177 protein-coding genes and 1 riboswitch are annotated in these 191,966 nt (G+C 41.4%); of the genes, 32 read left to right on the top strand and 145 right to left on the bottom strand.

Going from position 1 to position 191,966, the window contains the following annotated elements:
- Positions 1-200: 200 nt before the first annotated feature.
- The 3 genes from FQV28_RS12030 to FQV28_RS12020 all read right to left on the bottom strand — a co-directional run bounded on the left by FQV28_RS12030 (position 201) and on the right by FQV28_RS12020 (position 3,961).
- Entirely contained in the window at positions 201-758 is a 558-nt protein-coding gene (locus tag FQV28_RS12030; RefSeq protein WP_146496743.1) for a C40 family peptidase, read from the bottom strand.
- Between the two features lie 78 nt (positions 759-836).
- Complete coding sequence (gene galU / locus FQV28_RS12025) at positions 837-1,718, bottom strand: UTP--glucose-1-phosphate uridylyltransferase GalU (RefSeq protein WP_146496742.1); 882 nt, start codon at positions 1,716-1,718, stop codon at positions 837-839.
- A gap of 344 nt (positions 1,719-2,062) precedes the next feature.
- A complete protein-coding gene (locus FQV28_RS12020) occupies positions 2,063-3,961 on the bottom strand; it encodes a S8 family peptidase (RefSeq protein WP_186763863.1) in 1,899 nt (632 codons plus the stop codon).
- Between the two features lie 536 nt (positions 3,962-4,497).
- On the opposite strand from FQV28_RS12020, the gene FQV28_RS12015 reads away from it, so the two are divergent.
- The 3 genes from FQV28_RS12015 to FQV28_RS12005 all read left to right on the top strand — a co-directional run bounded on the left by FQV28_RS12015 (position 4,498) and on the right by FQV28_RS12005 (position 7,403).
- On the top strand, positions 4,498-5,697 hold the full coding sequence (locus FQV28_RS12015) for a processed acidic surface protein (RefSeq protein WP_146496740.1): 1,200 nt from the start codon (positions 4,498-4,500) through the stop codon (positions 5,695-5,697).
- A gap of 2 nt (positions 5,698-5,699) precedes the next feature.
- Positions 5,700-6,365: a class D sortase gene (locus FQV28_RS12010; protein ID WP_146496739.1), complete on the top strand. Its 666-nt coding sequence runs from the start codon at positions 5,700-5,702 to the stop codon at positions 6,363-6,365.
- 315 nt (positions 6,366-6,680) lie between these two features.
- Positions 6,681-7,403, top strand: coding sequence for a hypothetical protein (locus tag FQV28_RS12005; protein WP_146496738.1), 723 nt, complete (start codon positions 6,681-6,683; stop codon positions 7,401-7,403).
- Between the two features lie 43 nt (positions 7,404-7,446).
- On the opposite strand, the gene FQV28_RS12000 is transcribed toward FQV28_RS12005, so the two are convergent.
- From FQV28_RS12000 to FQV28_RS11985, 4 genes are all read right to left on the bottom strand, one after another.
- Positions 7,447-7,728, bottom strand: coding sequence for a YciI family protein (locus FQV28_RS12000; protein ID WP_146496737.1), 282 nt, complete (start codon positions 7,726-7,728; stop codon positions 7,447-7,449).
- A gap of 3 nt (positions 7,729-7,731) precedes the next feature.
- Positions 7,732-8,844 carry a threonine aldolase family protein gene (locus FQV28_RS11995; RefSeq protein WP_146496736.1) on the bottom strand — a complete coding sequence of 371 codons (1,113 nt, stop codon included), beginning with the start codon at positions 8,842-8,844 and terminating at the stop codon, positions 7,732-7,734.
- Positions 8,845-9,019: 175 nt separating this feature from the next.
- Positions 9,020-10,306 carry a nucleotide sugar dehydrogenase gene (locus FQV28_RS11990; protein ID WP_146496758.1) on the bottom strand — a complete coding sequence of 429 codons (1,287 nt, stop codon included), beginning with the start codon at positions 10,304-10,306 and terminating at the stop codon, positions 9,020-9,022.
- Entirely contained in the window at positions 10,306-10,704 is a 399-nt protein-coding gene (locus FQV28_RS11985) for a hypothetical protein (RefSeq protein WP_146496735.1), read from the bottom strand. The genes FQV28_RS11990 and FQV28_RS11985 overlap by 1 nt, the downstream gene beginning before the upstream one ends.
- 648 nt (positions 10,705-11,352) lie before the next feature.
- Between FQV28_RS11985 and FQV28_RS11980 the strand changes: the two genes are divergently transcribed.
- On the top strand, positions 11,353-12,498 hold the full coding sequence (locus FQV28_RS11980; protein ID WP_146496734.1) for a PLP-dependent aminotransferase family protein: 1,146 nt from the start codon (positions 11,353-11,355) through the stop codon (positions 12,496-12,498).
- Complete coding sequence (locus FQV28_RS11975; RefSeq protein WP_146496733.1) at positions 12,498-13,118, top strand: sugar transferase; 621 nt, start codon at positions 12,498-12,500, stop codon at positions 13,116-13,118. Before FQV28_RS11980 ends, FQV28_RS11975 begins: the two co-directional genes overlap by 1 nt.
- Before the next feature lie 379 nt (positions 13,119-13,497).
- On the opposite strand, the gene FQV28_RS11970 is transcribed toward FQV28_RS11975, so the two are convergent.
- Positions 13,498-13,938: a VanZ family protein gene (locus tag FQV28_RS11970; RefSeq protein WP_146496732.1), complete on the bottom strand. Its 441-nt coding sequence runs from the start codon at positions 13,936-13,938 to the stop codon at positions 13,498-13,500.
- Between the two features lie 435 nt (positions 13,939-14,373).
- On the opposite strand from FQV28_RS11970, the gene FQV28_RS19255 reads away from it, so the two are divergent.
- From FQV28_RS19255 to FQV28_RS11950, 5 genes are all read left to right on the top strand, one after another.
- Positions 14,374-14,547, top strand: coding sequence for a hypothetical protein (locus FQV28_RS19255; protein ID WP_186763862.1), 174 nt, complete (start codon positions 14,374-14,376; stop codon positions 14,545-14,547).
- A gap of 112 nt (positions 14,548-14,659) precedes the next feature.
- Complete coding sequence (locus tag FQV28_RS11965) at positions 14,660-14,965, top strand: antibiotic biosynthesis monooxygenase family protein (RefSeq protein WP_146496731.1); 306 nt, start codon at positions 14,660-14,662, stop codon at positions 14,963-14,965.
- On the top strand, positions 14,962-15,312 hold the full coding sequence (locus tag FQV28_RS11960) for a hypothetical protein (RefSeq protein ID WP_146496730.1): 351 nt from the start codon (positions 14,962-14,964) through the stop codon (positions 15,310-15,312). The genes FQV28_RS11965 and FQV28_RS11960 overlap by 4 nt, the downstream gene beginning before the upstream one ends.
- A 14-nt stretch (positions 15,313-15,326) precedes the next feature.
- Positions 15,327-15,977: a cobalamin B12-binding domain-containing protein gene (locus FQV28_RS11955; RefSeq protein WP_146496729.1), complete on the top strand. Its 651-nt coding sequence runs from the start codon at positions 15,327-15,329 to the stop codon at positions 15,975-15,977.
- Positions 15,955-16,713: an STAS domain-containing protein gene (locus FQV28_RS11950; RefSeq protein ID WP_146496728.1), complete on the top strand. Its 759-nt coding sequence runs from the start codon at positions 15,955-15,957 to the stop codon at positions 16,711-16,713. The genes FQV28_RS11955 and FQV28_RS11950 overlap by 23 nt, the downstream gene beginning before the upstream one ends.
- 7 nt (positions 16,714-16,720) lie before the next feature.
- Here FQV28_RS11950 and FQV28_RS11945 read toward each other — a convergent pair whose 3' ends face one another.
- The 8 genes from FQV28_RS11945 to FQV28_RS11910 all read right to left on the bottom strand — a co-directional run bounded on the left by FQV28_RS11945 (position 16,721) and on the right by FQV28_RS11910 (position 26,700).
- The gene (locus tag FQV28_RS11945) at positions 16,721-18,085 is read right to left on the bottom strand and encodes a polysaccharide pyruvyl transferase family protein (RefSeq protein WP_146496727.1); all 1,365 of its coding nucleotides are present in this window, start codon (positions 18,083-18,085) and stop codon (positions 16,721-16,723) included.
- A gap of 234 nt (positions 18,086-18,319) precedes the next feature.
- A complete protein-coding gene (locus FQV28_RS11940; protein ID WP_146496726.1) occupies positions 18,320-19,672 on the bottom strand; it encodes a polysaccharide pyruvyl transferase family protein in 1,353 nt (450 codons plus the stop codon).
- Between the two features lie 299 nt (positions 19,673-19,971).
- Positions 19,972-21,063: a D-alanyl-D-alanine carboxypeptidase family protein gene (locus FQV28_RS11935; protein ID WP_146496725.1), complete on the bottom strand. Its 1,092-nt coding sequence runs from the start codon at positions 21,061-21,063 to the stop codon at positions 19,972-19,974.
- A 113-nt stretch (positions 21,064-21,176) separates the two neighbouring features.
- Positions 21,177-21,572: a hypothetical protein gene (locus FQV28_RS11930; RefSeq protein WP_146496724.1), complete on the bottom strand. Its 396-nt coding sequence runs from the start codon at positions 21,570-21,572 to the stop codon at positions 21,177-21,179.
- 237 nt (positions 21,573-21,809) lie between these two features.
- Positions 21,810-23,510 (bottom strand): glycerol-3-phosphate dehydrogenase/oxidase, encoded by a 1,701-nt coding sequence (locus FQV28_RS11925; RefSeq protein ID WP_146496723.1) that lies wholly within the window; start codon positions 23,508-23,510, stop codon positions 21,810-21,812.
- Between the two features lie 123 nt (positions 23,511-23,633).
- The gene (gene glpK, locus FQV28_RS11920) at positions 23,634-25,145 is read right to left on the bottom strand and encodes a glycerol kinase GlpK (RefSeq protein WP_146496722.1); all 1,512 of its coding nucleotides are present in this window, start codon (positions 25,143-25,145) and stop codon (positions 23,634-23,636) included.
- Positions 25,146-25,160: 15 nt separating this feature from the next.
- Positions 25,161-25,970: an MIP/aquaporin family protein gene (locus FQV28_RS11915; protein ID WP_146496721.1), complete on the bottom strand. Its 810-nt coding sequence runs from the start codon at positions 25,968-25,970 to the stop codon at positions 25,161-25,163.
- Positions 25,971-26,154: 184 nt separating this feature from the next.
- Positions 26,155-26,700, bottom strand: a complete 546-nt coding sequence (locus FQV28_RS11910) for a glycerol-3-phosphate responsive antiterminator (RefSeq protein ID WP_146496720.1) — start codon at positions 26,698-26,700, stop codon at positions 26,155-26,157.
- A gap of 192 nt (positions 26,701-26,892) precedes the next feature.
- On the opposite strand from FQV28_RS11910, the gene FQV28_RS11905 reads away from it, so the two are divergent.
- A complete protein-coding gene (locus tag FQV28_RS11905; RefSeq protein ID WP_186763861.1) occupies positions 26,893-28,515 on the top strand; it encodes an aryl-sulfate sulfotransferase in 1,623 nt (540 codons plus the stop codon).
- Positions 28,516-28,635: 120 nt separating this feature from the next.
- Here the strand turns inward: FQV28_RS11905 and FQV28_RS11900 are convergent, their stop codons facing one another.
- The 29 genes from FQV28_RS11900 to flgB all read right to left on the bottom strand — a co-directional run bounded on the left by FQV28_RS11900 (position 28,636) and on the right by flgB (position 52,164).
- Positions 28,636-29,124, bottom strand: a complete 489-nt coding sequence (locus FQV28_RS11900; protein WP_146496718.1) for a VanZ family protein — start codon at positions 29,122-29,124, stop codon at positions 28,636-28,638.
- 185 nt (positions 29,125-29,309) lie between these two features.
- Positions 29,310-29,861: a DUF2179 domain-containing protein gene (locus FQV28_RS11895; RefSeq protein WP_370455129.1), complete on the bottom strand. Its 552-nt coding sequence runs from the start codon at positions 29,859-29,861 to the stop codon at positions 29,310-29,312.
- A 440-nt stretch (positions 29,862-30,301) separates the two neighbouring features.
- Positions 30,302-30,649 carry a PilZ domain-containing protein gene (locus FQV28_RS11890; RefSeq protein ID WP_146496717.1) on the bottom strand — a complete coding sequence of 116 codons (348 nt, stop codon included), beginning with the start codon at positions 30,647-30,649 and terminating at the stop codon, positions 30,302-30,304.
- A 76-nt stretch (positions 30,650-30,725) separates the two neighbouring features.
- On the bottom strand, positions 30,726-31,079 hold the full coding sequence (locus FQV28_RS11885) for a PilZ domain-containing protein (RefSeq protein WP_146496716.1): 354 nt from the start codon (positions 31,077-31,079) through the stop codon (positions 30,726-30,728).
- A 31-nt stretch (positions 31,080-31,110) separates the two neighbouring features.
- Complete coding sequence (locus FQV28_RS11880) at positions 31,111-31,557, bottom strand: YaaR family protein (protein ID WP_255472918.1); 447 nt, start codon at positions 31,555-31,557, stop codon at positions 31,111-31,113.
- A gap of 6 nt (positions 31,558-31,563) precedes the next feature.
- Positions 31,564-32,049 (bottom strand): DUF6115 domain-containing protein, encoded by a 486-nt coding sequence (locus FQV28_RS11875; RefSeq protein ID WP_255472917.1) that lies wholly within the window; start codon positions 32,047-32,049, stop codon positions 31,564-31,566.
- A gap of 26 nt (positions 32,050-32,075) precedes the next feature.
- Entirely contained in the window at positions 32,076-32,873 is a 798-nt protein-coding gene (locus tag FQV28_RS11870; protein ID WP_146496714.1) for a FliA/WhiG family RNA polymerase sigma factor, read from the bottom strand.
- Positions 32,874-32,894: 21 nt separating this feature from the next.
- Positions 32,895-33,752 (bottom strand): MinD/ParA family protein, encoded by an 858-nt coding sequence (locus tag FQV28_RS11865; RefSeq protein ID WP_146496713.1) that lies wholly within the window; start codon positions 33,750-33,752, stop codon positions 32,895-32,897.
- The gene (flhF, locus tag FQV28_RS11860) at positions 33,745-34,902 is read right to left on the bottom strand and encodes a flagellar biosynthesis GTPase FlhF (protein WP_146496712.1); all 1,158 of its coding nucleotides are present in this window, start codon (positions 34,900-34,902) and stop codon (positions 33,745-33,747) included. The genes FQV28_RS11865 and flhF overlap by 8 nt, the downstream gene beginning before the upstream one ends.
- Positions 34,902-36,956: a flagellar biosynthesis protein FlhA gene (flhA, locus tag FQV28_RS11855; protein WP_146496711.1), complete on the bottom strand. Its 2,055-nt coding sequence runs from the start codon at positions 36,954-36,956 to the stop codon at positions 34,902-34,904. Before flhA ends, flhF begins: the two co-directional genes overlap by 1 nt.
- Positions 36,957-36,978: 22 nt before the next feature.
- Positions 36,979-38,073 carry a flagellar biosynthesis protein FlhB gene (gene flhB / locus FQV28_RS11850; protein ID WP_146496710.1) on the bottom strand — a complete coding sequence of 365 codons (1,095 nt, stop codon included), beginning with the start codon at positions 38,071-38,073 and terminating at the stop codon, positions 36,979-36,981.
- Positions 38,074-38,853, bottom strand: coding sequence for a flagellar biosynthetic protein FliR (gene fliR / locus FQV28_RS11845; RefSeq protein WP_146496755.1), 780 nt, complete (start codon positions 38,851-38,853; stop codon positions 38,074-38,076).
- Between the two features lie 10 nt (positions 38,854-38,863).
- On the bottom strand, positions 38,864-39,133 hold the full coding sequence (gene fliQ, locus FQV28_RS11840; protein ID WP_146496709.1) for a flagellar biosynthesis protein FliQ: 270 nt from the start codon (positions 39,131-39,133) through the stop codon (positions 38,864-38,866).
- Between the two features lie 17 nt (positions 39,134-39,150).
- Entirely contained in the window at positions 39,151-39,840 is a 690-nt protein-coding gene (gene fliP, locus FQV28_RS11835) for a flagellar type III secretion system pore protein FliP (protein ID WP_146496708.1), read from the bottom strand.
- Positions 39,837-40,487 carry a flagellar biosynthetic protein FliO gene (locus FQV28_RS11830; RefSeq protein ID WP_255472916.1) on the bottom strand — a complete coding sequence of 217 codons (651 nt, stop codon included), beginning with the start codon at positions 40,485-40,487 and terminating at the stop codon, positions 39,837-39,839. The genes fliP and FQV28_RS11830 overlap by 4 nt, the downstream gene beginning before the upstream one ends.
- Before the next feature lie 26 nt (positions 40,488-40,513).
- On the bottom strand, positions 40,514-41,572 hold the full coding sequence (fliY, locus tag FQV28_RS11825; protein ID WP_146496707.1) for a flagellar motor switch phosphatase FliY: 1,059 nt from the start codon (positions 41,570-41,572) through the stop codon (positions 40,514-40,516).
- Complete coding sequence (gene fliM, locus FQV28_RS11820; RefSeq protein WP_146496706.1) at positions 41,562-42,551, bottom strand: flagellar motor switch protein FliM; 990 nt, start codon at positions 42,549-42,551, stop codon at positions 41,562-41,564. Before fliM ends, fliY begins: the two co-directional genes overlap by 11 nt.
- A gap of 14 nt (positions 42,552-42,565) precedes the next feature.
- Complete coding sequence (locus tag FQV28_RS11815; RefSeq protein ID WP_146496705.1) at positions 42,566-42,781, bottom strand: flagellar FlbD family protein; 216 nt, start codon at positions 42,779-42,781, stop codon at positions 42,566-42,568.
- 50 nt (positions 42,782-42,831) lie between these two features.
- Positions 42,832-43,611, bottom strand: coding sequence for a flagellar basal-body rod protein FlgF (flgF, locus tag FQV28_RS11810; RefSeq protein ID WP_146496704.1), 780 nt, complete (start codon positions 43,609-43,611; stop codon positions 42,832-42,834).
- 282 nt (positions 43,612-43,893) lie between these two features.
- On the bottom strand, positions 43,894-44,328 hold the full coding sequence (flgD, locus tag FQV28_RS11805) for a flagellar hook assembly protein FlgD (protein ID WP_146496703.1): 435 nt from the start codon (positions 44,326-44,328) through the stop codon (positions 43,894-43,896).
- A 17-nt stretch (positions 44,329-44,345) separates the two neighbouring features.
- Positions 44,346-45,734, bottom strand: a complete 1,389-nt coding sequence (locus tag FQV28_RS11800; protein ID WP_146496702.1) for a flagellar hook-length control protein FliK — start codon at positions 45,732-45,734, stop codon at positions 44,346-44,348.
- Positions 45,735-45,737: 3 nt separating this feature from the next.
- Positions 45,738-46,205, bottom strand: a complete 468-nt coding sequence (gene fliJ, locus FQV28_RS11795; protein ID WP_146496701.1) for a flagellar export protein FliJ — start codon at positions 46,203-46,205, stop codon at positions 45,738-45,740.
- Complete coding sequence (gene fliI / locus FQV28_RS11790) at positions 46,202-47,524, bottom strand: flagellar protein export ATPase FliI (protein WP_146496700.1); 1,323 nt, start codon at positions 47,522-47,524, stop codon at positions 46,202-46,204. The genes fliJ and fliI overlap by 4 nt, the downstream gene beginning before the upstream one ends.
- Positions 47,511-48,293, bottom strand: a complete 783-nt coding sequence (locus FQV28_RS11785) for a FliH/SctL family protein (RefSeq protein ID WP_255472925.1) — start codon at positions 48,291-48,293, stop codon at positions 47,511-47,513. Before FQV28_RS11785 ends, fliI begins: the two co-directional genes overlap by 14 nt.
- 1 nt (position 48,294) lies before the next feature.
- Positions 48,295-49,308 (bottom strand): flagellar motor switch protein FliG, encoded by a 1,014-nt coding sequence (fliG, locus tag FQV28_RS11780; protein ID WP_146496698.1) that lies wholly within the window; start codon positions 49,306-49,308, stop codon positions 48,295-48,297.
- An 11-nt stretch (positions 49,309-49,319) separates the two neighbouring features.
- On the bottom strand, positions 49,320-50,951 hold the full coding sequence (gene fliF / locus FQV28_RS11775) for a flagellar basal-body MS-ring/collar protein FliF (protein ID WP_146496697.1): 1,632 nt from the start codon (positions 50,949-50,951) through the stop codon (positions 49,320-49,322).
- Positions 50,952-50,983: 32 nt separating this feature from the next.
- Complete coding sequence (gene fliE, locus FQV28_RS11770; RefSeq protein WP_146496696.1) at positions 50,984-51,274, bottom strand: flagellar hook-basal body complex protein FliE; 291 nt, start codon at positions 51,272-51,274, stop codon at positions 50,984-50,986.
- Between the two features lie 27 nt (positions 51,275-51,301).
- Positions 51,302-51,757: a flagellar basal body rod protein FlgC gene (flgC, locus tag FQV28_RS11765; RefSeq protein WP_146496695.1), complete on the bottom strand. Its 456-nt coding sequence runs from the start codon at positions 51,755-51,757 to the stop codon at positions 51,302-51,304.
- Between the two features lie 5 nt (positions 51,758-51,762).
- Complete coding sequence (gene flgB / locus FQV28_RS11760) at positions 51,763-52,164, bottom strand: flagellar basal body rod protein FlgB (RefSeq protein ID WP_146496694.1); 402 nt, start codon at positions 52,162-52,164, stop codon at positions 51,763-51,765.
- Positions 52,165-52,248: 84 nt separating this feature from the next.
- Positions 52,249-52,336: riboswitch (cyclic di-GMP riboswitch) on the bottom strand.
- 210 nt (positions 52,337-52,546) lie between these two features.
- Between flgB and FQV28_RS11755 the strand changes: the two genes are divergently transcribed.
- Entirely contained in the window at positions 52,547-53,383 is an 837-nt protein-coding gene (locus FQV28_RS11755; protein WP_146496693.1) for a flagellar hook-basal body protein, read from the top strand.
- Positions 53,384-53,399: 16 nt separating this feature from the next.
- Entirely contained in the window at positions 53,400-54,224 is an 825-nt protein-coding gene (locus FQV28_RS11750; protein ID WP_146496692.1) for a flagellar hook-basal body protein, read from the top strand.
- A gap of 446 nt (positions 54,225-54,670) precedes the next feature.
- Here the strand turns inward: FQV28_RS11750 and flgL are convergent, their stop codons facing one another.
- The 13 genes from flgL to FQV28_RS11685 form a co-directional block, all read right to left on the bottom strand.
- A complete protein-coding gene (gene flgL, locus FQV28_RS11745; RefSeq protein ID WP_146496691.1) occupies positions 54,671-55,555 on the bottom strand; it encodes a flagellar hook-associated protein FlgL in 885 nt (294 codons plus the stop codon).
- 24 nt (positions 55,556-55,579) lie between these two features.
- Positions 55,580-56,845: a flagellar hook-associated protein FlgK gene (flgK, locus tag FQV28_RS11740; protein ID WP_146496690.1), complete on the bottom strand. Its 1,266-nt coding sequence runs from the start codon at positions 56,843-56,845 to the stop codon at positions 55,580-55,582.
- A 25-nt stretch (positions 56,846-56,870) separates the two neighbouring features.
- Positions 56,871-57,356 (bottom strand): flagellar protein FlgN, encoded by a 486-nt coding sequence (locus FQV28_RS11735; RefSeq protein WP_146496689.1) that lies wholly within the window; start codon positions 57,354-57,356, stop codon positions 56,871-56,873.
- 28 nt (positions 57,357-57,384) lie between these two features.
- Positions 57,385-57,657 carry a flagellar biosynthesis anti-sigma factor FlgM gene (gene flgM, locus FQV28_RS11730; RefSeq protein ID WP_146496688.1) on the bottom strand — a complete coding sequence of 91 codons (273 nt, stop codon included), beginning with the start codon at positions 57,655-57,657 and terminating at the stop codon, positions 57,385-57,387.
- A 20-nt stretch (positions 57,658-57,677) separates the two neighbouring features.
- The gene (locus FQV28_RS11725; RefSeq protein WP_146496687.1) at positions 57,678-58,109 is read right to left on the bottom strand and encodes a flagellar protein; all 432 of its coding nucleotides are present in this window, start codon (positions 58,107-58,109) and stop codon (positions 57,678-57,680) included.
- A gap of 69 nt (positions 58,110-58,178) precedes the next feature.
- The gene (locus FQV28_RS11720; RefSeq protein WP_146496686.1) at positions 58,179-58,595 is read right to left on the bottom strand and encodes a flagellar basal body-associated FliL family protein; all 417 of its coding nucleotides are present in this window, start codon (positions 58,593-58,595) and stop codon (positions 58,179-58,181) included.
- A 16-nt stretch (positions 58,596-58,611) separates the two neighbouring features.
- Entirely contained in the window at positions 58,612-59,379 is a 768-nt protein-coding gene (gene motB / locus FQV28_RS11715; protein ID WP_146496685.1) for a flagellar motor protein MotB, read from the bottom strand.
- A complete protein-coding gene (gene motA / locus FQV28_RS11710) occupies positions 59,369-60,166 on the bottom strand; it encodes a flagellar motor stator protein MotA (RefSeq protein WP_146496684.1) in 798 nt (265 codons plus the stop codon). The genes motB and motA overlap by 11 nt, the downstream gene beginning before the upstream one ends.
- A 36-nt stretch (positions 60,167-60,202) precedes the next feature.
- Positions 60,203-60,580 carry a flagellar export chaperone FliS gene (gene fliS / locus FQV28_RS11705; protein ID WP_146496683.1) on the bottom strand — a complete coding sequence of 126 codons (378 nt, stop codon included), beginning with the start codon at positions 60,578-60,580 and terminating at the stop codon, positions 60,203-60,205.
- A 17-nt stretch (positions 60,581-60,597) separates the two neighbouring features.
- A complete protein-coding gene (gene fliT / locus FQV28_RS11700) occupies positions 60,598-60,987 on the bottom strand; it encodes a flagellar protein FliT (protein ID WP_146496682.1) in 390 nt (129 codons plus the stop codon).
- On the bottom strand, positions 60,987-62,567 hold the full coding sequence (fliD, locus tag FQV28_RS11695; RefSeq protein ID WP_146496681.1) for a flagellar filament capping protein FliD: 1,581 nt from the start codon (positions 62,565-62,567) through the stop codon (positions 60,987-60,989). Before fliD ends, fliT begins: the two co-directional genes overlap by 1 nt.
- A 26-nt stretch (positions 62,568-62,593) precedes the next feature.
- A complete protein-coding gene (gene flaG / locus FQV28_RS11690) occupies positions 62,594-62,935 on the bottom strand; it encodes a flagellar protein FlaG (protein ID WP_146496680.1) in 342 nt (113 codons plus the stop codon).
- Positions 62,936-63,345: 410 nt separating this feature from the next.
- Positions 63,346-64,122 carry a glucosaminidase domain-containing protein gene (locus FQV28_RS11685; protein WP_146496679.1) on the bottom strand — a complete coding sequence of 259 codons (777 nt, stop codon included), beginning with the start codon at positions 64,120-64,122 and terminating at the stop codon, positions 63,346-63,348.
- A 222-nt stretch (positions 64,123-64,344) separates the two neighbouring features.
- On the opposite strand from FQV28_RS11685, the gene FQV28_RS11680 reads away from it, so the two are divergent.
- Positions 64,345-65,223 (top strand): endonuclease, encoded by an 879-nt coding sequence (locus FQV28_RS11680; RefSeq protein ID WP_186763860.1) that lies wholly within the window; start codon positions 64,345-64,347, stop codon positions 65,221-65,223.
- 17 nt (positions 65,224-65,240) lie between these two features.
- On the opposite strand, the gene FQV28_RS11675 is transcribed toward FQV28_RS11680, so the two are convergent.
- From FQV28_RS11675 to FQV28_RS19650, 4 genes are all read right to left on the bottom strand, one after another.
- Positions 65,241-65,480 carry a hypothetical protein gene (locus tag FQV28_RS11675; protein ID WP_146496677.1) on the bottom strand — a complete coding sequence of 80 codons (240 nt, stop codon included), beginning with the start codon at positions 65,478-65,480 and terminating at the stop codon, positions 65,241-65,243.
- A 61-nt stretch (positions 65,481-65,541) separates the two neighbouring features.
- Positions 65,542-65,742: a YjfB family protein gene (locus tag FQV28_RS11670; protein WP_146496676.1), complete on the bottom strand. Its 201-nt coding sequence runs from the start codon at positions 65,740-65,742 to the stop codon at positions 65,542-65,544.
- A gap of 63 nt (positions 65,743-65,805) precedes the next feature.
- On the bottom strand, positions 65,806-65,907 hold the full coding sequence (locus FQV28_RS11665; RefSeq protein ID WP_304608786.1) for a flagellin: 102 nt from the start codon (positions 65,905-65,907) through the stop codon (positions 65,806-65,808).
- A 354-nt stretch (positions 65,908-66,261) separates the two neighbouring features.
- On the bottom strand, positions 66,262-67,695 hold the full coding sequence (locus FQV28_RS19650; protein WP_146496674.1) for a flagellin N-terminal helical domain-containing protein: 1,434 nt from the start codon (positions 67,693-67,695) through the stop codon (positions 66,262-66,264).
- A gap of 214 nt (positions 67,696-67,909) precedes the next feature.
- On the opposite strand from FQV28_RS19650, the gene FQV28_RS11655 reads away from it, so the two are divergent.
- Positions 67,910-68,359 carry a PH domain-containing protein gene (locus FQV28_RS11655; protein ID WP_146496673.1) on the top strand — a complete coding sequence of 150 codons (450 nt, stop codon included), beginning with the start codon at positions 67,910-67,912 and terminating at the stop codon, positions 68,357-68,359.
- Between the two features lie 48 nt (positions 68,360-68,407).
- On the opposite strand, the gene csrA is transcribed toward FQV28_RS11655, so the two are convergent.
- Both csrA and fliW read right to left on the bottom strand, forming a co-directional pair.
- Positions 68,408-68,629, bottom strand: a complete 222-nt coding sequence (gene csrA, locus FQV28_RS11650) for a carbon storage regulator CsrA (RefSeq protein ID WP_146496672.1) — start codon at positions 68,627-68,629, stop codon at positions 68,408-68,410.
- A 3-nt stretch (positions 68,630-68,632) separates the two neighbouring features.
- Positions 68,633-69,082: a flagellar assembly protein FliW gene (fliW, locus tag FQV28_RS11645; protein ID WP_146496671.1), complete on the bottom strand. Its 450-nt coding sequence runs from the start codon at positions 69,080-69,082 to the stop codon at positions 68,633-68,635.
- Between the two features lie 413 nt (positions 69,083-69,495).
- On the opposite strand from fliW, the gene FQV28_RS11640 reads away from it, so the two are divergent.
- Complete coding sequence (locus FQV28_RS11640) at positions 69,496-71,313, top strand: putative bifunctional diguanylate cyclase/phosphodiesterase (RefSeq protein WP_146496670.1); 1,818 nt, start codon at positions 69,496-69,498, stop codon at positions 71,311-71,313.
- 42 nt (positions 71,314-71,355) lie between these two features.
- On the opposite strand, the gene FQV28_RS11635 is transcribed toward FQV28_RS11640, so the two are convergent.
- Entirely contained in the window at positions 71,356-73,188 is a 1,833-nt protein-coding gene (locus tag FQV28_RS11635) for an Ig-like domain-containing protein (RefSeq protein WP_186763859.1), read from the bottom strand.
- A 227-nt stretch (positions 73,189-73,415) separates the two neighbouring features.
- On the bottom strand, positions 73,416-76,163 hold the full coding sequence (locus FQV28_RS11630) for a S8 family serine peptidase (RefSeq protein WP_146496668.1): 2,748 nt from the start codon (positions 76,161-76,163) through the stop codon (positions 73,416-73,418).
- A gap of 311 nt (positions 76,164-76,474) precedes the next feature.
- On the opposite strand from FQV28_RS11630, the gene FQV28_RS11625 reads away from it, so the two are divergent.
- A complete protein-coding gene (locus FQV28_RS11625; RefSeq protein ID WP_146496667.1) occupies positions 76,475-78,508 on the top strand; it encodes a sensor domain-containing protein in 2,034 nt (677 codons plus the stop codon).
- A gap of 107 nt (positions 78,509-78,615) precedes the next feature.
- Here the strand turns inward: FQV28_RS11625 and FQV28_RS11620 are convergent, their stop codons facing one another.
- Together FQV28_RS11620 and FQV28_RS11615 are read right to left on the bottom strand one after the other, a co-directional pair.
- Positions 78,616-80,244, bottom strand: coding sequence for a sensor domain-containing diguanylate cyclase (locus tag FQV28_RS11620; protein ID WP_146496666.1), 1,629 nt, complete (start codon positions 80,242-80,244; stop codon positions 78,616-78,618).
- A 169-nt stretch (positions 80,245-80,413) separates the two neighbouring features.
- Complete coding sequence (locus FQV28_RS11615; protein ID WP_146496665.1) at positions 80,414-82,216, bottom strand: glycosyltransferase family 2 protein; 1,803 nt, start codon at positions 82,214-82,216, stop codon at positions 80,414-80,416.
- A gap of 313 nt (positions 82,217-82,529) precedes the next feature.
- Here FQV28_RS11615 and FQV28_RS11610 point away from each other — a divergent pair, with 313 nt between their 5' ends.
- Entirely contained in the window at positions 82,530-83,885 is a 1,356-nt protein-coding gene (locus tag FQV28_RS11610) for a hypothetical protein (RefSeq protein ID WP_146496664.1), read from the top strand.
- A 53-nt stretch (positions 83,886-83,938) separates the two neighbouring features.
- Here the strand turns inward: FQV28_RS11610 and FQV28_RS11605 are convergent, their stop codons facing one another.
- The 3 genes from FQV28_RS11605 to FQV28_RS11595 all read right to left on the bottom strand — a co-directional run bounded on the left by FQV28_RS11605 (position 83,939) and on the right by FQV28_RS11595 (position 86,321).
- The gene (locus tag FQV28_RS11605; protein WP_146496663.1) at positions 83,939-84,370 is read right to left on the bottom strand and encodes a CBS domain-containing protein; all 432 of its coding nucleotides are present in this window, start codon (positions 84,368-84,370) and stop codon (positions 83,939-83,941) included.
- A 77-nt stretch (positions 84,371-84,447) separates the two neighbouring features.
- Entirely contained in the window at positions 84,448-84,669 is a 222-nt protein-coding gene (locus FQV28_RS11600; RefSeq protein WP_146496662.1) for a YgaP family membrane protein, read from the bottom strand.
- Positions 84,670-84,869: 200 nt separating this feature from the next.
- Complete coding sequence (locus tag FQV28_RS11595; RefSeq protein ID WP_146496661.1) at positions 84,870-86,321, bottom strand: amidase family protein; 1,452 nt, start codon at positions 86,319-86,321, stop codon at positions 84,870-84,872.
- A gap of 208 nt (positions 86,322-86,529) precedes the next feature.
- Here FQV28_RS11595 and FQV28_RS11590 point away from each other — a divergent pair, with 208 nt between their 5' ends.
- Positions 86,530-87,585 (top strand): mechanosensitive ion channel family protein, encoded by a 1,056-nt coding sequence (locus FQV28_RS11590; RefSeq protein WP_186763858.1) that lies wholly within the window; start codon positions 86,530-86,532, stop codon positions 87,583-87,585.
- A 114-nt stretch (positions 87,586-87,699) separates the two neighbouring features.
- On the opposite strand, the gene FQV28_RS11585 is transcribed toward FQV28_RS11590, so the two are convergent.
- From FQV28_RS11585 to FQV28_RS11565, 5 genes are all read right to left on the bottom strand, one after another.
- Positions 87,700-88,494 carry an ABC transporter ATP-binding protein gene (locus FQV28_RS11585; protein ID WP_146496660.1) on the bottom strand — a complete coding sequence of 265 codons (795 nt, stop codon included), beginning with the start codon at positions 88,492-88,494 and terminating at the stop codon, positions 87,700-87,702.
- Between the two features lie 150 nt (positions 88,495-88,644).
- Complete coding sequence (locus FQV28_RS11580; RefSeq protein ID WP_146496659.1) at positions 88,645-90,444, bottom strand: M3 family oligoendopeptidase; 1,800 nt, start codon at positions 90,442-90,444, stop codon at positions 88,645-88,647.
- A 205-nt stretch (positions 90,445-90,649) separates the two neighbouring features.
- Entirely contained in the window at positions 90,650-92,233 is a 1,584-nt protein-coding gene (locus FQV28_RS11575; RefSeq protein WP_370455128.1) for a hydantoinase/oxoprolinase N-terminal domain-containing protein, read from the bottom strand.
- Positions 92,226-93,344 (bottom strand): S-methyl thiohydantoin desulfurase family protein, encoded by a 1,119-nt coding sequence (locus FQV28_RS11570; RefSeq protein WP_146496657.1) that lies wholly within the window; start codon positions 93,342-93,344, stop codon positions 92,226-92,228. The genes FQV28_RS11575 and FQV28_RS11570 overlap by 8 nt, the downstream gene beginning before the upstream one ends.
- A gap of 18 nt (positions 93,345-93,362) precedes the next feature.
- On the bottom strand, positions 93,363-94,643 hold the full coding sequence (locus FQV28_RS11565; RefSeq protein ID WP_255472913.1) for a cytosine permease: 1,281 nt from the start codon (positions 94,641-94,643) through the stop codon (positions 93,363-93,365).
- A gap of 404 nt (positions 94,644-95,047) precedes the next feature.
- Between FQV28_RS11565 and FQV28_RS11560 the strand changes: the two genes are divergently transcribed.
- Entirely contained in the window at positions 95,048-95,872 is an 825-nt protein-coding gene (locus FQV28_RS11560; protein WP_146496655.1) for an aldo/keto reductase, read from the top strand.
- Between the two features lie 798 nt (positions 95,873-96,670).
- On the opposite strand, the gene FQV28_RS11555 is transcribed toward FQV28_RS11560, so the two are convergent.
- The 35 genes from FQV28_RS11555 to FQV28_RS11405 all read right to left on the bottom strand — a co-directional run bounded on the left by FQV28_RS11555 (position 96,671) and on the right by FQV28_RS11405 (position 131,279).
- Positions 96,671-98,053 carry a nucleotide sugar dehydrogenase gene (locus FQV28_RS11555; RefSeq protein WP_146496654.1) on the bottom strand — a complete coding sequence of 461 codons (1,383 nt, stop codon included), beginning with the start codon at positions 98,051-98,053 and terminating at the stop codon, positions 96,671-96,673.
- Positions 97,996-98,298, bottom strand: coding sequence for a hypothetical protein (locus FQV28_RS11550; RefSeq protein WP_146496653.1), 303 nt, complete (start codon positions 98,296-98,298; stop codon positions 97,996-97,998). The genes FQV28_RS11555 and FQV28_RS11550 overlap by 58 nt, the downstream gene beginning before the upstream one ends.
- 204 nt (positions 98,299-98,502) lie before the next feature.
- On the bottom strand, positions 98,503-99,219 hold the full coding sequence (locus tag FQV28_RS11545; RefSeq protein WP_146496652.1) for a DUF1028 domain-containing protein: 717 nt from the start codon (positions 99,217-99,219) through the stop codon (positions 98,503-98,505).
- Positions 99,220-99,235: 16 nt separating this feature from the next.
- A complete protein-coding gene (locus FQV28_RS19540) occupies positions 99,236-99,358 on the bottom strand; it encodes a hypothetical protein (RefSeq protein ID WP_255472912.1) in 123 nt (40 codons plus the stop codon).
- On the bottom strand, positions 99,355-100,791 hold the full coding sequence (locus FQV28_RS11540) for a sodium:solute symporter family transporter (RefSeq protein WP_146496651.1): 1,437 nt from the start codon (positions 100,789-100,791) through the stop codon (positions 99,355-99,357). Before FQV28_RS11540 ends, FQV28_RS19540 begins: the two co-directional genes overlap by 4 nt.
- Entirely contained in the window at positions 100,788-100,910 is a 123-nt protein-coding gene (locus tag FQV28_RS19535; RefSeq protein WP_255472911.1) for a hypothetical protein, read from the bottom strand. Before FQV28_RS19535 ends, FQV28_RS11540 begins: the two co-directional genes overlap by 4 nt.
- 561 nt (positions 100,911-101,471) lie before the next feature.
- Positions 101,472-102,383 (bottom strand): aminopeptidase, encoded by a 912-nt coding sequence (locus FQV28_RS11535; RefSeq protein WP_146496650.1) that lies wholly within the window; start codon positions 102,381-102,383, stop codon positions 101,472-101,474.
- Positions 102,380-103,240, bottom strand: a complete 861-nt coding sequence (locus FQV28_RS11530; RefSeq protein WP_146496649.1) for a DMT family transporter — start codon at positions 103,238-103,240, stop codon at positions 102,380-102,382. Before FQV28_RS11530 ends, FQV28_RS11535 begins: the two co-directional genes overlap by 4 nt.
- A 42-nt stretch (positions 103,241-103,282) precedes the next feature.
- The gene (locus FQV28_RS11525) at positions 103,283-103,951 is read right to left on the bottom strand and encodes an AroM family protein (protein ID WP_146496648.1); all 669 of its coding nucleotides are present in this window, start codon (positions 103,949-103,951) and stop codon (positions 103,283-103,285) included.
- Positions 103,948-104,889 carry a DUF1177 domain-containing protein gene (locus FQV28_RS11520; RefSeq protein WP_146496647.1) on the bottom strand — a complete coding sequence of 314 codons (942 nt, stop codon included), beginning with the start codon at positions 104,887-104,889 and terminating at the stop codon, positions 103,948-103,950. Before FQV28_RS11520 ends, FQV28_RS11525 begins: the two co-directional genes overlap by 4 nt.
- A 15-nt stretch (positions 104,890-104,904) precedes the next feature.
- Positions 104,905-105,954 (bottom strand): S-methyl thiohydantoin desulfurase family protein, encoded by a 1,050-nt coding sequence (locus FQV28_RS11515; RefSeq protein WP_146496646.1) that lies wholly within the window; start codon positions 105,952-105,954, stop codon positions 104,905-104,907.
- 12 nt (positions 105,955-105,966) lie between these two features.
- A complete protein-coding gene (locus FQV28_RS11510) occupies positions 105,967-107,544 on the bottom strand; it encodes an OPT/YSL family transporter (RefSeq protein WP_146496645.1) in 1,578 nt (525 codons plus the stop codon).
- Positions 107,537-108,187, bottom strand: coding sequence for an aspartate/glutamate racemase family protein (locus FQV28_RS11505; protein ID WP_186763857.1), 651 nt, complete (start codon positions 108,185-108,187; stop codon positions 107,537-107,539). Before FQV28_RS11505 ends, FQV28_RS11510 begins: the two co-directional genes overlap by 8 nt.
- 124 nt (positions 108,188-108,311) lie before the next feature.
- Positions 108,312-109,895, bottom strand: coding sequence for a PucR family transcriptional regulator (locus FQV28_RS11500; RefSeq protein WP_146496643.1), 1,584 nt, complete (start codon positions 109,893-109,895; stop codon positions 108,312-108,314).
- 325 nt (positions 109,896-110,220) lie between these two features.
- Positions 110,221-110,529 (bottom strand): DUF6092 family protein, encoded by a 309-nt coding sequence (locus tag FQV28_RS11495; protein WP_146496642.1) that lies wholly within the window; start codon positions 110,527-110,529, stop codon positions 110,221-110,223.
- On the bottom strand, positions 110,510-111,031 hold the full coding sequence (locus FQV28_RS11490) for a nitroreductase family protein (RefSeq protein ID WP_146496641.1): 522 nt from the start codon (positions 111,029-111,031) through the stop codon (positions 110,510-110,512). The genes FQV28_RS11495 and FQV28_RS11490 overlap by 20 nt, the downstream gene beginning before the upstream one ends.
- A 53-nt stretch (positions 111,032-111,084) precedes the next feature.
- Positions 111,085-111,942: an NADPH-dependent oxidoreductase gene (locus tag FQV28_RS11485; RefSeq protein ID WP_146496640.1), complete on the bottom strand. Its 858-nt coding sequence runs from the start codon at positions 111,940-111,942 to the stop codon at positions 111,085-111,087.
- 693 nt (positions 111,943-112,635) lie between these two features.
- On the bottom strand, positions 112,636-113,763 hold the full coding sequence (locus FQV28_RS11480) for a glycosyltransferase family 4 protein (protein ID WP_146496639.1): 1,128 nt from the start codon (positions 113,761-113,763) through the stop codon (positions 112,636-112,638).
- Between the two features lie 269 nt (positions 113,764-114,032).
- Positions 114,033-115,064, bottom strand: coding sequence for an NAD-dependent epimerase (locus FQV28_RS11475; protein WP_146496637.1), 1,032 nt, complete (start codon positions 115,062-115,064; stop codon positions 114,033-114,035).
- 26 nt (positions 115,065-115,090) lie between these two features.
- Complete coding sequence (locus FQV28_RS11470; protein ID WP_146496635.1) at positions 115,091-116,149, bottom strand: glycosyltransferase; 1,059 nt, start codon at positions 116,147-116,149, stop codon at positions 115,091-115,093.
- A gap of 122 nt (positions 116,150-116,271) precedes the next feature.
- A complete protein-coding gene (locus FQV28_RS11465) occupies positions 116,272-117,528 on the bottom strand; it encodes a hypothetical protein (protein ID WP_146496633.1) in 1,257 nt (418 codons plus the stop codon).
- Positions 117,521-118,648, bottom strand: coding sequence for a glycosyltransferase family 4 protein (locus FQV28_RS11460; protein WP_146496631.1), 1,128 nt, complete (start codon positions 118,646-118,648; stop codon positions 117,521-117,523). The genes FQV28_RS11465 and FQV28_RS11460 overlap by 8 nt, the downstream gene beginning before the upstream one ends.
- 27 nt (positions 118,649-118,675) lie before the next feature.
- Complete coding sequence (locus FQV28_RS19645; RefSeq protein WP_304608785.1) at positions 118,676-119,101, bottom strand: acyltransferase; 426 nt, start codon at positions 119,099-119,101, stop codon at positions 118,676-118,678.
- 55 nt (positions 119,102-119,156) lie between these two features.
- On the bottom strand, positions 119,157-120,476 hold the full coding sequence (locus FQV28_RS11450) for an oligosaccharide flippase family protein (protein ID WP_146496627.1): 1,320 nt from the start codon (positions 120,474-120,476) through the stop codon (positions 119,157-119,159).
- An 80-nt stretch (positions 120,477-120,556) separates the two neighbouring features.
- Positions 120,557-121,879: a UDP-glucose dehydrogenase family protein gene (locus tag FQV28_RS11445; protein WP_146496624.1), complete on the bottom strand. Its 1,323-nt coding sequence runs from the start codon at positions 121,877-121,879 to the stop codon at positions 120,557-120,559.
- Between the two features lie 457 nt (positions 121,880-122,336).
- On the bottom strand, positions 122,337-123,257 hold the full coding sequence (locus FQV28_RS11440; protein WP_146496622.1) for a right-handed parallel beta-helix repeat-containing protein: 921 nt from the start codon (positions 123,255-123,257) through the stop codon (positions 122,337-122,339).
- 324 nt (positions 123,258-123,581) lie between these two features.
- Complete coding sequence (locus FQV28_RS11435; protein ID WP_146496620.1) at positions 123,582-124,322, bottom strand: DUF2334 domain-containing protein; 741 nt, start codon at positions 124,320-124,322, stop codon at positions 123,582-123,584.
- Between the two features lie 58 nt (positions 124,323-124,380).
- Positions 124,381-125,370 carry a GNAT family N-acetyltransferase gene (locus FQV28_RS11430; RefSeq protein WP_146496618.1) on the bottom strand — a complete coding sequence of 330 codons (990 nt, stop codon included), beginning with the start codon at positions 125,368-125,370 and terminating at the stop codon, positions 124,381-124,383.
- 216 nt (positions 125,371-125,586) lie between these two features.
- Positions 125,587-126,234: an acetyltransferase gene (locus tag FQV28_RS11425; RefSeq protein ID WP_255472909.1), complete on the bottom strand. Its 648-nt coding sequence runs from the start codon at positions 126,232-126,234 to the stop codon at positions 125,587-125,589.
- 211 nt (positions 126,235-126,445) lie between these two features.
- Positions 126,446-127,351, bottom strand: coding sequence for an AEC family transporter (locus FQV28_RS11420; protein ID WP_146496614.1), 906 nt, complete (start codon positions 127,349-127,351; stop codon positions 126,446-126,448).
- Between the two features lie 405 nt (positions 127,352-127,756).
- Entirely contained in the window at positions 127,757-128,143 is a 387-nt protein-coding gene (locus FQV28_RS11415) for a VOC family protein (protein ID WP_146496612.1), read from the bottom strand.
- A 536-nt stretch (positions 128,144-128,679) separates the two neighbouring features.
- Entirely contained in the window at positions 128,680-128,823 is a 144-nt protein-coding gene (locus FQV28_RS19250) for a hypothetical protein (protein WP_186763856.1), read from the bottom strand.
- 41 nt (positions 128,824-128,864) lie between these two features.
- Positions 128,865-129,014 carry a hypothetical protein gene (locus FQV28_RS19245; RefSeq protein ID WP_186763855.1) on the bottom strand — a complete coding sequence of 50 codons (150 nt, stop codon included), beginning with the start codon at positions 129,012-129,014 and terminating at the stop codon, positions 128,865-128,867.
- Between the two features lie 246 nt (positions 129,015-129,260).
- Positions 129,261-130,319, bottom strand: coding sequence for a UDP-glucose 4-epimerase GalE (galE, locus tag FQV28_RS11410; RefSeq protein WP_146496610.1), 1,059 nt, complete (start codon positions 130,317-130,319; stop codon positions 129,261-129,263).
- Positions 130,320-131,075: 756 nt separating this feature from the next.
- Positions 131,076-131,279 (bottom strand): hypothetical protein, encoded by a 204-nt coding sequence (locus FQV28_RS11405; protein ID WP_146496607.1) that lies wholly within the window; start codon positions 131,277-131,279, stop codon positions 131,076-131,078.
- Positions 131,280-131,766: 487 nt separating this feature from the next.
- On the opposite strand from FQV28_RS11405, the gene FQV28_RS11400 reads away from it, so the two are divergent.
- The gene (locus FQV28_RS11400; RefSeq protein ID WP_146496605.1) at positions 131,767-133,140 is read left to right on the top strand and encodes an LA2681 family HEPN domain-containing protein; all 1,374 of its coding nucleotides are present in this window, start codon (positions 131,767-131,769) and stop codon (positions 133,138-133,140) included.
- A 119-nt stretch (positions 133,141-133,259) separates the two neighbouring features.
- Here the strand turns inward: FQV28_RS11400 and FQV28_RS11395 are convergent, their stop codons facing one another.
- The 3 genes from FQV28_RS11395 to FQV28_RS11390 all read right to left on the bottom strand — a co-directional run bounded on the left by FQV28_RS11395 (position 133,260) and on the right by FQV28_RS11390 (position 135,679).
- On the bottom strand, positions 133,260-134,432 hold the full coding sequence (locus tag FQV28_RS11395; protein WP_146496603.1) for an acyltransferase family protein: 1,173 nt from the start codon (positions 134,430-134,432) through the stop codon (positions 133,260-133,262).
- A 266-nt stretch (positions 134,433-134,698) separates the two neighbouring features.
- The gene (locus tag FQV28_RS19240; protein WP_186763854.1) at positions 134,699-134,869 is read right to left on the bottom strand and encodes a hypothetical protein; all 171 of its coding nucleotides are present in this window, start codon (positions 134,867-134,869) and stop codon (positions 134,699-134,701) included.
- A 27-nt stretch (positions 134,870-134,896) separates the two neighbouring features.
- Positions 134,897-135,679 (bottom strand): hypothetical protein, encoded by a 783-nt coding sequence (locus FQV28_RS11390; RefSeq protein WP_146496601.1) that lies wholly within the window; start codon positions 135,677-135,679, stop codon positions 134,897-134,899.
- A gap of 241 nt (positions 135,680-135,920) precedes the next feature.
- On the opposite strand from FQV28_RS11390, the gene FQV28_RS11385 reads away from it, so the two are divergent.
- Together FQV28_RS11385 and FQV28_RS19525 are read left to right on the top strand one after the other, a co-directional pair.
- The gene (locus tag FQV28_RS11385) at positions 135,921-137,216 is read left to right on the top strand and encodes a helix-turn-helix transcriptional regulator (RefSeq protein WP_146496599.1); all 1,296 of its coding nucleotides are present in this window, start codon (positions 135,921-135,923) and stop codon (positions 137,214-137,216) included.
- A complete protein-coding gene (locus FQV28_RS19525) occupies positions 137,216-137,341 on the top strand; it encodes a hypothetical protein (protein ID WP_255472907.1) in 126 nt (41 codons plus the stop codon). The genes FQV28_RS11385 and FQV28_RS19525 overlap by 1 nt, the downstream gene beginning before the upstream one ends.
- A 255-nt stretch (positions 137,342-137,596) precedes the next feature.
- On the opposite strand, the gene FQV28_RS11380 is transcribed toward FQV28_RS19525, so the two are convergent.
- On the bottom strand, positions 137,597-138,556 hold the full coding sequence (locus FQV28_RS11380) for a GNAT family N-acetyltransferase (RefSeq protein ID WP_146496597.1): 960 nt from the start codon (positions 138,554-138,556) through the stop codon (positions 137,597-137,599).
- A 419-nt stretch (positions 138,557-138,975) separates the two neighbouring features.
- Between FQV28_RS11380 and FQV28_RS11375 the strand changes: the two genes are divergently transcribed.
- The gene (locus tag FQV28_RS11375; protein ID WP_146496596.1) at positions 138,976-139,905 is read left to right on the top strand and encodes a hypothetical protein; all 930 of its coding nucleotides are present in this window, start codon (positions 138,976-138,978) and stop codon (positions 139,903-139,905) included.
- A 2-nt stretch (positions 139,906-139,907) separates the two neighbouring features.
- The gene (locus FQV28_RS11370) at positions 139,908-140,336 is read left to right on the top strand and encodes a hypothetical protein (RefSeq protein WP_146496594.1); all 429 of its coding nucleotides are present in this window, start codon (positions 139,908-139,910) and stop codon (positions 140,334-140,336) included.
- Between the two features lie 219 nt (positions 140,337-140,555).
- Here FQV28_RS11370 and ilvA read toward each other — a convergent pair whose 3' ends face one another.
- Entirely contained in the window at positions 140,556-141,842 is a 1,287-nt protein-coding gene (gene ilvA, locus FQV28_RS11365) for a threonine ammonia-lyase IlvA (protein ID WP_146496592.1), read from the bottom strand.
- Positions 141,843-142,213: 371 nt separating this feature from the next.
- Here ilvA and FQV28_RS11360 point away from each other — a divergent pair, with 371 nt between their 5' ends.
- The gene (locus FQV28_RS11360; protein WP_146496590.1) at positions 142,214-143,353 is read left to right on the top strand and encodes a hypothetical protein; all 1,140 of its coding nucleotides are present in this window, start codon (positions 142,214-142,216) and stop codon (positions 143,351-143,353) included.
- Positions 143,354-143,582: 229 nt separating this feature from the next.
- On the opposite strand, the gene FQV28_RS11355 is transcribed toward FQV28_RS11360, so the two are convergent.
- Entirely contained in the window at positions 143,583-143,846 is a 264-nt protein-coding gene (locus FQV28_RS11355) for an Ig-like domain-containing protein (protein WP_255472906.1), read from the bottom strand.
- Positions 143,847-144,126: 280 nt separating this feature from the next.
- On the opposite strand from FQV28_RS11355, the gene FQV28_RS11350 reads away from it, so the two are divergent.
- The gene (locus tag FQV28_RS11350; protein ID WP_146496586.1) at positions 144,127-144,906 is read left to right on the top strand and encodes a hypothetical protein; all 780 of its coding nucleotides are present in this window, start codon (positions 144,127-144,129) and stop codon (positions 144,904-144,906) included.
- A 270-nt stretch (positions 144,907-145,176) separates the two neighbouring features.
- On the opposite strand, the gene FQV28_RS11345 is transcribed toward FQV28_RS11350, so the two are convergent.
- From FQV28_RS11345 to FQV28_RS11260, 19 genes are all read right to left on the bottom strand, one after another.
- Positions 145,177-147,312 carry an Ig-like domain-containing protein gene (locus FQV28_RS11345; RefSeq protein WP_186763853.1) on the bottom strand — a complete coding sequence of 712 codons (2,136 nt, stop codon included), beginning with the start codon at positions 147,310-147,312 and terminating at the stop codon, positions 145,177-145,179.
- A gap of 280 nt (positions 147,313-147,592) precedes the next feature.
- Positions 147,593-148,558: a UDP-glucose 4-epimerase GalE gene (galE, locus tag FQV28_RS11340; protein ID WP_146496582.1), complete on the bottom strand. Its 966-nt coding sequence runs from the start codon at positions 148,556-148,558 to the stop codon at positions 147,593-147,595.
- Positions 148,559-148,593: 35 nt separating this feature from the next.
- Positions 148,594-149,541 carry a mannose-6-phosphate isomerase, class I gene (gene manA, locus FQV28_RS11335; protein ID WP_146496580.1) on the bottom strand — a complete coding sequence of 316 codons (948 nt, stop codon included), beginning with the start codon at positions 149,539-149,541 and terminating at the stop codon, positions 148,594-148,596.
- Positions 149,542-149,746: 205 nt separating this feature from the next.
- A complete protein-coding gene (locus FQV28_RS19235) occupies positions 149,747-149,890 on the bottom strand; it encodes a hypothetical protein (RefSeq protein WP_186763852.1) in 144 nt (47 codons plus the stop codon).
- Between the two features lie 230 nt (positions 149,891-150,120).
- The gene (locus tag FQV28_RS11330; protein ID WP_146496578.1) at positions 150,121-151,863 is read right to left on the bottom strand and encodes a phospho-sugar mutase; all 1,743 of its coding nucleotides are present in this window, start codon (positions 151,861-151,863) and stop codon (positions 150,121-150,123) included.
- Positions 151,864-152,070: 207 nt separating this feature from the next.
- Complete coding sequence (locus tag FQV28_RS11325; protein ID WP_146496576.1) at positions 152,071-153,453, bottom strand: sugar phosphate nucleotidyltransferase; 1,383 nt, start codon at positions 153,451-153,453, stop codon at positions 152,071-152,073.
- Between the two features lie 141 nt (positions 153,454-153,594).
- Positions 153,595-155,025: an O-antigen ligase family protein gene (locus tag FQV28_RS11320; protein WP_146496574.1), complete on the bottom strand. Its 1,431-nt coding sequence runs from the start codon at positions 155,023-155,025 to the stop codon at positions 153,595-153,597.
- 299 nt (positions 155,026-155,324) lie between these two features.
- On the bottom strand, positions 155,325-156,440 hold the full coding sequence (locus FQV28_RS11315; protein ID WP_146496572.1) for a glycosyltransferase family 4 protein: 1,116 nt from the start codon (positions 156,438-156,440) through the stop codon (positions 155,325-155,327).
- Positions 156,441-156,627: 187 nt separating this feature from the next.
- Positions 156,628-158,136, bottom strand: coding sequence for a murein biosynthesis integral membrane protein MurJ (gene murJ / locus FQV28_RS11310; RefSeq protein WP_186763851.1), 1,509 nt, complete (start codon positions 158,134-158,136; stop codon positions 156,628-156,630).
- Positions 158,099-159,280, bottom strand: coding sequence for a glycosyltransferase family 4 protein (locus FQV28_RS11305; protein ID WP_146496567.1), 1,182 nt, complete (start codon positions 159,278-159,280; stop codon positions 158,099-158,101). The genes murJ and FQV28_RS11305 overlap by 38 nt, the downstream gene beginning before the upstream one ends.
- A 1-nt stretch (position 159,281) precedes the next feature.
- A complete protein-coding gene (locus tag FQV28_RS11300; protein ID WP_222433269.1) occupies positions 159,282-160,469 on the bottom strand; it encodes a glycosyltransferase in 1,188 nt (395 codons plus the stop codon).
- Positions 160,470-160,497: 28 nt separating this feature from the next.
- Positions 160,498-161,622 (bottom strand): glycosyltransferase, encoded by a 1,125-nt coding sequence (locus FQV28_RS11295; protein ID WP_186763850.1) that lies wholly within the window; start codon positions 161,620-161,622, stop codon positions 160,498-160,500.
- A 50-nt stretch (positions 161,623-161,672) separates the two neighbouring features.
- Positions 161,673-162,818, bottom strand: coding sequence for a glycosyltransferase (locus tag FQV28_RS11290; protein ID WP_186763849.1), 1,146 nt, complete (start codon positions 162,816-162,818; stop codon positions 161,673-161,675).
- 176 nt (positions 162,819-162,994) lie between these two features.
- Positions 162,995-163,684, bottom strand: coding sequence for a sugar transferase (locus FQV28_RS11285; RefSeq protein WP_304608784.1), 690 nt, complete (start codon positions 163,682-163,684; stop codon positions 162,995-162,997).
- Positions 163,685-163,719: 35 nt separating this feature from the next.
- Positions 163,720-165,045: a UDP-glucose dehydrogenase family protein gene (locus FQV28_RS11280; RefSeq protein WP_146496560.1), complete on the bottom strand. Its 1,326-nt coding sequence runs from the start codon at positions 165,043-165,045 to the stop codon at positions 163,720-163,722.
- A gap of 17 nt (positions 165,046-165,062) precedes the next feature.
- Positions 165,063-165,950 carry a UTP--glucose-1-phosphate uridylyltransferase GalU gene (gene galU, locus FQV28_RS11275; protein ID WP_146496558.1) on the bottom strand — a complete coding sequence of 296 codons (888 nt, stop codon included), beginning with the start codon at positions 165,948-165,950 and terminating at the stop codon, positions 165,063-165,065.
- A 403-nt stretch (positions 165,951-166,353) separates the two neighbouring features.
- The gene (locus tag FQV28_RS11270; RefSeq protein ID WP_146496557.1) at positions 166,354-167,121 is read right to left on the bottom strand and encodes a tyrosine-protein phosphatase; all 768 of its coding nucleotides are present in this window, start codon (positions 167,119-167,121) and stop codon (positions 166,354-166,356) included.
- A gap of 48 nt (positions 167,122-167,169) precedes the next feature.
- Complete coding sequence (locus FQV28_RS11265; protein WP_146496555.1) at positions 167,170-167,874, bottom strand: CpsD/CapB family tyrosine-protein kinase; 705 nt, start codon at positions 167,872-167,874, stop codon at positions 167,170-167,172.
- Between the two features lie 3 nt (positions 167,875-167,877).
- The gene (locus tag FQV28_RS11260) at positions 167,878-168,606 is read right to left on the bottom strand and encodes a YveK family protein (protein ID WP_146496553.1); all 729 of its coding nucleotides are present in this window, start codon (positions 168,604-168,606) and stop codon (positions 167,878-167,880) included.
- A gap of 166 nt (positions 168,607-168,772) precedes the next feature.
- Here FQV28_RS11260 and FQV28_RS11255 point away from each other — a divergent pair, with 166 nt between their 5' ends.
- Positions 168,773-169,567: an SGNH/GDSL hydrolase family protein gene (locus tag FQV28_RS11255; protein WP_146496551.1), complete on the top strand. Its 795-nt coding sequence runs from the start codon at positions 168,773-168,775 to the stop codon at positions 169,565-169,567.
- Positions 169,568-169,581: 14 nt separating this feature from the next.
- Positions 169,582-170,499 (top strand): polyisoprenyl-teichoic acid--peptidoglycan teichoic acid transferase TagU, encoded by a 918-nt coding sequence (tagU, locus tag FQV28_RS11250; protein WP_146496549.1) that lies wholly within the window; start codon positions 169,582-169,584, stop codon positions 170,497-170,499.
- Between the two features lie 76 nt (positions 170,500-170,575).
- Here tagU and FQV28_RS11245 read toward each other — a convergent pair whose 3' ends face one another.
- Both FQV28_RS11245 and FQV28_RS11240 read right to left on the bottom strand, forming a co-directional pair.
- Complete coding sequence (locus FQV28_RS11245) at positions 170,576-170,791, bottom strand: hypothetical protein (RefSeq protein ID WP_146496547.1); 216 nt, start codon at positions 170,789-170,791, stop codon at positions 170,576-170,578.
- A 349-nt stretch (positions 170,792-171,140) separates the two neighbouring features.
- Entirely contained in the window at positions 171,141-172,061 is a 921-nt protein-coding gene (locus FQV28_RS11240; RefSeq protein ID WP_146496751.1) for a trypsin-like peptidase domain-containing protein, read from the bottom strand.
- Between the two features lie 111 nt (positions 172,062-172,172).
- Here FQV28_RS11240 and FQV28_RS11235 point away from each other — a divergent pair, with 111 nt between their 5' ends.
- On the top strand, positions 172,173-173,105 hold the full coding sequence (locus tag FQV28_RS11235; RefSeq protein ID WP_186763848.1) for a nuclease-related domain-containing protein: 933 nt from the start codon (positions 172,173-172,175) through the stop codon (positions 173,103-173,105).
- 658 nt (positions 173,106-173,763) lie between these two features.
- On the opposite strand, the gene FQV28_RS11230 is transcribed toward FQV28_RS11235, so the two are convergent.
- The 3 genes from FQV28_RS11230 to FQV28_RS11220 form a co-directional block, all read right to left on the bottom strand.
- Complete coding sequence (locus FQV28_RS11230) at positions 173,764-175,722, bottom strand: bifunctional 2',3'-cyclic-nucleotide 2'-phosphodiesterase/3'-nucleotidase (protein WP_146496544.1); 1,959 nt, start codon at positions 175,720-175,722, stop codon at positions 173,764-173,766.
- Positions 175,723-176,673: 951 nt separating this feature from the next.
- Positions 176,674-179,724, bottom strand: a complete 3,051-nt coding sequence (locus FQV28_RS11225) for a S8 family serine peptidase (protein WP_146496542.1) — start codon at positions 179,722-179,724, stop codon at positions 176,674-176,676.
- 136 nt (positions 179,725-179,860) lie between these two features.
- Positions 179,861-180,880 (bottom strand): acyltransferase, encoded by a 1,020-nt coding sequence (locus tag FQV28_RS11220; protein WP_146496540.1) that lies wholly within the window; start codon positions 180,878-180,880, stop codon positions 179,861-179,863.
- Positions 180,881-181,943: 1,063 nt separating this feature from the next.
- Between FQV28_RS11220 and FQV28_RS11215 the strand changes: the two genes are divergently transcribed.
- Both FQV28_RS11215 and FQV28_RS11210 read left to right on the top strand, forming a co-directional pair.
- A complete protein-coding gene (locus FQV28_RS11215) occupies positions 181,944-182,711 on the top strand; it encodes a C40 family peptidase (protein ID WP_146496538.1) in 768 nt (255 codons plus the stop codon).
- 769 nt (positions 182,712-183,480) lie between these two features.
- Complete coding sequence (locus tag FQV28_RS11210; RefSeq protein ID WP_146496536.1) at positions 183,481-184,530, top strand: C40 family peptidase; 1,050 nt, start codon at positions 183,481-183,483, stop codon at positions 184,528-184,530.
- 304 nt (positions 184,531-184,834) lie between these two features.
- On the opposite strand, the gene FQV28_RS11205 is transcribed toward FQV28_RS11210, so the two are convergent.
- The 4 genes from FQV28_RS11205 to FQV28_RS11185 all read right to left on the bottom strand — a co-directional run.
- Complete coding sequence (locus FQV28_RS11205; RefSeq protein WP_255472904.1) at positions 184,835-186,196, bottom strand: S1C family serine protease; 1,362 nt, start codon at positions 186,194-186,196, stop codon at positions 184,835-184,837.
- Between the two features lie 235 nt (positions 186,197-186,431).
- On the bottom strand, positions 186,432-187,091 hold the full coding sequence (locus tag FQV28_RS11195) for a hypothetical protein (RefSeq protein WP_146496531.1): 660 nt from the start codon (positions 187,089-187,091) through the stop codon (positions 186,432-186,434).
- Between the two features lie 256 nt (positions 187,092-187,347).
- Complete coding sequence (locus tag FQV28_RS11190; RefSeq protein ID WP_146496529.1) at positions 187,348-190,158, bottom strand: peptidoglycan recognition protein family protein; 2,811 nt, start codon at positions 190,156-190,158, stop codon at positions 187,348-187,350.
- A 215-nt stretch (positions 190,159-190,373) separates the two neighbouring features.
- A partial coding sequence (locus tag FQV28_RS11185) for an N-acetylglucosaminidase (RefSeq protein ID WP_186763847.1) occupies positions 190,374-191,966 on the bottom strand: 1,593 nt, incomplete at its 5' end.

The following is a 191,966-nucleotide window of genomic DNA, read 5'->3' as shown; positions in this document are numbered from 1 at the left end:
CTAAGGCCGTGCCCGCGGAAAGCGAGCGCCGGAACGGAAAGCCCGCTGCCTACGCTTCCCTCATTCCCCTCTTCTGTAAAAGAAAAAGGCTTGACTACTGATAAGAAAGCGTCCGCCTGGAGCGCAAAGTGAAAAGAGCAACAAGAGTTTCTCGACAGCCTGGAAACCGGACAAGGGGTCTATCCCCTTGTCCGGTTTTGTTAGGTGATTTTGCTTGTAAAGAAGCTAATGCTGTTTTCATCTACTTTATAAAGCAATCTGCTTTTAGATAAAGTATCTGGTGTCAGTTTGATATCGGAGTCAATTAGGTTAACCCCCACATACCTGAATGCGTCAACTATCAATTCATCGCAATTATAGCGATGCACTGATGAAATGATAGGCGTTCCAAATAAAATATTAAAAAAGCGGCTAAAAATCAGCTTCCAGTCATAGCCTGTAGAAATCCACTCTCTTATAAAGAATATGACTTTCGCTTTTTCTGTTTCTGTTAAAGCGACTTTCAAGCGGTAAATATCATATTGGCCAATCGGGTACGCCAAATGTTGAATCGAAACTGGTGTTTTCCAGTCGAGCTGGATTAAATGGAGCGGATCGATAACCATAGCCACATGGCTGTACTGGCTGTTGGTCAGCCTTTGGATAATCCGGGCAATTGGCGTTTCACCTCTATAGAAGATAAGATCAAATTGTTCCAGCATACCATCACCTTGCCATTCTATTAAAATCATCCCTTCTAATCCCATTTCAATTACCATTCGACTCTGCCGGCAGAAACCCTGCTTTTCCTTGAAAACAAAACGCCAATCAGCTTATTGCTGATTGGCGTTTTCTGCTTACTTGCTCTCCATATTCAATTCCTTCAACTTGCGTTCAAACAACTCCAGCAAAGGCGCTCGAAGATCCGGACGCTGCAATGCGAACTCGATGGTCGTTTCGATAAAGCCGAACTTTTCTCCGACATCGAACCGGCGTCCATCAAATTCATAAGCATACACCGGCTGAATGCCGTTCAACTTTTCAATCGCATCCGTCAATTGGATTTCTCCTCCGGCTCCAAATTGATGCTCGCCCAAAAACTCGAATATTTCCGGAGTCAACACATAGCGGCCCATAATGGCATAATTGGACGGTGCGGTGCCTTCTGCCGGTTTTTCAACAAAACGCTTTACTTCCATCAATTTTCCATCGGTAGATAATGGATCGATAATGCCATATCGTTTTGTTTCGCTATCCGGCACTTCCTTAACCCCAATTACGCTATTGCCGGTTTTATCATATTGTTTCATTAATTGCGCCAAACATGGTTCATCGTTTTCGACAATATCATCGCCGAGCAGCACTGCAAACGGTTCGTTTCCGATGAAGTTGCGCGCCGACCAGATAGCATGGCCAAGGCCAAGCGGCTGCTTTTGGCGGATATAATGAATTTCCACTTTTGATGTTTCCACAACGGAATCCAGCATATCCAATTTCCCTTTTTTCAGCAATGTTTCTTCCAATTCGTACGCGTGGTCAAAATGATCCTCAATAGCGCGCTTCCCTTTACCGGTTACGATAATGATGTCTTCGATTCCCGACGCAATCGCTTCTTCTACTATGTACTGAATCGTCGGTTTGTCTACAATTGGCAGCATTTCTTTCGGCATTGCTTTTGTGGCAGGCAAAAAACGAGTACCCAGTCCAGCAGCCGGAATAATAGCTTTTCTAACTTGCATTTTTTCCACCCACCTTTTAGTTTTTAGACTTGTATTTAGCATTTTCCATACTGCTAAATACGTTTAAGCAACTATTTACTTAATTTTCTTACATATCATTAATATACACTTTATTAGTCCTAAGTGCTATAAAGTTTAGCATTACTCAAAAATTTCTCTAATATTCAGTGAATATAAAGCGCTGAAATCCCTTAAAGTACTCTTTCTAAGCACAATTCAAATGAATACCTGCAGGTCAATTCAAAAAGTTTTCCAGACTATGAAATAGAACACAGCTTGACAAAAAAGGCAATTCTCTACCGAGAATTGCCTCAAATCCATATAGCTTTTCTAACCGTTAAAAATTATTTTACAACAATCGTCTTACTGCCGCTCCTATTGCCTGCTTTATCAGTAGCGTAAAATTTAACAGATGCACCTTTTTTCTGGGCGCTGATTTTCACTTTAAACGTACCAGTACTGCTTGCTGTGCTTTGGCCAAGCTTCTTGGAGCCGTTATATACAGTAATCACAGCTCCTTTTTCCGCTTTTCCTGAAGCCGCAGTTGTTTTGCTTGTTATCGAATTCACACTCGGGGCGCTCGGCGCAATTTTATCAGCCGCTTTAATATTTTTCGTCCCGCTTCTGTTTTTTGCTGCATCTACTGCATATACCGAGATGATAGTCCCTGCCTTTTGCTTGGCAATTTTAAGTGAGAAAGCTCCACTTTTTGCTGCAGCTTCTCCAAGCTTTGTTTTTCCTGCGTACGCGTATACTTTAGCGTTCGATTCCGCTTTGCCAGTTACAGTCGTGCTTTTGTTCGAAACCGGATTGACTGTAGGTATTCCTGGTGCAGTTTTATCGATCACTGTTACCGTTTTATTGGCGCTTTTATTTTTTGCAGCATCTATCGCATAGAGCGAGATTCCAGTTCCCGCTTTTTGCTTGGCAATCTTCATTGTATACTTGCCATTTTTAGCTACTGCTTCGCCAAGCTTTGTTTTTCCTGCATAAGCGATCACTTTCGCGTTCAATTCAGTCTTCCCTGTAATGGAAGTAGTGGAATCCGTGACTACACCGACTGATGGAACAACCGGGACAGTTTTATCAATATTCATTAGGGCATTTTTTGCGTTTACTCGGCCATTGCCAAATTTTGTGTCTTTTCCTTTTGTGCCCAAGTCTTTGGCGGTCAAATACAAGCGATCAGCAATCTGTGTATTTTTCAAGGACGGTTCTTTCGCTTTTAAAAGAGCTGCAACCCCCGCTACTACCGGAGAAGCCATCGATGTACCACTCATCCAGCCATACCCATCGTTTGGAAGAGTAGAAAAAATTTCAGTCCCAGGTGCTGCAATGTCAATAGTCGATCCATAATTGGAAAAGCTGGATCGGCCATCGCCAGAAGTAGTGGAGGCTACTGATATAACACTATTATAAGAAGAAGGGTAATGTGCTTCACTTATTGCGTCATTTCCTGCTGCCGCTACTACAACCACTCCTTTACTGGATGCATATTGAACAGCCTTCTCTAACGCGGTGCTTGGAAAATAGCTGCCTAGGCTCATGTTAATAATGTCAGCGCCAGAATCCACCGCTTTATATATTCCTTCAACAATATCAGAGATGAGTGCATAGTCTCCGTCAAAAACATCAATAGCCATGATTTTTGTTTTCGGTGCAATTCCTGCTCCTCCGGTTTTATTATTCATTACGCCGGCAATAATACCTGCTACATGCGTCCCGTGTTCTCCTTTGGTGAATGACTTGCCTTCTACCATATTATAATGTGACACTATTTGGCTTTTTAGATCGACATGGTTCAAATCGATGCCATCGTCAATTACGGCCACAACTACATCAGACGATCCAAGCGTTACATCCCAGGCTAGACTGGACTCAATGGTTTTATGGTGATATTGAAAATCGATAAGATCCGGATCGTTTGCCGCGTAATCCAATTTGACCAAATAATCCGGTTCAACGCTTTCCACGTCTTTTCGTTTTTCTAAATCTTCAATAAAGATATCGATTGACTTGTTATCAGGAACTTCCAGGGTGGCCAGGTGATCGGCATCTTCGCCAGGCGTTGCCACTGTTTCAGATTCCGCCAACTTACTGACAACATTTTCTTCATAATGTATGATTACTTGATCTGTTTCGGGAATTGCAGCAGGGCTTTGCCCTTCTGCATATGTATGGACTCCAGAGAAAGCTGGCATAACTACCAGCAAGCTGGAGAGGGCTATTAATGTTTTTTTCATTTTCATTCTCCTTGTAAAACAGTCTAAATTGCTCTACTTTAACTTTGGCCATCCTTAATATTCAGTAATTCGATAGGTGATTAATAGGATTATTTCCAAAAATATTATTAAAATCCATTTGTCTTATCACAGTATACTTTAATGGCACTCAAATTCATATCCATAGTAAAAGAAAATTACTTATATACTTTTACCTATGTCAACTTGAAAAGAACCTCTTTTTTCTTACGCAACCTTATACCCTTTTTATATGAACGCCAAAAAACCCTTTTTTGAAAAATATATACTCTCTACTAATATATTCTTTTTTCCAGTAGTATACATTCTTTTACTGCAAAATTCATATTAGTTTTACCGTTAAACTTTAGAAATAACGAAGAAAGATGGTCAGTAAAGGTGTTTTTTATTTTAGAAACTAAGAAAATAAAACACACACATTTTTCTAATTCAAAGTTCCATATACCTATGTAATTTTCCCTACCTTTCTATTATACTGTTGAAGATTGTTATTTAGATGAGATATGGGAGGAAATGGGATGAAACATTTTTTGACGATGTTGATGGCTGCAGTACTGATAATGGGAGTCATGCCGATTTCAGTATTTGCAATCGAAGAAGATGATAAGAGATTCAACAGGTTCCTGAGCGAAATAGGCTGGGAAAAGCAAGCTTATCTTGAATACTTGGAAAGCAAAGATTGGCCATTAGAAGAAGTTGAATATATGGATGAACTTGGTACTCCTATCACAGAAGAAACCGTTCAAACTCTTTTAAAAGATTTTGATATAGCGCGTGAAGAATTAAATAAACTCCTTGAAGAATATGGCTACATTGAAAAAGGGCAAGATGTGCTTGACAGTGATTATCTTCTCTTTATCGAGGAAATTGAGGCCTTCATTGACAAAGATCCAAGCTTCACTGAAATTATCCCAGAGAACCTGCAAGAACTTGTCGACTATTATGAGTTCGGTTCTGTGGAAGAACTGGAAGCGTTTTTGAACGGCTTTGGGGATTCTTATAAAAATTATCAGTCCATTGAAGAATTGGAAGGAGCAATTTCTCTTTATTTGTGGCTTAGTGAAGATGGCGATATTATGCTTGATGGCCTTTTTTCTGCATTTGGTTTGACTGAGGAAGAGTTGGATAACTTAGGCGGTCATCTAGGAACACTGGATTATGAAAATTCTGCCTTTAAATCCAAGCTCACCGAATTAGCCCAGCGCATGATGGCTATTGGTGAGTTTGAAACTGCAGATGAATTGACAGCTGAACAGATTGCTGAAATCTTATCTATTTTTAATGAATTGCAGTCGCTGTTTAAGGTTACTACTCAATATTATTTGATTACTGAGGGAGAAAAACAAGCAATTTCTTTAGATACTCTACTGACATTGGATACAACTAACGGCTTTGACTTATTGATTGAAATCTACAATCAACAAGGAACATTCCTTGCCGATATTTTGTTGACTGCTGATTTGTTTGACTCGGATGTTATTGTTGATACAGGCGAAGACTTGAAAGAAATTGAAGAAGTTGTTTCAGAGGCGCCTGCAAAAACACCTGCAAAGCCAAAAATTCACGAAGACGCTAAAAAACCCGTGGTTTCTTCTACCGTTAAAGGCGGAAAACTGCCGAAAACTGCTGGCGGCTATGCAGCAAACACTTTGGCAGGATTGGCACTTGTCTTGATCGGAATTGTATTGTTCCGCCGTTTCAAAGTTGCAGGGATGTAAGGATGAAAAGAGACGAAATAAAAGGAAGAAGCAAACGCGTTAAACGCTTGCTTATTCTTTCCATGTCAATTGCATTTATTGGATTTGGCGCTTGGTTCAGCACTACGAATGCGGCAACTTTCTTGAAAGGTTATTTGCTTTTTAAAACCACCCAATCGGATGCAAAGGCAGCGACTGAACTGGTGATGGCTGACGAAAAAGAGCAAGCAGCTGAAACGGAGCCGACAGAATCAGAAAAAAAAGAAGTCGTCTACTTGGAGCAGCCGGAACAAGGAGAGAACATTGGAGAATTGATCATTCCGAAACTTGATGCAACCTTGCCGATTATACACGGTACTGACGAAGAAGAGCTGGAAAAAGGCGTCGGCCACTTCGCGGAAAGCGTTTTGCCTGGAATGGAAGACAACTCTGTTTTGTCCGGCCACCGGGATACAGTGTTTCGCCGGCTTGGAGAAGTCGGCAAAGGCGACTTGCTCATTGTGGAGACAGTTGCCGGCAAATTTACGTACAAAGTCCGTCAGGTGCGAATTGTCGATGAAGACGACCGCACAGTGATTGTGCCAAAACCAAAAGCTACCTTAACCGTTTCCACCTGCTATCCGTTCGATTTCGTCGGCTATGCACCAGAACGCTACATATTAGTAGCTGATTTAGTATCATCCGAATAAAAAAAGCGATTCCAATTGGAATCGCTTTTTTTATGGTTGAAATCTAATAATAATAAAAATTTAAGATATCTCTAATTATATAGATTAATTTTTATCATTATGGTAAAATTCAATCAATTCAGATAAATTTACATAGTAATTATTGAGTGTACTTTTCCCAAAGACAAACCTTTTCTCTTTTTCTATTGGCACTGAAAAACTAATTCCGCCGTCCCTTACACTGCTGATGCCTTCTTACTGTCAGCAAAACCAAATTTAATGCGTTTTCATTTTAATTTATATAGGTAATCATTTTGATGCAGAGAGGATGAGTATATGAAAAAAGTAGGGGTATTTTTAGGGGTCGCTCTTTTTTGTTTTGCTGGCTATCTTGTTTATTTGTTTGAATTTAAAACATATGATGTAGCCGATGCTGAAGTTGACGTTGTGGCCGAGGAAGAATACATTATTGTACTTTCGGATGGCTCTAAAATCATTTTGGACGAAGATGGAAACTTGATACGCCGGGAAAAGCCTCTTTCTGAAACAACGGGCGAACCAGATGAAAGGATGCCTATTTTTGGTACAGATAAGTTTGATTCTGATATATCAAACAATGGAAAAATCTCAAAAGAAAAGGCCAAAGTAACTCCGGTTGCCAACGAAAAAGCCGCGTCTGCTGAAAAAAGGAACACTTCAGATGGCAAAGCAATGGCCAGACAACTCAAGAAGCAGTATGAAGCGGCATTTGAAGATCTGGAGGAACAGTCAACGGACCGCCTTTATAAATTGGTTAGTTTAGCAAAAAATGAATATCTAGAGAAACAAGCAGCCGGCCAATCCATAAGTTATCCTTATTTCTATAATAAATACACAGCAGCAGCCTCTAAACTGGAAGAACAGACTGACCAGTTCTTTTACGCCTTGATAAATCAGATGAAACAAGAGTTAAAAGCAAATAATTTACCTGATTCCACTGCTGACGCCTATGCAAAAGAATACGAAAAGCGAAAAGATAACCTGCGCAATAAACTATTAAAAGAAGCAGCCGATTTCTAATCGAAAAATCAGCCGCAGCATTCAATTGCGGCTGGTTTTTATTTTAAGCCCATACGGCCTCCCATTCATGAATTTCATAGCCCCTGGCTCCGTTTTTGACATAAGGGTCTTGATTCACAAAGGCTTCGCACTCACTAAATGAGCTAGCCTGATATATGACCAGACCGCCGGATCCATCAACAAATCGTCCATTGCCGTAAACGTGCCCTCTGCTTCTCATCATTTCTAAGAATGATAAATGGTCCGCCCTGAAATGCTGACTTTTTTGCTTATCGAGCATCGGCAAAAAAACTGCGAAAAACTTCTTTTCCTCTTGTTGTGGCATGTTTTATCCCCCTCTTATAATTCCAACCTGCTGCTTCATTTCTTTATCAAGCAATTGAAAAGCCGCTTTGAGTTGCTCTTTCGGCACAGCGGCATACAAGTCGCCTATACTGATTTCATAGGAGCAAGCTGTTCCTTCTAAATCTTTCAAATAACTTGCAAAACCGATGTTAGTTTGCTGGTGAACAGCTGCAAGCAGTTCACTTACAACTTCTTTCGATTGCTGAAAATGAACATGGAACATATTGGAAACAGGTTCCTTAGGCAAGGTTGAAATTCCATGGCAGCCATTGAACAACTCAGCCAATTCTTTTGCCTCGTCATAATAGCGCTTCATTTTGTCTGCTCGCTGTTCAAAATAATAGTCCGCTGAAACGATGTAGGGATAGAGGCTGATTAGGTCGCCTCCATGGCGCCGTTTCCAGACTTTTGCTTGGGTAATGAATTCCGGTTCACCAGCAAGGATAGCTCCGGCAATGCCGCCAATTCCTTTGTATAACGAAATGTAGACGCTATCAAAAAGAGCACAAACTTCAGCAGCAGTCTTACGGTAATACGGAAGCACTTCTAAAAGCCGTGCACCGTCCAAATGCAGCTTGATGCCCTTGTCCCGGCAATAGGCAGATATCCGCTCCAATGTATCAAAGCTTGGAAGTTGGCCGCCAATTTCCCGTTGAGGCAGCTCCAACAATAGGCAAGCCACTTCCTCTTCCAGCCCTGTTATGTCCTCTAAGTTAATGACCCGTTCTTTGTCCGCCAACAAAATCGAATGGATATTGTGCAATTCTTTTAAACCGTCTTCTTCATGGATTTCCAAGTGGGATAAGGGATGATACGCAACTTTTTTCAACGCTTTTTCATCACACCAGATTCGCAAAGCAATCTGCTGCGCCATCGTTCCGCTTGGAAAAAAAACAGCTGCCTCTTTTCCGGTTAAAGCAGCCATTTTCTCCTGAAACTCTTCAATGACTTTTCCAGACCCATATCGATCGCTCTCAAGTTCTTTGTCAACATTTTCAAATGCCTCTTTCAATACGGTCGCATTCCGTTTACCGTGCCCAGACAACTGATAGTTTGTTTGATTGAATGTTTCTTCTAAATGATTTATATCGCCCAATTAGCTCCCCATCCTTTTTAGAATACTTGCAACATGATAATTACTATATCATTCTTTTTCTATTCCATGAGGCCATTTTGAATATAAAAAACGGCCATGCTTTGAAAAGCATGGCCGCGGAATAAATAGATTTTTTATACCAGTGATTTAGTGGATGCAAGAACTGAACCCCATTTTATAGTCGCCATAATTCAATGTTTGCCGGCTTTTCTTTTTTATCGAGTACGCAATGAATATCAAAAACTATTCCTTCTTTATTTATTAGCAGTTGTTCAATCTTTTGCCATCCTGCTTTTTTATAATTCATATGGGGCACTGCCAGGATTACAGCTGAAGCAGGAAGCAAATCACTGTGAGGAGTAAGTTCGAAGCCAAATAAACTTTCTGCTTTTTCAGGATGTGCCAATGGATCTGCAACCTGTACATCAAGACCAAACTCCTGTAGCTCCCGAATCATATCGACAACCTGAATATTATAGGCGTTTGGTTCATCTTCTTTGTCCGTGAAACCGAGTACGGTGACTCTTGATTTTTCATTAGAATAACTTTGCTCAACGATTTTTTTTACAATTATTTGTGCAAGTGCAGTGCCCATTTGTTCGTTGATGCGCCTGGCATCCATGGTAAGAACAGGATAATGGTCAGCTGCAATTCCTTTATAGGCCAAAAAGTAAGGATCGTTGCTTATTGAAGAGCCGCCAATTAAACTAGGTGCGAATTTCTGGAATTTCTTCTTTATCGAAACAGTTTCAAGAACATCCTGTGTATCGATTTCCAGTTTGTGGCAAATCAGAGCCAATTCGTTCATTAGTGCGAAGTTGACATCGCGCTGTACAGATTCGAAAATTTTTGCAGTTTCTGCAATCCGAATCGATTTCGCCTTATACACACCAGCTTCGGCTACCTTCCCATATACTTCAGCAATAAAATCGCTCACTTCTTTACTTTGGCCAGCCACTACTCTCTTGGCTTTCGAGAAAACTTCTTTGTTTTCATAGGGTTTAATTTGCTCTTGTGAATACCCGACAAAAAACTCTTCCCCAGCTTCCAATCCTGAATATTTTTCAAGGACCGGGATGCATTTTTCTTCTGTCAACCCTGGATAAAAAGTTGACTCGTAAACAACAACCACCCCTTTTCTCATATGTTTACCTACAGTTTTACTGGCTTCCAATACTTGAGCGAAATCTGGATAGTTGCTTGAATTCACAATTGTTGGAACAGCAATGATGATAAAACCGGCATCATTAAGTTTTATGGGATCATCGCTAAAATCAATCTCCACTTTTTTTAAATCCTCTATCATCATTTCTGATATGTAGTCAAACCCTTCATTCAATGCTTCAATCCGATCCGTTTCCGAATCAAAACCGATCACCGAATACTTCTTACCGAATTCAATAGCGACTGGCAATCCGGCGTCCCCCAAACCTACTACTGCTATTTTTAACTTGTCGATCATCATGTGAATTTCTCCCTTTCTTCCGGCCTCCAACGCTGAGTATCTAGATTAAGCAACTGCTTGCTATTCACGAGAGCGAATGCTATGAGGAGCATTAGAATCGACCCACTCGAAATAGCTGATAAGAATTCATTGAAATATCCGGTGTCTGTGCCGTTTGAAAATACCGGAAACATCAGAACGTAAAGCCCATTAAAAAGAAGAAGAGTTTGTACTCTAACTCCAGTAAAAATCAGTACAAGCCATTCTTTATAAAGCGAACGATACAAATAGAGTGCAATAGCCAAAATACTTATTAAAAGAAGAAATATCGCATAAACTTCATTGACCGATACAAAACCCTTAATCAGGTCTGATATCGGTAATTGTGAAAAAAAGAAAGCCAATAACAAAATCATGAAAAATCTCTCCCTTGATAACAACTTCTAAAGATTAACAGCCAAAGAGTAAATTTCTTACCCCACTAACTGTAAAACGATATAGAGATACTTTTTGATTATCCATGTTATTTTTTAGGTGGTTGAACCCTTGACTCTTTTCATGGGTTCCCCTTCTGCCCCTTAAGCTTCCTGCCTGAAATCTATGCTAAAGTCATTAGGTTAAGGGTAGGTTAAATAGTTTAAATAGTTCGAAAATAAGACATCTTCATATGATGGCCCTGGTATTGTACCGGGGCCATTTCTTTTAAATCAATTGCTTGCGCGTTCTGTTGTATTGGCCTATGTAACCATCCACCATCGTTTTTAAATAATTTACCTATAAGGCTTTCTCTCACACATCTTAAATAAGACCAGCATACAGGGCTTAAAAGAGAAAAGATTCTCGCTGGATCCCTTTTTAAACAATCGACTGTATTAAGGCCTAGTTCACTTCAAAAAGAAAGTTCCCTTTAATTTTAAAAAAATCTGAATTTAACCTCCTTTTAACCTGTATTCTTTAATGTTGTATTTGTTGAAATGAAGAATTTATTTTACCTATAAATTGAGTTTTGTGGACATCTTGCTTTGGCATCTCGAAATTTTTACATCAAGGAGTGGAGGAGACAAATGGAAATTGGTGGAGAATTTGAAATGAGGCTTGCTGATGTGGAAAGGAAAAAGACACTCGATTTAAATAGCCTCTTTTTTTCTTCAGGTCAAGCCGCAATAAAAACAACTTTGACTTTCCTGCTTAAAGAAAAAAAAATAGACTCTTTCCTCTTGCCAAATTATTTATGCGGCAGTATTTATGAACCTTTTTCAGAGTTGAACTTGAAGGTGGAGTTTTATGAAGTGACTAAAGATTTAAGGATCGACTTGGACGATTTAAAAAAGAAACTAAGACGAAGCCAGGCTATCTATTTAGTGGACTTTTTTAATGTCAGAGAACCAGCATCTACAATAGAATTTTTACGAAGCATAAAAAATGAAAAAGTCATAATCGAAGATAGGACACATACTATTTTTAATGAAGAAACTGGATTGGGCCATTATGAACTGGCGAGCTTAAGGAAATGGATGGGAGTTCCGTCCGGAGCTGTCCTCAGAGTGGAAGATGAAAATGAAAGAGCTGAACTTGAAAAACTTATGGTTCCATTTAATTCTTACCCGCTAATAGAAAAGCGTTTGTATGGTTTTATCCTTAAAGAAAAATATCTTCAAGACCCCAGTAATGAATCACTCAAAGAAATCTATTTGAATTTGTTTAAAGAAACGGAAGAAATAGTGAGTGATCAAATTATTCAATTAGAGAGTATAGATGCCCTGTCTAAAATAATTATTGAAACTTATGATGCTGCTGAGATGAGGAAAAAAAGGCGTGATAATTATAACTTTCTTTATCAATCGCTTTCTGCCGTTTTCGGCCCTAGCAATATTGTTAGCGGAAAATTAACTCCAGCGGATACGCCTATAGGATTTGTTATTTTTGTTCAAAATAGAGACCGTTTAAAAAAAGAACTAATCAAAAACAAAATATATCCGCCTATTCACTGGCCTGTACCAAATGTCATCAGAGGATTGAAAATGGAGAATCCACTGATTATATTCAGTAAAATCCTTACAATCCCTTGCGATCAACGATACTCGGAAAAGGATATGGAACGAATTGTAGAAGTTATAAAAGCTTATTATACCCACTGTGAAAAAGATGAAGAACTGATGAACTTTAATGAAGTTGAAACCGATAAAATATGTGCTCATGGAGGTATTTAATGAAATTCTTTATCAAAAAATCTTTTGACATAGGCAGTTCTTTGATAGCTTTAATTCTTTTGTCTCCATTACTCCTCTTGCTTTCAATAATAATATATTTTAATATGGGCAGCCCTGTTATTTTTAAGCATCAACGCCCAGGATTTAAAGGCAATCTATTCCTAATGTATAAGTTCAGAACAATGACAGATGAAAAAGATGAACATGGCGAACTTCTGCCTGATCATATCCGGTTAACTAAATTAGGAAGATTTTTAAGAAGCACCAGCTTAGACGAACTCCCTGAATTAATCAACGTGTTAAAAGGGGATATGAGTTTAGTGGGGCCAAGACCGCTAGAAGTGGTATATTTGGAACATTATTCTCCGGAACAAATGAGAAGGCACGATGTCAAACCGGGAATTACAGGTTGGGCACAAGTAAATGGGCGAAATGAATTGTCTTGGGAAAACCGCTTTAAGTTAGATGTTTGGTATGTGGATAACCATAACTTTTTTATTGACTTGAAAATTATATTAATCACCATTCTAAAGGTAGTAAAAAGAGAGGGAGTGTTAGTGGAAGGGGCTTCTAGCGGCGAAGCCTTTTATGGAAACCTAAAAAAAGAAGAGCATGTATGATTAGTTCTTGGTGAGATTCACGGAAAATCTTGAGGGAAAATTAAAGTATTCACATATAGAAAAACCACTATTGTTACAGAATGAACCAGCCACATTTAAGGGTTAGTTCATAAGCAGCTCTCTTGCACTTAAATGACTCCGGTATAGTACCGGGGTCATTTTCTTTTGATTTCATTGCTTGCATGTTTTGCTTTAATGGTCCATGTAGTCAACCCCCTTTTAATCCAGATAGACAATTGCCTGTCAAGCATTGACATCAATCTTGAAAGAGGCAAAATATGATTCGACGGCGTATTGCCTATATAGCTTCTGTTGCAGGAATGGATAGCATGCTTTTAATAAGACTTGAATGACAAGCCGCTTCAAAATCGTTATAAAATTAATTGTTTTCAGCTGAAGGTGCAGTTCTTTTTAAGCTTCTTATGAAGTGATATATAGCAAATGCAAATAAAATGCCCGCTAAATCTATAAAAGCATCAAACAACCTTCCATTTCGATTAAAGTACAGTTGTAAAACTTCAGTGATCCCCCCAAAAATCGCACATATCATAAAAGCCAATTGCGATTTCCTTAACCAATTCAGAACTAAAAGATACAAGATTCCAAAGGAAGCAAAATGTCCAACTTTTTGAAGCAAATAGAAATCATCATAAAAGTCTATGTCGTTTACTATGAGGAGTTCTGAAACAGCAGGACGAGGTTCAAAGTCATAATTTATACTCTGATCAAATAAAAAAGCACGGGCATTAGTTGTGCATGTTGCTATTAATATTGAAGCCACCCAAAAAATAACTAATAAAAACTTTAAGTTCCAGAACATTCCCCTGTCTTCCCCCCTCTTCTTAAACTAGTTTACCTGCTTCTATGTTTGTATGTTGAATTGTCTAGTCTAAGAGTATAATCTGCATCGCCTACCAAGCAGCGCGAGCCGTTTTTTTCGGCATAATCTACGTTTACTACTCCGGTTATCAAGCATTTCGCTTATATTACACTGAATCTTTATTTTTTTCAATTTTTCGAATGGACTACTTTTTGTTTAAATCGGGAATGATACTGATACAAGGAAATAAGATTCAAAAAAATTAAGGTGTGGTGTTTTATCGCTGATATACTTCTATTGCATAAATGGCCAATATTAATAACATGCGACCTTATAGCTTGGTCCGCCACTTTCTATATGTTTTACGCCCGTTATTGGCTCAGATCGAAAATCCGGATCTTGATATCCTTTTCGATTAGTACGGGACTTGGCTATGTGCCCCATATCATTCTGGGCATCCTGAATTTTCTCGAATTCAAACGCTTTGATCCTTTTACAATTTTCCTGTTGTCGATGTTCCTGTTCGGTATTACGGTCGGGAAAAAATATATTATGAAAATCGATCGCAAAATCCAAACTTGGGCGACTAAAGCCCAGGAAAATTATTAAGAGCTGTCCCTTTTGAGGACAGCTCTTTCCATACGCATCTTCTGCTTTCTTTTTATTTCCAAGACCGAAGTGTTATAATGAACACAGAAATTTGAGGCGAAGGGGAAATCGTATGTATATTGTAACGTCAACTGTGGTTGTTCCGCTTGAAAAAGTGGATGAAGTAATAGCCATCTACCGGAACCGCTCCAGACGTGTAGATTCGGCAGAAGGATTCCATTCGTTCCGGCTGATTCAAAACACAAAAAAACCGAACGAATTGACAGTTCACCTCGAGTGGCAAACCAAAGCCGCATATCTTACTTGGGTGAAAAGTGCCGAATTCAAGGAAATACACGATATGGAAAAAAATTATCCGGACCAGGAATTGGCCGGGATTGTGCCAAAAGTCCGGCAATACGAGGTTGTTGCCGAATGAATAGCATAATTAAACAACAAATCGCTAAAGAAGCGAGAGAAAGCATATACGCCGCTCATCCTGAACTTGTCGAACGTTTTGGGGAGAATGGCATCATCCATACCGAAAAAGATAATATGCATCATCTTGACCATTTGGAAACAGCTTATTCACTCAAACAAACAAGTCTGTTTCTAGATTATACAAAATGGCTGCAGACCGTCTTAGAAAGCCGAAATGTCGGTACCCACTTGATTATCGATAACTTTGAGCGCTTAATTGAGATCCTTCCTGGAAAAGTTGACCTCAAGGAAGAAGAGTTTATGATTCAGTCCCTTAAAGAAGCTATTCATCTTCTCGATAATTAGAAAGGAGGATACCTGTGACTTCAGACGAACTTGCCGATATATTTCTTTCAGGCGATGATTATTATGCCTTGCGAAAAGTTCAGCATTATTTGCAGACACATACACGGAAGGAACTTCACCAGGAATTATTGACGCCTGCCATGTACCGGATCGGACAATTATGGCAAGAAAATGTTATTAGTGTAGCTGATGAACATTTGGCTACCGCAATTTGTGATTTTGTCATTTCTGCAACAGACCACCGGAGCCAGGCAGAAAAAGAGGCAATCGGAAAAGCGATGATTATGGGCTTTGAAGGCGAAGACCATTACCTCGGCTTGAAAATGGTGGCATGCGTTTTCCGCGAACATGGCTGGGCCGTCCACGACATGGGCCCGAACTTGCCGCTTGTATACGCTCTGGATGCTGCGAAACAATTGAAGCCGGACGTTATCGGGTTGTCTGCTGCCCTCGTTTCCCGACTGCCTTTAGTCAAAACGTATATGGACGCTTTCGGAACACTTGATCCAAAACCGACAGTCCTCATTGGCGGCCGTGCTGTTACATTGGCCGATTTATCGCATGCGGAAGCGGAAGGCGCTGTCGTCCTGGAAAATTTAGAAACCCTGCAGCACTGGATTCAGTCAAGAAAGGAGTTGAACTATGGCACAAGCGCACCACATTGAAGAATGGCCATTGCCAATCTTCAAATTAGACCGGGAGCTCACCATCTTAGCGAGTTCGAAGATGGCACGCACCCTCTTCAAGGAATCACCTGTTTTCACCGGCCTTCTTGAAGAAGGAAGCCGTCAGAAAGCTGTGGAATTCTTGAATCCGGCGCGTTCCATTAACCCTATTGAGTTGACATTCTTATCGCCATCAGATGAACCAACGGTGATGGACGTGCATTGCCAATGGCAAAGCGATGGAACAGCGAATGCCATTGCTGTGCCCAAAGACCGGCATTACAACCGTGTGTCTGAGCAACTGTCAAATTTGCGAAGAAGGCTGAACGAAACCAATTATGATTTACTGCTCGAAAAAGAGCGTACTGAAGAACTGCTCCAGAACGTCAGGGAGTTGTCTGCGCCTTGCATCAAGATTGATCACCAACGCCTGCTCATTCCCTTATTCGGTTTGATTGATAAACTGAAAATGGAAACGGTCATGCCAAGTATTTTAGACAATGTCTATCGCCAGGATGGCCAAACAGTTATTTTCGATTTAACGGCCATGGACGATATTGATAGTGATGGCTTAAACCAATTGAACGCATTGATCCAGTCCTTATCCATCATGGGCATTGCTATTTCCATCACTGGCGTCCATCCAAATCACGCTAAACGCCTGCATGAACTAAATACACTGCTTTATGTTACTTTTGCGGTTTCTTTGCAAGAAGTATTGCTAAATGAACATTAAAAAGGTATTATTTTGATGTACTGAACAAATCAGCGGTTTTCAGCGCCATACGAACAGCTTTTCTGTTTAAAGTGCCTTTGTACTTTTTGATGAGCTTGTTTCTTTCAGTTAACTCTTCTTTCATTTTTGCGAATTTCTCTTCTTCTGCTAAGTGAAGTTTTTCCCAGCGATCAGCCGCTTCTGGAAAACTAATACCTTTGATCGTTTTCAAAGGTTGAAGAAGTTCAACTTTGGCAATTTCCTCATCCAACGGCACGGTTGAAGGGGTATTGGTGTTTTTGTATATATGGTCTAGGTTATTTTTGTTTAAAAAGTCGATGAAATGATCGAAATTCTTCGCTTGATTTTTGGCTGGCGCTTGGAAATCAACCGTTTCGATTAAATCGCTTAATCTTGTTTTATCCGTAATATCATGAGCCATCACATGCGTCAACTGATGGTATTCAGCTAATTCGCGCATACGTGCGTCTTTAGGGATCAAAATGCTAGGCGTTCCTGCAATTGTAGCTGTAATGTTTCCGTGCAAGCGGGCACCGAAGCTCAAATCAGCAGTACGAAGGAAATCAAGCCAAGTTGGCACGTTCAAAAAGTAACGAACTCGATCGTTCATATAAGTAGGATCCGTCATCTTTGCCGGATAATTAGTGCTCGATTTTGCAATTGACGGAGCTCCTGAGTAAACCAATCTCATTTCCTTCATCCATTGTGGAATAAAGTAATGATTCGGATACTCCTCCATGCCTCTCGTAATAAAGTCCAAGACATTTTTCGGTGATAACCGGGACGAATTGACGCTGACAATCGAATCTTTTGTGATATCAGTTTCGCGAATATTGAGTTCCCTGCCAAAAGCATACATAGAAGGACAGCCAATTACTGTATGGTCGATTCCCTCGCGGAAACCAAGACGCGTAAGATATTGTGAAGTTATCTCCCCGCGCAATCCGATGATAGTTGATTTTTCTAAAACCGCTTTAACAAAAGCTTTAACATCTTCATCAAAAGGAAAGCCTTCATTTAATTTCGGTTCAAACGGTGCACGCAAACCTACTCCAATAACGATAACAGGGATTTTCAACTTCTTGATCAGTTTTGTATATTTGCGGAGTGATGGCACAAACTCTTCGCGAAATGCATCCGCCAGCGGAATGACATAAGCATCGTATTTTTCATTGATTTCATCAGCATACTCAGGGTCGTAATCATAGTAATCGGGTGTAATTACGGTATCTGCTGTCATCAACGTACGAAACACGCTGTATTGGTAAACCAAGTTACCGACATTTCCTCCAATAGAATTATTCATCATGATGTGTGGTGCATCAAACTTTTCATATGGAGCCATACCGGCTCTAATTAAAATATTCTTCATGGTAGAAAATTTGCTCCCCTCACCTATGTAAATTTCAAGAAATATCACAAAACGTTTACTTAAAATAGCATAGAGAAGAATAGCCAGTAAGTCAATTTTGCGCATAATTAATTACTATATCTTTAAATAGATTAACATAAAACAATAAATGGTGATTAGCTTTGTGCTGTCATTCTTTTTAGCTTCAGTAAGAAACTTAACCCGAAAAGGTTGAGGGCCCATAATATAAAAGCATTATTTGCTATTAAAAATTCCTGCTGTTTTTGAAGCCATATTGATCGCTCTTCTTTTTAATGCTTTTTGGTAACTTAAAATCGTGCGTTCTATTGGATCTTTCTGGGCCTTTTTATGTGCTTCCTCTAACGGATAAAAAGTTTCCCAGCGCTGTACCATCTCTTCCAAACTTATGCCGCTGATTGTTGAGATTGGTGCTTGCAGTTGAATATTCGCTAATTGTTCTTCGAGTGGTACAGTTATTGGAGACAAGGTTTTTTTATAAATGTGGTCTAGCCCGTTTTGATTCAAGAAATCAATGTAATGGTCAAAGTTCTTTGGATGCGGTTTAATTGGCTTCTTAAAATCTGCTTTCTCTACCAATTCACTAAGCTTGGTTTTAGATGTAATTTTATCAGCCATTACATGTGTCAATTGGTGATATTCAGCCAGCTCTCTCATTCGTGCATCCTTAGGAATCAAAATACTCGGAGTTCCAGCAATTGTAGCAGTAATATTCCCATGAAGCCTTGCTCCAAAGCTCAAGTCAGCTTCTTTTAAGAAATCAAGCCATGTTGGAACATTCAAGAAGTATCGGACCCGATCATTCATATAAGTTGGATCAGACATCTTTACCGGATAATTGGAACTCGGTTTAGCAATGGCCGGGGAACCGGCATACACCAACCTCATTTCTTTTAGCCACTGCGGAACAAAATAATGATTGGGATATTCTTCCATGCTTCTTGTGATAAAATCCAGAACTTTTTTAGGTGAATGGCGGGAAGAATTTACACTGATTAAAGAATCTTTCGTAATTACAGTATCTCGGATATTCAATTCTCTGCCAAATGTATACATTGATGGGCAGCCAATAACGGTATGGTCTGTGCCTTCACGAAAGCCCAGCTTGGTCAAGTATTCTGAAGTGATTTCCCCTCGAAGCCCAATGATGCTGGACTTTTCTAAAACAGCCTTGACGAACGCCTTTACATCCGCATCAAATGGAAAGCCCTCGTTTAATTTCGGCTCAAAAGGCGCACGCAATCCTACCCCTATTACGATGACGGGAATTTTCAATTTTTTGATCAGCTTTGTGTATTTCCGCAAAGATGGGACAAATTGTTCGCGGAAAGCATCTGCAAGCGGAATGATAAAATAATCATATTTCTCATTGATTTCATCGGCGTATTTCGGATCAAAATCGTAATAATCCGGAGTAATAGTAGTACCTTCCGTCATCAATGTCCGGAATACACTATACTGATAAACCAGGTTCCCTACATTACCGCCAATAGAGTTATTTACAATCATATGTGAAGCATCGAATGTGTCTAATGGAGACATTCCCGCCCTTATTAAGATATTCGTCATGTTTCCCTGCCCTTCCCTGTATGTATACCTCAGCACTTAAAATATACTGAATTGATATATAATTTAGCTTATTGAATAAAAACAGGAAAGTCAATGCAACGTCATGAAGTTAATAATACCTTTACATCTTATATCTCCATGGGTAAAGGCATAAATCCAGATTATTGATTGCAGATTGGCATGCCTTCCATAGCGAAAAGAAATAAAATTTTTCGATGGTATTTTCTAAAAAACCCCCGAAAAATAGACTGATTGGAAATCAGCCATTATTCGGAGGCGATTGTTTGATAACATCAATTTTATTCTACTAAGAGATACTCCTCCAACGTCTTTCCGCTCGCTTTTACTTTGGCAGCAAGCGCAGATCCGACATATCGGTAATGCCAAGGCTCATATTGATAACCTGTCACCTTTTCTTGCCCTTTCGGATAACGCAGGATAAAACCGTAAGTATGGGCATTTTTACGAAGCCACTTGCCTTCTTCTGTTTCGCCAAACGATTCCTTTAGCCATTGAGTTTGATCAACTCCGCCAAAATCAAAAGCGAGTCCAGATTGGTGTTCACTATGGCCTGGCCGTGCACTAAACTTTTCAGCTTCCGCTTTGCCGTATTTTGAAGAATAATTTGCAAAAAGTGTCGCTTGGCGCGAATAGCTGCGGAATGTGCTGAACGGGTTCAAAGAGATTCCTTGCTGCTTGGCAGCAGCAACCATTGCATCAGCGCCTTTTTGCGCTGTCGCATCAATGCCTGGATTATAGCTGGACGGAAGTCCGTAGAGCTTATTGACAAGCAATACGCCATTTACATACGTTCCGGTTTTCTTTATTGATGGAGCTGGAAAGCTTTCCGGTTTACTTGAAGAAGCTTTTTTCAAATATGCGGCGTTTACAAAACCGGTATGTTTGCCCGTTTTCACTTTATACCAAGAATTGGTCTTGCTAATATAACTGACAATTGTTCCTTTCGGAAGAACCGCCAAAATTTGATCGGATATGGAAGCGCCAGAACGCATATTGACGTTTCCTGTGGCAGCATATTGTACTGCACGCGGGGTATCCACAACTTTTACGATTTTGCTTTTACTTTTGTTTTTCGCCGCATCAACCGCATAAACTTTGATGTTAGCGCCGATTTTTTGCTTCGCTATAGCGATTGAAAATTGGCCGTTTTGCGCCTTCGCTTCTCCAATTTTATCGTTCCCGACAAATGCATAAATTTTCGCTTTTGATTCCGCTTTTCCAGTAATGATTATAGCTGTGTCGGATACTGCATCAACAACCGGCGTAGCAGGCGGAATTGTGTCATTCTCCGCTAACGTGTGTTCCCCCGGCAATTGTATCGCTAGTAAAAGACTTAGCAATAGGGCGGCCATCCATTTTCTGTTTTTCATCTTCCCACTCCTTTAGCTTGCAACTAATATTTACTAAAGGAACAGAGTAACATGAAAAATCCTAAAAACACCATTTGTAATAAAAACTTAATATCCCTTTTTATCTTTTCATTTTAAAAAGGCAAGTCTTTCGTATGGTCTTGATGCGCCAACTCTTCCTGCTCTTCCAAAAATTCACTGAAATGCTCCCACATGTGATATTTATAAGCTGGCGTATCATGGGACTCCAGCTTTTCTGCAGAAGCAAACAATTCAGCCATGAACTTGCCAAAAGAATCCGGCCGGGCTTCATGATCCCATATCGTTGTAAAGTTCTTGCTGTAAGTCACGCGGTTGAAATTGCCAAAGATATGCGTCAGTGTTCCGACTAAAGAGCGCACCTTGGCTACATCAGGTGTTTCTTTAAAGTGATTATGGCTATAGACGGTCCCATTCCCGTCCAGCAAGCGCACGCTAAAATCACTTTCGTATTCCTCCAGCACTAATATAAGTTCCTTTTTACCGCCCATATCTTCACTCACTTTCTCTCATTAATGTAACAACTTTGCTATACGAAAAATTCTTCCCAATTGGATGAATTCGCTGTTTTTTTCAAAACTCCTTTTTGCCAAGCTTTTGTCTTTCATCCAAGGAGGAAGTTTCAATCAGGCGCTTCTCTGTTAAATTCCGCCTGAACTTTACAATTCCACTCAAAAAACAGCCCTGCGAATACAGGGCTGTTGCATTTTCTATCCTATCCACTTAGGTTAACCTAACTTCCGTTCCTTTTCGATACCTTCCCATTTTCCTCCTATATCTACCGGATGCGTCGCTTCATATAATAAGCCATCCAACTCGTTCGCATAAGCGGAGGCCTGATCATTTGACCAACCAAAAACAGCCGCCATATATGCAATTACAGCTTTTTTCCATGCGTATACCCAATCGATTTCAAATAGCACCGCGCCTGTACGGCGGACAAAAAAATCGGCCGGCTTGTATGCCGCTTCAAATTCAATGGCATAGCGAAGCATTGCATACACTAACGGATCAAGCCCCGCTTGTTTCGCAGCGTCTCTTTCTACAACGAAAAAGTGCAAGACATGGTCAACATTCGCCCCGTAACGGCCCGTCAACATTTGTGCAGTCGATTTGTTCAGGCCAAGAGCCAGTGCTTGTTTTTCACGGTCGGCCCGGAACTGTTGGAATCCTTTTGATCCGCCAACTTCCCCACCGGATATCGGCATATGTTTTGTCGAACTTTGCGGGAACGTACGTCCTTCTTTGCCTGCGAGTTGCTCGGCTACCAAATCGGCGATGCTTTCACCCATTTTACGGTAGCCTGTCAGTTTACCTCCCGCAATGGAAATCAATCCTGAATTTGAAACAAAGATTTCATCTTTCCGGGAAATCTCGGACGGATCCTTGCCTTCTTCGTGAATAAGCGGGCGAAGGCCTGCCCAGCTCGATTCAATGTCTTTTTCCGTAATACGCACTTCCGGGAACATGAAATCGATCGCTTTCAAGACATAATCGCGGTCTTCCTTCGTAATCGTCGGATGGGCAATGTCTTGTTTGTAAACGGTGTCCGTTGTACCCACATAGACTTTATTGGCACGCGGAATAGCAAATGCCATTCGGCCATCTGGCATATCAAAGTAAATTGCCTGCTTCAGCGGGAACCGTTTGCCGTCAAACACCAAGTGGATGCCTTTTGTCAGCTGCAGGGTTTTCCCTTGCTTTGAATGGTCTTTGTCGCGAAGCGTATCAACCCATGGCCCTGCTGCATTGACGATTTTTTTCGCATAGATGTCATGAACCGAACCATCAATCTGATCTTCTACCCGAATGCCGATAACTTGGCTTCCGTTATAGATAAATTCGAGCACTTTTGCGTAATTCAACGCAAGAGCCCCTTTTTCGATTGCCTTCTTCATGACTTCAATAGTTAGGCGTGCATCGTCGGTTTTGTACTCGACATAATAACCCGCGCCCTTAATTCCATTTTTTTTCAATAGCGGTTCCCGTTCTAACGCTTCTTCTTTATTCAGCATTTTTCGGCGCTCTTCCCGTTTTACGCCCGCTAAAAAGTCATAAACGCGAAGCCCGATGTTTGTGCTGAATGGCCCGAACGTGCCTCCTTTATAGAAAGGCAGCAGCATCCATTCCGGCGTCGTCACATGTGGCCCGTTTTCATAAACGATTTCACGTTCTTTTCCGACCTCCGCCACAATTTTCACTTCAAACTGTTTCAAATAGCGAAGCCCGCCGTGGACAAGTTTCGTCGATCGGCTGCTTGTACCCGCCGCAAAATCCTGCATTTCAATGACAGCTGTACGGATTCCGCGGGCGGCTGCATCCAGTGCAATCCCAGCACCTGTAATTCCTCCTCCGATCACCAATAAATCAAGATGTGTTTTTTTCATTTCTCCATAGGTTTCCTTGCGGTTTAAACTTGAAAATTTCACTTTAACATCTCTCCTTTTATGTTTTTGCAAACAAAAAAGAGACCAAGGCACAGTTGCAGAATTTCTCTGCTAAACTGGCTTGGTCTCTCGAATTCTCCGGCCAACATATATTAACTTGTAAAATTACAGATTAGATTTCGCTTTTTTAAAGCTTCTCGTTGATTGTACCGCACGTTGCCAGCCCTCGTAAAGCTCTTCGCTCGTATCAGTATCCATTTGGCGGTTGAAGGTTTTTTCGACTTTCCATTGCTGGGCAATTTCTTCTTTGTCTTTCCAGAAACCGACTGCCAGTCCTGCAAGATAAGCAGCGCCTAGTGCTGTTGTCTCCTGGACGCTTGGGCGCTCCACCGGGACGTCCAAAATATCACTTTGGAATTGCATAAGCATATTGTTCGCCACGACTCCTCCATCAACGCGCAACGTCTTCAGTTCAATGCCTGCGTCTTTGATCATCACATCAACCACGTCTTTTGTCTGGTAAGCAAGTGATTCGAGCGTTGCGCGGACGAAATGCGCTTTTGTCGTCCCGCGCGTTAAACCGAACACTGCGCCTCTCGCGTCGGTATCCCAATAAGGCGTGCCCAGTCCGACAAATGCCGGCACCATGTAAACTCCTTCCGTCGAATCAACAGAAGCGGCGTAAACTTCGCTTTCCGGCGCGCTATTGATTATCTGCAGACCGTCTCGCAGCCACTGGATTGCAGAACCAGCTACGAAAATGCTGCCTTCAAGTGCGTATTCCACTTTGCCGTCGATTCCCCAGGCAAGCGTCGTCAGCAAGCCATGGTCGGATTGTACGCTTTGTTCGCCGGTGTTCATCAGCATAAAACAACCTGTGCCATAGGTGTTTTTCGCCATGCCTTTTTCAAAGCACGCCTGGCCGAAAAGCGCAGCTTGCTGGTCGCCTGCGATGCCAGCAATCGGCACTTCATGGCCGAAGAAATGATAGTTGATTGTATGAGCGTAAATTTCAGAAGACTGTTTCACTTCAGGCAGCATGCTTTTAGGAACTGTCAAAATCTCCAGCAGTTCATCGTCCCATGCCAAGTCGAAAATATTGTACATCAACGTCCGCGAAGCATTGCTGTAATCCGTGATGTGCTTTTCGCCGCCTGATAGTTTATAGACGAGCCAGGAATCAATTGTCCCAAACATCAAATCGCCATTATCTGCTTTTTCACGTGCGCCTTCGACATTGTCCAAAATCCATTTTACTTTCGTGCCTGAGAAATAAGCATCAATGAGCAGCCCCGTCTTATTGCGGAACGTCGCTTCATGCCCTTGTTCTTTTAGTTCCTTGCAGATGTCATCCGTTTGGCGTGATTGCCAAACGATGGCTTTATAAACCGGCTTGCCGGTCGTCCGGTCCCATACGACCGCCGTTTCCCGTTGGTTGGTAATGCCAATGCCGGCAACTTCACTTGGATCCACATCCGCTTTCCGAAGCACTTCTGCAATACAGGCAAGGACCGATGTCCAAATTTCATTGGCGTCATGCTCTACCCATCCTGGTTTCGGGAAAAATTGCTGGAACTCCTGCTGCCCTGTTTCCACGACTTCCCCTTTGTGGTTAAACAGCATTGCACGTGAACTCGTTGTTCCTTGGTCGATTGATAAAATGTATTTTTTGCTCACTTGGCTTCCTCCCAACTAATTATGTACTATTTGATTTCTTTTTAATTCTACACTTGCCGCTCCAAATAAGACCAGTGCGAGCACTGCACTTAACAGCCAAAAAATTGCACCAAATTCTCCAGTGAAGACCGCTTTATAGAAAACAGCTCCATAAATCCCGCCAAATGCCGGCCCGACAATCGGCACCCACGCATATCTCCATTGGGAATCGCCTTTACCGGGGATGGGCAGCAGTGCATGCGCAATACGCGGCCCTAGGTCACGCGCCGGATTGATGGCATAACCGGTCGTTCCGCCAAGGGACATGCCAATAGCAACGATCAAAGCCCCGACGATCAAAGGATTCAGACCTTCTGTAAATTGGTTTGCGCCGATGAACATCAAGCCCATGACCAGAACCGCCGTTCCGATGATTTCACTGACTAAATTGGAAAACGGCCGTTCAACTGCCGGAATTGTGGCAAAAACCCCTAGTTTTGTTGCTCGGTCTTTTGTCCGTTCCCAGTGCGGCAAGTAATTGAAAAACACCAGTATTGCCCCGATTATCGCACCTGAAATTTGCGCAGCAATGTAAACCGGAACTTTTGCCCACGGAAACTCTCCTACAGCGGCAAAACCAAGTGTCACTGCCGGATTTAAATGCGCACCGGAAAAGTTGCCAACGGCATAAACCCCCATCGTTACAGCCAATCCCCAAGCGATGGTAATGACCGCCCAACCGCTATTTTCTGCTTTTGAATCCTTTAAGACCACACCGGCGACTACACCCGCGCCAAAAATGATCAAAATCATGGTACCGATTAATTCCGCTAAAAACTCGGTCATCTTACCGCCTTCTTTCCTTTCCGTCTATTCTGCCGGGACCAACAAAAAACCCACACCGAATGACGCACTCCTCTTCCTGAGGGTGTCCATTGCAGTGTGGGTCTCCATTTCTCCGACACAGTTCTTAACTTGTAGAACCAACTTATCACAATTATGAAAACGCTGTCAACTAAAAGTTATGTTCCTATAATACCCATAGTTCCGGCTGTGAAGTCGAAATAGCCACAGCTCCGCCGTCATAAGCAAGCTGAACATCTTCTTCTGTCCGGATCAAGCCGCCTGCGATGACCGGAATGCCCGTTTTTTCATGCACTTCCTTAATAACGCTTGGGATGATGCCCGGCAGAATCTCGATATAATCAGGTCTCACTTGGTTGATCAAGCTGATGTTGTGCTCAAGCGCTTGGCTGTCGAGCAAGAACAAGCGCTGAATCGTCAACAGCTGGTTTTTCTTTGCAAGCGCAATCACATTGCTGCGCGTTGAAACAATACCGTCCGGCTTGATATCCTGTACTAAAAATTCAAAACCGTACGCATCCGTCTTCAAGCCTTGAATCAAATCAACGTGCAAAATGACTTTCTTCTTCGCTTTCTTGGCTGCTTTGACAAATGCTTTCAGCTGAGCCAGTCGAATCTCCAAAAAGATGATATATTCATGTCCGCTGTCGAGCAGCCGTTCAAATTCTTTCATATTCCGCAATACTGGCAATACGCCTTTCAACTCACTCATTATTCTATGCCTCCAAATTTTTCATTGTTCCTATTAAAGTTTATTATCCTCATAAAACAAAATAGAATCAATGATTACTCCCCGGCCCTTTGCCCCTTATTTGATTTAATGTAATTTTTTTGATAAAGTGGTGAATGGTTTTAACAATACGCTACATATTTAGAAATTTTACTATACATGGAGGAGAATGAATTGAAGTGTGAAAAGTTTATGGCTTGGATTTTTGTATTAATCTTTGCCATTATATTAGCCGGCTGTTCGGCAGAAGCAGAACCAGCAGCCAACGAAAATTTGGGAAAACTTACTGTTCCAGTAGAAACAATTTCATTGGACAAAAGCGATGAGAATTTTTCCTACTATGATTTAACGGTACAGGAAGAGTTGCAACAACAGCTGAACGGATTGAAAGAAAAGAAAAACTATACGTTCAAAGAGCCTCTGCTTGTAATGAATCCCTATGGCACCAACACAACGGGATTGTATCTTTATTTTGAAGAAGAAAGTTCAAGTTCCCTTTCTTATACTGTCTCCGTCGACGGAAGCTCCGATTTCACAAAAACCGCAAAAGATGCGAACAAAGATGAAACACAAGCGGAATACCAATTGATCGGCCTTGTTCCCGGTGAAGAAAATAACGTATCTTTTACTTACAAGCAAGAAGACGGTTCCACAATGATATATGAGTTTACCGTAACAGCACCGAAATCACAGTCGGGCTACCCGATTGAGATGGTACAAACTGAAAAAGCAGAAGATGCCGAGTTATCCGATGGTTTGTTTTATACACTTGGGACAGACGGTTATGCCGGCTATTCCTATGTCTTCGACAATGAAGGTACAATGCGGGCCGAACTGATTACAGAAGATTACCGGACAGACAGAATGGTCTTCTATGAGGAAACACTCATTACAGCCATTACCGATTCAATGTTAGCCCGGATAGACAGCCTCGGGAAAATCGTCGATATTTATCAATTAGAGGGCTTTAACCTGCACCATGACATCGCCTTGAATGAAAACGGCCAATTGATCGTATTGGCCACCGACCAAGCGAAGAATAGTGTGGAGGATGTTGTGTTAAGCTTGGATTTAGAGACCGGCGAGTACAAAAAACTGCTGGACTTTGACGATCTTATGGGAAGCTATAAAGAAATGACCGCTCCCGTTTCCGATGAAAAAAGCAGCACATGGGACTGGCTGCATTACAACTCCATCGATTTGGCCGGACAAGATTCGATGATTCTGAGTTCCCGTGAAACGTCAGCCATCATGAAAATCAGCGGCATCTACGACAATCCCGCTATCGATTACTTGATCGGCAATGAAGGCGTTTGGGCTGGAACGGAATTCGAAGATAAACTGTTAACCAAATCCGGGGACTTCGAAGGCCAGTCCGGGCAGCATTCAGTCACTTATTTGGAAGATGACAGCCTGCCCGAAGGACAATATTATTTATATATGTTCAACAACAATTACTGGTGGTATTTGAGCCGCCCCGATTACGATGGGCCAACCAATGCCAAGGCGAGCCTGGCCAGGGAAGCGAACGAGGAAGACCATTCGCAATTCTACAAATATCTGGTCGATGAAAAAGCAGGAACCTACCAGCTTGTCCAGCAGTTTGACGTCCCTTATTCGTCAATCGTCAGCAGTGCCCAAATTTATGGCGATTCCATCATTATTGATAGCGGCGTATCGAAAATTCTTGGAGAATACGATACCGAAGGCAATCTGCTTGCCCAATTTCCCTACGAAGCCGATCGCTTTACATACCGTATTTTCAAAGATACATTTGAAGGCTATTGGTTTGAATAAAATAAAAATGCCCGTTGAATCTTTCTCAGATTCAACGGGTTTTTTCATCCTATTAAAGAAACTTAAACTGCCAACCCAAAAAAGCCGGTTTCCAAAGGGCGGCTGTTAATGGGAATTTTTCTAGGTCTGCCGCGTGATTTCTTTCCAACTTTTATTATGCTTTTTCCTTGTCTGGAGCCAATTGACCAATAAATACAATGCAATTCCAACAAAGGCTCCGGAGCTGTCAATGAAGACGTCCTTTACTTCTCCACTTCTGCCAGGAATCAAAAGCTGATGCAATTCATCCGACACGGCATACAACACACAAATCGCTAAGGCACTCACAATACTTCGGTAAGTCAGGACTCCGCTTTTTGCCAAAGCGTTAATCGTTAACGCCCCCAAGATCAAATAAATTGTGAAATGTGCGTTCTTGCGGACAATATGGTGCAGCGAGTCCCAATGTTCCCCGATCTCGGGGATGATTTTTTCTGCTGCCTTCAAGACAATTTCCGTCACTCCGGAACTTAGCTCACTTGAATCGGTTGCAGGCTGGTTGGAAAACAGAAAAATGGCGCCCATCCAAAGGAAGACCGCAAGCCAAGAAATTAGCTTTGATTTAATCATTAGAATGTTGATCCTTTTCTATTTTATTTATCACGAAAACATAGCTACTATTATAGCATGACTTGATCCGTTCTATTGATGGCAAAAGTTCTCTTCTGTAAAGCATCTGATGTTAGCATTGAAGGGTTTTCATAAAAAAACCGCAGCGATATTTCACTGCGGGCTTTCGGCATCTATCCCATTATTTATGAATTGAACAACCGGCCGCGTCTTATCGTCCGGATCCAAAATCCACCATGTATGGTCTTTGAATCATTCGCTACCACAAACGCTTGAGGCTCCAACTCTTTAATGGTCTGATATAATTTGAGTTCGTGTTTTTTCGGCGTCAATATCTGCAGAGAACGGCGCTTGCCTTCGTGCCCGTTCGTTTCCCAATCCGTGACGCCATAGCCTTTTTCCCTCAGCTGCTTGGATAAACGGTCTGAGTTCTCCGGCGAGACAACAGTAGCTGTCACATAGCCTAAGGTCAATTTGTCTTCGATTACCGATCCAACAATGATTCCTGCCCCAAATCCGGCTGCGTACGAAATCAGGTTTTGTATTTCTGAAATATTCTCGAGCACCAGCCCTAACCCCAAAATATTAATAATGACTTCAAGCACAGACAAAGCGGCGGCGAAATACCGATAGCCTTTCATCATCAAAATCATTCGCACAGTCGATAACGTCACATAGACGATACTGATCATAAAAATGATGACCACTAATACAATAGGATTTAAACCCAAAATCAAAAACCTTCTTCCTTTTGAATATTTTCTCTTTCTGATTTATCGGTTTTCCCGTATGAAAGAGCATATAAACGTCTGTATTCCTCATTTTATATTCTTTAAACATGCGTAATTCTCTTTACATACTTAGTCTTCAAAAACCTTTTTCCAAACCATCTTCCATCCAACCTTATGCAGAACTATACGAGAAACCACCTCTCTGAGTTACTGGACGCCTTCTATATTTTATATTGTTCCGCGGAACATTCTTTATTGTCCTTTATTTTCCCACGAGCGAAGGATATATAAACAAATATTTTTGTATAATATTAACAATAAATTTTCTCGAATAAAAAAACAGTCAACAACAATTCATGTCGTTAACTGCTTTATTATAAACAAATTACTTTTTTAGTTTCTTTTTAAAAAGTATTATCTTCTGTATATATTGCCAATATATTTTCTTAATCTATATAGGATTTTCGCTGACGAATTAAATAATGATTTAATTCCTTGAACAGCACCGTGTAAGTTTCCATATCGATATTAAACTCCACACCATACTCGGTTTCCCCGTTATTAGTCCCTTTGCGGACAATTATGCCTCCAACCAAGAACGAACTATTTAAAAACTTAAACCGGCACTCTAAATTCGTCTGCAGCGGCATATCAAAAGATGATAGGAATCTTAATCCTTTTGCGCTTAAATCATAAATTTTTACAGCTATATACTCATTCTCGGGGACTAAGATTTCTCCTTCTAAAGCATTATTAAAGTTTACTCGAAAAAATTCCCGACGGTTCTGGCTCACTCAATTTCCCCCTACATTCCAATAAAATGTTTTCTCTTTATTAGAACGCTACATACTTAATTGTAGATTCTCTTTTTTACACTTCTTCCAAAGTGCCTTTACGCTTGCGAATTTGATAATAATTCAGTTGCTTGAACAATTCGGAGAAAGTGACCGGATCCTGTTTAAGTATTACACCATAGTCAATACCCTTTCGCTCTGGAGATTTCCGGACAATAGAACCCTTCATTTTAAAAGAGCAATCCAATATGGAGAAACTGCACATCAAATCTTTATGCAAAGGGAGGTCGACATCAGAAGAAAAACGTAATCCTTTTACACTAACATCGTGAATTTCTATCTGAAACGGGTCTTTATTGAGGATACTTACTTCACCCTCTAAAGGCTTATTGAATCGCACCCGAAAGAATTCTCTTTGATTGTTATCCAATTCTCTTCTCCTCCCTAGCCATTATTTGTGCTTACATATAAAGATTAATAAGAAGCCCTTTAATTTCCCCGATCAATTCAAGCAAATCAATGCTATCTTTTTCATTGGCCAATACTTCATCCTGTAGTTCCAAAAGCTTTTTATCAATTACCTCTATCAGTTGGTGAGTCTTCATACCACCACCTGAATGAAAGCTTTGCTTTTCGGATAATTGCAGACCAGAGTTCAACGCTTCTCCGATAAATTGCTTTACCAGCTTTTTGTAATCCCTTAAATTTTCAAGTGTTTTCTGTTTCGCCAACTTTTGTCCTTGGATATCTACCCGTGAAATCAATTGATTTAAGGCATCGTGCTGCATTTTCACCTGTGATTTCCGGATGACATTCGCAAAAGAATCAGCTAATCTGTTTTCGGCCATGTTTTTTTGTACCCGATCGTTTGGAATAGGTATCGGTCTATCAATACGCAAAGAGGGCACCTCATTTTAATTTTGATAACTTTTCTTTCTACTGTATAAATTGACTGCGAGTTCTACTTTCCCCTGTTCCAGTTGCAGAACTTTGGCGATTTGCTTAGCGGAAAAGCCTTGTTTATATAATTGTGCAATTTTTTCTTGCTCTTGCATCGAATGATCAACTTTTTCTTCTTTGCCTCCGCTAACCTTATCCTCTGGGACAAATGTTTGAGAAGCTGGAGAAACAGCAGATAATTCGCCTAACTTTTCTTCTAAGTTTCTAATTTTTTGTTCTAATCCGCTTTCTTTTACTTTAATATAATTTACCAAATTATGATAGAGCTCGTCGTTTTCTTTTTCCAATTTAGCAACAAAATCTTCCATACTTTGGCTAAGCGCTTCAGACTCTTCAATCATCTGTTGGCGCTGCTGCTTTATCTCGGTCATTCCAACAAATGATTTGATACTAATATAAATTGCCAGTATAAGCAAAATCGCCACTAACAGCCATTCCATAAAAATCACCTTTGCCTTTTTCGAATTCAGGATATGCTATGTTCATGAATTGCCTGCATTGCCGCGTTTAGCCTCAGCATTGCTTTTGAATGCAACTGGGAGACCCGCGAAACGCTGACGCTTAGAACTTCAGCTATTTCAGTCAGTTTCAATTCTTCGAAATAGCAAAGAGAAACGACCAGCTTTTCTTTTTCAGGCAAACCTTCAATTGCTTGAGTCAATGCCGCTTTCGTAACTTGTTCGGTAACATGCTTTTCCGGAGAAGCCGCTTTAGTGTCTTCTATCATATGGTATTTTCCTGCCGGTTCATTGTCGTCGTAAGCTGTTTCATCTATGGACACCATTGCAGACAATGCAGCTTCAGAGACCGTTTTGTTCAACTCCGCTTTTGTGATGCCAAGGTATGCGCTGACTTCTTCATCAGTAACGGAAGAGTTGTTTTGCTGCTCGAGCACTGTGTAAGCTTTTTCGATTTTCTTTACTTTGTCGCGGACGGAACGCGGCAGCCAATCGCTATGCCGCAGCCCGTCTATAATTGCCCCTTTTATGCGCCAAGTTGCGTAAGTTTCAAACTTCAAATCCCGCTGGATATTGAATTTTTCGAGTGCATCTAGCAAGCCTTCGTACGCCAAACTCCGTATATCGTCTTTATCCACCGACTTAGGAAGACTGATCATAAAACGATCGATCAAGAAATCGACCAGCGGCAAGTATTGCCGGACCAAATAATCACCTGCAACAGGATCCCGGCCGTTTTGCCAATCTTCCCAGTACCTTTTTTCGTGTGTCGACAATTTACTGTTCAATCCCTTTTTCACCACCATTTATTTGATAAAGCGCACGTGTCACTTAAACAGCATTTTCAACAAAAATCCTTTGAGGCCCAATTTATAAGGCATCGGGATTTCAAGATATTCACTGGCCAGCTTTTGGATTGCCTTGGATGCATGAGTTCCGGGATACGCCAGCAAAAATGGAGTTTGCTTTTTTACCGCAGCTGGGATATTGGCGTCGCTTGGGATATAACCTAATGTCCCAACTTGTTTTTCCAAAAACTGTTCCGTTACTTTTCTGAAGTTTTCAGCAGTCTGAATTCCTTCTTTTTCGTTCGTGCATTGATTGACAACCAATTTCATATGAACGTTTTGATTTTTCGCATGGACCATCTTCACAACAGAATAAGCATCCGTTATGGATGTCGGTTCCGGCGTCGTCACTAATATCACATCATCTGCCGCTAATATGAAACGCAAATTTTCATAAGATAAACCTGCGCCAGTATCTAAAATAATGTAATCCACCAAGCCTTGAATCTGGCTCAATTCTTTAAAAAATTTGGTCAGCTTCGACTCATCCATCTGAAACAAATCATTGAAACCAGTTCCTCCGGAGATGAACAGCAGGCCATTCGGCCCTTCTTCAATGATGTCCCATATCGCCAAGTCTTTTTCTAACATTGTGGCAATAGATTCTTCAGGTGAGCGTCCAAGCAGCACATCAATATTGGCAAAACCCAAGTCCACATCAAAAATCAATACTTTTTTGTTTTGTTCAACAAGGCCGAGCGCAAAGTTCAAAGCGAAATTCGATTTTCCCACTCCGCCTTTGCCGCTAGTGACAGCCAATATGCGCGTTTGTCTCCGCTCTTTTTTGACTTTTTTCTGCATAACTCTATCTCTTAATTGTTTTGCTTGATCAACCATTCTCATCTTCCCCTAATACGAAGTTTGCGATCAATTCTGGAGTTACGGTTAAAATATCGTCTGGAACGTTTTGTCCATTGGCGATGTGGCGTATCGGGATCGAGTAATGATAAATCAAATTCAAAATGGCGCCAGCTGAACTCGTCTCATCTTTTTTCGTCAAAAGCAGCTGGTCCATTTGAATGGTTTGAAAATTATCAATGATTTTTCTCATATCCTCGTATTTTGAAGTAAGGCTCAATACTAAATTGATCTGAATTTTGTTTTTATCCGGAAGCATCGCTTCCAAGTCATCGATATATTGCTTCTGCTGGTAGTTGCGTCCGGCCGTATCCATCAAGATAATGTCACAGCCATCGAGTTCCCTAATCGCTTTGAGGACATCCGCTGAGGACTCAGCCACTTGGACCGGAATGTTCAGAATGCTGGCATATGTCTTCAATTGCTCGACCGCTGCAATCCGATACGTATCAGAAGTGATCAAGCCGACTTTTTTGTCTTCCCGCAGCATAAGATCCGCAGCTATTTTGGCAATTGTCGTCGTCTTGCCGACTCCTGTAGGGCCAATAAAGCAGATAATGTCCGGATCTTTGTCGATTGGCATTCTTTGGTGCTCTTTCACCAAATTCAAGATTTCAATGCGTGCCAAATCCTCTATCTCTTTCTCAGTAGCCTTTGGCTGGTCGCCTATTGCAAGGATCAATTTTGCATATAAATCAGACTGTATTTCCGATGCAATTTCTTGTTGGTGAAAGCGCCGGTTCAACGGTTTTAACGCTTCCGGCAAACGGTCCTCGCCAATCACCTGCATCATGACCTTTTTGATGTTTTTCAATTCGTTAATCATGTCGACATTTGCTTTGTCCTGATTTTGTTTAGGCGCTTTTTCGGCAAACGCAGTTTCTTCTATAGGCTCTTTTTTCTTCAATGGCAGGCTCGCCGGCTTTTTTTCTTTTGCCGGCGTTTTCTGTTCCGCCTGCTGGCTTTCAACAGCCGCAATCACTTCCAGTTTCTCTTTTTTAAAGAAACCAAGGAAACCGCCCGTCTTGATTTTTTTCGTGTTCAAGATCATGGCATCTGCCCCTAAATCGCGTTTGATCATTGGAATCGCTTCAGTCATATTCTGGACAATATAAGTTTTTAATCTCATTACGTACTAACCACCCCGCCAATATTAACCACTCCAACACTTTGAATCTCGACTTCCGGCTCCAATTCGTTGTAAGACAGCACTGGAAGGTCCGGTGCAAAACGCTCGATAAACTGCCGCATATACATGCGGATTGCCGGTGAAGTCAGCAAGATCGGCTGGATGCCGGTTTGCTGCAGCTGCGCGGCCTGCTCTGAAATCCGCTGGAAAATCTGCTGCGAAGATTCTGGATCAATCGACAAATAACTGCCTTGGTCTGACCGATGCACGGAATCAGCGAATTTTTTCTCAAGGCTTGCACCTGCGGTAATTACTTGAAGCGGTTCTCTTGCCGTCGCATACTGCAGCGTAATCTGCCTTGATAACGCTTGGCGGACATACTCAGTCAAGACATCCGGATCTTTTGTGTGGACTGAATAATCGGCCAAGGTTTCTAAAATTAACAGCAAATTCCGGATAGAAACCTTTTCTTTCAACAACTTCATCAATACTTTTTGAACTTCACCAATTGCCATCATGTTCGGAATCAATTCTTCGACAACTGCCGGTGAACTTTCCCGAATATTTTCAATCAATGCTTTCACTTCTTGGCGTCCAATCAGTTCATGCGCATGGCGCTTAATGACTTCAGTCAAGTGAGTTGACACAACGGATGGGGGATCGACAATGGCATAACCCGACATTTCCGCTTCTTCTTTCATCTCTTCGTTGACCCAGAGAGCCGGCATGCCGAATGCCGGTTCCACGGTTGCGATGCCTTCTATTGTTTCGTCGTCGATTCCAGGGCTCATCGCCAAATAATGATCCAGCAGAATTTCCCCGGAAGCAACGCGGTTGCCTTTGATCTTAATCACATACTCATTCGGCTGCAGCTGGATATTATCGCGGATCCTGATAACCGGAACGACAATACCCAGTTCAATGGCACATTGCCGCCGGATCATGATGACCCGGTCCAGCAAATCGCCGCCTTGGTTTTTGTCGGCAATCGGGATCAAGCCATAGCCGAACTCAAACTCGATAGCGTCTACGTGCAACAAGTCGATGACGCTTTCCGGGCTTTTCATCTCTTCAAGCTCTTTTCCTTCTACCGAAACCTCTTTGTCTTCTTTTTCTTCCGCTTTCAAGTTCTGCTGCATCTTGAATCCGCCAAATGCGACAATTCCGGCTATCGGCAAAACTAAGAACGGGCTTAAAGGGGTGAAGATGGCAAACAGCGTCAGTGTTCCTGCGACGATATAAAGCAGTTTTGGATGGGCAAAGAGTTGTTTTGTGATATCCGAGCCCAAATTTCCTTCAGATGCTGCGCGCGTAACCACGATGCCCGCGGCGGTTGAAATCAGCAATGCCGGAATCTGGCTTACTAAGCCGTCACCGATCGACATAAGCGTAAAGAGCTGTGCCGCTTCTGCAAATGGCATGCCATGGACAACCATCCCGATGATCAAACCGCCAATAATATTAATCAGCACAATAATGATTCCGGCAATCGCATCTCCTTTAACAAACTTACTGGCACCATCCATGGCACCGTAGAAGTCCGCTTCCTGGCCGACTTTCTCACGGCGCTTTTTCGCTTCCTGGTCGGAAATCATACCGGCTCCAAGGTCGGCGTCAATGCTCATTTGTTTCCCGGGCATTGAGTCGAGTGTAAAGCGCGCCGCCACTTCGGCAACTCGTTCAGACCCTTTCGTAATGACCAAGAATTGAATAATGACTAATATCAGAAAGACTAAAATTCCGATGATCGGGCTGCCGCCGACTACGAACTGGCCAAATGTCTCTACAACTTCTCCTCCGGTCCGGTTTGACAAGATGGATCGTGTCGTTGAAACGTTCAATCCTAGCCTGAATAACGTGGTGAGCAATAACAGCGTCGGAAAAATCGAGAATTCCAATGCTTCTTTCGTATTCATCGCAACGAGAATAATCGTCAAAGAAATACTGAGGTTAATCATGATCAATATGTCCAACAACATTGGCGGAAGCGGAATGACCATCATTACGACAATCATGATGACGGATACTAAGATAACAAAATCTTTGGCTTTCAATGAATTTCCTCCTGCGATGGCTCTATTTGATCTTGCCTTTTAATCGGTAAATATATGCTAAAACCTCGGCTACCGCCAAAAATAACTCTTCGGGGACCGTATCCCCTACCTCTACTTGTGCATAAAGGGCGCGGGCGAGCGGTTTGTTTTCCATGATCACAATGCCGTGTTCTTTGGCTTTTTCTTTGATTTTCAACGCCAGATGATCTTTCCCCATTGCGATGACCGTGGGAGCTTCCATGGTTTCTGCATCATATTTGATGGCGACTGCATAATGCGTCGGGTTGGTGATCAGGACATCTGCATTCGGCAAATCCTGGATCATGCGGTTCATGCTCATCTGCCGCTGCTGCTCTCTTATCTTTGATTTGATCAGCGGATCACCTTCCGCTTTTTTCATCTCATCCCGAATGTCTTGTTTGGACATCCGGATTCCTTTTTCAAATTCATACTTTTGGTAGATAAAATCTAAAATTGCTAAAACTAATAAGATAACGGCGGCAACTGTGACCAGTTGCGCGGTGAGGCCCCCTAAAAACGCCAACGAATAACCTAGGCTTTTTTGAGACAACAAGAACAGTTCATCTTTTTGAGACCATAAAACTAAAAAAGCAGCAGTGCCGATAATGGCGATTTTCAATAAAGATTTCAGTAGTTCTACAAGTGCCCGGATCGCAAAAATTCTTTTTGCACCTTGTATCGGATCGATCCGCTCCAGTTTTGCCATTAGCGGTTCTGTCGTGAACATTACGCCTACTTGTAAATAGTTCCCCAGAGCGCCTAACACTACTGCCGCTACCATCAGCGGCGCAACAACTTTAACAGCGCTAAATGTCATTTGTTCGAATAACGTACGGATACTGTCTGGCGTCAATTCCCAAGAAATATATTCGGTGAAGTTGATGCGATAAATCGACAATATTTGATCGAGCATCCAACCGCCAAAAACGCTGAGCAGTAAAATTCCGCCTAGTAAGATGAACGCGGCGGGAACTTCTGCACTTTTTGCGACTTGCCCTTTCCGTTTTGACTCCTGCCGTTTTTGCGGTGTCGCTTTTTCGGTTTTCTCGCCCGAGAAAAACTGCAAATCCAATGCGAGTGGATATCTTTTTTCCACCTATGCCCCTCCTAATAAGCTGATCAGTTCGGCCATGCTGACAATGATGTTTTCAAATAATATATGCAATAAGTAAAAGAAAATCGGCATGGACACTAACAACAAGATGAATCCGACAAAAATTTTCAACGGAAGCCCTACAGCGAAAATGTTGAGTTGAGGCACAGTTTTAGCTAAGATACCAAGCGCAATATCGATCAAAAACAACGCACCGACTATTGGCAAAGCAATCTGCAAAGCGATTAAAAACATTTCAATAAATAAATGTGTGATAAATTGGGCGACATCTTCTATGCCAACTGCGAAGGCAATCGATTCTACCGGAAAGACATGTATGCTGCGCATTACACCATCCAACATCAAATGATGGCCATTGACTGTTAATAAGAATAATGTGGCCAGCATATATTTGAAGTGGCCGATAATCGGCACTTGGCTTCCTGTCTGAGGATCCATGACGCTAGCGATAGAAAAACCCATTTGGAAATCGATAAATGCTCCCGCAATTTGTATGGTGTACAAGACTAGTGCTGCTGTAAATCCAAGAGACAACCCTATTGCCAATTCCTTGATGATTAACAAAATGTAAAAACTGTCTAAACTAATCGGCACTTCTGCCGATATACTAGTAAAGGCGATAAACGCGATAAAAACGCCAAGGCCGATTTTAAATTGGTTGGGTACGCCCTTTATCGAGAAAATTGGAGCCATGATAAAAAAACTGGTGAACCGGACAAATATCAACAATACATATGGAAAGGTTTCAAGAATCAGATTCATCATCCAGCCACTATCCGATTAGCTGCGGAAGTTGTTGGAATAAATTTCTTGTGTAATCCAAAAGAATTGTCAACATCCATGGACCAAAGATGATGATCGATAAAAACACCGCTAAAATTTTAGGCACAAATGCCAAAGTTTGTTCTTGAATTTGTGTCATGGCCTGAAAAATACTGACAAGCAACCCTACTCCTAACGCAATCAGAAGCATTGGCGCTGATAAAATCAGAATTGTATAGATTGATTGTTCAGCCAGTTTTAATACCATATCTGGAGTCATGTTGTTCTTCCCTTCAATTAAAAGCTGACAAGCAGCGATTCGATTATTAAATACCAGCCGTCCACCAGGACAAACAATAGAATTTTGAACGGCAGGGAAATCATGACCGGCGGAAGCATCATCATCCCCATTGCCATGAGCGTGCTTGCCACGACCATATCAATGACCAGAAAAGGAATAAAAATAACAAATCCGATTTGGAATGCGGTTTTCAATTCACTGATGGCAAACGCTGGGACCAATGAAGTGAATGGAATCGCTTCAATGCTCTCCGGCTTTTCAAGGCCAGCGTATTTGAAAAACAGCGCCAAGTCTTTTTCGCGTGTATGCTCTGCCATAAATTCCTTAATCGGAAGAGAAGCCGCATCCAATGCTTCTTGCTGACCTGTTTCTCCGTCTAGATAAGGCTGGAGAGCAGTTTCATTGATTTCGTTCATGACCGGCGACATGATAAAAAACGTTAAGAATAATGCGAGTCCGACCAAAACTTGGTTTGGCGGCATCGATTGCGTACCGAGCCCTGTACGGACAAAAGAGAGCACGATGACGATGCGCGTAAAGCTGGTCACCATGATCAAAATAGCCGGAGCCAGCGAAAGTATGGTCAATAAGGCAAAAAGCTGTAAAGTTGTTGAGACATCCCCTGGTGCATCGCTGCCAAAATCGACACCTGGAATGTTAATGGATAGCAAAAGTTCCGGCATCATGATGAACTACCTTCTTTGTTCTCGTCTTTTTTCAACTCTTTGTCGATCTGTTGCTGTTTTATCTTTTGTTTGGTCAAGCTCTGGCTGAACAATTGCTCAAATCCTGATTTCTGCTCATGTGTCTTGCGATTGTTCACTTTGTCCTTCATAAAGCTGACTACAGGATTTGAAAGAAGGGTCGGCTGGTTATCCAACTCTTTTTCAATGCCGCTGATTTCATCGGCATCCGTAAATTCCTTGATCAGTGTCACTTGATCGCCGACACCTACCATATATATCTGGCCTCCGACTTTGACAAGCTGAAGTGACTTGTTATTGCCGAGCGGCGTCCCGCCCATCAGCTTCACCGCCTGGTTCGGCTGCAGCTTTTTCTGGCGCAGCGCCAAAAACTTGATGAGTCCATAAATCATCACCAGGATGAGCAGCGTGTACAAGATGAGCTTGCCGATGATGACCGTCAAACTTTTGTCTTCAGTCACTACCGCTTCTTTTGGTTGTTCTGTTTCATTTACTTTTGTGTTCTTATCGTCTTCCACCCAGTCAGCCACATTTGTATCCTCTGCTTGCGCAAGGAGTGGTGCTGAAAACGCGAAAAACGAAAAGAACAAAAGCATTATCATAGCGTATTTTAAAATTTTTTGGCTCACACTCGGTAAACTCCTTACTAAACGCATTACCGCAATTTTGAAATGCGGTCTGCTGTGCTGATAATATCGGTTACGCGGACGCCAAAGTTTTCATCGATGACAACCACTTCTCCTACCGCAATCAGTTTATTATTGATTAAAATATCAACAGGTTCTCCTGCCAGCTTGTCGAGCTCAATAATAGATCCTTGAGAAACCCCCAGAATCTCTTTCACCATTCTTTTTGTCCGCCCTAATTCCACTGTTACTTGAAGTGGTATGTCGAGCAGCATGTTTAAATTATTCGGCTCTGCTTGTATTGCAGTGGTTTCATCAAAACTCGAAAATTGTACACTTTGGATATTTGGAGCTGAACTTGTGTCCTGTGTATTGCTTGATTGGTTGTTCGATTGGAATTCCATACTTTGTATCTCCTCCAGGTTTTCTTCGATCATCGTATCGGTTAGAATGCTTACTATATGCTGTGCCAACCGAATCGGTATATACAGGCAGAAACTGACAGTTAAACCAGTACCGATTTGCATTTGGAAATCCGCTTCAACAAACCATTCTTCTTTCGTGAAATTGCCAACTTGGAAATCTTCTTGGTTATCAATAACGTCCATTCCGGAAAGCGAATAGGCAACTTCTACTTCCAAAACAGTTGACATCGAGCGGGATGCCGAAGCAAACATTTGCTGGACCATTTGCTGAATCACTTCAAATTGCTTTTCCATATTCCCTGCTTCTATTATCGGATCAATCAGTTGTGTAATCGTTTCGACACTTTTTTTGCTGATTGATAAAAACTGGATTCCTTTAATATCCCCTGTATGTTCACCTAAAATTACGTAAAAAGGCGTTTCGCCATTTTTCATCAAAGCGTCTTTTGGCATAACTGCAAGACTCGGAGTCATTATGTTCACTTGCTCCGAAAACATCAAAGAAAGGTCAGCGGATGAACTTCCTAAGGATACGGCAAGCAATTCTGTTATGGCTTCTTGTTCTAGAGTGGTCAAAGAATTTTTGGCTGTCTTTTCACCAGCCGAATGTTGTCTGCCTAGTAATCCGTTAATTTCGTCTGGAGATAATTTTTCAGTTGTCATCAAATTCTTCTCCTTCTCCATGAACGTCGGTGATTTGGACCGCTATTTTCCCTTTTGAAACCCCTGGCTGCGCAAAAAACTTCTGCTTATCATCAACCATGATGGTTATCGGATCGGTATAGGATTCATTTAACCGAATGACGTCACCGCTTTTCAAATTCAAAAAGTCTCCAATTTCAATTACAGATTTCCCTAAGACTGCCGTAACATCCAGTTTTGTTCCTTGCAATTTTTTCTCTAGTGCTTCCACTTCGTGATTCTCAATAATCTTTTTCTGGTTTGCCAGCCAATGGCGGGCAGATAGTTTTGGCAATACTTGTTCCAATCCGACGTGTGTCAAACAAATATTAATTGCTCCCTCGACATCTCCGATCTTTGCAATCAAAGAAATCAAAATTACGGTTTCGTTGGGAGGAGACATGGTTAAAAATTGAGGATTCACTTCCAATTCTCTTAATTCCGGTGTCAACTTAACAACTGATGACCACGCTTCTTCGAAATTGTTCAAAGCATTGAGAAAAACACGTTGAATCACATTTATTTCTATTTCAGTAAGTTCATTTGTTTTTTGTGTAATGTTCCCTTGACCGCCAAGCAATCTGTCTAACACTACGTAAGAGACTGCCGGAGAAAATTCCATAATCATATTGCCATGCAAGGGCGGGGCTTTAAATACGCCTAGTATTGAGCTTTTTTGTATATTCTGTATAACAGTTTCATATGCATATTCTTCTACCGAATCTACAGAGATCTGGACAAAAGTCCGAAGCTGAGTAGACAGATATGAAGTAAGCAAACGCGCAAAGTTTTCATGTATACGGGTCAGCGTACGGACTTGATCTTGTGAAAAGCGAAGTGCCTTTTTAAAGTCATACGTATGAACTTTTCTTCCAGTCCCATCTCCATCCCTTGTCGTCTCTTCTTTTGCTAATGTTGCAAGAAGAGTATTAATATTTTCTTCAGAAAAAACATCTGCCACAGCATTCTCTCCTCTTATTCTTCTCCATTCGGTTTATGCAGACCAGATAATAGATTTATTTTCCGGTAGTAGTCCGTCACTTTTTCAGAAACTTCTTCAACCGTTTCCAACACATAAACTTTTTTGCCGGATGCCATTGTAATGATTGTATCGGGAGTGGCATCCAACCGTTCGATATATATAGCATTCAATGAAATCTTCGTTCGGTTCAACATCGTCAATTGGATCATGTAAAAGCGGAGAGAGAGAAGAATTCTTCTCTCTCAACTACCCCCTTCTATTATCGTTTCAAGTTAACAACTTCTTGTAAGATTTCGTCAGAAGTAGTGATTGTACGGGAGTTAGCTTGGAAACCGCGTTGGGCGATAATCATTTCCGTAAATTCTTCTGTTAAGTCAACATTTGACATCTCAAGCATACCAGACGCTATTTGTGTATTTCGCGTGGCTGCAGTCCCAGTATTTATACCATCTGGGCTAGCAGAAGCAGTCATTTCATACAACGAACCGCCTACTTTTCGCAAACCTGCTGGATTTTCAGGAGTTGAAATGCCGATAGTTTGGATAGTTTCTTCTGCTCCGTTATCTTCACGCTTGCCGATTACTCTTCCTTGAGGGTCGATTGCAAATGAGGAATACGTATCCATTGGAATGTTAATAGCAACCCCATCGCCATCTAATACGTTATGGCCTTGTGTTGTTACCAAATCGCCATTCGCATCAACGATAAAGTTCCCCGCACGCGTTAAGAATTGATCACCTTGTGCATCTTCTACTACAAAAAATCCGTCGCCTTGAATCGAAAGGTCAGTGCCGACACCTGTTGTCATTGATGAACCGGCAGTATGAACCGTGCTGATTGCAGATGTTTGTGAGCCGAGACCGACTTGCATTGGGTTAACACCGTTGCTCGACATGTTTTGGCTTAATAGATCTTGGAAGTTGATTGTGCTTTTTTTGTAGCCCACTGTGTTGACGTTAGAAATGTTGTTGCCGATCACGTCTAGTTTTGTTTGGAAGCCTTTCATACCTGAAACACCTGAGTACATTGAACGTAACATTTATTTTTCCCCTTTCAAGAACTGTCCTTGGCCCGTTTTGGGTTGGACTGTTTCTTGTTGAATGTGATTGTATGGTTGTAGAAATCGCTCCTGGCGGACGCTTTCCGCGGGCTTGCGCCGAACTAACTCGGGCTAAATGCCCGAGTGGATTTCGGCACTGCGCTTTCCCGCAGGAGTCGCCGCCATCCGCTCTTTCTCTAATTTTCGATTTGTTTATATAAAATAAAATTTTCTTAAATTCAATTAACATATATCAGTTACCAAAAGTAACAAGCAATCACTTCATTGCTTCTCAATACGATTGATCGAACCAAGCGGAACTTTCACATCATTTTCGAGTTCTACTTGCAGTTCACCGTTTTTAAGCGATAGGGCTTTTACTGTGCCTTCTCCGGATTCGAGTTTGCCGTCGACTGTTTGTTCCCAGTAGACGGTGTTACCGATTAGGTCGGCATGGTCGGTTAAGGAGGTGTTGGATTGCGTGCCGATAAATTGGTTCATGGATGTATTTAAATTTGTCAGTTGTTCTAAGCTGCTGAATTGCGCCATTTGGCCAATAAATTCAGTGTCTTTTAACGGTTCTAACGGGTTTTGGTTTTTCATTTGGGTCACGAGAATTTTTAAGAATGCGTCTTTGCCAAGTGCGTTGTCGGTTGCCGTTTTAGCTGGTGCAGCCGACGCTTGGGTGCTGACGGAGTTTGAGCTTGTTACATTCATGGCATTGCCCTTCTTTCTTAGATGGTGTAGTCCACCTTCATCATCGAGCCGTCGTTCGATTGGCGCCGCGTGATTACTGCGGCGTCTTCTTCAAGTTGCTGGTAGCCGTTGCGGTTGCGCGCGTATGCTCCTTGTTTTTGCTGCTGGGAGAAGCGCTGGTCGCGATTTGCGGATTGTTGTCCGAATGATTGCTGGGAGCTTTGCTGGCTGATTTCGATTTTCTCAACCGATATGCCCTGCTGCATCATGGAACTTCTCAACAAACTCGCTTGCTGGTCAAGCGCCTCTTTTGCCGCTAACGTACTGGTGAATATTTGCGCGACAATCTTTCCGTCAATTGACGTCAGCTTGATTTCCATATGGCCAAGATGTTCTGGAAAGATACTGATTTTGATTTGTTTGCTGTCACCTTCCCCGTTCAAACGGAACGAACCTTTCAAGGTTTCGCCCAAGTCTTCGACCAAGTTGGACAAGCGGACAGTCGCTTGTGGAACGATTGCTTCTGGTTTTTGAGGAACTGCCGTTGCTTTCGCTGCTTCTGTTCCGGCTGCAGCCGGTTGGCTTTGTTCAGCTGGAGCTGCAGGCGCCCCAAGTTCTGGCTGTTTCGGCGCAGTTTCCAGTGGTTTTGATGCTGTTTCTTCTGGTGCAGCTTGAACTTCAGCGGCATTTTCTACAGCGGGCATTGCAGGTGGTGTTTGGATTTCTTTTGGCTGGGTTAAGTTGATTGGTTCTTGCTTCAAGCCGGTTACTTGTTTTAGTACTTGTTCCACTTGCTCTACTTGTGCGGCTTTGGTTTTTGTATCGGCTTTTTGCTGGTCGTTATTTAATTCTTTAATTAGGCCAGTCAACTGGCTGACTACTTGTTCCAATTTCTCAACATCCGCCGGAAGACTCGTAGTGCCAGTTTCTTTCACAGAGGCATCTGTCAGTTTTTGCAGAACCTCAACTGCTTCTTCAAGCAATCCTGTTAGCTTCGCTTGATCGAGAGTACTGCTTTGTAATTTTTCGAGAGCCTGAGCAGTCAACATCAATTCTTTTTGTACAGGCTGTTGGATAGTTGGACTTTGTTCCAGGGGATTGGCTTCTATCGCTAATTCCATTTGCTCTTTTGGTGGAGACACTTGCTGCGCCAGCAATCCCATGATCGCTTGAAGCATTTCCTGCTGTTCAGGTGTTAAGTCTTCTTTTGGCAGCTGTTCTAAACTTCCAAGCAGCGAATCCAGTTTCTCCAACAGTTCTTCTTGGCCGTCAGTTGCGGATTGATTTTCTGTTGGTGCAGCTGAAACGGCTCCTAGTAATTGGGCGAAGTCGACTGAGTCACTTTTTGCTGTGGGTGCAGCCGGTTTCGATTCGGTGGCTTTAATTGACTTTAGCGGCGCTGATAAAGAGATTGGCATGGCGTTCATCGCTTACCCTCTTTCCGCTGCAGTCGCTTGCATGTTCCGGAAAAACCGGGTGCTTGCGATCTCGTCAAAAAAGATTTGTTCTTCAGCTTTTATTTGTTCTTCGAATAAAACAAATTTTTGCTGCTTCAAGTTGTCCCAGGTTTTTTCTTCTTGTGCTTTTTCCTGCAGATTGTTTTGTGACTTCTTGACATTGTTTTGCAGGCGCTCAAGTTCGCGGTTTGACATCACCAATTGGTCTTGCAGCTGTTGAATATAATCCATCATCATTCTAAGTTCGGAAATGTTGACGCCTTCTTGCTGTTTTTCCTTTTTCAAAAGTTCAGCATCAAGCAGCATGTTGTAGATCGCTTCTTTTTTCTGATAGCCGACTTCTTCTTGCTTCATGGCATCCGCCATTTGGATTTGAGCAAAGCCTTTTTCATTTCCTTTTATGTCTAAAATCTTTTGAAAGCGAAAATTGAATTTCGTCACGTTCTACTTCCTCCAAACTGTGCGGATAGCCGGCCAACACTTTCTTCAAGCTTGGCTTTCTCATATATGTCTTGCTGTAAATATTCTCGTATTAACGGATAAGCCCGAACCGCATCGTCGATTTCTTTATTAGCGCCGCTTTTGTAAGCGCCGATATTGATCAAATCTTCGGATGCGTTATACGCGGCGAGCAGTCTTTTCAATTCGATGGCCGCTTGCTGATGTTCTTTTGAAACCACTTCGTGCATGACCCGGCTGACACTTGCCATGACATTAATCGCTGGAAATTGGCCTTTTTGGGCAATCTTGCGGTCGAGCACAATGTGCCCGTCCAAGATTCCCCGGACCGCATCCGCAATCGGTTCGTTCATGTCATCGCCGTCGACGAGTACTGTATAGAAAGCGGTGATCGAACCTTTGCTTGATGTACCGGACCGCTCCAGAAGTTTTGGCAATAATGCAAAAACACTAGGCGTATAGCCTTTACTGGTCGGCGGTTCACCGACAGCGAGGCCAACTTCACGCTGGGCCATCGCAAAACGCGTCACCGAATCCATCATCAGCATGACGTTTTTTCCCTGATCGCGGAAATACTCCGCAATTGCAGTTGCCGTCAAGGCCCCTTTGATCCGTTGAAGTGGGGTCTGGTCGGAAGTCGCTGCTACGACAACGGATTTTTTTAATCCTTCAGGACCTAAATCACGTTCGATAAAGTCCCTGACTTCCCGGCCACGTTCGCCGACTAAAGCGATTACGTTTATGTCTGCTTCTGTATTTCTAGCAATCATGCCCATGAGCGTGCTTTTTCCGACCCCGCTTCCAGCGAATACACCGATGCGCTGGCCTTGGCCGACCGTCAACAATCCATCAATCGCACGGACGCCGACAGATAAGGGTTTTTCAATCCGCGGGCGGCGAAGCGGATTTGGCGGCATGTTGTTCGTCGAATAATTCGATAATCCTTTTGGCAATGAACTTTCATCGAGCGGTTTGCCCATGCCGTCAAGCACTTTTCCAAGAATGGATGGCCCCACTTTTATTTGCAGCGGAAATCCAGTCGCGACGACCAAACAGCCTGGCCCGATTTGCGAAATGTCCCGGAGCGGCATCAGCAACACTTTGTTTTCTTTAAAACCGACCACTTCCGCTTCGATGGGGCGTTCATGTTGGTTGGGATACAACAGGCACAATTCGCCCATTTTGGCGTAAGGACCACGCGATTCAATGGTCAAGCCAATCACTTGAATGACTTTCCCATGCTTTTTCACCGGTTCGATTTCATCCAGCAGCGCCAAATATTCATCTTTAGGAAAGGTCATTGTTTGTTTTCTCCTCAAAGTAAATCAACAATTGTTTTTTGATTTCTTCCAATTGGCCGTCAATCGTGGCATCATACGAGCCGCTTGTGGTATGGATTATGCAATCGCCTTTTGATAAAGTCGCCACTGGAATTACTTTTAATTGAGAATCTGCCCGTATATAGGTTTTAAGTTCTTCGAAGAAGGGTAGAATAACCGAGTAGTCTTCTGAAGATACCTGTAAATGCACGTCTTCAGACTCCTCGATGTGTGACAATGCTTGCTTGACAACATTTATTATTTGATCATCGTGTTGTTTCAGTTCGGTTTTAATTACTTTTTCTGCGGTTTTCACGCTTAATTCAAGCAAAAATGGTTCTGCTTGCTGAATGATTTTCTCTTTTTCAGCATAAGCGAGTTCTAGAAGATCTTGCATCTTCTCCTGTTTTTGGCGATAGTCTTCTTCCGCTCTTAGAATCCCTTGCCCATAACCCGCTTGATAGCCCTTTTCCGCCGCTTCATCAGCCATTTTCTGCGCTTTCAGTTCGGCTTCTTTTTGCTTGTCCAGCCACCATTGTTCAATCGCTTTTCGTGCTTCTTCCTGTTCAAATTTTAGTTGGTTTTGCAATTTCTCCAGTTGTGTTTCCAAAATGCTGATTTCTTGCGTCAAATATTGCCTTTTTTCACTCGGAGCCATTTCCATCCCATTAAAATCCAGCTGTTTAGTTTCTATTTTCTTCGTCCCGATGATTTTTGTTTCGGTTGCTGAGAAGGATTGGAAGCGAATCACATTAGACAATCACTTCATCCCCTTCACCACGGGATACAATAATTTCCCCATCTTCATCCAAACTGCGAATCAAAGCAACAATGGTTGTCTGCGCTTTTTCGACATCTTTCAGTTTGACAGGGCCCATAAATTCAATTTCTTCCTGAATAACTTCAGCTCGGCGAGAAGACATATTGGCATAAATGCCATTTTTCACTTCTTCGCTTGCTACTTTTAATGCGTAAGTTAAATCCATATCGTTGACATCGCGAATAATCCGTTGAATCGAACGCGTATCCAAATTGATAATGTCTTCGAAGACAAACATGCGTTTTTTGATTTCTTCGACGAGATCCGGTGACTCTGTTTCCAGTTCAGACAGAATTGCTTTTTCAGTCCCACGATCCACTTTATTCAATACGCGGACGATAGCTTCGACGCCGCCTGTAGACGTATAGTCTTGGGCACCCGTCGCCGACAATTTCCGCTCAATGATTTGCTCGACTTGATGGATGATTTCTGGAGAAGTACTCTCCATCAATGCGATTCTTCGCGCCACTTCGGTTTGTTTTTCTGGAGGCAGCTGCGACAAAATTTGTGACGATTGTTTCGGATCCAAATAGGAAAGGACAAGGGCGATGGTCTGAGAGTGCTCATGCTGTAAAATATTCAGTATTTGGGTTGGATCGGCTTTTCGGGCGAAGTGGAACGGCTTTACCTGTAAACGGCTTGATAACCGGCCGATTGTCTCATTCGCTTTTTCTTTTCCCAACGCTTTTTCTAGTATTTCCCTCGCGTAGTCAAGACCACCTTCACTGACATAATCCTGAGCCAAAATCAATTCATAAAACTCGTTCATTACTTCTTCAGTTTCGCTGCTCTTCAAATGCCTCACATTTGCAATTTCCATTGTCAACTGGTCAATCTCTGATTCCGTCAGCTGCTTAAAAATATCAACTGACACTTCAGGGCCTAACCCAACAAGCAAGACAGCTACTTTTTGAACGCCAGTCAACTCTTTCATACTTTTAACCATATGCCACTCTCCTACTCTTCAGCCATCCATGTACGCAATAGTTTAGCAAAATCATCTGGGCGTCCTTTGGCCAACTTTTCAATTGTTTTCCGCTTTGGATTCTCCGTTGCATCAAATTCAGACAAGTCAAACTCATCCTCTTCCAATTGTTCGACTTTAACGACTGGTTGGTCGAATATATCGAAATCGTATTCCTCTTCTTTTTTCTTTCTTCTGCGCATCATCAAAACCACTATCCCACCAAACAACAATACAACCGCACCTGCAATTGCCAGCATCAACGGATTGCCGATAAGCGTTTCAAACCAAGAAACTTGTACCGGTTCTTTCTCAACTATTGCTTCCGGTTTTCCTTGGAATTCAGTCGCAAAGACCGAAATGCGGTTATCAAGATCTTCTTCTGTTACTTCTTGTCCGTTCATACTTAGAGAAGTACTGACGGTATTTTTCAAAAGGTTGCTGATGTCATCAATGTTTTGCTGCGTCAAGCTTGCCGGGTTTTGCGGATTCGGCGGCTCCACTCCTACGTTGATCGTGATGTCATCAATCACATACGGGCTCATTTCAATCTGGCGGTTGATTCGGTTTACTTCGCGGTTGATCCGCTCTTCGGTTTTCTCGGATTCGGTTGTTCCGCCTTCGCCAGCGGCCGGGTAATTCGCAATTTCAGTTTCGCCTGTCCCCGTTGTGTCTTCAATTGTCGCACCTTCACTCGCATATGTTTCGACAATCCGTTCAACACTGATATCAATGCCTTCGTTTGTTTCTTCGTTGACCGGCTCAACCAGTTTTTCTTCACGTTTTTCTTTTGTGAAATCGATACTTGTCATGACGGACACAACGACTTTATCTTGCCCAAGCGTCAAACCGAGCATTTGCTGCAATTCACGTTGGATGTCTTTTTCGATGTCCTGCTTAATTTCGCGTTGCTGCTGATAAATGGACAAGCTTGTGTCCAATTGGTTTTCTTCCTGTGCTTCAAACACTTGGCCATTTTGGTCCATGATCACAATTTCTTCTGCCGGCAAATTCGGTACACTTTTGCTGATCAAATGATAAAGGCCGTTTACTTGCTTAGGATCCAATTGAAAAGAAGGATCTCCTTTGACAACGACCGAAGCTGTCGCCACTTGCTCTTCATCCGTGATCCAGACATTTTCTTTCGGCAACGTAATCATGACACTTGCTTCAGTTACGCCGTCAATTTGTTTGATAAGCGAAGCGAGTTCATTTTGCATGGCATCGCGTTCTACAACATCAAAATGCCGGTCGGTCATGCCAAGCCCCATGTTTTCGCTGAAAATTCCGTAGTCGACATTGCCGCTTTCCGGAATTCCTTCAGCCGCCAGGTTAACTTTCAAATTAGAAATTTGTTCTTTTGGCACACTGATGGTTGTACTATCAGCCGAAACTTGCACCGGAATGCCTTGTTCTTCAATTGCCGATTTGATTTCACCAGCTTCAGAAGCTTCCAATCCGGAGTAAAGCGTACCGTATTCGGTTTTATTGCTGAAAAAGACAAAAGCCAAAATAATCAGGAATGTAGCAAAAAATGATCCCACAATCGTCCACTTGACGACCGGCGAAAAATTGCTCCATGAACTTGTTAGTTTACTTTTAAAACTTGCCATCTTTTCTTTCATTTATCGTTCATCCCTCATCTTTGCCTTAAGGATCATAGTTGCATTCTCATAACTTCTTGGTAAGCTTCCACAACTTTGTTGCGCACTTGCACGGTCAATTCCAATGAAAGGCTCGCTTTTTGCGCAGCAATCATCACTTCACTGACATCGTTCACTTCGCCTGTCACCAATTGCTTGGTTTTTGTATCCGATTCTTTTTGCGCCGCATTCACATCTTGCAATGCCTGTTTAAAAATATCGCCAAAGCCTTCAGCCTTGTTTTCGGTCTTGGCAACCGAAGGGCTCTGGAACATTGGTGTTTGAATTTGACTGATTGGATCCATAAGAACACTCCCTAACACGTAGATTAATTACTTCCCGATTTCCAACGCTTTCATAAACATTCCTTTTGAAGCATTTAGTGCCGTGACGTTTGCTTCATATGAGCGAGTCGCTGACATCAAATCGACCATTTCTTTGACCGGATCAACATTTGAACTAAGCACATATCCTTCTGCATTGGCATCCGGATTTGTCGGATCATAGGTTTGTGTGAACGGTGCATCGTCTTCTTTAATGCGTGAAGCCATGACTCCCGAAACTTGCGCTGACCCTTTGTTTATCGTCGATTGCAGTTTTTGCTCGAATGGAGATACGCCCACTTGCGACAAATCCACTGTTTTCCGGCGGTACGGCAGCCATTCCCCGTCCACCAGTTCTGCCCTATTTGTATTAGCGTTTGCAATATTGGAAGAAACCACGTCCATACGCAGTCGATTTGCCGTGAGTCCAGAAGCACTGATATTCAATCCACTAAATAAGCTCATCTGCTTCACCGCCCGCCATTGATTACTGTCCGAAGACTATTTAAATTTCCGTTCACACGTTCTGTTAACGCGTTATACCATAGTTGGTTTTCTGCCAGTTCAGCCATTTCAACGTCCATGTCGACGTTGCTGCCGTTCGTGTTGTATGTTGTGGAGTTATTAACTTTTATTGAAGGATTGGATTGTGAAGAGCTGTTTCCAAATGAAATATGTTTTGGGTCTGTTTTGTAGCTGGCCAATGGCTGGTTATTCAAAACACCGTTCAATGTTGCCTGGAAATCCACTTGCTTGCTTTTGTAGTTCGGTGTGTCAACATTTGCGATGTTGGAGGAATGCACTTTTTGCTTTAGTGCGGACGCTGCCATAGCTTGCTCCAGCGATTTGAAAGTTGGTGATAAGATATTCAATTTTACTTGCTCCTTTACTAAAGTATATTTTGCATATAAAAATCCACCCTTAAAAAAGGTGGATTTACATTAAACAATCCATCTTTCGGCAACCCGGCTACCTTATATAGTGATATACGTAGGCCCGTGGCTTTGCGTCCTTCTCTTTCGAAGAAGTTTGCCATTATCGTTGTATTGAACCGTTCATATTTTCAAACTCGTCAATTAGAACTATTTTGAAATATTGGTCTAAGTCATAGTATCACCTTTTTATGAATTTGTATATTTTTCTTTAAAAAATTTTTTCAACTATATTTTCCATTTTTTTATTTTGTTTATACTAGATTGGTGATATGCTTACGAGATAATCATCATAATACCGAGTGAGAGGAAGTACCTGCCTATGTTTCGTGGGTTATATACAGCCACATCTGGAATGATGGCTCATAATCGAAAACAACAAGTTTTAACCAATAACCTTTCTAACGCTAATACTCCTGGATTCAAGCAAGATCAAACAGTTTTGCGCGCTTTTCCCGAACAGCTTTTGAGTGCAATGGGCAAAGGAACCGCGATGCAGAGCGGTTCCCAGAAGATCGGTACGCTGAATACAGGCGTCTATGCTCAAGAAGGCATCCCTTCTTTTACACAAGGAGCTTTAAAAGAAACAGGCAACAGCACTGATATTTCTTTAATGTCTGAGATGTTGCCGGTGAATCCTGAGACCGGTCAAAAAGGGACAATTGTGTATGCAGTGCGCACTGAGAACGGTGAAGTACGATATACCCAGAACGGCCAGTTTACTGTCGACCAAGATGGTTTCCTCCGAACGAGCGATGGCCATAGCGTTTTGAACCAGGACTTAACACCCATAAACGTTATTTCAAAAGAATTTACGGTGCAAAATGATGGCCAAATTACCTTGGAAAACGGCGCATCTCCTGGCAGCTTATGGATCGGGTACACGGAAAATCCCGCACAATTGGTAAAAGAAGGACAAGGATTGCTGCGCTGGGATGGTGCCGAAGCGGATGCTCCGCAATCGGTTGAAGATGTTCCCCTTCTGAACGATTCGGCTTCATTTGTCCAACAAGGTTATCTGGAACAATCCAATGTGGATTTGACAACTACGATGACTGAAATGATGAGCACCTACCGCGGTTTCGAGTCAAACCAGAAAGTAATCCAAGCCTATGACCGCAGCATGGAAAAAGCGGTCAACGAAATTGGCCGGATTTAAAGGAGAAGTTGACTAAATGAATATCCAAATGAATACAGCAGCCACTACGATGCGAGAACTTCAGAAAAAAGTCGATATGATTGCAAACAATGTGTCTAACGTTAACACGGCGGGTTATAAACGCCAAGAAGCGAATTTTTCGGACGCACTTGTCCAATCGATTGAAAAGCAAGCAAATCCGCCGCATGAAGTCGGCCGCCAAACACCGTACGGCCTACGGATCGGCAGCGGCGCAATTTTTGCCCAAACCAGTTTGCAGACTGAGCAAGGAACGGTGAAACAAACCGACCGTCCGCTCGACTTTATGATTCAAGGCGATTCCGGATTTTTCCGGGTGGCATCTGAAGGGCAAACGTTCTACACTCGCGATGGTTCTTTCCAGTTGCAGCCTGTGCCGAATTCAGACCAGGTAAATCTGGTAACAGCGAACGGCGACTCGGTTCTCGACAGCAACGGCCAGCCGATTTCGTTTAACGGCGAGTACGAGTCCATCCAAGCAAACGAAAATGGCACGCTCCAAGTGACTTATAAAAACCAAGCGCTCGCACCAACACAGATCCAGCTCGGCATAGCGGATATCGCCCGGCCAAACTTGCTGGAAAAAATCGGCGGCAACCGCTACCAGCTTCCGGGAACTGAAGCGGAACAACTAGCGAGCGGCAATTTGCAGCTCGGCAACAACGAAATCAAAATCAGCCAAGGCGCACTCGAAATGTCCAACGTCGATTTGACTGACGAAATGACCGAACTGATCGCAACACAGCGTTTGCTCGAATCCCAAGGCAAAGCGATCACTTTTGCTGATGATATGATGGGCTTGGTCAACACGATGAAAGGTTAATAAAAAAAGCAGATGCGCAATGCATCTGCTTTTTTTATTTGTGTGCAGCACGGGTCTTCCAATTTTTTTCATGAACAATTTCGTTTCTTTCATGAACCATCTCCACTTTTACATGAACCACTTCCTGCCAATCAGGAACAAATTCATTTCTCACATGGACTCTTCCTCTCCTAACATAACGAACCCAAAACTCGCTTCTTTTGCCTAACAAATAATTACACCAAAAACTTATTAAGTCTTTCTATTTATTTTTCTTCGTATAAACGCCTCTTTTTCCGTGACCATTGACCGGTTAATTATTTTTTTATTTTAAGCACTTTACCATTAGACAAAAGCATTTCCTTATATAATAGAAGGAAAGTAAAATTTATGTTAAATTTGCTTCGTAAAAATTAACCAAAACTATAGAAAAAAGCAGTCTGCCGAAGCAGACTGCTTTCCTGTTTTTATCTTAAAAAGTCCATTAAAGTCGGTTGAATAATTTTCGCTGAAGAAGCGAGACTAGCTTGGTAAACACTTTCTTCGCTCTTCAATTTGATGATTGCTTCTGCGTAATCAATGTCTTCCAGTTTTGACAAACGCGCTCCAAGATCAAGCATGCTGTCCTGGATGCGGTTTTCAATCGACTCCACTCGGTTCGTCCGAGCCCCAACTTCAGCCGCCGCCCCCAGCAGGCGATCAATACTCGTATCAATTGTTTCAAGAGAAACGGTATTTTCACCTGTTCTCAATCCAACTGCCAAATCTGCCAAGGTTTTAAAAAGATTGCCTTCGTCTTCAATATTGCCAAACATTTGGTCTGCTGTTACGTTGACTTTTACCGTAACATTCTCGCCAATTGTAATGAGTTTCTCGCTATTATCAAATGAATTAGTTAAGTAGGAATCCGGATTCGGAAACGGTGCTTCGTCTGTTTTTGTTCCGTTGAACAAGTAATTATCGTTTATTTTAGTATTTGCAAACTGGCGGACTTGTTCATTCAATTGCTCGACTTCAATAGCAATCGCTTCCCGGTCACTTGGAGACAAACTGTCATTTGCCCCTTTGACTGCCAACTCCCGAGCACGTTGCATGACATTCACTACTTGATTGATCGTCTGGTCGCTTTCATCCAGCCACAGCTTTGCTTCATCTACATTGCGCTCAAATTGTTCATTCGCCGCAATCGTACTTTTTAAATTCATTGCTTTGCTTATGCCGTTCGGATCATCGGATGGACGCGACAGCGTTTTTCCAGATGCCACTTGGTTGTTTAGCTTCTCGAATCGGCTTAAGTTTTGGTTCATTTGGCGCACCGAATTTTGGTGCATCATTTGCTGTGTGACTCTCATTTTATTTCCCCCAATTACGCCGGCTTATCGTCCCATCTGGTTGATGATGACGTCGAGCATTTGATCTGTAGTTGATACGAACCGCGCCGCGGCGCTATAAGAATGTTGGTACATGATCAAGTTGGCCATTTCTTCATCAATTGACACACCGGTCACAGACATCCGGCGGTTGTCTGTCGCCAACAATGCCGCTTCGTCGTTTTCAACCCTTCTGATTGCCGACTGGCTTTGCGCTCCAAGTTCACTGACAAGCGACTGGAAGAACGTGTTGACTTTTTGGACATCGCCATTTGCGTTTTGCGCCGGGTTGTCTCTGCTGATGGTCAGATTAACGTTCAGTTCCGAAACCTTAAACGCCGCATTTTCTTTTGTGAAAAGGTTCGCACCAGGCGCAGCTGCATCTGCCAAGCCATTTGCCGTCACAAATTGTTCTATCGTGCTTGCAAGTTCCGTCTGATAGTATTTAACGGTTTCAATCGACTCGATGATGCCAGCCAATTTTCCGCCGCTTACTTCCGTTCCGTCAACGATTGATCCGCTTTGTACATCGCCTTTGACTAACGAAGTACCGGCAGTTCCATCGGCATTTTGCAAACTGATTGAATTTGTACCGTCCGTATTTGCAGTAACTTTAATGGAAGCGAGCGTAGAAAGTTCTTCGACCAATACATCGCGTTTGTCCATCAAATCATTCGCTTGGCTGCCCGCTTTTTTGATACTGCCATTCAATTCTGTTATTTGCTTCACTAATTCATTTGCATCTCTAACCGTATTCGTTTGCTGCAGGTTTAAATCATCTATTGCATAAGTCATGTCACGGTCCATTGCCTGCGCCGTATTGACAAATTCGATTGCGCGTTCTTTCAATACAGTCTGCGCGGCGGAACTTTTCGGTTCATTGGCGACGTCTTGCCAAGCTGCCCATAACTGATCCATAGATGAGCTAAGCCCGGTTTCACTCGGTTCGTTGATAATTGTTTCAAGCCGATCGAGCGTTTGCTGCTTTACTTGTGATTCTCCAAGTGTAGAAGATTGGTCTTGGAATTGGCGGTCTAAAAAACTGTCTCTCACACGGGTTATTGAATCCAAGGAAACACCGGTACCCAGCTGACCGCTTTTTCCACCGGCAGTCCATACATCGAGTGACGGAGAAGCGCTAGCGTTCACTTGTTGGCGTGAATAGCCTTTTGTATTTGCATTGGCAATATTTTGGCCAGTTGTCGTGATGCTTGCTTGAGTTACAGCTAAGCCGCGTTTTCCAAGTTCTAATCCGTGAAATGTTGAAACCATGTTTTTTCCTTCCTTCTGCCTTTAATCAAGCTTTTGTATCAAAAAAGCCGCGGCTGCTAGTTTGTGATTTTTGTTGTGCTAATGGAGACTGGTAATTGAAGTTTTGTTTTTTTACGGTAGTGACTTGATCAATCATGTGCTGGACAAAATTCATCGCATCTTTCAGCAATCGTTCATTGATTCGGTTTTTCACCTGTAATTCGGTTAGCACTTCTTGCAGCGCCGCCATGCATGACTGCAGTTCTTGTTTCATCTCATCATCCGGCAATTGATCAACAAATTGGCTGAAAGATTCACCTGGATAGTTTTCAAGCACAGCGTTTACAAGCCGTTCGCGTTCTTGGTCTATTCGACCGAGCTGTTTGATCAGCTTTGCTTCTTGTTTCACTAGTAAATTCAACTCATTGATATTGCGTTCGATCAATATAGTTCTTTTATGTTCCGCAAAATCAATGAGTTGTTTCTGTATCATAATAAGCTCATCTAGCGTCGCGACGACTGACTGGAGCATCCGACACCCTCCTCTTCAACACCCTGCTCTACTTGCCGAACCAGAACTGAAACACTTTATCGGCAACTTTCTCCGCATTGTTCACATATTCGCCGGACTCGATCTGGGCTTTTAATAAATTGATTTTTTCTTGTCTGGCTGCGTCAGCTTTTGTATTTTTCCCATACATTTCTTTAGCTTGGCTTGAAATCTCCAATTGATCTTCCTTTTGCACCGGTTTACCCTTCGCCGCTGGAGCGGCTTGCATTTGTTTTTGATAAGATTGAATAAAGGATGAACCTGTAGTTTTATCTATATTCATACCTTCACCGCCCTGTTAGTTTATTTGCTTTTCTTTATATGCCAGTAGCCTCGATTTTTGTGCGGCTCTGATTTTTTCACCATACTGTCAGCCAATTGTTCGCTTTTTAACACCCGGTTGACATCCGTCGCAAATTCGTCGAAGCAGGAATTGCATAAAACTTGTCTTTTTATCAGTTTACCACACCGGTTGCACGGATAACCGAGGTTCGGGAAATCACCCGCAAAAATACGGCCGTCCCTGATAAATTCAATCAAGCGTTTGGCAGAAACATTAGTAGCTTTTTTCACTTCAGCTAACGTAGCCAACCGGTTATCTTCCACTTTCAAAAAATCATTGACGAGTTCAAATTCGTCCTCAATTTTTTTATAACAATCCAAGCAATGATCGGTATGCACTTGCAAAAACAATCTGCCGCAAATGGCACAATTTTTTAAGCGGTTTGAATCCATTTTGGACCACCTGATGCTTTCTATTATTTATATCGGCAAAAGCCGAAAAAAGTTTAGCCTAAAATGCAATTATTGTACTTTAAATTCCGTTACTAAGACACGTTCAACTTTTCCAGTCGATACAACTTTATTGAGTTTTTGGTATAGTTCTTCTTCAAGTTGCGAAATACCGTCCTTGCCGACCATTTTTTCTTTCGTCATCCCCGCTACCGTTGATATGATAGCAGCCCGGATTTCAGGCGTCCGCTTTTCAGTTTCTTCCTTCGCCTTCTTGCTGTCCAATTGAATATTGAATTGCACAATGCCAAAATGGTCAGGAGTTGCAAGGTTTGTCGTAATGACGTCTGTGTCAATACTGCGTTCCGCAAGTTCTTCAGCGGACGGTTTTTTGTCTGCCGCTTCTCCAGGCTTCATAAAATACATAAACCCACCACCCGCCAATAACGCGACAATAATAATGATGAGAATCAAATTCATTTTCCCCATAGGACACCTCTACCAATTAATTTTCTTCTTGATGTTGATAATTTGAAATTAGAACTTCTACACGGCGGTTTTCCGCTCGTCCTGCGGCGGTATCATTCGATTTGATCGGCTGATATTCACCATAGCCGGTAGCGCTAAACCTTTTGGGATCCAAGTCTTTGTTCTCCAAGATGATTTTCATGAAGTTAATAGCACGGCCTGAACTCAATTCCCAGTTTGTTGGAAATTCATCCGATTTTGTCGGTACATTATCGGTATGCCCTTCGATAAAAATGTCCCGTGGAGGATCTGTAACAATCAATCGTGAAATTTCCTTTGCAATCGTCTTAGATTCTTTTGTTATGTCCGCACTGCCTGATTCATACAGAACTCCTTCTTTGATCTTCAAGACTAACCCTTTCGCTGTCATTTCGGTTTGCAGTTTCGGGTCTAGCCCTTTTTCTTTAATGTAGGCTTCAATTTTTTCTTGGAGAGTTCCAAGGTCTTTTTGGTCTTGAAGCCGGGAAACTTCTTCTTCGCTTCCTTTGTCCGGCTCTTCTTCGCCAATTTTTGTAATTGGCGAAGTATCTGCGAACGTTTCAACAGCCGCCTGATTATCCAGGACACCGGTCCCGCCTTGAAGTTCACTATTGAATGACTGGGAAATTTGTTCAAATTTCTTTGAATCCACTTCGCTGGCCGCGAACAAGACAATAAATAACGCCAGCAAAAGCGTCAAAATATCGGCATAAGGCAAGAGCCACGCTTCATCTACATGTTCTTCATGTTTTTTCTTACGCTTCAACTTGAGCACCCACTCTGTCCGGCTCTTTCAGTTCACGGTCTTTCGATGGCAAGTACGTAAGCAGTTTCTCTTCGACCACGCGTGCAGGCAGTCCACCTTGAACGGCCAATAATCCTTCAAGCATAATCATTCTCATTCGTACTTCTTGTTCCGATTTTCGCTTTAATTTGTTAGCGAAAGGATGCCAAAGCACATATCCCATGAAAATCCCGAACAGCGTCGCGATGAACGCCGCAGAAATCGACTTGCCGAGCAAAGCTACATCGTCCAAATGGCCAAGCGCGGAAACAAGCCCGATAACCGCACCTAATACACCTAATGTCGGCGAGTACGTTCCTGCTTGCGTGAAGATTTTCGCGCCCAGTTCATGGCGTTCTTCCATCGCCACAATTTCTTCTTCCATCAATTCCCGGATTTGTTCTTGCGATTGCCCGTCTACAACCATTTTCAAGCCGCGCTTTAAAAACGCATCTTCCACTTCTTCCGAACGTTCTTCCAGCGATAAAAGCCCTTCTTTGCGTGCCACCATAGCCCATTCCGTAAACATTGGGATCATGTCTTTTACCGGCACCGTTTTCAAATCGCTAAACACGACTTTAAAAAGCGTTGGCACTTTTTTCACTTCATCCATTGGAAACGCCACTAGTATACAAGCGATCGTTCCGCCTATGATAATGACGAGTGCCGCTGGATTATACAAAGCGATCGGGCTCGACCCTTTTAAAATCATCCCGCCGATCAGTACTGCAAAACCAAGAAATACACCTATTCCTGATGTTTTATCCACATCAAAACCCTCATTTCAATCGTTAATCGCGGGCCGTTATTGCCCTTTTACACTGCCCATCACTTGTTTCCACGTCTCGCGCATATCGCGGGCATAACCTTCCACTTCTATCAATATTTCTATATCATTTTTCGTATTGGCTTCTATTAAGCGCGTATACATATATTCGTAAAGCTGGTCCATGTTTTTTGAAATCTCAATATCCAGATTCAATGTTGCGCGAAGTTCATTGACAATGTTTTGCGCTTTGATGATATTGGTATTTTTTTCTTCGATGTTCTTCTCGAGCATTGCCCGTTTGGCTATTTTGATGAACTTGACGCAGCCATTGTAAAGCATAAGCGTCAATTCCTGCGGCGAAGCGGTTAACACTGAATTTTGCTGGTACGCCTGATAAGGATTGATTGTTGACATTGTGATCCTCCTGTAAGTTAATTGCGTTTATCGATGAATGACCCATCTGTCGACACCGTTTGATAGGCGCCGATGTACTTTTTCGATGCTTGCTTTGTCTGATTGATCCGCTTCATCTGGTTGGAAAAGGATTCGTACAACCTGGTGATGAGCGGCTGAAGCTTCGCTTCAAGCGTTTTTAGTTGATCGATGATCCCTCTATCTTCTAATGTCCATTGATGGCCCTGTTTTTGAATAAAAGCATCCAGCCTCAAGATGGCTTGCCCTCGTTTTTCGAAAAGCGACTGCAGCTCATCCAATTTGCTGTCATCGTTGTCTTTCATATTTGAGTGAATCGTTTTTGCCTGGTTGTAGACATCTTCCGTTAGCTGCAGCACTTTTGCCAATTCATTTTGATAAAGGGCCATTACATGCCACCCAGCATATTCTGCTGCATCCACGTGCTTTGCGAATTCATCTGGCTCATCGCTTTTTCCATCGCTGTGAACTGGCGCCAGTAGCGGTCTTCAATCGTCACAAGCCTGTCTTGCCAACGCGTGATTTCCTCGTTCATTTGCTTGATCTTTTTGGAGATCGTGCTGTTGTCGACAGAGCTTGCCGGGCTGCCCGCACGTTCACTTAGATTTTTAATGACATTATTCAATTCTTCGTAAACACGCGCCCCAACACCAACGCTTCTGTCTCCAACCTTGTTGGTAAATAAATTCATCACTTCATCTGGATTGCTATTCAACTTTTCTTTTAACAAATCTTCATCAATGAACAATTTACCGCCTTCAGAATAGCTGCCTGTGCTGATGCCAATTTCAGAGAGTACGTTAATGTTATTTTTATCAATGCCTTCTACAGGATTCATAAAAGCATTACGCAAGTTTTGAATTGCACTTTTTAGAATCGGATCATTTCGTAACAAGCCGCTTTTAGCTTTTTCTTCCCAAAGTTCAATTTCGTTATCGGACATGTCTTTCTTTTGTTCATCCGATAATGGTTGGAAATCTGGATAACGTTTTTCTACTAACTGTTTCTCGATTTCCGCAATGGCTTCGTTATATTTCGTTACAAAGTTTTTAATGGTATCAAATGTTTTTGTTGAATCCGACTGAACAGTAACCGTAATGGTGGATGGCTCTGTTGTAGGTTCTGTTGCTGGTGGTACCGCTGGAACAGTAGTTGTTGCAGCCTTTACCAAATTTAACGTCAGCCCATTAATAGTCGTTTTGTTAGAAGTCAAATTATTAACTTCAATGCCATTAAACTCAACTGCTCCATTAGTAGCTTTTGTCATAAACTCATTTGCTGTAGTCGTGCTTGTTGAAAAAGTGGTCTCATTGCCGTTATTGATTACTTTTTGTGCTAGCGCCGTATTAGCGCCTGTTCCTGCAGAATCTAGGAATTCCAACGAAAAGTTTTGGTTTTCTCCCATCGCTTTTGTAGAAATGAAGAACCGAGAAGTTGTGTTATCAAAACTCGCACGCAATTCCGGTGTTTTACCCGCAGTCGCATCTTGTAGTTTTTTAGCTACATCTGCAAATGTCATATCCGCTTTAATCTCAACTAAGTCGGTTGTCCCACTTATTTTTATCTTACCTGCAACCCCGATGGTATCTGTAGACTTTGCAGGAACTAGATTTCCTGTTGCATTAGTAATGGTAATACCGTTGGCAGAATGCATTTTCGCTTCACCCGCAACACTAATCACTTTAACTTTATACGTGCCATTAACGGAAGCAGATGTTGTCTCGACTGAAAGGCTGCTTGAGTCTGATGAAGTAGCGCTATAAGAGTTAAATGTTCCTTGTAACCGCATGTCGCTGGCACTTGTCCGCAGACTTGATAAGGATAAATTGGCTTTTCGGTAGGATTCTTGCTGCCATTCTGTCCAAGTTTTTTCTTGAGTCAGTTTATCCAGAGGCATTTTTTGTGCCGTCATTATTTCTTTAATCAACGAATCTGTGTCGATCCCTGATGCCAAACCGCCGATGCGCAATATGGTTCACTCCATTCTTTTAAAAATCATATCTTGTCGTCTATAACGAGTCCTGTCAGCTCCAGCATGGAAGCGTACATGTCCAGGAATTTCTTGTTCGGGATTTCTTTTAAGACTTCGTCTGTGTTCGGGTCAATCAGCTGAACATAATACGTGTTCAATTTTTCATGAAGCTGGTATTTCAGTTCGGTTGTCGACTGCTCTAAAAATCGGTTCATGCTTTCCACTTTATCTTCAAGCTGTTCTTTTGGAATATGGTCTGAAGTTTCGAAAGGTTGTTTGTCAGGCAGTTCTTGCAAAGGCTTAATCGCTTTTACAGCCTCAACTTTTTGCGGATAAGCAATAACGGGTGTTTGTCTCACTTCCATCGGTAACACTCCCTTAAGTTTCTGTTCGTAATCGGTTGAGGCGAGACTGTTTACTCGAGAAGACAGTTCAACCGTTAGCTCTATCTTAGTTATCGGCAGAAGCAGCAGAATTTTAACGGCATTTCGCAAAAAATAAAACCGATTCAATGAAGAATCGGTTCGGTTCAGCCTATGTAATTTAAATTTGGTTAATATCGTTTCATTCGCTCCAGGCGGACGCTTTCGGGCCCACAGGAAGTGGGTCATGCAGCTGGCGCGATAGGACGTCGCGGTGCCAGCTGCCAGGACCCCGCAGGAGTCGCCGCCTTCCGTTCATTTCACTCATTTCCTATTCATCTAATCAAGCAAGGAGAATAAAAAGGAGCTATCTCGAACGCCAGAGAACATGACTTCAAGATAAACTCCTTAAATTATCCTATGTTATTAAAATTGCGGGTAACGCCGTTCGTCCAATGGTTGTTGAGTCCGGTCGGATCATTCGCTGCGCCGACTGGAGCGTATTTCGCGCCGATTTCAGCAATCGTGTCTTTTCCTTGGTCCAAATAATTCTGGCGCAAGTTGCGGGCCATGTCGAAAATGCTTTCTTCAACAGAACCGTAGCTTCTCAATCCGTCCTTGCCCATCATCCCTGCGACATTGTTTTTCTCATTGACCGCGCGCGATGTTCCGTTGCCGGTTTCGTGCTTGGCAATCGCCGTCAACAGATTCGGATCAATGTTGTATTTCTTTCCAGCGTTGATAAAATGCACAGCCGTTCCGCTCAGCTTGCCGTCCAACGTGCTGTCCATCTTCATGAACTGCGCGGGCTTGAATTCGAGGCCGTTGGCACTGCCAGTATTTGTTGTGCCTGGAGTAGTGCTCATATCAACCGGTTTTCCATCTGCCCCTGTTGTTTCAGCTGCAGCTGCAGGTGCAGCATCAGACGCAATTGCCGGATTGTATGTGCTAGGCATTTGAATGAAAAATTGGTTGTTGACGATCGGCTGCTGGGTTTGAGGAACACTGGCGTTTGCCGTCTGGGCTCCTTGCATTGCCGCCTGCAGCAGCATCATGAACATCGAATTGGCGTTCATGCCGCTTCCTACCTGATTCATCGAAGTTCCCATTTGATTTATAGAAGGCATTGCTTGTGCCATAGACGCCATCGCCATTTGATTTAACCAGTTAGAAGAAATTGGACTAGTCATTGATAAATTTACCCCACCCTTTGTATAAATAGCTGAATTTAGTTTTATTCTACAAGATATTGATGGAAAAAAGAATAGGATAATTGTGGCAGAGAAAATAAAAAAGTGGAAGAAATTACTTCGACCATCAATATCCCATTCCATTAGCACACAAATGAATAGAGCAGTTTAAAAAATGGGTATGGAAATATAACGGCTATGCAAACAGGAGGAGGTTTTCAAATGCATGATTTAATATGCGGAAAATTACTGGGAGATGGTTGTTTGACGAAACAAGAAGGCAGAAAACCGAGATTCCAATTTAGCCATACGGTAAAAGACAAAGAATGGTGTGAGCATTGCTTCGAGCAGCTCAATTCTTTCCTTCCTTTAACTCCGCCTAAATATAGAAAAACATTTGATAGTCGAATGGTTTCCGGATATACAGAATGTTATATGGTTCAATCACGGACATCCTCAGAACTTTGCCAGCTTTACGAACTATGGTATCCACAATCAAAAAAAGAATTGCCTTTAACGTATATCGAGAAGCATTTCAACGAAAAGTCATTGGCTTGGTGGTATCAAGATGATGGACATTTCAAGCAGAAAGACGGCATACCAAAAAAAATCATATTTTCCACTGATAGTTTTTCTTTGAAAGAAAACTATTTTCTTATCGATTTTCTTCAACGAAAGTACGATTTGCGTTTTTCTATAGACGCTCAAAATCGTCTCCTTTTATACGATCAGTTTCAAATCATTTATTTGCTAAAACTAATTGAACCTCATACCCATAAGTCAATGGCAAGAAAAACATTAGTTCCTAGTGAACCGAAAAAAATTGCTACACGTTCAACCATATATCTTCCTACTGACATTTCACTTATAAAACCGACCCCTGAAATCAATGAGCAATATAAAAAGTTACCAAAATTAGTAACTCTGGCAGAAGAAGCCATTGAATTCTCTAAGTTCTATATCTCTTTTCAAAAAACATTACAAACCACTAAACCTTATCAAATAAAAATAAATGCAGAATCGCAAAAGATTTTAAGCCAATTGAAAGTTCAAACCGGATTGAATCTAAGCCAATTAACTGCTCTCTGCTTTAAATTGTAAAGACGAGTAGCTGTCTATTAATGGTAATTAGCGTACCGTAAAGTTTCTAAAGAATCGACTTCCTTTTTCAATTGTTCTATCTGCTTATTGGAGTTGGAACGTTCTTCTGGACTTAATCCGTCTCCCGCGGCATATTCCGCAATTTTCTTCATTTCGTGCAATTTAAAATCCATTTCGTCTAAAATTTGAATTTGTTCTTTTGTGTTCTGAAGTTGCTGTTCGAGAAGTTCTTTATATTCCTTTTGTTCTTGGTTCATATTTATGCCCTCACTTTCTAAATAAAAAGAGAGACCACAAAATTTCATGATCTCATGTAATTTACATCTTTAAATCGATTGTTCCGCCAATATGAGGTTGAACAGACTGCTCCATTGCCTTCACATTTGCCGAGTGCAACAGCTTCACGACTCCATCGCCATTCGATTCGGCTTGGTCCATCGTCTTTTTCATAATCGAAACGCTCGCTTCTTGCCGAACACTCGCTTGGCTTAAAGCTATTGATAAAGCTGCGATATCCATGGATAACCCTCCATTGTTATAAAAAAAGGAGCCCAAATAAATTGGACTCCTTCGTTTTTAAGATTAACGCAATAATTGAAGAACTTGCTGAGGCGCCTGATTTGCCTGAGCCAACATTGCTTGTGATGCTTGTGCAAGAATTGAATTTCTTGTTTGTTCCATCATTTCTTTCGCCATCGTGCGAACATTTACTTTCATAAATGACTAGACTATATCTTCACCCTCAAATTTAGTAGGGGCCGGGCACTTCGGATCTGCCAGTGCTGATGGACACTGGTTCACCTACGGATTTCATCACCATAGCTTGCGCCTTAGATGGTCTATCCTAGTCGTTGAACCTTCTCCACTCTTTCGAGACAGGAGCTTGGCTGCTGATTGCCCAATCTTTTATTTTTTCAAACCGTCACGCTTGTCGTTTCCAACTACGTTGTGGCAATAAAAGCTATAAGGGGTTTCCAGCAATTCACCCGATCGTAATCTCTAACCGTTACCAGTTAGGACGACTGTACCTCAGCTCGCTTACGCGGCTTCAGCATAATCAACGTCGCGGATACGTGATTCCGCAGCTGTTAGGTTTTCAGCAGATGTGCCTAAGTTATTGATAGTGTGCTCTAAACGATTTTGAACTGCACCTAATTTAGAACGTTCTCCAGAAACATTTTCAATTGCATCGTTAATTGATGTAATTGCAGTATTAGCTGCTGTTTGTGAAGAAATATCGATACCTTTTGCCGCTACAGCATCTGCAGATTTAGCGCCACTTGTAAAAGTAGCTGCTGCTGATGCTGTTGTCGATGATCCTACTGTTACTGTATCACCAGCAGTTAAATCAGCAAGAGTTTGACCAGCATCTAATTTAATGCTAACGCCTGCAAAATCTCCAGCTGTCACAGTTAATGAAGAAGCAGTTTCATCAGTAATAGCAACTACTTGCTGATCGCCACCTGCATTAGTGATAGTAACATTTTCAGCATTTGCTGTGTCAGCAGTTACAGTAAAGCTCATAGTATCACCAGATGCATATGCGCCACCTGTTGCCGCTGCCACGTTTACACTCGTACCTGCAATGCCAGTAAACGCTGTACCAACAGTTCCAGTTTGTCCAGCTACATCAGCATATGTACCAGGAGTAGAAGTTTCTTTTTGAAGTTTAAATGCAGTTGGACTTGTAAATTCTAGTCTATAGTTCCCTGCATCAGCAGTTGTTATAGCACCAGTTCTTGTAGCAGTTAGAGCTGCTGCTTCGTTAGTTACATTCGTGTCAGCAACAGTTGCCGCTGTTTGAGATCCTGTACCATTAACCGTTCCAGCGGCATTATACGTGAATGTTAATACTGCGCCATCTACAACTTTAGCACCTTTTGTATCTGCGATAGTAGCAGTATCAATATTTCCAGCAGTTGTTCCGTTAAATACTGTTTTATCTCCAGCTACACCTAAGGATTTAGCATCCATAGCATTAATAGTCAAAGATAGGTTTTGGTTTGAGTTTGCGCCAATATGGAAAGTAGCTGCTTTTTCTCCACTTGCATTTACAGCACCATTCAACAATGATTTAGAGTTGAACTCAGTGTTGTTTGCGATACGTGTAATTTCTTCAGCCAATTGGTCAACTTCTTTTTGAAGTTCGCCACGGTCTGTGTCTGTATTCGTATCGTTGGCAGATTGTACAGCCAATTCACGCATACGTTGAAGAATGTCATGAGTTTCGTTCAAAGCGCCTTCAGCTGTTTGAATGAAAGAAATTCCGTCTTGTGCGTTAGTCGTAGCTTGCTCTAATCCGCGGATTTGTCCACGCATTTTTTCAGAGATTGCAAGACCTGCTGCATCGTCTTTCGCGCTGTTGATGCGAAGACCTGAAGACAATTTCTCCATGCTGCTTGCTTGTGCGTTTTGAGCTGAGCCCATTTGGCGGTGCGTGTTTAAAGCTGTGATGTTGTGATTGATAATCATTCTGTATTACCTCCGTGTAATGTGTTTTTTGTTTTTTGTCAGGGTTCAAATCCGTTTGAACTTCCTTACAGTATTTATATCGGAGGGCTTTAGAAAATGTTTAGCGTTTTTTGAAAGAATTTCTAAAAACTTTTTTAATGAATCTTTTTACCGTCTAAAATCGTATGAACAGTAACGTTTGATGGATTAAAAAGAAAAGGAGGAACTCACTCCAATGAAATTCCGTTCGAAGATTGACCGTTTTTTCCTCACTATATATGGAATCGCAATGCTGGTTGTGGCCGCTTCGGTTTTCCTGCCGTTCTTCATTGAAGATCGCGTGCCGTTGATGGCGGCTGTCATATTTATTAGTACATTTATTGTTTGTGTTGGTTTTATGCTGTGGCTCTTGCTGGATATTGCGTATGTTTTTTATCCAGATCATTTATTCGTCAAAGGCGGTCTATTCAGAAGCCGCATTCCCTACCAAGAAATCACCCGCGTCTCGCCAACCTCCGACATTTTCACTCGCTACCGGATTCTCTCTTCCCGGGACGGCGTGGAAATTTTCTATCGCTCCGCCCTCATGGGAAGCGTGAAAATCTCTCCTGCCGATCAAGAGTGTTTCTTGAATGAATTAAAGAAACGTGCTCCAGAAAACGCCTTCCATTCGAAACCATATTAAAAAGCTGAAGCCCGCTCATTTTCATGAATGGGCTTCAGCTTTCTTCTATTATTTCTTCATATTCAAAAAATCGCTCAAGTTGATCACATTCGAAGTCGCTTGTTTGTTCTCTTCCTGAATCTCCAAGTAAACTTCTTTCCTATGAATGGTAATATGCTTTGGCGCATTGATTCCTAACTTCACTGTTTCCCCTTCGACTGCTGTGACAATAATTTCGATGTCGTCATCGATGATGATCGATTCGCCTTTTTTTCTTCCTAGCACTAACATCGCTTACACCTGCCTTGCTTCAGCAGTTTGGAATAACGGCTGTTTAATCTGGTAAGTTTTGTTGTTTAAGACAACCTGCATGCCAAGTTTTTTAACATTGTTAATGATGATCGGCCCTTTAAGGTTGGTCGTCGCGTCTTTCATTTCGCCTGTAACGGAAACGGTAGTTAAGACAATAACATCCGTCGGTTCTTCTATAGCCAGCCGCTCTAACATTTTTTCTTCCAACTTCACATCGTAATCTTTAAAGAACGAAAACGGATCAACCAAGAAAAAGCTGACTTCCTCCATTTCAATCGACTGCAGGAAAAAGAACGGGCTCTCCCCTTGCTCATCTGCCGGCAACAATACGTATTCCTTATATTCCTCAAATCCTGGAATGCCTTTTTCAAACGTAATGATGCGATTCTCCGGCATCTCCAATTCACCAAACTGAGTTGTTCTAATCTTCATAACTAACTCCTTTCAATTCAAGTGCTTTTATTTGTCTCTTAGTTTTTTAAAATCATGTAACTTTTAAATCATAGAAAGAGCGGAAGGCGGCCAGCGAAGCGATGGAAGAGCACAGACTTTAAAACTGAGGCCACATCAGCAGAAAGCGTCCGCCTGAAGCGACTCATCAACACTTGCTACTTTCATTATCTTTTACTAGCATAACGTATTTCCCCCAACATTCCATCCTTCTCTTTCACCTGATTTTGCAAAGAAACCCCAGAAATAATCAACTCTGCTACAAATTACTAGTGATAAGAGACTATTACTATGGTATCGTATGTAATAAATAGGGATATATTAGGAAAGAAGACGCGTGATCCGTTCTTTCCTCTATCTTAGTACATCATAGAAAAGGAAGCGTTGTTCTTCTTATGGAAACCATTCTGACTTATTCCCACTCACCTTTGACCGTGCTTGTTATCCTGGCACTGCTTCTCTTTTCCTTTTTACTGTTAAGCTTCAGCAGTTTCCGCAAAGATGCCAAGCTGAAAAAACAATCGACCGAAGCGGAACTGAAATTCCAATCTGTCATAGAATCTGCAAACGATGCCATTATCGTGGCCGACCATGTGGGGCATATTATCCAGTGGAACCACGGAGCAGAAAAAATATTCGGCTATTCGAAAGAAGAAGTTCTCGGAATCGACCTGGATTTGATTATACCCGAGCGCTTTAAAGAAGCGCACCGAAAAGGCATGGCGCGTTATTACGAAACGCGAAAACCGCTTCTTATCGGGAAGACGCTGGAGTTGATCGGCTGCCGAAAAGACGGCACTGAATTTCCCTTTGAATTGTCCTTGGGTTCTTGGGAAACCGAGGAAGGCTTATTCTTCAGCAGCATCATCCGCGACATTTCCGAACGCAAACAAGCAGAAGAAAAAATAAACGATCTTGTTTACCTTGATCCATTGACCGAACTGCCGAACCGCCGTTTGTTCTATGACCGGCTGAGTTCTACATTAAGCCAAGCGAAAGAAGACGACCAGACCTTTTCGCTGTTGTTTCTTGACCTGGATCATTTCAAACTGATCAACGATACGTTCGGTCATTCCATCGGAGACCAATTGCTGATTGAAGCGACAGCACGTTTGCAAGGAAGAATGTCTGAACGGGACACAGTCGCACGGCTTGGCGGCGATGAATTTGTGGTGATATTGCCGCACACCGACCACAACCAAGCAGCTGCATTTGCACAGGATTTGCAGCAAGCCTTCAATGATCCTTTTCATTTTAACGGCGAAGAAGTGTTCATCAGCTTATCCATCGGCATTGGCATGTTCCCAAGTGATGGAGAGAACCAGGAGTCGCTGATCAAAAGTGCGGACCTTGCGTTGTACCGTGTGAAAGAGGAAGGACGCAACGGCTTCCAATTCCATACGAGCGACATGAACGAAATCGTCGCCCGTAAATCAAAGCTTGCCATGAGCTTGCGTAAAGGATTGGAGTACGGCGAATTTAGCATTCATTACCAGCCACAGATCGATCTCAAGACCGGTACGATCATCGGAGTGGAAGCGCTCGCCCGCTGGACGCATTCAAAGTTGGGACCGATTTCACCAGGAGAGTTCATCCCGCTCGCCGAAGACACCGGGGCGATTATCCAAATTGGCGAATTTGTGCTGCGCGAGGCGTGCAAGCAGAACAAAGCTTGGCAGAATGCCGGACTTCCTCCGTTCCGTGTCGCGATCAATATTTCAGCCCGCCAATTCTCACAGACCAACCTGGCCGAAACCGTAAAAGATGCGCTAGAGGAATCCGGCCTTGCCCCTCAGTATTTGGAACTGGAACTGACAGAAAGCATCATCCAAGGATCGAAAAGCGCGATTACGATGATGCAGGAATTGAAAAAGATGGGCATCCATTTGTCGATCGACGATTTCGGGACAGGCTATTCTTCGTTGAGCTACTTGAAGCTGTTCCCGATCGACACGTTGAAAATCGACCAATACTTTACCCGCAACATCCAAGTGGATGCAAAAGACGCAGCCTTAGTGGACACCATCATCCGGATGGCGCATAACCTGGAACTCAATGTAATCGCGGAAGGCGTGGAAACGAGCGAGCAACTGGAGTTCCTGAAAATCAGGCATTGCGACCAGGCTCAAGGCTATTACTTCAACAAGCCGCTGCCGGCCAGTGATATTGAACGGATTTACCGGCAGCTTGAAGGCGAACATTTATTAGTTTAATAAAAATCCGGACACTCAATGTGTCCGGATTTTTTGGTTCCATTATTTTTTTGTAAAGACGACTTTGTTTAAGCCGGAAATATCAATCTTATCCCCATTTTTGAGTGTGGTGGTCACACTTCCAACTTCATACTGACTTGGTTTATTGGACAGGATTTCATTCACAAGCAAGCTGCTTCCTCTAAATATAATCAAATTACCGGAACCGCTCGGTGAAGTCATTTTATATCTGCCAGCATTAATATCTTTGCCTACTGTCCAATGGCCTGCGTGCAGGGTATTGGACTTAACATTTGAAACTTTTGTAAACTGGACGCTGTTTAATCCACTAATCTCAATTTTATCTCCAGATTTAATATCCGTTGTGACAGCCGTTACACTCCAGTTATCATTCTCGTTTGAAAGAATTTCATTCACAAACCGATCTGTCCCCATACCGATTACCAAGTTGCCGCTTCCAGAACTGGTTGTAATTTTATAGCGTCCAGCTGGAAGGTGGGTACCGCCTTTCCAGGTTCCGGTGCTTAACGTTTTGCTGTAAGGAACAGTAATGTTCGCAGTTGTCGCTTTTCCGTTCGTAGTTGTAGCGGTAATTTTAGCGGTTCCGGCGCCGACCGCCGTCACTTTTCCTTTACTGTCGACTTTCGCCACTTTTGTGTTAGATGATTTCCATTTTACCGTTTTATCTGTTGTATTGCTCGGACTCACAGTTGCCGAAAGAGTGAGGGTTTTACCTTTCGCAACTGTTGCGGAAGATTTGTTCATCTTCACTGACTTTGCGGCAACCGGTGAAGTCACCGTCACTTTCGCTGTTGCAGATTTCCCGCTTTTCACTGAAGCTGTGATAGTCACGGTGCCTTTTGCTTTGCCTGTCACTTTTCCTTTGCTGTCGACTGTGGCGATTTTTGTATTCGAGGATTTCCATGATACAGTTTTGTCTTTGCTGTCTGCAGGTGCGACTGTTGCTGTCAATGTGCCAGTCTTGCCAATTATCACCGACAAACTAGTCTTGTTCAGTTTTACCGTTTTAGCCGCCACTTTCACGGAAACGGTTTTCGTCACTTTTGAATTACCTTTCGCTGTTGCGGTGATTGTCGCTGAACCGTTTGCAATTCCTTTAATATTGCCGGACGCATCAACCGTCGCCACCTTGGCATTGGAGCTTTTCCAAACAACCGTCTTGTCAATAGCGTTTGAAGGTGAAACGCTTGCAGACACTTTGTAAGTCTGGTTAGGCGTGATTTGCAAAGAAGCTTTACTTATTGTGATGCTGCTTGGAGTAATGATCTTTTGTTTGAAGCTCATCGTGCCTATTAAACCATAAACATAAATTTTATCCCCAGAGGCAAGTTTTAATTCCTTAGGCTTATCACCGGCTGAAATATCGACCTCGCTTTTGAAATTATACTTACTATCATAAATTTCCATATAAATCGAGTCCGTTGAATCTGCAGGACGATCAAAATTGATTGAATAAGTGCCAGCAGGAATATCTGTTCCCGCTTCATAATAGCCGCCAGTAACTGAAGTTAAGTCCGCTCTGGCATACTTTTCTGCCACTAACTTTGGAGTGCCTTCTTCAAAATAAACATCAACTTCATCTCCGGCTTTCAAGTTAATGTTAATTTGATTTGCAGAATAAAACTTCTCACTATCAAGATATTCTCCGAACAGGAGCTCTTGATTTCGGTAGATTTCAATTATTACTTCACCTGAAGAAACTGTGAATTTGTTTAATCCTGCAGGGATTTCTTTTCCGACTGTGTATGTGCCTTCACTTAACGATACACCAGCTGCTTGCACCGGATTTCCCACTAAAAACGACAACAACAACACAAACACAAACGCCATTCTTAACCAAACTTTCTTTTTCACCGCTGAACCTTCTTCCATTTTTTATTGGTTTATTGCTTGCAAGTCAATCGGCCGAAAGCGCGTATTTATCCTCCACCCATTTCCTTGAGATAATTATAGTTTCTTCTACCTAAAACTACTAGTCTTTTTTATCAAAAAAATACCTTTTTAAACCATTTATTTTCTGCTATCTAAATTTTAACCATTAAAAGAAGCATGCCTCCAAAATTTCGGGGACACGCTTCTCTTTACAGTTTATAGAAATCCACCGCAGTAAAAGAGCTGTAGATTTTTTTTCCCTTCAAAATGCGGTATGCACGCACTTTATAATAGTAAGTCTTTCCTCCTGCCATCCCTTTATTCGTATAGCTAGTTGTATAGCCAGAAGTGATGGTTTTAATTTTTGTGTACTTTCCGGCCTTGCTTGTCGCTCGGTACAGTTCATAGCCTTCCGCTTCGCGTACTTTGTTCCATGATGCTCTTAGGCTCGCATTGCCGGCCTTTGCTACCGAAATCTCCGAAGGCTTTTCTAATGCTGGTGTGGCGTAGGCAAAGCTTGAATAAGGATCAAAGTATTCTTTGCCGTTGACCGTGCGATAAGCTCTCGCTTTATAGTAGTAGGTTTTGCCTGCGAGCAATCCTGCTCGGATATAACTGAAGATGCTCGTGTTGCCACTGGTTTTGATGTTGCTGTATACGCCATTTTGGGATGTCGCTTGGTATAATGCATAGCCACTCGCACCTCTTACCAGGGACCAGTTGATTTTGTTCGTGTTGTAACCGGCTGTTTCTGCTTTCACAGAAGCCAGTGAAACGGTCGGTTTTGCACTGGCAATGATCGAATATGGGCCGTAATATCGCTTTCCGTTGACCAAACGAAAAGCTCTAACTTTGTAATAGTATTTTTTGCCGGTTGTTAACCGCGTTTTCGTGTAACTCAGTATGTTGCCGTTTCCGATCGTTTTGATATTGCTGTATGTTCCGTTCTTCGAGGTCGATTGATATATGGCGTAGCCGCTTGCCCCATTGACTTTAGCCCAGCTGATTTTATTTTTATCGTAACCGGCAGATGTTGCTTTTATAGCAACGGCAGATACAGCCGTCTTTCCGCTTGCAATGCTTGTATAGGAGCCATAGACTTTTTTGCCGCTGATTGTCCGGTAAGCCCGGACTTTGTAATAGTAAGTCTTGCCCGTTGTCAGACTGCTGTTTGTAAAGCTTAATGTGTTGCCACTGGTAATAGTGCTGACTTTGCTGTAAGTTCCTGATTTCGAGGTACTGCGGTAAACTTCGTATCCATGGGCTCCTGAAACTTGTGCCCAACTCACTTTCAGCTTATCGTATGTTGCTGCCGCAACTTTTATGGATGCACTTGCCACAATGATCTTGGCAGCCGGGCTTTTGTTTCCGGCTGCATCTGCTGCAACTAGGTTAATGATTGTGCCAGCGGGCTGCTTGGCGATTTCCATTGAGAAACTGCCGCTGGCACTTGTGGCTTTTCCGATTTCTCCGGTTCCCACATAAGCATAAACTGTAGAACCCGTTTCAGCTGTACCCTTGATTGCTGTTGCAGTGTTGTATAGCGAAATGACAACTGGCAGCATTGGTGGAGTTGCATCAACGACCGTAATTTCTTGTGCTTCGCTTACTTTTTTAAACCGATTTTCTGCAATTACTGTTAGCTTTGTCCCCGCTTGTTGTTTCGGGATGGTGACGGCAAATGTCTCTTTTTCCGTTGCCGTCCCGGTTGCTACAACGGCCCCTCCCTTTTTGACGGCAATTGTCGTGCCAGCTTCCGCTTTTCCGTTGACGGAGGTTGACTGGTCGGTCACTTTGCCTACTTCCGGTTTTTCAGGTGGAAGTAGTAAAGCATCTTTAGCACTCACCCGGCCAAAACCGAAAAGGTCGTCTTTTCCAGGAACCCCCAGATCTTTCGCCGTTTCATAAAGCCGCTTTTCAATAGCTTCATTTGTTAATTCGGGATCATCAGCCATTACCAGTGCCGCGACCCCAGCCACTACAGGCGTTGCCATTGACGTTCCACTCATGCCTCCAAAAGAATTATCAGGCCATGTCGATTGGATCGAACTGCCAGGAGCGGTAATGTCTATAGTTGGACCATAATTCGAGAAATCCGACAAAGTATCCGTCGCCGTTGTAGACCCGACTGATATGACGTCTGGATATGCAGCAGGATAATTTGGCGTGCTTACACCATCGTTTCCAGCTGCTGCAACAAGAACCACGCCTTTCGCGTGTGCTCTTTGTATGGCGCTTTCAAGAGACGCACTTGTTTTTTCGCTTCCAAGGCTCATATTAATGATATCTGCCCCGTTTTCCACCGCATAATTGATAGCTTCAATAATGTCGGAAGTATAAGCATATTCCCCGCTGAAAACATTGATCGGCATGATGCTTGTATTCGGGGCAATCCCTGCCCCCATCTCTTGATTGTCAATTGAGCTGCTAATGATCCCGGCGATATGCGTGCCGTGGATTCCCGCTGGAATGGCCGTTGCACTATCTTTTACAGTGTCATACGGAGAAACAAATTTCCCCGTTAATTCCGGATGAAGCATGTCAACACCGTCATCAATAACAGCGACCACCACTTCCGGGGAGCCGAATGTTTTATCCCATGCACGTATGGTTCCTATTTTCTGGTGATGATACTGCTTTGAGCTTATGTATGGATCGTTTGCGGTATAGGCAAGTTTAACCAAATGATCCGGCTCGACACGCTCAACATCGCTTCTTTTTTCCAGTTCTTCTATAAAGCCATCTACCGTTTCTCCGTCCGGGACTTCGACAGCGACCAATTGGTTCTCCTGCCCTTCAACCGGGATGACTTCCCCGTCCTCCACAGGACGAACAGCATCTTCTTCCATGGTTACAATCACTTGATCAGTTTCCGCCTGGTAGTTTTCTGCGGATGCGGGCAAATCCGAATGTAAAAATATCGTCAAAACCGAAAGTGCGGCTAATGTCTTTTTCATCCATAAACTCCTTATTCATATGGCGATATTTACAGAAAGTTAATACCGCTGTTTTTAAAATCTTCTCCCAAACTTTACTCCCACATGATATCATAAAATTAAAAGGAATAAATACATTATTTTTTTACAAATTTAGTAATATACTTGATTGCTTTTTATTTATTCCAGTTTATGCAGGTAAAATTTTGATGAATTGTTAAGCTGGGAACTCTATCCTTGCTTTCTAACCAAGAGCTGCATTCATCTTGCAATTGTTCTGCCTGTTCTTCTTATGCCTATCAAAACCTAAACGCCAACCAGGAGTGGAAAAAGTGAAACAACAAATCAATATATCAACAGAATGGTTTAACGTAGCAAAAGATCCGCTCATAATTATTGATAACAAAGGGAAAATCGTTGAAGTGAACCAAGCTTGGACAGATCTTTGCGCTGAATATGATTTGGTAAAAGATTGGTGCAGCATAGGAGCCGATTATTTCAAGCTCATCCGCCAGACCGGAGGCCAACGCGAAATACAAGCCATATTGAATGTGATCAACAAAGAAATACTTACATATGAAAAAAAGCAAACCCTTCCCTCGACAAACGGAGAACTTGTTCCTTTTTCAGTCAATGTGATTCCTTTGAATTCGGAGTCAAGCGTCGCGAACTATGCGCTGCTTTCCCATCAACCGATCCCTGTCCATTCAATAGAAGCCATTACGGCGGAAAGCGTTTTAGAAAGCATGACCGAAGGATTTTTTTTAACGGACGATCAATTCAATCTGATCTACCTGAATGATGTAGCAGAACGGATGCTTTGCTGCAAAAGAGCAGAAGTGATTGGGAGAAATGTATGGGACTCTTTTCCCGATGCCAAAACCATCAAGCCGTTATATGAAGCATATGAACGCGCTGCGATTGAGAAAGTTGAAGCGGAAATTGAAACGTTTTACGAACCGCTTGCTTCTTGGTTCAGATTAAAAGCCTATCCACTCGCAAACAACGGGTTGGCAATCTATATCCAAGATGTCGGCGAACGAAAAAAAGCGGAAATCACCTTGACCCAATATGCCTATTTCGACGATTTAACCGGACTGCCAAACAGAAGAAGCCTGATAAAAGAAGGTGCTTCCTTAAAAGGGCAAGACAAATTCTTCTCGTTGTACTTCATCAACCTGGATAATCTCAAACTGATCAACACCTTGCATGATTACAGTACCGGGAACCAGATTTTAAAGATGGCGGCAGACAAGCTGCGGGAGCTAGCAGGAGCTCAACACAAAGTGGGGCGCCGCGATGGCGATAATTTCGTCTTCATCAGATGCTTTGCAGACAAATCTACTCCCTCCCAGTTTGCGGAGAAAATATTGGCGCTCTTCGACCGGCCATTTGACTTGGACAACTTCAAATCCATTAAAGTGTCGGCAAGCGTCGGAATCGCCCATTTCCCCGAAGACGCTGAAACTCTTGAAATCTTAGTAGCAAATGCGGAAACAGCCATGTTCGAAGCCAAAAAAGTGAAAGGTTCTTCTTATGCAGTGTTCAACGCGGAAATGAACAATCGACGCAACCGGAAACTGGTAATCGAAGAAGGGCTCACAAAAAAGTTAAGCGATTCGGGCTTCTACTTTACGCTGCAGCCTCAAATTGATGGAATGACCGGGGAACTCACAGGGGCAGAAGTACTGTCACGATGGAACCATCCCACATTAGGAGAACTTTCCCCGTTGGAGTTTATTGAAGTGGCGGAACAGTCTGGAACAATCATCGCTTTGACACAACACTTGCTGACGGAAGTATTTACGAAGATGAAAGAATGGGAGTCGCGTTATGGCCGATCTATTAAAACTGCCATCAATATGACGCCTTCTCTTCTTTGCTGTTCGGTTTTTGTCGACACGTTCATCCAGTTAATGGAGCAATACGGCATCCAGCCTGAATGGATTGAAATCGAAATTACAGAACAGGCGGAAATCACCTATTCCGATAAGACTCTTGCAAATTTAATGCGCTGCAAAGAATACGGCATTTCCATCGCCATCGATGACTTTGGCACCGGCTTTTCCATGATTTCTTATCTGACTCAATTTCCAGTGAATAAAATAAAAATCGACAAATGTTTCATCCAAAAAATAGGAGAAGATCAGAAGTCGGAAGCCCTCTTGCAATCGCTGATCCATTTGGTGAAAAGCATCGGCTGTGAGCTCTTGGCTGAAGGCGTGGAACGCCAAGAGGAAGTCCGTTTTTTAAAAAATAACGGATGCACCATTTTCCAAGGCTACCTCTTCGATAAACCATTGAAAGCGGAAGACTTTGAAGCCAAGTTTCTTCGTGGCAACTATAAATATCCGATCGGAGAATGAACCTTGAAAAGAAAGCAAGGGAATAACACTTCTTTATCTTTTGGTTCCAGAGATCACAAAAAAGCGGAAAATCGATTCCTATCGATTTTCCGCTTTTTGATATACGGCTACGCACCAATTATTGCTTCATTAAAATCGACCCGGTTCTTGCCGGTCCGTTTTACACTATACAACGCTTCATCGGCCTGCCTGATCACATCACTTATGCTTTCCTGGCCAGCATCCCAAACAGCACCGCCAATACTGCAGCCGATTGATAAGATTTCGCCTTCAATGATATAAGGCTTATTGAGCATTGCAACAATCCGTTCGCCAACCGCTCTTCCATTCTCCAGGGTTGCATTTGCGGAAGTAAGGACGACCACAAATTCGTCTCCCCCCACCCTTGAAACCAATTCCTCATTCCCTACATTTCGCTTTAGTCTTGCTGCAACTTGTTTTAAAAGTTCGTCTCCGGCATGGTGTCCATAGGTGTCATTGATCGCTTTGTACCCATCCAAATCTATGTATAATACAACCAGTTTATTGTACTTTTCAGTTGCTCCATCTAAAAATTGATCGAGTGCATTCCGGTTCGGCAAGCCGGTCAAAGCGTCATGATACGCCACATCTTCCATTCGTTCTAAAGCTGTCTCTGTCTGCGTTAGATTGGAAACCAGTTTTCTTAATGACTCCGAAAGAACTTCTATTTCTAAAATCCCTTTGTAGGAAGGAATTTCAACTGGCTCGCCTTCCCTTAACCGGTCCGCCACCCCTGTAATTTGTTTTAAAGGCCGCGCCACATATCCAGCAACTATCCAGCCGAGGCCTGCAAAAACGAGGACCAATAGAACCCCGGAAACAAGGATGAACGCCAGCAATTCTTTAATTGGTGCGTACGCTACATCCAGTGGCTGCCTGACCAAAACAGTCCAGCCGAGGCCTGGATAATCCTTATAGCCCTCTTCCACCAAATAGCCGGTCAAGTATTGTTTGCCATCGTCCCACTTTTCAAGAGTCCAGCCGTTTTTATTGATTTTAGCCTGTTCGATACTGCTGGTATTCAAAGGAAGGCCCACCATTTCTTCCGGCCCCAGCAGCACATCATTATTTTCTTTACTGACAATGAAAAACTCTATTGATTCTTGATCACTTACCGTTTTCTTCATGGATGCTTCAATTTCTACCATCCATTCCCAGCTTAAATGAGTAGCCAATACTCCGATAAAATTGTTCTCATAATCATGTACCGGCAGACTGATATCAACAAACTTCATTTTCTCGCCAGTCGGATTGGGCAAAAGATCAGCCAATAGGACCGCCTCATGAACATCGCCGATAAATTTGTCGGTTAATGCCCCTTGATATACGGGCCTTTCCGAAATATCCACACCTTCTAAAATCCCGTCCGTTGCGGCAGTGACTGTCCCTTCAGCATTGGTATAGCCAATCCAAGAGAAAGACGGAAATATCGTTTTTGACTGATCGAGCAGATTCTGGACTTGAACGATATCGTCAGGCTGCCTTAATTCTTTTAACGTGCTCAAGATTTCGATTTCGCCATACCGCGACCACATATACTGGTCCAGTGTGTTCCCCATTAAATAAGCGCGTTCCGCAAGTGAACTTCCAATTTGAAGTTGGGCTTGTTTGACAGAACGGTAACCAATGATGCTGCCCAATACAAGTATTAAGGCAAGTAACAGTACTGCAAATATCATAGACAAACGTGTCCGTAGACTTGTGGAACTTTTCATTTTTCTCCTCCAAAGCGCAAATGCAACTTTTAAAAGTATATCATACTATTTTCACTGGAAAACTTTAATATGCAGGTTATTTTTACCTATATCCTTTTTTAAAAAATGATAATGTATATAATAAAAAAGCAGGCACAAGTTGTGCCTGCTCCAATCTCTTATTGCTGAATTAATCAAGGTGTACAGCAAATTCATGGGCTTTGTTGTTCAAAACGATTTTAATGGTGTTCTTGCCTTTGTTTACTCCATCGGTAATTACTCTTATGTAAGCTGAACCATTCTTTGTGAAAATATTAGCTGTGGTATCAACAAACCCAGTAGATTCTTCATGAATTACAGCCGCGATAAATTCGAGGTTTGTGTCGCCATATACATATGTATTGACAATCGGGACTATAATATCTTTGCCATTTTCCACATAAGCATTGTCTACATCCGCTTTAGCTACTCCCAGGAAATTCAAAACAGTCGAATTCATATCGATAGAGAATAACTCTGAATTATTCTTATAGATTACATACGTATTGTTGTTGATGATTGCCGCTTTTTTAAAGTCATCCTTGCAGGCTAAGGCACGTTGAGAAAAATTATCCAAATAAGAAAAACGTGTCGCTATATCCCATGGTTGGAAATAGTCGGCCTTATCCAACGCATAATCCTTCATGTTAATGGTAAACTCCAGTTCACCTGTTACCGTGAAACCTGTCAACCCTTTTCCGTACACAAATTCCGAACGTTTAACTGTTTTCACATCCCAAGTCGCACGGGAATGCCTTCCTTTTATCGCGGGTAAGTAAATCGATTCATCAATCTCTTTTTCATCAAAATACTGCAATTGTTTTGGTATTTCTTTTGCCACGTCTTTCGGCAATTTGATTTTTATCTTTCTGTTTCTGCCTTTTATTTTAACCGCTTCTTCTTCATCTATAGTCAAATCAGCAGAACAAGAAATTAAAATCTTATCGTCTACAAAAGAGGCATTCTTGAGGTAGCTTCTCGCCGTAATGCCTGTCCGGCTTTCAGAGAGAGAATAGGCCAAGTCGCGTCTTCCCATTTCCAGGATTTGGTCCAATACTTTCCCGTTCGAATCCAACTTGGAAACAACGTTATCGTTCACATACTTTTCTCGCCATTCTTCCGCTTTTGCAAACTCGATTTTCTGGATTTCTTCTTTTTTCTTATGGAAATCTTTACTGATAGCGCCTAACACACGTGATTTGTACCAATGCCCTACCATAATATCTCTATCTTCCTGGCTAAGATTTTCTCCAAAGAAAATCGCAAGGTTTGTTAACTGCGACCATTTATAATCTAAATCTTTTCCAAATGAAGCGGATCTATTCTGTTCTCTCCAATGGTAGATCGGATATTCAGCCAACACGCCAATATGAGGATTCTTGCTAAATACTAAGCAAGAGAACATAACGTCTTCCCACCATACTTTTTCACCTTCAGAAAAGGTTAAGCCATTCTTTTCAAGGAATGATTTTTTGTACAGTTTTGGAACTGTCATCGGTCCCATAGATTGCACGCCATTTTTTTCTGCACCAATAATATTTTCTTGGTACTCATCCCAGCCCCAAGACCAGCCCTTTGTTCTGATCACTTTAGGATTGACCACATCAAAGTCATGCTTTTTTGCGAAATCATACATTTTCTCCAATGCCTGAGGGAAAATCGAGTCATCATCATCGCTATAGAAAACGTATTCTCCACGAGCAATCTTGGTTCCCATATTCCTTGGTTTGCTTCCCCAGCCGGACGCTTTAATGCTTTTCACTGTATAATTTGGCCGTTCGTCCGCCATTTTCTTTAAGCGTTTGAACGACTGGAACTCACTAGAACCATCATCAACAAAAATAACTTCAAAATCTTTTTTATCCATCGTTTGATTATCAAATGATTCTATAATACGCTCTAAATTTTCTTTCGTATTGTTGAATGTCGGAACAATAACACTTACTTTTACCATATTTTTCCTCCGTCTTTAAATGAAATACAAAACCTTGCTTTTCATCTCATAGTGTTTATTATATAAATTTTAAATATGTATATGCAAAATTTGATGCAATTCATGTATATATCATAAACATTATCATAGTGAGCGCCTACATTCCACTCATTATCCGCAATATGAAAATCTGAAACTAAAAATTTACATAGCCCTAAGACGGGCTTCTTCAATACCGCTAACAGTACTTGGTCAAAATTAACTGCATATTTAGAGACTATTGCCCGCTTATCTGGCAAACTAGAGATTATTAGAAAACCGAAGGAGTTTTGGCATGAAACCGATCATCAGGCCGCTCAGCACTTTGCTCATGGGCGGAACTTACTTGCTGTCAATCTTTTATCCGTTCCCTTTCGCTTCCGCACTGGTCAGCCTGTTTGCTTTGATAGCGCTGCTGTCGTTTTTTCCTTATTTGAACCGGGTTCCAAAAATCTTGATCTTGGTGCTGACCATCGGGGCGCTCAGCATGGAATTGAGCCGTGAGGGGCTTCACCATTTCTTCATCGGGCTCCAGACGAACGCAAACGTCTTGGCCATTTTCATCTTTGTCCCGCTACTTGCCATCCCGATCAAGCAAGGAAACTATTTAACGTACGTCGAAGTCATTTTCTCGTCCTATATCCAAAAAACACAGCAGTTATATTTGTTCTCAACCATCACCGCCGCAAGCATCGGCGCTGTCATGAACGTCGGCTCCTTGCCCATTCTGTACCAATTGACAGACACGAAGTCGTTCCAGCCGTATACAGCGCTGCGGCTCAAGTCAATGAGCCGGGGATTTGTGCTGGCTTTCCTATGGTCTCCTTATTTCATTTCCGTGGGGCTCGTCCTCGCTTATTTCGACATCACGTGGCTTCAGCTCTTTGTGCCCGGCATTTCCTTGGCGCTGCTCCTCATGCTGATGGGATTCTTCTTAGAAGGAAGAAACTGCGAAGAGATTCCAGTAGAAACACCTTTGCCAAACCAAACAGAATTAAAAAAGGCAAAGCGCAAAGTTGTGGAATTGGCGTTAATCGTCGCGTTGATCACAGCGATTATCATGATTACAGAAAGCCTGACTGGCCTGTCGGTACTTACGGTCATTCCAATTGTTGCTGCGTTGATGTCTTTTGTCTGGTCGCTATTTTTTAGCACCAAACAAGATCTTGCCCGTAATTACCGATCGTTTTTCGACGCACGAATTCCAGGCATGGGGAACGAACTGTCGCTATTCATCATCGCGGGTGCCTTCGGTACAGCGCTACTGGACAACGGAGCCGATGAGTGGATTTTGGCGTTGCTCGATAGCTTGAACATTACAAACGTGCTGCTATTGATCCCGGTGATTGCGCTGCTTATGGTCATACCGGCCATCGTCGGCCTTCATCCGGTCATCACCGCGACAATTTTGGCAATCACGTTGAGCGGCTCTCCGCTTTTCATGGAAGACCATCTCTATTTGAGTCTTGGCCTTCTCTCCAGCTGGATGGCCGCAATCCTTGTTTCCCCGTTTTCAGGAGTCAACTTGCTCCTTGCGGCCATCAGCCGACAAAGCCCTTTTAAGGTAAGTATAAAGTACAATGCCGGTTTTGCAGGCCTGTTGTGGGTGATGTGCTATGCAGCGATTGTGGGTTTGTATTTTTTGGGGTAAAGAAAACAGCCTTGCTTGAAACAGAGTCGTTTCAAGCAAGGCTGTTTAATTATTTATTCATTCGGCTCAGCCGGCTTTGAAATATCTTCGATCGCTTCGCCGGCATGTTCGTCCGACTGATCTTTTACAGCAACGTCTCCGAGCGCTACTATGCCGACCAATTTCTCATCCTCGCAAATTGGCAGGCGGCGGATTTGGTGTTCCGACATTAAAGTTGCGGCATCTTCCACATCCATATCGGGCGTTCCGGTTACAAGGTCGGAAGAAATGATTTGGCCGACTGGCGTGTCCAGCGCGAATTGGGCAGCGATGCCGCGTGTAACGATGTCACGGTCCGTGATGATTCCGACCAGCTTGCCGTCATTATTATCCACCACCGGAATCGATCCGACATCCAAATTCAGCATTTGAATCGCCACTGCCTGAATCGGCGTGTCTGTCGTGCAAGTTTCAACATCTTTTGTCATTATTTCTGTCACTTTCATGATTGGTGCCTCCTTTTAGTTTGGGTAACTAAGCGTAGTGCGTTTCATGAAATCAACTTTAAATGAAAGAATAATCTTTACGCAGTGATTTGTGTTTTCTTTTGGTCCATGCCGAGTGCATCCGTCAACGGGCAATAACGGGTAATCCCTTCCGCCACTTTCTGTGCGCCCATCAGCGACACGAAAAGCTGTCCTCCAGAAGGTTTGTCTCGCGCCATTTTAGCAATCGACCATGCAAGCAGCGTCAAACCGCACGAAATTCGGACCATCGAATCGATTGTTCCAATGTTTTGTTTCATCCAATATCCCCTCCCTGTTTTCCTGATTTACACCTATAGTGTTCCCTTTTCTATTCGGGCTAAACGATTTTTCCGATTACAGTTCAAGGCCAAAAGCGAAAAACCGGTTCTCCGGAATTCTTCTGCACGCTCATCTAAAACTGCCCGTCTTTCCAATAAAAAACCGCCCTCACTTTACGGCGAGGACGGTTGCCATTCAGTTATTCAAATTTCGGTGCTGCGCGTTTTTTTGTTGCTTGTTCGTAAGAATAGGCAAGTTCGATGAGTTTCGGTTCGCTGTAAGCAAGTGCGCTGAACGTAACGCCTACCGGCTCACCTTTGCCCGTGTAGCCCGCTGGCACGGTAATTGATGGATAGCCGGCTTTCGCCGGCATGGCGGCGCCGCGGTTGTTTTCAAACAACAAAGCGTCCAAATTGTATCTTGCCATAACCATATCAATCCCTTCGGCCGCTGAGATCCGGAGGTCGGTTTCGCGGTGTTCCAAATACGTCGGGTCTTGCGGGTCGTCGCTCAAACTCAATGCTTTTTCAAGTTCGCTTTGGCCGAATTTCATGCGGATGGCAGGATCCATTTTGTTGAACTCGATAACATCCGCCAGCGATTTCACCGGCACTTCATCCGACACTTTGCGCAAATAGTCGTTGACCCCCCGCTTGAATTCATACCATAAGACTTCCGAGTCGAACTCCTGCCTTGGGATGATCACTTCCTCGACAATCGCCCCAAACGATTTCAACTCTTCAATTGCCTCTTCCATGACGGCGCGTTCTTCTTTGTCCGCTTCACTCAAGAAAGAACGGTCGACACCGATCCGCGCTCCTTTTAGCCCATCCGCTTTCAAATGGGGCGTATAATCGGATAGTGCCTTGTCGGCATTCAAACGAGTGGCCGGGTCCCGCTCGTCGACTCCTGTCAAAGCGCCAAGTGTAATTGCCGCGTCCGCCACGGTCCGCGCCATCGGTCCTGCTGTGTCCTGGCTTTCGGCAATCGGGATGATGCCCGTACGGCTGATCAACCCTACTGTGGGCTTGATCCCAACAATCGAATTGGCGCTTGAGGGGCTCAAGATCGATCCTGATGTTTCCGTACCGATGCCGACAACTGCAAAATTCGACGCGATACTTGCGCCTGTACCTGAACTTGATCCGCCGACGCTCCCTGCCTCAAACGCACCAACTCCGTAAGGATTCAGCACCTGTCCGCCAAGCCCGCTGTAGCCGCTCGGCACATTTTGCGTCATGAAATAAGCCCATTCACTCATATTGACTTTGCCAAGAATGATGGCACCCGCTTGCCGCAGCTGCTCCGCGACAAACGCATCTTCTTCCGCAAAATTGTCTTTCAGCGCGATGGTTCCCGCAGTAGTCGGCATATTGTCCACCGTATCGATATTGTCTTTTAACAAGACAGGTATTCCATATAACGGGCCTTGTCCCTTTTGCCCGCGCTTTTCATCGAGCACTGTTGCAATTTCCAGCACATCGGGATTAATGCTAAGGACTGAATTGATTTTCGGGCCATTCTTATCATAATTTTCGATCCGGTCCAAATAAGCCTGAACCAGTTCAACCGACGTCAACTGTTTGTTTTTGAAAGCTTCCTGAATATCACTGATTGTTGCCTCTTCTATTTCAAATGCTGTTTTTTCCATTTCCTTTGCTCCTTTTTGGCTGATTGCACAGTCAATATGTAGTTTTTAAAGTGAACAAATGCACTCTTCTTCTATTATATAAGCAAGTTGATAAAATAATAAGAACATTCTAACAGAAATCCCTTTTAAGAAACTCTTCTTGCTTGTTTGAAAAGGCCTGTAAAGGGAAAAATTACACTACCATTCCAGAATGAAAAGGAGAGGGCCGATGAATAACCAATTGTTTCAAGGTATAGAATTTTTAAAGAACCTTTCCTTGGTGGAATTTTTCATGTTTTTCGTCTACGTTGCCCTAATTTTTGCAGCAAAGTCGATTATTATTTTCCTTTTGAGAAAACTGGTTCCGTCTAAACGGTTTAAAGAACGCATCTTCCCTGTTTTATCTGAAGTATTGAATTGGCTCGCTTTCTACGGGGCGATCCTCTTTTTCCTGCTCTACTTTTCAAAAGAGAGCTGGCTGTTTTATCCGTTCTATGAAACAGAAGGCGTCGAGGTATCCGTGTTCCTGATTGTCTTCGTGGCCATCATCGTCAACTTCGCTAGCCGGCTGGTGAAGGCGTTCAACCGCTTCGTTATGCCGTTTATCTATGATCAATTCGACGTTGATGTTGGCATGAGCTATACATTCAACCGGATTATCTACTATATCGTCATGTTTATCGCTTTGGCACTGAGTTTTACGACCGTCGGCCTGGACTTGACCGCACTTGGCGTCGTTTTTAGCGTACTCGGCATCGGCATCGGTTTTGGCGTCCGGAATATTGCAGCTAACTTCGTGTCGGGCATTATCATCTTATTTGAACGGCCGATGGAAGTCGGAGAAATGGTGGAAATCGACAAGAAAATCGGCCGCATCTCCAAGATTACACTTCGCTCGACCGTCGTTGAGACTCTGAAGAGCGGAACGCTTATCGTGCCGAACAAATACTTTATCGAACAAATCGTCAAAAACCGCTCCAGCGCGAAACTCTTCGCACGCGTTGTGGTGAGTGTTGCGTACGGCAGTGACACTGAACAGGTGGAACAACTCCTCTTGCAAGCAGCAGAAAATGAAAAACAAAAAATGGCCGGTGTTCCAGATGACTCACCGGAAGTTCGGTTTATCGATTTCCGGAATTCGGCGCTTGATTTTCAAGTCGAAGTGAATGTTAGCGATGTCGAAATGAAAGAACGATTGGAAAGCCGGATCCGCCACTCCATCTCGGAATTGTTCCTCGCAAACGGAGTTAAACTAGCGGAAGTGGCGATTGTCCGTGAGATGTAAGTGAAGGGATTAAAAAAACGCAAGGCAGCGAAATCAAGCTTCGCAGCCTTGTTTTTAGTTGCCATTGATCTATATCCCCATTTCACACGGTACACAAGCTCTAAAAAAAGCAAATCAGTTCCCTCTTTTCACTGCTTTCGAAAGCAGCGGACGGCTGTTGTGCCACATGACGTTCACAGGAATCCCGAAAAATGCCGACAGCCCTTCACTTGTGATCAATTCTGCCGTATTGCCTGAATCAAACACTTCCCCGTCTTTCAGCAAAAGCGTCTTGTCGAAAACCGGCAGAATTTCTTCTATATGATGCGTCACATAAATAATTGTCGGCCCTTCCGGCTTTTTCGCGATATTCTCGATTGTCTCGAGCAGTTCCTCCCGCGCGATAAAATCCAGTCCATTTGTCGGTTCATCAAGGACCAATAGCGAAGGCTCCGCCATCAATGCCCGCCCGATCAACACCCGCTGTTTTTCTCCTTGTGACAATGTTGCGTAAGGACGGTTCGCATATTCCAGGCAACCCAATTCCTTCAGAATTTCGACGCCTCGTTTATCCATCTCAGCTGTTGTTTCCTCATACAAACCGAGTGACGCAAACGCACCGCTTAAGACCACTTCGTACGCATTATCGGACGAGAGTATTTTTTGTTGGAGCGACGAAGAGACAAAGCCGATTTGCTTCCGGAGTTTTTCAGCCAAGTACGTTTTGCCGAACTCCATTCCGAGGACACTCACCTTTCCTTCAGTCGGGAAAAAATAGGCATTGATCAAATCGAGAAGCGATGTTTTTCCGGCGCCATTTAATCCGTAAAGCACCCAGTGCTCTCCCCGTTCCACCTGCCAGCTCACATTCTTCAATAGCTTTTTATCTCCGCGCCGCCTTGAGACATTTTCAAGCTCCAGAACTTTCATGTTTTCTCTCCCCCCTCTCCATGAAACAGAAGATTCTAATAATTATTCATACTATCCTATCAGCCGCCTAAAATAAAGGCAATTTATCGTGCCGCCAACTAAATAAACGCCATCCTTGGAATCTGCTGCTTCCAAGGATGGCGTCTCGCTTTATCCTACTGCCACTTCTGTCAATTCCAAAAATTCTTCAACGTCTTTCACGCACAGTGCGATGGCCTCTTCCCAGAAGCCGGCTTGTTCAAGATCGACGCCCAAATGTTTTTGCGCCAATTGCTCCACCGTCATGCGGCCCGTATCTCTAAGCAAAGCGTTATACGATTCTTCAAAACCACCTTCTGTTTCGAGGGCCTTTGCGTAGATCCCTTGGCTGAACAGATAGCCGAACGTATACGGGAAGTTATAGAACGGCACGCCCGTAATGTGGAAATGCAGCGTCGAAGCCCAGAACGTCGGGTTATAGCTTGCGAGTTCACCGCCGTATGCTTCCTGCTGGGCCTCCACGGCCAGCTCGTTCAAGCGCTCCACAGAAACCGCGCCTTTTTTACGTTCTTCGTAAAAACGTGTTTCAAACAGGAAGCGGGAATGGATATTCATGAAGAACGCGATGCTCCGCTTGATTTTATCTTCCAACAACGCAATTTTTTCTTCTTTTGTTCCAGCGTTTTTCACCGCGGCATCGGATACGACCATTTCCGCAAACGTCGAAGCGGTTTCAGCCACGTTCATGGCGTATCTTTGGTTTAGCGCCTCTGTATTGTTCATGACGTGCTGGTGGTAAGCGTGCCCAAGTTCATGCGCAAGTGTTGAGATATTTGTCGCTGAACCCGAAAACGTCATGAAGATGCGGGTTTGTTCGCTGTCCGGAAAGCTTGTGCAAAATCCGCCGGGGCGCTTGCCGGCGCGGTCTTCCGCTTCAATCCAGCGCTTTTCGAATGCCATTTTCGAGAATTCGGCCATCTGCGGGCTGAACTTGGCGAACTGCTCCAAGATGAACGCTGCAGCTTCGTCATAGCTGACTTTTTGCGTCGACTTGGTAATCGGTGCGTTCAGGTCCTGCCACTCCAGTTTTGGGAGCCCAAGCAATTCTGCTTTGCGCTTCAAATATGAAACGAACGGCGCTTTCCCTTCTGAAATTGCTCCCCACATAGCATCCAAGGTTTTTTCGCTCATGCGGTTAAGTTCGAGCGGCTCTTTCAGCGGATTATCCCATTTCCGGTGCTTATACGTCTGCAGGCGGAAGCCGGCCAAATTGTTCAAGGTTTCACCGAACAGCTCAGATTCCTCTTCCCACGCCTGGCTGATTTTGCCGAACACTTCTTTGCGGGCGTCCCGATCAGGCGTGCTCAAACGATTGGCAGCTTGCCCCATCGACAATTTCTTTGTCTCTCCGTTTTCCGTGTGCTCAATACTCATCTTCGCGACAATGCTGCTGTACATCTGGTTCCAGGCCGAATAGCCGTTGACCGATAAATCGTTGATCAGGATTTCCTGCTCGAGCGGCAGTCTTCCTTTCGCATTCGAACGGCGCTCATCAAGTACAAACGCAACCGATTGCAAGTTCGGACTTTCCAAAAGCCCTGCCCAAACCGCATCATCCGTCTGCAAAAACTTCTGGTCCAGTTTCGCCAAAATCGACACGTACGCCGCCCCGAGTTCACTTCGTTTGCCAGTTAAAATCTTCGCTTCGTTATCGCTCATGTCCTGCGCCGTCAAACAGCTTGCAAACGCACCAATTTCGCGCAGCTGTTTTGTTGTCGTTTCCAATAGAGTTAATACGGAACCAAGCTCCTCTGTCTGCTCCACTGAACTCGGAACGCTGAAGTCCTCCACTCTTTGTGCCAATTCGTCCATGTTCTCTTCAAACTTGGTTATGTATGTTTTCAACTCTTCGGATTTGCTGCCGCCTTTGAAAATGGAATCCAGATCCCATGTCGTCTCGTAATGGTTCATTGATTGATCTCTCCCTTATATAAATAAGTATGAATAATATTTCGGTTTCCTAAATGATACATTCTCATTGTAGTTCAAAAATTCTTTCAATTCAAGTTGTTAAAGACAAAGCACAGTTTTCCTCAATAAAAAAACCACTTCAAATAAAGATTCAAAGTGGTCCATCATTTATAAAACTATAATTTATAAAATACATTTAGAACCATTATAATTGCAATGCCCCTGCAGCTTTCGCCTTAACACGGAGTACATTTCCAGGAAGATAAGATAATGGAACTGCTTCTAAATCGACAACGCTGGTGCCGGAAAGTACAGCGCCCATTTCAATTGCTTTAGCAATTGCTTGTTCTTTCGCCAGTTCAATGATTTCATCACGCGTCCGTTTTTCCATCGGCCATAAACCGTCGACTTCTCCGCTTGCTTCTGCAATTGCTGCTCCAAGAGCATTTGCACAGCCGAAGTTTTCCGGTTTAATCAGTTTAACCGAATCATCTTGCTGAGCTGGCATGATGACACTCCCTCCCCCAACTAAGACGATCGGCAATGGCTCAGGTGAAGTTTTGATTTTTTCACACGCATTCAAAACCATTTCTTGGATTTTAGCTATTCCTTTTTGGACAAGTTCCGTATCCAAGTAAGATAATCGAGAAAGGTCACAGGCCGGATCATCTATTATAGCCACTCCTGCTGCCAGTGCAATATCTGTTGCAGTAAGGATGTCCCCACCAAAAGCAATCGCTTTTTCTTTAATCTCATACCCTACACTATCCGGCCCTATCGCCACTTCTTTTCCATCATACTGGACAATGCTGCCCCCACCTAAACCAATAGAAATTAAATCAGGCATTCTGAAGTTTGTCAGGACTCCGCCCACTTCAACTGCAAGCGCTGATTGGCGCGGGAATCCGTTGACTAAAATGCCCACGTCCGTTGAAGTGCCTCCAATATCGGCGACGATGCAGTTTTCAAGATTCGACAAATAAGCAGCTCCTCGCGTACTATTTGTCGGCCCTGATCCGATGGTTAAAACAGGATACATGATCGCTCTTTCTAGCGACATAAGGGTCCCGTCATTTTGAGCAAAAAACACTTTGCTCGAAATACCGAGATCCTTTAATGCTTCAATCAGTCCATACGCCGCTTTTTTTGCAACCCCGACAACGCTGGCGTTCAAAATTGCCGAGTTTTCTCGTTCTAGCAAACCGAGGCTTCCAATTTCAGAAGAAAGGGTTACAGGAAAATCTTCTCCGAGACGCTCTGCCGCCAATTTGGCAAACTCCTTTTCATGCTGATCTTTGGCAGGGGAAAAGATGCAGCTTACGGCGATTGACTCGTAGCCTTTCTCTTTGATGGTATCTAAAACCCTGAAGACTTCATCATGGTCCAGCCCTTCACCAGCTAACGCACGCCCATCATATTCATGGCCGCCATGGATTAAAAATGACGTTGCATCCATAGCGGCGATTAGTGATTCATCCCAGCCTGCCAATGGCAAGACGCCTTTACCGGCCGGCAGGCATATTCGTACAACCGCTACTTTCGATAGCCCTTTTCTTCTGATGATGGCATTAGTCGCATGTGTAGTTCCAAGGGACACATAAGCAATCTGATTGACGTTGATTCCCGACTCTTTCAACACTTTTTCAATACTGGTATATATTCCGCTCTGTACATCAGCTGTAGTTGAAGACTTTACCGCAGCTACCACTTGATCTTGATGGTCTAAGACGACAGCATCCGTATTTGTTCCCCCAACATCCACACCAATTTTATAAATCAGCTTAGCCACGTATCTTCGCCTCCTCATTCAATTCTTCAACTGGAACGAATTCTAAATCGTATCCAAAATATTGAGGTCCCCAAACTTTAAGCGCCGCTTCGGAACGCATAATAGAAGGAGTGGGAATCGCCAAGCAGGATATACGATAGCCGTAACGCAATGTTTCCGTAGTCAGTGGTTTAAAGGTATCTAAATCCAAAAATGTTATTAAATCAGGAACAGTGGCAAGAACTTCTCCATTTTGATAAGCAATCAAGTTCTCGTTTTGAAAGTCAACTTGGTACGTCGCTCCTTTATATTCGCCAATCCCCTCTAATGTAACCGTCCCTTTTGCAAATCCATCTGTCGTAGCCCTGTCCACATCGGTAATTTTTGCTTCAAACAAAATCAACGGCTTCCCATATCCCGCCTTTATAAGCGCAGCTTCCATTTGCGGCATTGGGGAGAGTTGTTTTTCCCGCGAATGGACAATCGCTTTCCCTAGTTCAATCGCCAACGTGACTGTATGAAAAATAGATGACCGCTTCATTTCCACTCCGGTCATGGGATATTCTGCAATATGCCCGACCCCACCCATTCTTATAGCGATGCCGCGGGCAATATGTTCCAGCATATTGTTGTCAACTGTATTGAGCAGCGACCAATCGCCGCGTTCGTCCGTTATGACCATAGGCGTACCCGAAACACCATATATATTGAAGGTTTCCATTTGCAATTCAGGAAACGCCCGGCCCATGCCATCCGCATCTACTATCGGAATTCCTGCTCTTGCCGCTACCACAAAAGGAATGGTGGAATTCAATCCGCCACATTCCATCGGCATTACTGCATACGCCTCTTTCCCTAAGTATTCTTCCAAGCGGCGAAGAGAATGTAAAGCTTCGTCTCCGTTCGGTATTTTCTCCACAAATACTGTAGGTGCTCCCATCATAGCGACTGGAACCACCATTTTGTCATCTGGCATTTCATCAGGCTCCAATAAGGTGACGGGCCCAAATTCCTTGATTGCCTGCTGAGCCATAATTTTACCTAAATGAGGATCCCCTCCACCTCCCGTACCCAGTACAGCAGCTCCAATTGCCAAGTATTCAATATCTTCAACACCAATTAAACGAGCCATCCAAACACTCCTTTGTTCTTATTTTGTCTCTTGTATGTTGACACTGTTTACAGGAATCGGAGATTTGCTGAACAGTTTCGTTAAAACGAAATGGAGAACGAACGCCAGCACCAAAGAATTTAAAGATGGAATCCCGACGGACACAAACACGCCTCCTGCAATCCCGAATGCCCACGCTGCAATTGCCTGCCATTTAAGTGCAGGGACGGCCAACTGTTTTTTGAAATCATAGTCTGCCTTATTAAGAACAAAATAATCAGCAATAATAACACCGGCAATTGGCGGTATGAAGACCCCCAAGGTACTTAGAAACCCTACAAAATAATTAGCGATTCCTGCTGCCCCAAGAATAGTTCCAACAATCCCGACAATGACCACCACTGTTGAACGCTTAATTTTAAAAATATTTGTTAGCGGCAAAGATGCAGAATAGAGATTGCTGTCATTGCTGGTCCATTGAGCTGCCAGCAAGATTAATATTCCAGGTACACCTAAACCAAGCTGTAGCATCGCTGCAGGCAAATCGCCCGTGCCCATCGCAAGAGAAGTTGCAGCGCCTGCGAAGACGATAAATCCATTTGCAATCATCATTGCAATGATCATCGCTAGCCAGGAATCTTTGGATGACCGTGCATACCGTGCAATATCCGGCTGGACGACTGCCCCTACAGCAAACGTACCGACTAAAATCACGATTCCTTCAATAATGGAAATAGGTTCAGTAATCTCGGCTGTCAAGTTGCTCCACCCACCCGACTCTCCGACAGCCAGATAAACACCAAATACCGAAAGAAGGAGAAGAAGAGGAATTGCAACATTGCTCAACATCCGAATACCCTTATATCCTAGAAAAGCGGTTAAAATCATCAATGTACCACCCCAAGCAGCCGCTATCGGAGCAGAGGTGATAAACCCTCCTCCTGGTAACATTGCTGCAATAGTCTGGCCAAAAAAACCGGCTTGAACAGAAAACCAACCGATTAATGTTATCGCCCAAATTAAACTGATAACGGTAGCTCCTAATTTCCCGAATGTTTTAGTAGCAAGCATCGAAGTCGAAACTCCGGTTTTAGCACCAATTGAACCCATTAATCCCCCATAAAGAGTCAAGATAAGATTCCCGATCAAGATAGTGATGATGACATCTCTAAGCGGCATACCTAATGATAAGGCCGCTCCAGCAAACATTCCGGAAACCGCTAAACAAAAACCCGATGTAACAAAAGTGATTTCCCACCAAGGTCTTCTACTCCCTGCAGGCACTGGCTGATCTACATAATCCTGATGATTATTTTCCATCTTCATTCCTCCTCATTCTCTTTCAATTGGCATAACCGATTAATATATACAAATTTTATGCATCACTCCTTCCTTATCCATAACTAAATTCTCCAATAAACATCATGTTAGTTTTCCTAACATCAGATTAATACCTCTTATATTATGCTTATAAATAACAAAAGTAAATATATTTTTTAAAAATTCTGATTTTATTTCTAGATAATCCTCTTCGTTTGCTTCCCTTCTTATTGAAAGCGCATTCATTTATACTAATATTTATACGTTTAATTTTGCGCTTTCACTGATAACTCGTCGTTACAGTCACATATGTTTCAAGTCGTTTAAATGCACTTTTTTGATGGTATCGTTTAAACTAGAAAAGTAATCTGTAAATTTATCCAATGGAAAAGGAGCAATGCGAAATGGAATTTGTAACGTTGAACAACGGGCTGAAAATGCCACAATTAGGTTTCGGTGTGTGGCAAGTGCCAGACGAAGGAGCAACAGCTGCAGTAGCAAAAGCACTTGAAGTTGGCTACCGCTCAATCGACACGGCGATGATCTATAAGAACGAAAAAGGCGTCGGCCAAGCGATCAAGGAATCCGGCATTTCCCGCGAAGAATTGTTTATCACGACAAAAGTGTGGAACAGCGACCAAGGCTATGACAATACACTTCGTGCATTCGATGAAAGTTTGGAGCGTCTTGGTCTTGATTACGTCGACTTGTATTTGATCCACTGGCCAACACCGCAGTTTGACGAGTACATCGATACATACAAAGCGCTTGAGAAATTGTACAAAGACGGCCGCGTCAAAGCGATCGGCGTCTGCAACTTCGAAATCGAGCACTTGGAGCGCTTGCTTGCGGAGTGCGAAGTGCCTCCAGTCTTGAACCAAGTCGAGTGCCATCCATACTTGGCACAATTTGAACTGAAAGCTTTCTGCGCTGAGCACAATATTTTCGTTGAAGCATGGAGCCCGCTTGACCAAGGCGGAGAAGCACTTCAGGACGAAACAATCAAAAAAATTGCAGAAGCCCATGGCAAAACGACGGCTCAAGTCATCTTGCGCTGGCACCTGCAAAACAACTCAATCGTCATCCCAAAATCAGTCACACCTTCTCGAATTGAAGAAAACTTCGACGTGTTCGGTTTCGAATTGACAGCTGAGGAAATGGACCAGATTACTGGCCTAAACAAAAACCGCCGCAAAGGTTCTCATCCGAACGAAATGAACGTGCGTTAATAGCAAAAGAAGCTTGCCCCATGAACGTTTTTGGGCAAGCTTCTTTTTGCGTTTTTATTGAATCCGGGAAATTCTGCGCTGGTTGCGAGCTCCAACAAACCTCACTTGAGTTGCAACAAACCAGCGATGAGTTACAACTAATAGGATTCGAGTTACAACAAATGCGCCTCCAGTTGCGACTTTTCACTAGCCGCTTCTTCACTATGCCAAGTATACGCTATATCTCATGAGCCATCTCTGCCCTTTCGCATTTCACTTTGGCTAAACGCATCCATTTTTACATTGCAGAAGAAATCCTCTTTATATTTCATGCCCCGTTCGAGTTCAAGAACAATATGGCACTGTCCGCTTGCGCGAACAGCTAAAAAACTCTTGCACCCCTTCGAACCTGAGGAAGGCAACTTCCAATATTTTCTTCATGAAGTTTTCGCTTTCTTTCACGCATAAATTTTGTTTCTACGTCTTTTTTTGAACTCTTTATATGAATTTTATGGCTTTCAACATCTGGTTCCCGCTTTCTTATCTACGGCAAGCTTATTTCACGAATTCGCTCTCTTCAAGGAAGCACTCGCATAACTTATCATAAGACGAATCCGAACTCCATTTGGATAAAAACAGCCCGGCCGTTGTAATGTAGACAACGGCCGGGCTGTTTTTTCTCATATTTTTTGTCCGCTTTGCAAGGGAAATTTTTGCCGGAACACCGTCAACAAAAGAACAGCCTACTACTAAAACCCGCTGCGCCAGTTACTTCAGAACGGGCTTCTTTCAGAAAACTTAAGCTTTCTTAGCTCACATTTATAATCTCCAATACAAAAAGCCCGCATCCTCTGCTTGGTCCCTATTGAACATTCCTTTGATATCCACCAAAACGCAATCTTGCTCATCAACTTCAACACTGAAATCCGGAGCTGCAAATGGCTCATTGTGAGCTCCTACATTAACCAGCTCTTTGTGCTTGAACATAGCTTTCACATCTTCAAGCTTGATCGATTGGAACTCTTCATGCGGCACTGCGAAAATAACCGCATCAACGCCAGTTATTTCTTCCGGAGTGCTCAGGGTTAATCTATACTCATTCCATAGATCTTCCGGGTCGGCGGAAGGATCGACAATCTTGACTTCAACCCCATACTGCTCCAACTCGTTGATCACATCGACCACTTTGGTGTTTCGGACGTCCGGGCAGTTCTCTTTGAACGTCACACCGAAGATAGCTACCTTTGCGCCGTTTATTTGCTTGTTTACTTTGATCATATTTTTCACGGTATTTTCCGCTACGTATTTACCCATATCATCATTAATTTTTCTTCCTGAAAGGATGATTTGGGAATGGTAGCCCATCTGCTCTGCCTTGTATGTCAGGTAGTATGGATCGACCCCGATGCAATGCCCGCCGACCAGACCGGGAGAAAAATTAAGGAAGTTCCATTTGGTTTTTGCCGTTTCAAGAACCGCATTCGTGTCTATCCCCATTTTGTTGAAGATGATCGACAATTCATTCATGAAGGCGATATTGATATCGCGCTGTGAATTTTCTATGACCTTTGCGGCTTCGGCCACTTTGATGCTCGCCGCTTTATATACCCCAGCTTCAACAACTAATTCGTATACTTTAGCAGCAATGTCCAATGTTTCTTCATCTTGGCCCGCTACAACTTTGATAATGGTTTCCAGTCTATGTACCTTATCGCCAGGGTTGATTCTTTCCGGCGAATAGCCGACTTTAAAATGCACGCCACATTTCAATCCTGACTCTTTTTCCAAAATAGGCACACAAATATCTTCTGTGACACCCGGATAAACGGTGGATTCAAAAACGACAATCGAACCTTTGGTCAAATTCCGGCCCAACGTACGGCTCGCTGATTCTATCGGTGCCAAATTAGGCGTACGATCTCCTTTAACCGGTGTGGGCACTGCAACGATATGGAATTTCGCTTCCCTTAATCTTGCTTCATCCGAAGTAAATTCAATCGTTGTATTCTTGATCACTTCATTTCCTACCTCTTTTGTAGGATCAATGCCATTTTTATATAAGCCGACCTTTTCTTTGTTCACATCAAATCCAATCACGTCTATTTTCTTTGCAAACGCAACTGCGATTGGCATACCAACATACCCTAACCCGACGATTGATACTTTTTCTTCACGGTTAACAATTTTCTCATAAAGGCACATATTATTTCCCCCAATTTTTGATTAAGTACTCCAAACCCCTTAAGTAAGCAAAAAAGTGCGGTAACTTTTTTTCTGATTCCACTTTTAAATAAGACAAATGCTAGATAAATACGGGAATATATTAATATTTTTCTGGCTATTTGTATCCTTAATGAACAGCCGGTATGACAAATCCCCATATCAGTTGGTGCAAGTAAATCAGAACAAGCCTTTCCATCAATCCAGCTAGCAATCTGCAATTTCATAATGATTTGCTCCAAAGCATCACTTTCGTGAAAACTTTAGTTTGTCCCCTCGTTAAAGCAATATTAGTTCTTAAAGGTTAAAAGTCGGTTAAATTATTAGAATATTTATTCAAATAAAAAACACCTTAGAAGAATCCTGAATTCTTTTAAGGTGTTTCATAGTGTATTCAATTTATCGTACGTCTATTATCCATCTTCAATCGATTACTCACTGTCCTGCAGCAGCCCCATCTCCCGGGAAGATTCAAAATCGAACTTGCCGGCCGGGTTTTCCAAGGTCGGCAGCATCTCCATAAAAGGGAACAGTTCCCTTTTCGCGACTTCATAAATTCGAGCAAGCTCTTTAACGGGATCTGGATGCTCGTCCACACGCAAATCGACAAGCGGGTATTCTTCGGTCGAGTATACTTTGAGGGATGCAGACTGTCTCCCCCGCTTGTCGCCTCCAGCGGCTTGCCCCGCTTCCATCGCTCTTAGAAGCCGTTCAGCAAGCGGCAGATCTCCGGTCGCTTCAAAGGACTTTTTCATTTCCTGGATGGTGTCTTCGCCGACCAGCATATTTCCGGCAATGGCGTAATTGTCACCCGTTAAATGCCCGTACCAGCCGTCGCATTTGTCTCCTGAAAAAGCTACGGCTTTTCCTTCCTTATCGACAATGCTGAATTGGCGGATAGACGGATCCGCGTCTTCCTGCAAGATGCGGTCCATCACTTCCTGTACGGACAGCCCTTCTTCCAAGTATTTCAGGCCGTTAATGCCAATATACGGATTGACGAACGACTGGGTGGCGATGGCGCCGACGCCCGCTTTGACGAACGGGCAAAGCAGGCCGACCGCCGGAACTTTTGTCGATACAGCCACGCCAAACTGGCCAGTTTTTTCATCTCGTGCAGCGATGGAAAAGGTATTGAGTTTTAACATTGTCATCCTCCTAGAATCACCAGATTTTTTTCTTTCTTAATTCGTAAATGAAATACCCGAAAATCGTCAGCATCAAAAGCGCCGAACCGAGAATGCTGACCCAGATCAATATGGTGAAAACGCCAAGTGAAATTGTCATTTACGCTCCACCTCCGATGCATGGCTTTGGCCGACCCGGTAAAGCTTATTCCAATTGAAACTTGCCGGCTTTATAAGGCTTCCCGCAAAGCAGACGAGGAACGATACCCAGCCGCTCGCCACCACTCCTTGCAGATCACCAACCGTAAAGTAAACGATATACCCCACTGCAATGGCCAGAATTGAAGCGATAAAAGAGACCGTGGCGCCAAGTTTTCTCCAGAACAAGCCGTAAATGATCGGGAAGACAAACGCCGCGTTGATGACACCGAGAAAAATCAGCATCTGCAGCATCGTCAGGAATTTCGGCAATGAGATCAATAACGCTAGAATCCCGATTACTACCGTCAGGATCTTGCTGATACGGAGCAGCTTTGCATTATCAGCCCGCGGGTTGATGCTTTGGTAAATATCGTGGATCAATAGCGAAACCAGTGCATTCAAAATCGCTGCGATGGTGGAAGCAAGCGCGGACCAGACGCCGACCAAAAACACCCAGCTGACAAAATTGCCGCCGTAGATCTGGGCAATAAACGGCGCCACTTGGTTGACTTCCGCCGGTGCCTGATTGGTGCCGATTGCGACAAAAGCGAGAGTCGCCGTGGCAAGCGGCACGAAAAACCAGCCGATGCCAGCGAGGCCGAAGATGCTCATCAGCTTGTCTTTGCGGACCGCATAAGCCCGCTGCCAGAACGTATTGTCCATAAACACTTCCCCGATGGCGAACATCGCACCGGCAAACATAAAGAGAATACCGGCCGGCAGCAGCAAGTCCAGTTTTTCCGGGGCAAACTGCGCCATTCCCGTATAGATGGGTGCAATACCTGTCGAAAAGTAAACAAGGGGCGGCACGACAATGACCACAATAAATATCAGCATGACCTGGAAAAACGCAATCCCCGTGATGGAAGAAAAACCGCCCATCGTGGCATAAGCGATAACGATGATAAACGTCAGCACAACCGCCAAGGCATAAGGCACATCAAAAATCTGTTCAAGCAGCAAGCCGCCGCCGATTCCTTGCGTCATCAACAAACCGAACATATAAATAAAGAGCATGACCATAAAAAAGAAATAGTTCTTTTTGTCAAAGCGGTTTTTGTAGAAATCCCCGACAGTTTTGCCGTTTGGAATGATTTCGTGGATACGCTTGCCAAGAGGCGAAAACGATACAACCGCAACTCCCCCGAGGAACGAGTAGGCAATCGCTCCGATGACTCCCATACCGTACGCCGCTTCCGGTGCCGCCATGATGGTGTTTCCGGTAATCCAGAATGCCAAAAGGGATGTGGTCCCGAATGCCACTCCGAGCTTGCCGTTTCCAGAAATATACTCATCCGCCGTCGATACTTTGCGGGAGATGAACCAGCTCGAGACAATGAAAATGACGCCCAGGATCAAAATGACAATGATATTGCCCCATGGAATAGTCACTTGCGTTCCTCCCCGTCTTCTTTATGGACCATCTCACCATACAACCCGAACAACGGGCCAAAGGCAGAAATCACAACGATGAAAAACAAAATAATGCTGCTGGTAATCCAAAACGTCATTTTCTTTCCTCCCTATTCCTTTTATGAGTAAACGGCAAGTTATCCATCCATCTTTCCTTCTGTTCTATTTCTTCCCACAACTAAGACTAGACGTTCTTAAATAAGATTTAAAAATTACAAAAAGAAAGCTTTATCAAAATCCTCCTTTCACTTCGTAAGATGGACTTACTGAAGAGTATATTTATGCACAGTTAAGTTGTCAAACTAATCAGACATTTAAACCTAATTTTTATTAACCTAACAAATATACAAAAAACAGACACCTCAAAAGAGATGTCTGTTTCCTAAAACTATACTTTAAATTTGTTTCCAAATTCCAAAATCCTCGTCGCATGCAACACAATTCTTTCTAAGGCACATTGGCAATTATCATCTAGCGACATCTAAACCAGTTAAGGGTATTGGGGGTAATTTTTTGTAGTTTCCGCACAAAAAAAGAAATCAACGCAAGACCAAGCATCCAACCTTAGCGGCTTTGCGTCGACTTCTTATATGCTAAATTACATAATGAAGCAACTCAAAATCCCGCAAGCCATCATACTAGCAATTTTGCTCTACAGCTTACTCCCATTCAATCTGCGGATCTTTCGTCACACAATCAATGTGTACATTCGTTTTAATTGTACCGCCGAATGTATGATTTGATCCGAATGCGATATGGATTGTGTTATACGCTTTTTCATCTTCTAAAATATTGCCGATTACTCGTGCAGCGTGATTGGTCCCTATCCCCAGTTCGCAAAGATAGCGTCCGTCTCCATCCCCGAGAAGCTCAAGCAGTCTTTTCCCATCTTCACCCGTTGCATCTGTCACTTTTCCTTGCCGGATTGTTAAGACTACCGGTTCAGTTACGAGGCCTATTCCAGCAATGGAACCATTAATTTCGATAGTGCCTTCTGAAGCACCTTCGACAGGTGCAATGTATGCTTCCCCAGAAGGCAAATTTCCGGACGCGCCTTTACTTTTAAACACGCCTGTACTAGGAACCCCGTCTCGACCTGCTACTGTTATTTTTAATTGATGGTCGGCACCTGTCCGAATAACGACACTGTTTGCAACTGTTAATCTTTGGGTCATATCGTTTGTTTCTTTTTCCACAATTGTATAGTCAGCACTCATAGCGCCGTGCAAAAACATATCCTCTGTTATCCCAGGCATCGTAATCACACTTATGCCACGGGCATTGGCATTTTTACGGGCCATTGTATGCGTTAAAGAATGTTTTGTCAGGCAAAAAACAATATCATAATTTAGCATTAAATCTGAAGTTTCCTGCGGCGGCTCTTCTCCTGATTTTGTCCGGTCTTCCATAACATGTCTCTCAACATTCCAGCCATCTAATTGCAGTGCATCTGCAAACCTTTCTCCTAAAGGCCTGGTGCTATTATCACTTAATACGAGAACAGAACTCATTTTGTCCACCGAAAAATTTTGGGATATCAATCGTGATACAGTTTCTTGAAAGTTGCTCATTTTATTTTTCTCCTCTGCGATAAAAATAAACCTGCCAGTACAAAAAATAGCGCCAACAATGTTCCTGGTGCCAGCGGTTCTTGCAACAAAAATACCCCTAAAAGAATCGTGGTGAAAGGCATTAAATACATGATCAGCAAAGCAAAGATTGCCCCTCCACTTTTCACTAAGTAATAGAAGATTACGTTGCCGAATCCTGAATTAAACATACCCAATAAAATAAAAAGAATAAAGCTTTTCACATTAAGCAACGCTTCATGACTCATCGGTTCAATTCCAAGCATGAAGAAACCAGAAAAAACACTTCCGACAATCATTGAGACAAATGAAAGCGTATAGACAGAGCAATCCTTCAAAAACTTGCCAACGAAAACAGCCGACAAGGAATAGACGCTTACAGAAAACAAGAACAATGCAGCACTACTGAATTTGAACTCATTAGCCGTCGAAGAACCGGCGAAAAAAGCGAGCACAATTCCAGTAAAACCAATAAAGACGCTGATTATTTCTTGTTTATGGATTTTTATTTTCAAAAATAAACTGCTAATCACCATTCCGATTATAGGGCCTGTTGCGTTTAAAACAGAGGTGATGGTGGTATCGAGATTTTTTATACTCAAACTCATTATTGTCCAAGGAACTCCGGCGCTCATTAAAGTAATCAATAGTAAAGCCGGCAGGTTTTTAAAATCGTTCTTTTTCTTATTCCAAAGAAAAAAAGGCAGCAAAGCGGCAGCTCCAAACAAACAACGAAAAAAGACAATGGAAACAGGATGGAAGTCCGGCAGCAGCATCTTAGTCAAATAGAAGGTCGAGCCCCATAATATACTTAAACTGAACAATGCTAATAATGGCATATAGCAACCCTCTATTTAAAAAGGGTCCAATACTGGACCCTTTTATGAAATATATTCCGCAACAATCCTAGCTGTCAAAGTCCGAGGCAATATGACGGGCAAACCGCTTCCTTCAACCGCATCTTTTTTATGAGCTTCATTGTATCCCATGCAATCCATCACAATCAGCGAAGCTCCCTGTGCTCTTAATCGCCGGGCAGCACCAAAAACATCGCTTTCTTCATAAGGCGAAGCAACTTCTACTTTCAAATCCAGCTTATCATTTGCCCACTTCTTCACCAATGTATTTCGCTGCTCTTCAAGAGGAATGATTAAACCTAGAGTTCCTTTTTCCATGATAGCGCCTACTGTACTATTCAATACCTTATCCGGATAAATGATTGGTTTACGGCTTTGAATAGTAGGGAAATCGCCTGTGCAAAGCATGATAACTGCAGAAGTTTTTTCTTCCAGTTCCTGCAGTTCTTTTTGCAATAATGGAAGTAGTTTCGACTTGCCGATTTTCACAGATGACCCATTTCTTAATCTTGAAATATAAGTGATATCAGAAGCATCTGGAGAGATGGATGCCATTTCTTCTATTGCAACATGGTCCAGCCCTCCCGCTTCTATGATTGTTACGCCATCTCCCAATATGTGTTGAATGGAGGGCGTAACATCAACACGCGGCGATTGTCCAATGGTCAAGACGCCTACTGTGCTCTGTTTCATGAATTGACATTCCCTAATGTTTGGAGATGCTGCAATGAACCGTACAGTTTTTCCAGGTGGTCAAATTCTTCTTTATCATAAAAGTCAAATTGACCTTGTGTGAATTCTTTCGCAGCTTCGATGCTGAATCGAACAGCTTGAGCGATATCCACTTCATGGCTCGCTCCAGTTCCAGAACCCGGCACTGCTGATTTTGCAGTGATTGCCAGTCCAATCACCGGGGCTTGTGTTGCAACAGCTGGCTGCAAAATGCTGTTAATATGGAAAACTCCATTGCCGTAAGGAGTGATATCTTGTGTTGTCACAGTAAATGTCACTGGCACATCCCCTGTCGTCATTTCCATAATTCGCAGCAAATCATTATTGAATTTTAAAATATAGCCCGATTTCACCGTGGGAGAAAGAGCGATTCCCCGGTGATTGATAATTTTGTTCCCTTTTGTTGTATCAATTGACAAAATAGCTTCCATTTCAGGCAGCACTTCGTACTGATTCATGGTCAAGATATCGACTGGCGATCCCATAAAATCAACGGGCTCATGTGGCTGGGTTGGAGCATCCGGGCAGATATGGGTGGTGATGAAAACATCTCCAGGAAGCCTGTCGCCTTTGATAGACATATTCGCTAGTTTTAACGCTGTTGTTACTGCCGCAACAGCCCCATCTCCATCGGATACATAACCGATTCTATTCGGCCGTGCACCTAAGCCGCCCAATCTTCCCACAATACCAAAAGATGGTGCACTTCCCCCGCTCAACTTTCCATTCTCACCTTTAATGACTATCTTTACGAAATCAGTCGATCCTTGTTCTCCTGTAACCGTTTCAAAACTCGCTTCAACATGCTCATACTCGGTAAAAAGATTTGTTACAGCTCCACCACTTGCTTTTGCATCATCTAATAGCTCCAATACTTCCATTGTGTATTTTAATGACATAATGGCACCACTCCCTTAAAGTATTTTTTTCTGGATAATCGGTTCGATTGCTTTTAACAATTTCTTGTTAAACATCGTCGAGCTGAGTTTCAAATTCTCTTGAGGAACAGAAATAACGGCGATGTCGAGACCTTCTTCAATTTCCGCACTAACGACCGGCAGGCCGGTTTCGGCGTTAAAAGTCATAATGAGATCAGGAAATGTGCCTTTTCGTTCTCCATTCATCTCTGCCGTCATATACTCATTCCAAAAAGTAAGTTCCAAGTCATCGATTTGAACAATCCCGACATCGAATCCGCCAGTAGCGTTCAATTCGAATTGGCTAACTTTCCCTGAATGAATGATCCGTCCTTTCAAAAAGGAAGCAACTGCTTCAATTCGTTCCGGGCCTTCAGGAACTGCCAGAAATGCCTTTCCTAATTCAATAGCTTGCGTAATGCCCCCTAGTGCAGCATTTTCTTTCACATAGCCAATATCGACTGGATTTCTGCAGACGCCGACCATGCCGCCTGCTTGCACCGATATGGAACGAACCGTATTTGAGGCTAAATCTAACGATGCTGCAACGTATCCTTCCACTCGTTTTTCCCCTTTTCCACCAGAGAAGGTTTGAATGGAAGTGTAGTCTTCTACTTCAGACAAATTCAAAGATCCCATTGAGCCAGTTGGATGAGCTCTGCCGTTGCATGGCGCATCCAAGAAAGGAAGACCGGTGGCAGCAGCTTGCAGCCAGCCGTTAATTGTTGTTGCCCCTCCATTTTCATTGGTCATCAAGGCTTTCAGAGGTTGATCGAATACATTTTGCATCTTTTGTACAGTATCGATAAGTTGCTGAGCATCAATATATTGTTCTTTGGCAGAAGGAGCGCCTACTAACGAAACACACGCCACATAATCCTGGTCATTCATCTCTTCCACTGAAATCAGTTGTGGAGTTCCGGTCTGAAAAACCAACTCGGATTTTTCAAGACCGTCATGGATCCAGCCGCCACCACCGCCACCTAAAATACACCCTCCATACACAGCATGTTTCGCGTCTTCTTTCGTCAGCTCTCTAATGGTCATTGTTCTTCCTCCTTACCTTGCTTTCCAAATTGATGTGAAGAAGCTATAAATAGCATCACCGGCAATAAACCCGGCCGCAGTCGTATACATTGTATTTTCAGCTTCTGGTCCTCTAACTTTCAAAATGGTAATCCGGATTAAAATACCGGCAATAACTGCCCAACCTGCAATCGGGTTAACAATCAACAATCCAGTGGCAAGCAAAATTCCCATTTGTCTGGATGGCCCACCTATTAATTGGATGAGAGCGCCTGGAATTGCCCATAGCAACAACATCATTCCAACGTCGCCAGTAAGCCCTGCTTCGATAGTAGTAGCGTATACAAGATCAACCGGAGGAACTAAATCCTGTGCAAAGAAAGATTCGGCAAAAAGAAATACCATAACTACAGCTACGCCAAAACCAATCAAAGAGCTTTTCAATTGTTGCCGGCGACCGAACAACTCTTGGGCACTTGAAGCGCCGTTTCGAATAATAACACCGGTTTTAAAATCGTATCCCAAGTCGGCAAAAGCAGGTCCTGTTGCCGCTGTAAATCCGGTCAACAATGCCAGAGCAACGGGCGGGAAACCTAACATCATACCGATCAACAAAGAAATCAATGTAACAGCAAACGCCGGGAACCACCCCGAGTGCATAGCCGCGATTCCAACAATAATTTCGCTGGCAAGCGCTGCAAAGGCCGCAAATAAAACAAAAAGAACTGTTTGCCAAAGCGGCATATCGGTAATAATTCCTCCTAAGGATGCAAGCAGAATTGCAGCAGCCATATAAAGAGCAAAACCTATTCCAAATCCTTTTGTTACATCAGTTGGAGTTCTTGTGTACACAAAAGTATCTTGATCCTGTTCGTTTGCTCTTTCTCTTCTCGCTTTTTCTCTTCTTGATTTCACAATGGTTATAACAAATTGGAGCAGCGCAACAATTCCCGCACCAATCATCATGCCGTGTGGTATATAAAATTCATTCAAGTCAACACCAAACAATTGAACCGAGTAGCCTCTTAGTAAAAGTCCGATACCGAACATTGTAAGTGCCCAAATATTACCGATAAAAGCTACACCAAAAGCGGACATGGAAATCCCGAAATGTGACCCGACTAAACCACCTAAAATACCAAGCCCCAAGTATTTAGCTTTTGATCCACCCTCATCGCCAGCTTTCAACGCTTCAGCAGTTGCAATTCCAGGCGGCCATGCTTCATTGGATCCAAATATTTTCGAGTCAAACACTTTGTAAAGAATAAAAACATCGATGAATAACGCAAGTCCCGCACCTATGAGCATTGGGATGATTAATTCTGGCATCCCTAGAACATAAGGCAATCCAAGTGGAATCAATAAACTGTTTGCCGCACCGAAGGTAGCAGCTGAAATGGTCGTTTGAATAAGGTTCTGATTTTGCAGCGACCGATATTTATAAAACATTTGCATAGGAATACGGGCAACCATCATGGCAATCAATGCGCCGATTATTGACGTGTTAGGTGTAATGCCTAAAGATGTAATAAGTTGCATCCCGATGATGGCACCGAATACAGCAACAATTATGGAAAATAAAATAAATGAAAAATCGAATGTTTTATTCATTTCGAACCCCCCCTTTGATTAGTTGGAAGGCAATGGCTTGAGCTTCCACTAGATCGACTATTGGTACGTTGACCTGTTCAACTAAATAGTCTTTAAGCCGAATTGTTGAAAATCCAGTGCAAGCAAACAAGATAACATCAGCACCTGATTGAATAGTGCCCTTCACCACTTTTAGCAATTCTTCTTTTGCCCCATCAGAAAACAAATCGGTCGTTTTTCGGAGATTTGGCGAAAAGTCATAAGAAAAGAAGCGATTTCCTAATTCTTCTTTCATCCGGCTCGGCGGTGCATCTGTAATGCCGATGATGCCCACTTTGCTGCCTACCATGGCGGCTGCATGAGCTCCGCTTGTCCCAGCTCCAAGAACGGGAATATCCAAAGCCACCCTTGTTTCATCAAGAGCCGGATCCGCCGCGCAGCTAATGGTAATGGCGGCCAAATCATACTGAGCATGCATTTGTTGAGCAAGTTCAATAATTTTTGGTACTGCTTCTTTTTCGGATTGTTCATCATAAATTCCATTTGGTTGTTCTGGGATGCAGTGAGTTACTGACCTCACTTTATAAAGGTTTTCCATTTTTCTGCCGTGTTCTTGTAAAACTTCCTGTTTTTCTGTTGTTAGTACTCGAATGATTCCCAACATTGCTTTCACCCCTTTCGAAAAATTATAAATAATCAAAACAGGTATTAATATGCAAAAACCGGGAAAAAAATTCATCGAATGATTGCTCATTTTTTCAAAAAAAAAAAGACGAATTTTTCGCCTTTCATTTCAATTCTTTAATTTTGATACAAAATTGCAAGATGAATCGATGCTCTGCATTGTCTAAATCCATCGTTAGCAATTCTTGTATTTTTTGAAGACGGTAGGTCATTGTTCTTCGATGAATAAATAGCTTAGTGGCAGATTGTGAAACATTGCCGTTTTCATTCAAATAAACTTGAAGGGATTTAAACAGTTCTTCATCTGTTCCCGATAAACTTCCTAATACATCGCTCGTATATTTTAATACAGCGGAATCTGAAGTCAAATTGAACAGAATTTCGTAAATGCCTAATTTATCATAGGAATACACAAATTCTTCCGGTTGTATTTTTAAACCGATATCCATTGTTTTTGTGACTGAACGGATTTTTTCGTCAAGCAAATCCAGATCCTCAAAAGGATGGCTAATCGAAATATGAAATGAATCTTCCGGAAACTTGTCATTGTATTCATGGATAACTACATTCATTTTTCTTACAAGCGACTGATAACTTCCGTCCTCACCTAGAAATACTGCATAATATATGTGTTTCTTTTCAAAGATGACCGTCTGAAAACCTTCTGCCTGTCTTGCAAATTTCTCTAACTTTTTCCGATAAAAACTAGAGTAATCCAAAAACGAGTTAGGCGGATGAATATTCGCATTCGTAACCTCACTTTTGAATTGCATAACTATCGCTTGATTGTTAAATTCGCTTATGTCATTAAAACTTCCCAGAACTTCAAGATCCCTCAATCTTTCTCTTTGGTGCAGTAATTGCTCATTTAAGATCATTTGACTGAGCTTATTTCCCAGTTCTTTTATATATTTCGGGGAAACTGCATTAAATAATTCTTCCTTCTTGTACAAAAGATGGACGACGGCAAAGACACTTTTATTTGAAACAAGCGGGAGAACGAGCCGCTCTTTTTGTCCTTCTATCATTAATCGTGTGAAGCTTTTTGTTTGAAATGCTTCTACCCACTCCTCAAGCTTCTGTTTATATGAAGGATAGATTGGTTGTGAAAAGAGTAAATTTGATTTTCGCCATTTATCAGCAAGAAATTGGCTGGACGAATACAAAATTCTTCCTTCAATATCTTCTATATATACAGGCGAATTCCCAAGCTCCGAGAGATAATCGATTGCATCTAAAACAGATGTGAATTCGGTTGCTTCAAATTCCTTAAATGGATTTTTTAATTGATCGGCTGCCATGTTTTTTTCTTCATAGAGCCGCTCATAAAGAGGCGTCAACACATTAATATAGGAGATGTCTTTCGGGATGACAATGACAGGAAATGCGTGCTGGTTCGCAAGTTCGATTATCTGTTCGGGCAATTCGTCGACGAATCGGCCCAGTTTGACGACAATCCCTGCAGCCTCTTTGTTTATCAATGTCTGTACAACTTCTATTTGTTTTTCAGGTTCATCCCGGATAGAGTAAAAGGCGGTCATCACTAAAATACCTTCAGATATCCAAGAAATTACTTCCGGAACTTCCATGACTTCAATTGATGAAATCTTTCGGTTTATTCCTTCCGCTCCTGCTACGACTGTCCCTTTTGAAAGTTCCCCAATATTTAACGAATCTTTTACTTCCATTGAGAATCCCCCTCTTAACCTCTAAATCCTCTCATTCGAAAAGTATAGCTCGTTAATACAATTCATTTTGGATCAAGATGATTGGTTTCTTTATACTTTAATTCAAATAAAAGATGCTTCCTTTCTACTATTCCATTATAATATCATTCCAACTTCAAATGTCATACAGTTCAAAATATTATAGAAATAAATAAACCAGCTTTTTGCTGATTCAATGGGGTTCCTGATACATATAATAGATCTGCAAACAAAAAGAATGCGTTCAAGCTATTAAAACAGCTTGAACGCATTCTTTTTTAATTTCACAACATCCTGTTATTCTACACTAATCTTTTTCCTGCAATGTCACAGTTACCAGGTGCTGGATTGCTTCGTCTATGGCTAGTGCATAGGCTTCTGGATCAGCTGTAACTTTCCATCTGTTTTCACGCAAGATGCCCATTATCTGGTCAAGTGACTCTTCTTCCAAGCCTTGTTCTTTTAACAACATTAACGCCTTCTCCAACGTATCAATCATCCTCATTGGCCCATAACTTTGAGGTTCCCTGTACAATCCTCTCGTGCTCGTTAGCACATAGCCGACGAAATCCAATAAATGTTCTTTAGCAAGATTTTCATCCTTGGTATTTGTCATGGGAGATAACCTCCTTTGCTGACTTTATCGTCTTTTGCCTCGGTTTCTCATTTGAATACCCAAGACTAATTAGCAATTCCGGTTCAATCTCTTCCGGCAATCCTAAAATTTCCTTAATGGATTTTTTGTGAAAGGACCTGGCTGGACAGCTTCCCACTCCTTGTGACTGCGCTGCCAGAAGAATCTGTGACGCGACGATGCCTAGGTTAACGAATCGGAGTACTTCCAACGTATCCACTCCTCCGCGAACCAACGCTTCATTTTTGTTTGAACATAAAACCACGAGCACAGGCGGTTTTCCTGACACGCCTTGCGCAAAACGTTTGATGCGGCGAATTTGTTCTTGATTTTGCACTATGACAAAATGGGATTCTTGTGCATTGCTTCCCGATGGGCTGTGCATAATGGCGTCTTCTATTACCGCTATTACTTCTTTTGGAACAGGCCGATCTTCAAAAGACCGAGAACTTCTTCTTGTCTTCATGGCTTCCAACGTATCCATAGGTATGCCTCCTCCCCCTCTTATCTTTCAGCTTTTCGCGCCATCGATTTATCTTACTTGAATGTAAAACCTTGTTCTTCTAACACAGCCTTCAAATTCTCTCTCAGGCTGGCCGATGCGGCAATTGTTTCAGGTCGTGTACATCTTCGGGCAGTATGTTCAGCCCATCCATAATCCACTCCTTCACGCTCCGGTTCCCCTGCAATCGAAACGCGTCTGCCATCATAGGTTTTTCTCAAAATCAGCTGCCGGTCATACTGATTTAATCCGTCTTCCAAGCCTTCTGTAGAATAGGTCTCTTTATGAACTGTCACTTGTTTCGGCAAACGAGGTTTAACTCCTCTGCGTGTCCCTTCTTTTTCATATCCAATAGCCAAGCCGACTAGCGCAAAAACGCCTTTGGGCAAAGCTAATTCTGCTGCAACTTTTAACGGCTCATTCCGGATAGAACCGACAGGAACTGCCCCTAGTCCGAGTGATTCCGCTGCGATAAGCGCATTTTCCATTGTAAGGGCAGCATCCATCGAGGCTAACAAAAACATTTCCAATGTATCGGCTTTGAATTCATAGCCTTGTCTCTTCGTCACATGCTTAAGCCTATAGACATCCGCACAAAAAACGAGAAAAATCGGAGCTTCTTTTATGAATTTCTGATTCCCGGAAAACCCGGCCAATTTCTCCTTTCTGCTTTCATCTGCCACCACAACAATACTGTAAGCTTGTAAATTCGAGGAAGTAGGCGCACTCCTTGCGGCCATTATAATGGCTTCAAGCATTCCTTCAGAAATATTTTTTGATTGGAAGGCTCGAATCGATTCATGGGATGTCAATACATTTAGCGTTTCGTTCCATTCCTCGAAACCATCTAGTTCTTCAAGCTTCATACGGTTCCGAATAATATCGTCTTCCATAAACTTCTCCCCCTTTTCGGTTCATTCATCAATCAAAAACTTTGGAGCCAATCGGGTCAACTTCCATGGAACAAAATCCACCTTATCAATTAATTATAAATTTTCAGACTAATTAATGTAATGCTCATTGTGTACAATGATTTAGCAAGTCTTTTGTTCATGGTGTGTATTCGAGGAAGAAACCGTTTTACAAGAATTCTTGCTTAGCTCAGTTTAACTGAATCTTCAAGCTGACTAAATTCGCCAAATGCATAAGCCTGATACTCGATCAGCCTATAACTCCCCCTTTTATCTTTCCTTTTTCTCCGTACCTTCGATTACCTCGATTCCTTTCTGCCGGCAGTTCCCCGTGCCCGAAGCTATACTTCTTAGACTAAAACTTGTTTCATTTATCCTCAAAAATTTTAAAGAATCAAAGCATATACAATACCCCCTAAAAATTGCTACGTGTTAAAGATGATGGCGAAGGCAGCGCATGTTAATGCCTGTAATCGTTTATGTCCTTGCAGGCTTTCAAACGAAAAAAGCCATCTATTTCTAAGGTCTGCCGGAAGCAAAACACAAACTCAAGGCGGAAACAGCTTTAGGACACAAAAAAGATGATTCCAGTTCATTATCGGAATCACCTTATCGCATTCTATTTTATTAAACGGTCCACTGAGCGGAACTCAGTTTACCTTCGTGGCCTAGTTTCTACTCAATAAAAGCTTCTTTCAAGTCCGGCTTTGCTTCGTAGCAATACTTGATCCGGCTGAGGTAGGCATCTATTACAATATTTCTGTCGAATTCCGCTTCGACTTTCTTCCTTCCTGAAATCCCCATGTTCTTTTTGGCTTCATCGCTTAGATTTATGAATTTCTCTATTTTCTCTATTAAATCTTCACTGTTTTTCGCTTCGACAAGATAACCATTCACTTCATCATCAACGATTTCTCTGCATCCGCTTCTATCAGTAGCAATGATAGGCCGTCCACTCGCTGCACTTTCCAGCAAAACATTCGACATTCCTTCTGGATAATAAGTGGGGTGTATGGTGCAATGGGACATCTCAAGAAACTTCCTGACGTTCGTTTGCATTCCGTGGTATTCAATAATCCCTTTTTCTTGCATCTTGATCAGTTTATCCTCGTATTCTTCTTCTTCACAAGAGCCAAGAATATGAAATACTGTGTGTGGATATTTTTTTCGAATAACCTGTGCGGCCTCTAAATATTGATCAATCCCTTTTTCTTTCATAATCCGTGCTATAAACAGAAAATGGGTTTTTTCAGTACTTGTGTAATCCAATATGGAGTACTCGGTTAAGTTGACTCCTGAACCTGGGATCAAAACTTTTTTTGCAGGAGTAAGTTTATGTGTTTCAAAGAATTCCTGGTTTTCCTGGTTTTGAAAAAAAACATATCGAGCTTTTTTAAGGGATATTTTATATAAGATTAAAGTGATTTTTTGCAAAATGCCTTTGTTTTCTACTGCAGTTCCTAGCCCTGTAATATTCGCTATAAATGGGACATTGTAAAATTTGCAGGCTAAGCCACCATAGATATTCGGCTTAATCGTGTAGGACAAAACAACATCAGGTTTGATTTCTTGCAGTATTTTCATGTAAGCCATTAACACTTTTATGTCACTAAATGGATTTGTTCCTCTGCTTTCGATAGGTGTTTCGATGATTTTACATCCCCAATTACGCAATTCTGAAACAGAATCACCCATTGGCAATGAAATATATAGTTCATTACTTTTCAAAAGCTCTTGAATCAGCTCTTTCCTAAATTTGTATAAACCATAATCATTATTCGCCAATATAAGTATTTTGGGCATTTTAAATTCTCCTTTGTGAAAGCCTTAATGATAAAAACAATTCTTCCGATTCTCTTTCGGATTTAAATCCTGCCTGAATCTTTTGCTTTCAGGAATTCCGCCAACATAGCCACAAATAATTATCTTAATATTCAGACACTAGAAGACATACCCGTACACAAGATAAACTCCTAAAGCAGATTGGCCATACAGCAGGGACTGCATGCTTTTGGTGACTGGCGATGTCTGCCCTGCTAGCTTGTGCCGTCGCTTAACCAATCCTGCGGATTTTAAGCTTGATTTTCTACCCCTTCTAATTTCACGCCGTAATACTCGACATACCAGTCGACGAATTTGCTTACACCATCTTTGATGCTCGTTTGCGGCTGAAAATCAATATCCCGGTACAAATCCGCAACATCTGCATAAGTAGCGGGAACATCGCCGGCTTGAAGCGGCATAAAGTTCTTGATCGCTTTCTTGCCGACTTTTTCTTCAATGGCTTCGATAAAATCCATCAAATTGACCGGATTGTTGTTTCCGATGTTGTAGATTTTATAAGGGGCATAGCTCGTACCAGGATCAGGGTTCTTGCCAGACCAATCAGGATTTGGCTCTGCCGGTTTTTCGACTAAACGCGCAATTGACTCAACAATGTCATCCACGTATGTAAAGTCCCGCATCATTTCCCCGTTATTGAAGACATTGATCGGTTTTCCTTCAATAATATTCTTAGTGAACATGAACAAGGCCATATCCGGTCTGCCCCACGGGCCATACACAGTAAAAAACCGTAAGCCTGTCGTCGGGATATTATAGAGGCTGCTATACGTATGGGCCATCAATTCATTGGCTTTTTTGGTAGCTGCGTACAGGCTTAGCGGATGGTCAATATTGTCATGCACCGAAAACGGCAACGATGTATTGGCGCCGTAAACGGAACTTGAAGAAGCGTAGATCAATTGCTGAATCTGGTTATGGCGGCAGGCTTCTAAAATATTGATGAATCCAACAATATTGGATTCGATATAAGCATGGGGATTTTCCAAGCTGTATCTCACCCCAGCCTGCGCCGCCAGGTTTACTACAACTTCCGGTTTTTCCTGCTCGAATATTTCTGTTATTGCTTCACGGTTCTCAAGGCTTTCTTCGTAAAACTTAAAGTTCTCATGCTCCAGCATTTTCAAACGCGATTCTTTTAAAGCTACTGAGTAATAGGAGTTGAGGTTATCAATCCCAACGATGGAATGGTTTTGAGCTAATAATTTTCTTGATAAATGCGATCCAATAAATCCGGCTGCCCCTGTTATTAAAATTTTCATGAAACTACCCCTCGTTTTTTAAAATTTTATGCTGCTTTTCTGTATAAATTCAGATACAACTGCACTACTTTTTCTATAGAATACAAGTCCAGAATTCTTTTTCTGGAAAATATCTTCAATTCTTCTTTTTTCTCTTCTTCCAACTCTAACCAGTAGGTGATTTTTTCATATAGATCGTCTACGGAATTTTTTTTGGCGATCAATCTGGAGTTGCCGATAATCTGCGGGCTGTCCCCGACTTCTGTGGATACACAAGCAACGCCGCTGGCCATAGCTTCGCCGATAACATTCGGAAACCCTTCGCTCAAAGACGGAAGCACAAACAAATCGAATACTTTCAAATAGCGGTCCACATTCGGGGTTTCCCCTAACAACCGGATATTGTCATTGTCCTTGACCAGTTCATGGGATTTGTATTTTTCTATCATCCCATTTCCTAACAGGACTAACGTTACGTTCTTATGGACCTTTGAAATTTCAGCAAAAGCCTTGATCAAATCGATCTGGTTTTTGATTTTTTTTGCTCTGCCCACGTGGCCGATGACTAAATGGTTCTCCGGAATTTCTAATTCTCTTCTTATGGCTTTTTTCACTTGGTCGTCTGGCGCAAAAATTTCGGTATCAAAGCCATTTGGTATCACGATTGTTTTGTTTTTTCTATAGCCCAGTTCTGTATGATATTGCTGGGCTGCAGTAGAACCGCAAATTATTTTATCGGGGATAAAGCTCAGTATGCTTAAAATGCGGGCTACAAGAATGGTTGTCCCTTTATCAGCCCCTTTTACAAGATGGCTGTGCCTAATATTCCATACCAGCTTCACTTTCGGGAACATCATTTTCAATAAGATTCCAAACAAATCACAATGATACATCCAGGTCTGAATGACATCCGGCTTTTCACGCTTTATAATTTTAAATATTTCAAAAATGCGAAGCGGACCAAATTTGCCCTGGTCGATATTCAGGCTGTATATTTTTGTTCCTGTCTTCGCTATTTCATCGTAGAAATAATTGAAATTCAAGAGCTTGACAACAACCATCGTGGTATTGGGATCTTTGTTATTGGTAATGAGTTTTGTCAACATTGCTTCTGCTCCGCCGCTGCTAAGGCTCGGTATTAAATGAAGGATTTTAATAAAAAACACTCCTTTTGAAATCACTTATTGCATTTCTTCAAAATCCAACCAACCAGCCTAATGAGAAGAATTTAATTTTTTCTCCATTCGCGCTGCATATACACGATATATATACAGGTACAAATCAAAAGGGATTGAATGGACCATTGATTTCTGGTGAATAGGGCCACTTCCTTAAAATTCAACATCAGAGACGAAAGCAAAACCAGCAAAGTAACCACTGCAATTTTCTTGTCCAATACATATGTTTTTAAAGCAATATTCATTGACAGCAGGTACACACTCAACATAATCAATAACCCGATTATTCCAATTGAAAAGATCAATAATACAAACCCGACATCCGAACTGATATACCCCATGTTTCCCCTGCCTGAATTCGAGGACCCAAAAATAAAAGTCAATGCATCAGTCGGCAAGAAATACATGCTTTTTATTGCAACAGTAGTTTCCGTGTTTCCTGAGTTGGTAAAAAATTGTGTAACTTCTCCCGCTTTTTCGATGGTATATTCACGAAAATATGCCGGCAAGAACTTCATCAGAAAAGTGAATGAAAAATAAAGCAAAGCACCTACTGCTCCGATTTTCATGAAATTGAAAGCTGTCTTAGCTATATTCTTTTTCTCTTTCTTGGTGTTGCCAAATAGCATAGCTAATGGGAAGAGTAAGATTAAGAATAATAATCCAGTTCTTCCGGTCAGGAAGATTGAAACCATTATCAATAAGGCACCCAAAAGATAAACTGGCTTCCAAACGCTTTTATTCACATGCTGCAAAAGATAAGGAAGCAATAAAAGACCGACCATCTGCACCACCGAAGTCGTAGAAAGTCCATAAGTCAAACCAGGGATTCGGTATCCTAATGCAATAGGGGTAGTATCGTTCACCACACTCATTGTAGAAGCCATATCGTATACCAGGTACCTTAGAGTGTCATTCAAATACATCAAAAGGATGATTACTGCATGCAGGCCAATGGACAGATAAATATGGTTTATGATTTGAAAAGAAAACTTTTTCCCGAACCGTCTTACATAGAGGTAGGCTATAGAGAAACCGCCAATGAAATTGATCATCGACCTTACGGACCTTAAAAAGATTTGTTCATCGGCAGCGCCATTCAAAATAACGATAACTCCAGAGTACAAGCTAATGACCAAAAGCAAGCTAATGATCAAAGCAATCAACTTCGGGAATGTTGGCCGGAGTATGATCAGCGTGATAAAACTTGTCACACAAGAAATAAGGAAAATAATATCCAGGGAACTTGTTATTTTCCAACCGAAGATAAATAGAAAAGTAGTTAAGAATAACAGTAGATTAGCCAAGTACCCGTTCCCCTCTCAATTTCCAAGTGAAATTTAGGGCTAAGTCATCAAAAGCTTTTTCGGCTATACTCTTTCTTATATCCGGATTGTTTTGCAATAACAAGATTGCTTCCACCCACTCATCAATGTCTGTGGGATTGCACAATATACTATTTCGTTCATGGGTCAATACTTCTTTTAGCACGGGAAGATCAGAAGCTACCATGGTTTTGCCATAAGACATGTATTCAAATATCTTTAACGGGGACATCCACTTGCTGATATCGCCTTTCCCGCCGGCTGCTGCCACTTTGTTTTGATAAGGAGCCAGAAAAATGTCTATGGAAGAATAATAATTGCATAACTCTCCATTCGGAACGAATCCGTAGAAAAATAGATTTTCAAGACCTTCGCATTTTTGTTTCCAATATTTCAGATCCTCTTCTTTCCCCCCGATGACATGAAAATTCACTTGCGGCATTTTCCTGGCTAATTCCGAGATGACTTCCATCCCTTTTCCTGGATACAAGTGGCCGATATACCCCACGTTCAATCCCTCGTTTGACGACATCAGTACATTGTTTTTGGGTTCATTGTTTTTTAGCTGGTCCTCTTTCGGGAGATCCGCCCCATCATGCGCAACGACGATTTTCTCGGGAGTTAAAAAGGGATAGATTCTTAAATATTCATTTTTCAAGGCTTCTGAAATAACTGTGAGGTGTTTAAAGTTTTTCTTCTGTAAAAGCATAGCTTCTAATCTTTTCCCAACCAAAGTTGCTGGAGGTTTATGCGCTTCGTATACGAGAGGTTTACCGAAGCCCGACACCGCTAGCAAACTATACAATTCTCTTCCGTAAAAAATATCAGCAGAAGCTTTCAATATATTTTTTCTTACCTGATTGGCATATAACATACCGCCTATGCCTCGATAAGAAGGCCATTCATTATGAACAACGTTAAATTTTTTGGATACACCATAGTATTCGAATACATCTTCGATTCTCTCATCTGATTTTCTGGCATATAAACTCACGTTATGGCCGTTTTCAACGAAAGCTTGGCACATTTTCATTACATGAACGCTATTGGCATTTTTTGAAGGTATTATAGATCCTGATAAATAGCATATTTTCAATCTCATTCACTCCCCTAATGTCTCAGCAAATAGTCAGGAACTTAATTTTTTTATAACTCTGGCTGGTACGCCCCCGACTAAACTGTCTCTTGGAACATCCCTAGTGACCACTGCTCCGGCACCGACAACCGAATTTTCTCCAATACACACCCCAGGATTTATAATCGCTCCAGTGGCAATCCACACATGATCTTCTATTACGACTTCTTCACTTTTATGAACCCTATCGACATTTTCATCATGTTCGAGAATCAGTGCACCTGTATTAATCACAACATAAGTAGAAATATGGACATCCGATCCGATTTTTATTTTGCCTCTCGCGTTCAAGTGCACGCCTTCATTCAGTGATACGTTTCGCCCCAATTCGATATTTTCAGGTTTGGCGATGATGACTCTCCCAAAAATTTTCAGATTCCCTTCATGCTGCAAGATGACTGAGTAATATCGCTTTCTCAACCCGTAATAGATTCTCCTAAGGCCGTAATAGAGCTTTCTGAGGGCAAAATGCTGCTTAATTGGGTTGGTTGATTTCATTCAAGTTCTTCCTCTCACTTCTAAAATAAATAACGTATAAAATTAACCAGATGGCATAAAACATGAAATAAGCAATTCCAGCGCCAGCTAATTGGAAATTTAATAAGGAGAAGTAAAGAATGATCAAATATAAAACGGAACTGATTGTAACGATATATAGATGTTGTTTAACCAACCCCATTGACAGCATCGCAGGAGCTATAGGCAAACCCACCATTGAGACAATCACGCCAAGAAAATACCAAACTAAAACTTCATAAGCACCACTATACTCAAGGCCCATTGTCAAAACGATAACTTCATTGCCGGCTATTACTATACCGAGCCAAGCAACGATTCCAATCGCTCCCATGATAAGCCCGATTACCTTTACAAGTCCGAAGAAATTGTTTTTATCGTCTCCAGACCAGTACTTTGCCAATTGAGGATAGATGGCTTGATACAACGGATCTGCAAGGCCATTTACTGTGGCAGCGATGCTTTTGGCAATTTTATAAACCCCTACCGTATTCGCGCCAAGCAAAAATTGGATCATTATAATATCCAGGTAATTGGGAACAATCTTAATGGTCCTTTGCAGGTTGGTCATCCAAACAAACTGCCAGATTCCCTTGAACTTTTCATTAACTTCTTTAAAAGAAAAATACAAACTGAATTTATTTCCGCGTCTTAAATATTCCTTCAAACCGAAATACAGCAGTAAACAATCGGCAATGATATCCGTTAACACCCAAACCAGTACAAAATGGATCAAATCCCCTTGGAGTAAACAGGTTATGGATATTAAAATCACTTTCACTATAGCTGTGATAATTTCTTGAAAAGCAAAAAGCTTAAATTTATCATATATTCTCAATAAAGCAGTGGGAGTGCCATTAATGTAAAACAGGATGACCACTGAATAGATGCTGCTATAGAGAATGACATCCTCACTGAAATTAAAGTAATGGCTAAAATAATGAATAAAAATAAGGCTGAGTATAAAACCAAGAATGGCACTTAGTAAATCCAAGAAAAAACCATAACTAACTAATAGTTTTAAATTTTTTCCATCCTTTTCTTGCGATAGTTTAGTGCCGTAATTGATAATGGCTTGCCATGGCTGAAAAGAAACAAAAGTGATCACAATTAAGACAAAAGTTTGTACAAAAACCAACGTACCAAAATTCCCTGTTCCTAAATATCTGGCAGTTAAAAACAGCGTGAATAAATTTATGAGCTTGGAAACTACGTTTCCACTCAATAAAATCCCGGTATTTCTGAATACTTTGGAGTATGGCGCCAGAAGCTTTTTCATTTCTCTTCCTCTCTAACCACGTTTAGTCAACGTATTATTATATATGCCGTACATAATAATCTGTTTGTCTTTGCAGCTCCCTAAACCCCTACTCCGTAATAGTTGAACCCTTTTTCAATCATCGTTTTTTTGTTGTAAATATTCCGCAAATCAAAGAAGTAATCGCTTCCCCCGATTTCCCTTACCTTATCGAAATCAAGGTTTCTGAACTCGTTCCATTCTGTCAGGATCACCGTAGCATCCGTATTTTCAATTGCTTCGTATGAGGTATCGCACCAAACAATGCTATCCTCAATATCTTTTAGCCGCCATGATCCTTCTTTCTGGCCTTCCGGGTCGTATATCTTTAATTTTGCCCCTTGTTTTACAAGTGCCGGCAAGATGACTAAAGACGGTGCATCTCTCATATCGTCGGTATTCGGCTTGAACGTCACCCCAAGAATACAAAGGGTTTTCCCTGATACATCGCCAAGGCCATTGATGATTTTATCGACCATTTTCTGTTTTTGCTTTTCGTTTGCTGTGATGGTCGTTTCGATCAAAGAAATATTTTCTCCGTTTTCTTCAGCAATCCGAGCTAGTGCAATCGTGTCTTTAGGGAAACAGCTGCCTCCATAACCCGGTCCGGAATTCAAGAATTTAGGGGAAATTCTGCCATCCTGCCCCATTGCTTTCGCAACTATCTGGACATCGGCCCCCACTTTCTCGCAAACATTCGCAACCTCGTTGATAAACGTAATTTTCATTGCCAGGTAAGCATTGGCTGCATACTTGATCATTTCAGATGTTTCAAGATCCGTTTCCACCAAAGGAGTTTCATTCAAATACAGCACGCGATAAACTTCTTTCATGATTTCGAGTGCTTTGGCGCTTTCCGCCCCTACAACCACTCGGTCCGGATGGGTGAAATCCCGTACAGCAGATCCTTCTCTTAAAAATTCAGGATTTGATACGACATCAAAAGAGAAATCCACTTCCCTTTCTGCAAGCGTAGTTTGGATCATTTCCTTTACTTTCTGCCCGGTTCCCACAGGGACGGTCGATTTATTGACAATTACTTTATAGCCATTCATGTAAGTTGCGATGTTTTTAGCGACTTCCAGAACATATTGCAAGTCTGCACTTCCGTCTTCTGCTGAAGGAGTACCGACTGCAATGAAAATCACTTCATTATCTTCGACGGCAGATTTGATATCTGTCGTAAAACTCAGGCGTTTATAATAACTGTTTTTTTGGACAATCGATTCTAACCCAGGTTCATAAATTGGGATCTTGCCGTTAATCAAATCCTGGATCTTCTCTTCGTTTATATCTACGCATGTTACCGTATGGCCGAAATCCGATAGAATTGCTCCTGATACTAAACCAACATACCCAGTTCCTACTACAGCTATTTTTGTCATAGTTTTCTCTCCAATACTGTTTGATAGCAATTTAAAAGGTTAAATATTTTTTTCTGGAATCAAAAGAAACAAAAAGTTAAAGCCTAAGCTTCCATAAAGGCTTAACTCTTTTTTTACAAATCCGCTTCGTCGAACCTTTCTAAATTTCCAAACCCATTACCTCTCTTCCGTTAAAAATCAGCTAATAGCTTCAAGTGTTTTCTCTTGTTAAGGTAGATACTAGTCTTCACAGGTTAAGAATTGGTTAAACTGTTTAAATATTTTGTTTTTTTAACCAAAAAAACTGCCTTTCGCTAGCCGTTTACCTTGGCTTGGCGAAAAGCATCCGGCTTCCTCTCGAACTATTGGAAGCTCCTGCGCTGATGAATTTTAAAAAAACTGCACCTCCATTGTCAGTTAGAACCAACAATGGAGGTGCAGTTTTAGATGGCGATCATTTTACTGTTCCAGCAACTCTTCAAAGGTCTGGCAGGAATTGCTCCTCGCCAATTTTTATCTCGCCTTCAATATTATCGGTTTTGGCTATTGAAATGCCATCTGTGATATTTTTCGAAGTATCGAGTGTTATGCTAACCTGATTTTCACTGTTTTCAAAGTTCTCTAAATAAATTTGAAAACCAAAGCCTTCATTATTCTTTGTAGCCAGATTAACAATCTCGATATTTTCTAAATGCTCTGTATTCGAATTAGGTTCTATATCAATTCCACTTTGCGGATCAGTTCCACTGGTGTTATTGATAACAGGATCCGTTATCTTTAGGTTTTTAGCGGATATAACAGAAATTCCTTGCCTCCGGTTATTTTCAAGCAGCGGGTCTTTTATAACAACATCTTTACTATAGTTTTGTTTTTCTGACGGCCCTATATAGATTCCATCTCCCCAACAATCTGTTATATTTGCATTCTCGATGGAAACACCGGTTGCGCCTTTGATGCTAATTCCAAAACCCCATTCTCCAGTTTCCCCGGTATGCTCCGTCCGTTCTCCTTGAATCACTGGTTTCCCAGTGATTTTTACATTTTCAACGTCGTGGATGCTTATGATTGCGTAGTTGTCTGCACCATTGGGCATAGCTTTTATTACAGCTCCGGACTCAAAATCCAATGTAATATTATCCTTTACTTTTATAGATTCGATTGCATCAACTAGATATGTTCCTTCAGCAATGGTCACTACTCCTCCACCCGCTTCGCTTACTTCATCTATTGCATCTTGAATTGAATTCGTGTCATCGTTTTTGCCATCACCTTTTGCGCCAAAATCTGCTACTGATGCAGCAGAATCTGCACCATTGTTTGCAGGTGACTTGTTAAAATAAAACAATGCCGTCATGGATATTAAAATCAAAGTAATAAAAACTTGGCTTTTACTGATCATGATCAGTCCCCTTTCGCAATTCCATTGCTTAAGTTTCTATTTTTTAAAACAGGGTTTTTTAGTGGCATTTATTTTTATTTCAAGTACCTCCATAGAAGGTGCAAAGAGCAGAGTTTTGGACTTTCATTGCATTAGAGGGAGTTTACCTGTTAAAATCTTACCCTTTTCAGGTTAAAGGCGGGTTAAATTACTCAACTTTCCTGTTATATAGTATTTCTTATCAGCTTTTTTCTGCAGATATACTTTTTTCAAGAATACGCAGAGGCAAAATGCGGAAGTCGTTAGAACACAGAAGACAAAAGCCGCCGGTATGCGATGCGTTTATTAACTATTTTGCAGGCCTCGTTTAAAAGATAGGGAGGTTTTAAAGAATGTACCTAAAAAAGTATTGACCGGGTTTTTCGTGGCATAGGTCTTCGCTTCTGAAAAGGTAATAATATGTTCTCTATTGGACTTGATAAAGTCTTCTATTTCGTCAATGCTCTCTTTGGTCATAGAGTTGAAGTGAATGCAAAATGTGTAAATGCCAAAAGGCATCCTCCGTTGGGTTGCAAATAGTTGTGGTACAAACAGGAGATCATCGTAATAGTAGGGATACAGCGCAAATCCATCAGTTATGGTAGTGATCCCGTTTTCCTTTAGAACCCGCAGCGTGTTCCGGTCCAAGGAATGCGATGGAGCCATGAAAGTATCGGTTTTAATATTGTAACTTTTGAACAATCTCATACCATTTCGTATTTTTTCATTTTGAACTTCAATTGGCAGACCTGAAAATTCACTTTGATTTTTTATGCCAAAAATTCCAGCCTCTTTTGTCACATACTTATGCTGATAACCATGCAAAGCAATTTCCCAGCCGTTTTGTTGGAGTTCCCTCATTTCATTCCAAAAATAATCTTCGTCTTTGAAAGCAAACTTTTTCAGTTCCGGGTCCTGATTGTCCGGTATGACACCGATAAGCGGTTTGACATTGTATTTATCGAATATCCTTTTTATATATTCGTAATTATCCCAGTCCATATTTGGCGCAATATCATCAAATCTAAAAATGTATTTTCCAGCCATCCCATTTCGCTCCTTTTATTGTGCAATTGCAATCAGTATTTTTCTGAGTTTCATAAAACTAACTGGCGCATGGATCGCTTTCCTTTATACGGTAAGCCGGAAAGCTGTCCGCTCCGCTCCCCATTTCCATGGCCTTGCACAACTTTCCATACATCTCTTCGTCCCAGATCCGGCGGCCAATGCACCATTTGAAACGGGTATGCTTACTGAACTGCCGCTTAAATGAGTCCACGTTATGGATCCCGCCATTCATGACAAGCCAGCCGCCGTCATGGATCATCGATGCGCCGTTGTCTTTCCCCCAAAGTGTAAGGCCAAAGCGCATAACATGAACCGGGTTTAAATAAGCAAAACCCGGATGGGCCACCGCCAGATGCGTATGCAAGACGCCTGCCGACAGGAAATTCAAGCTCATGCCGATCACTTGCTCTTTGTATACGGCTTTTACGAGCACCAACTGCTCATGGAATGCATTTCCGCACTCCTGAAAATATCCGAGGCCCGGTTCTCCTCCTTCCACCGCTTTGGTATAGAACTCCGTAAACTCCTCCAAGCTTTCCGGTTTTGCGGTGACGCGGTATTCCACTCCCGCTTCCAGCGCACTCCAGATCATATTTTGGCAGGAAAGGGAGAACTCTTCTCTGACCGGATCCGAAAAAGCCTTTAAATTCGTCCCGTATGTATCGCCCACCCAATCCGTTTCATAGCACCCCATAAAATCCACCGCATTTTCTGCCACCGGGTGGAACCGCACCTGTTCACAAACAATGCGGTTTTCTTTGCAGTACGCATCAAACGCCTGGACGAATTCGTAAACCAAATCCCACTCCCCGTCTTCTTCGCAGTCCAAAATGACCGGACCGCCGTAGGCAAATGGCGTTACCAGGTCATAATACGTCTCCCCTTCGATAGCTGCAGGAATTTCCCGCTTGATATACATATGACGGATGGTGCCTGAAGGACTGCGGAACTCGAATACTTCACACGTTCCGCCTTCCACCGCTTCATGCAGCCGTCCAAAATTTTCATCAAAATAAACTTCTTTCATAGCTTATAACCCCTCTCCGTCAACAAATCGCTCAATGGATTTTGCCAGACTTGTCCCTTGTTGAAACTAATACTAATGCGTAAAGGTTAAATGAGGGTTAAACTATTAGAATATTTAGATTTGTAAAATCGAGCTATTTTTCCAGACAATAAAAAAGCCAGCAGATGGGTTTTGAATAACCCGCCCGCTGACTTCTCCGCTGATTTTTATGGCTTTTTACCGAACCGGTTTTGCAGAAGCTGATGCCATCTTGATAACCTTTGCCGGAATACCTACGGCTGTTGAATGTTCTTCAATATCGTCAATGACGACAGCCCCAGCGCCGACAACGCTCCACTGGCCGATCTCCTTCAACGGAATAACGGTCGCCCCGGCTCCGATATGGACGCCTTCCCCGATCTTTACGCCGCCAGTGATCATGGCTCCTGGCGACACATGCGCATAATCGCCGACGATACAATCGTGTTCAATTACTAGACGGGTGTTTAATATCGCGTGGCTGCCAACCACTGCCGCCGCATTGACTATCACGCCTGGCATTACGACCGTGCCTTCACCGATTGCCGCACTCGGAGAAACGATTGCTTCTTTATGGATGACGGTCGCGTATTGGTCCGCACCCAACGCCAGACGCTCCACAATTTTTCTTCTTACTGAATTCGAACCGATGGCAATGACGACCTTTGCCTCTTCTTGCTCGATCAAGGTATGCACTTCAGATACCGGCCCCAGCCAGCAGCCGTCTTCTTTAAATGGTTCGGTGTATTTATCGTCCAGCCTTGCCACGACCCGGTTGCCGCTTGATGTTATGTTGTCTGCAATCACCCGCGCGTGGCCGCTGTCGCCTATCAATATGATGTTCACATTCAGTCCTCCTGGTTTCTGTTCACATAAGATTTCCCTGTTTAATAGGTAAAAGTATATGGTTCTTTTAATAGTTTTACCAGTGTATGAATACCTATCTATCATTAAACAAATACTTTTTATACTTTCCTGCTATTTTAGTTAAATACAGCATATGAAAAACCGAAGCCAGCAACCTTTTGGGCTGCTGGCTTCGGTTAATGTCTATGGCTTATACCATCAACAATAATAATGGAATCGTTACAATGCTCGCGAGCGTACTGACGAACATGGCGCTTGAAACCATATCCGGATTCATCCCAAATTTAATCGCAAGCAAAGTGGTCGTCGCAGCGGTCGGCGTGGCCGCGCCGATCAACAGCACTTTCGCTTCAAGCGAACCTGCCGGATAAATCAGCCCGAGCAACAGAAACGCCAGGGCCGGCAGCGCGACCAGTTTGAAGATTGTCGCTGTCCCGATAAAACTGAGCACATTCTTGATTTGGATCGACGCAAGCGTAACGCCAAGAAGCGTCAGCATCGTCGGAATGGATGCCTGGCCAAGCAGACTTGTCGCGTTCTCGACCGCCTGCGGAATCGGAATCCCGCCAATTTTCAGCACCAGCGCCAAAAGAATGGCAATAACTCCCGGCATCCGGATAACTTGCAGGAAAATGTCCTTTTTCGGCACCTCAGCATGGTTGGATGCGTAAAACACCCCCGCCGAATTCATCAGAAATGACTGCATCGCCAAATAGATGATGCCAATCGCCACCCCTTCCTCCCCGAAAGCGAAAAGGATGATCGGCAGCCCGTAATTCCCCGCGTTTGGAAATCCGCTCGCCAGCATCAACGTGTTTTGATAGACCTTGTCCCACTTAAGGATTTTGCCAGTCGCGTATACAAACAAAGCAAACAACAGAAACAGCGAAAAAGCGAAAAGGACAACCCGCCCGAAATCGCCCATGTCCATTTCAGACGTAGAAATTGAATAAAAGAAAAGAGCAGGGCTGAACACATAGATCGACAAATCGGATACCGACTTCGAATCGATCCGCATGTACCTGCCCACAACAAAACCGACACCCATCAACAGGAATACCGGCAAAACGACATTCAAAATCTCAACAATGACCAACTGACTTCACATCCGATGCTAGAAATGGAAGCAAACCACGCTTCCCATAATCGTTAATTGTACGGAAAGATGGATGAAAAAACCAGTTGGTTGAAGAAGTTGCGTTCTTTCTTTCACTAATCAGGTTCATCGGAAGCTGCCGTTTCAATGCAGAGCCTTAAAGAGTGCTGAAAACCGCTTTCAGCTCCGAACAATGCTGCTTCCAATATTTTCTTCATGAAGTTTTCGCGTTTTATCATGCACTATTCCCGTTTCTACATGAACTCTTCAGCTTCTTACAAGCCTATCTGCTTCTTCTACATGCGTTTTCAACATTTCTATATGCATTCGTTTAAAAGCGCAAAAAATATGGCCATAAAACCAGGAAAGTTAAATTTCTTTCCTATATATAGCTGTCAAATCGACTCAAAGCTGGCTAAGCGCACAAAACGCCCCTTCCGGATACTCGATCACCGCAAAGCTGCCCGTCTTCACTTCCCCTTTGAGTTCGGTATGGATGACTCCCCCCAGTTTCTTGCACGCTTCAAGGCTCGCATTTAAATCATGGACACCAAAATACACCAGCCAAACAGGCGGCAGCCCTTTGTTTTCTCCCGCTTGATGGCAAATTCCCGCAGCCGGCACTCCGTCCGACGCTTTCATCATATAGTCTGCATAGTCGCCCATCGCAACATCTTCATGTGTCCAGCCAATGACTTGTTTAAAAAAGTCCCGTGTCACTTCCGCGTGCTCCACAGTCAAATCAGTAAAAATGATCTTGCCGGCAGGAGGAGTGGTTTGGCGTTCTTCCATTTTGGATCACTTCGCTTTCTATTATTTTTATAGAATTTCCAGAGATGCCGCATATCCGTGTTGCTATTCGTGCTTTTCAGCTTTATCCGTTTGCTGTCTAATCACTTACTCAAAGCATAATAAAATTTTATCATCAAAGCCTTTAAATTAACAGATATTTCAAATAATAAAAAAGGCGTCGTCAAGATGAAGACGACCCCGTTTAAATATGAGTTAGCCAAATTAAACTGAAGCGTAATCTACGATAATACCGTTTCTTCAACAATCAGCAATTCATCTGCCATCCCTAAAAAGAATGTCCTAACAACTGAAAACCGCCTTTCTTGAAATCTTCTTACAGGAAAGGTTGCCGTATTGCTAATCGTGCAAACGTTATTTTTGCACAATCTCCTTGAGTAACCTTGGCTTCTCAAGGAGACCATTTAGAATAGCTGCCTTTTTACTCCTGCGCGCCAATGTTCCATAAAACTTTGAGCCAACGCATTAAAACCCAAAAAGCTTACTCTAGCTAATAGTAGAATAAGCTTCTGTCCATTTTATAATTCCTTAATCAATTCATTCAATTTCTTCCGATGATGGGCAATCTTCTTTAAAATCTTCGTACGCATCTTCTCATCCAACGCGCCTTTGAGCAGCACTTCCAGATACGCAATTCTCACTTCCCGATACTTTCTACGCATTCGGCACCACCTCATTGGCAATTGCCAATATTGTACGATTTTCAACCGGCAGCTGCCTGATAGGTCTCCATGTCCGCCATCGAACAGGAATAGAGCCATTCCACTTCATCCAGCAGGAATCGGCTGTTCTTCGGTGACAGCATTTTAACGACAGGATAGGATTTCTTCACCTCATAAATGGCTAAGATCATCGCATTATGTATCTTTTCTGATGAGGCAATTTTAAGCTATTTCTTGGTTCGCTTTTTGATAGGTACTTTTTTGTATGCTACCGGCATCAATCAGCTGAGTTATTCTTACAGTGGAGACATTCAACTTCTAACAGGCACTTTAGGATTTAATTTGTCTACTGCAATTTGATTTGGCTTAGAAGAAAAAGGACACCCGGAGGCATACAATGTTCTTCGTCTTATCGAAACACTTCTTTTTATTATTCATCAAGTTTGTTTTATAGAAGGAGAACTTAGAAAGCTTATTGACTCTACCGTTGTTTGATAGCCATCAGGGTTTTCAGATTGCCATCTCCAGGCGTCCTTGCACATTTTCTTCAAATCTTTTTCGGCACGCCAGCCTAAAATCACTTTCGCTTTTTCTGGATTTGCATAACATACAGCGACATCCCCCGGGCGCCTGTTGACAATTTGATAGGGAATCTCTTTAGAAATGACTTCACTGAAAGTAGTCACCAAATCCAAAACACTGTAGCCAGTGCCTGTACCGAGATTGAAAGTTTCGATTCCTTTAAAGTTATCCAGATAATTTAATGCTTTTACATGCCCTTTTACTAAATCAACTACATGAATATAGTCCCTGACACCTGTGCCATCATGAGTGTTATAATCGTTGCCAAACACTTGGAGTTTTTCTCTTTTTTCAATCGCAACTTGGGTAATATAAGGCATTAAATTATTGGGAATGCCAGTAGGGTTTTCTCCAATTCTGCCGCTCTCATGTGCTCCTATTGGATTAAAATACCTTAAAACTGCAATTCGGCACATGGGGTCTGAAGCACTCAAATCCCGTAAAATTTCTTCAATCATCAGCTTCGTGCGGCCGTATGGATTTGTGGCAGATAAAGGGAAGGATTCTTCTATCGGCATTTTCAAAGTGTTTCCATACACGGTAGCTGATGAACTGAAAACTAACTTTTTCACATTGAACTTCTTCATTAGTCTGCATAGATTAAGCGTTCCGGTTATATTGTTGTGATAATATTCCAGTGGGATGTCCACGGACTCCCCGACTGCCTTCAAACCAGCAAAATGCATCACAGCGTCTAGTTTGTAGGAAGAGAAAATGTGATGCAACGATTCGTAATTCAATAAATCAACTTTATGGAAAGGAAAATCTTTCCCAGTCAATTCCTTAATCCGACGGATAGCCCCTGCTCCACTATTAGAGTGGTTATCCACTATTACAATTTCATAACCAGCATCCAATAATTCTACTGCTGCGTGACTGCCTATATAACCGGCCCCTCCTGTTACTAAAATCATCGACATTCCCCCTTCGAGTTTTTTGTTCTGTGCTCGGTCTTTCTCACATGCCCCTACATAAAAACTTAAAATCTAGCTTGACCATTAAAATATATTTAATATTCAGAATATTTAATTTACTTTTATAATTTTAACTCATTGAACTTCTTTTTTCTACTTAATCCAGTATTTTTTTAAAAACAGCTAAATTGTCAGTCCTCTTCTTATGTTCAAACAATACAAAAGCCTCAAGAGTCTAATGCGTTTTTTTTTTTGCTCACAGCAGTTTGTGCTCCAATTTCTCATGCTTTAAATGAAGCTATTCTGTTTACAGAAACAAGTACCCCTGAGCACTGTATAAATTTGCTAATGGACCGATTTCCAGTATTTTCTTCATAATTTATTCATCCTCTTTCATGCACTTTTCAAGTTTCTACATTCACCCTTCAGCTCCCTATATAACTTTTCGAACTCTCTTCATGCTGTTCCCGCGTTTCTTCATGTACTTCCTGCAAAAAGACAAAAAAGCTGCCTCTAGAAACCAAACAGGTTCCTGGATGCAGCCATTAGTTTATTTCATTCAATCTATGGTAAACTCTCTCTTTTAAGCTCAATCGCATTGTATTCATGTAATTGCCTCTAGTATGCCCCCTTGGCTTTTCCTCTAAAATAAAAACTCCCTACTCAAAAGCCATTGCGCTTTCGTAATAAGGAGTCTTCTGCAAGTATTTGCATTACACAGATGGAACTGTTGCAACAAAGGGATATGATCTAAACTTATTCCTTCTCCCGATCCTCCTCTGCCTGTTTCCGTTTGCTATACTCCATCGCACCTGCATCATGATCAATGTCATCGTAATTGGTTGCTTCGTTATCGCCATCGAACATGTCTTTTACCTTCTTGGTGGCTTTGTCGGTCAAAGATTCGTTTGCTCCTATGTTTGATTGGGGCATTCGCCCTGCTGTGCCTTTTCTTGTCATTGGAAATCCCTCCTAGTTAAACTCTGTTACTAGAGTTTACCCGCAATTGACAGAAATAATCGCGGTAACTGCCAATTGGCCCTTTTCAAATCAACTGGCAGTAAATATTCCGTTCTCAATTGAAGTGAAATCTGCTAACAATATTTTCTTCATGAAGTTCTGGCATTTTATCATGAACTATCAGCGTTTTAACATGAACTTCCGAGTTTTCTACATGACTTTCTAAATTTTCTACATGCATTTCATGCCTGTTAACTGGCCTTATGCATGTTTTGCATCTTTGGCATGGTTCATGCGGTCGCTTTCTACCTGAAATGGTATCGAATAGAGTTCTCCAAAGAAAAACCCACTATATAGTTTTTTTCTTTTATCTTCACCATATCGCTTTACTTGTATCTGATGCTTTCCTTTACAATAGACCTACAAGGACTTGGTTGCTTGATCAAGAACAACCGAGCCTCACCAGCATATTCCAAGGAGGGTTTTCATGTCGACGATAAATGACATCATCCAATCAGAAGATTATGGGCAGTTTGAGATAAAAGAAATCTACCAGGCAGCGCAGCTGCTGTTGCAGGAGTTCCAGAAAACGAAGCAGGAACCGGAAAAACTGGGAGACCTGATCACTCATTTGAAAAAGCGGCTTGAAGGCCAGGCGGCGTATCCGCTGCCAGTAATGCTGGAATGCAGCCAGCTCGGCATCCGGCACCAGCTGCAGCAAGACTGGAACAGCCCGATGAAGCAGCGCCAGCTGTTTTTGTTCGAAAGCCTGTACTTCCAGTTCCGCGGCAGAGTGCCGGCGCCCGTATGGAACCAGATCTGTTTGAACTATGCAGAGACACTGATTTATGTTGGACGTGCGATTGAAGGGCTCCAAGTGGCAGAAGCAATGATTGAGGCGGCCAATGATCCTTCGTTTGCCAAAAAAGACGGTGAAAAGGGCTGGGGCCTGTTGTTTTATTCCACTTTCCTGCAGGACACCGTCGAGAAGGCCGAAGCGCTTCATGCAGCGCGTGATTTTCTCCGGCGGTCGCACGAGGCAATTGGCAGCGAAAACGGACGCGCCCTTTACGCGGACCGGCTGAAGCTCGCGGAAAATATGCTGGAAAAGCTCGGTCCGGTCGATGTAACCTCGGGCTATAAACCGAACTTTTTTGAAGGCCGCGAGAAGGAATACCGCGATTGGTGCGCGGAACACCGGCTTCTGCTGAATAACGCTAACGAATTCGATCCGGGCGGCATGATGAAACTCGATACGCTCAGCTACCGCCACAAGGGTGACGACAAGAATCACGGCGAGTTCCTTTCCGGCTATATGGACGCGCTCGTTTCCGAGTTCACGTCGCTCCGCTGGACGCTGTTCGAGGCGCTCGAACAAGATGCAAAAGAGCCAAACCGCAGCGAGCGGCTGAAGAGCGTCTTCCGGCAGGCATTTTCCCTGTTCGATAAGATTGCCTCTTTCCTGAACCATTATTACAAACTCGAAGTGCCGGAGCAGCGTGTCGGCATGCAGCGCATCTGGTTCCAGGAAGAACATCCGAAAAAGCCACTCAAGCCCTTTATCCAGGACTCAAAAAATGCCGCATTAAAAGCGCTCTACTGGCAGGCAAAGGAAGTGTTCGGCTATGAACGCTCCGAGCAGCAGAGCATCCCGATGCTCCGCACGCTTGGGCTGCGCTACCAAATGGAACGCAGCTTTGTGCAGGTCATCGACTCGCCGGAAGAAGTGGCGAAAGAAGGCGAACTCCGGAAGCATCAGATGACGCGGCTCGAGCTTGAGCGCCTGGCGATGTCGATGGCGTTCCGTGCAAGGAATTCGTTGATGTACCTGGGTTTTGCGCTGAGGTTGGAGAAGAAATAGAGAAAATGGAAAAAAGCACGGGCAGCTGGTATGCTGTCCGTGCTTTTCAGGCTGTCGAGAAAAGTTGCTAGTTATTTCATTGCGCTCCAGACGGACGCGTTCCATACCGGTCTTTTTCCTTATTCAGCAGTTTCCTCCAAATCCACCTTCGAAACTTGTTTTATTTCCAATTCGCGTTCCCTAAATTTCTTTATTACACGTTTCCCCCAATTGATAGAAGGTTCTTCAACCCAATAGTAAGCAATTGCTGCAACGGCAATCGACAAAAGCAATGAAATTGAGAAGATGCTTATGATATGAATTTTTCCATGCAACAAATAAACCGCCGGCAACAAGACCAACATATGATACAAATACAAACTGTAAGAAATCTTCCCCAAAAACAAATTGGCTTTCAAATTCAAAAAACGTGAAAATACGTTAGATGTAAAAGTCAATAGTATGATGCTGGACGCCCCTAAAATGATCACCCAGTCATCCAAGACATGGATGATCCGAAAATCCCTGAAGAACCACCAAGGGTACGTGAGCAACAAGATTCCGCTAATCAATAATGTGTAATTTTTAACTTTAAATTTGGCGACAAGGTCGAGCAATAGAAAACGATATTTTGCGAGCAGTGCTCCAACAATAAAGACCAGTAAATAATGAATGGAATATAAAATACTGATGCTTGAAGCTCCGGTAAGCTTGATCAAGACTGTGGCAATCAGAGAACAAGCAACCGCTGCCCCGACAGTTTTCCATAACTTATTTTTATTCATAAACATTACGACAAAAGGAAAGATCAACGAAATACGCATTTCGTGGATCAGCGACCAAATGGGAGAGTTGAATGTCCGCGTCGTATATTCGCCTAAGAAAAGGATGTGGCTAAGAATGATTCCAGCATCAATCGCGTTTTTCCACAAGTCATTGAATCCACTGCTTAAACCCGAGATTCCCCTCTCCTCGATGATTACCCTTAACAGGATTGCAATAAAAATCGAGATGATATACGGAATATAAATGCGGAAAAACCGTTTAATCACATAGTCCGTATAGCTGAACTCTCTTCCTTCTTTAAAAAACGGAAGAGATAACACAAAACCGCTTAATATAAAAAAGAAAATGACCGCTTCATGTCCGGCCCAAAGAATATGCAGTGGTGTATAAGTGAAGAGATCAATCCAGAAATTCTCAGGCGCTGTATAATCTTTGAAAGCAGGAAGTATAAACAAAAAATGGTGAAATACTACAATGAGAGCCGCAATTCCCCGCAAGGAATCCAATTCTTGAAAACGCTGATTCATTTTGTCCCCTCCAAATGTAATAGAATAAGTTTATTTTATTACATTTTAAGGAATTAAAATAGTTAATTTTTTATATTTTCAGTTAATTATCATATTATCTCTACTGGGCTCCTGTCTTTTGCTTTTGCTAGCATTCATTAGTTCCATTTCGTCCCCCTTGCACAGCCAAATTATAGCTATTTAGTTTTCCCGCTAAATTTTTACTGTCAACAAAAAAGAGCAGTTCAAAAGATCGTTGAAATAATCTTTTGAACTGCTCTTTATAGTTACGTATTTTTCGCCTTTCCATTCCGGAAAAACATCAACATCAAAAGTACGATAGCTACTACGAAAATCGCAACGTACACAATTGATAGCGGGATATTAATAATCTCCAATAAGCTTAAGGCCAGCAAGACTCCCAGCAGGATAAGAATAATTGATAAAAGATTTTTCAATGCTTCGATACCTCCTTTTTAACGCTCTTACATTCCAGCCATGCCGATGCAGTAGGCAATGACTCCCTCAGTCAATAAACCCGCTCCCAACAGACACGGTACGCATCCTGCCCCTGCGGATCCAATACAAGCAAACCCGCAAATGACAGAAAGGGAAGTTATGGCCCAACCAGCAATCCCTTGGCTTGACAGGCAATCGTTAAAGTTGCTCCACCAGCCGGCTTCAGCCGTTTGGGGCTGTAATAACGATAACATTGAATTGGATTTTGTACTAACCTCTTTCTTTTGAGGTTCCGTATTAAAATCTTCTTTAGAAAGCTGCAATTTTTGCTTGTTTAGCAATTTGCCATTCGATACAAGCTCAATTTCTGAAGTATACTTTTTGTTGTCGCCTACTATTTTTACTTCGTAATAAAATTCCAGTTTTCCTTCTTTGAACCCTGCAGTAAAGAAGGATTTGTTCATTTCGTTCTCAACATTTTTATAGTTTATCGGCAAATAAATCAACGAATGGTCTTCGCTCATTTTGCCGCTTACTTTCGTAAAATCCAATGTTCCATGCGTCCCCAGCTTTATTTCTTTCTTCGCTAAGAGACGCTTTAAGTCGTCTTTCATTGCAGTTAGGCCTACTGAGTCAATACCCGAATAAGTTTCTTCGAATTTTTCAGCGTTCTCAAAAACGACTTCCAACTCCTTGGTGGTTTGATCCACATCAGCATTTGCCTTATTTAATGGACTAATTGCAGAGCCTATAAATATCACAGCAATCATACTAAACGTTATTAACAATTTTAAAGAAAACTTTTTCATCATTTTTCCCCTTTCAATTTTCCTTCGCCTTACTTATGTACATGACCAAACCTCTATTTGAAGCTTCTTTCCTCCCTTCTCTATTTAAGTCTAGCGAATTGTGCACGGTAAACACATGGCTACAAGTTGAAACATCTTTTTGTTAAAATAAACTTTATGTGGTATTTAAAGGAAAAAAGTTTCACATTAAATTGATATAAAGCAGAAAATGAATGAGATAAGATAAGAAAGGAGCAAGTGAATGCAAAAAATTGGCCATTTAATCAAAAGCGAAAGAACCAAACAAGGCTGGAAACAGATCAATTTAGCAAAAGGCATCTGCACTGCTTCTTATTTAAGCAAGATAGAAAGCAACAGCATAAAACCAAGCCAGGAAATTCTTGAGTTATTATTGAATCGGTTAGGAGTTTCGGTTGAAGATGGTTTTTTGGAGGAGGGCAGCAGCGAGCAAGACGTATTAAAAAAATTTAAGGAAATGTATTTTGAAGTGACCGCTAATAGAAACCAAGCAGTCTTAAAGAAGAATAAAAGCTTTGTGTTTGAAAAAACCTACTTTTTTAGCAGGGAAAATGATTTTTATACATACCAATTAATTCTTTTTAGACTCTGCTTATCCAGTGAAGAGCAAAACTCAATGGAAAGCATCATAAAGGATTTAGAGAGCGGTTATTCAACTTTCAATGACTATCAAAAATATTACTTCTATAAATATATGGGCATTTTTTATTACCAGTCCCAGAACACCATAAAAGCAATAGACGATTTGGAAAAATCTCTGCATTTACTTAAAAGACTGGTTTTAGAAGATTGGGAGATTGCGGATTTCCATTACATATTAGGATTAGTCTATTTATCAAATTCTCAATTAATGTCCAGTATCGAATACATAACAAAGGCTTTGGAATTCTATAAAAATGGGTTCTATTTTAATCGGCTTATCGATACCTATATTTCGATGGGCATCGCATATAAAAGAGCGAGAAGGTTTGAGGAGGCATTAGAAACCTTCAACTTAGCAGAAAAGGTGGTAAACGCGGTAAACCTTTCCAACTATAAAGGAATCCTGCTGCAAAATATGGGGGCTTTATATTCCTCAAAAGGTGAATCTTCCAAGGCCATAAACTATTTTTCGATGAGTCTAGACAAAAAAGAAGATATAAAAGGAAAAATAATTTCACTCTTTTCACTGATCAACGAATACTCAAAACAAACCGACTCGAAGCAAGTTGTGGAATTATGTGAAAAAGCAACCGCATTAATGGATGGCGACAAGACGGCTTTTGTCGAAAATTATTCTAAAAAAATAGAGGTTTATAAATGTCTGCACAGCAATGATCCAGCATTCGAAGAAACTTGTATCTATGCGATTGACTATTTTGCTGCTGTGTCTGATTTGAAAAGTGTAAACAAGTTTTCTCTTTTATTGGCTGACTATTTTTATGAAGAGAAAAAGTATAAACAAGCTGCCAACTATTACAGAAAATCAACTGATGCAATTAAAAATATAATGGATATAGACTTTTGGGAGGACTTATAATGAAAACTAAACTTTTAATCCTTTTTTCGACAATACTCTTTTTTTCAACACCTACGGACAACTTAGCTCCAATACAATATGCTGAAGATGAATTGCCAGGAATTGTTTCCATTGAAGTTTACTAAATCTTAATCCCACTATGCTGGCATTTGGATAATTGTTCCATTTAGTGCTTGACTCAAACCTTTACTTTGAGCTAAAGCGCTTTTAAAGAAATTAGCTTTTCAATACTTGGACGCAATTATAAAATCCTGATGCCCCTACACAGAAGTGAGGCACCGGTTATTACATCGCCGGTGCCTCGCTTTTTTTCTCATATGGTCAACGAGCAGTGATCCAACTATGCCGTTCACGCATAGATGTATCGCTATCAAAATTTATTAAGCAAAACTATACACATCCGTCTCCCCGTTTTCCGCAACGCCGCACAACTTCCGGTAAACCCCTCTATCCCACACCCGCTGCCCGATGCAATACTTGAAGCTGGTGTTCTGGCTGAATTGTTTTTTGAAGATGTGCATGCCGGTTGCTTTAGGATCGATCAGCCAGCTGCCGTCAAGCAGGAGGTCCACACCCTGTTCTTTTCCCCATAACGTGAGGCCAAAGTGCATGACGTGTTCCGGTGATAGATAGCAAAAAGAAGGATCGACCACAGATAGATGGGTATGCAAAATATTGTTGGCAAGAAAGTTCAAACCCATGCCGATCACTTGCCCTTTGTACACCGCTTCCACAAGCACAATCTGCTCACGAAATGATTTCCCGCATTCCCAAAAAAAGTCGGCCTTGAATTTCTTTTCGCCTTTGTCAGCAAAAGAAGAATAGAATTTATAAAGCTGATGGAGATTTTTCGGCTTTTCCGTAATCCGGTATTCGACGCCTGCCTCTAAAGCTTTCCAGACAGCCCTTTTAGCACTCTCAGAGAACTCCTCCTGCACCGGATCTGCAAACGCCTGTAGATCGGTCCCGAATGCTTCGCCGATATAATGGAGATCATAACAGTCGGCACACGCTTCCGCATTACCTATGACCGGATGAAAACGCACGTATTCCCAGACAATATGGTGGTCCTTGCAGTACCGTTCAAATGCCAGAGCGAATTCATAAACCAATTTCCGTTTATCGCCCTCTTTGCAGCCGGCAATCATCGGCCCCCCGTATCCACAAGGCGTCACAAGTTCATAGAAAACCTTTCCGCCCATCCTGATTGGAATCTCCCGCTTGATAAACACGTGCTTCACCGTTCCTAAGGCATGAAAGAAATCAAACGCCTCGCACGTTCCGTTTTCCATCGCTTCATACAGCCGGCCAAAGCTTTGATCAACATACAAGTCTCCCATCGTCCTAGCCTCTTTCCTTTGAAGGATCCCGTTGGCTCTTTATGGCCCCAGTCTTTCCATTGTTAAGACGAATACTAGACCCGGCAGGTTAAAAGCTGGTTAAAATAATGGAACCCGCTGGTTGAAAAAATCAAAAAAACAGCATATTTTCACCAATATTCTGTATGCCCTTCAATTGTGACAACTCATCTTATTTGTTTTTAAAAAAACATCTCCAAAAACCATCAAGATTATTAGAAAGGGATTTATTCGTATGCAGTGCAGTTAATAATTAAATTGTTTCCAGCACAAGAACACGTTTCACCACTTATTTCTAATACCTCTTTTAAAAGAAGAATATGTAAACTATAATAGGCTAAACTACACACATAAATCTTATAACTTTGCGTGCTACTACTAAGGCAAGGGGAAATTAATCAATGGGAGTATTAAAGAATATCGTTAGTTTTGGAGCGCATGGACGAATCGAAAGAAAAATCGAAGAAAACGATGATTTGCAGACTGAATATCAACAGTTACACGCCAAAATGGAAGACAAAAGGATACAAGTAAATGACAAATTAGAAGAAGTGATAGCAGCTAAAATCGCTGCAGTCAAATCCCTTAAAAAGATCAGCAAGCTTTCTAAAAATCTGCAAAGCAAAGAACGAGATATCGTGGACCAAAAGTTTGAGAACAGTATGGGTACAGTCAATTTCAATCAAATTGATGCCACAATCACAGCAGGCACCATGGCAATGAACGCTTCTAAAGGATTATCCACCGGTGTAGGCACAGCGGTCGGCGCCTGGGCTTTGGCTTCGACCTTTGGAACCGCTTCAACTGGAACTGCATTAGCCGGGCTATCCGGAGCAGCAGCGACAAATGCTACTTTGGCATGGTTTGGAGGCGGCGCTTTAGCTGCTGGCGGTGGCGGCATGGCAGCAGGAACTGCAGTTCTCGGAGGATTGGTTGCGATTCCCGCTCTTGCATTAACTGGAGTTTTTAGCCATATCCAAGCCAATAAAAAAATTACTGAAATTGAAAAGAATATGGCAGAAGTGATAAAGTTGATGGATCAAGTTCAAGCCAATATATTAAAAATGGACTTAATAAACGAGCGCTCCGAAGAACTGATCCTCTCTTTAGAGAAATCAAATCAAGTTTTTGAAGAAGAGTTCCAAAAAGTTTTCAAAGAAATATATAGAGTGCCATTCATATCCAGGTCCGTGAAATGGATGCGGAAAACACTGCTGAGAAGAAATTACTTTTCAAAGAAAGATTACGAAAACATTGCTTACATTGGCGGCATTGCAAGCAACTTTGCACTTTTAATAGACACAAAAGTTTTCGAAGAAGAGGAGCAATGATTATGTTTGAATTATCCAAGGGTTCATCAAAAAAGAATTCTGCTCAAGCCTTAAAGAGGCTAAATGAAGTTTCTCATGTACTCCCGAACGCTGATGTAGTAGATATATTTTCTAAACTAACGGATGCTTATGTAGAACACAAAGTTACTGAACGTGAACTCGCAAAAATCCAAGCCCAAAAAGAAATTCTCTTAACAGAGATTGAGAAAAAATATGATCTTTACCGCTATATCTTCGAACAACTTTTTGATGAAAGAAAGGCCGGAATCAATAAATCTTTTGAGATTATTGACAAAGGGCTTAAAGAAAACGACAAGGAATTAATTAGTACAGGAATGCAGGGACTGAGTAAAATTGTTTCCACTAGTCCTTTTGCTAATTTGGACCAATTAACAAATGCGATTGAAGGCAATCGAGTGATTGAAATATAAGAGTGGCCATGTTTTTACAATGCAAAAAAGCATTCGCTGTTCCTAGAAGTTATAGGAAAGCGGATGCTTTTTTCAATTTCATCGAAAATCATTAGTTCACACTTTAATTTGTCTACTTATTTAGAATGCCACGCCCAAGCACTCCCAATAATCGCGCCCAACTCATACTCCGGTTCCACCCAAGCGCCTTATGGATCTTCTCAGAAGAAGATTCCCTCGTCAAATCAGCAAGTTAAACAACGTCGGGTCATTGTTGATCTCCTTATAGGGAAATCCATTTTCGTCCATCCGTTTCACAAGCGGCCCGTAGTCTTCCCGGCACTTCAGTTCAATGCCTACGATGACGGGACCTGCTTCGCGGTTGGTCCGTTTTGTGTATTGGAAATGCGTGATGTCGTCCTGCTCTCCCAAAACTTGGTCCATGAACTTGCGCAGTGCGCCGGCACGCTGCGGGAACGTGACGATGAAATAATGCTTCAGCCCTTCATAAATAAGCGATTTTTCTTTAATCTCTTGCATCCGCTCAATATCGTTGTTGCCTCCGCTGATGACACATACCACATTTTTCCCTTTGATTTCTTCCTGATAGAAATCCAGCGCCGCCACCGACAAAGCACCCGCCGGTTCCACTACAATCGCATTTTCGTTGTACAGCTGCAGAATGGTCGTGCAGACTTTGCCTTCGGGTACAAGGGCGATAGCATCCAAAACGCCGCTGCAGATGGCCACCGGCAACTCGCCGACCTGTTTAACAGCTGCGCCGTCGACAAATGTATCAATCGAATCGAGACGGGTCACTTTGCCATTGTCAAGCGATGCCTTCATACTGGCAGCTCCCGCAGGCTCAACCCCAATCAGTTTCGTGGACGGGCTGATTCCTTTCAAATACGTTCCGATGCCTGACGCCAATCCGCCGCCGCCGATAGCACAAAACGCATAGTCGACCGGCTCCTGCATGTCGTTCAAGATTTCCACTGCCACGGTGCCTTGGCCGGCTATAACCAGGTTGTTGTCAAACGGATGGACAAACACCTTTCCTTCGGCTGCACCAGATTCCACTGCCGCTGTATAGGCATCGTCAAACGTGTCTCCTGTAAGGACGACCGATACACGATCGCCGCCAAAGCGTTTTACTTGGGAGACTTTTTGGCTCGGGGTTGTCAGCGGCATGAAGATTTTTCCTTCAATCCCTAGCGCAAAACAGGAATACGCAACGCCTTGGGCATGGTTGCCGGCACTTGCACAAACGACTCCTTTGTTCCGTTCTTCTACCGGCAGGCTGCGGATGAAGTTATAAGCCCCGCGCAGCTTGAATGAACGCACCACTTGCAAATCTTCCCGTTTCAAAAAGACGTTGCAGCCATACCTGGCAGAAAGAAGTTCATTTCGCTGCAAAGGCGTTTTGGTCACTACGTCTTTGAGCGCCTGATTCGCCACCATGATCTCTTCGATAGATACTTTCGACGACATTGCTTTTTCCAATTCTTCGATGTGGTTTCTAGCCATATGGATCACCTTCTTGGTTTAGTATTTCCTTACTCTACCATAATATATTGCATATTTGAAAAGAAAATTCGGACAATATTGTTATTACTCTTGAAGCAGCAAGAAGCCATTACTCAACAATCCAATAAAATGAAATTTTTCTAGTAAATTTTCAATCAAGTGAGATGAAAAATATTTTTCTTATAAAATACATTTTAATGGTATTATATACTTAGTTAAGTCATTTATATTTGGTCTTTATATACAATTTCCAGTAGGCAGAAAGGCAAATTTCTCTTATCTTTAAGCTAGTCTCTGATTAATGTATAAGTATCAAATCAATTAGCTTCTCCAAAGAAATGAATATTACATAAATAAAGGTCGTGACTCTCTTGTTAAAAAAAACGCTCATAGTTCTTACATTTTCCCTCATCCTCTCTGGATGTGCTGGCGGGAAAAATGATGGTAATGTTGCTGGAAAAGTTAGAGCAGAGGAACAGCTCGAGGAACAAGTAATTGAAGTGGATTTAACCTCTCTTGAAGGAAAAATATGGACAAGCTCTGAAGAGGAATCTTATCTTTACTTTACTGATGTTAATGAAAACACAATTGAATTTAAATATCTTTCTCCAGCAGGTTACAAAATGCAAGAACAGACTTTTATAGTAGAAATTGCAAATGTTACTGCTAATTCAATAGAAGGCAGTATCACAAAAGCAACCAATGATAGTGAAGCAGCGATACTGGGATTGGAGAAGAGCCAAGTCAAGCTAACCCGTAAAAATAATCTTTATGAAATTTCTATTGAAAACTTGCTCGACTTTGAAATTGTGGAAAGCACATTAACATCTGACGAATGGAACGTGGCGAAAAATACAGTAAAAGAATTAACCGAAAGCGAAGCACTGGAATTGATCTATCAAGCTGAAGCCACTGCTACAAAATCTTTCAGCGAAGCGTTCACCGAAAATGCCGAAGGTTTTTCTTTTAATAAACCATTTGAGACTATTGCCTCTACAGTACAGGATTATTACACGAAAGATTATCCTTTGCATGACGTTTATGAAGATCCATCTGTAATGTATGAGACACTCTATGCCTTCCCTCTTTCTGAAATCCCTAAAGAAAACTTCTTGGTGGATGCTACTGCGGAGAAAGTTAAGATTTACTATGAAGCGGATTTATATGGCTCTTCCGCCCTTTACTTATACACGCTAGTTATTGAAGACGGACTTTGGAAAATAGATTCACGTGACTCCTTGTTATCCCCTGCAGAGGCAGAATATGCGGCTTTAACTCTTTCAGATTCCAGTAAAGACCCTGAGGCACTCGCGCGAACTATAGAATCTCATGATTTTCATGATTACATTGAAACAGTCCTAACCGGTTCTCGTTATCATATTGAAGTATATGATGAGTATGAAGGCGGAACTCAAACTTACGGGTTTTATCAAGTCGATCCCGTCACCCGTATAGTTTATGCTTACGACCGAGTACGAGATATTGCCTTTGAGTTAGGTACTGCTTATTAAGATGAGTTTTCACTTCTTTTTAAGTCGAAAAATTATATACATGTCACCTATGAAATCCAATGATTTCATAGGTGGCATTTTACATTGTTATGAGAGAAAAAAATCGATTTCTCTTTTAATAAAGAAAATATCAGCTTATTTCTTCCTAGGGATTTACCTATATTCGAGCAAAGCCAACATATTAGATTATTATTAACAGAAAGAAAGATGTCTTAATGAATATCCAAAATCAATTTACTTTCACTGTTTTAATTCTGCTCTTATTGCCCGCTTTGTCTTTTGCATACATTTTCAAGGAAGAGCCTTTTTTCTGTGCTTTGATCTTCACGTTATAATGCCCTTTGCTATCGACAGTTCCTTGGCCGATTTTCTTGCTACCGTTATAGATCAGCACCGTGGCAGCTTTTTCCCCTTTTCCGGAAGCAGTAGTCGTTTTGCTGTTTATTTTGTTGACCGTCGGAACAGAAGGTGCTGTCTTGTCGACGACTTTCACGGTTTTACTGCCACTTTTGTTTTTGACTGGATCAATGGCATAAACCAATTTTGAGCAATAATCTTCTCAAACTGATATAGAGTAGGAAGCTTTTTTATTAATTTTAAATTGATGATTGAAAACGAAACTTTATATGTTATTTTTATACAGGAAGTAGTACAATATAAACAGGAAAACAAGACTAATAAATTGACTATTTATAGGTATTTCTGAATACAAAAATTGTTATATTTAACCTTAGTTCTGTCTTTCAATCAATAAATTAAAAGGAGAAAATATCATGACTGTTTTAGCTGGATTAGGTTTATTTGCAGTTCCAATTTTATTAATAATTGGTATTGTAGCCGTTATAAGAAAGACTGGAACTGCAAAAAAATGGTTTAAAATTAGCGGAGGAGTTTTTGTTGCAGCCGTTATTATTCTAATTTTCTTTAGTAACGATAATAGCTCTAATACACCTGTGGAAGAAGCTTCAACTGAGGTGAAGGCTGAGGAAACAGAGAGTTCCGACGAACAGCAAGCGAATCAAGAAGAAGCAGAGAAACAAGCTGAAGTAGAGGCTGCAAAAGCAAAAGAAAATGAAGAAAATGCAAAGTATGCGAATTCATTTGTAAATGACATAGCTCTTATTAATGAAGATAGCCTCACATTATCTGATGAGTCTTATGATTTCATTGTGAAAAATCATTCGCTTTTCCCTGCTCTAAATGAAGCAGACATCGCAAAGGCAAAAGAAATGGCAGACTCATCTATTACAGCAAAACACTTAAACAAAAATGCACAACCTTACTTCCAAAACATAGCCACTTTCCAAGGTACAGTAGTTTCTGTTGAAGAAGCTCCTGCAGAAGTAAGTGAGACCATTTCATTAACCCACGTACTGGATAATAATATGCAATCTTACCAAGTATTTATGTATAAAGGAACTGGGGAAATCTTAGAAGAAGATACGGTTCGCTTCTGGGGAGTACCAGTAGGTCCATCTTCATTTGAAAATGTATCAGGCGGAGCAACTAATGTACAAGTATTTCTAGGATCACACATCGAGAAAACGCAATAACAGTGATTGCTTAAATAAGAAAAGAGAAAAATCGGGGGATATGTCATTGACTTCATATCTTCCGATCTTTCATCGTTTCTGTAAAGATTTTCACCACCTTATTCAGCAACAAACTACTGAAAAGACACTATTTAAAATTACGTTTATCAGAAACTTTTTCAATATTTTAGTGCGATAAAGCTTCAAGCTCTTCCAAATCGGCATTCTTAATTTTTTTCAAAATAAAACAATCTCCTGAAATTAATTAAATTTCAGGAGATTGTTTTTTGCTTAATTTACTTTCAAAGTTTTACTCCCACTCTTATTGCCAGCCTTGTCCTGGATACATACTTTCAAGGAAGATCCTTTTTTCTGTGCTTTGATCTTCACTTTGAAACTGCCTTTGCTGTCCACTGTTCCTTGGCCGATTTTCTTACTGCCATTGTAGATTAAAACAGTAGCAGCTTTCTCGCCTTTTCCAGTAATAGTAGTTGATTTGCTGGTGACTTTGTTGACACTCGGAGCTGCTGGTGCTGTTTTGTCGATTACTTTAACCGTTTTACTGCCGCTTTTGTTTTTAGCAGGATCAATCGCATAAACGCTAATACTTGTTCCCGCCTTTTGTTTGGCGATCTTCAGTGAGTAAGACCCGCTCTTAGCAGTAACTTCGCCCAATTTCTTCTTGCCTACGTATGCATAGACTTTCGCACCTGACTCCGCTTTCCCACTAATTGTAGTCGACTTATCACTTACAGTATTAACACTCGGTACAGAGGGAGCTGTTTTGTCAATTACCTTGATGGTTTTGCTGGCGCTCTTATTTCCCGCTGCATCTACTGCATAGATAGAAATCGAGGTACCATTTTTTTGTTTTGCAATTTTAATCGAATAAGTTCCTTTTGCAGCTGTGGTTTCACCTACTTTTTTGCTACCTACATACGCATAGACTTTAGCTCCTGATTCCACTTTCCCGGTTAATGCAGTTGCATTATCGCCAACTGCATTAATTGTTGGAACTCTCGGAGCTGTTTTGTCAGCCACTATAACGGTTGTGATGTTACTCTTATTTCCCTCTGTATCAATTGCATATACAGTTATTATACTTCCAGCAGGTTCATAATCATTCATTGCAAAACTATACACGCCTTTAACAACTTTTTCTGTAGTGAGAAGGCTTTTCCCTACATATGCATATATTGTCGAATTTATTTCAGCTTTACCTGTAATATAATACGTATTATCATAAATTGGATTTACAGTGGGCGCTAACGTTGCTTTTCGATCGATTACTTTTGCTGTTGTTGTATAGCTCTTAGTTCCCGCTATATCAACTGCATATAGGGTTATTTCACTCCCCACTCGCTGACCATTTATTGCAATGCTATAACTTCCCTTATCAACTTTTGCTTCCCCAATATATATTTCGCCTTCATAAGCATAGACTTTTGAATTTGTTTCAGCTTTGCCAGTAATATACTTAGAGGTATCATAAATAATATTTATGGTAGGGACTAGCGATGCTTTTCTGTCTTGTACCTTTGCTGTTGCTTTATAGCTCTCAGTCCCAGTTGAATCAACTGCATATAAGGTTATTTCACTTCCTATTTGATGACCATTTATCGCAATACTATAAATTCCATTAGCAACTATTGTTTCTCCAATGTATTTATCACGTTCATAAGCATAGACTATTGAATGTGTTTCAGCTTTGCCTGCAATATATTTAGAGTTCTCATAAACTGGATTTATGGTTGGCTTTAGCGATGCTTTTCTGTCCATTACTTTCACTGTTTTAGAAGCACTTTTGTTGCCTGCAGCGTCAACAGCATAGAGAGTAATAGATGTTCCTACCAGTTGTTTATCAATTGAAATAGAAAATAGATTTTCTATTCCAATTGCTTCGCCGACTTTTTCATTTTTAATAAAAGCATATACTTTAGAATCTGATTCAGTTCTCCCGGTAATCGTATTTGTTATTTCATAAATAGGATCAATTATTGGCATCTCTGGGGCAGTTGTATCTATAACTACCATTTCTTTCGCTTCGCTCGTATATCCAGCATTATTGCTAGCTGTCACTAAAATTTTTGTACCAGGTTTTTGTCTTGATATCGAAATTGAAAACTCACCTAGATAATTAGCGATTCCTCTTCCAATTTCTCTATAGCCACCTCTATTATTACTTGTTATTAAAATTTGTGAACCTGGTTCCGCTACTATAAAAATTTTTGTCGTTTTATCTGTTATCTCTTCTACATAAGGAATTTCCGGTGGAACACCATGCGTTGAACCTTCCTCAGACCACGTAGTACCCGTTTTTACAATTCCTTGAACTTCTGTTCCTGTATTTGCTTTAACTAATTGATTTCCTTGAATAAGAACAATAAACATGATGGTAAAAAAGAACACCATTAATACCTTTTTCATTTTTCTTCCCCCGATTTTCATTTCCTTATATTCATGCATTCCTTAGCTTTTAATAAAAGTAGCTTATTAATTTTATACAAATTTAAGGAATACAGTGTATATCGGTATTCTATAAACTTTCTTAAATAGTTTTAACAAAATAGATTTACTATATTGCCTGTTACTTCATTTCACTATCCCACTATTACTGCCATGCTTTCCTATTTTGAATCAAAATACTTTAAAATATTAAAAGGCATCCTCGACTTTAACAAATCGATGATGCCTTCCACTTATCCATTCACTTACTATGCCACTTCCATGCGCTCTCAATAATTTCTTCCAGTTTAAATTTAGGTTTCCAACCAAGGACCTTATTTATCTTTTCAGAAGAAGCTACTAACACAGCGGGGTCTCCAGGACGCCGATCAGCATACTCAACGGTAGCTTGTTTTCCAGAGACTTTTTCACAAACATCAATAATTTCTTTTACTGAGTATCCAGCACCGTTACCTAGATTAAATACTTCATTTGCCAAATTTCCCTTGGCTAATCCTTCATAAGCCAGTATATGTGCATTCGCTAAATCGGTAACATGAATATAATCCCGTACACAGGTGCCATCAGCTGTTTCATAATCTGTGCCAAAGACAGAAATTTTGTCACGCTGCCCAAGCAAGTGCTGCAGGACAATCGGAACCAAGTGAGTTTCCGGATCATGGCTCTCGCCAATTTCACCAGATGCATGGGCGCCTGCTGCATTAAAGTATCTCAACACGACATACTTCACCCCATAAGCATGAGCCGCATCCGCCAATACCTGTTCAATCATTAGCTTTGAACGACCATAGGGATTGATAGGATTAGTAGCAGTTTCTTCCGTAATCAAGTCTCTATCCGGTATTCCGTACGTCGCTGCGGTGGATGAGAAGATAAACTTGTTTACACCGTGTTCCACCATCTTCTGCAATAAAGTAACCGTTGCCGCTACATTGTTTTGATAATACATGAGCGGCTTTACAACAGATTCCCCTACCAAGCTGTTCGCAGCAAAATGGAACACTGCATCAATCTGGTGTTCCGTAAAAAGCTGATCAAGAACCCTTTCGTCCCCAAGATTACCTTCTACGAATGTTACATTGTCATCCAACAAAAAAGGAAAACCCGTGCTCAAGTTGTCCAAGACAACCACTTCATATTTTCCAATCAGCTCTTTTACTGTATGGCTGCCGATATAACCGGCGCCTCCGCATACTAAGATTGCCATAGTATTCTCCTTTTATCTTTTATGCTTCAATATCCTCATGGATGCGATACAATCAGTTCCACTTCACCTTTGATTTCGAATTCTCCAAGACCATTCGGTAAGATAAAATGGGTTCCTTTTTCAATTGGATAGTTCCCTGCACTAGTGATAATTTCACCCGTTCCTTTTAGTACACTGCCAATCAAGAACGGCTCATCTTGTTTAAAGGCAGCCGCTTCAGAAATTTCCCATTTGTAAACCGAGAAGTTTTCTTCTTGTATGTACATAATGACTTTGGCTCCTGGAATATCTGTAGTAACAGGAGCTATGGTGTAGTCTTCGTGAGGTATAGTCGCGACGGCTACCGACTTTTCAAGATGCAGTTCCCGTTTCTGTCCATTTTGATCTACACGATCATAGTCATATACGCGATAGGTGGTATCAGAACTTTGCTGCGTCTCTAGAATAAGGATTCCTGAACCGATGGCATGAATTGTCCCGCTTGGAACGTAGAAGAAATCGCCTGGCTTCACTTTTACTCTGCGCAGCAATTCATTCCATTCTCCTTTTTCAATTACTTCATTGAATTGTTCTTTTGTTTGGGCGGTATGCCCGATAACTAGTTCTGATCCTTCTTCACAATCTATGATATACCAGCATTCCGTTTTTCCTAACTCGCCGTTTTCAAAATTTTGAGCGTATGTATCATCTGGATGAACTTGTACAGATAGATCGGTATTGGCATCAAGAATTTTTGTCAGTAACGGAAAAACATCCCCACTCACGTTTCCGAATAAGTCAGGGCTTTCATCCCAAAGTTGTATTAACGTTTTTCCTTTATATGGTCCGCTATTTACAACACTTGGACCGTTTGGGTGAGCTGACACTGCCCAGCATTCGCCGGTAATATCCGATTCAATCTCATAGTCGAATTCTGTACGTAATTTGGTTCCTCCCCATATTCTTTCTTGAAATACTGGAGATAAAAAGATAGGTTGATTCAATTAGTGCACTTCCTTTTAATAATTTCATTTATTAATATAGGTTAATTATACTACACTAATTAATCTTTTTATCCCATTAAATTAAGTTTTTTTTACTTTTATTGTTAAGTAATACAAGAATCTTCAATTTCTTAATCCATATTGGCAAAGAAAAAAGCGCCAACAATAGTTAGAATTTCTCTAACAACGCTGGCGCTTAATCGATCTATTTAGAACCTTTATTATATTTTCTAGCTCGCAACTCTTCTCGATGCTTTTCACTAATTGCTTCCGCTTGGGAGCTTGCATTCGTTAATGCAAATACTAGCATTAACATCATCACCACAACTATAGATAAGATCATCAACATAAGAACACCTCTTCTTTATGTATCTGCTTTTCATCTTATTTTACCTTCTTTTCTACTTCTATAAACGCTATTCGGATAAGAAGGTTCCAATTACTTATTAAATTCCTTGCATTTGAAGCAAATTACCTAGAAAACAAAATATTTCGAAATCTCTTATTTTCTAATACAAAAAAGCGTTATCTTCTATTTCCTAAGAAGATAACGCTTTATTTACAACCGCTATTAATAATTTAGACTAATATTCCTTGCTCTACACGGTTCATTACTGCGCTTGTTAGTTCTTTTAGTTTCATTTGGCTAGTTGCCATGGTTTCTGATTTTACGCCGAAGTAAAACTTGATCTTTGGTTCAGTGCCAGAAGGCCGTAAACAGAACCAAGAACCATCTTCTAGTTTGTACTTCAGTACATTGGATTTTGGCAGAAGTATATCTTCGCTTGCCATACTATCTACTAATAACCTTTTGCTCGTTTGATAGTCTTCAATTGAGACCACTCGTACTCCAGCTAACACTACTGGAGGATTGCTGCGGAAATCAGCAACAATTGCATCAATTTTCTCAGCGCCGTCTTTGCCTTTTAAGGTCATGGATTCCAGTGATTCCTGGTAAAAGCCATATGTCTCGAAAATGTTTAATAAACCTTCATACAGAGACATGTTCATCGATTTATAATAAGCTGCAACTTCAGCAATCAATAAACACGATTGTACCGCATCCTTGTCCCGCACAAAATCACCTATCAAATAACCATAGCTTTCTTCATAGCCGAACAAAAAGCTTCGCTCTTCCGTTTCTTCAAACTCTTGAATTTTCTCACCGATGAATTTAAATCCAGTTAGCGTATCAATTGTTTCAAGGCCATGAGCTCCAGCAATGTCCCTACCTATCTCAGAAGTAACAATTGTTTTCAAGACAGTCGCATTTTCAGGAAGTTCGTTTTTCTTTTTCTTTTCGGTTATTAAATAGTGTAGCAACAGAGCTCCGACTTGGTTTCCAGTTAAAACTTCAAATTCTCCTTGCAGATTTTTAACAGCTACTCCGACACGGTCTGCATCCGGATCAGTTCCCATTAAGATATCCGCATCATGTTTTTTGCCATATTGGATTGCTAATTCAAATGCGGCGTGTTCTTCCGGATTTGGCGACTCCACTGTTGAAAAATTAGAATCCGGCAGCTCTTGCTCTTCCACTACTTGAACATATTTAAATCCTATAGCTTCCAGGCCTCTTCTTACAGGAACATTACCAGTACCATGCAAAGGCGTGTATACAATTTTGAAATCGTCTGACACTTTTTCAATTATAGTAGAATTTACAGTAATTGTTTTAAGCCGTTGCAAGTATGCTTGGTCGACATCCTCCCCAATAAATTGAAGAAGACCTTCCTCTAGTAATCCTTCTGCTTTAGCAACAGGAACAGTCAGTTCGTCTTCGATGCTATTTACTTTAGAGATGATTTCTGCTGCAACATCTGGTGCTATTTGAGCACCGTCCTGTCCATAAACTTTAAATCCGTTATACTCAGGCGGATTATGGCTGGCCGTAATTACAATACCGCTATAAGCATTCAAGTACCTAACCGCAAAAGAAAGTTCAGGAGTGGAGCGTAAAGATTCAAACAAGTATGTTTTGATGCCATGATAACCAAGCACTACTGCTGCTTCTAGCGCAAATTCTGGAGATTTAAACCGTGAATCATACGCAATGACTACTCCACGTTTTTTTGCTTCTTCTCCGCTTTGATCTATGTATTTGGCTAATCCTTCAGCCGCTTTACGGATGGTATAAATGTTTATCCGGTTCGTTCCTGGCCCGATTTCTCCCCGGATTCCACCTGTGCCAAATTCCAAGCTTTTATAGAAGCGATCTTCTAATTGCTTTGTAATATGTTTAACAGATTCTAAATATAATTTCAATTGGCCATCTAACTGTTTATATTCAATCCATTTCTCGTAATTTATTATCCAGTTCATAAAGTCTCCTAAATTTCCTTGAATTCTCTTTTGATATTGCTTTTATTCCGCAATAGTTTATCTTTTATATCCAAAATAGTATATTTTATGAAGAAATGAATCGTTAGTTATATCAGATAATGAAGAGTCAAACAACCTATTATTTTTATAAAAATTCTTTCTGTTACTATATTTATTACTAAACTTTAAAACTTCTAGAGGCTTCTATTACCTAGCAATTTCATTGTTTTTTTTACAAGAGGCTTCTATTTCATCCCAACTAAAAGCTTCTCGATAAATGTCTTCTTCGATTAGTTCACTTCCAGTTTGTACTTCAATAATTTCCATATTTGTAGTCGCTCTTATAGCATGTTTTGCAGCTAAAGGAATATTTACTACATCTCCAGTTCTCAAATGACTTAACTGATTATTATAAGCAAATATTCCTTCACCTTTTACTATCGTCCAAATTTCACTTCGCTTGTAGTGTATTTGATAACTTAAGTTTTCTCCCGCATTAATACCAATACGTTTTATCAGGACTTCATTGCCTTCAGGATACTTTGTATGTTCTAACACACGATACCACCCCCACCTACGTTCTTCATACATTGGGCGACCGTTAAACTTGCTTACATACTCTTTCACTTTAGGACTAACCTCTTTATCAGTGACTAAAATACCGTCCGGACTTGCTGCAACTACCGTATTACTTAACCCTAATAAAGTAATAGGTATATCTAGTTCATTAATTATATGAGAATTCTCAACATCTTCACTGATTATTCCTTTTCCCGTGACGGTAGAATTCATCTCATCCGTTAAAGTATTCCAAGTTCCTAAATCTTTCCAGTAACCATTATATGAAAGCGATATAATTTGCTTTGCTTTTTCAACAATTTCATAATCAAAACTATTTTTAGGAAGAAGGTGATAGCTTTCTAGCAAGGCACTATAATGAATCGGAAATCCTTTTTCAATCAAAAGATTAATGATGAATTTTAACTTAAATGCAAATACTCCGCAGTTCCATAACGCATCATTCTCAATTAAATTTTTAGCTATATCTGCACTAGGTTTCTCCTTGAAATAATTTACATTTAAATAATTACTATTGTTTGATTTGTCAGGTACTATGTAACCATATTTTTCAGATGGATATGTAGGTTTAACTCCTAAAAGAGCTAGTTCAGCTCCTGATTCTCTTAAAGAAACTTCTAGATCTTGAATTCTCTTAAAAAAGTCGTCTTCTACATAAGGGTCTACGGGTAAAATTGCAACCACTTCATCTAAACTACATTTTTGTATGGAATATAGGTACACAGCCGCAAGAGCAATTGCCGGAAAAGTATCTCTTCTTTCTGGCTCTGTTACAATAGGTACTTCTGAACCCAATTGGGCTTTAATGACGTCGACTTGGGCGTAGTTCGTAGCTATAACACATTCTTTTGTTAAAATATTTTTTTCTAATTGTTTCCAGACTCTTTGTACCATTGAGATTTTTTTACCATTTACATCATCTAGTACTTTTATAAATTGTTTAGAACGAGAATCGTTAGATAAGGGCCATAAACGTTGCCCAGAACCACCTGATAGTAAAACAAATTTCATTATTAATACTCCTGTCTTCAAAAATATATTATTATATTTCTTTAAAAATTCTTAATGTCTAATGTATTTAATAAATTCATTTGTATTAAGTTTGATATGCCTCTTCATTTTATTTACAAGTATGATTTGGAATATTATTATTTATAACTTGTCTGTTTTTATAACTGCACTATTATATAAACACAACCCTATTATAAAAAAGAAAAGGCATGAAATCCGAAAATCTACTAGAAAAAAGTTTTGAACGAATCCTTGAAAAATCACTATACTTATCGAAGCAATTGAAACAAGTACTAGCTCTTCTTTTTTACGATATTTTAATATAGATACTACTAATGAATATCCTAGTAGAATTAAAAAAGAAATAAAGGATAGTACCCCCCCCCACACCCATACTTGAATAAAAATATTATGTGGTGGATAGTTCGTATTTAAAGTTGAAAAAGAGTTTGCAAAAAAAGGGAAGGTTGCTTCCCAACCTCCAAACCCAAGTCCAAGAAATGGATTTTCAATAAATGAGATATAAGCAAACCTCCAGATTAAAAATCTTGGATCATTTATTAGAGCATTTAAAGTAAGTCTTTCTTGCATAGAAACGAATAAATCACTTGAAATTATTAAGTATGTAGTTGCAAACGAGAATATCAGAATAAATATTATTCGCAATAATGACTTAAGTCTTATATTTAGAAAAATAATAAGCAAAAAAGTTATTCCAAAGACAGCTAACCCCCCTCTAGAATATGTAGTTAAAAATGCTAAAAAGAAAAATAAAGCAGAAATTATGTTAATTTTTCTTTTATTCTTCAATAATAAAGTTATTGATACCCAAAAAAGCATTTGGAAAAAAATAGCTGCATCATTAGTATCAGTAAATACTGTACCTGATTTTAATGGATCTACTATATTGTTTCTTCTTTCACCGTAAAGACCTTCAACATCACCAGGTTCTATAAGTATTGTTGCAATTTTTGAATGAAGGTAAGCTGCTTCTAAATCAGGATATAAAAAGAAAAGAATATTGAAAAAAGCTAAGGGTACACCGAAAAAAATTAAATATTTTAAAATTATTTCTATATTATAGTTTTTCTCTTTCACATAAAACCCAAACAGCAAGCTGAATAAACCAGTTGATAAAAATAAAATTGTTCGTATTCCATTAAATTTGTCTGGTGAGTATATAATAGCAATGAACAATGTCAGCAAAAAGATTAGGTAAAAACTAAGTAGCTTTTGATTTCCTATCCATTTAAAAAACTTGTGATTACCTAAAATTAAAATAAAAAATAAAAATAAGTAAAAATATCCTATCGTAATTTCAATGGTTCCTAGTACAGGAACATATATCTGAGATATAAGTAAAAAGGGGAATACAATATATATCATAATTTCTTCAAGAGAAAATCTATTGACTGTTATAACGTAGGAAAAGAATAACGACACACTTAATACCGCAATATATGCCAGAGATACTATTGGATATATTGATCCATATATAATTACCATTAGTGAAGAAAAAATCAGAAAACTTATCACTATTCTTTTGTTAATATCTAACTCATCTTTGAACAATGATTACACCTACTTAAATTTATATATCCTATTTCAATACTTTTATATATTTGCTACTAAACTATAAATTACTTAGAACTTTTATTTAAGTATTTTTTCTAGACTATTAAGCTATTCTAATTTTATTTCTAAGAAACTAAAATAGAAATTTAGTTCTTCAATACAAGTTTCTTTGTAAAATCAAATTATATGTAGTTTTAACTGTACTTCAATATAATAAGAACCACTATTTATTATATCAGTCATAATATTTTTCTTTGATGATAGTCTGTTAATTATAATTTATATGTTTATATAAGCTATTGAATACGATCTTCTACAAAGTTTTTAAATTGCTTTTTAAATCGTTCAGTATTAAAAGTTTCAGCATACTTTCTACAGTCACTAAAAGAAATTAATGACCTAGAAGCTTCAAACTTTTTCACTGCTTCTTCTATAGCTTCTGCACTCTGCTCGTAAAAGAAAAGGCCGGTTGGATTTTCAAACTCTCCTAATCCTCTTACAGTTTCTCTTGATCCTCCTTTTCCATACGCAATAACAGGAGTACCACAAGCCTGTGCTTCAACAGGTAAAATTCCGAAATCTTCTTCTGCTGCAAAAATAAAAGCTTTTGCGCGCTGCATATTATCAATAAGAACATTATTAGGTTGATATCCAAGCATCTTTATATTTGAAGTTGCTATTGCCTTTATTTTTTGAAAATCTGGACCGTCACCAATAACCACTAGTTCTTTGTTTGGCATATTAGAAAAAGCTTTAACAATTGCATCAATTTTTTTATACGGTACCATTCTAGAAGCGGTAAGATAAAACTCTTTCTTTTCATCATGATATGAAAAAGCAGACACATCTACTGGGGGATAGATAGTTTCTGATTTACGACGATATACTTTCCAAATTCGTCTTCCAATAAAATCAGAATTTGATATAAAATAATCTACGCCATTGGAGGTACGGTAATCCCAATTTCTAATTTTGTGTAGAATGTACTTTGTGATTACACCTTTAAAACCTTTATCCATCCCAGATTCATTCAAGTACTGATGTTGTAAGTCCCAAGCATATCGAATAGGAGAATGTACATAAGAGATATGTAATTGATTTGGTCCAGTAATAATACCTTTAGCTACAGCATGGGAACTTGAAATTATCAAATCATATTTCGATAAATCAAATTGCTCTATGGCCAAAGGCATAAACGGAAGATAATTTCTATACTTCTTTTTAGCAAATGGTAATTTCTGTACAAAAGAAGTCCTTACTTTTTTTCCTTTCAGAAATTTTCTGTCTTTTTCATTTACAAAATCCACTAAACTAAATAAATCTGCTTCTGGATATACATTTATTATTTCTTCTAATACTTTTTCTGCTCCAGCGTATGTTACCAACCAATCATGTACTATTGCTATTTTCACAAAAATACTCCTTTTATTATATTAATAAATGTTATTTTTTTACAAAACAAGTTCAAATTATAAAAATTATTTTTCAAAAATTTTAAAATTCTCACCCTCTATTCTTTGGATAGTGTATAAAACTTAAGTGTTGCATTAAATTTTTAATGATAGAAAAGTATTCATCACATATAGTATTTCGCATTATTTACTTAAGTAGACTTTTTAAATCATCTTTTATTTTGAAAATCCATGAATACGATATCAAAAGATAAAATCCCCAGACAATAATAAATATTAATAAGGAACTGATTATATTTTCCTTAATATATTCTGAGGTAACGACTACAATCATAATATAAACGAAACTAATTATAAATATAGAATAAAAGCGCTTCTTCATAATTTTATTTACACCAGTATCTCGTATAGTTAGTAAGAACAATAGTATTCCATAAATACTACTACTTATACCTAAAGTTTGGGGACCTAATATTTTATAGAATATAATATTAAATAACGATCCCATACCAAGTGAAATAGCCATATATATAGTAATTTTTTTATTTTGAAGTTGAGCACTCATTGCCTTTATAAATATATATGCTAAAATTTGTGCCCAAAAACCAATTGCTAATCCTTTAAGAATTTGGCTTGTAATTTCTATTGAATCTCGATCGAATGACCCTCTACCATACAATATTTCTATAATTGTTGTGCTGTATAAAAAGATAAAACAAGAAACTGGCAAAGTGATTATCCCAACTAATATAAATATATTAGATAAAATTTCTCCAACTTCTTTCTTTGTTCTATTACTTAGTTCAGATAATCCAATTAAACCTATTGGCACTGAAATTAACAGTACTCCTGTATCTGAAATAAATCTTGCATACTCTTGTGCTGCTACAACTTCAATCCCCATAAATGAAGAAACCATTCTTTCAATCGCTATATTGGCTTGAAGTAAAAAAGGCAGTAGCAATAAAGGTTTAATTACTTGCCAAAAAGTAACCAGTTGATTTTTGGCTGTAATTAAGTTGCTTTTACTGAAACTTGGAAAGGCTAGATAACCTCTTGGATATATTAATATAACTCCTAGTGCAAAAAAGAATATATAACTTACTGTGAAGCCCCATGCTAAATAAAAAGGAGTTTCTAAGTAAAAAGCTAATAATGTTCCTCCTATTAAGCCTAAACTTTGTATAGAGGATCTTATAGAAGTTAAAATATAAGATTTATTAGCTAACTCAACATAAGATAATAATGTTCCAATAATATAAAAAGGTATTCCAATTGCCATAATTTTCACGAAATCTGTAGTCAATACAAAAATATTACTTGAAAAGCCAGGTGCTAATAGTTTAACCCATAAATCCGATAGCCAAAATAAACTTAAAGTAATGAAAAAGGATAAAAGAAGCAACCCTATTATAATCAACCATAAAAATATCTTAGCATTCTCTTTATTTTCATTGTTATACCTCACATATAAAGGTATAAATCCAGCATTTAAGGTATCACTAGTAAAAAAATTTATGGGTATTAAAGTAGCAGTTTGTGCAGTGCGATATGCTCCAACCGGAGCTTCTGTTCCATAAAATTTAGCTAATATAATTTCTCTAACAAAGCCTAACAACTTCCCTAGCATACTTCCGCTAAAAATTGCACTAAAAGCTTTAATCAATATTTTCACCTTTAAAATTGAGAATTTCATCTCGATACTTCTTAGCAACAGATGCCCATCCAAAATCCTTTGTAGAAAATCTTGCATTTAATCTCATAATTCTATACTTTTCTTCGTTTTTAAGTATTAATATAATTTTTTCTGCAATATCTTCAGATTTTTGTTCGATGAAATAACCATTATACCCTTCAATTAAATATTCTTTGATTCCTCCCGTATTGGTCATTAATACTGGAGTTCCACACGCTAATGACTCTAGACCAACTAAAGCCCAAGTTTCATATGCACTAGGTAAAATAAAGACATCTGACATTTGAAAATATTCAACAATTTCTTTTTGTGTTCCTTTAAAGAATACTCTTTTTTCTACCTTTAAGTTTTGGGCAAGGGTTTCATATTTTTGTTGGCTACTTCCTCTACCTCCTACTACGATCAACTTATAGTTTTTCGGCAAATACACTAATGCTTCAATGAGAAAACTTAAACCTTTTCTCTCATATTCATGACCAACAAATAATAATAATTTATCTTCTACAAGAAAATTGTGCGATTCTCTTATTTTGCGTGTAGATTGGCAATCAATACTATGAAATTTTTTTAAATTTACACCATTATTAATTGCTGATTTCCGCTTTTTTAGGGGTGAAATTTTAACAACTTCCTCTAAAGTAATAGGAGAAACTGCTATTATTGATTTGACCCCTTTTAATCTTACAGCAATGATTTCTCTAATAATTCTTAATGTGAAAATAGGGTTTATCCATCTATATAACTTTTCTGGGATTTTCCTTTTATCTTTTAGCCATTCTGCTAGGAAAACATTGTGAAATACTAAAAGATCTCCACCTAGAATTTCTATATTATGATTTACTACAACGTATCCTTCTTTTTGGTATTTCCTAGCTATTATTGTTCCAAAAAACATGAAGGTAACAATTTGAAGTAAATGTCTGATAGTTTTCGATATTTTATTTTTCGCTTCCCAATTTAAAAGAACATTGCCAAGAGGAATAATTTTTGTTTTATACTTTTCATCGATTAGGGAATCTGTTAGAATTTCAACATTATATCCTTGTGATATAAGTTCATTAGTAGTTTCTAGTATGACAGTTCCGCCACCAGTGTTGCTTATGTCTCTTCCAATTTGAAGAATATCTATATTTTTTTTGTCCATATTATTTATCGGCCTTTTTTTTGTTTATGTTATCATCGATACTTTCTAACATTTTATCGATTCTAGATTCCCAATCATGTTTTTTTGATTCTTGAATTCTTTTATTAATGATTTTGTCATCATTTTCATTTAAAGCTCTTTTAATTGCATTAGAAAAAGATTCTGCATCCTCACCAATATAGCAAAGGTTGTAATAATCTTTTAATGCTTCTAACGGAGTTAGAACTACGGGTTTACCTGCAGCAAGATATTCGAAGAATTTCATGGGAAACATATTTTTAGTATATTCGTTGAGATTATTGGGTAATAAGCAAACATCGAATCTTTTTAGGTAACTAGGCAGATTATCGTAAGATTTGGCACCTAAAAATCTAACATTTTTTAAATCTTTTAGTTGATCAATATTTGTAGAAGGTTCTCCTTCACCAATTTGTCCTATAAAAACAAAATTATAATCAGGATTTTTTTTTGCAATATTTTCTATTAAACTGAAATTTAATTTATAACTGCTAATTGCTCCAATGAACCCAATGATTGGCCCTGAAATGGACTTAAGCTCTTCTGGTATTTCTAAGTTACTACTTAAAGCTTTATTAAAATGTGAAAAATCAGCGACATTAGGACTGTAGAAAGTTTGTGCATTTATATTTTTTTTTGAATCGTACAAACTTTTAGAAGTTGCATAAACAATATCCACTTTTTTAAGTAACAATGTTTCTTCTTCTTTTAAAGTTTTTACTGGCATGCCAGGTTGAGCTGACAATTCATCAACACAATGATAGACTGTAATTTTTTCATTAAGTTTACCTACTAATGGCTGAGTTAATGGATTATAAATCCACAAAACGGTATTTTCGAAATTTAGCTTATTAGAAAAACGATTTAGACTAAGCTCCATAATTTTGAAATTTAATTTTCTAACAAGCTCATTACTATGTATAGGAATAACCACAGGTGACCATACCCATAGATTTTCTTGCTTTTTCAGGATACCTTGTGTATATTTTTTTAGTTTAGATGTTATTCTTTTTAAATCTTTTTTATTTACTTCCGGGCGTCTTAAACCGATCGAATCAACATATAGGACCCGATGCCCTCTATCTGCAAGCCTTTTTGCAATATGTTGTTTATTGGTCCAAAAAGGATTATCCCAATCAGCAGTTGAAATTAATATGAAGTCATATTTCATTTTCATTCTCCTAGCATTATTATAAATTTTAGAATTTCAAGCTTTTAAATGCCTCCAAATATCTATCCGCCCATCTTTCCATAGAAAACTCTGTTGAAATTATATCCTTTGCTTTTTCAAGGTCCCTCTTTTGATTATTCTCTTGTAAATATTTAATTACTTCTTTTGAAGAATATATCGAATCCCTCGGTCTAATTTTTTTAAATGGTAATCTTTCGTCAAAGTATATTAATTCTGAAACAAAGCAAATGATTGAACTTGATAAAGCTTCTAACAAAGATAATGGTAAACCTTCCTGTCTTAGCGTAGCAAACAACATATAGTTAGCACTGCTGTAATATTTATTTAATTGATCCCTCTTTACTTCTCCAATCAATAAAACCTTTTCTTCGAGCTTCAATTCATTGATATAGGCCTTCAATTTCTGTTTTTCAGGACCATCTCCAATTATTAAAAAATATGAGTCGTTATACTTCTCACAAATTCTTTTAAATATGTCTATTGATTCTTTAACTCCTTTTTCCAAATGCAATCTAGACGTTGAGATGTAAACGTCAGAGCCTAATGGAATATTAAGCTCTTTCCTTATATCATTTCTATCTTTGTCATTATATTGGAACTTTTTTGTGTTTATTGCATTATTAATTAACAGGATATTTTTATTCAGCTTTAATTTTGAACTTAAATAATCATTATATACTTTTTCTCCAATTGTAATTACTAGATCATAATTCGGAATTACCAAACTATCGGAAATAAATCCTTTTATATTTTTTATAATACTTATCCTTTTCATAAAACTAAGTTTCAATTTTGTTTTTATTTCTCCCAAAGAAGTTCCATGAGCTTGGAAAACGAAAGGAATGTTGTAGCTTTTTTTATTCTTAACTAAAGAATTTGCAGCTGCACTAATACTAAAAACTATATCGAATCCAACCTCTTCATTCAGCCTTTCAAAAGTAGGGACTACTAACTTCCACCATGATTTTGAATATACCATGGATTTAGTATATGGTATTGAAATGATAGAATACCCATTTTTTTTAAGTAGAATTTGTTCTTTTTGTTTTGGCTTTAAGGAAGTAGTAATTAATATTACGTTATGCCCTAATTTACTTAACTGCTCTGCTAAATCAGCCGCAACATATTCCATGCCTCCATATCCTTTATGAAATATAGTTGACCTAGATACCATACATATATTCATTTTTTTAAATTCTCCTCATAAATCTTTTCTAAAATTCTGGTTTGTTTCTTAATATCAAAATTTTCTTCTATATTATTTCGTCCTTTCCTCCCCATCTCTTCTCTTAATTTTTTATTAGTTGTTAAGATGTTCATTTTTTCAGAAAATGTATTAACATCTTTTTCATCAATTAAAAAACCAGTAACACCATCAATTATCCCGTCTTTTATTCCTCCACTATCAAATGCTATAACAGGCATTCCTGTAGCTGCAGCCTCTAATTGAACCATTCCAAGTCCTTCTTGATCTCCGTCAGTAGCTGTAACACTTGGAAAACAAAATATATCTGCATTTAACATCTCTTTTATTACATCGCTATGCTTTAATAATCCCCTAAATTCAATTTTAGCTTTTGACTTTAAATTATCTGTAAAATTCACCAAATCCTCTTTAAGAGGACCGTCTCCAATTATTATCAACTTAATATTCTTTTGCGTGTAGTATAATTTCTCGAAAGCACGAATCAAATAAATCGTTCCTTTTTTTTCGGTTAATCTTCCTACTGCTAAAAAAGTAATTTCTTTATTATGTCTTTCTTCTTTAAAAGGTATTTCGTTAACATTTATACCAATATGGTGTATTAATATTTTTTCTTTTGGAAATCCAGCGTTTTCTAATCTAGTTTTTATATGATTTGAAACTGCGATAAAAAGATCTCCCTTCAATTTCAACTGATTAATGTAAAAATAATATATCATGTATGATATTGGAAAAAAGGTGAATTTTGGTAATCTAGTAATGTCATATCCATGAAAAGTAGTTATAAGAGGAATATTGTTATTTTTCGCTAGCTTTAATGCGTAAATACTATCTACACCAAAATGTGCATGTATTAATTCTATATCATTTTCTTTTACGGATTTTTCCATTTTTTTTGATGAAGTCGATAATGTAAACATTAATTTTTTAAACTTTTTTATTAAAGGAGATTCTTCCTTTTCTATTAAAGTTATAATATCTAAATTTCGAAAATCGAAATAATTTTCATATTTTAATTCTCTAGTAATTACTTTTACTTTGCTATTTTCTAAATTAATAAGTTGATCGTATATAAAAGTTTCAGAAGGAGGCAAAAAAGTGTTTCTATATATTCCAATATTCAAATTAAAACTCCCCACTTTTTTTGAATAGCCTACTAAGGCTTTTTAATGCTTTTTAATAAGTTATAAAAGAGGAGAAAAGAGTTGCTGATCTCCTCTTTTTCACGTTTATGATAAAAAAACTAATAATATCTTTGATTTTGATTACAATATAAACCTTAAAATAAAACCAAGTTTAATTAGTATGCATTTTTAGAGCCGAAAAGTACAAATACAGTTTTAACAATTAACTTCATATCAATGAAAAAGTTTCTTTCATTAATATATTTCAAGTCTAACTCAACCCACTCTTCAAAACCAATACTACTTCTGCCACTCACTTGCCAATAACAAGTCAATCCAGGAGTAACACTTAAACGCTGTCGTTCGTAACGTGTATATTGGTTAACTTCGTCTAAAAGAGGTGGTCTTGGTCCTACCAAACTCATTTCACCTTTCAGTACATTAAATAATTGAGGTAACTCGTCTATACTCGTTTTGCGAATAAATTGACCAATTTTTGTTATTCTTGGATCTCTTTTAATTTTAAAAACCGGTCCAGTTGCTTCATTTTGTTTCATTAAAGTTGCCTTCAACTCTTCCGCATTCGAAACCATTGACCGAAATTTATACATCGGAAAAGTTTGTTCATCTTTTCCAGCACGCTTTTGTTTAAAGAAAACAGAGCCTTTGGGATCTTCTATTTTTATTAATAGAGCAATCAGCAGGAAGAGCGGAGATAACAGAATGATTCCTGCTAATGACCCTAGAATATCAATAAGGCGTTTCATAAAAAGATAACCATTGCTGTCATTAGCATATACTTTTTCAAAAGCTACATTTTGTAAGTCTCTTTCAATCGTCTCTTTATTTGTACTTGAAACTGTCAATTACTCCACCGCTTTCCCCCATAATATCAACCTGCTCATACATAAACTATTTCGTTTTTTTCTACTATTGATGGTCGCCCAACAGAATGGTATTCAATTCCTTGTTCTTTCATAAAATCCAGTGCAAAGCAGTTTCTGCCGTCTATTACTAGCGGGTATTTCATCGTTTTAAAAAGATTAAGATCGATATTTTTGATTTCATCCCACTCTGTAACGATTAATACTGCATCACTTTCTTCAATTGCTTGTTTCACACTGCTGGCATATTGCACTTTGCTATTCAAAATTGTTTTAGCGTTGTCCATTGCAATTGGATCATATGCGATTACTTCTGCGCCTTGTTTAATAAGTTCATCAGTAACCAAGATAGACGCCGCTTCTCTCATATCATCAGTGTTCGGTTTAAAGGCAAGACCTAGCACAGCTATTCTCTTTCCTTGCAACGAAGTAAATCGATCATTTAATTTTTTCAGAAGCAAACCTTGCTGCTTTTTGTTTACGTTGACTACACCTTTTAGGAGTTCGAAATCATAATCTACGTTCCCAGCAATTTGGATCAACGCTTTCGTGTCTTTAGGGAAGCAGGACCCGCCGTAGCCAATACCAGCTTTTAAGAATTGAGATCCAATTCTTTGGTCTAAGCCCATACCTAGAGCCACATCTTCAACATTAGCATCTAGCAGCTCACAGATATTTGAGATTTCATTTATGAAACTGATTTTAGTCGCTAAAAATGCATTAGAAGCATACTTAATCATTTCAGCACTCTTAATGTCTGTTTTGTAAACTGGAACTCCAAATGGTTTGTTGATTTCAATCAAAATATCTGCAGCTTCATCGCTATCTGAACCAATAACGATTCGGTCTCCATTGAAGGAATCGTGAATAGCAGATCCTTCTTTCAAGAATTCAGGGTTTGAGACAATATCCACTTTGACCTTGTTAGCTAAATTCTCATGAATTATTTGTTTGATTTTGTCATTTGTTCCAACAGGCACGGTGCTCTTTGTCACGACTACAGTATCTTGGCTAATGTTCATAGCAATGTCTTTAGCCACTTGCTCTACAAATCGTAGATTAGCGGAACCGTCTGCATTTTCCGGAGTTCCAACAGCTATATAGATAACATCTGCATCCTTAAATCCTTCTTGGTGTTCTGTTGTAAAGAACAAGCGGTTTTCTGCAATATTCTTTGCCATCAACTCGCTAAGTCCTGGCTCATATATAGGAGAAAATCCCGTTCTCATTTTCTCAACTTTTGCTTCATCTATATCGATACATGTAACAATATGACCGATTTCTGAAAGGCTGACTCCAGTAACCAATCCAACATAGCCTGTACCTACAACTGCAATTTTCATCTTTATCAGCTCCAAATTCAGCGTGTTAATGTGCTTGTTTTTTCTTTTAATACTTCAAGTAACATTTTCTCTACGTCTTTCCCTAACTCTTCACTAGCTAAGGCAAATTCAATAGTTGTACGGATAAAGCCAAGCTTTTCTCCAACATCGTATCGCTTACCTTCAAAGTCATATGCAAACACATTTTGAAGTTCATTTAACTTTTGAATGGCATCAGTTAATTGAATCTCTCCGCCTGCTCCTACTTCTTGCTTCTCCAACAGTTCGAAAATCTCTGGAGTTAAAATATAGCGGCCCATAATCGCCAAGTTTGATGGTGCAGTTCCTAAAGCCGGCTTTTCGACAAATTCATTTACTTGGTAAAGTCTGCCTTGCGCTTTGCTTGGATCGATAATTCCATAGCGGTTTGTTTCATCGTTTGGAACTTGCTGTACTCCAATAATAGAAGTTTGAGTCTCATCATACTGCTCGATCAACTGTTTTAAGCAAGGCTTTTCAGCTTGAACAATGTCGTCTCCAAGCAAAACGGCAAATGGTTCGTTCCCAATAAACTTGCGTGCACTCCAGACTGCATGGCCAAGGCCTTTTGCTTCTTTCTGTCTAATGTAATGGATTTCCACTTTTGATGATTGGGCCACTTTTTCTAAAAGATCGAGCTTTCCTTTTTCCAGAAGGTTTGCTTCCAATTCAAAGTTATTGTCGAAATGATCTTCAATAGCCCGCTTGCCTTTGCCAGTTACAATGATGATATCTTCTATACCTGAAGCTATTGCTTCTTCTACTATGTACTGAATTGTAGGCTTATCGACGATTGGCAGCATTTCTTTCGGCATTGCTTTTGTTGCTGGCAAAAAGCGAGTCCCTAAGCCAGCTGCTGGGATAATTGCTTTAGTTACTTTTTTCATTTTTATTCCCCCTAAATATATTTTCATGGAATCTATGTAATTTATAACTACATCTAAAGAATGACATGTAAATATACCTTGTATATATAAGGTATATTTATTCTGTTTTTTACTAATTAATGGAATAATTGCTCAAAAAAAAAAGCCGATGCAAATTGTTATGTACAATTAGCGAATCGACTCTTTAATAAGATTATGACTAGGTAAAAGGACTATCTATCCAAACCTAAACATTACTTATTCCCCGCTCGTCGTCTTCTAAACTCATTCTAGCATACTATTTATTGGAAGTGATAGAGTTTTTTTATCAATAAATTACTTTTTTTCAAATTTTAATGTAAAACGCTTTCACGCAATTAATATTAATAAATTGATTAGCAATTCGATTTTCAAAGTTCTAATATCATCCGAAAATATTCCACCATTTTGATTTTGTAATATTCTGCGGCTCCAGTACATGAAGATTTTCATTTAACAAAATGCGGTCATTATTCTCGAGCATGATATCAACAATCTCATGGTAGTTCTTCTTCTCTAAATAATCCAAACCTTCATTATAAAGAAATGGGCGAGTGGTCAAATTGTGGATGTCTGATCCGTAGACATGAATCAAGTTGGCATCGATCAAGTCCATTGCGGTGCGTTGAATGGCTTTTCCAAAACTGCCGGCGACTGATCCCGCTGTCACTTGAGCCAATGCCCCGTGAAGCAAAAGTTTGCGCAAGCGTTCCGGTTTTTCGATAATGCCTTGGTTGCGTTCCGGATGCGCGATGATCGGCACGTAATTGCTTGTAATCAGCTGTTGGATAATCTGGACTGTGTATGCAGGCACGCCTGATGAAGGCAGTTCCAACAAGACGTATTGCGAATCGGCTAGCGTCAACGCTTCACCCGCTTTCAAGCGCTCCGGCAGCTTTTCTGAAAGCCGGCATTCCTGGCCGCTGTATATCTCGATCGGCAGATTTTGTTCTTTAATGTATTTTTTAGTTTGTTCCAATTGGTTGTTTAACGCTGCTAAATCGGTTTTGAAATTCGGGTGATAAGCATGAGGCGTCGCGATGATGCCCGTAATCTGCTCTTTCACTGCCGCTTCTAACATTTTTCGGGTTAGTTCCATCGTTTCAGCGCCGTCATCAAGTCCGGCTAGTATATGCGCATGTGTATCGATCATGCTGCTTCCTCCTTATGGCAAGTAAAAAGAGTAAAAAGGAAATCCTTTTTACTCAGAAGAGCCGTAATACTGGTAATAATGGCTATCTTTCGCTAACACATAATTATTCAAGACAGCGCCAATAATTTTACTATTTGAAGCCGTAATGGCTTCTTTTGCTTTCAGTGCCATTTCTTTTTCTGTATTGCCTGAATTCACTACTAAAACAGTGCCATCACATTTGTTCGCTATAATTTGGCCATCAGTTACGGATAAAACAGGCGGCGCATCAAAAACGATTAAATCATACTTTTCTTTTAATTGTTTTATCAGCAGGTCCATTGATTTTGAAGCCAATAGTTCGGCTGGATTTGGCGGTATGGGTCCGCATGTTAAAAGATCCAACCTTTCAACCGCTGTTGGGCGGATAGCATCTTCTGCTGTTGCTTGGCGAGTCAAGACGCTTGAAAGGCCGATCGTATTTCCCATATGGAATGTGTAATGCGTTGTTGGCTTCCGCATATCGCCATCGACGAGCAGCACTTTTTTCCCTTCTTGGGCGAAAACTACGGCCAAGTTCGCCGAAGTCGTCGATTTTCCTTCTGAAGGCGCTGCTGAAGTCACGACCATTGTCCGGATGTCGGTATCCGGTGATGAGAATGTGATGTTCGTACGCAGTGTACGGAATTGTTCTGCTACATAAGATTTAGGAGTTGTAAACGCAATAAGTTTACGAGCTGTTTGCTGCAATACTTTTTTCTGTCTTCTAGCCATAACTTAACCCGCTCTCCTTCTCGATGATGTTGCCGCTTTTTCGGTCAGCTCCGCTTTTTCTTGAATCGGCGAAATAACCCCAAGCAATGGAATTCCTAAAATATCTTCGATGTCTTGGTCTGTCTTCATGGACGTATCCAAGTATTCAAGCAAGAATGCAATCCCTACGCCGAGCATCAAACCGATTACAGCTGCAATTGCCATGTTCATCATCGGGTTTGGGGCAACTGGTGCAGGATTTTCTTTTAATACTGCCGGAGAAAGGATCGACACGTTATCAACGCTCATCAACTCCTGGATTTCTTCTTGGAAGACGTTCGCTGTTGTGTTTGCAATGTTTACCGCAACTTGTGGGTCTGGATCTTGCACTGAGACATTGACGACTTGTGATTGTTCTGCAGTCGCAACTGTGATTTTATTGGTCAGCTGCTCTGTCGTTAACCCTAAGTTGAGCTGTTCTTCCACTTGATCTAATATTGCAGGGCTTTTAATGATGACGCTATATGTATTGATCAATTGCAAGTCGGCTTGGATGTTTTGGTTGATCGCTGTGGCGGCGTCCGTTTTTTCCTGGTTGACGAGAATTTGCGTCGAGGTCTCGTAGATTGGCGTGAGGAACAAATATGATACAGCACCGGCAATCGTGACAGCTAAAATTGTCAGCAAAGCGATCAATCCGAGGCGCTTTTTCAAGGTTTGGAACAAGTCTTGCAAACTGATGGTTTCTTCCATGTACGTGGTGGCTCCTTTAATGGTCTTTTTAAACACTTATGCTAGTATAGCATAAGGTGGTGCCTTTGGAACTTCCATTTTTAAAAAGTTTTATAGGCTAATAGATTTAATTATGCTATGTTTATGGTTAGAAATCGCAAGTTATTGAAAGGAGTTTAATAAGGAATTGAGAAAATTAATCGCTATTTTATTAGTCATTGGATGTATTGTACTCTTAGGATTTAGTTACATAACATGGAAAGATAAACTTGCAGCGGCAAGCACAAAGCCTGCAGAAGCTGCCACTCTTATAGAAGAAAAAGAGGAAAAGGCTGAAACCTCTGAGCCGATAAAGCAAGTTGTAACGGAAGACCAGCTGGAGCGTTTGATGGCTGAGTTGGACGAAAGCGTGCAGAAAGTTTTCACGGACCGCTTTGAGGCAGACGAGAAAGTTCAACTGCTGATTGTGGGATCGGAAGCGATGGACGCTGGGGATGTTGGCTATGGTGAAGAGCTGGAACGCGCGATTGAAGAAGCTTACGGCGGATTTATCGAAGTGGATGCTGTTTCATTTGACGGGACTTCCGCTGAATTTATAGAAGAAGAAATTGATTTATCCAGCGACTACGATGTGGTTCTCTTTGAACCGTTCACATTAAACAATAATGGCTTGGTCGAAATTGAAGTGGAACACGAACATATTGAGGCGTTTTATGGGCAGCTTCAAACGGAAGTTAGTGACGCAGTATTGCTGCTGCAGCCTCCACAGCCAATATACGGCGCCGGGTATTATTTGACGCAAGTGAATGCTTTGGAAGAATTTGCTTCTTTGAGTGATATTGTGTATATTAATCACTGGTCTGCTTGGCCTGCTACTACGGACCCAGCACTCCAAGATTACTTGACGGAAGAAAAAAATCCAAATGACACCGGTTCACAGACTTGGGCAAACGAATTGAAGGGCTATTTTATAGCTGAATAACGGGGGAAAGAACGATGGAAAGCCGCAGAAAAAAAACAAAAAAGAAAAAATGGCCATGGATTGTCGGGATACTGGGACTGCTTGTTGTAGGGCTTGGCGTTTACTTGTTTATGGTTTATAACAGCTTTACGAACACATTGGAAGAAATGCACGAACCGATTGACCGTGAGAAATCAGACAAACGGACCGAAGAAGTCGTGTTTGATGAGAAAGATCCATTCTCTGTCCTATTGCTTGGCGTCGATGAGCGCGAAGGCGACAGCGGCCGCTCGGATACGATTGTTGTTTTGACAATCAATCCTACTGAAAAATCGACAAAGATGGTATCGATTCCACGTGATACGTATACAGAAATTGTTGGGCATGGAACGACCGATAAGATCAACCACGCATACGCGTTCGGCGGCATTGAAATGTCACTTGCCACAGTCGAGAATTTAATAGATATCCCGATTGATTATGTGGTACAGGTGAATATGGAAGGCTTTAAAGATATCGTGGACGCAGTCGGCGGTGTTGATGTTAATAATTCATTTGCTTTCGACGATTTCGCAGCCGGCAATATCCACTTGACCGGCGATAAAGCGTTAAGCTATGTCCGCATGAGATATGAAGATCCGCGCGGCGATTTCGGCCGCCAAGACCGCCAGAAGCAAGTGCTGCAAGGCATTATGCGTGAAGGCGCATCCGTCAACAGCTTGGTGAACTACAAAGACATATTTACTGCACTCGGCGACAACGTCCGCACGAACATGACGTTCGATGAAATGGTCGAAGTGCAAGGCAATTACCGCGACGCGGTCGGCACAGTCGACCAGATCATTGTTGAAGACGGCACGGGTGAAACCATCGACGGCATTTGGTATTACATGATGAATGACGCTGAATTGGCCGAGATCCAGGAAACATTGAAGAGCCATTTAGAACTATAAGAAAACCGCGTTCTCTTTTGAGAACGTGGTTTTTTGCATGCGTGGATTTTAAATGGTGAGTGATGCAGTTAGTTGTTCAAGCCAGAACTTTTTTTTTTATGTCGTCTAACTTAAGCGGTTTTAATCCATAGTGGTTTACAAAGTGAATAAATGCTTTCCGCGGAATGCCCAGTTGTTTGGCACTGACGGACGGCCCTTGCTCGTTGGTGATGTAAAGTGTGGTTAAAATCTCTTTCAAGTCTTGGTTGTACTGCTTTTCAATCTTCTCTTTGTAGAAATTGTAATTTTCCATAGCCCCTTCAACCTTCTTCCCCGTTTTAGATTTTCTCTCTGTCTGTTAATCTATTTCCAGTATATAGGTAGAATGACATTTTGACTAGTCTAAATTACACATTATTTTAATATATCTTGTGATTTTTCTGAGATAAAGCAGAAAAAGCGAAAAAACCGTGACTTTATACCCTATTATATTTATTTGTTTATTGATTCTAATAATTCGATATTGGTAAGCAAGTTTAGGCATTTCTTCGGTTCCCTTATTGTTTGTGGAGTGTGCTTGCTTCATTTTAACTCTTTTATTTCTTCCTAAGTAAAAAGGCACATCCTTTGAGACGTGCCCTTCTTGATTGAATAGATGATGGTTAGTTCCTTCTGCTCCATTCGCTTTCACTTGGCTGATCCAAGATTTGTTCTATTTCCTCCTGGGACATCGGGTTGTTCAGCCAGTCGGTAAGAAGGTCTTCGACTGTGTGCATCGGGATTGAAAAGCCGATGGAGATGCCGTCTGTGTATTGGATCGAGTTGATGGCAATGACTTTTCCGGTTGCAGCGTCGACAAGCGGACCGCCGCTCGAGCCAGGTGCGAGCTGTGCATCGATCTGGTACATGTCTTTGTAGATGAAGTTATGTTCAAAGTCGCGCCCTTCTCCGGTGACGTATCCGATAGAAGCGGAGTTTTCAAAACCGGACGGACTGCCGAATGCGATAACTTCCGTGCCGACTTCTGTTTGGTTTGATTCGACTTCAATCGGCGTATTTCCGGCATAAGCATCAACTTGGACAAGCGCTACATCGTCCACCACCGAAATGCCGATGACGCGCCCCGACTCTTCCTCCCCGTCTGCACTGCGGACGAGCAAGTCGCTGTTTCCGGAAACTACGTGGGCATTGGTGATGAGTATGCCGCTATCGGTGAACAGGAATCCAGTCCCGGACACTTCGTCTGATTCGATTGTGAAAACTTTATGCCGGGTTTCTTGGATAATGTCTTTCTTTTCTTTCGCGCTTTCGGTCTGAGGAGGGGCCGCTTCTGCTTCAGGCTGCTGGGTTAAAGATTGGGTGGTGTTTTCCGCTTCCAGTGACATGGGTTGGACAGTTTGTTCATCGGTAAGCCGGGCGGCGGAAAATCCCGCCCCGATGAGCAGCAGCGAAAGGAAGATTGCTTGTACTTTGTTGCGTTTACCTTTTTTATGCATCCGGGTGATTCTGTCCACAGGCTGGCCGCAGTCTATGCAATAATGCGCTGTCTCTCTGTTTTTGTATCCACAATTGGAACAAAACATAGCGGTCTCCCTCCTACGAAGTGGTGTTATGGGTAGTATACCCGGATCATTAAATATAAGTCTGAAAATTAAATAAATTTAATGATATACTACAGGGAAAGGAGGTATGCCATGTTTATGAAAGAACGGACGGCCCCGCATTTGCTGGCGGCTTTGCCTAGATTGATGCACCGATTGCCGAAGAGCCATGAGTGCTGGGAAGATATAGCCCAGGACCATTATAAAGTGAGAGCTGGATTTGGCGGAGAGCAATATGTGGATGCAATCTTGAAGCGGTTGAGGATTCCCCATGTGGCGGTTGCCGACTTGCAGCTGGCGGAAAGGTTTTGCCAGATTGACACGGTGGTGCTGACGCCCGCTTTTGCGCTGATTTTGGAAGTGAAGAATTTCTCAGGTACGCTACTGTTCAATGAAACAAGCTTCCACATGGAACAAGAAACCCGCGACGGAACAAGACTGGGCTTTAACTCCCCCGCCACTCAAGTGTGGAATGCAAAAGAAGAGCTGGCTTTGATAGTTGATCGTCTAGGTGTGAAGCTGCCGATCCATACCGCAATCGTACTCCCCTACTCCTCGACACTGGTCGAGCGGGCACCGAAAGATATACCTCTTGTTTATGGCAACGCATTGAACCACTTCATCTCCCGCCTCCCCCAGACAGGCCGCTTGATGCCCTTTAGCGAAATGGAGGCCATTGGCCAACTTCTGATTAATCACCATTCCCCTTTCCTCAAAACCGACTACTCTAAAACATACTTCTACGAAACGAAGGATTTGAAAAAAGGTGTCCTTTGCGGCTCCTGTGGCAGCCCATGCCGCAGAATGAGCCAGCGAACTTTTATATGTAATTCGTGTCAGGCAAAAGTTGTCGATGGCTACGAGCGGGCGCTTGACGATTGGTTCGAATTCGCCACGCCTGGTATAAGCGGCGAGCAGCTTCAAGCATATTTGGGATTGAAGGACAAACATGCGGTTGGGTATTTGATGCGGAAGATGGGGTTTGTTCGGATTGAGGGGTCAAGGGTTTATCAGAGAGTGGAGTGAGGCGGTTGTAAATTGGTTAGCATTCGCTGAATGGGAGGGTGAGTTACAACCTTTCGTGACTCAGTTCCAACTTTTTGGGAGTGAGTTACAACTTTTCGCCTCTGAGTTACAACTTCTTCCCCTCGAGTTACAACTTTTTGTGTTTGAGTTAGAACTTCCTCTCCTATGAGCTTGCTGGGTGATTGGCATTCGCGGCTGCGAATGCCTTCTTTTGGGGGTTGCGGGCTTTTCGCCTGGGCGAAAAGCTTTCCAATTAGTTTTTTTGTTGCTGGAAGGGTGAGTTACGACTTTTTGGCGTCGAGTTCCAACTTGCGGGCAGCGAGTTACAACTTTTTGTGCCTGAGTTCCAACTTCTTCACCTATGAGCTTGCTGGATGATCGGCATTCGCAGCTGCGAATGCCTTCTTTTGGGAGTGAGGGCTTTTCGTCGAGGCGAAAAGCTATCAAAATAGTTTTTTGTTGCTAGGAGGGTGAGTTACAACTTATTGAGGTCGAGTTACAATTTGTAGGCAGCGAGTTACAACTTCTTCTCTTTGAGTTATAACTTTTCGCCTCTGAGTTCCAACTTCTTCTCCCATGTTCCATCTTCTCACCTCCACTCCTCCCACAAAAAAGAAGCCATTCACTTCTGGAGTGAATGGCTTCTTCCTACTGTTGTTTATTCAACTTCTATTGAGAATTTAGCAAAGCCGTTTGTAACTGGTGCCACGTATTTGATGCCGCTGTCTGCTGGGATCACGTCTTGGGCTTTAGGTGAGCTTTCGAACGTGAGTGTTGCTCCGCTGCCGATTGGCGCAAAGTTCCAGTTGCCGTCAGCAGACGGGTTGATTGTTCCAAAATCTACCATATAATCCATGATAGCTTGGCGGTTTTCGTAAGCAAAGTCGATTTCTTCAGATGCGTTGCGGACACCTGGGAAGTTGCCGCTCGCACGGTAGTTGTTCGTAACGACCAGGAATTCTTGATCGTTTGCTACAGCTTGTCCATTATACGTAAGGTTCTTGATGCGGTTTGCTGTTTCATTCACTAAGTTGCCATCTTTGTCGTATTTCGCTGGCTGCGTTACGTCAATTTCGTAGTTTACGCCATCGATGACGTCAAAGTTGTATGTGCGGAAGTCGTTGTTGATCAATGCTTGTTCGCCAGTTGCTGATGGGTTGATTTGATTGAATTGGCCAGCTGACATTTCAAGCCATTCTTTTACATCTGCCCCGGTCATTTTCAAAGCGAATAGCGTGTTGTCGAACACATAAAGGTCAGCGACGTTTTTGATTGCGATGCTGCCTGCTGCGATATCCGTGTAGTACTCAGCACCGTTGCGTGAACCTGCTTTGAACGGAGCTGCCGCTGTTAGGAGCGGCAAGTCAGCGTTAGCTGTTCCTGCGATTTTATTTTCAACAAACCATTTTTGTGCATTGTTGACAATTTGCACAGAAGGATCGTCTTTGACAAGTGAGAAATAGCTGTTGATCGGTGCAGACGTTTCACCCACTGGTTGGCGGACATAGTCGATTGTCGCTTCGTGCGCTTCTTTTACTGCATCGACGACTTCTTCAGCCACGACATCAGTAGCTGTGTCTATAGCGCGAAGTTCCGCTTCTTCTTCAACAACGGTCCATTCTTTGCCTTTAGGCATCAATGTCAAATCGATGACGCCCAAGTGGCTACCGAACTTGCCTGGCATAACGACTGGCGTGCCATTGATCGTGCCTTGTTCTTGGTCGACATTCGGAAGGTCTTTGTAAGCGCCTGGGAATGTTTCGTGGTTGTGGCCAGTGATGATGGCATCGATTCCTTCAACCTCAGAAAGTTGGTAGGTGACGTTTTCTTCGCCGACTTCGTATACTTCATCGCCCATGCCTGAATGAGAAAGGACAACCACAACGTCAGCGCCCGCTTTTTTCACTTCCGGCAAGAACTTCTTGACGGATTCGACTGCGTCTTTTGCCACCACTTTGCCTTCAAGGTTTACGCGGTCCCATTTCATGATCTGCGGCGCAACAACACCGATGACACCTACTTGGATCGTCTGTTTTTTGCCTTTGTTGTCAACGACTTCTTTGTCGATGACTGTGTATGGCGTAAAGCGGTTTTTGCCCGTTTCCGCATCGTAGACGTTCGCGTTCAGTACCGGGAACGGTGCGTCGTCCATTGTTTCGTCCAAGTAATCCAGGCCGAAGTTGAACTCATGGTTCCCAAGAGTGGATGCGTCAAAGTCCAAAGATTCAAGTGCCGCATATGCCGGGTGCAACTCGCCGTCTTCCAATTTGTCGACAGTCGCTTTGTAGCCGCCAAGCGGTGTTCCTTGAATCAAGTCGCCGTTATCAAACAACAGCGAGTTTTTGCTTTCTGCACGTGCTTGCTTTATAAGAACCCCTGTTTTTGCTAATCCGAGGCTATTTGAAATTTTGTCTTGGTAATAATCATAATTCACGAAGTTCGTGTGTATATCAGATGTGCCGAGAATGCGAAGCGATACTTCCTGTTTTTCCAGACCTTTACCCGGGTTGTCCACTGCATTTTTTGCTGCCAGTGCCGTTGAGTCCACTGATACTAAACCGCTTACAGCGAGTACCACTGCTGAAGCAGTCATCGCCGCTTTCTTTTGAATCGACATTGTTCCATCTCCCTAATAGTGATTTTTCCAACTATTTTATTATATAGAGAATTTATTGAATAATCGTTTTTTGTAACTAAGATGTAATAATTAAGTTTTTTCTTAATAGTTTTTACATTTCACACACTTCTAGAATCATTTCCCGGGAAATGATTTTCGAATTGTCAGATTTTATTTCCTGGAAAATATCAGTTGGAAATGGAGGTTGAGAGGCAAGTTCCGACTTTCTCCTTGTGAGTTCCAACTTCTCCACTTAAGAGCTGGCTGGGTGTTCGGCATTCGCGGCTGCGAATGCCTTCTTTTTGGGGTGAGGGCTTTTCGCCGAAGCGAAAAGCTTTCAAACAAATCTTTTTTCTAGCTGCATCGAGCGAGTTACAACCTTTTCCGCACGAGTTACAACTTTCTCTCCGTGAGTTCCAACTTCTCTCCCTCGAGTTCCAACTTTCCCCTCATGAGTTCCAACTTTCCTACCTAAGAGCTGGCTGGGTGTTCGGCATTCGTGGCCGCGAATGCCTTCTTTTTGGGGTGAGGGCTTTTCGCTGGTGCGAAAAGCTTTCAAATAGATCTCTTTTCTAGCTGCATTTGGCGAGTTACAACTTTCCAATCTCGAGTTACAACTTTTCCCCCTCGAGTTACAACTTTCTTCTATTGAGTTCCAACTTTCCCGTCATGAGTTCCAACTTTCCTACCTAAGAGCTGGCTGGGTGATCGGCATTCGTGGCTGCGAATGCCTTCTTTTTGGGGTAAGGGCTTTTCGCCGAAGCGAAAAGCCTTCAAACAAATCTTTTTTCTAGCTGCATCGAGCGAGTTACAACCTTTTCCGCACGGGTTACAACTTTCTCTCTGCGAGTTCCAACCTTTCCCCTCCGAGTTACAACTTCTCCCCCAAAAGCTCCATCCTCCCGCGAAAAAGACAAAAAAAAGCGGGAGGATTTTCTCCTCCCGCTTTGCTCACTTCTGATAGATGACGGCCTCGCCTTTATTGCCCGCAGCGTCTGTCACGACCACAGTAATGGCTTCGATTGCTTCATCTTCCGCTACTGGCACGGAGAAGGAACCGTCTTGTTCCAAGTTGAATGGCACTGGTTCTTCTGCTGCCCCGTTTCGGGTGATGATGTAGGTTGCGTGTAGTTTGTCGTTCAAGTCGAAATCCAGGGCATAAAGTTTTAGGACCGTGTTGAATTCCAGGTACCGGTCAGTGACTGTTCCTGTTGCTGCCCCGCCAGAGACGGAGCCGGAAATGTCCGGTTTGGACGTTTTGACGAAGAATGGCATGGCGGTTCCGAAGACAAACGGGAATTGGACGTCCGGAGCGGCTTCGCCATTAAATTGGATGGAGTAGACACCGTCCGGTATGCGTTTTTTCGGATCTCCGTTCCACGGGTAGTACTGGCCATCGATTGGCAAATTGTATTTCCCTTTTTTCATTTCATTTCCTTCCATCAGATAGCCCACTTCTGAAAAAGTAGGCACGCCTTCCCCATACTCTGCACCTAAATCGTATAGCGTGATGTCATAACGGATCAAATCTCCGGTCAACGTGAAATCCAAGGTTCCTTCATCTTTCACCCCGTCACCATTTGGAGACAGATCAGTTTCCGATAAAGCGAAGTTTTGCATTTCCACAACGGGCACTCCGCTAAAGTTGGCGGCAAATGGCAAGGAAAGCTTGGCATCGCCTTTTGTAAGATGGATATACCCGAGAATTTCAGCTTCAAATAATTGTTCCGGATTTTTACTGGCCGTCAATGTGACGGTCAGTTCCTGTTCTCCCGATAAGGTGAATGATGGTTTATCGACGGTCACTTTGGCATCCCCGAATGCCTTTGTCACTTCAACGGTTGTTTTATAATCGCCGCCTTTTCCCGTGATGTCTTTGACGAGGATCTTTTTGGCGACGGACAAGTTCTTTTCTTTCAAGGATTGATTGCCAAAGGTGACGGTTCCTTTCGGGTTATCGACCAAGGCACCTGACTGGTTTTGGACTGCCTGGTCCTGGGCGTAAGCGAGTGCTTCAGGATGGGCTGCCTGGTAGGCTTCGACGCGCCCTGCCCCTTGTGCGAACACATCAAAGTTTTCTTTGTCCAGGTTTTTGGCGGTGTTCGACATAGCGACTTTGATGTCAAACGGCGTCCAGTCCGGATGAGCTTGCTTCAATAGGGCCGCAATTCCGGTGACATGCGGTGCCGACATGGACGTTCCGGAGTCCCGCGTGTAAGCGTTTGTGTAATCGGCATTCGGGTAGTCCGCTTTGTACATCGGTTTGGTTGAAAGAATGCGTGTTCCAGGCGCCACTACATCCGGTTTGATGTCAAAGTTCGGTGTGCTTGGCCCCTGGCTGCTCGTGACATGCACTTCATCACCTTTGGTTTTGGCCGTTTTGAAATCACCGAATGTAACCGTTCCTTTAGTATCTTTCAGCTGCGCCCGGAGCGCTTCCCCGTCCGTTTGGGACAAGTCGAACGCCGGAATAAAATCAAACGAGTCGCCGATAAAGAGTCCGGATGCTTCCGGAGCCCCTTCCCCTCTTCTGACATTATGAAGGAACACCGCAACAGCGCCTTGCGCTTTGGCAGTCCTGATTTTCTCTTCCGGCACGATGCGGCCGAGAGCGACGACAGCCACTTTGCCTTTTACATCGAGGCCTTCATAGTCTTTCTCCTGTCCCGCTTCCGGAACGGAAACAAGTTCGTATTCACCGGTCAATTGCGCTGCCGGGTCTTCGTTGAATGTTGTGGCCATCAAGTTGGCTGGTTTCTCCAGTTTATATTCACCAACTGTGGCATTGACCGCCGCTGAATGGCGTTCTTCGGGAAGTGTCGTATTCCCGACTGTAATGCCAAGGCGGGAAGTTCCCGGCGATCCCACTGATGTCCGGTATGGACCAAAATTGCCTCCTGCCAAAACTGAAGTCGTGCCGGCGAGTGTGGCATTATTGACCGCATACGCCATACTTTCGGATTCAGAAGTGTTGAAAACGCCGAGCGACAGATTGAGGACATCCATGTCCTGCTCCGCCGCTTCTTCAATGCCGGCCAGAACCCACGATACTTGGCCGCTTCCATATGCCCCCATTACCCGGTAAGCGTACAATTCCACTTTTGGGGCCATTCCTTTAAAGCCGAATTCGTTTGCCCCGATGGCAGCAATCGTTCCCGATACGTGGGTGCCGTGATAGGTTGCAAACGGAATTCCCCATTCGTTATATTCGGGCATATTGGCCGGACGTTCCGACGGCTTTGTTTCGGAAGGGTCATTATCCGGACGCGGCTTTGTGTAAGTGGCTGAAAACTTGACGAAGTTTTTGCCGCCTTTATAGACGCCTTTGAATTCCGGATGGTCGGGGTCAATGCCGGTATCGAGCACCGCCACTTTGACGCCCTCACCTTGGATCCCTTCTGCCCAGAGCTTATCCACACCAAGAAGTGACGGCGTCGGGTCTGCCCCTGTAGCCGCTTGCGGCGCTTCTGCTTGCGGCGCTCCATCTGCCATCGCTTTTACGGTATGGTCCGGTTCGATAAAGCGGACGCCCGGCACTTCCAGCATTTTTTTCAAATCGCCAGCTTTGACGGTCGCTGAAAAGCCGTTCAATACAGTTGAGTAAGAATGCGTTTCTTCATAAGAGATGTTCTTTGATTGGAGTTCAGCCCGCACTTCGGTTTGCTGCGCTTCAACTTTCGCCTTTATATCGGTTGCCTGCTCTTTTGAAAAGGCCAGGCCTTTCGAAGCCCGGATGCCTTCTTCAAGCGCGATCGGCTTTTCCGCCAAATGGATGATGACCGCCACTTCCTTGTCGCCTTTAAGATCCCTCAACTCGCGGTCGAGCCTTGGCCCCTGCGCTGAGAGCTTCAGCTGTTCTTTAACAGCTGCCGCGAGTTCGCTGTCGCTCTCCTCTCGGCTTTCTTTTTCTGCTGCTGATAATGAGAACGGTGATAAGAGCGATAAAATCAATACCAGCGGCAAGATACGATTGAACAACTTTTGCGTTTCGGTTTTGCCCACTTCCAACTCCTCCTTAAAATGGTATGTATGGAAATCTGAAAATTTTAACAAATTCAGTTTATCATAAATATTTGATTTTAAAGTAAGTTTCTTCTATATAAATAGAAAAATAAAAAGCACACGCGAGGTGTGCTTTCTACGGAACGATGTATTTGATGATGGGTATTTTCTGCAAGATCAGAATAATGCCAAATGAAATAAAGTAAATCAAAACCCAGAGGAGCGGAATGCCGACTACCGCATTGATCGTATAAGCGTCTATGCCAAACCATAAGTTCAAGTACACTTGCACAAGTGGATGAATCACGTAAATGCCGAGTGTTGCGAGACTGAGCTTGGTGATCAGCGGATTCGGTTTTATTCGCGGAGCCAACTGTTGGAACAGGACGAAAATGAATAACGTAATCGCCATCGAATTCGGACGGAAATGCTCATAGAAGAAGCCATCGAATTCCCCCGCCCTGTTTGTCCAGTAAAGGTTGCCGAAAAGCGTCACAAGAATGCCCGCTGCGCCCAAGACACCGAGCAGCGGCAGCCATTTTTTTGAAATGGGGTACAGGAACAAATACGCTCCAAGCATAAAGTAGCCGATGTAAGGCTCGAACATTCCTGCTGGAAAAGCCATTTCGAGCTGATAGTATTTTTCCAGCACCGGGAAGATGCCGGAGAACAAAAACCAGAACCCAAGAAAGTACAGGAATGTTTTTTGGCTCATGTGGTGGACGAGGATCCGAAGAAACGGCGCCATCAAGTAAAGGCCGATGATCGTATAGAGGAACCACAAATGAAAGTAAATATCTTCTCCGAAAAACAATTGTACCGCTTCCATCGCCGTGTATGAACGGCCCTGTTCGAAAATTCGGTATAAAAGATAAATGCCGCTCCAGAAAAAAAGCGGAATAAAGGCTTTTGCCAACCGCTTTTTCAAAAAATCCCAAACCGGCTCATCCGGCTTTCGCGTCAGCAGCAATGCTCCGCTTAACATAAAAAAGACCGGCACACACCAGCGGAGAGTCGAACCAAGCGCATGGGCGTACTGCCACTGCCATTCGGTCGGCGGTATATGGTTGACGACACTTGAAACCACATGGATGCCCACCACAGCAAAAATCGACAACACACGGAGCCAATCCATGTAGTCGTACCTTTTCGCCATTTGTGCACCCCCTTTCTCTTAGATGTTTTATATGTATTGGTGTCAGTTTTCCTTTCCCCCACCTTTGGGAAGATGAAACTTTTAGGATGTGGCGAGTTTTTGAGTGAGTTCCAACTTTTTGGAGGCGAGTTCCAACTTTACTCGAGTGAGTTCCAACTTAGTGGAGATGAGTTCCAACTTTTCGCTTGCGAGTTCCAACTTTCTTGGTGCAAGGGCTTGATGGGTGATCGGCATTCGCGGCTGCGGATGCCTTGTTTTTGCAACTTGGCTCTTCGCAGCTGTGTGAGGCTTTCATCTTCCGCATTTGAATAATGTATTTACCAGCTTAAGTCATTGTACTAGAAGAAAAAGAAAATTCTTCTATATAAGAAGCACAATTGTCCGGAGGAAATGGACATAAGGAAACAAGAAAACAAACAATCTGTGTAATAAGAAAATTGCATTATATTAAAAATACCATTTTTAAATATTGAAATAATATTTTTTTGAGTGAAATTACAGGCAAATTTTTAATATAAAATAATATTTTTCTCCTCTTATTCTGGAGCCAACTTGAATGTTATTCTAGTAACAAGAACTGTCTTAATACAGGTGGTCTTTCCGACTGTTTCAGATCCAGGAGCAAAAAAAAGGCTTTTATTTCTTTATGCTGAGAGTAAAAATTTGTAAATTACGTAGAAGTCTACGTATAGGGAAATAGATTATTTTTTATTTTATTTTTTAGTATTATTATCATCATAATTACCAAGTAATTAGAAATTTACATACTATTAAAAGAAAAAATTACCAATAATTATGTTAAATTCCATACGGTTTTTTGCACAATTTCTTTTCTTTCCCACCTTTTTCTCTTTTCAAACATTTTTTCTCCCTCTTCTAACCTCTCAAAAACCCCGTTAAATCAACGTTTTCAAGCAATAAATGTTATTGTCATACAACTGTAATATAACTGCAATCGAATTAACATTGTTTTTAACAGTTCTACCCCCTATAGTAAGTAGCAGAGAACGAAACACCTAATCCTATTCTTGGATAACATAAAACGTTAGGGGAAAAACAATCAATGAAAAAACTAGTCTTCACAATTTTAGCAGCAGGTTCATTGGTCTTATCTAACTCAGCCACGGATGCAGAAGCGGCGATCAACTCTACTTCAAACGCTAACACAGCGGTCGCATATGAAACTTCAGTTAACACACAAGATGTTGAGCAAGTTGCTTCAAGTAAAGCAGTTGCCATGTCTGGAACATATAAATTCAAATACAACACAAACGTCCGCCAAGATGCGGGCACTAAATACAAAGTTGTCGTAGTCGCTAAAAAAGGCGCAACTGCTACAGCAACCCATAAAAAGACAGTCAACGGACAAACTTGGTACAAAGTGAAAACCGGTTCTAAAACTGGTTGGGTTTTGAGCACTCTTGTTTCAAAATCTTCAACTGCTAAAAAAGTTACTACAGTATCAAGCTCTTCTTCACTAGATTCTAAAGTTGTGTCAACAGCTTTATCTCTTAAAGGAATTCCTTACGTATTTGGCGGAACTACAACATCAGGTTTTGACTGCAGCGGATTCATTCAATACGTATTCAAAAAAGCAGGCAAAAACATTTCACGCACTACCCTTACTCAATACGCTGAAACCAAAGCAGTTTCTTCTCCGCAACCAGGAGATTTAGTATTCTTTGCGAACACTTACCGCGCTGGGATCTCTCACGTCGGGATCTACATCGGCAACAACCAGTTCGTACACGCTGGCGGTTCTAAATCAGCAGTCGTAAGCTTGAATGATTCTTACTGGGGTTCTAAATTCCACAGCTTCAGAAGCTTCTAATAAATACAGTTAAAGCCAACACCGAAAATTCGGTGTTGGCTTTTTTGTATCTTATGGGCTTTTGTGAATAGAATAAGTCGTCTGGCCGAAGGTTGAATTTTTACATGAACAAACGAGATTTCGACATGTCTTTACTAATTTTTCATTGAACCGACTCCAATATCCGCTTCCCCTCAAACCGCAGAGTTTTAAATGTATATATAGAAGAAACTCATTTTTCCTTCGGCCGCTGCATTCACTTGCCACAAAGCCCAATCATTCAATCAACAAAGGCATGATAATATTTGGTTGTTTTATTAAATAATCAATAAATTAGTTTGGAATAACTTTCCCGGCAATTTTCTCCTAAATAAAACTTTCTCTTTTATAAAAAAGCCGTTTCCTTGAATTATCAGATAGTTCCAATGACCCTTTTCGATTAGTCGCTCTTCCGCCTTTTTTCTTGAATCCAGTCATACCAATTTTTAAAAACCACCTATTAGATTATATATTTCAAGCTTATTTTTCTTGAAAATATGAATTGAAACAGATTAATTTTCCTTTAAAACTGTTTAATATATCCTTTTTTCACAGTTTCTAAACATTTATTCTTTTCTTCAAAACCTTGTTATAACAGCTTTTGTAAGCGGTTTTTTATTTCGTAACACAATTGTAATACTTTCGAAATGTCACTGACATTGTTTTTTGTGCCCAAAGTCCCTATAGTGGTTAACAGAGAGAGAACACTTAATCCTTATTCTGGGATAACAAAAAACGTTAGGGGAAAACAATGAGAAAATTATTCTTTACAATGTTAGCAGCAGGTTCATTGATCTTATCTAACTCGGCCACAGATGCAGAAGCGGCGATTCACTCTAAAACAAATGCTATCACTACAGCAGTCGCAAACCAGTCAATAACTAGCGAGCAAAACTTGGATGTCGAGCAAGTTGCTTCAAGCAAAGCTACAAAAATGTCTGGAACATATAAATTCAAATACAACACGAATGTCCGCCAAGATGCGGGCACTAAATATAAAAAAGTCACCCTTGCTAAAAAAGGTGCCACGGCAACCGCTACTTATAAAAAGAAAGTCGGCAGCCAAACTTGGTACAAAGTAAAAGTCGGTTCGAAGTCCGGTTGGGTTTTAAGTACACTTGTTTCGAAAACAACTGTGAAAAAAGCGGCTACTAAAACTACCGCTAAAAAAGCTTCATCTTCAAGTAAAGCAACAGCAAAATCAGGCACTTACAAATTAAAGTACAATACGAATGTCCGCCAAGATGCGGGCACTAAATACAAAGTCGTAACTGTCGGTAAAAAGGGTGCTACAGCTACTGCATCCCAGCAAAAGAAAGTCGGCAGCCAAACTTGGTACAAAGTAAAAGTCGGTTCTAAATCTGGTTGGGTTTTAAGCACATTGCTTACCCCTGCTACAGCTAAAAAAGCTTCTAGCACTGTGAAAAAGGCTTCTAGCTCTTCATCAATTGACTCTAAAGTTGTTTCTGAAGCATTAGCTTTAAGAGGAACACCGTATGTATTTGGCGGTACAACTACTAGAGGATTTGACTGCAGCGGATTCATCCAGTACGTATTCAAACAAGCTGGAAAATCTGTGTCACGTACTACACTTACTCAGTACGCGGAAACACATGCAGTTTCTTCTCCGCAACCAGGAGATCTGGTATTCTTCGCGAACACTTACCGCGCTGGCATCTCTCACGTGGGGATTTACATCGGCAACAACCAGTTCGTACACGCTGGCGGCTCTAAAGCGGCTGTCGTAAGCTTGAACGATTCTTACTGGGGCAAGAAGTTCCACAGCTTCAGAAGCTTCTAAAAACATTAAACGGACCGGCTGTCGATTTTTCGATAGCCGGTTTTTTCTTTCTTGAATCGCTTCTTACTGGTGTGGTGCGAGAAAGTCATGCAGCAATGCGAGAAGCACTTGAAGAAACCTTTGTTCGTCACCTAAAAAACAGGAAACTGCATGTAGAAGGTTTGCGAGTTCATGTAAGAATACACTAACTTCATGAAGCAAATTTTTCCAGCCGTTTCCCCTTCCCCTCCCAACTCCACCTTCTCCACTCCTCTTCCATTTTCCATAAGCAAAAAGCCCGGGGATCGATCCCCGGGCTTTTTGCTTATTCTTGATTGTCTTCAATTGTTTCGATCATGTAATCGCCGTATTCGTCAATGATGACCGTATATCGCTTATTGTGCGTGATGGTGGCTGTTTCATCATTTTCTGGACTATGGAAAGTGAAGACGGCTTCCGCTTCGATAACGGCCTCTTCTTCGCCAATTTCAATGTTCTTGATGGTCGGCTTGACGACGTCGAAGATTCGGTCCTCTATTGCCAGTTCTTCAACAAGTTTCTTGCCTTCTGTTTCTCCTTGGCTTCCTGGAAGCAAGTAAGATTGGTAATAGGTTATTTGCTGGTCATTCAATGAGTACGGGATCAGCTCGTAATAGGCCTCTATAAAGCTCTGTAAGAGCTCTTCATCAAAGTGGGCATCTTTGACATCCGGCAGCACTACTTCGCCTTCTTCGTACTGCATCGGGTTTTTGACCCATTCGTTCAGTTGGTCGATGACCGTGTAGATTGGAATGGCGTAGCCGATGTTCGGATCATCTTCTAGAATAATCGAGTTGATGCCTAGGATGCGTTCGGATTCTGCTGCAATCAACGGTCCGCCGCTTGAACCTTTTTTGATGGTTGCGTCCATTTCGTATAGATTCTTGTATTCGTAATCGTCCGAGAAGTTTTTGTTAACATCCGTGATTTTGCCTTCTGTTGCGGTATTGCTGATGTTTTCAGGGCTTCCAAGGGCGAATACTTCCGTGCCTACATCCACTTGGGACATTTCCATCTCCATCGGCTCTTTCCCCGCCAAGGCATCCACGCGAACGAGTGCAACATCTGTAGTTTCCGATATCCCGATTACTTGTCCAGAAAATTCCTGGCCGTCGCTGTTCGTCAGAACGACATATGACGCATCTTTGACCACGTGGGCGTTTGTTAAAACATCTCCTTTTGAGTTAAATAAAAACCCGGAGCCTTGCTCTAAGTCTGTGTAAATTGTATAGACGTATGATTTTGCATTGGCAATCGTTGTTGATAAATCTTTTTTCGGTGCCACTACTGGCTCCGTGCTTTCGATCACTTCGGGAACCGGCTCTGCCGCAGGTTCTTCTACAGGTTCTTCTGCAGGTTCTTCCTCAGTCGGTTCAGCCGTTTCCTCTCTCACATCTTCTACAGTGCCTTCTATCGGAGGCTCTGGCGGCTGCAATGTTTCAATGTCTTCTTCCGCTATTTTAAATCCGGCGTACGTTTTTCCGGCAAATGAATCTTGTTTGCTGACCAGCTGTGCTGACGAATCAGGCGTAGCAACTAAAAAGTAGCTCCCCAGTCCGATAGCCGCTAATAAAATAAAAGACCATATGGCCATGAATATGCGTTTTCTCGTTTGAGCGGATTTTCTATTTTCCAATCGCTTGTTCATATGTTCAACTCTTTTCATCTTTAGTGGTCAAGTAATAGACGTTCTAAAATCCTTATAGTTTCATATTAAATTAACAATTAAGCAACTTGCGCAATTGTTACTAGGACAAGAGAAATTTACAATTCCTCGAACTAATATAACAAAAAGAAGATGGATAATCAATTTAATTTTTGCTCCATGCAAAAAGGCTGAATCACCTTTTAAAAGGTTTCCAGCCTTCTTCTATCGTTATTAGTTAATTGGAAACAACGGTATAGCTTCCAAGATCCTTCATCGAAATGGTGAATGTTTTGCCGCTTTTCTTCCCTGCTGTGTTTTTCCATTGTCCGTTGGCTGCTTTTTTTGCGCCTTTTAAGTTTTTCGCACTGCTGCTTACGTTGAATGCCAGTTTGGCTGCAGGAGAAAAGTTGACCGATTTGTTATTTCCGCCTACGTTTTTCACACCGATTGAAATCTGATCAGTTACAGCAGTACGGTTGCCGACTTTATTTGCGTAATCGTATCCGAGCTGCAATGTGAATGCATCTCCTGCTGCAGCTACAATTTCCCTTACATTGTCAGCTGAGAAAGTCAAGTCCGCTGGGGACATATCAATTTCTAACGGTTTTTTGCTGACAAGAAGTTTTGCAACTGTCACTTCGCTGAAGTGGATGGCCAAATTGCCATTATCATCCGCCACTCCCGCAACAACGACCGCTGTCTTACCGGAAAAACTAGGATCTGCTTCTTGCTTGCCTGGAGTAGACGGACCACCAGGGCCAACTACTACAAACATTGGCTCTTCCTCTGTTTGTTGAGCTTCTCCTGCCGCAAGCGGCGATAGGCCAATTGGCAAACTGACAGACAAGAACAATAGGAAACTTGCTAATAACTTGCATACCACATGTTTTTCCAATGATTCCACCTCTTCATTATTATCGGGGTTGTAAACAATTATACAAGTTTCTGGAAGAAAATGATGATATTTTTTTGATTTTTCTAACAACTATACTATTGTCATAAGTAGTTTGAAATTTTTTCATGAAACCTATGAATGTAGACACTATTAATATTTATGCAAACTCGTTTAACTTTTGTATGTAATAAAATTCCAAAGTTTCATTTCATCAAAAAGAAGCACGCTGAGCAATTCAGCGTGCCTCCTTTATTAGTCATCTGTTTGTGTTTAAGGATGTCTGGTGGATCCAAACAGTCTTGCCATTCAATGTGCCGCGGTACCAAATTGCGCTTCCGACTTTTTCAGTCAGATTGACTTTGAACGTTTGGTTTTGAAACGAGCTTAAAGATTGGTAAACGTAGTCCTTAGACCCGCCCCATGCTTTGCTATAGCCGCTGCCTGTTCCTTTAATGTAAAACGTCTTTGCTGTTTTATCAATTGTCACATGCGTTTGCGCTGAGATATCAGAGGCCTTCGCCCAACCGACAACCCCGCTCGTGCTGCTCGGGTTGTTGCTTAAAAGGTAGTAGGTGACTCCATTTAATACAGCTTCTTTTTTAATATAATAGACGGCGTGCGTATAAGTGGTTCCTGCCGTTATTGAATAAGCTAAATCATCTATATTTGGATAAATTTTTACACCTGTACTATTTAAATGTCCTAATTTACTTGTACGTGATGCCTGAGCTTGCGTAATGTCTTTTGAGTGGACCCAAGCTGTTTTTCCATCAATAACTCCCCGGTACCAAATCGATTCTCCTACTTTTTCTGTTAGGTTGATTTTAAATTCTTTATTTTCGTACGAACCGAGCTGGCTAGCAACTAAATCCTTAGAGCCGCCCCACGCTTTGCTGTAAGCTTTGCCAGTTCCTTTGAAGTAGAACGTTTTAGCTGTTTTATCTACACCTACATGAGCCTGCACTGAAATATCCGATGCTTTCGCCCAGCCAACAACACCACTTGTGGTGCTAGGATTTTTGCTTAGAAGATAATACCTTTCACTATCTTTTACAGCTTCTTTCTTTATGTAGTAGACGGCATGGGTATAAGTTGAACCCGCCGTCAAAGTTTTTGTTACGTCTTCTAAGTTTGGATAAATCTTAACATCGCTATTTTTAATATGGCCAAGCTTACTTGTAGTATTGAAACTAGTTTTTACAGCTGCTTGTTCAGTTAAAAGATTCTTCGCTTCAATCCATACAGTTTTGCCATTCACTATGCCTCGGTACCAAATTGCACTTCCTACCTTCTCGGTTAAAAAGACCTTGAATTCATGGTTTGCACTATTAGCTAAACTTTTGTAGAAATAGTCTTGTGAACCGCCCCACGCTTTCGTATAAGCGCTGCCCGTCCCTTTTACATAGAACGTCTTGGCGTTTTTGTCCACCGTTACATGAGTTTGTGCTGAAATGTCCGATGCTTTCGCCCATCCAACCACACCGGTTGTGCTGCTTGGGTTTTTGCTTAGCAAATAATATGGCACGCCATTTTTTACCGCTTCTTTTTTGATGTAGTAGACTGCATGCGTATAAGTAGTTCCAGCTGTGATTGATTTAGACAAGTTAGCGAGATCCGGATAAATTTTCACTGCTGTACTTTTAATATGGCCTAACTTACTTGTATTAGACATTCTTGTATCTTTCAGATTCTTTTCCTCAATCCATACAGTTTTGCCATTTACTACTCCCCGATGCCAGATGGTGCTTCCTACTTTTTCAGTCAAATTGACTTTGAATTCTTTATCTGTACTGTTGACAAGGCTCTTATAGAAATAGTCTTGTGATCCGCCCCACGCTTTCGTATAAGCGCTGCCCGTCCCTTTTACATAGAACGTCTTAGCAATTTTGTCTACTGTTACATGAGTTTGTGCTGAAATATCTGATGCTTTCGCCCATCCAACCACACCGGTTGTGCTGCTTGGGTTTTTGCTTAGCAAATAATACGTAACTCCATTCATTACGGCTTGCTTTTTAATGTAATAAACTGCATGCGTATAAGTTGTACCTGCTGTGAAAGATTTGGATTCAGTTAATTTTGGATAAATTTTTACTGTTGCGCTTTTAATATGCCCTAGTTTGCTTGTGGTTGTTTCTTTTGGGGCTGAGACAGGTGTTACTGGTGCTGTACCCGCCATTTGTTTGTATTTTAATTGTACAAGTTCAACAAACTCAGACCAGTTGTAACCATATTTCGCGAAATAACCGTGTGGGTCAACATGAGTTGTTCCACCCAAGATTTTTGTAACATCTGAATGAGACCACAAAGTTCCTGTCCCATCTTTAGGATAAATTGAAGTTGCCTTTGCAGTACTAACTCCTAATTTGTTTTTATATAAAATGCTTGCAACATAAGTAGCATAATTGTCAATTGATCGTGCAAATTTATCAAACGTATGGACCCGCACGAGTTCCACTTGGGCAAATCGCTCGTTGCCATAGCGTCCTGCGCCCCAAACACTGTAATTGGTTGGATGAATTTCAATAATGCGTTCGTGATCTACAAATGCATGAACAAAAGCATTTTGCCAATTTCTTGTCATATAATCTATTTCATTGATTATTGTAGAAGAATCATTCGCTGTTTCATGTGCAACAACGCCTTCTACTTTTCCATATCCACCACGGTAATTCATTTTCAGGAAAGCTGGTTTATAGTCATATTCTATTTTAGCTGTAGTGAATTTATTTTTAGCGATATAATCATTCACATTTTGATAGGCCGACCGTGTCATTGCACCTTCTGGAACTTCTTCTTCATGGCCTTCTCCTTCTGCATGGCCGTGACCATCTTCGAACACGCCATCTCTCCAGCCTTCAGGAATGTATTGAAGTTCTTCTTCACTCAATTCGCTGATATCTTCTCCATGGACCATAGTGCCTTTTTTAATACCAAATTCATTGTATTCATCAGATTCCGCAGTACTTTCTTGAATGGTGTCCTTTTCCGTGTCTGCTGCTAAAAATTGTGCCGGGAACAAAGAGCTGCAAAGTAAAAAAAACGTCATCAAGATAATTAATTTCTTCATTTTTTCCTCCAAATTTTTAATTAAAGATGCTAAGTCTTATAGTTTATGCACTTTTCCTATGATTCTTGGCTGGATTTTACATAAGTTACTTTTATAAAATCTATTAATAAAAGAAAGGGAAGAAATAGCTTTGAACAAATGTATTCACTATTTCTTCATAATAAGATATTTATTAATCTAAGAAATTTTAAGTTTTTTATATTTTTAGGTTTAACTTACTTATATTCGGGAATATCTAATGTAATTGTGTAAGAATCTAACATACTATACAAAGATCTCATCCGTGCGGTTTGCTTGTCAGCCCAACCGATGTCAGATGCGTACTGATGCGTTGCAGGTACCGCTGGGTTCCAGCGCATTTTGTAAAGAGTATCCTGGCCTTTCTTTAAATAGTTTGTGCTAATGAAATTAGCAGCCCCTTCTATTGCTTTTTCAGGGGAAAACCAGCCAGAATTATAGGCTTTAATAGCACCCGCAGCCAAAGCATTGCCATCAACTGCACCTACACCGAACATATTGTAAGTTGTTTTAATATCACTAAGGCTTGAGCGGTTAGCAACCGTTACTACTACTAATTGGCCGACCGCATTTTTTCCGACCTCTACACCGCTTGCAAGTGGTGAAGTTCCTTGTCCGGTTTCTAATAAAGCGTGCGAAACCAAGTAAACTTCGTTTACACCATATTGCTTGCCAGCATTTATAAAGGTCTGGCCGTGACCTGTTAATATTCCTTTTCCAACCAGTACTCTGTTTAATTCTATCGTTGATACCCCAGCACTTGATGATAATAACAAGTGTTGGAACTTATCGTTATTACTTGGATTCAGGTATTCTGCGACATCGCTTCGAGTTGGATTTCTCCATGCATTGTAGCTAATTTCATGCCATGCGGTGCCTTTTTTCTTTATCGTCACCCCTGTTCCTGCAGCAAGAGTTCCGTAAACATGACTGGTTCCACTTTGTGCACTCATGACATTTGCTTTTGCAATGATTGCCGTGGGATTTACTACAGATGAATGTGCGTATAACGTTTCTCCAGCATATTTAATTTCATACCATTTTGTACTGCCTGAAGATAAGGCGCCCGGAACTTCTCTCACAATTGTTACAGGTGTTCCTTTGCTTACAATATGCGCAATATTATCTTCAAATTTAGTAGCTCTACGTAAATTCGTTTTATCTGCAGTAATAGCTGCCCCAATGTTCGAACTAGCAACATAAGCAGCGCTATTTCTATATTTATCAGTTTGTTGCAAAACGCCCATTTGTTTGGTTAAAGCTTCCTCAAATGTATGAGTATATTTGCTGTATATCGTTTGTATTTTGATCAAATTATCTTCATGAATCCAGACAGTCTTTCCACTAAGCACACCTCGATACCACACATCATCTCCTACTTTTTCTGTAAGATTGATTGCGAATGCTGCATCTTCTAACGATGCCAAACTGCTAATAACCAAGTTTTTGTTCCCACCCCATGCTTTTGAATAAGCGCTGCCTGTTCCTTTTACATAGAATGTTTTCGCTTCTCTATCTACTCCTAGATGAATTTGGACCGACATATCTGAGTTCTTAACCCAACCAACTGCCCCCGATGTGCTGCTAGGGCTGCGACTGATCAAGTAGTATAGATTGCCATTGTATTCCGCCTGTTTTTTGATGTAGTACACTTCGTGCGTATGGTCTGTTCCCGCTTCGATGGCATCTGCGGAATTTGCATAGTCTTTGTAAATTTTAACGGTTCCGCTGTTCAGGTGGCCGAGTTGGCTTGTGCTGCTTTCCAAGCCGACCGCTAAGTCCGTTTCGTG

The organism is Planomicrobium sp. CPCC 101079 (genome assembly GCF_007859275.1).
In the GTDB taxonomy this organism is placed as follows: domain Bacteria; phylum Bacillota; class Bacilli; order Bacillales_A; family Planococcaceae; genus Planococcus.
The sequence above is the reverse complement of the archived record's forward strand: the minus strand, read 5'-3'. Positions and strand labels throughout refer to the sequence as shown.

Bases quoted from the DNA above. Each gene is read 5' to 3' on its own strand.
- FQV28_RS11940 (WP_146496726.1), bottom strand. From the start codon at position 19,672: ATGACGAATATCTTAATAAGGGCGGGAATGTCTCCATTAGACACATTC.
- FQV28_RS12020 (WP_186763863.1), bottom strand. From the start codon at position 3,961: ATGAAAAAAACATTAATAGCCCTCTCCAGCTTGCTGGTAGTTATGCCA.
- flaG (WP_146496680.1), bottom strand. From the start codon at position 62,935: ATGGAAGTGAGACAAACACCCGTTATTGCTTATCCGCAAAAAGTTGAG.
- FQV28_RS11265 (WP_146496555.1), bottom strand. From the start codon at position 167,874: ATGGCTAGAAGACAGAAAAAAGTATTGCAGCAAACAGCTCGTAAACTT.
- FQV28_RS11450 (WP_146496627.1), bottom strand. From the start codon at position 120,476: ATGAAAAAGCTTCTGGCGCCATACTCCAAAGTATTCAGAAATACCGGG.
- fliS (WP_146496683.1), bottom strand. From the start codon at position 60,580: ATGTCAACAATCAATCCTTATCAGGCGTACCAGCAAAATTCAGTGTTA.
- FQV28_RS11720 (WP_146496686.1), bottom strand. From the start codon at position 58,595: ATGGGGAAAATGAATTTGATTCTCATCATTATTATTGTCGCGTTATTG.
- fliI (WP_146496700.1), bottom strand. From the start codon at position 47,524: ATGACCTTTCCTAAAGATGAATATTTGGCGCTGCTGGATGAAATCGAA.
- FQV28_RS11345 (WP_186763853.1), bottom strand. From the start codon at position 147,312: ATGAAAAAGGTATTAATGGTGTTCTTTTTTACCATCATGTTTATTGTT.
- FQV28_RS11475 (WP_146496637.1), bottom strand. From the start codon at position 115,064: ATGAAAATTTTAATAACAGGGGCAGCCGGATTTATTGGATCGCATTTA.
- fliY (WP_146496707.1), bottom strand. From the start codon at position 41,572: ATGACAACTGAAAAATTATCTCCAGACGAAATTAACGGATTACTAGGC.
- FQV28_RS11300 (WP_222433269.1), bottom strand. From the start codon at position 160,469: ATGAAATATGACTTCATATTAATTTCAACTGCTGATTGGGATAATCCT.
- FQV28_RS11605 (WP_146496663.1), bottom strand. From the start codon at position 84,370: ATGAAAGTGACAGAAATAATGACAAAAGATGTTGAAACTTGCACGACA.
- FQV28_RS11640 (WP_146496670.1), top strand. From the start codon at position 69,496: ATGGAAACCATTCTGACTTATTCCCACTCACCTTTGACCGTGCTTGTT.
- FQV28_RS12000 (WP_146496737.1), bottom strand. From the start codon at position 7,728: ATGCCACAACAAGAGGAAAAGAAGTTTTTCGCAGTTTTTTTGCCGATG.
- flgK (WP_146496690.1), bottom strand. From the start codon at position 56,845: ATGGTTTCAACATTTCACGGATTAGAACTTGGAAAACGCGGCTTAGCT.
- FQV28_RS11400 (WP_146496605.1), top strand. From the start codon at position 131,767: ATGTCGACGATAAATGACATCATCCAATCAGAAGATTATGGGCAGTTT.
- FQV28_RS11205 (WP_255472904.1), bottom strand. From the start codon at position 186,196: ATGAACAAGCGATTGGAAAATAGAAAATCCGCTCAAACGAGAAAACGC.
- FQV28_RS11245 (WP_146496547.1), bottom strand. From the start codon at position 170,791: ATGGAAAATTACAATTTCTACAAAGAGAAGATTGAAAAGCAGTACAAC.
- FQV28_RS19540 (WP_255472912.1), bottom strand. From the start codon at position 99,358: ATGACAATTTCACTTGGCGTTTTCACCATATTGATCTGGGTCAGCATT.
- FQV28_RS11445 (WP_146496624.1), bottom strand. From the start codon at position 121,879: ATGACAAAAATAGCTGTAGTAGGAACTGGGTATGTTGGTTTAGTATCA.
- FQV28_RS11490 (WP_146496641.1), bottom strand. From the start codon at position 111,031: ATGGATACGTTGGAAGCCATGAAGACAAGAAGAAGTTCTCGGTCTTTT.
- FQV28_RS11875 (WP_255472917.1), bottom strand. From the start codon at position 32,049: ATGGAATGGCTGTTAGTGGCGATTTTGCTTATACTGGCAATTTATATT.
- galU (WP_146496742.1), bottom strand. From the start codon at position 1,718: ATGCAAGTTAGAAAAGCTATTATTCCGGCTGCTGGACTGGGTACTCGT.
- FQV28_RS11210 (WP_146496536.1), top strand. From the start codon at position 183,481: ATGAGAAAATTATTCTTTACAATGTTAGCAGCAGGTTCATTGATCTTA.
- fliF (WP_146496697.1), bottom strand. From the start codon at position 50,951: ATGAAAGAAAAGATGGCAAGTTTTAAAAGTAAACTAACAAGTTCATGG.
- FQV28_RS11990 (WP_146496758.1), bottom strand. From the start codon at position 10,306: ATGATCGACAAGTTAAAAATAGCAGTAGTAGGTTTGGGGGACGCCGGA.
- FQV28_RS11545 (WP_146496652.1), bottom strand. From the start codon at position 99,219: ATGTTAAAACTCAATACCTTTTCCATCGCTGCACGAGATGAAAAAACT.
- fliR (WP_146496755.1), bottom strand. From the start codon at position 38,853: ATGAATCTGATTCTTGAAACCTTTCCATATGTATTGTTGATATTTGTC.
- FQV28_RS11615 (WP_146496665.1), bottom strand. From the start codon at position 82,216: ATGGTAAAAGTAAGTGTTATTGTTCCGACATTCAACAATACGAAAGAA.
- FQV28_RS11630 (WP_146496668.1), bottom strand. From the start codon at position 76,163: ATGAAAAAGACATTAGCCGCACTTTCGGTTTTGACGATATTTTTACAT.
- flgM (WP_146496688.1), bottom strand. From the start codon at position 57,657: ATGAATATAGATAAAACTACAGGTTCATCCTTTATTCAATCTTATCAA.
- galU (WP_146496558.1), bottom strand. From the start codon at position 165,950: ATGAAAAAAGTAACTAAAGCAATTATCCCAGCAGCTGGCTTAGGGACT.
- FQV28_RS11515 (WP_146496646.1), bottom strand. From the start codon at position 105,954: ATGACCATTAGAGAGCTGACGAAAGAAGACGCGAAACATGCTGTGTAT.
- FQV28_RS11600 (WP_146496662.1), bottom strand. From the start codon at position 84,669: ATGAAACAAAACATTGGAACAATCGATTCGATGGTCCGAATTTCGTGC.
- FQV28_RS12005 (WP_146496738.1), top strand. From the start codon at position 6,681: ATGAAAAAAGTAGGGGTATTTTTAGGGGTCGCTCTTTTTTGTTTTGCT.
- FQV28_RS11230 (WP_146496544.1), bottom strand. From the start codon at position 175,722: ATGTCGATTCAAAAGAAAGCGGCGATGACTGCTTCAGCAGTGGTACTC.
- FQV28_RS11260 (WP_146496553.1), bottom strand. From the start codon at position 168,606: ATGGAAGAAACCATCAGTTTGCAAGACTTGTTCCAAACCTTGAAAAAG.
- FQV28_RS11980 (WP_146496734.1), top strand. From the start codon at position 11,353: ATGGAAATTGGTGGAGAATTTGAAATGAGGCTTGCTGATGTGGAAAGG.
- FQV28_RS11325 (WP_146496576.1), bottom strand. From the start codon at position 153,453: ATGAAATTTGTTTTACTATCAGGTGGTTCTGGGCAACGTTTATGGCCC.
- FQV28_RS11610 (WP_146496664.1), top strand. From the start codon at position 82,530: ATGAAACCGATCATCAGGCCGCTCAGCACTTTGCTCATGGGCGGAACT.
- galE (WP_146496610.1), bottom strand. From the start codon at position 130,319: ATGATTTTAGTAACAGGAGGGGCCGGTTATATAGGCAGTCACGCAGCA.
- FQV28_RS11470 (WP_146496635.1), bottom strand. From the start codon at position 116,149: ATGTTGACAAAACTCATTACCAATAACAAAGATCCCAATACCACGATG.
- FQV28_RS11655 (WP_146496673.1), top strand. From the start codon at position 67,910: ATGAAATTCCGTTCGAAGATTGACCGTTTTTTCCTCACTATATATGGA.
- FQV28_RS11960 (WP_146496730.1), top strand. From the start codon at position 14,962: ATGAATAGCATAATTAAACAACAAATCGCTAAAGAAGCGAGAGAAAGC.
- FQV28_RS11865 (WP_146496713.1), bottom strand. From the start codon at position 33,752: ATGGTTGATCAAGCAAAACAATTAAGAGATAGAGTTATGCAGAAAAAA.
- FQV28_RS11375 (WP_146496596.1), top strand. From the start codon at position 138,976: ATGGGAGTATTAAAGAATATCGTTAGTTTTGGAGCGCATGGACGAATC.
- FQV28_RS11295 (WP_186763850.1), bottom strand. From the start codon at position 161,622: ATGGAATATGTTGCGGCTGATTTAGCAGAGCAGTTAAGTAAATTAGGG.
- FQV28_RS11405 (WP_146496607.1), bottom strand. From the start codon at position 131,279: ATGACAAGAAAAGGCACAGCAGGGCGAATGCCCCAATCAAACATAGGA.
- FQV28_RS11590 (WP_186763858.1), top strand. From the start codon at position 86,530: ATGAATAACCAATTGTTTCAAGGTATAGAATTTTTAAAGAACCTTTCC.
- FQV28_RS11595 (WP_146496661.1), bottom strand. From the start codon at position 86,321: ATGGAAAAAACAGCATTTGAAATAGAAGAGGCAACAATCAGTGATATT.
- murJ (WP_186763851.1), bottom strand. From the start codon at position 158,136: ATGAAATTCTCAATTTTAAAGGTGAAAATATTGATTAAAGCTTTTAGT.
- tagU (WP_146496549.1), top strand. From the start codon at position 169,582: ATGGAAAGCCGCAGAAAAAAAACAAAAAAGAAAAAATGGCCATGGATT.
- FQV28_RS11305 (WP_146496567.1), bottom strand. From the start codon at position 159,280: ATGGACAAAAAAAATATAGATATTCTTCAAATTGGAAGAGACATAAGC.
- fliP (WP_146496708.1), bottom strand. From the start codon at position 39,840: ATGATGCCGGAACTTTTGCTATCCATTAACATTCCAGGTGTCGATTTT.
- FQV28_RS11370 (WP_146496594.1), top strand. From the start codon at position 139,908: ATGTTTGAATTATCCAAGGGTTCATCAAAAAAGAATTCTGCTCAAGCC.
- flgD (WP_146496703.1), bottom strand. From the start codon at position 44,328: ATGAATGTAACAAGCTCAAACTCCGTCAGCACCCAAGCGTCGGCTGCA.
- FQV28_RS11220 (WP_146496540.1), bottom strand. From the start codon at position 180,880: ATGGCGAAAAGGTACGACTACATGGATTGGCTCCGTGTGTTGTCGATT.
- FQV28_RS11870 (WP_146496714.1), bottom strand. From the start codon at position 32,873: ATGGTGGTGAAAAAGGGATTGAACAGTAAATTGTCGACACACGAAAAA.
- flgC (WP_146496695.1), bottom strand. From the start codon at position 51,757: ATGAGCTTATTTAGTGGATTGAATATCAGTGCTTCTGGACTCACGGCA.
- FQV28_RS11385 (WP_146496599.1), top strand. From the start codon at position 135,921: ATGCAAAAAATTGGCCATTTAATCAAAAGCGAAAGAACCAAACAAGGC.
- FQV28_RS11935 (WP_146496725.1), bottom strand. From the start codon at position 21,063: ATGAAAAACAGAAAATGGATGGCCGCCCTATTGCTAAGTCTTTTACTA.
- FQV28_RS11965 (WP_146496731.1), top strand. From the start codon at position 14,660: ATGTATATTGTAACGTCAACTGTGGTTGTTCCGCTTGAAAAAGTGGAT.
- FQV28_RS11280 (WP_146496560.1), bottom strand. From the start codon at position 165,045: ATGAAAATTGCAGTTGTAGGTACAGGCTATGTTGGATTGGTTACTGGA.
- FQV28_RS11930 (WP_146496724.1), bottom strand. From the start codon at position 21,572: ATGGGCGGTAAAAAGGAACTTATATTAGTGCTGGAGGAATACGAAAGT.
- flgF (WP_146496704.1), bottom strand. From the start codon at position 43,611: ATGTTACGTTCAATGTACTCAGGTGTTTCAGGTATGAAAGGCTTCCAA.
- fliW (WP_146496671.1), bottom strand. From the start codon at position 69,082: ATGAAGATTAGAACAACTCAGTTTGGTGAATTGGAGATGCCGGAGAAT.
- FQV28_RS11670 (WP_146496676.1), bottom strand. From the start codon at position 65,742: ATGGATATCGCAGCTTTATCAATAGCTTTAAGCCAAGCGAGTGTTCGG.
- ilvA (WP_146496592.1), bottom strand. From the start codon at position 141,842: ATGGCTAGAAACCACATCGAAGAATTGGAAAAAGCAATGTCGTCGAAA.
- FQV28_RS11945 (WP_146496727.1), bottom strand. From the start codon at position 18,085: ATGAAGAATATTTTAATTAGAGCCGGTATGGCTCCATATGAAAAGTTT.
- FQV28_RS11330 (WP_146496578.1), bottom strand. From the start codon at position 151,863: ATGAACTGGATAATAAATTACGAGAAATGGATTGAATATAAACAGTTA.
- FQV28_RS19535 (WP_255472911.1), bottom strand. From the start codon at position 100,910: ATGACGTTTTGGATTACCAGCAGCATTATTTTGTTTTTCATCGTTGTG.
- FQV28_RS11585 (WP_146496660.1), bottom strand. From the start codon at position 88,494: ATGAAAGTTCTGGAGCTTGAAAATGTCTCAAGGCGGCGCGGAGATAAA.
- FQV28_RS11915 (WP_146496721.1), bottom strand. From the start codon at position 25,970: ATGACCGAGTTTTTAGCGGAATTAATCGGTACCATGATTTTGATCATT.
- FQV28_RS11520 (WP_146496647.1), bottom strand. From the start codon at position 104,889: ATGTCATTAAAATACACAATGGAAGTATTGGAGCTATTAGATGATGCA.
- FQV28_RS11970 (WP_146496732.1), bottom strand. From the start codon at position 13,938: ATGTTCTGGAACTTAAAGTTTTTATTAGTTATTTTTTGGGTGGCTTCA.
- FQV28_RS19650 (WP_146496674.1), bottom strand. From the start codon at position 67,695: ATGATTATCAATCACAACATCACAGCTTTAAACACGCACCGCCAAATG.
- FQV28_RS11500 (WP_146496643.1), bottom strand. From the start codon at position 109,895: ATGGAAGTAAAAGATTCGTTAAATATTGGGGAACTTTCAAAAGGGACA.
- FQV28_RS11215 (WP_146496538.1), top strand. From the start codon at position 181,944: ATGAAAAAACTAGTCTTCACAATTTTAGCAGCAGGTTCATTGGTCTTA.
- FQV28_RS11415 (WP_146496612.1), bottom strand. From the start codon at position 128,143: ATGGAAGAACGCCAAACCACTCCTCCTGCCGGCAAGATCATTTTTACT.
- FQV28_RS11535 (WP_146496650.1), bottom strand. From the start codon at position 102,383: ATGAGCAACTTTCAAGAAACTGTATCACGATTGATATCCCAAAATTTT.
- FQV28_RS11495 (WP_146496642.1), bottom strand. From the start codon at position 110,529: ATGACAAATACCAAGGATGAAAATCTTGCTAAAGAACATTTATTGGAT.
- FQV28_RS11985 (WP_146496735.1), bottom strand. From the start codon at position 10,704: ATGATTTTGTTATTGGCTTTCTTTTTTTCACAATTACCGATATCAGAC.
- FQV28_RS12015 (WP_146496740.1), top strand. From the start codon at position 4,498: ATGAAACATTTTTTGACGATGTTGATGGCTGCAGTACTGATAATGGGA.
- FQV28_RS11565 (WP_255472913.1), bottom strand. From the start codon at position 94,643: ATGGAAAATAATCATCAGGATTATGTAGATCAGCCAGTGCCTGCAGGG.
- FQV28_RS11440 (WP_146496622.1), bottom strand. From the start codon at position 123,257: ATGATCAGTAAAAGCCAAGTTTTTATTACTTTGATTTTAATATCCATG.
- FQV28_RS11900 (WP_146496718.1), bottom strand. From the start codon at position 29,124: ATGATTAAATCAAAGCTAATTTCTTGGCTTGCGGTCTTCCTTTGGATG.
- FQV28_RS11620 (WP_146496666.1), bottom strand. From the start codon at position 80,244: ATGAAAAGTTCCACAAGTCTACGGACACGTTTGTCTATGATATTTGCA.
- FQV28_RS11950 (WP_146496728.1), top strand. From the start codon at position 15,955: ATGGCACAAGCGCACCACATTGAAGAATGGCCATTGCCAATCTTCAAA.
- flhF (WP_146496712.1), bottom strand. From the start codon at position 34,902: ATGAGATTAAAAACTTATATTGTCCAGAATATGACTGAAGCGATTCCA.
- FQV28_RS11435 (WP_146496620.1), bottom strand. From the start codon at position 124,322: ATGGCTGGAAAATACATTTTTAGATTTGATGATATTGCGCCAAATATG.
- FQV28_RS11815 (WP_146496705.1), bottom strand. From the start codon at position 42,781: ATGATCCAATTGACGATGTTGAACCGAACGAAGATTTCATTGAATGCT.
- FQV28_RS11685 (WP_146496679.1), bottom strand. From the start codon at position 64,122: ATGACTAGTCCAATTTCTTCTAACTGGTTAAATCAAATGGCGATGGCG.
- csrA (WP_146496672.1), bottom strand. From the start codon at position 68,629: ATGTTAGTGCTAGGAAGAAAAAAAGGCGAATCGATCATCATCGATGAC.
- FQV28_RS11395 (WP_146496603.1), bottom strand. From the start codon at position 134,432: ATGAATCAGCGTTTTCAAGAATTGGATTCCTTGCGGGGAATTGCGGCT.
- FQV28_RS11910 (WP_146496720.1), bottom strand. From the start codon at position 26,700: ATGAGTGAGTTGAAAGGCGTATTGCCAGTATTGCGGAATATGAAAGAA.
- FQV28_RS11675 (WP_146496677.1), bottom strand. From the start codon at position 65,480: ATGAACCAAGAACAAAAGGAATATAAAGAACTTCTCGAACAGCAACTT.
- FQV28_RS11510 (WP_146496645.1), bottom strand. From the start codon at position 107,544: ATGAATAAAACATTCGATTTTTCATTTATTTTATTTTCCATAATTGTT.
- FQV28_RS11530 (WP_146496649.1), bottom strand. From the start codon at position 103,240: ATGCCATTATTAGCATTGTTCAGTTTAAGTATATTATGGGGCTCGACC.
- FQV28_RS11270 (WP_146496557.1), bottom strand. From the start codon at position 167,121: ATGATCGATACACATGCGCATATACTAGCCGGACTTGATGACGGCGCT.
- FQV28_RS11750 (WP_146496692.1), top strand. From the start codon at position 53,400: ATGAATATCCAAATGAATACAGCAGCCACTACGATGCGAGAACTTCAG.
- FQV28_RS11380 (WP_146496597.1), bottom strand. From the start codon at position 138,556: ATGGGAGACTTGTATGTTGATCAAAGCTTTGGCCGGCTGTATGAAGCG.
- fliT (WP_146496682.1), bottom strand. From the start codon at position 60,987: ATGGCCCTTTATCAAAATGAATTGGCAAAAGTGCTGCAGCTAACGGAA.
- FQV28_RS11190 (WP_146496529.1), bottom strand. From the start codon at position 190,158: ATGAAGAAATTAATTATCTTGATGACGTTTTTTTTACTTTGCAGCTCT.
- FQV28_RS11560 (WP_146496655.1), top strand. From the start codon at position 95,048: ATGGAATTTGTAACGTTGAACAACGGGCTGAAAATGCCACAATTAGGT.
- FQV28_RS11550 (WP_146496653.1), bottom strand. From the start codon at position 98,298: ATGAAATTGCAGATTGCTAGCTGGATTGATGGAAAGGCTTGTTCTGAT.
- FQV28_RS19525 (WP_255472907.1), top strand. From the start codon at position 137,216: ATGAAAACTAAACTTTTAATCCTTTTTTCGACAATACTCTTTTTTTCA.
- fliE (WP_146496696.1), bottom strand. From the start codon at position 51,274: ATGGATCCAATCAGTCAAATTCAAACACCAATGTTCCAGAGCCCTTCG.
- FQV28_RS11570 (WP_146496657.1), bottom strand. From the start codon at position 93,344: ATGGCTCGTTTAATTGGTGTTGAAGATATTGAATACTTGGCAATTGGA.
- fliQ (WP_146496709.1), bottom strand. From the start codon at position 39,133: ATGACTCCAGATATGGTATTAAAACTGGCTGAACAATCAATCTATACA.
- FQV28_RS19235 (WP_186763852.1), bottom strand. From the start codon at position 149,890: ATGTTGATGATCTTATCTATAGTTGTGGTGATGATGTTAATGCTAGTA.
- galE (WP_146496582.1), bottom strand. From the start codon at position 148,558: ATGGCAATCTTAGTATGCGGAGGCGCCGGTTATATCGGCAGCCATACA.
- FQV28_RS11505 (WP_186763857.1), bottom strand. From the start codon at position 108,187: ATGTTGGGAATCATTCGAGTACTAACAACAGAAAAACAGGAAGTTTTA.
- FQV28_RS11800 (WP_146496702.1), bottom strand. From the start codon at position 45,734: ATGAACGCCATGCCAATCTCTTTATCAGCGCCGCTAAAGTCAATTAAA.
- FQV28_RS11725 (WP_146496687.1), bottom strand. From the start codon at position 58,109: ATGGATTCAAACCGCTTAAAAAATTGTGCCATTTGCGGCAGATTGTTT.
- FQV28_RS11485 (WP_146496640.1), bottom strand. From the start codon at position 111,942: ATGGAAGACGATATTATTCGGAACCGTATGAAGCTTGAAGAACTAGAT.
- FQV28_RS11680 (WP_186763860.1), top strand. From the start codon at position 64,345: ATGCATGATTTAATATGCGGAAAATTACTGGGAGATGGTTGTTTGACG.
- FQV28_RS11755 (WP_146496693.1), top strand. From the start codon at position 52,547: ATGTTTCGTGGGTTATATACAGCCACATCTGGAATGATGGCTCATAAT.
- FQV28_RS11390 (WP_146496601.1), bottom strand. From the start codon at position 135,679: ATGAAAAAGTTTTCTTTAAAATTGTTAATAACGTTTAGTATGATTGCT.
- FQV28_RS11975 (WP_146496733.1), top strand. From the start codon at position 12,498: ATGAAATTCTTTATCAAAAAATCTTTTGACATAGGCAGTTCTTTGATA.
- FQV28_RS12030 (WP_146496743.1), bottom strand. From the start codon at position 758: ATGGTAATTGAAATGGGATTAGAAGGGATGATTTTAATAGAATGGCAA.
- fliG (WP_146496698.1), bottom strand. From the start codon at position 49,308: ATGGTTAAAAGTATGAAAGAGTTGACTGGCGTTCAAAAAGTAGCTGTC.
- flgL (WP_146496691.1), bottom strand. From the start codon at position 55,555: ATGAGAGTCACACAGCAAATGATGCACCAAAATTCGGTGCGCCAAATG.
- FQV28_RS11555 (WP_146496654.1), bottom strand. From the start codon at position 98,053: ATGTGCCTTTATGAGAAAATTGTTAACCGTGAAGAAAAAGTATCAATC.
- FQV28_RS11735 (WP_146496689.1), bottom strand. From the start codon at position 57,356: ATGCTCCAGTCAGTCGTCGCGACGCTAGATGAGCTTATTATGATACAG.
- FQV28_RS11525 (WP_146496648.1), bottom strand. From the start codon at position 103,951: ATGAAACAGAGCACAGTAGGCGTCTTGACCATTGGACAATCGCCGCGT.
- FQV28_RS11580 (WP_146496659.1), bottom strand. From the start codon at position 90,444: ATGAACCATTACGAGACGACATGGGATCTGGATTCCATTTTCAAAGGC.
- FQV28_RS19250 (WP_186763856.1), bottom strand. From the start codon at position 128,823: ATGCGTAGAAAGTATCGGGAAGTGAGAATTGCGTATCTGGAAGTGCTG.
- FQV28_RS12010 (WP_146496739.1), top strand. From the start codon at position 5,700: ATGAAAAGAGACGAAATAAAAGGAAGAAGCAAACGCGTTAAACGCTTG.
- FQV28_RS11665 (WP_304608786.1), bottom strand. From the start codon at position 65,907: ATGATGGAACAAACAAGAAATTCAATTCTTGCACAAGCATCACAAGCA.
- FQV28_RS11240 (WP_146496751.1), bottom strand. From the start codon at position 172,061: ATGTTTTGTTCCAATTGTGGATACAAAAACAGAGAGACAGCGCATTAT.
- FQV28_RS11235 (WP_186763848.1), top strand. From the start codon at position 172,173: ATGTTTATGAAAGAACGGACGGCCCCGCATTTGCTGGCGGCTTTGCCT.
- FQV28_RS11350 (WP_146496586.1), top strand. From the start codon at position 144,127: ATGACTGTTTTAGCTGGATTAGGTTTATTTGCAGTTCCAATTTTATTA.
- FQV28_RS11460 (WP_146496631.1), bottom strand. From the start codon at position 118,648: ATGAGATTGAAAATATGCTATTTATCAGGATCTATAATACCTTCAAAA.
- FQV28_RS11480 (WP_146496639.1), bottom strand. From the start codon at position 113,763: ATGCCCAAAATACTTATATTGGCGAATAATGATTATGGTTTATACAAA.
- FQV28_RS11430 (WP_146496618.1), bottom strand. From the start codon at position 125,370: ATGAAAGAAGTTTATTTTGATGAAAATTTTGGACGGCTGCATGAAGCG.
- FQV28_RS19245 (WP_186763855.1), bottom strand. From the start codon at position 129,014: ATGATCTTAGCCATTTATGAGGTGAAGAAATCCTATCCTGTCGTTAAA.